The sequence below is a fragment of the Stenotrophomonas sp. SY1 genome (genome assembly GCF_021202945.1).
In the GTDB taxonomy this organism is placed as follows: domain Bacteria; phylum Pseudomonadota; class Gammaproteobacteria; order Xanthomonadales; family Xanthomonadaceae; genus Stenotrophomonas.
On record NZ_JAJOYR010000001.1, the window covers coordinates 1,941,955 to 2,169,462 of the forward strand.

207 protein-coding genes, 3 tRNA genes and 1 pseudogene (2 of these 211 cut by a window edge) are annotated in these 227,508 nt (G+C 64.9%); 121 read left to right on the forward strand and 90 right to left on the reverse strand.

The genetic code is table 11. The features are described 5' to 3' along the window. The 5 genes from LR961_RS08140 to yidD form a co-directional block, all read right to left on the reverse strand. A protein-coding gene (locus tag LR961_RS08140) for a DUF2939 domain-containing protein (protein ID WP_232148049.1) crosses the window boundary here: on the reverse strand, window positions 1-550 show its 5' portion. It extends 2 nt beyond the left edge of the window; only the first 550 of its 552 coding nucleotides appear in the window; it begins with the start codon at window positions 548-550; its stop codon straddles the left edge of the window (only 1 of its three bases is visible, at window position 1). A 17-nt stretch (window positions 551-567) separates the two neighbouring features. Beyond that, the gene (locus tag LR961_RS08145; protein WP_232148051.1) at window positions 568-1,071 is read right to left on the reverse strand and encodes a hypothetical protein; all 504 of its coding nucleotides are present in this window, start codon (window positions 1,069-1,071) and stop codon (window positions 568-570) included. A gap of 255 nt (window positions 1,072-1,326) precedes the next feature. Further along, complete coding sequence (locus tag LR961_RS08150) at window positions 1,327-2,178, reverse strand: M23 family metallopeptidase (RefSeq protein ID WP_232148053.1); 852 nt, start codon at window positions 2,176-2,178, stop codon at window positions 1,327-1,329. Further along, the gene (locus LR961_RS08155) at window positions 2,178-3,524 is read right to left on the reverse strand and encodes a dihydroorotase (RefSeq protein ID WP_232148055.1); all 1,347 of its coding nucleotides are present in this window, start codon (window positions 3,522-3,524) and stop codon (window positions 2,178-2,180) included. Before LR961_RS08155 ends, LR961_RS08150 begins: the two co-directional genes overlap by 1 nt. A 1-nt stretch (window position 3,525) precedes the next feature. Beyond that, the gene (gene yidD / locus LR961_RS08160) at window positions 3,526-3,798 is read right to left on the reverse strand and encodes a membrane protein insertion efficiency factor YidD (protein WP_232148056.1); all 273 of its coding nucleotides are present in this window, start codon (window positions 3,796-3,798) and stop codon (window positions 3,526-3,528) included. Between the two features lie 263 nt (window positions 3,799-4,061). Between yidD and dksA the strand changes: the two genes are divergently transcribed. Then, complete coding sequence (gene dksA / locus LR961_RS19320) at window positions 4,062-5,201, forward strand: RNA polymerase-binding protein DksA (RefSeq protein WP_232148065.1); 1,140 nt, start codon at window positions 4,062-4,064, stop codon at window positions 5,199-5,201. 67 nt (window positions 5,202-5,268) lie between these two features. Further along, window positions 5,269-5,724 carry a nucleoside deaminase gene (locus tag LR961_RS08170; RefSeq protein WP_269670564.1) on the forward strand — a complete coding sequence of 152 codons (456 nt, stop codon included), beginning with the start codon at window positions 5,269-5,271 and terminating at the stop codon, window positions 5,722-5,724. Between the two features lie 185 nt (window positions 5,725-5,909). On the opposite strand, the gene LR961_RS08175 is transcribed toward LR961_RS08170, so the two are convergent. From LR961_RS08175 to cysS, 3 genes are all read right to left on the reverse strand, one after another. Continuing rightward, window positions 5,910-7,154, reverse strand: coding sequence for an MFS transporter (locus tag LR961_RS08175; protein WP_232148069.1), 1,245 nt, complete (start codon window positions 7,152-7,154; stop codon window positions 5,910-5,912). Further along, the gene (locus LR961_RS08180) at window positions 7,151-7,588 is read right to left on the reverse strand and encodes a SufE family protein (RefSeq protein WP_232148071.1); all 438 of its coding nucleotides are present in this window, start codon (window positions 7,586-7,588) and stop codon (window positions 7,151-7,153) included. Before LR961_RS08180 ends, LR961_RS08175 begins: the two co-directional genes overlap by 4 nt. A gap of 195 nt (window positions 7,589-7,783) precedes the next feature. Then, a complete protein-coding gene (gene cysS / locus LR961_RS08185; protein WP_232148073.1) occupies window positions 7,784-9,151 on the reverse strand; it encodes a cysteine--tRNA ligase in 1,368 nt (455 codons plus the stop codon). A 179-nt stretch (window positions 9,152-9,330) separates the two neighbouring features. On the opposite strand from cysS, the gene LR961_RS08190 reads away from it, so the two are divergent. From LR961_RS08190 to LR961_RS08240, 11 genes are all read left to right on the forward strand, one after another. Further along, entirely contained in the window at window positions 9,331-9,903 is a 573-nt protein-coding gene (locus LR961_RS08190) for a hypothetical protein (protein WP_232148075.1), read from the forward strand. A gap of 302 nt (window positions 9,904-10,205) precedes the next feature. Continuing rightward, the gene (locus LR961_RS08195) at window positions 10,206-11,216 is read left to right on the forward strand and encodes an N-acetylornithine carbamoyltransferase (protein WP_232148077.1); all 1,011 of its coding nucleotides are present in this window, start codon (window positions 10,206-10,208) and stop codon (window positions 11,214-11,216) included. Window positions 11,217-11,357: 141 nt separating this feature from the next. Beyond that, entirely contained in the window at window positions 11,358-12,548 is a 1,191-nt protein-coding gene (locus LR961_RS08200) for an argininosuccinate synthase (RefSeq protein ID WP_232148079.1), read from the forward strand. Between the two features lie 160 nt (window positions 12,549-12,708). Then, a complete protein-coding gene (locus LR961_RS08205; RefSeq protein ID WP_232148081.1) occupies window positions 12,709-13,806 on the forward strand; it encodes an acetylornithine deacetylase in 1,098 nt (365 codons plus the stop codon). Between the two features lie 72 nt (window positions 13,807-13,878). Further along, window positions 13,879-15,207: an acetylglutamate kinase gene (locus LR961_RS08210; protein WP_232148083.1), complete on the forward strand. Its 1,329-nt coding sequence runs from the start codon at window positions 13,879-13,881 to the stop codon at window positions 15,205-15,207. Window positions 15,208-15,212: 5 nt separating this feature from the next. Continuing rightward, entirely contained in the window at window positions 15,213-15,824 is a 612-nt protein-coding gene (locus LR961_RS08215; protein ID WP_232148085.1) for a GNAT family N-acetyltransferase, read from the forward strand. Beyond that, the gene (gene argC, locus LR961_RS08220; RefSeq protein WP_232148087.1) at window positions 15,821-16,774 is read left to right on the forward strand and encodes an N-acetyl-gamma-glutamyl-phosphate reductase; all 954 of its coding nucleotides are present in this window, start codon (window positions 15,821-15,823) and stop codon (window positions 16,772-16,774) included. Before LR961_RS08215 ends, argC begins: the two co-directional genes overlap by 4 nt. A 120-nt stretch (window positions 16,775-16,894) precedes the next feature. Then, the gene (locus LR961_RS08225) at window positions 16,895-18,193 is read left to right on the forward strand and encodes an argininosuccinate lyase (RefSeq protein WP_232148089.1); all 1,299 of its coding nucleotides are present in this window, start codon (window positions 16,895-16,897) and stop codon (window positions 18,191-18,193) included. Between the two features lie 386 nt (window positions 18,194-18,579). After that, window positions 18,580-18,837: a YciI family protein gene (locus LR961_RS08230; RefSeq protein WP_232148091.1), complete on the forward strand. Its 258-nt coding sequence runs from the start codon at window positions 18,580-18,582 to the stop codon at window positions 18,835-18,837. 4 nt (window positions 18,838-18,841) lie between these two features. Next, a complete protein-coding gene (gene proB, locus LR961_RS08235) occupies window positions 18,842-19,990 on the forward strand; it encodes a glutamate 5-kinase (RefSeq protein ID WP_232148093.1) in 1,149 nt (382 codons plus the stop codon). Window positions 19,991-20,019: 29 nt separating this feature from the next. Beyond that, the gene (locus LR961_RS08240; protein WP_232148095.1) at window positions 20,020-21,267 is read left to right on the forward strand and encodes a glutamate-5-semialdehyde dehydrogenase; all 1,248 of its coding nucleotides are present in this window, start codon (window positions 20,020-20,022) and stop codon (window positions 21,265-21,267) included. 179 nt (window positions 21,268-21,446) lie between these two features. On the opposite strand, the gene pgaD is transcribed toward LR961_RS08240, so the two are convergent. The 13 genes from pgaD to LR961_RS08305 all read right to left on the reverse strand — a co-directional run bounded on the left by pgaD (window position 21,447) and on the right by LR961_RS08305 (window position 34,689). Next, window positions 21,447-22,001 carry a poly-beta-1,6-N-acetyl-D-glucosamine biosynthesis protein PgaD gene (gene pgaD / locus LR961_RS08245; RefSeq protein ID WP_232148097.1) on the reverse strand — a complete coding sequence of 185 codons (555 nt, stop codon included), beginning with the start codon at window positions 21,999-22,001 and terminating at the stop codon, window positions 21,447-21,449. Beyond that, window positions 21,998-23,245 carry a poly-beta-1,6-N-acetyl-D-glucosamine synthase gene (gene pgaC / locus LR961_RS08250; RefSeq protein WP_232149282.1) on the reverse strand — a complete coding sequence of 416 codons (1,248 nt, stop codon included), beginning with the start codon at window positions 23,243-23,245 and terminating at the stop codon, window positions 21,998-22,000. Before pgaC ends, pgaD begins: the two co-directional genes overlap by 4 nt. 7 nt (window positions 23,246-23,252) lie before the next feature. Continuing rightward, a complete protein-coding gene (gene pgaB / locus LR961_RS08255; protein WP_232149283.1) occupies window positions 23,253-25,118 on the reverse strand; it encodes a poly-beta-1,6-N-acetyl-D-glucosamine N-deacetylase PgaB in 1,866 nt (621 codons plus the stop codon). A gap of 34 nt (window positions 25,119-25,152) precedes the next feature. Continuing rightward, complete coding sequence (gene pgaA / locus LR961_RS08260; protein ID WP_232148099.1) at window positions 25,153-27,084, reverse strand: poly-beta-1,6 N-acetyl-D-glucosamine export porin PgaA; 1,932 nt, start codon at window positions 27,082-27,084, stop codon at window positions 25,153-25,155. A gap of 381 nt (window positions 27,085-27,465) precedes the next feature. After that, on the reverse strand, window positions 27,466-28,665 hold the full coding sequence (locus LR961_RS08265; RefSeq protein WP_232148101.1) for an MFS transporter: 1,200 nt from the start codon (window positions 28,663-28,665) through the stop codon (window positions 27,466-27,468). A 292-nt stretch (window positions 28,666-28,957) separates the two neighbouring features. Continuing rightward, the gene (locus tag LR961_RS08270) at window positions 28,958-29,926 is read right to left on the reverse strand and encodes a CorA family divalent cation transporter (protein ID WP_232148103.1); all 969 of its coding nucleotides are present in this window, start codon (window positions 29,924-29,926) and stop codon (window positions 28,958-28,960) included. 35 nt (window positions 29,927-29,961) lie between these two features. After that, entirely contained in the window at window positions 29,962-30,207 is a 246-nt protein-coding gene (locus LR961_RS08275; protein ID WP_232148105.1) for a hypothetical protein, read from the reverse strand. Window positions 30,208-30,226: 19 nt separating this feature from the next. Beyond that, window positions 30,227-30,904 (reverse strand): hypothetical protein, encoded by a 678-nt coding sequence (locus LR961_RS08280; RefSeq protein WP_232148107.1) that lies wholly within the window; start codon window positions 30,902-30,904, stop codon window positions 30,227-30,229. A gap of 516 nt (window positions 30,905-31,420) precedes the next feature. Continuing rightward, a tRNA-Pro gene (locus tag LR961_RS08285) sits at window positions 31,421-31,497 on the reverse strand. Between the two features lie 161 nt (window positions 31,498-31,658). Next, window positions 31,659-31,735: transfer RNA gene (locus LR961_RS08290), tRNA-Pro, on the reverse strand. 60 nt (window positions 31,736-31,795) lie between these two features. Next, on the reverse strand, window positions 31,796-31,906 hold the full coding sequence (gene cydX, locus LR961_RS08295; RefSeq protein ID WP_232148109.1) for a cytochrome bd-I oxidase subunit CydX: 111 nt from the start codon (window positions 31,904-31,906) through the stop codon (window positions 31,796-31,798). 32 nt (window positions 31,907-31,938) lie between these two features. Next, complete coding sequence (cydB, locus tag LR961_RS08300; RefSeq protein ID WP_232148111.1) at window positions 31,939-33,090, reverse strand: cytochrome d ubiquinol oxidase subunit II; 1,152 nt, start codon at window positions 33,088-33,090, stop codon at window positions 31,939-31,941. Between the two features lie 15 nt (window positions 33,091-33,105). Beyond that, complete coding sequence (locus LR961_RS08305) at window positions 33,106-34,689, reverse strand: cytochrome ubiquinol oxidase subunit I (protein ID WP_232148113.1); 1,584 nt, start codon at window positions 34,687-34,689, stop codon at window positions 33,106-33,108. 110 nt (window positions 34,690-34,799) lie between these two features. Here LR961_RS08305 and cydD point away from each other — a divergent pair, with 110 nt between their 5' ends. Both cydD and cydC read left to right on the forward strand, forming a co-directional pair. Next, window positions 34,800-36,602, forward strand: a complete 1,803-nt coding sequence (cydD, locus tag LR961_RS08310; RefSeq protein WP_232149285.1) for a thiol reductant ABC exporter subunit CydD — start codon at window positions 34,800-34,802, stop codon at window positions 36,600-36,602. Continuing rightward, window positions 36,599-38,269: a thiol reductant ABC exporter subunit CydC gene (cydC, locus tag LR961_RS08315; RefSeq protein ID WP_232148122.1), complete on the forward strand. Its 1,671-nt coding sequence runs from the start codon at window positions 36,599-36,601 to the stop codon at window positions 38,267-38,269. Before cydD ends, cydC begins: the two co-directional genes overlap by 4 nt. 417 nt (window positions 38,270-38,686) lie before the next feature. On the opposite strand, the gene LR961_RS08320 is transcribed toward cydC, so the two are convergent. The 13 genes from LR961_RS08320 to ccmA all read right to left on the reverse strand — a co-directional run bounded on the left by LR961_RS08320 (window position 38,687) and on the right by ccmA (window position 49,613). After that, on the reverse strand, window positions 38,687-39,301 hold the full coding sequence (locus LR961_RS08320) for a cold shock and DUF1294 domain-containing protein (protein WP_232148124.1): 615 nt from the start codon (window positions 39,299-39,301) through the stop codon (window positions 38,687-38,689). 248 nt (window positions 39,302-39,549) lie between these two features. Then, window positions 39,550-40,398, reverse strand: coding sequence for a DNA ligase (locus tag LR961_RS08325; protein ID WP_232148125.1), 849 nt, complete (start codon window positions 40,396-40,398; stop codon window positions 39,550-39,552). Window positions 40,399-40,550: 152 nt separating this feature from the next. Beyond that, on the reverse strand, window positions 40,551-41,666 hold the full coding sequence (locus LR961_RS08330) for a homoserine O-acetyltransferase (protein WP_232148127.1): 1,116 nt from the start codon (window positions 41,664-41,666) through the stop codon (window positions 40,551-40,553). Between the two features lie 75 nt (window positions 41,667-41,741). Then, a complete protein-coding gene (locus LR961_RS08335; RefSeq protein ID WP_232148129.1) occupies window positions 41,742-42,752 on the reverse strand; it encodes a tetratricopeptide repeat protein in 1,011 nt (336 codons plus the stop codon). Then, entirely contained in the window at window positions 42,746-43,198 is a 453-nt protein-coding gene (locus LR961_RS08340) for a cytochrome c-type biogenesis protein (protein ID WP_232148131.1), read from the reverse strand. The genes LR961_RS08335 and LR961_RS08340 overlap by 7 nt, the downstream gene beginning before the upstream one ends. Beyond that, entirely contained in the window at window positions 43,195-43,818 is a 624-nt protein-coding gene (locus LR961_RS08345) for a DsbE family thiol:disulfide interchange protein (protein ID WP_232148133.1), read from the reverse strand. Before LR961_RS08345 ends, LR961_RS08340 begins: the two co-directional genes overlap by 4 nt. Next, on the reverse strand, window positions 43,815-45,743 hold the full coding sequence (locus LR961_RS08350) for a heme lyase CcmF/NrfE family subunit (protein ID WP_232148135.1): 1,929 nt from the start codon (window positions 45,741-45,743) through the stop codon (window positions 43,815-43,817). Before LR961_RS08350 ends, LR961_RS08345 begins: the two co-directional genes overlap by 4 nt. Continuing rightward, window positions 45,744-46,220, reverse strand: a complete 477-nt coding sequence (gene ccmE / locus LR961_RS08355) for a cytochrome c maturation protein CcmE (RefSeq protein WP_232148137.1) — start codon at window positions 46,218-46,220, stop codon at window positions 45,744-45,746. Next, window positions 46,217-46,390: a heme exporter protein CcmD gene (gene ccmD / locus LR961_RS08360; protein WP_232148139.1), complete on the reverse strand. Its 174-nt coding sequence runs from the start codon at window positions 46,388-46,390 to the stop codon at window positions 46,217-46,219. The genes ccmE and ccmD overlap by 4 nt, the downstream gene beginning before the upstream one ends. Beyond that, a complete protein-coding gene (gene ccmC, locus LR961_RS08365) occupies window positions 46,387-47,139 on the reverse strand; it encodes a heme ABC transporter permease CcmC (RefSeq protein ID WP_232148141.1) in 753 nt (250 codons plus the stop codon). Before ccmC ends, ccmD begins: the two co-directional genes overlap by 4 nt. Before the next feature lie 254 nt (window positions 47,140-47,393). Beyond that, window positions 47,394-48,074 (reverse strand): TetR/AcrR family transcriptional regulator, encoded by a 681-nt coding sequence (locus LR961_RS08370; RefSeq protein WP_232148143.1) that lies wholly within the window; start codon window positions 48,072-48,074, stop codon window positions 47,394-47,396. Window positions 48,075-48,261: 187 nt separating this feature from the next. Continuing rightward, on the reverse strand, window positions 48,262-48,957 hold the full coding sequence (gene ccmB, locus LR961_RS08375; RefSeq protein WP_232148145.1) for a heme exporter protein CcmB: 696 nt from the start codon (window positions 48,955-48,957) through the stop codon (window positions 48,262-48,264). Next, a complete protein-coding gene (ccmA, locus tag LR961_RS08380) occupies window positions 48,954-49,613 on the reverse strand; it encodes a heme ABC exporter ATP-binding protein CcmA (protein ID WP_232148147.1) in 660 nt (219 codons plus the stop codon). Before ccmA ends, ccmB begins: the two co-directional genes overlap by 4 nt. Window positions 49,614-49,791: 178 nt before the next feature. Here ccmA and LR961_RS08385 point away from each other — a divergent pair, with 178 nt between their 5' ends. From LR961_RS08385 to LR961_RS08400, 4 genes are all read left to right on the forward strand, one after another. Next, window positions 49,792-50,940, forward strand: a complete 1,149-nt coding sequence (locus tag LR961_RS08385) for a pyridoxal phosphate-dependent aminotransferase (protein ID WP_232148149.1) — start codon at window positions 49,792-49,794, stop codon at window positions 50,938-50,940. A gap of 11 nt (window positions 50,941-50,951) precedes the next feature. Next, window positions 50,952-51,263, forward strand: a complete 312-nt coding sequence (locus tag LR961_RS08390) for a hypothetical protein (RefSeq protein ID WP_232148151.1) — start codon at window positions 50,952-50,954, stop codon at window positions 51,261-51,263. A gap of 5 nt (window positions 51,264-51,268) precedes the next feature. Continuing rightward, entirely contained in the window at window positions 51,269-52,084 is an 816-nt protein-coding gene (locus LR961_RS08395) for an amidohydrolase (RefSeq protein WP_232148153.1), read from the forward strand. Window positions 52,085-52,178: 94 nt separating this feature from the next. Continuing rightward, window positions 52,179-52,613 carry a hypothetical protein gene (locus tag LR961_RS08400; RefSeq protein WP_232148155.1) on the forward strand — a complete coding sequence of 145 codons (435 nt, stop codon included), beginning with the start codon at window positions 52,179-52,181 and terminating at the stop codon, window positions 52,611-52,613. 426 nt (window positions 52,614-53,039) lie between these two features. Here the strand turns inward: LR961_RS08400 and LR961_RS08405 are convergent, their stop codons facing one another. From LR961_RS08405 to LR961_RS08415, 3 genes are read right to left on the reverse strand one after another with little or no spacing between them, the layout of a single operon-like run. Further along, window positions 53,040-54,686, reverse strand: coding sequence for a pseudouridine synthase (locus tag LR961_RS08405; protein ID WP_232148157.1), 1,647 nt, complete (start codon window positions 54,684-54,686; stop codon window positions 53,040-53,042). Beyond that, a complete protein-coding gene (scpB, locus tag LR961_RS08410; protein WP_232148159.1) occupies window positions 54,679-55,530 on the reverse strand; it encodes an SMC-Scp complex subunit ScpB in 852 nt (283 codons plus the stop codon). Before scpB ends, LR961_RS08405 begins: the two co-directional genes overlap by 8 nt. Before the next feature lie 16 nt (window positions 55,531-55,546). Continuing rightward, window positions 55,547-56,449, reverse strand: coding sequence for a ScpA family protein (locus LR961_RS08415; RefSeq protein ID WP_232148161.1), 903 nt, complete (start codon window positions 56,447-56,449; stop codon window positions 55,547-55,549). A 350-nt stretch (window positions 56,450-56,799) separates the two neighbouring features. On the opposite strand from LR961_RS08415, the gene LR961_RS08420 reads away from it, so the two are divergent. The 9 genes from LR961_RS08420 (at window position 56,800) to LR961_RS08460 (ending at window position 69,558) form a co-directional block, all read left to right on the forward strand. Then, entirely contained in the window at window positions 56,800-57,099 is a 300-nt protein-coding gene (locus LR961_RS08420) for a YciI family protein (RefSeq protein WP_232148163.1), read from the forward strand. After that, complete coding sequence (locus LR961_RS08425; RefSeq protein ID WP_232148165.1) at window positions 57,096-57,374, forward strand: BolA family protein; 279 nt, start codon at window positions 57,096-57,098, stop codon at window positions 57,372-57,374. The genes LR961_RS08420 and LR961_RS08425 overlap by 4 nt, the downstream gene beginning before the upstream one ends. A 129-nt stretch (window positions 57,375-57,503) precedes the next feature. After that, a complete protein-coding gene (locus tag LR961_RS08430; RefSeq protein WP_232148174.1) occupies window positions 57,504-58,517 on the forward strand; it encodes a LacI family DNA-binding transcriptional regulator in 1,014 nt (337 codons plus the stop codon). 73 nt (window positions 58,518-58,590) lie between these two features. Further along, a complete protein-coding gene (locus LR961_RS08435) occupies window positions 58,591-61,557 on the forward strand; it encodes a TonB-dependent receptor (protein ID WP_232148176.1) in 2,967 nt (988 codons plus the stop codon). Window positions 61,558-61,667: 110 nt separating this feature from the next. Further along, window positions 61,668-63,287: a glucoamylase family protein gene (locus LR961_RS08440; protein WP_232149287.1), complete on the forward strand. Its 1,620-nt coding sequence runs from the start codon at window positions 61,668-61,670 to the stop codon at window positions 63,285-63,287. 7 nt (window positions 63,288-63,294) lie between these two features. Beyond that, a complete protein-coding gene (locus LR961_RS08445; RefSeq protein WP_232148177.1) occupies window positions 63,295-64,578 on the forward strand; it encodes a sugar ABC transporter substrate-binding protein in 1,284 nt (427 codons plus the stop codon). Then, entirely contained in the window at window positions 64,575-65,456 is an 882-nt protein-coding gene (locus LR961_RS08450; RefSeq protein ID WP_232148179.1) for a sugar ABC transporter permease, read from the forward strand. Before LR961_RS08445 ends, LR961_RS08450 begins: the two co-directional genes overlap by 4 nt. 11 nt (window positions 65,457-65,467) lie before the next feature. Continuing rightward, window positions 65,468-66,304, forward strand: coding sequence for a carbohydrate ABC transporter permease (locus LR961_RS08455; protein ID WP_232148181.1), 837 nt, complete (start codon window positions 65,468-65,470; stop codon window positions 66,302-66,304). 137 nt (window positions 66,305-66,441) lie between these two features. Continuing rightward, window positions 66,442-69,558, forward strand: a complete 3,117-nt coding sequence (locus LR961_RS08460; RefSeq protein ID WP_232149289.1) for a discoidin domain-containing protein — start codon at window positions 66,442-66,444, stop codon at window positions 69,556-69,558. 319 nt (window positions 69,559-69,877) lie between these two features. On the opposite strand, the gene eda is transcribed toward LR961_RS08460, so the two are convergent. The 5 genes from eda to zwf form a co-directional block, all read right to left on the reverse strand. Then, window positions 69,878-70,537: a bifunctional 4-hydroxy-2-oxoglutarate aldolase/2-dehydro-3-deoxy-phosphogluconate aldolase gene (eda, locus tag LR961_RS08465; RefSeq protein ID WP_232148183.1), complete on the reverse strand. Its 660-nt coding sequence runs from the start codon at window positions 70,535-70,537 to the stop codon at window positions 69,878-69,880. A gap of 38 nt (window positions 70,538-70,575) precedes the next feature. After that, entirely contained in the window at window positions 70,576-72,486 is a 1,911-nt protein-coding gene (edd, locus tag LR961_RS08470; RefSeq protein WP_232148184.1) for a phosphogluconate dehydratase, read from the reverse strand. A 135-nt stretch (window positions 72,487-72,621) separates the two neighbouring features. Then, entirely contained in the window at window positions 72,622-73,341 is a 720-nt protein-coding gene (gene pgl, locus LR961_RS08475) for a 6-phosphogluconolactonase (protein ID WP_232148186.1), read from the reverse strand. After that, window positions 73,338-74,345 carry a glucokinase gene (gene glk, locus LR961_RS08480; protein ID WP_232148188.1) on the reverse strand — a complete coding sequence of 336 codons (1,008 nt, stop codon included), beginning with the start codon at window positions 74,343-74,345 and terminating at the stop codon, window positions 73,338-73,340. The genes pgl and glk overlap by 4 nt, the downstream gene beginning before the upstream one ends. Next, window positions 74,342-75,781 (reverse strand): glucose-6-phosphate dehydrogenase, encoded by a 1,440-nt coding sequence (gene zwf, locus LR961_RS08485; RefSeq protein WP_332311022.1) that lies wholly within the window; start codon window positions 75,779-75,781, stop codon window positions 74,342-74,344. The genes glk and zwf overlap by 4 nt, the downstream gene beginning before the upstream one ends. 327 nt (window positions 75,782-76,108) lie before the next feature. Here zwf and ugpC point away from each other — a divergent pair, with 327 nt between their 5' ends. Next, window positions 76,109-77,209, forward strand: coding sequence for a sn-glycerol-3-phosphate ABC transporter ATP-binding protein UgpC (ugpC, locus tag LR961_RS08490; protein WP_232148192.1), 1,101 nt, complete (start codon window positions 76,109-76,111; stop codon window positions 77,207-77,209). A 203-nt stretch (window positions 77,210-77,412) separates the two neighbouring features. Here ugpC and LR961_RS08495 read toward each other — a convergent pair whose 3' ends face one another. After that, window positions 77,413-78,270, reverse strand: coding sequence for a folate-binding protein (locus tag LR961_RS08495; protein WP_232148194.1), 858 nt, complete (start codon window positions 78,268-78,270; stop codon window positions 77,413-77,415). A 39-nt stretch (window positions 78,271-78,309) separates the two neighbouring features. Between LR961_RS08495 and LR961_RS08500 the strand changes: the two genes are divergently transcribed. The 10 genes from LR961_RS08500 to LR961_RS08545 all read left to right on the forward strand — a co-directional run bounded on the left by LR961_RS08500 (window position 78,310) and on the right by LR961_RS08545 (window position 85,282). After that, complete coding sequence (locus LR961_RS08500; RefSeq protein WP_232148196.1) at window positions 78,310-78,480, forward strand: DUF1674 domain-containing protein; 171 nt, start codon at window positions 78,310-78,312, stop codon at window positions 78,478-78,480. A 55-nt stretch (window positions 78,481-78,535) separates the two neighbouring features. Further along, window positions 78,536-78,928 (forward strand): succinate dehydrogenase, cytochrome b556 subunit, encoded by a 393-nt coding sequence (sdhC, locus tag LR961_RS08505; protein WP_232148198.1) that lies wholly within the window; start codon window positions 78,536-78,538, stop codon window positions 78,926-78,928. Then, window positions 78,925-79,308, forward strand: a complete 384-nt coding sequence (sdhD, locus tag LR961_RS08510) for a succinate dehydrogenase, hydrophobic membrane anchor protein (RefSeq protein ID WP_232148199.1) — start codon at window positions 78,925-78,927, stop codon at window positions 79,306-79,308. Before sdhC ends, sdhD begins: the two co-directional genes overlap by 4 nt. Before the next feature lie 3 nt (window positions 79,309-79,311). Continuing rightward, window positions 79,312-81,102, forward strand: coding sequence for a succinate dehydrogenase flavoprotein subunit (sdhA, locus tag LR961_RS08515; protein ID WP_232148201.1), 1,791 nt, complete (start codon window positions 79,312-79,314; stop codon window positions 81,100-81,102). An 18-nt stretch (window positions 81,103-81,120) separates the two neighbouring features. Continuing rightward, a complete protein-coding gene (locus tag LR961_RS08520; RefSeq protein ID WP_232148203.1) occupies window positions 81,121-81,906 on the forward strand; it encodes a succinate dehydrogenase iron-sulfur subunit in 786 nt (261 codons plus the stop codon). A gap of 160 nt (window positions 81,907-82,066) precedes the next feature. Beyond that, complete coding sequence (locus tag LR961_RS08525) at window positions 82,067-82,321, forward strand: succinate dehydrogenase assembly factor 2 (RefSeq protein ID WP_232148205.1); 255 nt, start codon at window positions 82,067-82,069, stop codon at window positions 82,319-82,321. Further along, window positions 82,272-82,721, forward strand: a complete 450-nt coding sequence (locus LR961_RS08530; protein WP_232148207.1) for a hypothetical protein — start codon at window positions 82,272-82,274, stop codon at window positions 82,719-82,721. The genes LR961_RS08525 and LR961_RS08530 overlap by 50 nt, the downstream gene beginning before the upstream one ends. Window positions 82,722-82,745: 24 nt before the next feature. Beyond that, the gene (locus tag LR961_RS08535) at window positions 82,746-83,987 is read left to right on the forward strand and encodes a lipoprotein-releasing ABC transporter permease subunit (RefSeq protein WP_232148209.1); all 1,242 of its coding nucleotides are present in this window, start codon (window positions 82,746-82,748) and stop codon (window positions 83,985-83,987) included. Then, entirely contained in the window at window positions 83,980-84,690 is a 711-nt protein-coding gene (lolD, locus tag LR961_RS08540) for a lipoprotein-releasing ABC transporter ATP-binding protein LolD (protein WP_232148210.1), read from the forward strand. Before LR961_RS08535 ends, lolD begins: the two co-directional genes overlap by 8 nt. Before the next feature lie 130 nt (window positions 84,691-84,820). Further along, complete coding sequence (locus LR961_RS08545) at window positions 84,821-85,282, forward strand: DUF6491 family protein (protein WP_232148212.1); 462 nt, start codon at window positions 84,821-84,823, stop codon at window positions 85,280-85,282. Window positions 85,283-85,397: 115 nt separating this feature from the next. Here LR961_RS08545 and LR961_RS08550 read toward each other — a convergent pair whose 3' ends face one another. The 4 genes from LR961_RS08550 to htpG form a co-directional block, all read right to left on the reverse strand. Then, complete coding sequence (locus tag LR961_RS08550; protein ID WP_232148214.1) at window positions 85,398-85,670, reverse strand: oxidative damage protection protein; 273 nt, start codon at window positions 85,668-85,670, stop codon at window positions 85,398-85,400. 17 nt (window positions 85,671-85,687) lie between these two features. Next, window positions 85,688-86,743 carry an A/G-specific adenine glycosylase gene (mutY, locus tag LR961_RS08555; RefSeq protein WP_232148217.1) on the reverse strand — a complete coding sequence of 352 codons (1,056 nt, stop codon included), beginning with the start codon at window positions 86,741-86,743 and terminating at the stop codon, window positions 85,688-85,690. Between the two features lie 168 nt (window positions 86,744-86,911). Then, window positions 86,912-88,297, reverse strand: a complete 1,386-nt coding sequence (ftsY, locus tag LR961_RS08560; protein WP_232148218.1) for a signal recognition particle-docking protein FtsY — start codon at window positions 88,295-88,297, stop codon at window positions 86,912-86,914. 265 nt (window positions 88,298-88,562) lie between these two features. Further along, window positions 88,563-90,467, reverse strand: coding sequence for a molecular chaperone HtpG (gene htpG, locus LR961_RS08565; RefSeq protein WP_232148219.1), 1,905 nt, complete (start codon window positions 90,465-90,467; stop codon window positions 88,563-88,565). A 204-nt stretch (window positions 90,468-90,671) separates the two neighbouring features. Between htpG and rsmD the strand changes: the two genes are divergently transcribed. The 6 genes from rsmD (at window position 90,672) to LR961_RS08595 (ending at window position 95,815) form a co-directional block, all read left to right on the forward strand. Next, window positions 90,672-91,292 carry a 16S rRNA (guanine(966)-N(2))-methyltransferase RsmD gene (gene rsmD, locus LR961_RS08570; RefSeq protein ID WP_232149291.1) on the forward strand — a complete coding sequence of 207 codons (621 nt, stop codon included), beginning with the start codon at window positions 90,672-90,674 and terminating at the stop codon, window positions 91,290-91,292. Continuing rightward, on the forward strand, window positions 91,289-91,795 hold the full coding sequence (gene coaD / locus LR961_RS08575) for a pantetheine-phosphate adenylyltransferase (protein ID WP_232148221.1): 507 nt from the start codon (window positions 91,289-91,291) through the stop codon (window positions 91,793-91,795). The genes rsmD and coaD overlap by 4 nt, the downstream gene beginning before the upstream one ends. Window positions 91,796-91,842: 47 nt before the next feature. Then, complete coding sequence (locus tag LR961_RS08580; protein WP_232148222.1) at window positions 91,843-92,334, forward strand: hypothetical protein; 492 nt, start codon at window positions 91,843-91,845, stop codon at window positions 92,332-92,334. Window positions 92,335-92,678: 344 nt separating this feature from the next. Continuing rightward, window positions 92,679-92,963, forward strand: coding sequence for a YfhL family 4Fe-4S dicluster ferredoxin (locus tag LR961_RS08585; protein ID WP_232148224.1), 285 nt, complete (start codon window positions 92,679-92,681; stop codon window positions 92,961-92,963). Further along, window positions 92,960-94,702: a gamma-glutamyltransferase gene (ggt, locus tag LR961_RS08590; protein WP_232148235.1), complete on the forward strand. Its 1,743-nt coding sequence runs from the start codon at window positions 92,960-92,962 to the stop codon at window positions 94,700-94,702. Before LR961_RS08585 ends, ggt begins: the two co-directional genes overlap by 4 nt. A 222-nt stretch (window positions 94,703-94,924) precedes the next feature. After that, the gene (locus LR961_RS08595; RefSeq protein WP_232148242.1) at window positions 94,925-95,815 is read left to right on the forward strand and encodes an MBL fold metallo-hydrolase; all 891 of its coding nucleotides are present in this window, start codon (window positions 94,925-94,927) and stop codon (window positions 95,813-95,815) included. 55 nt (window positions 95,816-95,870) lie between these two features. Here LR961_RS08595 and LR961_RS08600 read toward each other — a convergent pair whose 3' ends face one another. The 3 genes from LR961_RS08600 to upp form a co-directional block, all read right to left on the reverse strand. Continuing rightward, window positions 95,871-96,281, reverse strand: coding sequence for a g-type lysozyme inhibitor (locus LR961_RS08600; protein ID WP_232148244.1), 411 nt, complete (start codon window positions 96,279-96,281; stop codon window positions 95,871-95,873). 70 nt (window positions 96,282-96,351) lie between these two features. Beyond that, on the reverse strand, window positions 96,352-97,083 hold the full coding sequence (locus LR961_RS08605; RefSeq protein ID WP_232148246.1) for a DUF3011 domain-containing protein: 732 nt from the start codon (window positions 97,081-97,083) through the stop codon (window positions 96,352-96,354). 335 nt (window positions 97,084-97,418) lie between these two features. Beyond that, window positions 97,419-98,051 carry a uracil phosphoribosyltransferase gene (gene upp, locus LR961_RS08610; protein WP_232148248.1) on the reverse strand — a complete coding sequence of 211 codons (633 nt, stop codon included), beginning with the start codon at window positions 98,049-98,051 and terminating at the stop codon, window positions 97,419-97,421. A 149-nt stretch (window positions 98,052-98,200) separates the two neighbouring features. Here upp and LR961_RS08615 point away from each other — a divergent pair, with 149 nt between their 5' ends. From LR961_RS08615 to LR961_RS08640, 6 genes are all read left to right on the forward strand, one after another. Further along, window positions 98,201-100,765: a TonB-dependent receptor gene (locus tag LR961_RS08615; RefSeq protein WP_232148250.1), complete on the forward strand. Its 2,565-nt coding sequence runs from the start codon at window positions 98,201-98,203 to the stop codon at window positions 100,763-100,765. Next, complete coding sequence (locus LR961_RS08620) at window positions 100,762-101,871, forward strand: phytase (RefSeq protein ID WP_232148252.1); 1,110 nt, start codon at window positions 100,762-100,764, stop codon at window positions 101,869-101,871. The genes LR961_RS08615 and LR961_RS08620 overlap by 4 nt, the downstream gene beginning before the upstream one ends. Before the next feature lie 38 nt (window positions 101,872-101,909). Beyond that, window positions 101,910-103,241: a metallophosphoesterase family protein gene (locus LR961_RS08625; RefSeq protein WP_232148254.1), complete on the forward strand. Its 1,332-nt coding sequence runs from the start codon at window positions 101,910-101,912 to the stop codon at window positions 103,239-103,241. Window positions 103,242-103,247: 6 nt separating this feature from the next. Further along, window positions 103,248-103,859, forward strand: a complete 612-nt coding sequence (locus LR961_RS08630; protein ID WP_232148256.1) for an inorganic diphosphatase — start codon at window positions 103,248-103,250, stop codon at window positions 103,857-103,859. A gap of 218 nt (window positions 103,860-104,077) precedes the next feature. Further along, window positions 104,078-104,590: a hypothetical protein gene (locus LR961_RS08635; RefSeq protein WP_232148258.1), complete on the forward strand. Its 513-nt coding sequence runs from the start codon at window positions 104,078-104,080 to the stop codon at window positions 104,588-104,590. 237 nt (window positions 104,591-104,827) lie between these two features. After that, window positions 104,828-105,328: a hypothetical protein gene (locus LR961_RS08640; RefSeq protein ID WP_232148259.1), complete on the forward strand. Its 501-nt coding sequence runs from the start codon at window positions 104,828-104,830 to the stop codon at window positions 105,326-105,328. A 153-nt stretch (window positions 105,329-105,481) separates the two neighbouring features. Here LR961_RS08640 and LR961_RS08645 read toward each other — a convergent pair. Continuing rightward, window positions 105,482-106,426: pseudogene (locus tag LR961_RS08645) on the reverse strand (LysR family transcriptional regulator); the annotation flags it as partial. A 124-nt stretch (window positions 106,427-106,550) separates the two neighbouring features. Here LR961_RS08645 and LR961_RS08650 point away from each other — a divergent pair. From LR961_RS08650 to LR961_RS08670, 5 genes are all read left to right on the forward strand, one after another. After that, window positions 106,551-106,778 carry a hypothetical protein gene (locus LR961_RS08650; protein ID WP_232148261.1) on the forward strand — a complete coding sequence of 76 codons (228 nt, stop codon included), beginning with the start codon at window positions 106,551-106,553 and terminating at the stop codon, window positions 106,776-106,778. A 160-nt stretch (window positions 106,779-106,938) separates the two neighbouring features. Next, window positions 106,939-108,147: an efflux RND transporter periplasmic adaptor subunit gene (locus tag LR961_RS08655; protein WP_232148263.1), complete on the forward strand. Its 1,209-nt coding sequence runs from the start codon at window positions 106,939-106,941 to the stop codon at window positions 108,145-108,147. A 110-nt stretch (window positions 108,148-108,257) separates the two neighbouring features. Further along, window positions 108,258-111,428, forward strand: a complete 3,171-nt coding sequence (locus LR961_RS08660; RefSeq protein WP_232148265.1) for a multidrug efflux RND transporter permease subunit — start codon at window positions 108,258-108,260, stop codon at window positions 111,426-111,428. A 102-nt stretch (window positions 111,429-111,530) separates the two neighbouring features. Beyond that, window positions 111,531-112,262 carry an SDR family oxidoreductase gene (locus LR961_RS08665; protein ID WP_232149293.1) on the forward strand — a complete coding sequence of 244 codons (732 nt, stop codon included), beginning with the start codon at window positions 111,531-111,533 and terminating at the stop codon, window positions 112,260-112,262. Further along, a complete protein-coding gene (locus LR961_RS08670) occupies window positions 112,256-113,671 on the forward strand; it encodes a TolC family protein (RefSeq protein ID WP_232148267.1) in 1,416 nt (471 codons plus the stop codon). The genes LR961_RS08665 and LR961_RS08670 overlap by 7 nt, the downstream gene beginning before the upstream one ends. 124 nt (window positions 113,672-113,795) lie before the next feature. On the opposite strand, the gene LR961_RS08675 is transcribed toward LR961_RS08670, so the two are convergent. Next, window positions 113,796-115,292: an aminotransferase class III-fold pyridoxal phosphate-dependent enzyme gene (locus tag LR961_RS08675; RefSeq protein ID WP_232148268.1), complete on the reverse strand. Its 1,497-nt coding sequence runs from the start codon at window positions 115,290-115,292 to the stop codon at window positions 113,796-113,798. A 118-nt stretch (window positions 115,293-115,410) separates the two neighbouring features. Between LR961_RS08675 and LR961_RS08680 the strand changes: the two genes are divergently transcribed. The 11 genes from LR961_RS08680 (at window position 115,411) to fabV (ending at window position 130,053) form a co-directional block, all read left to right on the forward strand. After that, complete coding sequence (locus LR961_RS08680) at window positions 115,411-115,842, forward strand: Lrp/AsnC family transcriptional regulator (RefSeq protein WP_232148271.1); 432 nt, start codon at window positions 115,411-115,413, stop codon at window positions 115,840-115,842. Between the two features lie 156 nt (window positions 115,843-115,998). Further along, the gene (gene queA / locus LR961_RS08685) at window positions 115,999-117,033 is read left to right on the forward strand and encodes a tRNA preQ1(34) S-adenosylmethionine ribosyltransferase-isomerase QueA (protein ID WP_232148273.1); all 1,035 of its coding nucleotides are present in this window, start codon (window positions 115,999-116,001) and stop codon (window positions 117,031-117,033) included. Between the two features lie 103 nt (window positions 117,034-117,136). Then, on the forward strand, window positions 117,137-118,219 hold the full coding sequence (locus tag LR961_RS08690; RefSeq protein ID WP_232148275.1) for a Fe(3+) ABC transporter substrate-binding protein: 1,083 nt from the start codon (window positions 117,137-117,139) through the stop codon (window positions 118,217-118,219). Between the two features lie 79 nt (window positions 118,220-118,298). Then, the gene (locus LR961_RS08695) at window positions 118,299-119,951 is read left to right on the forward strand and encodes an iron ABC transporter permease (RefSeq protein ID WP_232148277.1); all 1,653 of its coding nucleotides are present in this window, start codon (window positions 118,299-118,301) and stop codon (window positions 119,949-119,951) included. Beyond that, on the forward strand, window positions 119,941-120,942 hold the full coding sequence (locus LR961_RS08700; protein ID WP_232148279.1) for an ABC transporter ATP-binding protein: 1,002 nt from the start codon (window positions 119,941-119,943) through the stop codon (window positions 120,940-120,942). Before LR961_RS08695 ends, LR961_RS08700 begins: the two co-directional genes overlap by 11 nt. Before the next feature lie 75 nt (window positions 120,943-121,017). After that, a complete protein-coding gene (tgt, locus tag LR961_RS08705; protein ID WP_232148281.1) occupies window positions 121,018-122,148 on the forward strand; it encodes a tRNA guanosine(34) transglycosylase Tgt in 1,131 nt (376 codons plus the stop codon). Between the two features lie 240 nt (window positions 122,149-122,388). Beyond that, the gene (gene yajC, locus LR961_RS08710) at window positions 122,389-122,715 is read left to right on the forward strand and encodes a preprotein translocase subunit YajC (RefSeq protein WP_232148283.1); all 327 of its coding nucleotides are present in this window, start codon (window positions 122,389-122,391) and stop codon (window positions 122,713-122,715) included. Between the two features lie 60 nt (window positions 122,716-122,775). Continuing rightward, the gene (gene secD / locus LR961_RS08715) at window positions 122,776-124,623 is read left to right on the forward strand and encodes a protein translocase subunit SecD (protein WP_232148285.1); all 1,848 of its coding nucleotides are present in this window, start codon (window positions 122,776-122,778) and stop codon (window positions 124,621-124,623) included. An 18-nt stretch (window positions 124,624-124,641) separates the two neighbouring features. Then, window positions 124,642-125,610, forward strand: a complete 969-nt coding sequence (gene secF, locus LR961_RS08720) for a protein translocase subunit SecF (RefSeq protein WP_232148287.1) — start codon at window positions 124,642-124,644, stop codon at window positions 125,608-125,610. A gap of 177 nt (window positions 125,611-125,787) precedes the next feature. Next, entirely contained in the window at window positions 125,788-128,607 is a 2,820-nt protein-coding gene (locus LR961_RS08725; RefSeq protein ID WP_232148289.1) for an autotransporter domain-containing protein, read from the forward strand. A 186-nt stretch (window positions 128,608-128,793) separates the two neighbouring features. Further along, complete coding sequence (fabV, locus tag LR961_RS08730; protein WP_232148291.1) at window positions 128,794-130,053, forward strand: enoyl-ACP reductase FabV; 1,260 nt, start codon at window positions 128,794-128,796, stop codon at window positions 130,051-130,053. A 256-nt stretch (window positions 130,054-130,309) separates the two neighbouring features. Here fabV and LR961_RS08735 read toward each other — a convergent pair whose 3' ends face one another. From LR961_RS08735 to LR961_RS08745, 3 genes are all read right to left on the reverse strand, one after another. Continuing rightward, window positions 130,310-132,382, reverse strand: coding sequence for an EAL domain-containing protein (locus tag LR961_RS08735; protein WP_232148292.1), 2,073 nt, complete (start codon window positions 132,380-132,382; stop codon window positions 130,310-130,312). Window positions 132,383-132,497: 115 nt separating this feature from the next. Continuing rightward, on the reverse strand, window positions 132,498-133,682 hold the full coding sequence (locus LR961_RS08740; RefSeq protein WP_232148309.1) for an NAD(P)/FAD-dependent oxidoreductase: 1,185 nt from the start codon (window positions 133,680-133,682) through the stop codon (window positions 132,498-132,500). Between the two features lie 13 nt (window positions 133,683-133,695). Continuing rightward, window positions 133,696-134,244: a YaeQ family protein gene (locus tag LR961_RS08745; protein ID WP_232148311.1), complete on the reverse strand. Its 549-nt coding sequence runs from the start codon at window positions 134,242-134,244 to the stop codon at window positions 133,696-133,698. 63 nt (window positions 134,245-134,307) lie between these two features. Between LR961_RS08745 and LR961_RS08750 the strand changes: the two genes are divergently transcribed. Then, window positions 134,308-135,183, forward strand: a complete 876-nt coding sequence (locus tag LR961_RS08750; RefSeq protein WP_232148313.1) for a pseudouridine synthase — start codon at window positions 134,308-134,310, stop codon at window positions 135,181-135,183. Between the two features lie 66 nt (window positions 135,184-135,249). Here the strand turns inward: LR961_RS08750 and LR961_RS08755 are convergent, their stop codons facing one another. Continuing rightward, the gene (locus LR961_RS08755) at window positions 135,250-135,726 is read right to left on the reverse strand and encodes a YaiI/YqxD family protein (RefSeq protein ID WP_232148315.1); all 477 of its coding nucleotides are present in this window, start codon (window positions 135,724-135,726) and stop codon (window positions 135,250-135,252) included. On the opposite strand from LR961_RS08755, the gene LR961_RS08760 reads away from it, so the two are divergent. The 7 genes from LR961_RS08760 (at window position 135,656) to LR961_RS08790 (ending at window position 140,478) form a co-directional block, all read left to right on the forward strand. Beyond that, window positions 135,656-136,051, forward strand: a complete 396-nt coding sequence (locus LR961_RS08760) for a hypothetical protein (protein WP_232149337.1) — start codon at window positions 135,656-135,658, stop codon at window positions 136,049-136,051. The two genes, LR961_RS08755 and LR961_RS08760, sit on opposite strands and share 71 nt — an antisense overlap. After that, on the forward strand, window positions 136,044-136,253 hold the full coding sequence (locus LR961_RS08765) for a cold-shock protein (RefSeq protein WP_057631873.1): 210 nt from the start codon (window positions 136,044-136,046) through the stop codon (window positions 136,251-136,253). The genes LR961_RS08760 and LR961_RS08765 overlap by 8 nt, the downstream gene beginning before the upstream one ends. A 141-nt stretch (window positions 136,254-136,394) precedes the next feature. Beyond that, window positions 136,395-137,087 (forward strand): glutathione S-transferase, encoded by a 693-nt coding sequence (locus LR961_RS08770; protein WP_232148317.1) that lies wholly within the window; start codon window positions 136,395-136,397, stop codon window positions 137,085-137,087. 37 nt (window positions 137,088-137,124) lie between these two features. Then, complete coding sequence (locus LR961_RS08775; protein ID WP_232148319.1) at window positions 137,125-138,687, forward strand: protein adenylyltransferase SelO; 1,563 nt, start codon at window positions 137,125-137,127, stop codon at window positions 138,685-138,687. A 24-nt stretch (window positions 138,688-138,711) separates the two neighbouring features. Continuing rightward, the gene (locus LR961_RS08780; RefSeq protein ID WP_232149294.1) at window positions 138,712-139,239 is read left to right on the forward strand and encodes an adenine phosphoribosyltransferase; all 528 of its coding nucleotides are present in this window, start codon (window positions 138,712-138,714) and stop codon (window positions 139,237-139,239) included. Between the two features lie 35 nt (window positions 139,240-139,274). Further along, window positions 139,275-140,057 (forward strand): thioesterase family protein, encoded by a 783-nt coding sequence (locus LR961_RS08785; RefSeq protein WP_232148321.1) that lies wholly within the window; start codon window positions 139,275-139,277, stop codon window positions 140,055-140,057. Between the two features lie 76 nt (window positions 140,058-140,133). Continuing rightward, window positions 140,134-140,478 (forward strand): hypothetical protein, encoded by a 345-nt coding sequence (locus LR961_RS08790; protein WP_232148323.1) that lies wholly within the window; start codon window positions 140,134-140,136, stop codon window positions 140,476-140,478. A gap of 21 nt (window positions 140,479-140,499) precedes the next feature. Here LR961_RS08790 and LR961_RS08795 read toward each other — a convergent pair whose 3' ends face one another. The 5 genes from LR961_RS08795 to LR961_RS08815 all read right to left on the reverse strand — a co-directional run bounded on the left by LR961_RS08795 (window position 140,500) and on the right by LR961_RS08815 (window position 146,421). Then, the gene (locus LR961_RS08795) at window positions 140,500-141,855 is read right to left on the reverse strand and encodes an acyl-CoA thioesterase/bile acid-CoA:amino acid N-acyltransferase family protein (RefSeq protein ID WP_232148325.1); all 1,356 of its coding nucleotides are present in this window, start codon (window positions 141,853-141,855) and stop codon (window positions 140,500-140,502) included. 84 nt (window positions 141,856-141,939) lie between these two features. Continuing rightward, window positions 141,940-142,647 (reverse strand): LytTR family DNA-binding domain-containing protein, encoded by a 708-nt coding sequence (locus LR961_RS08800; RefSeq protein WP_232148327.1) that lies wholly within the window; start codon window positions 142,645-142,647, stop codon window positions 141,940-141,942. Beyond that, window positions 142,644-143,693, reverse strand: coding sequence for a histidine kinase (locus LR961_RS08805; RefSeq protein WP_232148329.1), 1,050 nt, complete (start codon window positions 143,691-143,693; stop codon window positions 142,644-142,646). Before LR961_RS08805 ends, LR961_RS08800 begins: the two co-directional genes overlap by 4 nt. A 15-nt stretch (window positions 143,694-143,708) precedes the next feature. Then, the gene (dbpA, locus tag LR961_RS08810) at window positions 143,709-145,085 is read right to left on the reverse strand and encodes an ATP-dependent RNA helicase DbpA (RefSeq protein WP_232148331.1); all 1,377 of its coding nucleotides are present in this window, start codon (window positions 145,083-145,085) and stop codon (window positions 143,709-143,711) included. Window positions 145,086-145,365: 280 nt separating this feature from the next. Continuing rightward, on the reverse strand, window positions 145,366-146,421 hold the full coding sequence (locus tag LR961_RS08815; RefSeq protein WP_232148333.1) for a YeiH family protein: 1,056 nt from the start codon (window positions 146,419-146,421) through the stop codon (window positions 145,366-145,368). Between the two features lie 97 nt (window positions 146,422-146,518). Here LR961_RS08815 and LR961_RS08820 point away from each other — a divergent pair, with 97 nt between their 5' ends. From LR961_RS08820 to LR961_RS08830, 3 genes are all read left to right on the forward strand, one after another. Beyond that, window positions 146,519-147,424 (forward strand): LysR family transcriptional regulator, encoded by a 906-nt coding sequence (locus LR961_RS08820; RefSeq protein WP_232148335.1) that lies wholly within the window; start codon window positions 146,519-146,521, stop codon window positions 147,422-147,424. An 18-nt stretch (window positions 147,425-147,442) separates the two neighbouring features. Continuing rightward, complete coding sequence (locus LR961_RS08825; protein ID WP_232148337.1) at window positions 147,443-149,335, forward strand: ATP-binding cassette domain-containing protein; 1,893 nt, start codon at window positions 147,443-147,445, stop codon at window positions 149,333-149,335. Between the two features lie 413 nt (window positions 149,336-149,748). Beyond that, window positions 149,749-150,279, forward strand: coding sequence for an SRPBCC domain-containing protein (locus LR961_RS08830; protein WP_232148339.1), 531 nt, complete (start codon window positions 149,749-149,751; stop codon window positions 150,277-150,279). A 230-nt stretch (window positions 150,280-150,509) separates the two neighbouring features. On the opposite strand, the gene LR961_RS08835 is transcribed toward LR961_RS08830, so the two are convergent. Continuing rightward, a complete protein-coding gene (locus LR961_RS08835) occupies window positions 150,510-150,953 on the reverse strand; it encodes a barstar family protein (protein ID WP_232148341.1) in 444 nt (147 codons plus the stop codon). Then, on the reverse strand, window positions 150,950-151,417 hold the full coding sequence (locus LR961_RS08840; protein ID WP_232148343.1) for a ribonuclease domain-containing protein: 468 nt from the start codon (window positions 151,415-151,417) through the stop codon (window positions 150,950-150,952). The genes LR961_RS08835 and LR961_RS08840 overlap by 4 nt, the downstream gene beginning before the upstream one ends. 263 nt (window positions 151,418-151,680) lie before the next feature. Between LR961_RS08840 and LR961_RS08845 the strand changes: the two genes are divergently transcribed. Continuing rightward, a complete protein-coding gene (locus tag LR961_RS08845; RefSeq protein ID WP_232148344.1) occupies window positions 151,681-152,292 on the forward strand; it encodes a superoxide dismutase in 612 nt (203 codons plus the stop codon). Between the two features lie 473 nt (window positions 152,293-152,765). Here the strand turns inward: LR961_RS08845 and LR961_RS08850 are convergent, their stop codons facing one another. Next, entirely contained in the window at window positions 152,766-153,578 is an 813-nt protein-coding gene (locus LR961_RS08850) for an endonuclease/exonuclease/phosphatase family protein (RefSeq protein ID WP_232148346.1), read from the reverse strand. Window positions 153,579-153,737: 159 nt separating this feature from the next. On the opposite strand from LR961_RS08850, the gene LR961_RS08855 reads away from it, so the two are divergent. The 9 genes from LR961_RS08855 to LR961_RS08895 all read left to right on the forward strand — a co-directional run bounded on the left by LR961_RS08855 (window position 153,738) and on the right by LR961_RS08895 (window position 162,437). Continuing rightward, window positions 153,738-155,312: an oligopeptide:H+ symporter gene (locus LR961_RS08855; protein ID WP_232148356.1), complete on the forward strand. Its 1,575-nt coding sequence runs from the start codon at window positions 153,738-153,740 to the stop codon at window positions 155,310-155,312. An 11-nt stretch (window positions 155,313-155,323) separates the two neighbouring features. After that, the gene (locus LR961_RS08860) at window positions 155,324-155,935 is read left to right on the forward strand and encodes a rhomboid family intramembrane serine protease (RefSeq protein ID WP_232148357.1); all 612 of its coding nucleotides are present in this window, start codon (window positions 155,324-155,326) and stop codon (window positions 155,933-155,935) included. A 112-nt stretch (window positions 155,936-156,047) separates the two neighbouring features. Further along, entirely contained in the window at window positions 156,048-156,329 is a 282-nt protein-coding gene (locus tag LR961_RS08865; RefSeq protein WP_232148359.1) for a GNAT family N-acetyltransferase, read from the forward strand. Window positions 156,330-156,383: 54 nt separating this feature from the next. Continuing rightward, a complete protein-coding gene (locus LR961_RS08870) occupies window positions 156,384-157,229 on the forward strand; it encodes a DUF3298 and DUF4163 domain-containing protein (protein ID WP_232148375.1) in 846 nt (281 codons plus the stop codon). 21 nt (window positions 157,230-157,250) lie between these two features. After that, the gene (gene cfa / locus LR961_RS08875) at window positions 157,251-158,366 is read left to right on the forward strand and encodes a cyclopropane fatty acyl phospholipid synthase (RefSeq protein ID WP_232148377.1); all 1,116 of its coding nucleotides are present in this window, start codon (window positions 157,251-157,253) and stop codon (window positions 158,364-158,366) included. Window positions 158,367-158,588: 222 nt separating this feature from the next. Beyond that, window positions 158,589-159,083, forward strand: a complete 495-nt coding sequence (locus tag LR961_RS08880) for a MarR family transcriptional regulator (RefSeq protein WP_232148379.1) — start codon at window positions 158,589-158,591, stop codon at window positions 159,081-159,083. Window positions 159,084-159,091: 8 nt separating this feature from the next. Further along, the gene (locus LR961_RS08885; protein ID WP_232148387.1) at window positions 159,092-161,239 is read left to right on the forward strand and encodes an FUSC family protein; all 2,148 of its coding nucleotides are present in this window, start codon (window positions 159,092-159,094) and stop codon (window positions 161,237-161,239) included. Further along, window positions 161,229-161,426 carry a DUF1656 domain-containing protein gene (locus LR961_RS08890; protein WP_232148389.1) on the forward strand — a complete coding sequence of 66 codons (198 nt, stop codon included), beginning with the start codon at window positions 161,229-161,231 and terminating at the stop codon, window positions 161,424-161,426. Before LR961_RS08885 ends, LR961_RS08890 begins: the two co-directional genes overlap by 11 nt. Before the next feature lie 9 nt (window positions 161,427-161,435). Continuing rightward, window positions 161,436-162,437 carry an HlyD family secretion protein gene (locus LR961_RS08895; protein ID WP_232148391.1) on the forward strand — a complete coding sequence of 334 codons (1,002 nt, stop codon included), beginning with the start codon at window positions 161,436-161,438 and terminating at the stop codon, window positions 162,435-162,437. Between the two features lie 268 nt (window positions 162,438-162,705). Here the strand turns inward: LR961_RS08895 and LR961_RS08900 are convergent, their stop codons facing one another. Then, on the reverse strand, window positions 162,706-164,877 hold the full coding sequence (locus tag LR961_RS08900) for a M3 family metallopeptidase (RefSeq protein ID WP_232148393.1): 2,172 nt from the start codon (window positions 164,875-164,877) through the stop codon (window positions 162,706-162,708). A 168-nt stretch (window positions 164,878-165,045) separates the two neighbouring features. On the opposite strand from LR961_RS08900, the gene LR961_RS08905 reads away from it, so the two are divergent. Then, window positions 165,046-165,528 (forward strand): glutathione peroxidase, encoded by a 483-nt coding sequence (locus LR961_RS08905; RefSeq protein ID WP_232148394.1) that lies wholly within the window; start codon window positions 165,046-165,048, stop codon window positions 165,526-165,528. Window positions 165,529-165,675: 147 nt separating this feature from the next. Here LR961_RS08905 and LR961_RS08910 read toward each other — a convergent pair whose 3' ends face one another. The 6 genes from LR961_RS08910 to LR961_RS08935 all read right to left on the reverse strand — a co-directional run bounded on the left by LR961_RS08910 (window position 165,676) and on the right by LR961_RS08935 (window position 171,131). Continuing rightward, complete coding sequence (locus LR961_RS08910) at window positions 165,676-166,458, reverse strand: ferredoxin--NADP reductase (RefSeq protein ID WP_232148396.1); 783 nt, start codon at window positions 166,456-166,458, stop codon at window positions 165,676-165,678. Between the two features lie 201 nt (window positions 166,459-166,659). After that, window positions 166,660-168,519 carry an ABC transporter ATP-binding protein gene (locus tag LR961_RS08915; RefSeq protein WP_232148398.1) on the reverse strand — a complete coding sequence of 620 codons (1,860 nt, stop codon included), beginning with the start codon at window positions 168,517-168,519 and terminating at the stop codon, window positions 166,660-166,662. Window positions 168,520-168,570: 51 nt separating this feature from the next. Continuing rightward, a complete protein-coding gene (locus tag LR961_RS08920; RefSeq protein WP_232148400.1) occupies window positions 168,571-168,888 on the reverse strand; it encodes a BON domain-containing protein in 318 nt (105 codons plus the stop codon). A 138-nt stretch (window positions 168,889-169,026) separates the two neighbouring features. Beyond that, window positions 169,027-169,671, reverse strand: a complete 645-nt coding sequence (locus LR961_RS08925) for a trimeric intracellular cation channel family protein (RefSeq protein ID WP_232148402.1) — start codon at window positions 169,669-169,671, stop codon at window positions 169,027-169,029. A gap of 80 nt (window positions 169,672-169,751) precedes the next feature. Next, window positions 169,752-170,198 (reverse strand): carboxymuconolactone decarboxylase family protein, encoded by a 447-nt coding sequence (locus LR961_RS08930; protein ID WP_232148404.1) that lies wholly within the window; start codon window positions 170,196-170,198, stop codon window positions 169,752-169,754. 36 nt (window positions 170,199-170,234) lie between these two features. After that, window positions 170,235-171,131, reverse strand: a complete 897-nt coding sequence (locus LR961_RS08935) for an RNA polymerase sigma-70 factor (protein ID WP_232148406.1) — start codon at window positions 171,129-171,131, stop codon at window positions 170,235-170,237. Between the two features lie 221 nt (window positions 171,132-171,352). Between LR961_RS08935 and LR961_RS08940 the strand changes: the two genes are divergently transcribed. The 3 genes from LR961_RS08940 to LR961_RS08950 all read left to right on the forward strand — a co-directional run bounded on the left by LR961_RS08940 (window position 171,353) and on the right by LR961_RS08950 (window position 174,119). After that, window positions 171,353-172,870: a fumarate hydratase gene (locus tag LR961_RS08940; RefSeq protein ID WP_232148417.1), complete on the forward strand. Its 1,518-nt coding sequence runs from the start codon at window positions 171,353-171,355 to the stop codon at window positions 172,868-172,870. A gap of 75 nt (window positions 172,871-172,945) precedes the next feature. Beyond that, window positions 172,946-173,263, forward strand: a complete 318-nt coding sequence (locus LR961_RS08945) for a hypothetical protein (protein ID WP_232148419.1) — start codon at window positions 172,946-172,948, stop codon at window positions 173,261-173,263. A gap of 220 nt (window positions 173,264-173,483) precedes the next feature. Beyond that, window positions 173,484-174,119 (forward strand): glutathione S-transferase family protein, encoded by a 636-nt coding sequence (locus LR961_RS08950; RefSeq protein WP_232148422.1) that lies wholly within the window; start codon window positions 173,484-173,486, stop codon window positions 174,117-174,119. 355 nt (window positions 174,120-174,474) lie between these two features. Here the strand turns inward: LR961_RS08950 and LR961_RS08955 are convergent, their stop codons facing one another. Continuing rightward, entirely contained in the window at window positions 174,475-175,584 is a 1,110-nt protein-coding gene (locus LR961_RS08955) for a sterol desaturase family protein (RefSeq protein ID WP_232148431.1), read from the reverse strand. A gap of 178 nt (window positions 175,585-175,762) precedes the next feature. Here LR961_RS08955 and LR961_RS08960 point away from each other — a divergent pair, with 178 nt between their 5' ends. Next, window positions 175,763-176,296, forward strand: coding sequence for a thioredoxin domain-containing protein (locus tag LR961_RS08960; protein ID WP_232148432.1), 534 nt, complete (start codon window positions 175,763-175,765; stop codon window positions 176,294-176,296). Between the two features lie 21 nt (window positions 176,297-176,317). Here the strand turns inward: LR961_RS08960 and arsC are convergent, their stop codons facing one another. The 3 genes from arsC to LR961_RS08975 form a co-directional block, all read right to left on the reverse strand. Continuing rightward, the gene (gene arsC, locus LR961_RS08965) at window positions 176,318-176,668 is read right to left on the reverse strand and encodes an arsenate reductase (glutaredoxin) (protein ID WP_232148434.1); all 351 of its coding nucleotides are present in this window, start codon (window positions 176,666-176,668) and stop codon (window positions 176,318-176,320) included. Between the two features lie 4 nt (window positions 176,669-176,672). Beyond that, window positions 176,673-177,812, reverse strand: a complete 1,140-nt coding sequence (locus LR961_RS08970) for a phospholipase A (RefSeq protein ID WP_232148435.1) — start codon at window positions 177,810-177,812, stop codon at window positions 176,673-176,675. Window positions 177,813-177,947: 135 nt separating this feature from the next. After that, a complete protein-coding gene (locus LR961_RS08975; protein ID WP_232148436.1) occupies window positions 177,948-178,433 on the reverse strand; it encodes a DUF456 domain-containing protein in 486 nt (161 codons plus the stop codon). A gap of 235 nt (window positions 178,434-178,668) precedes the next feature. Between LR961_RS08975 and LR961_RS08980 the strand changes: the two genes are divergently transcribed. Further along, window positions 178,669-178,878, forward strand: a complete 210-nt coding sequence (locus LR961_RS08980) for a cold-shock protein (protein ID WP_108765608.1) — start codon at window positions 178,669-178,671, stop codon at window positions 178,876-178,878. A gap of 72 nt (window positions 178,879-178,950) precedes the next feature. On the opposite strand, the gene LR961_RS08985 is transcribed toward LR961_RS08980, so the two are convergent. Continuing rightward, window positions 178,951-179,430, reverse strand: coding sequence for a glycine zipper 2TM domain-containing protein (locus LR961_RS08985; protein WP_232148437.1), 480 nt, complete (start codon window positions 179,428-179,430; stop codon window positions 178,951-178,953). 110 nt (window positions 179,431-179,540) lie between these two features. Beyond that, window positions 179,541-179,972 (reverse strand): hypothetical protein, encoded by a 432-nt coding sequence (locus tag LR961_RS08990; RefSeq protein WP_232148438.1) that lies wholly within the window; start codon window positions 179,970-179,972, stop codon window positions 179,541-179,543. Between the two features lie 70 nt (window positions 179,973-180,042). On the opposite strand from LR961_RS08990, the gene LR961_RS08995 reads away from it, so the two are divergent. Then, a complete protein-coding gene (locus LR961_RS08995) occupies window positions 180,043-180,837 on the forward strand; it encodes a tRNA threonylcarbamoyladenosine dehydratase (protein WP_232148439.1) in 795 nt (264 codons plus the stop codon). A 299-nt stretch (window positions 180,838-181,136) separates the two neighbouring features. Here the strand turns inward: LR961_RS08995 and LR961_RS09000 are convergent, their stop codons facing one another. Further along, entirely contained in the window at window positions 181,137-181,898 is a 762-nt protein-coding gene (locus tag LR961_RS09000) for a TatD family hydrolase (RefSeq protein WP_232148440.1), read from the reverse strand. 3 nt (window positions 181,899-181,901) lie between these two features. Next, window positions 181,902-182,123 carry a DUF6116 family protein gene (locus tag LR961_RS09005; RefSeq protein WP_232148441.1) on the reverse strand — a complete coding sequence of 74 codons (222 nt, stop codon included), beginning with the start codon at window positions 182,121-182,123 and terminating at the stop codon, window positions 181,902-181,904. Between the two features lie 156 nt (window positions 182,124-182,279). Between LR961_RS09005 and LR961_RS09010 the strand changes: the two genes are divergently transcribed. The 8 genes from LR961_RS09010 to LR961_RS09045 all read left to right on the forward strand — a co-directional run bounded on the left by LR961_RS09010 (window position 182,280) and on the right by LR961_RS09045 (window position 193,708). Continuing rightward, on the forward strand, window positions 182,280-183,104 hold the full coding sequence (locus tag LR961_RS09010; protein WP_269670566.1) for a glycine zipper 2TM domain-containing protein: 825 nt from the start codon (window positions 182,280-182,282) through the stop codon (window positions 183,102-183,104). A gap of 272 nt (window positions 183,105-183,376) precedes the next feature. After that, window positions 183,377-183,916: a GNAT family N-acetyltransferase gene (locus tag LR961_RS09015; protein WP_232148442.1), complete on the forward strand. Its 540-nt coding sequence runs from the start codon at window positions 183,377-183,379 to the stop codon at window positions 183,914-183,916. A 233-nt stretch (window positions 183,917-184,149) separates the two neighbouring features. Then, entirely contained in the window at window positions 184,150-184,809 is a 660-nt protein-coding gene (locus tag LR961_RS09020) for a glutathione S-transferase family protein (protein ID WP_332311023.1), read from the forward strand. Between the two features lie 38 nt (window positions 184,810-184,847). Further along, complete coding sequence (locus LR961_RS09025; RefSeq protein WP_232148443.1) at window positions 184,848-187,118, forward strand: thiamine pyrophosphate-dependent enzyme; 2,271 nt, start codon at window positions 184,848-184,850, stop codon at window positions 187,116-187,118. 313 nt (window positions 187,119-187,431) lie between these two features. Then, on the forward strand, window positions 187,432-187,989 hold the full coding sequence (locus tag LR961_RS09030) for an NADPH-dependent FMN reductase (RefSeq protein ID WP_232148444.1): 558 nt from the start codon (window positions 187,432-187,434) through the stop codon (window positions 187,987-187,989). A gap of 255 nt (window positions 187,990-188,244) precedes the next feature. Further along, on the forward strand, window positions 188,245-189,660 hold the full coding sequence (locus LR961_RS09035) for a replicative DNA helicase (protein WP_232148445.1): 1,416 nt from the start codon (window positions 188,245-188,247) through the stop codon (window positions 189,658-189,660). Window positions 189,661-189,674: 14 nt separating this feature from the next. Further along, complete coding sequence (locus LR961_RS09040) at window positions 189,675-191,084, forward strand: deoxyribodipyrimidine photo-lyase (RefSeq protein WP_232148446.1); 1,410 nt, start codon at window positions 189,675-189,677, stop codon at window positions 191,082-191,084. Window positions 191,085-191,404: 320 nt separating this feature from the next. Further along, complete coding sequence (locus LR961_RS09045; RefSeq protein ID WP_232148447.1) at window positions 191,405-193,708, forward strand: arylsulfatase; 2,304 nt, start codon at window positions 191,405-191,407, stop codon at window positions 193,706-193,708. A gap of 341 nt (window positions 193,709-194,049) precedes the next feature. On the opposite strand, the gene LR961_RS09050 is transcribed toward LR961_RS09045, so the two are convergent. After that, entirely contained in the window at window positions 194,050-196,440 is a 2,391-nt protein-coding gene (locus LR961_RS09050; protein ID WP_269670567.1) for an arylsulfatase, read from the reverse strand. Window positions 196,441-196,917: 477 nt separating this feature from the next. Between LR961_RS09050 and LR961_RS09055 the strand changes: the two genes are divergently transcribed. The 3 genes from LR961_RS09055 to LR961_RS09065 all read left to right on the forward strand — a co-directional run bounded on the left by LR961_RS09055 (window position 196,918) and on the right by LR961_RS09065 (window position 202,755). Beyond that, window positions 196,918-199,272 (forward strand): arylsulfatase, encoded by a 2,355-nt coding sequence (locus LR961_RS09055; protein ID WP_232148449.1) that lies wholly within the window; start codon window positions 196,918-196,920, stop codon window positions 199,270-199,272. Window positions 199,273-199,314: 42 nt separating this feature from the next. Beyond that, a complete protein-coding gene (locus tag LR961_RS09060; RefSeq protein WP_232148450.1) occupies window positions 199,315-201,630 on the forward strand; it encodes an arylsulfatase in 2,316 nt (771 codons plus the stop codon). A 426-nt stretch (window positions 201,631-202,056) separates the two neighbouring features. Next, window positions 202,057-202,755 carry an OmpA family protein gene (locus tag LR961_RS09065; RefSeq protein ID WP_232148451.1) on the forward strand — a complete coding sequence of 233 codons (699 nt, stop codon included), beginning with the start codon at window positions 202,057-202,059 and terminating at the stop codon, window positions 202,753-202,755. A gap of 232 nt (window positions 202,756-202,987) precedes the next feature. On the opposite strand, the gene hutU is transcribed toward LR961_RS09065, so the two are convergent. The 4 genes from hutU to hutI all read right to left on the reverse strand — a co-directional run bounded on the left by hutU (window position 202,988) and on the right by hutI (window position 208,710). Next, window positions 202,988-204,655 (reverse strand): urocanate hydratase, encoded by a 1,668-nt coding sequence (gene hutU / locus LR961_RS09070; protein ID WP_232148455.1) that lies wholly within the window; start codon window positions 204,653-204,655, stop codon window positions 202,988-202,990. Beyond that, a complete protein-coding gene (gene hutG / locus LR961_RS09075) occupies window positions 204,652-205,506 on the reverse strand; it encodes an N-formylglutamate deformylase (RefSeq protein WP_232148456.1) in 855 nt (284 codons plus the stop codon). Before hutG ends, hutU begins: the two co-directional genes overlap by 4 nt. Window positions 205,507-205,936: 430 nt before the next feature. Beyond that, window positions 205,937-207,481, reverse strand: a complete 1,545-nt coding sequence (gene hutH, locus LR961_RS09080) for a histidine ammonia-lyase (protein WP_232148457.1) — start codon at window positions 207,479-207,481, stop codon at window positions 205,937-205,939. A gap of 23 nt (window positions 207,482-207,504) precedes the next feature. Then, entirely contained in the window at window positions 207,505-208,710 is a 1,206-nt protein-coding gene (hutI, locus tag LR961_RS09085; RefSeq protein ID WP_232148459.1) for an imidazolonepropionase, read from the reverse strand. Between the two features lie 61 nt (window positions 208,711-208,771). Here hutI and LR961_RS09090 point away from each other — a divergent pair, with 61 nt between their 5' ends. Then, window positions 208,772-210,142: a formimidoylglutamate deiminase gene (locus tag LR961_RS09090; protein WP_232148461.1), complete on the forward strand. Its 1,371-nt coding sequence runs from the start codon at window positions 208,772-208,774 to the stop codon at window positions 210,140-210,142. A gap of 32 nt (window positions 210,143-210,174) precedes the next feature. Beyond that, window positions 210,175-210,903, forward strand: a complete 729-nt coding sequence (gene hutC, locus LR961_RS09095; RefSeq protein WP_232148463.1) for a histidine utilization repressor — start codon at window positions 210,175-210,177, stop codon at window positions 210,901-210,903. 194 nt (window positions 210,904-211,097) lie between these two features. Here hutC and LR961_RS09100 read toward each other — a convergent pair whose 3' ends face one another. The 4 genes from LR961_RS09100 to LR961_RS09115 form a co-directional block, all read right to left on the reverse strand. Continuing rightward, a complete protein-coding gene (locus LR961_RS09100) occupies window positions 211,098-212,087 on the reverse strand; it encodes a restriction endonuclease (protein WP_232148465.1) in 990 nt (329 codons plus the stop codon). A gap of 95 nt (window positions 212,088-212,182) precedes the next feature. Beyond that, window positions 212,183-212,989 (reverse strand): YggS family pyridoxal phosphate-dependent enzyme, encoded by an 807-nt coding sequence (locus LR961_RS09105; protein WP_232148466.1) that lies wholly within the window; start codon window positions 212,987-212,989, stop codon window positions 212,183-212,185. 405 nt (window positions 212,990-213,394) lie between these two features. Then, a complete protein-coding gene (locus LR961_RS09110) occupies window positions 213,395-213,859 on the reverse strand; it encodes a phasin family protein (protein WP_232148467.1) in 465 nt (154 codons plus the stop codon). An 81-nt stretch (window positions 213,860-213,940) separates the two neighbouring features. Beyond that, window positions 213,941-214,216: a polyhydroxyalkanoic acid system family protein gene (locus LR961_RS09115; protein WP_232148468.1), complete on the reverse strand. Its 276-nt coding sequence runs from the start codon at window positions 214,214-214,216 to the stop codon at window positions 213,941-213,943. A 118-nt stretch (window positions 214,217-214,334) separates the two neighbouring features. Here LR961_RS09115 and LR961_RS09120 point away from each other — a divergent pair, with 118 nt between their 5' ends. The 4 genes from LR961_RS09120 (at window position 214,335) to aroA (ending at window position 219,097) form a co-directional block, all read left to right on the forward strand. Then, window positions 214,335-215,141, forward strand: a complete 807-nt coding sequence (locus LR961_RS09120) for an FHA domain-containing protein (protein ID WP_232148469.1) — start codon at window positions 214,335-214,337, stop codon at window positions 215,139-215,141. A 171-nt stretch (window positions 215,142-215,312) separates the two neighbouring features. Beyond that, window positions 215,313-216,398, forward strand: coding sequence for a 3-phosphoserine/phosphohydroxythreonine transaminase (gene serC, locus LR961_RS09125; RefSeq protein ID WP_232148470.1), 1,086 nt, complete (start codon window positions 215,313-215,315; stop codon window positions 216,396-216,398). 54 nt (window positions 216,399-216,452) lie between these two features. Then, window positions 216,453-217,622 carry a prephenate dehydratase gene (gene pheA, locus LR961_RS09130; protein ID WP_232148471.1) on the forward strand — a complete coding sequence of 390 codons (1,170 nt, stop codon included), beginning with the start codon at window positions 216,453-216,455 and terminating at the stop codon, window positions 217,620-217,622. Between the two features lie 161 nt (window positions 217,623-217,783). Beyond that, complete coding sequence (gene aroA / locus LR961_RS09135) at window positions 217,784-219,097, forward strand: 3-phosphoshikimate 1-carboxyvinyltransferase (protein ID WP_232148472.1); 1,314 nt, start codon at window positions 217,784-217,786, stop codon at window positions 219,095-219,097. On the opposite strand, the gene LR961_RS09140 is transcribed toward aroA, so the two are convergent. Then, a complete protein-coding gene (locus LR961_RS09140) occupies window positions 219,081-219,593 on the reverse strand; it encodes an energy transducer TonB (RefSeq protein WP_232148473.1) in 513 nt (170 codons plus the stop codon). The two genes, aroA and LR961_RS09140, sit on opposite strands and share 17 nt — an antisense overlap. Before the next feature lie 97 nt (window positions 219,594-219,690). Continuing rightward, window positions 219,691-220,332 carry an energy transducer TonB gene (locus tag LR961_RS09145; protein WP_232148474.1) on the reverse strand — a complete coding sequence of 214 codons (642 nt, stop codon included), beginning with the start codon at window positions 220,330-220,332 and terminating at the stop codon, window positions 219,691-219,693. A 113-nt stretch (window positions 220,333-220,445) separates the two neighbouring features. Between LR961_RS09145 and serS the strand changes: the two genes are divergently transcribed. The 9 genes from serS to LR961_RS09190 all read left to right on the forward strand — a co-directional run. Then, window positions 220,446-221,723 carry a serine--tRNA ligase gene (gene serS / locus LR961_RS09150; RefSeq protein ID WP_232148476.1) on the forward strand — a complete coding sequence of 426 codons (1,278 nt, stop codon included), beginning with the start codon at window positions 220,446-220,448 and terminating at the stop codon, window positions 221,721-221,723. Between the two features lie 361 nt (window positions 221,724-222,084). Then, complete coding sequence (locus LR961_RS09155) at window positions 222,085-223,077, forward strand: LysR family transcriptional regulator (protein WP_232148478.1); 993 nt, start codon at window positions 222,085-222,087, stop codon at window positions 223,075-223,077. A 72-nt stretch (window positions 223,078-223,149) separates the two neighbouring features. Beyond that, window positions 223,150-223,239: transfer RNA gene (locus LR961_RS09160), tRNA-Ser, on the forward strand. A 603-nt stretch (window positions 223,240-223,842) separates the two neighbouring features. Beyond that, complete coding sequence (locus tag LR961_RS09165; protein ID WP_232148480.1) at window positions 223,843-225,072, forward strand: CsgG/HfaB family protein; 1,230 nt, start codon at window positions 223,843-223,845, stop codon at window positions 225,070-225,072. Between the two features lie 364 nt (window positions 225,073-225,436). Further along, window positions 225,437-225,637 carry a hypothetical protein gene (locus tag LR961_RS09170; RefSeq protein WP_232148482.1) on the forward strand — a complete coding sequence of 67 codons (201 nt, stop codon included), beginning with the start codon at window positions 225,437-225,439 and terminating at the stop codon, window positions 225,635-225,637. 13 nt (window positions 225,638-225,650) lie between these two features. Beyond that, entirely contained in the window at window positions 225,651-226,097 is a 447-nt protein-coding gene (locus tag LR961_RS09175; RefSeq protein WP_232148484.1) for an acetyltransferase, read from the forward strand. A gap of 22 nt (window positions 226,098-226,119) precedes the next feature. Further along, window positions 226,120-226,623 (forward strand): tRNA adenosine(34) deaminase TadA, encoded by a 504-nt coding sequence (tadA, locus tag LR961_RS09180; protein ID WP_232148486.1) that lies wholly within the window; start codon window positions 226,120-226,122, stop codon window positions 226,621-226,623. A gap of 242 nt (window positions 226,624-226,865) precedes the next feature. After that, window positions 226,866-227,441, forward strand: coding sequence for an oligoribonuclease (gene orn, locus LR961_RS09185; RefSeq protein WP_232148488.1), 576 nt, complete (start codon window positions 226,866-226,868; stop codon window positions 227,439-227,441). 4 nt (window positions 227,442-227,445) lie between these two features. After that, a protein-coding gene (locus LR961_RS09190) for an EcsC family protein (RefSeq protein ID WP_232148491.1) crosses the window boundary here: on the forward strand, window positions 227,446-227,508 show its 5' portion. It continues 792 nt past the right edge of the window; 63 of the gene's 855 nt are visible here — the first part of the coding sequence; the start codon lies at window positions 227,446-227,448; the stop codon falls past the right edge of the window.

Here is a 227,508-nt window from a genome sequence, read left to right on the forward strand (position 1 = left end):
ATGGCGCCTGTTGCAGCGGCAGCTGGATGTCGGTCAGCTGCCAGCGCAGGCCGTGCCTGCTGAGTACGAAATGCACCTGGCGGCCGTCATCCAGCTGGCTGGTGGCGGTGAAGCGGGACAGTGAATCGTACCGGCCCGATGTGTCGGCCAATGGCCTGGCCGGCGAGGGCGGTCCCCAGGTGTCGCCGTTGACGGTGTCGCCGACCGCGCGCTTGATCAGGCCGTCGCCCTGCAACATCGCGGCCACACCCACCGGTGTGACCAATGTATCCACGCTGACGTCAGTGATGTTGCTGGCGACGCCCAGGATCACTGCGCCGAGCAGGCTGGACTGCATGTCGGCGCCCGCCTTGCGGACCAGATGGTCATTGAGTTGCGCCTTGAGGTTGACCCGCAGCGTGGGGAAGTCGACATGGCGCGTCAGCGCGGCGCTGTCGCGTTGTTCGATGGCACTGCTGATGCCCTGGATTGCCAGGTAGGGCCCGGCCAGGACGTAGCCGCATATCGAAAGAACCATCAGCACGATGGCGGCGGCGATCCATTTCTTCATGACCATGCTCCTTCTCGTCAGCGGTGGCGGTGCGTCTGCGCCTCGGCCCAGCGTCGCAGCATGACCAGGGTTTCGGCCCAGGCCTGGCTGCAGAAGCCGTAATACTCGCTGTGCGGGTCCCAGCCCAAATGGTGGAATTCCAGTACGGTCATAGGCTCGCCTTCGTGCGGCAAGCCGCGCCAGTCGCCGGGGCTGGCGCGGCGTGACAGGTCGAAGCGGACTTCGGTGCCGGTCCAGGCCGAGGCGGGGCTTTGCGGTGGGTGCCGGCTGATCACTTCCCAGCGAACGCAATGGCCGGGCGTCACTTCCAGCACCTTCAACGCTACCGGGCCATGTTCCGGACCGGGGTTGTGGCTGAGGATGGTGTCGCCGTCGTGCTGTGTCTGCTGATGCGGAATCCACCAGCGGCCCAATCCCTCGGCACTGGCAAGGCCGTCAAACACGGTGGTCAGCGGTGCGTCGATCCACAGCTGGTGATGGATGGTGGCCATGGTGGTGGCCTCTGCGTCGGTGGTTGCCACAAGGTTGCCGCAAACGCCGTGCGGCCGTGTGAAGTTTTTGCGGCATTCAACGCCCGTCGTCGGCAGGTTGGCAAGGGCGACCTTGGGCGTGAAGCACTTCGCAGCGGGCAGGCCAGAAAAACGACACGTGTAGTGAGCCCGCCGCAGTCACGGGCTTCCATCGGCAGGGTGGAATGGATATGCGGCTTCGCGCCTGAGGCAAGCCACTGAAGTGCAGGCTGGGATTACAACCCAGCCTGCACCGGCGCCGCAGGGTTACTTGCCCCGCTCCAGTACCAGCAGTGGATCGATCCGGGTGTCGAACCAGTTCATGCCCCAGTGCAGGTGCGGGCCAGTGGCGCGGCCAGTGGCGCCGACGGCAGCGATGGTCTGCCCCTGCTCGATGCGGTCGCCAACCTTCACGTCGATGCGCGAGAGGTGCAGAAAGTTGGAGCTGACGCCGAAGCCATGGTCCAGCACCAGGGTGCCGCCGGTCAGGTACAGGTCCGGATTGGCAAAGGTGACAATGCCGGCCGCCGGCGCCTTCACCGGAGTGCCGGTGGGCACAGCGATGTCCATGCCCGAATGCCCGCTGCCAGGCTGGCCGTTGTAGACGCGCGCATTGCCGAAGCGGCCGCTGATGCGGCCCTGCACCGGCCAGAGGAAGGTCTGGGTGAAGTCGGTGCGGTTGTCGTCGCGTTTGCGCGACTCGGTGACCTGGGCCTGCTCACGGGCGATGCGTTCGGCAATCGCCGGTGGCGGGTTGACCGTCTTCGGCGGCACGCCGTTGACCCGCTCGGTCGGCCAGTCACGCGGGGTGACCGCGATCGATGCGGTTTCGCTGCTGCCGTCCGGGCGCCGTACCTGGACCTGCAACGGCCCCTTCTCGTCACGGCCGATGCCGAACACCACGCTGCCGTAGCCGCTCACGCGCAGGTCGCGCCCGGCGTAGCGCACGCTGCTGCCGGCCGGAACCTTGCCGACCACCATCGCGCCTTGCGAGGCGCTGGCCGGGAACACGACGCGGTTGTCGACCAGATCGCCGATGCCGTCCTGTGCAGCTGCGGAAGGAGCGGGGAGCAAGGGCGCAGCCAGCAGCAGCGCCCCCATCATCAATGCCGCACGCATCAGCGGTCGTAGGTCATGCGCTGGCCGGCCGGTGCGCCCACCAGCTTGCTGCCGTCCCATACCAACTGGCCATTGACCCAGGTGGAGGCGATGCGCGAACGGAAGGTGGTGCCTTCAAACGGTGACCAGCCGCACTTGGACAGCACGTCCTCGCGCTTGACCGTGAACGGTACGTCTTCCACCAGCACCAGGTCAGCGAAGTAGCCCTCGCGCAGGAAGCCGCGCTCCTCCACGTCGAACAGCTGCGCCGGGGCGTGGGCGAACTTCTGCACCACCTGCTCGCGGGTCAGCTTGCCTTCGTGCACGCGCTCCAGTGCGGCGACCAGCGCGTACTGCACCAGCGGCAGGCCGGACGGTGCCTGCGCGTAGGGCTTCTGCTTCTCTTCCCAGGTGTGCGGGGCATGATCGGTCGCCAGTACGTCGAGCACGTCATTGGCGAGCGCGGCGGTGATCGCCTCGCGGTCGGCCACGTCCTTGATTGCCGGGTTGCACTTGATCAGGTTGCCTTTGGTGGCGTAATCCGGGCGGGCGAAGTGCAGGAAGTGCACGCAGGTTTCAGCGGTGATCTGCTTGCGGCTGCCATCGGCGCGGATCAGCGGGCCTTTCTCGAACAGCACCAGCTCATCGGCGGTGGAAATGTGCAGCACGTGCAGGCGGGTGCCGTGCTTGCGGGCCAGCGACAAGGCCAGCAGCGTGGACTTCTTGCAGGCCTCGCGCGAGCGGATGTCCGGGTGCATCTCCGGGGTCAGCGCGTCGCCGTACTTCTCCTGGAACGCCTTCATGTTCGCGTCGATCATCGGCGTGTCTTCGCAGTGCGTGATGATCGGGGTCGGGCATTCGCGGAAGATCGCGTCCAGGGTTTCCGGGTTGTCCACCAGCATGTTGCCGGTGGAGGCGCCCATGAACACCTTCACGCCCGGTGCCTTCTTCGGGTCGAGCGCGCGGATGGCTTCAAGGTTGTCGTTGCTGGCACCGTGGTAGAAGCCGTAGTTGGCCCAGGCGCGGCCCTTGGCCAGTTCGTACTTGGCTTCGAGGATGGTCGAATCCAGCGTCGGCGGGTTGGTGTTGGGCATGTCCATGAAGCTGGTCAGCCCGCCGGCCACGGCCGCGGCCGATTCGGTGGCGATGTCACCCTTGTGGGTCAGGCCCGGCTCGCGGAAGTGGACCTGGTCATCAATCATCCCCGGCAACAACCAGCGCCCGGCGGCATCCACTACCTCCTCGCCCTCGCGCGGCGTCAGCCCGGTGCCGATCTTGGCGATGCGGCCATTCTCGATGCGCAGGTCGCCGTCGAAGGTGCGGCCTTCATTGACCATGCGGGCATTGGTGATGAGCGTGGAGGACATGTCAGTGTTTTCCTGTACAGCGGCAAGAGGGGGAATCGGATCGTTCGGGCACCGGGTCAAGGCCGCCGGGATGGAAGGGCTGGCAGCGGCCCAGGCGCAGCAGCGTAAGCCAACAGCCGCGCAACGGACCGTGTACGCGGATGGCTTCCATCCCGTATTCAGAACAGCTGGGAACAAAACGACAGCGCGGCCCGAGCAGGGGGCTGATGAAGCGCTTGTAGAAGCGCAGTACGGCAATGAGTAGGCGGCCGATCACCCTTGAATGATAAGCCACTTGGCATTGTCATTGGATTTGTCGCACGATGCAGGGATGGTGCCGGATCACCCCGCCAGGGTTTTCCCGCTACCTGCCGGGCACAGAGTCGTGCTTGGTTACGTTCCGAACTGCGCGAAACGGTCCGGTGACGCCACCGGACCCTTGCAGCACGGGGCGGGCATCCGTTCAGCGACGGTGCCCGACGCGGTTGCTGCTGCTGGTCGGGTAGGCTATAAAGGCCCGCTTTCCCGGGCCCCGGGGGAAACAAGGAAGAGCGTTTCGTGGCTGCTAAAAAACCTGCAACGAAGGCCGTCAAGGCCGCCAAGAAAACCGCCAAACCTGTAGTCAAGAAGGCGGCGTCCAAGCCGGCTGCGAAGAAGCCGGTCGCCAAGGTTGCCAAACCGGCAGCGACGAAGGCTCCTGCCAAGAAGGCGGTTGCCAAGAAGACGCCGGCAAAGCAGGCGGCTCCTGCCAAGAAGGCGGCCAAGCCGGCCGTGGTCAAGAAGGTCGCCGCAAAGAAGGTGGCTCCGGTAGCCAAGAAGGCTGCAGCCGGCAAGGCTGCCAAGCCGGTTGTCGCTCCGGTCGCCAAGAAAACCGCAGCAGTAGCCAAGGTTGCCAAGCCTGTGGTCAAGCCGGTGGTGAAGAAGGCAGCGGTCAAGCCCGCAGCCAGTGCCACCAAGACTCCTGCCACCCAATCCGTGGCCAAGTCCGTACCGAAGCCGGCCGCCAAGCCGGTGACGGCCAAGTCTGTCCCGGTCGAAGTCGCCAAGAAGGCCCCAGCTCCGGCATCCGTGCCGAAAGCCAAGCCGACGCCGGCAGCCAAGACCCCGCAAACCAAGAATCCCGTGCCTGTTTCGAAATCCCACGTAAAAACCCCCGTAAAATCCGCAGCGCCTGTTGCCGTCCGTCCGGTCGGCAAGGTAGCGGTCGCCGTCACCGCGCGTTCTGCCGCTCCGGCACCGCGCAGCAAGTACAAGGTGGTCGAATACAAGACCGACGACGCTACCGGTCGTCCGATCCTGCCGGCCGGCTACAAGCCAACGGCCGATGAGGAGTACATGAGCTCCCTGCAGCAGGAATACTTCCGCCAGCGCCTGTTGCAGTGGCGTACGGACCTGGTCGAGGAGTCGAAGCAGACCATCGAGAACCTGCGCGACGAAGTGCGTGACATCGGCGACGAAGCCGAACGCGCCACCCGCGAGACCGAGAACTCGCTGGAGCTGCGTACCCGTGACCGTTACCGCAAGCTGATCGGCAAGATCGACAGCACGCTCAAGCGTCTGGAAGCCGGCGATTACGGTTTCTGCGTCGATACCGGCGAAGAGATCGGCCTGGATCGTCTGGAGGCTCGTCTCACCGCCGAGCGCACCATTGACGCCCAGGAGCGTTGGGAACACCTGCAGAAGCAGCAGGGCGACTGATCGTCCTGCTTCGCCGAGCAACGCAAAACCCCGCCCAGGCGGGGTTTTGCCTTTTTGGAGATCGAAGATGTCAAGGCAGGAAACTTTCATGCGCCGCGCAGTGGCCCTGGCACGGGCGAACATCGCTGCCGGCGGCCGTCCGTTCGGCGCGGTGCTGGTCAAGGACGGCGAAGTGCTGGCCGAGGCTGCAAACAGCATCCACACCAGTCACGACCCGACTGACCATGCCGAAATGCGCGCCATCAGCCAGGCCAGCGCGGTACTTGCCAGCCCACGCCTGGACGGCTGCGAGATCTATGCCAGCGGCCACCCGTGTCCGATGTGTCTGGCGGCGATGTACCTGTGCGGCATCGAACAGGCGTGGCTCGCCTACTCCAATGACGAGGGGCAGCCATTCGGGCTTTCGACCGGAGCGGTGTATGCGCGCCTGGCCCAGGGGCCAGCGGCGCCTGCTTCGGGCCTGCGGCAGTTGAAACCAGCCGGTGAGCAGGGCCTGTACGCGGAGTGGGAAGCAGGGCAGTAACAGGAGCGCGGCCCTCATCCGCCCTTCGGGCACCTTCTCCCGCAGGCGGGAGAAGGAAGCGCCGGAAGCGGCTCAATGACCGGTTGCCCTGCGATGTTCCAAGCGATCTCGAATCCTCCCTTCTCCCGTGGACGGGAGAAGGTGCCCGAAGGGCGGATGAGGGCAGGGCCTTTGAGGGCAGTGCCTTACTGCAGATCCCGCAGATTCAATCGCCGCAGTTGCGGTGCCTTCCATGCGGTGACGCCGGCCACGCCGAGGACCGCGCAGCCGCCGATCACCACGGCGGGCACCAAGCCCAGCAGTCGCGCCATCGTGCCGGCATAGAACGCGCCCAGTTCGTTGGACGAACTGATGAAGATGCCGTTGATCGACGACACCCGGCCGCGCATTTCATCCGGCGTGGCCAGCTGCAGGATGGTTGAGCGCACCACCACGGACACACCATCGCAGGCGCCGTAGAACAGCAGGATCGCGGCCGACAGCCAAAAATGCTTTGACAGGCCGAAGGCGATCACACACAAGCCGAAACCGGCCACTGCGAACAGCAGCACCCGCCCGGCATTGCGTTGCAGTGGACGTCGCGCCAGCCACAGGCCGACGCAGATCGAACCCAGCGCCGGCGCCGCACGCAGGATGCCCAGGCCTTCCGGGCCGTAATGCAGGATGTCCTGGATGAAGGCCGGCAGCATGGCCACCACGCCGCCCAGCAGCACCGAGAACATGTCCAGCGCCATTGCGCCGAGCATGATCTGGTTGCCCAGTACGAAACGTGCGCCCTCGGCGATGCTGGCGAAGATCGGTGCGCGGGTCTGCGGTGGTGCCGGTTCGCTGACCCTGAGCGAGGCCAATGCCGCCAGCGCGAGCGTCGCCATGACCGCGGCCACGCCGTAGGACAGGCCTTTGCCGCCCCAGGCAACCAGCACGCCGCCCAGCGCCGGGCCGATGACCATGCCGGCCTGGAACACCACGCTGCCGAACCCGGCGCCGCGTGCGAACTGCTCGCGTGCCAGCACGCGGGCGAACAGGGCGTTGTAGATCGGCGACAGGAAGGCACGAACCATGCCGGTCAGCGCGATCGCCAGGTAGATCGGCCACACGCCCTTGAACGGCAGCCAGCCCATGGCGACGGCGGCCAGGACGACGGCCGTGGCGATCAGACCCAGGCTTGCAGCCATGCCGAGCTTGCGGCGGGGCAGGTGGTCAACCAGATAGCCGGCAAACGGCGCCACGCAGAAGAATGGCAGCACTTCGGCCAGGCCGATCAGGCCCAGCGAGAATGGATTGCGGGTGATTTCGTAGATATGCCAGCCGACCGTCACCGCGACGATCTGGTAGGACAGCATCGCCGCGATGCGGTACAGCAGCAGCTGGGCGAAGCCGGGCTGGCGCAGCAGGGCGCCGGCACTGGAGCCGTCAGCGGCCGTGTTCACTGCTGCGCTTGGGCGGTGTCGCGGATGAAGCCCAGCATTGCGGCCAGGCCGTTGCTGCGGGTCGGGGAGAGGTGCTTGGCCAGGCCGATGGCGGACACATAGTCCGGTGCGGTGGCCAGGATCTCGGCGGCAGAGCGGCCGGAGTACACGCGCAGCGCCAGGTAGATCAGGCCAGAGACGATGGCCGAATCACTGATCGCATGGAACACCAGTTTGTCGGCGTTGCCTTCGGGCACGATCCAGACCATCGACTGGCAGCCGTGCAGGCGGTGCTCTTCGCTCTTCCATTCTTCAGGGAAGGTGGGCAGCTTGCGGCCGAGGTCGATCAGGTACTGGTAGCGCTCGGACCAGTCACCGAAGAAGGAGAACTCATCGGCGATGGCTGCCTGGGCTTCGTCGGGGGTAGGTTCGAGCGGGAAAATCGTGTCGGTCATGGGGGTTCCTGTTCTTGCCCGTTCCGGTTGATGGGCGGGCCGGTGGGGCGGGGCGGTTCTGCCTTCACCCCGCCCCCTCTCCCGCGTGCGGGCGAGGGGCTTTAACGACTGCAATTGCGCAGTGCTGATTCAACTCCCACTGAACCGAACCCCTCTTCAGCAGGCGGGGTAGGGGTTCGGGAGAGGGGGAGGACCTCAGCCCCGCTTCCAGCGCACACCCTGCGGTGTGTCTTCCAGCACGATGTTCTCGGCGGCCAGCTGGTCGCGGATGGCATCGGCGCGGGCGAAATCGCGCGATTGCTTGGCGGCGATGCGTTCGTCGATCAGGGCCTGGATACGAGCGTCGTCCCCGGCTTCGGCACCGCGGCTGAACCACGCTGCCGGCGCCTGCTGCAACAGGCCAAGTGCCAGGCCGGCGCCGAGCAGCTCGCGCTTGAGGCGGGCCTTGTCGTCAGCGGTTTCGGCCTTGCGTGCCTCGCTGGCGATACGCGCCACTTCGGCCAACGCCAACGGGGTGTTGAGGTCGTCGTCCAGCGCGGCTTCCACGCTGGCGGGGATAGCCGCGGTGGCGTCGATGTCGGCCAGGTCGCGCAGGGTGCCGTACAGGCGGTCCAGGGTGCGTACCGACTGCTCGATCAGGTTGTCCGACCACTCCAGCGGCTGCCGGTAGTGGGCAGATAGCAGCGCATAGCGCAACGCTTCCGGCGGGTGTTGGCGAACCAGGTCGTGCACGCGCTGGATGTTCCCGATCGACTTGCTCATCTTGCCGCCGTCGAAGTTGAGCATGCCGTTGTGCAGCCAGAAGCGGGCGAAGGTCTTGCCGCCGTGCGCGCACTCGCTCTGCGCGATCTCGTTCTCGTGGTGCGGGAACTGCAGGTCAACGCCGCCGGCGTGGATGTCGATGGTCGGGCCAAGGTGTGCGGCGGCCATCGCCGAGCACTCGATATGCCAACCCGGACGGCCACGGCCCCAGGGCGACTCCCAGCCGGGCAGGTCATCGCTGGAGGGCTTCCACAGCACGAAGTCGCCGGCATCGCGCTTGTACGGCGCCACGTCGACGCGCGCGCCGGCAAGCATTTCGTCCGGGTCGCGGCGCGAGAGCTTGCCGTAGTCCTTGAAGCTGGACACCGAGAACAGCACGTGGCCCTCCGCCGCATAGGCATGGCCGCTGCCGATCAGGTCCTGGATCATCGCAATGATGTGCGGGATATGGGCGGTGGCTTCCGGCTCGATGTCCGGCGGCACCACGCCCAGTGCGGCCATGTCTTCACGGTAGGCAGCGGCGAAGCGGTCGGTGATGGCCGAGATTGGCACGCCCTGGTCCTTGGCGGCGGCGTTGATCTTGTCGTCCACGTCGGTGATGTTGCGGGCGTAGCGCAGCGCGCCGAAACGGCGGCGCAGCAGATCGGCCAGTACGCCGAACACAACCGGGCCACGGGCATTGCCGATGTGGACGTAGTTGTAGACGGTAGGGCCGCACACATACATGGTCGGGGCGGTGGGGTCGAGCGGAGCGAACGGCTCCAGCTGCCGCGTCAGGTTGTTGTGCAGGCGCAGGGTCATGGGCATCTGTGGGGAGGCTAACCCGGCAATTCTAGCGGTCCCGGGCGGGCGGGGCACGAACCGCCTTTTCCGGGCGGGCTGGGCAGGAGCCGGGTGGACGGGTAAGGTTCAGGCCCAAGGCGGCGTGGCTGCCTACACTATTGCCCACCATCCGCTCCCGCATCGTGCCGCTACCCTTGATGAAACCTGCCCCGCTTCTGTTGTCCATGTGCCTGCTTGCCGTCACCCCCGGGGTTGTCGTGGCGCAGGACGGTGACCAGCGCAATCGGGTGGTGATCGTGGAGAACGTTCGCTACGACTATGCGCAGGTACTGAACGTCGAGCCGGTATTCCAGACCCTGCGTGCCACCCGTACCGAAGAGCATTGCGAGCCGGTATCCACGCGCACGTTGGCACCGGTGCAGGTGACTGGGGAGGTGGTTGGAGAAGATGCGCAGAAGGGTGGCTTCCGGCGCTTCTGGGATTCGGTGAAGGGCATTTTCAGCCACCAGGGTGGTGACGAAGAGGTGGCGGCCGAAGAGGCGCCGTCACGCCGTGCTTCCGGCAATGGTGCGTTGCTGACCCCGGAGTGCAGGGTCGTTGAGGTTGGCCGTGAGTTCCGCCGGCCCATCGCTTACGACGTGGACTACGTTTACAAGGGCGTCAAGTTCCGCTCGCGGCTGCCGGAAGATCCCGGCAACCGTTTGAAGCTGCGGGTGTCGATCACCCCCGACATCGGCCAGGCCGCCAATCCGGCTTCGGCCGTACCGTGATGTTGCGCCGCGGCACTTGCGTGCCGGAAATGTGCGTGCGAGTATGCGCGACGATGAAAGCAACCAGCTTCCAGCACGAAAGCAGCACCGCCCGGATGGCCTCCGGCATGACGTCGCGTGCCCGCCGACCGGAATCCCACATATTCGCTGGGTGACCGGAGCTTCGTGCTGTCTGTTCAGAAAACCCAGCCCCGGCTGGGTTTTTTCGTTTTCGGTTTCAGAAAGTTTCAAACGCAATGAGTCGCGCCGCTGGCGCATCCAACCGCCGGTGACGGCGACATTCCGCAGCAAAGGATGGATTGATGTCTCTGAAGCACTTCTTGAACACCCAGGATTGGAGCCGTGGCGATCTCGACGCGCTGCTCACTCAGGCGACGCTGTTCAAGCAAAACAAGCTGGGCGATGACCTCAAGGGCAAGTCGATCGCCCTGGTGTTCTTCAACCCTTCCATGCGCACCCGCACCAGCTTCGAGCTGGGCGCCTTCCAGCTCGGTGGCCATGCCATCGTGCTGCAGCCGGGCAAGGATGCGTGGCCGATCGAGTTCAACCTGGGCACGGTCATGGACGGCGATACCGAGGAGCACATCGCCGAGGTGGCCAAGGTGCTGGGCCGCTACGTCGACCTGATCGGCGTGCGCGCGTTCCCGAAGTTCGTGGACTGGGCCTACGACCGCCAGGACATCGTGCTCAAGAGCTTCGCCAAGTATTCGCCGGTGCCGGTCATCAACATGGAGACCATCACCCACCCGTGCCAGGAGCTGGCGCACATCCTGGCGCTGCAGGAGCATTTCGGCACCACCGATCTGCGCGGCAAGAAGTACGTGCTGACCTGGACCTACCACCCCAAGCCGCTGAACACCGCCGTGGCCAATTCGGCACTGACCATCGCCACCCGCATGGGCATGGACGTGACCCTGCTGTGCCCGACCCCGGATTACATTCTGGACGAGCGCTACATGGGCTGGGCCGAGCAGAACGTGGCCGAGAGCGGTGGCTCGCTGCAGGTCAGCCATGACATCGCCAGTGCCTATGCCGGTGCGGACGTGGTCTATGCCAAGAGCTGGGGCGCGCTGCCGTTCTTCGGCAACTGGGAGCCGGAAAAGCCGATCCGCGACCAGTACCAGCACTTCATCGTCGACGAAGCCAAGATGGCGCTGACCAACAACGGCGTGTTCAGCCACTGCCTGCCGCTGCGTCGCAACGTCAAGGCGACCGACGGCGTGATGGATTCGCCGCAGTGCATTGCCATCAACGAAGCCGAGAATCGCCTGCACGTGCAGAAGGCGATCATGGCCGCGCTGGCCGGCAAGTAAGTGTTGAGCCCCTCTCCTTCCGGAAGAGGGGTGGGGTGAGGGTACGACCTTGCTCCAGGTGCACCTCCATTCGTTCGCCCCCTCCCCAACCCCTCCCGGAGGGAGAGGGGCTTAAAGATCAAAACCAGAGACTTCTTCCCCATGAGCAAAGACATCGTCCTCGCCTTCTCCGGCGGCCTCGACACCAGCTTCTGCGTTCCGTACCTGCAGGAGCGTGGTTACAACGTGCACACCGTGTTCGCCGATACCGGCGGCGTGGATGCCGACGAGCGTGACTTCATCGAAAAGCGTGCCGCCGAACTGGGCGTCACCAGCCACGTCACCGTCGACGGTGGCCCGGCAATCTGGGAAGGCTTCGTCAAGCCGTTCGTGTGGGCGGGCGAGGGTTACCAGGGGCAGTACCCGTTGCTGGTGTCCGACCGTTACCTGATCGTTGATGCCGCGCTCAAGCGCGCCGCCGAACTGGGCACCAACATCATCGCCCACGGCTGCACCGGCATGGGCAACGACCAGGTGCGTTTCGACCTGGCGGTGAAGGCACAGGGCGATTACGTGATCGTCGCGCCGATCCGTGAAATCCAGAAGGAGCACACCCAGACCCGTGCCTACGAGCAGAAGTACCTGGAAGAGCGCGGCTTCGGTGTGCGTGCCAAGCAGCAGGCTTACACCATCAACGAGAACCTGCTGGGCCTGACCATGTCCGGTGGCGAGATCGACAAGTGGGAAGCCCCGGGCGAGGGCGCACGCGGCTGGTGCGCACCGCGCAGCGCGTGGCCGATCGAGCCGCTGACCGTGACCTTGAAGTTCGTCGAAGGCGTGGCTGTTGAACTGGACGGCAAGGCGCTGCCGGGTGAGCAGATCCTGGCCAAGCTCAACAAGCTGTTCGCGCAGTACGGCGTCGGCCGTGGCGTCTACACCGGTGACACCGTGATCGGCCTGAAGGGCCGCATCGTGTTCGAAGCACCGGGCCTGGTCTCGTTGCTGGCTGCGCACCGCGCGCTGGAAGACACCGTGCTGACCAAGCAGCAGAACCGCTTCAAGCCGGAGGTTGCGCGCAAGTGGGTGGAGCTGGTGTACGAAGGCTTCTATCACGACCCGCTCAAGACCGACATCGAAGCCTTCCTGAAGGCATCGCAGTCCAAGGTAACCGGCGAAGTGGTGCTGGAAACCCGCGGTGGCCGCGTCGATGCGGTGGCCGTGCGTTCGCCGCACATCCTCAATGCCAAGGGCGCGACCTACGCGCAGTCGGCCGACTGGGGCGTGGAAGAAGCCGAAGGCTTCATCAAGCTGTTCGGCATGAGCTCGACGCTGTACGCGCAGGTAAACCGCTGAGTGCTGTTAGCCCCTCTCCGCTTGGAAGAGGGGTTGGGGTGAGGGTAGGGCGCAGCCGCATGCAACCGTGGTGCAGCCTTACCCTCATCCGCCCCTTCGGGGCACCTTCTCCCGGAGGGAGAAGGAAGCTTCGTCCGCCTCCGCCATGAACTGTGAAACCATGACAACCCTGCTCGAATCCACCCTGCAGCACCTCGAAGCGTTGGTGTCCTACGACACCCGCAATCCGCCGCGTGTGATCACCACCGGTGGCATCTTCGATTACCTGCGCGACCACCTGCCGGGCTTCAACGTCGAGGTGATTGACCACGGTGCCGGTGCGGTCAGCTTCTACGCGGTACGCGGCAATCCCCGGTTCCTGTTCAACGTGCACCTGGACACCGTGCCGGACTCTCCACACTGGAGTGCCGATCCGCACGTGATGCGTCGCCTCGACGACCGCGTGGTTGGCCTGGGCGTGTGTGACATCAAGGGCGCCGCCGCCGCACTGGTGGCCGCCGCCAATGCCAGCCAGGGCGATGCCGCGTTCCTGTTCTCCAGCGACGAAGAGGCCAACGACCCGCGTTGCATCGCTGCGTTCCTGGCCCGTGGTATTCCCTACGAAGCCGTGCTGGTGGCCGAGCCGACCATGAGTGAAGCGGTGCTTGCGCACCGTGGCATCAGCTCGGTGCTGATGAAGTTCCAGGGCCGCGCCGGCCACGCCTCGGGCAAGCAGGATCCGTCCGCCAGCGCGTTGCATCAGGCCATGCGCTGGGGTGGCAAGGCGCTGGACCATGTCGAATCGCTGGCCCATGCGCGCTTCGGCGGCCTGACAGGTTTGCGTTTCAACATCGGCCGCGTCGAAGGCGGGATCAAGGCCAACATGATCGCGCCCGAAGCCGAGCTGCGTTTTGGCTTCCGTCCGTTGCCGTCGATGGACATCGATGCGCTGCTGGCTACCTTCGCCGGCTTTGCCGAGCCGCAGGCCGCGCATTTCGAGGAAACCTTCCGTGGCCCGAGCCTGCCGTCCGGCGATATCGCACGTGCCGAGGAACGCCGTCTGGCCGCGCGCGACATCGCCGACGAACTGGGCCTGCCGATTGGCAATGCCGTCGATTTCTGGACCGAGGCTTCACTGTTCTCGGCCGGTGGTTACACCACCATGGTGTACGGCCCGGGCGACATCGCCCAGGCCCACACCGCCGATGAGTTCGTCACGCTGGAACAGTTGCAGCGTTATGCCGAATCGGTGCACAGCATCCTGCAACGCGGCGCCTGAGCCGCAGTGGCCCGGCGGCCTGCCGCCGGCTTCTCCCCCGCGACCGCCGTGGTCGCCTTGTAGACGCAAGCAATGTCCCCAGCCATGCAACCCCATCGTCAGACCCGCCAGACCATTGTCCGCCTGCTTTCGAGCATGGCCAGTGCGAAGGAGATCAGTCAGTACCTCAAGCGTTTCTCGCAGCTTGATGCCAAGCGCTTTGCCGTGGTCAAGGTCGGTGGCGCGGTGCTGCGCGATGACCTGGAGGCGCTGACCTCGTCGTTGTCGTTCCTGCAGGAAGTGGGCCTGACCCCGATCGTGCTGCATGGCGCCGGCCCGCAGCTGGACGCCGAGCTGTCGGCCGCCGGCATCGAGAAGCAGACCATCAACGGCCTGCGCGTGACCACGCCCGAAGCGCTGGCGATCGTGCGCAAGGTGTTCCAGCAGTCCAACCTCAAGCTGGTCGAAGCGCTGCAGCAGAACGGCGCGCGCGCGACGTCCATTACCGGAGGTGTGTTCGAGGCCGAATACCTGGACCAGGACACCTACGGCCTGGTCGGTGAGGTGAAGAAGGTCAATCTGGCGCCGATCGAAGCCAGCCTGCGTGCCGGTTCGATCCCGGTGATCACCAGCCTTGGCGAAACGCCGAGCGGGCAGATCCTCAACGTCAACGCCGACTTCGCCGCCAACGAGCTGGTGCAGGAACTGCAGCCGTACAAGATCATCTTCCTCACCGGTACCGGCGGCCTGCTGGACGAGGAGGGCAAGCTGATCTCTTCGATCAACCTGTCCACCGAGTACGACCAGCTGATGGCGCAGCCGTGGATTCATGGCGGCATGCGGGTGAAGATCGAGCAGATCAAGGACCTGCTGGACCGGCTGCCGGAAGAATCCTCGGTGTCGATCACGCGCCCGGCCGACCTGGCCAAGGAGCTGTTCACGCACAAGGGTTCGGGCACGCTGGTGCGCCGTGGTGAGAAGGTGCTCAAGGCAACGTCGTGGAGTGAGCTGGATACGACGCGTTTGAAGACGCTGATCGAATCCAGCTTCGGCCGCACGCTGGTGCCGGATTACTTCGAGAAGACCAAGCTGCTGCGTGCCTATGTCAGCGAGAATTACCGCACGGCGGTGATCCTTACCGATGAAGCCGAAGGCGTGTACCTGGACAAGTTCGCCGTGCTCGACGATGCACAGGGCGAAGGCCTGGGCCGCGCGGTGTGGAACGTGATGCTGGAAGAAACCCCGCAGCTGTTCTGGCGTTCGCGCAACGGCAACCCGGTCAACCATTTTTATTACGCCGAATCCGACGGCTGCTACAAGCAGGGCCACTGGAAGGTGTTCTGGTTTGGCGCCGACGACTTCGACAGCATCAAGGGATACGTGGAGCATTGCGGCGAGCGCAAGGCGAGCCTGCAGGGCTGAAGCCGATGAGCACCCTGCCAGCCGACAATGTTTGGACCACCGTGCCGGAACTGCGCGGCGCGCACGTCTGCCTGCAACCGCTGCAAGCGGGCCATGTGCCGGCATTGCGGCTGGCGCTGGGTGACGGTGCGCTGGCACGCTGCTGGTACACCAATGTGCCGGTGCCGGAAGACGCCGCGCATTACGTCGACGCCGCGTTGGACGTGCAGGCCCAGGGCAAGGTGCAGGCATTCGTGGTCAAGGATGCTGCCGGCGAGGTGGTCGGCAGTACCCGGTTCTATGCGCTGGAAGCGGACGTACCGCGCCTGAACATCGGCTACACCTGGTACCACCCGCGCGTGCAGCGCACCGGCCTCAACACCGAGGCCAAGCTGCTGTTGCTGCAACATGCCTTCGAGGTGATGGGCTGCATCAGCGTTGGCTTCGAGACCAGCTGGTTCAATCACGCCTCGCGCACCGCCATCGCCCGGCTGGGCGCCAAGCAGGATGGCGTGCTGCGCAACCACAAGCGCCACGCCGACGGTTCACGCCGCGATACCGTGGTGTTCTCCATCATCGATACGGAATGGCCGGCGGTGAAATCCCACCTGCAGTTCCTCCTGGATTCGCATTCATGACTGACAAGAAATTCTCCCTTGGCATCGTCGGCGCGCGTGGCTACACCGGCACCGAGCTGATCAAGCTGCTGGCTGCGCACCTGCATATCGAACTGGCCTTCGTGTCGTCGCGCGAACTGGCCGGTCAGCGCGTGGCCGATCACAACGACGCCTATCAGGGCGAGCTGCGCTACGAAAGCCTGGATGCCGACGCCGTTGCCGCCAAGGGCGTGGACGCGGTAGTGCTGGCGTTGCCGAACGGCAAGGCCGAACCGTTCGTGGCCGCGTTGGATGCAGCCAAGCCGGACACGGTGATCGTTGATCTGTCAGCCGATTACCGTTTCGACAACAGCTGGTACTACGGCCTGCCAGAGCTGACCCGTAACCGTTACGACGGGCAGAAGCGGATCAGCAACCCGGGCTGCTACGCCACCGCGATGCAGCTGGCGATCGCGCCGCTGTTGTCGCAGCTGGCCGGGCCGCCAACCTGCTTTGGCGTGTCCGGGTGGTCGGGTGCCGGCACCACGCCTTCGGACAAGAACAACCCCGAGCTGCTGCGCGACAACCTGATGCCGTATGCGCTGACCAACCACGTGCACGAGCGCGAGGTGTCCACCCAGCTCGGCGTGCCGGTGGAGTTCATGCCGCATGTGGCGCCGCATTTCCGTGGCATCACCATGACCGTGAACCTGTGGTTGCAGCAGCCGCTCAAGCGCGAGGAGATCGTCGCGCTGTATGAGCAGCGTTATGCCGGCGAGCCACTGGTTGAGGTGGTCGATGAAGCGCCGTGGGTGAGCCGCATCGCCGGCACGCATGGTGTGCAGATCGGCGGCTTCACGATGGCGCCGGGCAACAAGCGCGTGGTGGTGGTGGCGACCATCGACAACCTGCTCAAGGGTGCTGCCACGCAGGCGTTGCAGAACCTCAATCGTGCGCTCGGCCTGGACGAGTTGACCGCCATCCCGCATTGATCCGCTGTTGTAGGAGCGGCGTAAGCCGCGAGGCTGGTGGCGTGACAGACGGTCGGCTTCGCGGCTTACGCCGCTCCTACAAATAGCCAACGCAAACCTTTTCGATTCCGAGAAACCACCATGACCAACCTGCTCTGGCAGAAACCCGGCGTCGCGGTAGACGCGAAGATCCAGACCTTCCTGGCCGGCGACGACGTCATCCTCGATCGCGAGTTCTTCCTGCACGATATTCAGGCCAGCACGGCGCATGCCGAAGGCCTGCAGCACATCGGCATCCTCAGCGCCGACGAGTTGGGCGCGCTCAAGCGCGAGCTTGCGACGCTGGCCGACGACTTCCGCAGCGGTGCCTTCGTGCTGGACGAGCAGTACGAGGACTGCCATTCGGCGATCGAAGCGCGCCTGACCGAACGTCTGGGCGATGCCGGCCGCAAGATCCACACCGGCCGCAGCCGCAACGACCAGATCCTGGTCGCCACGCGCTTGTGGCTGAAGGAAAAGCTGGAGCGTGTGGCGCAGGTCAGCAGCGAAGTGGCCAAGGTCGCGTTGGACCGTGCTGCCGCCGAGCAGATGCAGCCGCTGCCGGGTTACACCCACATCCAGCGCGCCGTGGTGTCCTCGGCGGGCATGTGGTGGGCCGGCTGGGCCGAAGCCTTCATCGACAATGCCATTCGCGCACGTGACACGCGCGCGCTGATCGATACCAATCCGCTGGGCACGGCGGCCGGTTACGGCGTCAACCTGCCGCTGGATCGCGAGCACACAACCACCGCGCTGGATTTCGCGCGCATGCAGATCAGTCCGATCTACGCGCAGCTCTCGCGCGGCAAGTTCGAACTGGCCGCACTGGAAGCGTTGGGTGGTGCGACCTTGGACCTGCGTCGCATCGCCTGGGACCTGTCGTTGTTCACCACCGGCGAGTTCGCCTTCGTGGCGCTGCCGGCGCAGTACACCACCGGCAGCTCGATCATGCCGAACAAGCGCAACCCGGACGTGATCGAGCTGATGCGTGCCACCCACGCCAGCGTTGCCGCAGCGCGTACCGAGATCGAGCAGCTGCTGTCGCTGCCGTCGGGCTACCAGCGTGACCTGCAGAATTCCAAGGGCGCGATCGTGCACGGCTTTGGTCGTGGCCTTGCCGCGCTGGAACTGCTGCCGGCGTTGTTGTCGAACCTTGACTGGCGCGACGACCATATCCGTGCGGCGATCGATTCGGGCATGTACGCCACCGACGTGGCAGTGGAAGCGGCCGTGGCCGGCGTGCCGTTCCGCGATGCGTACAAGGCCGCTGCCGAAGCTGCTGACACGGCAGGACAGGGGCGTACGCCCGAAGGCAGTCTGGCGGCGCGGGTGTCGCCCGGCGCGGCGGCGGACCTGCGGCTGGACGAGCTGCGCGCGCGCTGGGCGGCGTTGCGCGTTTGATCGAGGGAGTACGGGCGCCGAAGGGCGCCCGTATTGGTTTGGATGCTTGGTTCTGGCATTGGAATTGGCAGTTGCAGCGGCAGCGGCTTTTCGCTCTTCACCTGTCGCTCCTCCCGCCTGCAGGGTAAGGGCATGCGGCTTACGAGCTACTAGCTCGTGCATGGATGAATGCCTCGCATGTTGTGCGAGGCCAGGGCGCGGAGCTAGGTGCCCGTAGGGCGGATGAGGGCGGTTCTGGCTTTCGTTTGTTTCAAAAGCTCCCCTCACCCCAACCCCTCTCCCGCAAGCGGGAGAGGGGCTTGAGCAACACCAGGCAAGTTCCAAGCGAAAGCAATTGCGACGACAGTACGTCCGGCGTGCTGTCATAGACCACAAAGGAGAGTGGAATGAAGATGTTTCTGGTGATGGCCATGCGCAGGCCCTCGTTCGACGTTGCGGTTGTTGAGCCGCACAAGGCATTTCTTGATGCGCTCAGTGCCGCAGGGCAGCTGCATCTGACCGGTGGTTTCAGTGATGGTAGTGGCGGTGCTTACATCCTGAAGAACGTCGCCGATCTGGAAACCGCCAAGGCCATCGTTGCGCGTGATCCGCTGGCCATCCACGGCAGCTCCGAACTCACCATCCACGAATGGAATACCCGCTGAGGCCATGAACGCTCCTTCGCAATCGCCCTTCACCGAACAGGCGCTGCCGCAGTGGCGGCGCGCCGTGCTGAAGGTGGGCAGCAGTCTGCTCGCCGCCGATGGCGGTGGCCTCACGCCGCGTTTCGCACTGGGCCTGGCCCAGTTCGTATCGGCCAATGTGCTGGCAGGGCGTGAGGTTGTCATCGTTTCTTCCGGCGCCGTGGCCGCAGGGCGCGCCATCGTGCCGAAGGCGGCCGAGGCCGGCGCGGCGATGGCTGCAAGACAGGCACTGGCGGCGCTCGGGCAGGCGCAGTTGATCGCGTTGTGGCAGCGCTTCTTCGAGCGACCGGTGGCACAGGTGCTGCTGACCCACGATGACCTGCGCAATCGTCGTCGCTACCTCAACGCGCGTGCCACGCTCAACGCCTTGCTGGCGCTGGGAGCGCTGCCGGTGATCAACGAGAACGACACCGTGTCGGTGGACGAACTCAAGCTCGGCGACAACGACAACCTTGCAGCCATCGTCGCAGCGCTGGTGGATGCCGATGCCTTGTTCATCGCCACCGATATCGATGGGCTGTACACCGCCGACCCGCGCAACAACCCGGATGCACGGCCGATCAATGAAGTCACCGAGCTGACGCCGGAAGTCATGGCGATGGCCGGCGGCAGTGGCAGTGTGGTCGGCACCGGCGGCATGCACACCAAGTTGCAGGCCGCGGCCAAGGCGGGCGCGGCGGGGATCGATACGTTCCTGTTCAACGGCCGCGATGGCGATGTGGTGCGGGGCCTGGCACAGGGTCGCTTGCTGGGCACGCGCCTGCATGCTGGGCAATCGCGCATTGCCGCGCGCAAATACTGGCTGCGACACGCGCCACTGGAGCCGGGTGCGATCCTGGTCGATGCCGGTGCCGCGCGTGCGCTGCGCGAGAAGGGCGCGTCGCTGCTGCCGGGTGGCGTTGTCGGTGCCGAGGGCGAATTCCGGCGCGGCGACATGGTCGAGGTGCGCCTGTTCGACGCGCAGGGGCAAGAGCGCATCGCACGGGGTGTCAGCCAGTACTCGGCGGTGGATATCCGTCGCATCAGCCAGCACCACACGCGCGAGATCGAATCGATCCTTGGTTACAACTACGGTGACAACGTGGTTCACCGCGACGACATGGTGGTGCTGTGATGTCGTCCTCCGCCGATACGGGAATGGTCATGAGTGATATCCGCACGCTGGCATTGCAATGCCGAGATGCCGCCCAGCAGCTGGGCCAGCTTTCCACGCAGGCACGTAGCGCGCTGCTGATGTCGATGGCGGACGCGTTGGATGCCGATGCGCCGGGCATTCTTGCCGCCAACGAGAAGGATCTGCAGGCCGCACGCGACAAGGGCGTGGGCACCGCGATGCTCGACCGGTTGGCATTGAATCCGTCGCGCCTGGCGGGCGTTGCCGATGCGTTGCGCGAGGTGGCGGCATTGCCGGACCCGGTGGGCGAGGTGACCCGCGATTACGTGCGGCCCAACGGCATCCGCGTGCAGAAGGTGCGGGTGCCGCTGGGCGTGATCGCGATGATCTACGAGGCGCGGCCGAACGTCACCGCCGATGCCGCCGCGTTGTGTATCAAGGCGGGCAACGGCGTGATCCTGCGCGGTGGCTCGGAGGCCATTCATTCCAACACGGCCATTGCCGCCAGTCTGAAACGCGCCCTGCGCCAGGCCGGTCTTCCCGAAGCGGCATTGACCCTGGTGGAAGACCTGCGTCGCGAAACCATGTTGGAGCTGTTGCAGCTAAACGACATCATCGATCTGGCGATTCCGCGGGGTGGCGAAGGCCTGATCCGTTTCGTGGCCGAACATGCGCGGGTGCCGGTGATCAAGCACTACAAGGGTGTGTGCCATCTGTTTGTGGATGACAGCGCGGATGTGGACCTGGCGGTGCGCCTGCTGGTCGATGGCAAGGTGTCGCGTCCGGCGGCCTGCAATTCGCTGGAAACGCTGCTGGTGCACGAGGCCATCGCGTCGCGATTCCTGCCGGTTGCCGCGGCTGCATTGCGCGAGCGCAGCGTGGAACTGCGTGGTGATGCGGCCACGCAGGCGCTGCTGCAGGACGTGTTGTCGGCAACTGAAGACGACTACGCAGCTGAGTACCTGGATCTGATCCTTGCGATCCGCGTGGTGCCGGATATCGGCGCGGCCATCGCGCATATCCAGCAGTACACCTCCGATCACACCGAAGTGATCGCCACCGGCAATCCCGCTCACGGCGAAGCTTTCGTGCATGCACTGCGCTCGGCGGTGGTGATGGTCAACGCCTCGTCACGCTTCTCCGACGGTGGCGAGCTGGGCTTGGGGGCGGAGATCGGCATCTCCACTACCCGCCTGCACTCCTATGGCCCGATGGGGCTGGAAGCGCTCACCGTCGAGCGTTTCGTGGTGCGTGGTGAGGGCCAGGTTCGGCATTGAGTTGCAGGAGTGGTGTGCAGGTCGTTCCGCTGAACTGCGCTTTTGTAGGAGCGGCGTGAGCCGCGAAGCTGATGATGCGGCGGCTGCGCACGCGGTGTGCAATTGCAGGTTCTGCGTAGGCAGGACCGTTGCCAGTTTCGCGGCTTACGCCGCTCCTACAGGGCCAGGCGCGTTGGTGTTTACAACAACGCGTCTTCGACTGAGTCGCGGTGCTCGACGATCTTCACCCGCGCACGGCTGGCTTCTTCCTTGGGCATGGCCTGCTGGCGGGTGAAGCCTACCGGACGCGCATGGTCATCCATATGCAGCACCACCGACTTGCTGCCGGCCAATCCGTCTGCCAGCGCGGCGCTGGCGCCCAGGTCGTGTGCAATCTTCTCGATACTGATCGGCGCAACCGCGCTGCGGCGTTCCTTGCCGGTGAAGCGGATGCGGTTGTACTCGGCCCACGCGATCAATGCGACGGCGCAGCACAGAAGGATCACCGGCACCGCCATCAGCAGGAACGGGTCCACCTGGTCCTGATACTCGTACAACTGCCGCCACGCCAGGCGGATGCCGAACAACCACGACAGCAAGGTCAGCAGCGGTACGCAAAGCACCATCAGGAACGCCCAGAACGCCACGTTCACCGCGCCCCACAAGGTGCGCTGCACGCGCGGTTGCTCGCGCGGCTTGCGGATCAGGCGCGAATCAAACTTGGTGCCGCTGCTGTTGTCCGGTTTGGTGTTCATCGTATTCCCCGGTCAGGGCTGACCCAGATGGCGCGCTTGCCGCGCCGCTTGAGCAATGTCTTGGGCAGGGCGACCACGGTGGTGCACAGGCTGATCAGCCAGTACGCCATCGGGTACCAGATCACCCAGAAGTAGTTGCGGCCCACGTGGGTTTCGTAACGCCGGTCGATGATCAGGCTGCTGGCGAACTGCGCCAGGCAGACCAGCGCCAGAATCACGCCATGCCATTGCGGCAGCACGGTGGCGATGTACAGCTGTGGCGGCATCGGAATGAACTTGCCCAGCGCCCACAGCACCAGGATGGCGGCCATGGTGTAGGCCCACAGCACACTGAGCAGATACTCCAGCAGCACGCCCCACATGCGGCGTTTGCGCCAGCTCAACAACGAAGTGGCATGCCGCAGCATCACTTCCACGCCGCCCTGGGCCCAGCGCAGACGCTGCTTCCACAGGCCTTTGAGGGTTTCCGGCATCAGGATGAAGCACAGCGCATTGGGCTCGTAACGGATGTCCCAATGATCCAGCTGCAACCGCCAGCTGATGTCGATGTCCTCGGTGATCATGTCATCGGCCCAGTAGCCGATGCGATGCAGCGCGGTACGACGGAAGCCGGCGATCACTCCGGAGATGGTGAAGATGCGCCCGTACACGCGCTGGGTGCGTTTGATCATGCCGATGATCGAGGAGAACTCGGCCACCTGCAGCCGGCCCAGCAGCGTGGAGCGGTTGCGGATGCGCGGGTTGCCGGTGACCGCACCCACGCGCGGCCCGGAGGTCAGGTGCCAGATCATCCAGTGCATGGCGTACTCCTCCAGCATGGCATCGCCGTCGATGCACACCAGGTACTCCGAGCGCGCCGCCAGCGCGCCCATGCGCAGGGCATTGGCCTTGCCCAGGTTGCGATCCAGGTGGATCACGCGCAGGCGCGCGTGCTGGGTAGCCAGTACGTCGAGGCGGGCGCCAGTGTCGTCGCTGCTGCCATCGTTGATCGCGATGACTTCGTAGTCCGGGTAGTTCTGGCTCAGCGCGGCGCTGAGGGTGTCTTCCAGATTGTCCGCTTCGTTGTGGCAGGGGATGAGGATGCTGGCGAACGGATACTCCGCCATCGGCGGCGGGTCGGTGCGGTCACGCGCCTTGCGCTCGCGACGGAAGAAGTAATACAGGCCGCCGACCATCCACAGGAACGCCATCACCAGCGGGTAGAAGAAGGCGAACTGCAACAGCCCGTACAGGATCGGATGCATCTGCACGTCACTTCTCCTCGTAGGGGAAGTTGCGTACCGACATGGTCGCGCGTGCATCCTCCAGCGCCGGGCGGTTGGCGATGAAGTCATCCGGGTACCAGCCCATGTGCTTGACGCCGGCAGCCTGCAGGCGTCGCACCAAGGCGCGCAGCTGCGCACCGTCGATGGGCTTGCGGGTGCGCCAGTCCACGGTCTGCAGCTCGAACAGGGTGTGCTTGAACTGCGGGTCCTGCACGCGCACCGCTTCGACCAGCTGGTCCAGCCAACGCTCCGGGTGGCGGCTGCCTTCCATCCACGGCATCGCCATCAGCGCGGTGTGCGTGTAGGCGCGGTTGAACAGGTCCAGGCGTTGGGCGAACCAGGCCGAGCTGTGCGGCTGCAGTACCGGCTGTGCGTACAGGTTGCGTACGGTGGCCAGCTTCGGCCGCCAGCGCTGGGCGGCGTCGCGCAGTTCCAGGGTGAAGTCGATCAGCGCATGGGTGCGCGCGCCGTCCTCGCCTTCGGCCGGCAGGTGCGCCAGCTCGGTATCGCGCAGGTAGGCGTCATCGTGGAACAACAGGCCTTCCATATAGGAATTGATGGCCAGGTCTTCGTAGATGTCCTTGATGATCCGGCGCACCTGCGGCTGGGTGAAATCAAGCCGGAAGATGCCGTCGTGTTCGGGGCTCCGGATCTTCAGTGCGTCGCGGATGGCCGGGTCTTTCAACTCGAAGCCAAGTACCGGCAGCCAGGCGTAGACCTTCACCCCGGCGCGGGTCTTCAGCTGCCACGCGACGCGGTTGAACAGGTCCGCACGCATCGGCAGGTGCCGGTTGGGGAAGTACAGCGCATCGGCCGAGCCGTTTCCGTCGGGGTCGGCGAATGCCTGCAGGTAAACGTGGCTGGGGCCGATGCGCTTGACCCGCTCGATCAGCGCATCGAGATTGCGCGACTGCTGCTGCGGGTCATCGTCGTAGACCATGTCCAGATCGATCTGCAATGCGCGCACGTTCTGCAGGTCGGTGTCACGGCGCAGCTCGCGGGCCAGGCTGGGGACGGTGGGGTTGTCCACCATCAGCAACCGCGCCAGTCCGCCAAGATCATCGGTGACCGGCGTGCTGCGTCCTTCCAGGTCGAAGGAAACCTCCATGCCCAGTTGCCTGGCCAGGTCATTTGTATAAGCGTTGTAGGCGGCGTAGGGCCAGACGATGGCGCGCGGTTTGCTGCCGGTGTTCTCGCTGATGCGCTGCACGCTGCGGGCCAGGTCGTCGCGGATGCGCTGCTCGTAGGCCTGCGGGGTTTCATAGCTGGCCGTGGCCGGGTCGTAGACGCGGGTGATCACCGCCGGGGTGGAGTTGCCCTGCGGATTGGACTGCACGCCGTGGTGCAGGTTGTCGGTATGGCTGGCGACCTCGACCAGGCCGCTGGCCTGCATCTCACGGATCTGCTGCCAGGTCAGGAAGTCATCGCCGTTGAACGGGCGGTAGCCGTAATCGATGCTGCGCCCCGGTGCCATGTCCACGTAGTCGGTGATCACTGCGATCAGCGCCGGGTAGTTGTAGGCGCGCAGCAGCGGGAACACTTTGGTGTAGACGCTGCGCAGGCCATCGTCGAAGGTCAGCAGCACCGGCTGCGGCGGCAACGGAGTGCCACCGCGCGAGGCCTCGATCAGCTGTGACAGCGAGACCGGGTGGTAGCCATGGGTGGACAACCAATCCAGGTGCGCGGCGAAGTTCTGCGTGCTGACCGCGTACAGGTCGGGGTCGCCACGGCGCACGACATCGTCGCGGATGTCGTGGTAGCTCAGTACCAGCAGGCCGTTGTCGGCTGCGTCCAGCTCGACGTCGGGCGCACGCGCGTGGGCGCTGCCGACACAGCAGAGCAATGCCAACATCCAGATGGCGAAACGGGTGAAGTTGTTGCGCATTTCATTGTCCCCAGTGGATCGCGGCATCCAGGCCGATATGTCGCTCACGTCGTCCGTCATAGACCGGCCGCGACCAGCGCACGCCGTATTCCAGAACCCGCCCCATGCCGATCTGCCATTCGTGGCGATAGCCCGCACTGGGCACCAGCGCGCTGCCATATCCGCGTTGCCAGTAGTTGCCCAGCGACAGTTCCAGCCGCTGCTTGAAATGGCGGTCGTAGCGCTGCCAGGTCCTGTGCTCCAGGCGCAGGCCGAGTTCGGCAAGGCCGTCGCGCTCCGGGTTGAAGTAGGGCACATCACTGCGGCTGGCTCGGCCCAGGTAGCCGCTGCCGACGCCGGTGACCTGCAACTTGGGCAGGGTCAGCAAGCGTTGCTCGATGCTGCTGCTGAGCAGGTCGCGGTTGTTGTCGTCGGCATAGTGGAAGCGGCTGGCACTGACGCTCCACTGCGTGCGTTCGCTGCGCTGGTAGGAAAGCGCGAGTGCCATGCTGTCGGCGTCGATGCCGGCCGCGCGGGCCTGCATCGAGGCTTCCTCGTCATTGCGCGCGCCGCTCAGGCTGATGTGCCACTGATCGTTGAACTGCCAGCCCGCGCCGGCGCGGATGCAGACACCGCCGATGTTGTCGTCGGCATGGTTGACCAGCAGTTCCGCATCCAGCTGGCCGAAGCGATAGCGCGCGCCCGCGCCCAGGCGCAACGGGTTCAAACGCTGATCGGTGTAATCGACGCTGCGACGGTCGGCGAACGCCACCAGCCGCCAGCGGTCGTCAAGGATCGGTGAATGCACTTCCACGCCGTAGTGGTGGTCGTCGTTGCCCAGCGGTGAAACGCCACCGCCGCTGCTGCGGCCGCCTTCGGCATAGGCATGCAGCTGCCAGCCACGATGGGCGCGCCATTGCTGCTGCATGCGCTGCACCACCGGTTGGGTGGGGTAACGGCTCAGCAGGTCTTCGTAGTAAGGGCGCGCGAGGTCATCGCGTTGCAGGTCGACATACGCTTCGAACTGGCCCACGCGCGGTTGCACTTCGCGCGGGTCCAGCGTGTAGGCCATCTGCTGGCGTTCCAACGCGCGGCGCGGCCAACCGCGCATCTGGTAAACGCGGCCGAGCGACGCATGCAGGCCACCGTTGCCGGGAGCCGCATCGGCCATCTGTTCGAGATCGTGCTGTGCGGTGGGCAGGTCGCCGCTGTAGGCGCGGATCATCGCCAGGGTCAGGTCGGCCTCGTAGCGCGCCCAGTTCGAGTACGACTGCTTGGCACCGGCTTGACGGCGGAATGGCGGCTCCGCGTCGCGCCATTGGCGCAGGCTGTCGATGGCCAGTTGTTCCTGGCTGTTCTCAAGATAGGCATAGCCGAGTTCGGAACGCAGGTCGTCGCGCTCCGGTTCGGAGTTGATTGCAGCCTGCAGGATCGGAATCGCCTGCTCGGGATGCTGGGTGGCCATCAGCGAATCGCCGACGGCGGGCAGCACGTAATCGGGCAGGGCATGTCCTTCCTGCTTCAGCGCGAGGTACTCGTCGCGTACCTGTGCATGCAATGCCATGCGGTTGAGCAGGATCAGGCGGTCGAAGCGAATCCGCAGCGGCGCGCTGGAGGCGTCCAGGCCATCCTGTTGCAGCACACGCTGCATTTCCGCCAGAGCATGCTCGGCTTCATCCAGGCGCGTGTCTTCGCTCTTGCCATAGGCAAGGCTCCAACCCACTAGTTTGGAGAGACGGTTGGCTTCCAGACGATGGCGCTGGGCTTCGTCGAACAGCAGCGGGCGCTGCTGATACAACTGCCACGCGCGGCCGGCATTGCCGATGTCGGACAGGGTGAGCACCTGCAGCCGGAACAGAAAATCGTCCTGCGGATAGCGCTGCTGCAATCGTTCGATTTCGGCCAGTGCATCCAACCATTGCCCTTGATCGCGATGCTGACTGATGCGGGTCAACGCATCATCTTTTTCCCTCTCCGCATCGGACGCCAAGCTGTTGCCACTGATGCCGAACAAAGCCCCCGCCAGGGCAGCACTCAGTGTGAGCGGCTTCCATACAGCCACGAGAATCCCTGGGTACAGTCACAAAATCAGGAAATTGTGACATGCATCACGGTCGTAAGTGTGTGAACGACCGACCCCGCTTAACTGGATTTTAATATTGTGAATAGTGCATTCACATCAATGACTTGCGGCATTTCTTGGTGGTTTGCAGGTGGTGGCGGCCACCACGGGGTCTTACGCGGCCAGAGTGCACCGGGGCAAACGGTAGCCGCTTGCATCGGGCGGAGGCGCACTGCCCGCCGTGCCTGACTGCCGGGAGGGCGGTCGGCGTGCTTACCAGTGGTCTTCCAGGTGCTGCGGACGGCAGGCAAACCAGGCTGCGGTCAGCAGCACCAGGGCGCACAGGGTCAGGAAGGCGAACGGCAGCAACCAGGCGTCGGTGGCGCCATGCAGCCAGCCGAACAGCAACGGGCCCAGGCAGGCGAAGCTGTAACCGACGCCCTGCATGAAGCCGGACAGCGCCGCCGAGCCGGCCGGGGTGCGGGTACGCAGGTTGATCAGGGTCAGCGCCAGCGGGAAGGTGGACGGCCCCAAGCCCAGCAGCGTGGCCCACAACAGCGGTGCCGACATCGGCGCCCAGAGCAGGCCGGCGAAGGCGGTCAGGTTGATGGCAAAGGCCAGCGCGACGATCGGGAAAGGATTGCGCAGGCGCACCGCCAGTGCCGGCATCAGCAGCGACGGCACCAATCCCAATGCAGAGAACACCGCCACCGTGACCCCGCCGAACGCGGGCGAGGCGCCGGCTTCGATCATCATCTTCGGCAGCCAGGTGAACATCGAATAGGTGATCAGCGAAGTCATGCCGAACATCAGCGCCAGGCCCCAGCCCAGCGACGTGCGCCACACCTTGCCCGGCGCGTGGACCGGCGCATCGTGGGTTGCCGGGACGGGCGTGCTGCGTGCGAGCATCAGCCATGGCAGCATCGCCGCCAGCGAAAGCAGGGCCCACATGCCCAGCGAAATGCGCCAGTCGTAGGCCTGTGCCATGGGCACCGCCAGCAGCGCCGGAATCATCGTGCCGGCCTGCAGCACGGTGATGTACAGCGTGCTCATGGTGCCAACGCGATCGGCGAAGTAACGCTTCACCAGCGGCGGCACCACGACGTTGCCGATGCCCATGCCGGCCAATGCGACGCCTGAACCCACCAGCAGCATTCCAACATTGCCGGCACCGGCACGGATCAGCAGGCCAAGCGTGGCCAGTGCCATGGCCAGCAATGCGGTGCGCTCAAGGCCGATGCGTCGGGCCAGGGCCGGCGTGGACAGGCCGAACAGGGCGAAGGCGGCCGTCGGCATCATGCCGAGCACACCGGTCATGGTGCTGCCGAAGTTGAACACCTTCTCCAGCATGTCCAGCAGCGGCGTCAGCGAGGTCACTGCCGTACGCAGATTGATCGCGGCCAGCACGATGGCGGCAAATGCCAGGGCGCGCCCGCGCAGCAGGGGCGAGGAATGGGAAGCGGTGTCCGTCATGAAATGCTCTTCACGGGTAATGCCCAGGTGGGGCCGGCAGTCGGCGCACGCAGCGTGGGCAGGATGCGGTCAGCGGGCGCGAACCGATGGACGGGCGCCCGGAGACTGCGGTGGGGGCGGCCATTGTACGTGCCTGTCCGTGAACGCCGGTGGCGTGGAGCTGCGGTGTGCGTCGAGTCGTCAGGTTGCGTTACTGGGTGCGACGTCCCTCAGCGAAGGACGCCGCACGCAGGGATCCGTTGTGACGCGCATGCCAAGTGCAGCCACGCAGACGCGCCGTCGGTCGGCTGTATCAGCGCAGCCAGCCTTTGCGCTTGATGTAGATCAGCGGCAGCAGCGCGGCGACCAGCGTCAGCGTGATCGACATGGTGAAACCGTGCTTCCAGCTCAGCTCCGGCATCACCGAGAAGTTCATGCCGTAGAACGTGGCGACCAGGGTGGGTGGCAGGAACACCGCGGTGATGATGGTGAACACTTTGACGATCTGGTTCTGCTTGATGTTGAGCAGGCCGACCACCGAGTTCTGCAGATAGCGCACCTTGTCATGTTCGAACGCGGCATGCTCCTTGACCCCGTTGACGTCGGCGATCAGTTCCTGGATCAGCGTCTGCAGTTCCCGTTCGCGTTGCTTGTCCACTTCGCCGTTGAGGTGGCGCACCACGCGCGCGAGGGCGAGCTGGCTTTCCAGGCAATTGGAAATCAGTTCTTCGCTGTCATTGAGGCCCAGCAGGGTTTCGGTGAGATCGCTCACGCCCAGTTCGCGGCCATCGCCGCTGCTCTGACCGGACAGCTGCGCGATGGTGGCGGCGGTCTGCTCCAGTTCCAGTGCGATCGATTCGATCACCTGGCCGGTGCCGTCATTGATGCCGGCCAGGATCATCCGCATCAGCGACTTGGCGTCGGTTGCCTGTTGCGGACGGCGTGCCAGGCGCTGCATGGCGCGGTTGAGTGGTGTGAAATCGGCGCTGTCGTGCAGCGTGACCAGCAGCCTGTCGCCGAGCACGAAGATCACCTTGTGGAACTCCGGTTCGTGCTGTTCGTTCATCGCAACCAGCTCGGCGAGCAGATAGACGTACTCCTCGTCTTCGTAAACGCTGGTGTTGTTGAGTTGTGGATCGACGTTGTAGCGGTCGCGCAGTTCGGCCAACGCAACCGGATCGGTTTGACCGATATCAATCCACAGAAAGCCTTCGGCGGGCAGGTTGGCAATGCCGGGAACGGTCTGGATGTGGTGGTTGTGGCGGAAGATGGAACGGATCATGGCAACTCCTGAAAAGCGTTGATGCGTGGCGGCGGTCAGCGCGCCGGCACTGGGGGCGTGTCGGTGGCCGGCGCGTTGCTGGCCTCGGAGCTGCCCGCGGCGCTCTTGTCACCATGTGCCGGTGAAGTGGATGAGGTCTTGGTCTCCACACCCCCGGGCTGGAGGTGATGGATTGCCAGCATTGCTGCCGACAGCAGGAAATACAGGGCGACCACGGCCAGGATGACTTCGTTCTCCAGCCGCGACTTCTTGATGGGCGGACGCTCGTGCTTGATGTTCATTGGGCAATCTCCTGGTGGGTCAGTTGGGGAGCAGGACGTTCAGGCCGACGGTGAGCCAAGGCGCCTGCTGCAGGCCGTCCTGGTGCCCGATCAGCAGGTCCAGGTGGGTGGCCTGGCCAATGGCGCGGCGCATGCCGAACTGGCCGCCGGTGCTGCCACGGTGGTCGCCGTAGAGCTCGCCCAGCAGGGTCCAACGCTCGGTGAGTACGTGTTCAAGGCCGATGCCGGCGGTGATTGCGCCGGCGTCGCCGCGGCTGTCGGACCAACCCAGGTTTGCGTGCATGACGGTGCGACGTTGTGCATCGATGGCAACGCTGGCGGGCAGGTTGAGGTTCCAGCCGTCGAAGCGGTTGCTGGCGCCATCCCAGCTCGCCCCGAATGAAGCACCAACGCCCCAGTCGTGCTGGTCGAAGTCGCGCAACAGGCGCTTCAGGCCAAGGCTGGCAACCGGGCCATGCGAGGGGCGGGTGTAGTGGCTCAAGCCCAGGCCAACTTCGGTGTTGCCCCAATTGCAGGCAGGCACGGCGCTGAACTCCTGGCCCGGCGCATGGGCACGCGCCCAGGATTCGACCTGGCAGTGGCCGTGCGGGGTCATGGTCGCGTCGTCGACCACCAGGCTGGCACCGGCCCAGGCCGATGCGGATGGGAACAGCAGCGGGGCCGCCAGTGCGGCGGCAAACACGTATTGCAGGGACATTGGCAATCTCCAGAAACGGAAACGCCAAAGACCTCCCTCTCGGGGTCTACGGTTGTTCGAAGGGTGTTTGCGAGGCGAGGCGTGTGGAATGGCTCACGCACTACGGTCCCGTCCTGAGCGGACGGAACCGATCCTTGAAAGGGTCAGGCGTTCCGTCGGCTCAAGAGCCGCATCGAGATCGACTATGACTGTCCAAGGAAGTAGGCCTCTGGGCACTGGGGTGAAGTGGCGCGCACCTTAGTTGCGACCAGACACGGTGTCAACCCCGGTCTCGCCGCGCCGGATGTCGCCTTTTGACCGGTCTGGAGGCCGTTGCCGATGTGCGCCCGCTGCCGCGCAGGGCGGTTCGCTTGACGGCCTTTGACGGTGGCTTGTCGTCGTTTCCAGCGGGCGCTCTGCTGGAAGCGGCTGCTGAACCGGGCAGGGATGCAGCTGAAGCGGGCGCACAGTCCCGGATTCAGGACACAAAAAAACCCGAAAAACAGTGCTGTTTTTCAGGCTTCAATGTGACCTTTTTGGTCGGGGAGACAGGATTCGAACCTGCGACCTCTACGTCCCGAACGTAGCGCTCTACCAGACTGAGCTACACCCCGAAGGAGCCGCCTATGATAACGGCGATTCCGCTGCCTTGCAAGTTGTTTCTCCGGTGGCCAACCCCGCGGAAGGGTGGGCGCCGGTGCGCCCATCGGGCGGCTTCTTCAATAAAAAAACCTGAAAAACGTCGCCGTTTTCCAGGCTTCTTTTACGACCTTCTTGGTCGGGGAGACAGGATTCGAACCTGCGACCTCTACGTCCCGAACGTAGCGCTCTACCAGACTGAGCTACACCCCGCGAAGGGAGCCGGAAAGATACGCTCAGTCCGGACTCCTGACAATACCTTGAAGCAGTTTTTTAGTGTTTTGCTTCGTTCCTGCGTGCCTCGCGGGCTTCAAACCACATGCCGTTGAGGATGGCCACGGTTGAAGCCAGGCCAGCACCAAGAATCCAGGCGAAATACCACATGTGATGTCTCCTTCTTAATTCGTGGATGCGGATCAGTAAGCGTTCGGGTTTTCGCCCATTTCCGACAGCGTGGTCTTGCCCTTCAGCACGCGATACACCCAGGTGGTGTAGGCGATGATGATCGGCAGGAAGATCACCGTGGACAGCAGCATGATCCAGAGCGTGAGGTGGCTCGACGAGGCATCCCACAGGATCAGGCTGGAGCTGGGCTGGCTGGAGGACGGCAGCAGGAACGGGAAGATCGCAAAGCCGACGGTGAAGATGATGCCGGCGATCGACAGGCCCGAAGCGATGAACGCCAGACCACCACGACGCTTGCGCAGCAGTACCGCACTGGCCAGCGCGCCCAGCAGACCCACCACCGGTGCCAGGATCGTGGCCGGCATGGTCTTGTAGTTGAGCATCCAGCCACCGGCTGCGGTGAGTTCGGCGGTCTTCAGCAGCGGGTTGCTGGCACCGTCGGTCACCACCTGCGAGGTGATGGCGTAGCCCGGCAGGCCCATAGCCACCCAGAGGCCGCCCAGAGCGAACAGCACGAAGCTGATGATGGCGGCGATGCTGCCGAAGCGGGCCGAACGATCAGCCACCGGGCCGTCGGTCTTGAGCACCAGCATGGCGGCACCGTGCGAGACCAGCATGGCCACGCTGAGCAGGCCGGCGAGCAGGGCGAACGGGGTCAACAGGCCGAAGAACGTGCCTGTGTACCACACGCGCTGGCTGTCATCGAAGTGGTAGGGAACGCCCAACAGCACGTTGCCCACGGCCACGCCCATGATCAGCGCCGGGACGAAGCCGCCGATGAACAGTGCCCAGTCCCAGTTGTTGCGCCAGCGCTGGCTGGGCATCTTGCCGCGGTACTTGAAGCCGACCGGGCGCAGGATCAGGGCGAACAGGATGACGAACATCGCCAGGTAGAAACCGGAGAAGCTCACCGCGTACAGCGGCGGCCAGGCGGCGAAGATCGCGCCGCCGCCGAGCACCAGCCACACCTGGTTGCCTTCCCATACCGGGCCGATGGTGTTGATCACCAGCCGGCGTTCTTCGTCGGTCCTGGCCACGAACGGCAGCAGTGCGCCGACGCCCAGGTCAAAACCATCCATCACCGCAAAGCCGATCAGCAGTACGCCGAGCAGCAGCCACCAGATCACGCGCAGTGTCGTGTAGTCCAGAAGAATGAATTCCATGAGTGTTCTCCTGCCTTATGCCTGGCCAGCGGCCGGCTTGGTGGCGTGGTTGGAAGCGGAGGCCTTCTGCAGCGAGGGCAGGATGTCGTCCGGACCCTTGCGGATGGCCTTCAGCATCAGCTTGATCTCGATGATCATCAGTACCGTGTAGAGCGCGGTGAAGCCGGCCAGGGTCATGACGATCTGGTGCAGCGCCAGGCCCGATGCTGCGTAGAACGTCGGCAGCACGCCTTCCACGGCCCAGGGCTGGCGTCCGTACTCGGCGATGAACCAGCCGCATTCGATGGCGATCCACGGTGCCGGCAGCGTCCACAGCGCGATCCTCAGGAAGGTGCGCTTGTTCTCGAAGTTGTTGCGGCACGAGTAGTAGAAGGCCACCGCGAAGAAGGCGATCAGGTAGAAGCCCAGGCCTGCCATGATGCGGAAGGTCCAGAACAGCGGGGCAACGCGCGGCACCGTGTCCATCGCCGCCTGCGAGATTTCCTGCGGGGTGGCGTTGAGGATGTCCTCGCGGTAACGCTTCAGCAGCAGGCCGTGGCCCAGATCCTGCCAATGGCGGTCGAACATCTCGCGGGCCTCAAGGTCCTCCTTGTTGGCGCGGATGCGTTCCAGCGCGCCGTAGGCCAGCTGGCCACCACGGATGCGGTGTTCGGCGCGGTCGACCAGTTCCAGGATGCCCGGAATCGGCTGGTTCAACGAACGGGTGGCGATCAGGCCCATCAGGTACGGGATCTTGATCTCGTAATCGTTCTGGTGGGTCTGCTGGTTCGGGATGCCGAAGGCGGTGAAGTCGGCCGGCGCACGCTCGGTCTCCCACATCGCTTCGATGGCCGCCAGCTTCATCTTCTGGTGTTCGTTGGCGGCGTAACCGCTCTCGTCACCCAGCACCACCACCGACAGCGAGGACAGCAGGCCGAACGCGGCAGCCACGGCGAACGAGCGGCGTGCCACGTCGTGGTGCCTGTTGCGCAGCAGGAAGAACGCGCTGATCGACATCACGAACACCGCGCCGGTCACGTAACCGGCCGACACCGTGTGCACGAACTTGGCCTGTGCCACCGGATTGAACAGCACGGCCATGAAGTCCACGACTTCCATGCGCATCGTTTCCGGGTTGAACACCGCGCCGACCGGGTTCTGCATCCAGCCGTTGGCGATCAGGATCCACAGCGCCGACAGGTTGGTGCCCAGTGCCATCAACCAGGTCACGGTCAGGTGCTGCACCTTGGACAGGCGGCCCCAGCCGAAGAAGAACAGGCCGATGAAGGTGGCTTCCAGGAAGAACGCCATCAAACCTTCGATGGCCAGCGGGGCGCCGAAGATGTCACCGACGTAGTGGCTGTAGTAGGACCAGTTCATGCCGAACTGGAATTCCATGACGATGCCGGTACCCACGCCCATGGCGAAGTTGATGCCGAACAACACGCCCCAGAACAGGGTCATGCGGCGCCAGACGTCTTTGCCGGTCATCACATAGACGCTCTCCATGATGGCGATCATGAAGGACAGGCCCAGCGTGAGCGGGACGAAAAGGAAGTGGTACATCGCGGTCAGCGCGAACTGCAACCGCGACAGTTCTACGACTGTGGAGTCGATCATGGCCAGGCTACCTCGTTGGTGTTGGGCATCATGAAAAGGCAAGAGGGGGGTTTATGGCGTGAATGCTCATCGTTCACATGGTTTCGCGCCTTGATCTGGATCAATGTGGCCTGGGCGCCGCAGCGGCGAAGGTTCCGGCCGGCGGGCAGCGTGCTGCTTGCTTACAATCAGGCAGATTTCCTTCAGCAGAGTTGCCAGTCTTGAGCGATGTTTCCCCCTCCGGCGACGTGTTGCGTCAACAGCGCCGCCAGCAGCAGCAATGGCTGGCATCCCTGGCCGCTGGCGCCCGTTCCCGGCAACGGCTGGCTGCAATTGCGGTGTGCAGCTCTGGCGCCTTGTTGATCGTGCAGGCCGGCGCCATCGCCTGGTTGATCCAGAGCATAGTCATGGAGCGTCAACCCCTCGTGCAGACCGGTCACGTTTTCGGCCTGCTGGCGCTGGTATTGCTGCTGCGCAGCCTGCTGGGCGGGTTGGCCCAGTCAGCATCGGGGCAGGTGGCCGACACGGCCAAGCTGGCGTTGCGCGAGCAGGTCTACCGGCGGCTGATGGCACGTGGCCCGTTGTGGTTGCGGCGCCAGCGCAGTGGTGAGCTGGGCGAGCTGCTGGTGGCCCATGGTGACGCCATCGAGGGTTATTACGCCGGTTTCCAGCCGGTGCGGGTGGAAGTGGTGGTGGTGCCGGTGCTGATCGCGCTGGCGGTGGCCTGGGTGGACTGGGTGGTGGCGCTGATCTTCATCTTCACCGCGCCGCTGGTGCCGTTCTTCATGATGCTGGTGGGCTGGGGCGCCGAGGCGGCCAGCCGCCAGCAGCTTGGCGAGCTGGCGCGGATGAGCGGGCATTTCGCCGATCGCATCAAGGGCCTGGGCCTGCTGCGCCTGTATGGCCGGGGCCAGGCCGAGCTGGAAGGCATCAGCCAGGCCGCCGAAGGGGTCCGGGTACGCACCATGAAGGTGCTGCGGATCGCCTTCCTGTCTTCGACCGTGCTGGAGTTCTTCGCTTCGGTCAGTGTGGCGATGGTGGCGTTGTATCTGGGCCTTAGCTACCTGGGAATGATGTCCCTGCATGCGACGGTGCCGACCCTGGGCACCGGCATGTTCTGCCTGCTGTTGGCGCCGGAGTTCTATGCGCCGCTGCGGCGCCTGGCCGCGCATTACCACGATCGGGCCAATGCGCTGGCCGCCGCGGCTGAAGTCGAGCGACTGCTCGCCGACGTGCCGGAGGATGAAGCACCAATGCCTGTGCCGGTGGATGCCGAGCCGGCACAGCGGCACGCGCCGATGGTGGCGCTGCGTTCGGCCACATTGCGCCCGCAGGGGGCCAATCACGATGTGCTTGTCGGTTTCTCGCTGGATATCGCCGATGGCCAGCGGCTGGCGCTGGTTGGTCCCAGTGGCAGCGGCAAGAGCACCTTGCTGGAAGCCTTGGCCGGCTGGTTGCCGCCGCGCGAAGGCCGGATCGTGCTGCGTGACGGGCTGCGCGTGGGTTACGCCGGGCAGCGCCCGTATCTGTTCCACGGCTCCATCGCCGACAATCTGCGCCTGGCCGACCCGGCAGTCAGCGACACACGGTTGCAGGCAGTGGCTGAAGTCGCGCAGGTGATGCGCTTTGCCCGGCATCTGCCGCAGGGGCTGGATACGGTGATTGGTGAGCGTGGTTTCGGCCTGTCCGGCGGCGAGGCGCGGCGCATCGGTCTGGCACGCCTGCTGCTGCTGGAGCCGGACCTGTTCCTGCTGGACGAACCCACGGCCTTCCTCGATCCGCAGACCGAGGCCGACCTGCTGCAGGCGCTGGCCTCGCATACACGCGGCCGTACGGTGCTGATGGCCACGCATAGCGAGGTGGCGATGCGCTGGGCCGATCAGATCATCCGCCTGCCGGGCTCGGTCAGCGAAGAACTGGAGGTGCTGCCATGAAGCGCGACGACATGCGTGGCGTATTCAAACAGCATCGTGGCTGGCTGCTGCTGTCGGTGGTGTTGCTGCTGACCACGATGCTGGCCGGGGTAGGCCTGCTGGGTCTCTCCGGTGGCTTCCTCACCGGTGCCGCTATTGCCGGCGCTTTGGGCGCGGGCGCCACGTTCAACTTCTTCTCGCCCTCGGCCGGCATCCGTGGGCTGACCATGGCACGCATCGTGTCGCGCTACTTCGAAAAGCTGGTCGGGCATGAAGCCACGCTGCGCATCGCCCGCGACCTGCGTGTGTGGTTCTTCCGGCGCGCGCTGCCGTTGGCACCGGCGCGCCTGGGCAGCAGCCGTACCGGTGAACTGCTGGCGCGGTTGATGACCGATATCGGCGAAGTCGACGGTTTGCTGGTGCGCGCGGTCGGGCCGTTGCTGGCGCTGGCCGGCATAGCGTTGGCGGCGATGTTGGCGGCGGGGTTGATCTACTGGCCGGCGGCGTTGTTGCTGCTGGTGCTGGCGCTGTTGGTAGGGGTGGGCGTGCCGCTGATGGCGGTGCGTCATGGCGGCGAGGGCGAGCAGTTGCGCGCGCAGCGACGCAGCACCCTGCGGACGTTGGCGTTCGAGGGCCTGGAAGGGGCGCCCGACCTCACCGCGCTGCATGCGCGGCAGGACTGGACGGCGCTTGTGGATGCAGCGGCGCGGCAATTGGCCGACAGCGATCAGCGTCGGCGTCGCCGCTTGATCGGCGGCAATGTGTTGCACGCGATGATTTCCGGATTGGGCCTGCTGGCCATGCTGTGGCTGGCGTTGTCCGCGTTCGAGGCCGGCAAGGTGGAAGCACCGCTGGCGGTGGCGTTGGTGTTCCTGACCGTGGCGCTGCTGGAAGTGGCTGCCGGCAGTGGCGCAGCCTGGCAGGCACTGCAATCGGCGCGGGTTGCGGGCAAGCGGCTGAACCAGATTGTGGAACAGGCACCGGCAGTGGTCGACCCGGCCGATCCGCAGCCAGTGCCGTCTGGGCCTGCAACGCTCAGCTTCGAGCAGGTGGTGTTCTCCTGGCCGGGCGAGCCCCGGCGGCTGCTGGACGGCATCGATCTGCGGCTGGCGCCGGGCCAGCGTATCGCCATCCGTGGTGACAGCGGCTGCGGCAAGACCACCTTGTCAGCATTGATGCTGCGTTTGTGGGACCCGCAGCAGGGTGCAGTGCGCTACGGAGACGTGGACCTGCGCGCGTTCGCACAGGACAACTGGCACCGCCAGATTGCATGGCTACCGCAGGGTGCGCCGGTGTTTGCCGGCAGCATTGCCGAGAACCTGCGCCTGGGCGATCCGCAGGCCAGCGAGGAGGCGATGTGGTCGGTGCTGGAACAGGTCCGATTGGGCGACTGGGCACGCCAGCAGCGCGGTCTGTCGGCGTGGGTGGGCGAGAACGGCGCCACCATGTCCGCTGGCCAGGCCCGCCGTCTGGCATTGGCGCGCGCGCTGTTGCGGGACGCGCCGCTGATGGTGCTGGATGAACCTACCGAAGGCCTGGATGTGGATACCGCCCATGCCTTGTTGATTGATCTGGCAGCGGCATTGGGTGAGCGGAGCCTGCTGATGATCACCCACGGCCATCTGCCGGAAGGAGTGGTGCAGCGCGAGTACCGACTGCACCAGGGCCGTTTGCTGGAAGTGGAGTAGGCATCGCGCGCGTTCGTCGCGGCCGCACGTAGATGGGGCAGGCTTGCATCGGCTGGCACTCTTGTAGGAGCGGCGTGAGCCGCGAAGCTGGCGATGCAGCCGCTGCCAGCTTCCGTGCAATTGCAGATGTTCGCGCTGTCGGAACGAGGATCGGCTTCGCGGCTCACACCGCTCCTACACATGAGCGATCCCGGCAGAGGTCGCCGGACCGAATCGAGTGCCGGACGTGGTCACTATGGCGTTATTCGGCCGAAGCCGCGTGCTCCGTCACCGCCTAGGAGCGGCTTCAGCCGCGAAGCTGCTGAAGCAGCCACTGCCAGCTTGTGTGCAATTGCAGATGTTCGCGCTGTCGGAACGAGGATCAGCTTCGCGGCTGAAGCCGCTCCTACGTGCAGGTGGCTGGTGCAGGACGCGTGGTCAGAACAGCTTGGGAAGCCAGTCGCCTGCCACTTTGATCAGCACGATCAATCCGATCAGGTTGAAGAATACGGTCATCCAGAAAGTGCGCTGGAAACTGGGTTTGCTGACCTTGTGGTTGAACAGGCCCTGCGCAAGCAGGGCGCCAGGCCAGCCGCCGAGCAGCGCGATCAGATGCAACGTGCTTTCCGGCGTACGCCAGCGGTTGCGCTGCGCAGCGGCCTTGTCACTGACGTAGAACACCATCGCCAACAGACTCAGGCCGATGATCGTCACCATCGTCCAGTCAGGGATGAACCCGGCGCCCCAGACGGCGACGGTGGCAAACAGGACGACCATACCCAACGCCGTGCGCGGCAATGGGCGCGTTGATCGTGATGATTTCGCGCTGGCTTGCGCCTTGCCCGGGGTAACCAGGCGCACGGCCCGCGCATTGATGCGCCCGCGTTCGTCCTTGCGAGGCTCGTAGCTGATGAGCGTCCCATTGGCGGGGCGCTGCGGTCTGTGCTCAAAGGCCTTGATATGCACGAACGCACGCTCGCCGCCGCCATTGGGCGTCACGAAACCGTAGCCCTTTTCGTCGTTCCAATCCTGCAATCGTCCCTGGTAACGCATGCGAGGCCCTGTCGAGTCCGTGGCGCATTGAAACCCAGTGACGTACTGCTGTGAAGTGGGGGAGTGGCTCAGGGCAGGACGCGTTCCGCTATCGCTAGAGCTGCTCTTGTAGGAGCGGCGTCAGCCGCGAAGCTGGCGATGCAGCCGTTCGCGGAATCCATGCAATTGCGGGCCTTCCCGTTGTCGGAGCCCGCGCCAGCTTCGCGGCTGACGGCGCTCCTGCAAAAGCGACGGGGCGCTGCATTTCTTCAGCGACTTGGGGCTTCATCGCGAACTCGCAGGAAGCGCGGGAAACGTGGCAGACCATGGACGGTGAGGCCGTTGTAGCGGTAGGTGACCTGGCTGCCGATGGGCGGTGGGTCGGCGCGTTGTGCATCCTTCAGGCCGCTGCCCAGACGGAAGCGCCTGCCGTCGGCGCGTTCCACCATCAATGCGCCGACCATGCCGACGTACTTGCCCTTGCCCGGCACGTAACCAATGATGCGTGCTTCGGCATCATCAAAAAGCTTGAGTTTGAACAGTCCTTCGCTGCGTCCTGCGCTGTAGCGGTTGTCCTGATGGTGCAGCATCAGGCCTTCCCCGCCGGCGTCAACGATGGCGCGCAGGTGCTGTTGCAGCTGCGCGTTGTCGGCAATGCGTTGTTGCGCGATGACCTCCAGATGCGGGTTGCGTGCCTGGCGCACCAAAGCTTCAAGCGCGTTGAAGCGCTGACCGAAGCCGCCGGTGTGAGCGGGCAGGTCGAAGGCCATGAAACGCAGCGGGTTCCAGTCGGCATCATTCGCCGGGCTGCTGCGGATGATGGCGCTGGTCGCTTCGAAGCGGTTGCGGCCCATCCACAGTTCGCCGTCCAGAGGCTGTCGTGGCCAGCCGCGCGTGAACCAGGCCGGTGCCGGGATCGGGTGGCCCGCGCGGCTCCACAGCCGGCTGCCGTCCCAGCGGGCGCGGACGCCATCGAGCTTCTCGCTGACCATGAACTGTGAAACATCCGGCCCATCGCGCCATTGTTCGGCCAGCATCAGCGATGGGCTGAGCGCATGCAGTGGTGCGGAGGTGAGCAGCAGGCACAGCAGCACGATGGTGAGCAGCAGGCGCGACATGGTAGGCCCTCGGTGTGTGAGGGCTGCCAGCGTGGTGTTGGTGATCGGATGCGGCTATCGGTTGCTGCCGATGCGCGGCGTAGGGCCAGGCGCAGTGTGCGTGCTGATGTTTATTGCAGGAGCGGCTCAAGCCGCTCCTGCCAGGCGCGTCGTTACGGCAGGGATTGCAGGAAGTCGCGCACCGCCGGTCCGAAGCGGTCGTAATCGACCAGAAACGCATCGTGGCCCTGCGGGGAATCCATGCCGATGAAACGCGTCTGCGCACCGCCAGCGCGCAGGCCGTCGGCGATCTGTTGCTGCTGCTCGACCGGGAACAGGATGTCGGTGTTGGCGCCAATGGCCAGGGCGCGTTCGACGCGGATTTTGGCCAGCCCTGCGAGTACATCGCCCTCGGCGTATTCGGCCAGGTCGAACCAGTCCATCGAGCGGCCAAGGTACAGATAGCAGTTCGGGTCGAAACGGCGCACGAAGCGCCGCGCATGGCCTTCCAGATAGCTTTCCACCTGGAATTCCAGGCCGAACGGGTCTTCGGCCGAATGTTCCGAGTCCAGCCGCACGCGGCCGAAGCGCCCATCCCATTCCAGTGCCGAGCGGTAGGTGATCACGCCCAGCTTGCGCGCCATGCGCATGCCCGACTCGGGGTAGTGGTCCTCGTCGTAGTGGCCGTTGTTCCAGGCCGGATCGAGCCGGATGGCCTCGCGTTGCAGCGAGCGGATGGCGATGGAGAACGGCAATGCCTGCGCGCTGCCGGAGATGTTGATGTGGGTGCGGGCGATGCCCGGGTGCTGCAACAGCACCGCCAGCGCGGTCATGCCGCCCATCGAATTGCCGATCAGGCAGGCGAGTTGGCTGATGCCCAGCGCCTTGACCACTTCGGCGGCGGCGTTGGCCACGTCTTCGATGGACAGCTCCGGAAACGTGAGCCGGTAAGGCTGGCCGCTGTTCGGGTTGATCGATGCCGGCCCGGTGGAGCCTTTGCAGCTGCCCAGCGAATTGACGCAGATGACGAACCAGCGGTCCGTGTCGATCGGCTTGCCGGGCCCGAGCATCGGCTCCCACCAGCCGGTGGTCGTGTTGTCCGGATTGCTGGCGGCATGCGCATCCGGCGACAGGCCGGTGACGATCAGGATGGCGTTGCTGGCGTCCGCTGCCAGCGTGCCCCAGGTTTCGTAGGCAACGCGGGCGCCGTCGAGCGCGCCGCCGCGTTTCATCGGGAAAGGCGAGGAGAGTGCGAGAAAGCGGGTGCCTTCAGGGATGAATTCAGTCATCGGCCAATTTTAACCGGCGGGGAAGGGCAGGCTCTGCATGTACTGATAACCACGGGTTATCTGAATATGTCTGGCTTACGGTTGTCCAAGCGTGATTTCCAGCGGCTTGTCCGCAGGCAGGCGGACACGTACCGGCGCCGACTCGACATCACCTTGCTCGCGCATTGCCTTGCCGCTAGCCGACAGCCGCGCGAACACTTCCACTTCCTGCAACGCGGACAGCTTCTGGGTTGGCATGGGGCTGTCGGTATCGTCCAGGGTGATGGTCAACGGCGACGCCTGTGCAGGGTGGCGTTCAACCGCGACCGGCATCGGTGGGCCGCCCGGAACGCGGGCAATGACGAACACGCTCTGTGTACCGCTTGCCACGCGCTCGGCCAGTGAGGGCGCCAGGGTTACCGTCACGGTGACCGCGTGCGTCGCCGCAGGTACGGTGGCGTTGGCCGGTGCAGCTGCGCCGGGCTTGCCGCGGGCAAGATCAATCTGCTCGCGCAAGGCATTGGCCGCGGCAGGCTCCAGCTTCGGCAACAGGCTTTCCCAGGTGCTGGCGGCGGCTTCGTCCTGGCCACGCTGGCGTTGCACGATGCCGATCAGCCACACCGCGCGTTCGTTGTCCGGCGCCAGTTGACGGGCGTGCTGCAGCCACTGCAGGGCGGTGTCGTCGAACAGGAATTTAGGTGCCGCACGGGCGCGCACCTGCGCCGCTTCGACCAGCAGGCCGGGTTCGTCCGGCGCAAGCTGCACGGCTTTCTCGAATGCGGCTGCGGCGCCGGACACATTGCCGGTTTCCAGCTGCGAACGGGCCAGCAGTACCCAGCCGTCCACGCGTTCGGGGTTCTGTCGCAGGGCTTCCTGCAATTGGCCGATGCCTTCTTCGATGCTCTGCGGCGGCGCGGTGCTGGCTTCTGCCTGCAGTGCGGCCGGTGTTCCAAGCAGTTGGTAAAGACCAAGCGTGGCCACCACCAGCAAGGCCACCAGCGTCGCCCCGATGCCGCGCTGGCCGGCGCGCCACAGCGGCCACAAGGCAAGCCCGCCGAGGACTGCGGCGGCGGCGCCGGATGCGGCCAGGAACATGCCGGTCACCATGGGCGTTCGTCCTGGCTGTGGTCTTCGTCGTTGGATACAGGCAACGCGCGGGCGCGCCGGCGGACATGCAGCACCAGCACCACCGCGCCGATCAGCAGCAGGATGCCGGGGCCGAACCACAACAGCGCGGTGCCGGCATCCATCTGCGGCCGGTACAGCACGAAGGCGCCGTAGCGTTCGACCAGGAACTGCTTGATCTGCGCATCGCTGCGGCCTTCATGCATCAGCTTGAGTACTTCGCGGCGCAGATCGTGGGCAATCTGTGCATTGGAATCGGCCAGCGATTGGTTCTGGCACTGCACGCAACGCAGTTCGGCGGTCAGTGCATGGAAGCGGGCCTCTTCGGCGGCGCTGCGGTACTGCAACGGGCTGGGATCGCCCATCGGCTGTGCGCCGGCATGAACCGCCAGGCACAGCCACAGCAGCACGCAGGCCAGCGGCTTCATCGTGCTGCACCCAGTGCCGGGGTGCGTTCGCCGGTCGCTTCGGCCTCTACCTTTTCCAAGGCCGGAATCAACTGCTCCTGCAGCACCTGTTCGGTAATGGCGCCGCTGTACTTCCAGCGCACGATGCCACTGCCATCGACGAGGAAGGTTTCCGGCGCGGCGGCGATGCCCCAGTCCAGCGCGGTGCGGCCTTCTTCGTCGGCCAGCACCACCATGTACGGGTTGCCCAGTTGTTCCAGCCAACGCAGTGCATCGGCGCGCTCGTCTTTCCAGTTGTAGCCGATCACCCGCACCCGCTTGGTTTCGGCAAAGCGGGTGAGTACGGGGTGTTCATCGCGGCACGCAGGGCACCAGCTGCCCCAGACGTTGAGCAGGTAGGGCGCGCCGCGCAGCTGCTGATCGGTGACCAGGATGTGCGGGTCGTGCAGCACCGGCAGCGAAAATGCAGGAGCTGGCTTGCCGATGAGTGCTGATGGCAGGCTGTCGCGGTCCGGCTGGCCGGAGCGGGTCACCCCGTACAACATCAATCCGACCAGACCGAGGAAGAACAGAGCGCCAAGGGCGATGGCTACCGGCGGCAGGCGGTGTGGTTTGCGGGGTTCGGGGGAAGGGGTGTTCATCGTGCTTTCTCCGGCAGCCGGCGGAAACGGCGGTCAACGGCGGTGATGAACCCACCCAGGGCCATCAACGCAGCGCCCAGCCAGATCCAGCGGACAAAGGGTTTGATCTGCACCCGGACTGCCCAGGCGCCATTGCCCAGGGATTCTCCCAGCGCCACGTAGACATCGCCACCCAGCGCCGGATGGATGCCGGCTTCGGTCATCGGCTGGCCGCCACTGGCGTACATGCGCTTTTCCGGGTGCAGGCGGGTGATGGGCTGGTTGTCGCGCAGCACCTGCAGGTGACCGCGATCAGCGTGATAGTTGGGGCCGTCGATGCTGTCCACGCCTTCGAACAGCAACTGGTAGCGGCCGGCGGCAACACTCTGGCCCGGCGCCAGTGCGACTTCATGCTGCACATTGAGCGCTTCCACCAGCAGCGCGCCGATCAGGAACACCGCGATGCCCAGGTGCGCGACCAGCATGCCCAGGGTTTCGGCGTTGATCCGGCCACTGGCGCGCAGCCGGGTCCACAGGTAATACAGCGTGCCGGCCGCCACCCAGACCGCGCCGGCAATGCCGATGGCGACCTTGAACCGGCCCTGCGGCGCCATCCACCAGCCGATCACGCCCAGCAGCACCGCCAGGCCAGCCCACGGTGCCAGCAGGGCCAGCGGCCGCAGGCCCTGTTCGCGCTGCCAGCGGGTCAGTGGCCCCAGCGGCAGCAGCAGCACCAGCGGCGTCATCAGCAGTACGAACAGCGTGCCGAAGTACGGCGGGCCTACGGAAACCTTGCCCAACGCCAGCGCGTCGGCCAGCAGTGGATACAAGGTGCCAAGCAACACCATTGCGCAGGCGCAGCTGAGCAGCAGGTTGTTGGCCAGCAGCAGGCTCTCGCGCGAGTTGAGCGAGAAGGCACGGTTGCCTGCGTTGCCGCCGATGCCCGGCGCGCGCAGCACGTACAGCAGCAGCGAGCTGCCAATCACCAGCGCCAGGAACACCAGGATGAACAGGCCACGGCTCGGGTCGGCGGCAAACGAATGCACGCTGGTCAACACGCCCGAGCGCACCAGGAATGCACCCAGCAACGACAGTGCGAATGCGGTGATAGCCAGCAGCAACGTCCAGCTGACGAACACGCCGCGCTTTTCGGTGGCCGCCTGCGAATGCAGCAGGGCCGCACCGACCAGCCACGGCATGAAACTGGCGTTCTCCACCGGGTCCCAGAACCACCAGCCCCCCCAGCCCAGTTCGTAGTACGCCCACCAGCTACCCAGCGCGATGCCCAGGGTCAGGAAGCTCCAGGCGATGTTGGTCCACGGCCGGGTCCAGCGCAGCCAACGTACATCGATGCGCCCGTCCAGCAGCGCGGCAATGGCGAAGGCGAACGGCACCACGAAACCGACGTAGCCGATGTACAGCAGCGGCGGGTGGATGATCAGGCCCGGGTCCTGCAGCAGCGGGTTCAGGTCATGGCCTTCAGCCGGGACCGGAAACAGTCGCGCGAATGGGTTGGAGGTGAACAGAAGGAAGGCGAGGAAGCCGACGCTGATGATGCCCATCACCGCCAGCACCCGCGCCATCACTTCGGCCGGCAGCCGGCGCGAGAACAACGCCACCGCAGCGGTCCACAACGCCAGCACCAGCGCCCACAACAACAGCGAGCCTTCGTGGGCGCCCCATACCGCCGAGTAGCGGTAGATCATCGGCAGCAGCGAGTTGGAGTTCTCGGCGACATACCGCACCGAGAAATCCTGGCGCACGAAGGCGATGGTCAGCACCACGAAGGCGCCCAGCACGGTTGCCAGCTGCAACAGCGCGGCCGGGCGTGCAACGGCGATCAGCGCAGGCGAACCGCGGTGTGCCCCCAGCAACGGCAGCACGCTTTGCAGCAATGCCGCCAGCAGCGCCAGGATCAGCAGGACCTGCCCGATTTCAGCCAGCACTCAGCGCGCTTCCGTTGAAGGAGCCGTCGGCGTTGCCGCAGGCACCTGATGTTTGGTGTGCGCCTGGCCCATCTTGTCGGCAAGTTCCTTGGGCATGTAGGTCTCGTCGTGTTTGGCCAGCACGTCCTCGGCTACGAACACACCATCGACCATGCGCCCGGTTGCGACCACCGCCTGGCCTTCGCGGAACAGGTCCGGGAGGATGCGGTCATAGCTGACCGGAAGCATGGCATCACCGTCGGTGACATCGAAGCGCGCCAGCAGCGCGCCGGGTTCGCGCTTGAACGAGCCCTTGGCGACCATTCCGCCCAGGCGGAAGCGTGCTTCCGGTGCGACCTGGCCGCCTTTCACTTCGGCCGGCGTATAGAGATAGGCGACATTGCGTTGCAGGGCGGTGGCGACCAGCGCGGTGGCGATGCCGGCCACGGCCACCACCAGCACAACCAGCAGCATGCGTCGGCGCTGGGTGGGGCTCATCGGCTCAGTTCTCCATCGTCATGCGCGGCGACGCTGCGGTTGACGCGGGCGATGCGGTTGCGTGCTTCGCGCAGCTGCTGGCGCAGTTGCAGGCGCGGCACGATGAAATCCCATGCCAGCACGATGAAGAACACCGCATAGGCCAGGGCGACGTACTTGAAATAGCTCATGCCGATTTCTCCAGACGTTCGCGCACCCAGGCCTTGCCGACTTCGCGGCGCAGGTTGTCGGCACGGGCACGGGCCAGCAGCGAGCCGAGGAACCAGAATTTGGTGGCCGCCACCATCAGCCACAGTGGCAGGATCATGCTGCTGTCCATGCTGGATTCGCCGAACAGACGGATGGTCTGGCCCTGGTGCAGTGAGTTCCACCACACTACCGAATAACGGATTACCGGCAGCAGCACCACGCCGACGATCGACAGCAAGCCGGCGGCGCGCGCGGCGGCGCGACGGTCATCGATGGCGCCGTACAGGCCCATCACGCCGAGGTAAAGGAACAGGAGGATCAGCTCGGTGGTCAGGCGCGGGTCCCAATCCCACCAGGTGCCCCACATCGGCTTGCCCCAGATGCTGCCGGTGAGGAGGGTGATCAGGGTGAAGGCGGCGCCGATCGGTGCACAGGCCATGGCCAGGATCTCGCACAGCTTGATCCGCCAGACCAGCGCGATCGCGCTGTAGAACGCCATCAGGCCGAACACGAACAGGCTCATCCATGCCGAGGGCACGTGGATGTAAAGAATGCGGAAGCTGTCGCCCTGCTGGTAATCGGCCGGCACGACGGCCAGTGCCTGCCACAGGCCAAAGCCGAACAACGGCAATGCAGCGAGGTAACACCACGGCGACCAGCGGGCGGCAAAGGTATCGAAGTAGGCGGGAGCGCCCAGCTTGTGAAACCAACCGATCAAACCTTTGAACATCCGCTCGCTCACTGAGGAAGACGATGGCCGGGCTGCTGTGACGGCCCCGCCGGCTGGGCGTCCTGCATGAAGACGCCGTTGCTGTTTTCAGACCGGCTCACGATACCCGAATTCCGACGTTGCGACCGGTGGTAGTCGCGGCGGCCACAGGCATTTTGTGCGTGCCGCCTACCGGAGGTGGGTGGCCGCCCGGCAAGCGTGCTTCTGTCTTGTGCCGCAACGCTCCATCCGCGCTGCGTTGCAGCACGCGTTGCTCAGTTGCGCGGCATCGCGCCGGACAGGAACAGGCGCACCGCCGACCGTGCGTTTTCCTTGGCCACCGGCAGATCGTCGGGGCTCATGCGGCCGTTGACCGAGCGCAGGATCACGCCGCCGATGACCAGCATGTAGAACTGATGCGCGGCGCGGGCGGGGTCTTCCACGTACAGCCGGCCGGCTTCGGTTTCACGGGTGAAGTACTGGCTGAGCAGTTCTTCCATCGGCTGCACGCCGTGGGCATGGAACCAGTCGCGAAGCTCGGGCTGGTTCATGCCTTCGGCAAAGACCACGCGGTGGCAGGCGATGCGCGCCGGGGTGAGCATTTCTTCCACCATCCGGTAGGCGGCCTGTTCCAGCGCCAGTTCAGGCGGCAGCGTGGAGTTCGCCAACTCGTCCAGGCTCTGCCCGAAGTTGTGGATGCTGCGCTCCATCAGCGCGTGGATCAGCCCTTCCTTGTCGCCGAATGCGCGATACAGCGTGGCCATCGAGCCACCGGCGCGCTTGACGATGTCCGACAGGCGGGCCGCCTGGTAGCCCTTTTCGTTGAAGACTTCGGTAGCGGCCTCGAGAAACTTCTCCACGCGCAGCTCGCCCCGACGTTGCAGTTCGACCATCGGGCGGGGCGGCAGCGAGGGTTTATCCAGATCCGGTGAGTCGGGGTTGTTCCGAATAGGCATGGAATGGGCTGGGATCGTGAAGCCAGCGGCAAGGATAACGTTGTTTGGTGGCCGCAAACCTGTCGTCGTGATGTTGTCAGGCAGGGCTTGCAAAACCCGGTCACCGGGTAGGCCGGAGTCACGCTCCGCTGGGACCTTGCCGGGAAGGTTTCTGCCGAGCATGGCTCGGCGCTGCACAAACCCGCTTTCAGGAATTGGCGATGCGGATGGCCGCCGCTGCGGTCAGCGGCGCCAGCACCGCACTGACCAACAGCCCGGCGCCCAGCATCAGCAGGCCGCTGCTCGGATCCAGGCCCTGCGCCGACGCGGCAACCGAGCCGGCGCCGAATACCAGCACCGGCACGTACAGCGGCAGCACCAGCAGCGCCAGCAGGATGCCGGCACGGCGCATGCCCACGGTCAGCGCCGCCACCACTGCGCCCAGCAGGCTCAGCAGGGGGGTGCCCAGCGCCAGCGAGGCGACCAGCACCGGCAACTGCTCGCGCGGCAGGTGCATCAGCTCGGCCAGCAGCGGGCTGATCAGCACAAGAGGCAGTGCGGTGGTCAGCCAGTGCGAGAACACCCGTACCGCGACGAGCCATGCCAGCGGGACCGGTGCAAGCAGCCATTGCTCCAGTGAGCCATCCTCGGCGTCACTGCGGAACAGCGTGTCCAACGACAACAGCCCGGCCAGCAGGATCGACAGCCACAGCACCGCCGAGGCCACGCTTTGCAGCAGTTTGGGTTCGCCGCCCAGCGCCAAGGCGAACAAGGCAACTACCAGCAGCGCGAACAGGATCGGCTGGGCCGCATCGCCGCGTCGGCGCCAGAGCAGCCGCAGGTCGCGTGCGAGCAGTGCCCTGGCGGCGGACAGCAAGGTCGGTTGCGGGCCGGGCAGGCTCATGCTGCATTCTCCTGTGCCGGTTCACCGCCCAGCACGAGTGTGCGGTTTCGGACCGGCGGTGCGGCATAGGCGCCGTGCGTGGTGACCAGGGCTGCACCGCCGCTGCGCAGGTGGGCCGAGATCATGCGGTTGACCAGGTTGATGCCGTCCAGGTCGAGGTTGGCGTAAGGCTCATCGAGCAGCCACAGAGGGGCCGGCGAGAGCCACACGCGGGCCAGCGACAGGCGCTTCTTCTGGCCGGCCGAAAGCTGCCGCACCAGTGTGTCCTCGTAGCCGGCCAGGCCGACGATGGCCAGCGCGTTGCCGGGCATCTGCCGTGCGCGGCGACCATGCAGGCCGCACATCAGGTGCAGGTTTTCCAGCGTACCCAGGTCCTGTTTGAGCGCGGTGAGATGGCTCAGGTAGGCGATGTAGCGGGAGCGATCGGTGCTGCCGGCGGGGAGCCCGTCGATATCGATGGTGCCTTCATCCGGATGCAGCAGGCCAGCCAGCACACGCAGCAACGTGGTCTTGCCGGCGCCATTGCCGCCTTGTACGAGCAGGGCTTCGCCGGCATCCACATGCAGATCCAGGGGGCCGAACACCGGGTCGTCGTTACGGGTGAAGCGCAGGCCGCGTGCGGCAAGCAGCGGCGGGGTGTTCGGTGAGTCAGTCATCGGATCGGTGGGTCCGTCCTGGAAGTGACAGCGCAGGCTGTCAGGTGCGTGGGCGGCGGCATTATAGACCCGAGCCAAGCCGGTTCATGGTCCGGCACTGCGCCGCGGCGCTGCGCAGTGCCCCCGGTCGCTGGCTTTGCGTACACTCGCTGCTTTCTTCCCCCGCGTGTACGTAACGATGCAGCCGCAGACCAAGTTGCCCAAGGTGGGCACCACCATCTTTACCGTGATGTCGCAGATGGCCGCCGAGCACGGTGCCGTCAATCTGGGCCAGGGCTTTCCCGATTTCCCGGCGCCACAGCGGCTGATCGACGAAACCGCCAAGGCCATGCGCGAGGGTTTCAACCAGTACGCGCCGATGACCGGCGTGGCACCGCTGCGCCAGGCCATCGCGCAGAAGGCGCTGGACTGCTATGGCGCCCAGGTCGACCCGGACAGCGAGATCACCGTCACTTCCGGTGGTACCGAGGCGATCTTCAATGCGATCCATGCCGTGGTCCGCGCGGGCGATGAGGTCATCGTGCTGGACCCGGCCTATGACTGCTACGAACCAGCCATCGACCTGGCCGGCGCGCGCGCGGTGCACGTGGCGCTGGACCCGCAGACCTTTACCGTTGACTGGGACAAGGTGCGCGCGGCGATCACGCCCAGGACCCGCATGCTGATGGTCAACACCCCGCACAACCCGTCCGGCGCGATGCTGTCGGCTCAGGACATGCAGGCGCTGATCGAAGTGCTGCGCGGCACGGATATCTATCTGATCTCCGACGAGGTCTACGAGCACATCATCTATGACGGCGTGCGCCACGAATCGGCGCTGCGCTACCCGGAGCTGCGCGAACGCGCCTTCGTCATTTCCAGCTTCGGCAAGACCTACCACTGCACCGGCTGGAAGATCGGCTACGCGATCGCACCGCCGGCGTTGACCGCCGAGTTCCGCAAGGTGCACCAGTACAATACCTTCACCACTTACAGCCCAGCGCAGTACGGCTTTGCCGCGATGATCCGCGACGAGCCCGAGCACCACCTGGAGCTGGGCGCGTTCTACCAGGCCAAGCGCGACCGCTTCCGCGAGCAGTTGCTGACCACGCGCCTGAAGCCGCTGCCGGTGCCGGGTGGCTACTTCCAGCTAGTCGATTACTCAGCCATCAGCGACCTGCCGGACCATGAGTTCGTGAAGTGGCTGACCATCGAGAAGGGCGTCACCGCGATCCCGCTGTCGCCGTTCTACGAAACCCCGCCAGCCGGGCAGCGCCTGGTGCGGCTGTGCTTCGCCAAGAACGACGCCACGCTGGATGCGGCAATCGCTCGTCTGCAGGCGCTCTGAGGCCGGCCGACGTGGGTGCGGGCCAGTGGCTGTTCTGCGTGCTGCTCTGCGGCTTCCTGGTCGCCGTGGCCCTGCGCGGCTGGCTGTTCTTCTCGGTCGTGCAGGAAGGGCTGCGCGAGCGTGGGGTGGCGGTGGATGACGGCTGGTTGGCCGTACGCGGCAGCTTCAGCCGCTACACCCGGACCTACCTGACGCTGCTCGATGCCCAGGAGCAGTGCCAGCCCCGCAATCGCTGGGTCGCCCGGCTGCAGTGGCTGGTGCCGTTGCTGGGTGCAGGCATGGCGCTTGGCGCGATCCTCGCTTCTTCGCTTACAGGACAATGATGATCATGCAGGACCTTCGTATCTCGCTCGTGCAGGGCGACACCCGCTGGCATGACCCGGCCGGCAACCGCGCGCACTACGCCGCGCTGCTGGCGCCGTTGGCCGGCACCACCGACCTGGTGATCCTGCCGGAAACCTTCACCAGCGGCTTCTCCAACGACGCCATCGACAAGGCCGAGGACATGGACGGCCCCACTGTTGCCTGGATTCGCGAACAGGCGCGCGCGCTGGGCGCGGTGGTGACCGGCAGCGTGCAGCTGAAGGTGGGCGAGGGCGTCTTCAACCGCCTGTTGTGGGCCACGCCGGAGGGTGAGCTGCATCACTACGACAAGCGTCATCTGTTCCGTTACGCAGGCGAGCACAAGCGTTACGCCGCAGGCGGTGCGCGTCTGAGCGTGGAATTGAAAGGGTGGCGGATCAATCCACAGATCTGCTACGACCTGCGTTTCCCGGTGTTCTGCCGCAACCGTTTCGATGTAGAGCGGCCTGGGCAGATGGACTTCGACCTGCAGATCTTCGTCGCGAACTGGCCGTCGGCGCGCGCCTACGCCTGGCAGACGCTGGCGCGCGCGCGGGCAATCGAGAACCTGTGCTACGTGGCGGTGGTCAACCGCGTCGGCGTGGATGGCAACGGGCTGCACTATTCCGGCGACAGCGCGGTGATCGATTTCCTGGGCCAGCCGCAGCTGGAAATCCGCGAACGCGAGCAGGTGGTTACCACCACCATTTCCGCCGCAGCGCTGGCCGCGCACCGTGAGCGTTTTCCGGCGATGCTTGATGCCGATGTTTTTGACCTGTCCGGGCCGGTGGTTGCCCGCTGAACGCTGGCCGGACACCGTGCGTGCAGGCGACCAGCAAGATGCGGGCCGCCTGCTAGGCTCAGCGCCGGTATCAATACGAGCAAGGGTGCGGACCATGAAGAAGCTGTTGGTGACATTGGCAATGCTGGCTGCAGGCGGCACGGCACCGGTTGCGCAGGCGGCCGGCAACATTGATTGCGAGCTGCACTACAACCTGTCCGGCTGGTCGGTGTTCTACAAGACCGCTGAGGGTACCGGCACGGTGACCTGCGACAATGGCACCCGGTTTCCGGTGAAGATCAGCGCCAAGGGCGGTGGCCTGACGGTCGGCCGCACCACCATCACCGACGGTCGTGGCAAGTTCAGCGGCGCCTATTCGGTCAACGACCTGCTGGGCAGCTACGCGGCGGTGGATGCACACGCCAGCGCATCGCGGGCCAACGACGCGCAGGTGATGACCAAGGGCGACATCTCGCTGGCTTTGGCCGGCACCGGTCAAGGCTGGAGTCTCGGCGTGGGTTTCGGCAGGTTTGTGATCGAACGTCGCTGAGGATTGCTGATCCTGCGAAAGCCCAAGAGGTTGCTTTCGCTTTCCACTCTGCAGAACAGGGACAGCAGTTGCTTGAGCCCCTCTCCCGTTTACGGGAGAGGGGTTGGGGTGAGGGGGCTTCTGGCAGGCGAACTTCCAAAGGCCGCCTTCATCGGCCCCTTCGGGGCAGCTTCTCCCCCGGCGGGAGTAGGGAAGTCGTAGTCCGCAACCTTCAGCTGTTTGAGTCGCCCCGCAGCCAGCGTTTGCTTGAGCTGCTCTCCAGCCCGCAATCGCCCGTTGCTTGAGCCCTTTCCCGCTTATGGGGGAGGGTGCGGCTGTGCTCAGGGTTATGGATCACTACCGAGCAATACGAAAAAGCCCGGTGCAGTGCACCGGGCTTTTCTCTGCTTCCACGCCTGCCAGGCCTGAGGCCTGGCGGGCAGTCAATCAAGCGCCACGCGGGCCGCGATTGCCGCCGCCGCCCGGACGGCCACCGCCACCGGGGCGACCCGCGCCACCCGGACGGTTGCCACCCGGACGCGGTCCGCCAGACGGACGACCGCCGGGGCCGCCCGGGCCACGGTTGCCGCCGCTCGGGCGGGCACCGGCCGGACGCGAGCCGTACGGGCTGAAGCCCGGATTGGCGTGGTCGGACGGGAAGCTCGGGGCATTGCCCGGATGGCCGTACGGGTGCTTGCGCTGGCCCTGGCCGGCACCTGCGCCGCCGGCACCCTGCGAACGACCCTGGCCGCCTGCGCCCTGCGGGCGACCCTGACCCGGACCACCACGGCCGGCGCCTGCTGCACCCGGGGCGCCGCCCGGACGCGGCTTGCCGTACGGGCGGGCCTGGCCTTCGCCGGCCGGACCGCGACCCGGGCCACGGTTGCCGCTCGGGCCGGCATTGCGATGACCGCTGGGGCCGGTGCTCACGCCTTCGGGCACGTACCAGGTACGGAATGCTGCCGGGTTGCCATCGGGCAGGCTGCGGTCGCCGCTGGGCTTGCGCTGCTTGAACGGCTTCTGCGACTGCTTGGCTGCCGCTTCGCCGCTGACCGTCAGGCCGCCCTTGAAGCCGCCACCCTTGCCGCCACGACCGCGGCCGCGGTCTTCGCGCACGTTGTCGAAACGACGCAGCTCGCGACCTTCATCGGCGGTGCTGTGGCCGTTGACGTAGGCGTTGCTGCGGCCACCTTCGCGCACGCGCACGGTGGTCTTGGCGGCCTTGCGCTGGCCGATCACCGGCTGCAGGGTCAGTGCCGACGGGGTGCCTTCTTCCAGCTTCAGCTGGGCGCGCAGCGCCTCGACCTGCGGGCTGGTCAGCTCCACCGACTTGCCGCGCATTAGTTCGCGCGGCAGTTCGATCTTGCCGTAGCGGGTGCGCTTGAGGCGGCTGACCTGGCAGCCCTGCGATTCCCACAGGCGGCGCACTTCGCGGTTGCGGCCCTCCTTGACGACCACGCGGAACCAGTCGTGCGAATCGGTGCCGCCAATGCGCTCGACTTCGTCGAACTTGGCGCCGCCGTCTTCCAGCAGCACACCGCGACCGAGGCGCTCGATGATGGCGTCGGATACCTTCTCCTCGCCTTCCGGAGCGCGCACGCGCACCACGTACTGGCGTTCCACTTCGAAGGACGGATGCATCATCGCGTTGGCCAGCTCACCGTCGGTGGTGGCAAGCAGCAGGCCGGTGGTGTTGATGTCCAGGCGGCCGATCGCGATCCAGCGCGCGCCCTTGAGCGGCGGCAGCGCCTCGAACACGGTCGGGCGGCCTTCGGGATCGTCACGCGTGGTGACTTCGCCTTCGGGCTTGTTGTAGATCAGCACGCGCGACGGGTCGGTCAGCGCGCTGGCCACGAAGCTGCGGCCGTCCAGGTCGATCTTGTCGCCGCTCTTGATCGACATGCCGATCTGCGCGGTCTCGCCGTTGACCTTGACCAGGCCGTCGGCGATGCGCTGCTCCAGCGCACGGCGCGAACCCAGTCCGGCCTGGGCCAGGACCTTGTGCAGGCGCTCTTCGAGCTTGGGCTGGTCGGTGCCGGCTTCGCGCTTGAGCGAGAGCTTGTTCAACGTCGGCTTGCGGGGGGTGTCACTCATCTGTTTTGCTCCGGCCGGCGTTTTCCGCGTCGGCCTCATGGTCGGAATCGGCTACGTCAACAGCCACGGTCGTCTTCGCGACGGCGTTGTTTTCGGTTTGTTCCACTTCCGCCGCGCGCTCTCCCGGCGCGGCGTCGGGTTCGCCCGTGAGGGCGGTGTCGGATGCGGCGGCCGTCGAATCGTTGGGTTCATCGGCTGCTGCGGTGTCTGTGTTGCTGGCTTCGTCCGGACCGGCTTCGTCGTTGGCGGCGGCGCCAGCGGTCAGCGGGGCGGCCGGCTGGCCATTGCCATCCAGTGGCAGTTGCGGTTCCAGTTCGCCAATGTCGCGCAGTTCGGACAATGGCGGCAGTTCGTCCAGGCGCTTGAGCCCGAAGTAATCCAGAAAGCCCTTGGTGGTCCCGAACAGGGCCGGCTTGCCTGGTACGTCGCGGTGGCCGATCACCCGGATCCATTCGCGCTCTTCCAGTGCCTGGATGATGTTGCTGCTCACCGCCACGCCACGGACCTGTTCGATCTCGCCGCGGGTGATAGGCTGGCGGTAGGCGATCAGGGCCAGGGTTTCCAGGGTGGCGCGGGTGTAGCGGGTCTTGCGTTCGGTCCACAGCCGGGAAACCCAGCCGTGGACTTCGCTGGTGATCTGGTAGCGGAAGCCGGAGGCCACCTCAACCAGTTCCACGCCGCGCCCGGTGCAGCCTTCGCGCAGCAGTTCCAGCGCGCGTTCGACGCTGCCCGGCGGCGCCGGTTCGTCTTCCGGAAACAGACCCTGCAGCTGCGCCAGGGTCAATGGCAGGTTCGAGGCCAGCAAGGCGCCTTCGACAATGCGGTTGATCAGCGGTTGATCCATGCGTCGGGTCGGTGGCTCAGGCGGGGTCGGTGGCGTCGGCGTCATCGAACTCGCTGGAGAACTGCAGCGGTGCGTTGGTGTTGCCGGCGGCGAGGGACTTCACGTAGATCGGGGCGAGCGGTGATTCCTGCACGATGTCCAGCAACTGCTCCTTGGCCAGTTCCAGCGATGCCAGAAAGGTGACCAGGACGCCGAGCTTGCCTTCTTCAGCGGTGAACAGCGACTCAAAACGGTAGAACTTGCCGTCTTCCAGCTGGCTCAGCACATCGCCCATGCGCTGCCGCACGCTCAGCGCCTCGCGCTTGATGGCGTGGCCGCTGAACAATTCAGCGCGCTTGAGCACGTCGTGCAGTGCCAGCAGCATTTCCTTCAGGTCCACTGGCGGCGGCAGCTTGACCTGGGTGCGCTCGGGCACGAAGGCGTGGGCCAGGCTGGTGTCGCGGTCCTGACGGGGCAGGCTGTCGATGTCCTCGGCGGCCTGCTTGAAACGTTCGTACTCCTGCAGGCGGCGCACCAGCTCCGCACGCGGGTCGGCTTCCTCGCCTTCCAGGGCGGGTGGGCGCGGCAGCAGCATGCGCGACTTCACCTCGGCCAGGATTGCGGCCATCACCAGGTACTCGGCCGCCAGTTCGAAGCGCAGCTCCTGCATGACGTTTATGTACTCCACGTACTGCCGGGTGATCTCGGCAACGGGGATGTCCAGGATGTCCAGGTTCTGCCGGCGGATCAGGTACAGCAGCAGGTCCAGCGGGCCTTCGAATGCGTCGAGGATGACTTCCAGCGCGTCCGGCGGGATGTACAGGTCCTGCGGGATCTGCAACACCGGCTGGCCATGTACCACCGCCAGCGGCATTTCCTGCTGCTGCGGCACGTGGGACGGTGCTGGCGGGTTCGCGTCGTGCGCGAGTTCGGAAGTCATCTGGTTGACATCGGGTATTGCGAGCCGTGGTGTCCCGGGGTCATCCGGGATGAGGGTTCTGCCCTTGATATTCGCAAGCCATGCGCGCTTGCCTGGCGCGCGTCCACACAACAACAACAAGGCGCGCCGCGAGGGGAGCGGCAACGTCATCACGAGGAGGTCGTCTACGCGGTCCGGGTGGGGAGGTGCTTCGGTCGAACGACGGGGGACGGGGCCTGCCGTCGCACCGAGCCGCTACTGGCCGGCTGCGTGCAATGGCGCAAAGAGTAATCGCCGGAACCGGGCGGTGTCCAGCCTTGTGACGCTAGACTTGTCAGTGATCCATTCAGCGGACAAGGAGAAATCGGCCCGTGTGGTACGTGATTGAAGGTTATGACGGCGAGCAGGTGCTGGCCGCGCGCATGCAGGCCAGGGCGGAACATCTGGCCCGTCTGCAGGCATTGCTTGACCAGGGCAGGCTGCTTCTGGCCGGTCCTTGTCCTGCCATTGACGCCGAAGACCCCGGCCCGGCGGGCTTCAGCGGCAGCGTGGTGATTGCCGATTTCCCGGACCTGGCCGCCGCGCGCGCCTGGGCCGACGCCGATCCGTACGTGGCTGCTGGCGTTTATGTAAGGGCGGACGTGCGGCCATTCCGCAAGGTGCTGCCGTGAACCGGGTGGAGCAGATCCGGGTTGCCCTGCAGGCGGCGTTCAGCCCGCAGCTGCTGGAGGTGGAGGACGACAGCCACCGTCATGCCGGGCACGCGGGGGCGCGTGACGGGCGTGGCCACTTCAACGTGACCGTGGTCAGTGACGCTTTTGCCGGCAAGGCGCCCTTGGCGCGCCACCGGGCGGTCTATGCCGCGCTGGGCCGGATGATGGAGACCGATATCCATGCCCTGTCGATCAAGGCGTTCACACCGCAGGAGCATGCGGACAGGGGCTGATGAGGCCTGGCCGACCGGGTTGGTGGACAGGCTCTGTCCATCAACCGGACAATCGGACATGACAAACGGTTTACAGACAGTCCTGGAAACGCTTACATTCCGCCCCATCCCGCTGTGGAGGGCGTGACGGTGAGCAAGTCGGCAATCACCATCAAGGATGTCGCCCGAGAGGCGAATGTTTCTGTCGCCACCGTCTCGCGGGCCCTCAACGGGCATCACAACGTCGCCGAACCGGTGCGCAAGCTGGTGTTGGAGGTGGCCGACCGGCTGCGTTACACCCCGCACGCGGCGGCGCGCAGCCTCAGCAGCCGCAGTACCCAGACCATCGGTGTGGTGCTGCCTGACCTGCATGGCGAGTTCTTTTCCGAGCTGATGCGCGGTATCGACGGTGTCGCCAGTGCGCATCGCTGGCATCTGCTGGTGTCCAGCTATCACGGTGACCCGCAGCAGCAGCGCGGTGTGCTGCAGGCAATGCGCGGGCGGGTGGACGGCCTGCTGCTGCTGTCGCCCTATGCCGACAACGCCGAGTTCCTGGCGGACAACCTGCCATCGGCCATTCCCACTGTATTGATCAACACGCCTCTGGTCGGGTCGCAGCATGCGGTGTTCAGCATCGACGACCATGCCGGTGCGCTGGCGATGACCCGGTACCTGCTCGACAGCGGGCATCGGCGCATTGCCTTCATCGGCGGGCCTGCCCGCAATCAGGATGCGCAGGAGCGCTTGCGGGGGTTTCGTGACGCGATGGCGGCTGTGACCGATGCCGAGCCCATCGAGCTGCCCGGCGGCTTTGACGAAAGCTCCGGTCACACGGCAGGGTTGGCATTGTTGCAGCACGGGCCGCTGCCCGATGCGGTGTTTGCCGCCAACGACATGATGGCGCTGGGTTGCCTGTACGCCTTCAACCAGGCCGGGGTACGCGTGCCCGAAGAGATCGCACTTGCCGGTTATGACGACATCCCGCTGGCACGCTTTGTTCACCCGGCATTGACGACGATGCAAGTGAGCATCGCCGAGCTTGGAGAGCGGGCAATGCAGCAACTGCTGCAACAGATCGATGACGAAGCGGCCGTGAACAACGGCCTGACCTTGGTCCCGCACCTGGTGGTGCGCGACTCGACCCAAGCCCGAAGCCGCTCCTGAAGAAGCGCGCACGGGTGCAACACCATCGCAATTGTCTGGCAGTTCAAGCTGCCGTCGTGGAGAGAGCAGAAGCATGAACAACCCCACCCGGCAGATGCCGCCAACGCGCAGGCTGCTCAGCTGTGCACTTGCCAGTTGCCTGTTGCTGGGCGCCGCACCCGTGTTTGCACAAAGCACCGGTGCCACCATCCGTGGCCAGGTGATGGCCGATTCGGCGCCGGCCGGACAGGCACAGGTGACCGCCACCAATACCGCCACCGGTCTGACCCGCAGCGTGCAGAGCACGGCCAGCGGCAACTATTCGCTGGCCGGCCTGCCGCCGGGGACTTACCGGCTGGACGTCAATGTTGGTGGCCAGACCCGCAGCCAGAACATCACCGTGCAGGTCGGGCAGACCGCGACGGTCAACCTGGGCGTGGGCGGTGTGAGCGAAACCGCGCAGGGTGGGGCGGCGACCACGCTGGACGCGGTGCAGGTGATGGCGCAGGCGCCGATTGAAACCAAGACTTCGGAAATCGCCACCTACATCACGCCGCAGCAGATCCAGGCGCTGCCGCAGGGCACGCGCAACTTCCTGGCCTTTGCCGACACCGTGCCGGGCATGATCTTCGAACAGAACCCGGCCAATGGTTCGACCAAGTTGCGCGGCGGTGTGCAGAGCGCCAACAACGTCAACGTGTACATCGATGGCGTGGGCCAGAAGAACTACGTCACCCAGGGCGGCATCACCGGGCAGGACGCCAGCCGTGGCAACCCGTTCCCGCAGCTGGCCATCGGTGAATACAAGGTCATCACCTCCAACTACAAGGCCGAGTACGACCAGATCAGCTCGGCTGCAGTGACTGCGGCGACCAAGTCCGGTACCAACGAGTTCAAGGGATCGTTCTTCTGGGATTACACCAACCAGGACTGGCGCGAGGCGCGTGAAAGCGAGAAGAACGGCGTCGGCAAGACCCGCTCCGGCGAGAAGCAGTACGGCGCAGCGTTTGGTGGCCCGATCGTCAAGGACACCGCGCATTTCTTCGTTACCTACGAGGGCAAGGAATACAACGCGCCGCAGGACCTGGAGCCGGGCGATGGCTGGTTGCCTGCCGAGCTGCCGCAGCAGTGGCGCGACCAGTTGGGTGCGGCGGCCACGCCGTTCAAGGAAGACCTGTACTTCGGCAAGCTGGATTGGTCGATCAATGAGGCCAACCTGCTCGAACTGACCTACAAGCGCCGCGAGGAAAGCGAGATCGGCAATGTCGGCGGGCAGAGTGCGCCCAGCTACGGCACCGACACCGGCGTCACCGAGGATCGCTACGACCTGCGTTGGCAGTTCTCCAGCATGAATTGGCTCAACGATGCCCACCTGACCTATGAGAAGGCGTTCTGGACCAAGGCGCCGGATATCTACGGCAACGGCATGGTGCTCACTGACGGCACCTCGGATACCGGCGACCAGATCTTCCGTATCGGTGCCGGCGAGGGCGGCCTGCAGGACAAGGGGCAGAAGGGCTGGTCGTTCCAGAACGACACCACCTTCTTCGGCTGGGAAGGGCACACCGTCAAGTTCGGTGTGAAGTACAAGCAGGTCGACCTGGATACCACCGAGCAGCAGCCGTACAACCCGCAGTTCTACTACGACATCCACGAAGGCGGAACGGTGCCGTACTTCGTGCGTTTCGGCAGTGGCGCGCTGGGCACCGGCGGCGGCGTGGTGGTTTCCAAGAACAAACAGTTCGGCCTCTACATCCAGGACGACTGGGATGTGACCGACCGCCTGACCCTGAACCTGGGCCTGCGCTGGGACTACGAAGAAACCCCGTCGTACCTGGACTACGTGACCGGCCAGGAAGTGATCGACGCACTCAACAGCCAGGACACGCAGGGCGGAGCGCCGGCCGGGCAGACCTACGCGCAGACGCTGGCGCTGGGTGGCATCGACATCAATCGTTTCATCAGCACCGGGGGCAACCGCAAGGCCGACAAGGGCGCCTTCCAGCCGCGTCTGGGCTTCTCCTACGACCTGAGCGGGGATGAGCGCCACGTGCTGTTCGGTGGAATTGGCCGTTCCTACGACCGCAACCTGTTTGATTACCTGCAGCTGGAGCGCAGCAAGGCCTCGTTCCCGACCCGCGAGTTCAAGATCAACAGCGCCGGCCATCCCTGCGACACCAGTGCCCCCAACTGCCTGGCGTGGAGCCCGCAACTGCTGGATCGCGACTACCTGATGTCGCTGGCCAACTCGCCCGATGCCGGGCGTGAAGTGTGGATGTTCGACAACGACCTGAAGACGCCGTATTCGGACCAGATCAGCCTGGGCATCCGCAACAGCTTCAGCCTGATCGGGCATGACTGGAACAGCTCGGCCACCGTGCAGTACATCCGTTACAAGGACGGCATGCTGATCATGCGCGGCAATCGTTTTGCCGATGGCGGCTATTACGACGCCGGCGGCAGCCCATGGAATGCACCGGGCCTGCCCGGGCCGCTGGGCAACCTGATCGTGGCCACCAACGGCTTCGAGTCCAAGAGCACCGCGCTGCTGCTGGGCCTGGACAAGCCGTACACCGCCGAGAGCCCGTGGAACCTCAACGTCGCCTACACCTACACCGACGCCAAGCAGAACATCCACGAGAAAGACCCGGCCTACGGTTGGTATTACCCCGGCGGCGGCTGGTACAGCGGCGCATGGGTGCCGCGTCATCGCCTGGTGGTCAGTGGCTTCACCGACCTGCCGTGGGGCATGAGCGTCTCCGGCAAGCTGACCCTGGCCAGCAAGATCGAGCGCTGGGACGTGGACGACACCAGCGGCTATCAGACGCCACGCAGCTGGGAGCCGGACGGCTCGCTGGGCTTCAAGCAGTTCGACATGTCGCTGACCAAGACCTGGGACACCGGCACCGACCTGAAGCTCAAGGTGCGCGCGGATCTGCTCAATGCCTTCAACTGGACCAACTGGGGCGGTTACGGCATCAACTGGAGCAGTGGTGTGGTCAACAGCTGGGACCAGTACCAGACCCGTACCTTCAAATTGTCCTTCGGGCTGGATTGGTAAACCAAACCCCGGCCGCCACAACCGGCGGCCGGGACCTTACGCACATGCATTGCTTGCCCTGTCACGGGAATGTGGCAGCCTGAAACTCTGTTACGGATATCGTCTTGAGCATGTCACGCGCCGCCCAGTTGCTGATCAGTGCCGCCATCGGCTTTTCGCTGGCGTTGCTGGCCGGCTGCGGTAAAGCCCCGGAGCCGCCGATGCCCAAGGTGCTGCCGCAGGTGATCCTGATCGAGGCGGACCTGCCGCCAAGGCCGATGAAGCCGGAACTGCCGCCGCTGTTTGACGACATCGAACGGCGCACGTTCCAGTTTTTCTGGGATACCACCAACGAGCAGAACGGACTGACTCCCGATCGCTATCCGTCGCGTCCATTTGCCAGCATCGCCTCGGTTGGCTTTGCGTTGACTGCCTACCCGGTCGGCATCGAGAAGGGCTGGGTGAGCCGCAAGCAGGCGGTGGAACGCACGCTGCTGACGCTGCGTTTCTTCCGCGACCTGCCGTCCGGTCCGCAACGTACCGGCAAGGGTGCTTACAAGGGCTTCTATTACCACTTCCTGGACATGCAGGAAGGGCGCCGCTACGACAGCTGGGTGGAGCTTTCCAGCGTGGATACGGCGCTGCTGTTGATGGGCGTGCTGTTTGCCCAGTCCTACTACGACAGCGACGACGCGCAGGAAAAGGAAATCCGCCAGATCGCCGACACCATCTACCGGCGCGTGGATTGGCAGTGGCTGCAACGCAACAAGCCGCTGGTGTCGATGGGCTGGTTCCCGGAGAGCGGATTCATCCAGCACGACTGGATGGGCTACAACGAAGCGATGATGCTGTACGTGCTGGCGCTGGGCTCGCCGACGCATCCGGTGGAGCCGGACGCGTGGACCGTGTGGACGCGGACCTACGACAACGACTGGGGCGTGTACGAAGGGCAGGAATACCTGGCGTTCGGGCCGCTGTTCGGCCATCAGTACAGCCACGTCTGGATCGACTTCCGTGACATCCAGGATGCCTACATGCGCGAACGCGGCATCGATTACTTCCTCAACAGCCGTCGGGCGACGCTCGCCCAGCGTGAGTACGCCATCGAGAACCCGATGCAGTGGAAGGATTACAGTGCCAACGTCTGGGGCCTGACTGCCGGTGACGGGCCGCAGAACACCACCCAGGAATACCGCGGTGAGCAGCGCCAGTTCCGGCACTACTCGGCGCGTGGCGCCGGCCTGCGCGAGAACTTCGATGACGGCACCATCGTACCGTCGGCGGCGATCTCCTCGTTGCCGTTCGCACCGGAAGTGGTGATCCCGGCCACGGTGGAAATGCACCAGCGCTACGGGGACTATCTGTACTCAAGTTACGGCTTCCTGGATTCGTTCAACCCCAGCTTCAACTACGACATCCCGCTCAAGACCGGTCGCTTGATTCCCGAGCGTGGCTGGGTGGCCAGTGACTACATCGCCATCGACCAGGGGCCGATCCTGCTGGGCATCGCCAACTACCGCAATGAGTTCGTGTGGGAGGTGATGAAAAAGAACCCCTACATCCGCAAGGGCCTGGAGCGTGCGGGTTTCAGCGGCGGCTGGTTGGCGCCGGAGGAAAGCTTCCAGCCGTTGCAGAAGGATGAGCGCGCCGCTTCGGCGCGCGCATCGGGTATCGCCGAATCGCGCGCTGCCGCTGCCGCCGGACAGAAGGCAGCTGGCGAAAAGCCGCCGGCCAGCAAGCCGCAGCAGTGAGCGGCCGATGATCCGCGCGCTGGCCACCTTGTTGTTGACCCTGCTGGTGGCCGGCTGCGCGCGTACCGAGCAGGGCACCACCTTGCGTTTCTGGGCGATGGGCCGCGAGGCCGAAGTGGTGGGTGAGCTGCTGCGTGAGTTTGAAGCGGAGAATCCCGGCATCCGCGTCGAAGTGCAGAACATTCCGTGGACGGCCGCACACGAAAAGCTGCTCACCGCCTACGCCGCCGATGGCCTGCCCGACGTCTGCCAGCTGGGCAACACCTGGATTGCCGAGTTCGCCACGTTGCGGGCACTCACGCCGTTGCAGTCATATGTGGATGCATCCGCGGTAGTGGACCAGCAGGACTATTTCCCGGGCATCTGGGATACCAACGTGGTCGACGGCCAGTTGGTTGGCGTGCCGTGGTATGTCGATACGCGCCTGCTGTTCTACCGCAAGGACTTGCTGCGCCAGGCCGGCTACGACCACCCGCCGCGCACCTGGGCCGAGTGGGAGCAGACCAACGCCGCGCTGAAGAAGCTGATGGGCGACAAGGGTTACCCGGTGCTGATGCCGCTCAACGAGTTCGAGCCGCAGTTGTCCTTTGCCCTGCAGCAGGATGATGCGCTGCTGCGTGATGACGATACGCGTGGCAATTTCCGCAGTCCGGGTTTCCGTCGCACGTTGAACTTCTACGACAACATGTTCGAGCAGGGTTGGGCGCCGAAGATGTCCGAGACGCAGATCTCCAACGTCTGGGATGAGTTCTTCCGTGGCTTCACCGCGTTCTATCTGTCCGGCCCCTGGAACATCCGCGAGTTCCGCCAACGACAACCACCGGGGCTGGATGGCGAGTGGGGCACCACGCCGCTGCCCGGTCCCGATGGCCCCGGTGCCGGCATTGCCGGCGGCACCAGCCTGGTGGTGATGCGTTCTTCGCAGAAGAAAGAGGCGGCGTGGAAGCTGATCGAGTTCCTGTCGCGCCCGGCCATCCAGCAGCGTTTTTACACAATCATTGGTGACCTGCCGCCGCGTCGCAGTGCCTGGCAGTCGCCGGAGCTGAGCAACGATCCGCTGACCGCCGCGTTTGCCGACCAGCTGGAGCGGGTCAAGCCCACGCCCAAGGTGCTGGAGTGGGAGCGTATCGCCCAGCAGATGCGCATCGTTACCGAACAGGTGGTGCGCGGCGGGTTGCCGCAGGACCGGGCGGTGGAGCAACTGGACCAACAGGTGGACGACATCCTGGCCAAGCGCCGCTGGATCGTCGAGCAACGCAGCACTGAAGGCAATGCGGGGGCGGGGCGATGAAGCAGGGTTCACTGGCCGGTTGGGTGTTCGCCGCGCCGGCGCTGATCGTCATCGGCGTGTTCTTCGGCTTGCCGGTGTTGTCGGCGTTGGCGTTGAGCCTGACCGATTTTGATCTGTACGCGCTGGCCGACCCGCACAACCTGCGCTTTGCCGGTTTGGGCAATTACATCGAGTTGTTGCAAACGCCGATGTTCTGGAAGTCACTGGGCAACACCGCCTACTTCGTGGTGCTTGGGGTGCCGCTGTCCATCGCGTTGTCGCTGGGCGCAGCGCTGTTGCTCAACGCGCCGGCTGCACGTTTCAAGGCACTGTTCCGTACCGCGCTGTTCGCGCCGGTGGTGACCACGCTGGTCGCGGTGGCGGTGATCTGGCGCTATCTGTTCCACACCCGCTACGGGCTGGTGAACTGGGGGCTGGGGCACATCGGCATCAATCCGGTGGATTGGCTGGGTGATCCGCGCTGGGCGATGCCTACCATTATTGGCTTTGCGGTATGGAAGAACTTTGGCTACAACATGGTGATCTTCCTGGCCGGCCTGCAGGCGATTCCGAAGGACCTGTACGAAGCCGCGCGCATCGACGGTGCCTCGCGCTGGCAGCAGTTCCTGCACATCACGCTGCCGATGCTGGGGCCGGTGCTGCTGGTGGTTGGCGTGATTACCGTATCCGGTTACTTCCAGCTGTTCGCCGAGCCCTATGTGATGACCCGCGGCGATCCGCTGCAGAGCACGGTGAGCGTGCTGTATTTCATGTTCGAGGAGGGCTTCAAGTGGTGGAACCTGGGGCGCGCCTCGGCGGTGGCGTTCCTGCTGTTCCTGATCATCCTGGCGGTGACCACGCTGATGCTGCGCTTCGGCAAGCGCAGGGAGTTGGTATGAGCCGGCCTGCAATGAGCCGCGAAATCGGGCAGTCGCGCTGGCATGCGCTGTGGGTCAATGGCGGGCTGGCGCTGCTGGCGGTGGTCAGCCTGGCGCCATTGGCGTGGATGGTGTCGGTGTCGTTCATGCCCAGCGGGCAGGCGTCGCAGTTCCCGCCGCCGTTGCTGCCGTCGCAGACCACGCTGGCCAACTACCAGGCGCTGTTCGCGCGTACCGGCATGGGTGGCAACTTCATCAACAGCTTGCTGGTGTCGGTGGGCATCACCCTGGGCTCGTTGCTGTTCAACACGCTGGCCGGCTATGCATTCGCCAAGCTGCGGTTTGCCGGCCGCGAGCGGATCTTCCAGATGCTGCTGGCGGCGTTGGTGATCCCGGCGCAGGTGGCGATGCTGCCGTTGTTTCTGCTGATGAAGCAGATGGGATTGGTGAACACGTTCGGTGGCGTGGTGATCCCGGCCTTGGCCAGCGTGTTCGGCATCTTCCTGGTGCGTCAGTACGCGCGCTCCATTCCTGATGAACTGCTGGAAGCGGCCCGCATCGATGGTGCCAGCGAGGCGCGGATCTTCTTCCAGATCGTGTTGCCCATGCTCAAGCCGGTGCTGGTGACGCTGGCGATCTTCACCTTCATGGGCGCCTGGAATGACTTCATGTGGCCGCTGATCGTGCTCACCGACCAGGAGCACTACACCCTGCCGGTGGCGCTGGCCAGCCTGTCGCGCGAGCACATCATGGATGTGGAAATGATGATGGCCGGCGCGGTGGTGACGGTGTTGCCGGTGCTGTTGCTGTTCCTGGTATTGCAGCGCTACTACATCCAGGGGCTGCTGCTGGGTAGCGTCAAGGGCTGAACCGACGCATTTGCCAATGAAACAACCTGCCACGCCTGTTGTTCAACTCTGCGAAAATCCGGCCCGTTTGTTGAGCATGAAACGAGATTCCGTCGATGAGTAAACGTGCTGTTGCCTGTCTTCTGTCTGCGCTGTTGATGGCCATGACGATGCCAGCCTTCGCTGCGGTACTGGCGAAGTTTGATGACATCAGCGCGTGGCAGTTGATCACGTCGCCGCAGGTCAGCGGCTCGCTGCGGCCGGTGGCCGGCAACAATGGCCGCGCACTGTGCCTGGACTATGATTTCCACGAAGTTTCCGGGTACGTCGGCATCCGTCGCGAGCTGGATATCACCTGGCCGGAGAACTACCAGGTCTCGTTCGACCTGCGTGGCGACTCGCCGGCCAACGACCTGCAGTTCAAGCTGGCCGATGCCAGCGGCGACAACGTCTGGTGGGTCAACCGCACCGGTTACACGTTCCCGAAGAACTGGACGCGGGTGACCTACCGCAAGCGCCATATCGAGAAGGCCTGGGGGCCGGACCCGGACCGGACCCTGCGCCGCAGCGCTGCGGTGGAATTCACCATCTACAACAAGGTCGGTGGGCGCGGCACGGTGTGCTTCGACCAGCTGAGCATGCAGGCCTTGCCCAAGGAGGACAGCACCGCGCTGACCACCAATGTCATCGCCGATACCGCTACCGCCCTGCAGCAGCGCATTGCCGACGGCAAGCCGGATACGTTGTGGATCAGCGGTGGCGTCAAGCAGCAGACCATCAGCCTGGACCTGGGCAAGGTGCGCGAGTTCGGTGGCGCAGTGGTGCAATGGGTGCCGGGGTTGGAGGCATCGCACTACGTGGTGCAGGCATCCAGCGACGGGCGTGATTGGCACAAGCTGCGCGAAGTCAGCACCGGCAGTGGTGGCAAGGATTGGCTGGCGCTGCCGGAAACCGAAGCGCGCTATCTGCGCTTCGATCTGGAAGACGGCCCCAACTGGCGCTACGGCATCCGCGATATCAGCCTCAAACCGTTGTCCTTCGCCAGCACGCCGAATGATTTCATTCGTTCGGTTGCTGCGGATCTGCCGCGCGGTTCGGTGCCACGCGGGTTCAGTGGCGAGCAGCCGTACTGGACGCTGCTGGGCCTGGACGGTGGTCGCGAACAGGCGTTGATGAGCGAGGACGGGGCGCTGGAGGCGGTCAAGTCCGGTTTCAGCATCGAACCGTTCGTGGTGCTGGATGGCAAGGTGCTGGGCTGGGCGGATGTCAGTACCAGTCAGAGCCTGCAGGACGGCTACCTGCCGATCACCTCGGTGGACTGGAAACACGATCGCTTCGGTCTGCGGGTCACCGGCTTCGTGCAGGGGCGGCCCGATCAGGCGCAGCTGGTAGCGCGTTACCGGTTGAGCAACCCGGACAAGGTGGCGCACGAATACAAGCTGGCACTGGCGGTACGGCCGTTCCAGGTCAACCCGCCCAGCCAGTTCCTCAACACCGTCGGTGGTGTCAGCCGCATCGAACGGCTGGCGGTTCAGGGTGGGCAGGTCAGCGTCAACGGCCAGCCGCGTGTGCTTGCCGCATCGCGGCCGGATGCAACGTTTGCGACCACCTTCGACAGCAAGCTGGAGGTCACCCATCTGGCCGACAAGCAGTTGCCGGGAACGACCGAGGTCCGTGATGCCACCGGGTTGGCGTCCGGCGCCATGCTCTACAACGTCAAGCTGGAGCCGGGCCAGAGCCGCGAGGTGGTGCTGGTGTTGCCGCAGACCGGAGACTGGCGTCTGCCGGCCGGCTTTGACGCGGACAAGGCGCAGCAGCAGGTCGCGACGATGTGGCGGCAGAAGCTCGACCAGGTCCGCCTGCAACTGCCCGAAGCCGGCAAGCCGCTGGCCGACACGTTGCGCACGGCGCTGGCGCACATGCTGATCTCGCGGGTAGGGCCGAGCCTGCAGCCGGGTACGCGCTCGTACGCGCGCAGCTGGATCCGCGACGGCGCGATGATCTCCGAAGGCCTGCTGCGCATGGGCCGCGCCGATGCGGTGCGCCAGTACGTGGATTGGTACGCGCCGTACCAGTTCGACAGCGGCATGGTGCCGTGCTGTGTGGATGCGCGCGGCAGCGATCCGGTGCCGGAGAACGACAGCCATGGCGAACTGATCTACACCATCGCCGAGTACTGGCGGCACACCGGCGATGCCGACTTCCTGCAGCGGATGTGGCCGCACGTGCAGGGCGCCTGGAACTACATGGAGAAACTGCGCCTGAGCGAGCGCAGCGAGGACAACCGTGCGCGTCATCCGGGCTTCTACGGCATGATGCCGGCCTCGATCAGCCACGAAGGCTATTCGGCCAAGCCGGTGCATTCGTACTGGGATGATTTCTGGGCGCTGCGTGGTTACAAGGACGCCGCCGACATGGCCGTCGCGCTGGGCCTCGAAGAAGAGGCCGTGACGATGGCGGCTTCGCGCGACCAGTTCCGCCAGGATCTGGATGCGTCGTTGCTGGCCAGCATGCAGGCGCACAAGATCGATTTCCTGCCCGGCTCGGTCGAGCTGGGTGATTTCGACGCCACCTCCACCACCATCGCGCTGGCGCCAGGCGGCGAGCAGGGGCGGTTGCCGCAGCCCGCGTTGAACAACACCTTCGAGCGCTATTGGCGCAATTTCGTCGAGCGCCGCGACGGCAAGCGCCAGTGGAAGGACTACACGCCTTATGAGTGGCGCAACGTGGCGGCCTTCGTAAGGCTGGGATGGCGCGCCCGTGCATGGGAAGCCACCGAATTCTTCTTCAAGGACCGCACGCCGCAGGGCTGGAACCAGTGGGCCGAGGTTGTCTCGTCAACGCCGCGCAAGCCGTTCTTTGTTGGCGACCTGCCGCATGCGTGGGTGGCGTCGGATTTCGTCCGCTCGGCGTTGGACATGTTTGCCTACGAGCGCGAAGTGGATGGCGCGCTGGTGCTTGCCGCCGGCGTACCGGCGTCCTGGCTGACCGGCAAGGGCATCGCCGTGGACGGCCTGCACACCGCGCACGGCACGGTGAAGTACGCCTTGGTACGCAGCGACAAGCAACTGCGCCTGGAGGTACCGGAAGGCCTGCAGCTGCCGGTTGGCGGGCTGGTGTTGCCGTGGCCTTATGAAGGCACGCCGGGTGCGGCGGTGGTCAATGGTGAACCGGTCGAATGGAGCGCCAACGAACTGCGCATCACCGCATTGCCGGCGAAGGTCGAGATCGAGATTCCAGCGGAACTGCGCCGCAGTGAGCGGGCGAAGCGCTGAGGCGCGGATTGTGAAGTCAGTGGCGTGGGGCCAATCGATCCCATTCCAGTCTTCGCGCTGGCGCAAGGACTCCCAGCGGGCGGCGGACCAACGGTTCGAAAGCAGCCCGCAACGAGAGGGGGCTGCTTGCGCCGTAATGCTTCCACTTGCGGCGCACCGAGCCCCTCTCCCCGTGCGGGAGAGGGGTTGGGGAGAGGGGCGGAGACGTGCGAAGAACTCCCCAGCACATCAACCCTGACAAACAAAAACTGCGCCTCGAAAGTCGAGGCGCAGCGCAGTAGACGGCGGGAGAGGGAGTCTGCCGTCGTACCTGGAAAACTCAGGCGGTGCGGGCCTGCTTGACGATGGCCGCAGCGGCGGCAGCGGACGTCTTCACCTCGTCCCAGCGGCCCTCACGGATCCACGCGTCCTGCACCATCCACGAGCCACCGATGCAGACGACGTTCTTCTGCTTCAGATAGTCGCCGGCAGTGGCTTCGGTGATGCCGCCGGTCGGGCACAGTTTCAGTTCCGGGATAGGCCCGGCCACGCCCTTGATCATCGCCAATCCGCCGACGGCAGTGGCCGGGAACAGCTTGCAGATGCGGAAGCCGCGTGCGACCAGCGCGAGCAGCTCGGTCGGCGTCGCCGCACCGGGGACCACCGGCAGCGTTGCATTGGCCAGGGCATCGGCCATGTGCACCGGCGTGCCCGGCGTCACCAGGAAATCCGCGCCGGCGTCGATGGCCTGCTGCATCTGCGAGACGGTCAGCACGGTGCCGGCGCCGACCACCACGTCCGGCAGTTCGCGCTTGAGCATGGCCAATGCTTCCATGGCCACCGGAGTGCGCAGGGTCAGCTCGATTGCCGGCAGGCCGCCTTCCAGCAGCGCGGCACTGACCGCGCGCGCCTGGTCCAGGGTATGGACGGTGACCACGGGCAGGATGCCCGCTGCGGTGAGGAGCTGTTCGGCGCGATCCTGGTGTTGGGCAATGCTCATGGTTTCCTCTTGAGTGGTCTGCTTGCGAATCCCGAATCTCAGGCGTCGTTGGTTTCGTGTGGAGCAGCGGCAGCGGCGGCGTTGTGGCCAAGCTCGTATTCGGCGTCGTACTCCCACACGCTGCCATCCGGCCGCGCCGGACCGCAGGAGATCGATACCGCACCCTGATCGGCCGGCCCAACCAGACGGCGATTCATCGCGAACAGGTTGCGGCCCATGTCGTTGCCGGCTGGCGCGGTATTGGGCGCATGGGTGCGCGACGCCCATTCGGCAGCATCAACCAACACTTCCAGCGTGCCGGCCTCGCCATCGAGACGGATGATGTCGCCCTCGCGAACGCGTGCGATCGGGCCGCCGCGTGCGGCTTCCGGGGTGACGTGGATGGCAGCCGGAATCTTGCCCGAGGCGCCGGACAGACGACCATCGGTGACCAGCGCCACGCGACGGCCCTGGTTCTGCAACAGGCCCAGCAACGGTGCCAGCGAATGCAGTTCCGGCATTCCGTTGGCGCGCGGCCCCTGGTAACGCACCACCGCGATGAAATCCTGCGGCAAGGCACCGGCCGCATGCAGCTTGTTCAGTGCCTGCGGCGCGTCAACCACCACCGCCGGCGCCTCGATGAAGCGGTACTGCGGTTTCACCGCCGACAGCTTGATCAGCGACTTGCCGATGTTGCCCTTCAGCAGGCGCAGGCCGCCCTGGGTTTCGAACGGATTGCTGGCTGGACGCACGACCTCCTCATCGGCGCTCTCAGCCACGGCAGGTACGTAGCTGACCTTGCCGTCGATCAGGCGTGGCTCCTGCGCGAAGGCGCGCATGCCGCCTTCGGCAATGGTGACCAGGTCGTCATGCATCAGCCCGGCATCCATCAGTTCGCGGAACACGAACGCCGGGCCGCCAGCGGCGGCGAAGCGGTTCACGTCGGCTTCGCCGTTCGGGTAGACGCGGGCCAACAGCGGCACGATCTGCGACAGCTCGTCCATGTCGTCCCAGGTCAGCACGATGCCGGCGGCGCGAGCGACTGCGATCCAGTGGATGGTGTGGTTGGTGGAACCGCCGGTGGCCATCAGCGCGACGACGGCATTGACGATGGCGCGCTCGTCGATCAGGTGGCCGAACGGGCGGAAGTCATCGCCCAGCGCACAGATTTCCAGCGCACGCGCGGTGGCCGCACGGGTGAGTGCATCGCGCAGCGGCAATTCCGGATTGACGAACGAAGCGCCGGGCAGCTGTACGCCCATCGCCTCAAGCAGCACCTGGTTGGAGTTGGCGGTGCCGTAGAACGTGCAGGTGCCCGGCCCGTGGTAGGAAGCCGACTCGGCTTCCAGCAGCTCCTCGCGGCTGGCTTCGCCGGCGGCGTAGCGCTCGCGCACTTCGGCCTTCTTCTTGTTGGGAATGCCCGGCGTCATCGGGCCGGCCGGCACGAACACTGCCGGCAGGTGGCCGAAGGCCAATGCGCCAATCAGCAGGCCCGGCACGATCTTGTCGCATACGCCCAGGTAGATGGTGGCGTCGAACATGTCATGGCTCAGGCCGATCGCGGTGGACTGGGCAATGATGTCGCGCGAGAACAATGACAGCTCCATGCCGCCGCGGCCCTGGGTGACGCCGTCGCACATTGCCGGCACACCGCCGGCCACCTGAGCGGTAGCCCCCAGTTCGCGGGCGGCCTGGCGCATCAGTTCCGGGTAGTGCTCGAACGGCTGGTGCGCCGAGAGCATGTCGTTGTAGGCGGTGATGATGCCGAGGTTCGGCGTCACGTCGCCGCGCAGGCGGCCCTTGTCGGTTGGGCCGCAGGCGGCGAAGGCGTGGGCCAGGTTGCCGCAGCTCAGGCGGGAGCGGAACGGGCCTTCGCGCAGGGCGGCATCAATGCCCGCCAGGTAGGCCGCGCGCGACGGAGCGCTGCGCTGGCGGATGCGTTCAGTGATGGCGTGAATTTTCGGATGCATGGCTTTTAGGCTGGGAATAGGGGCAGGGTGTGATGGTGCTACTTGGGCTGTGAGTTGCATGGCTCGATCAAGCCATTGGCGATGGGGAGCAGCGGGCGTTTGAGCAACGCCGGCTCCCCATTTCCATTCCCTGCCTTAGGGCACCCAGTGCACGCGTAGCGGGTTGCCGGGGGCGTTGATCGCCGCCAACACCGGATACCTGTGTACGTCGTTGGATGCCAATGCGGCTTCAAGGACTTCCAGTTTCTGCTTGCCGCGCAGCAACAGCAGCCGGTTGCCGGCCGTTGCCAGGCCATGCGGGGTCAGGGTGATGCGCAGCGGCCAGGTGTTGGCCACCGGGCAGCCGGTGGCATCCAGAGCGGCGTAGGGCTGGTTGCTCTGCAAAGCACGTTCCAGGTCGCGCGAACCGGGAAACAGCGATGCGGTGTGACCGTCATTGCCCATGCCCAGGACCACCAGGCAGGCTGGCTGCGAATGCTGGGCCATCAGATTGGCGGTGTGCACGCATTCGGCGATGGGCCGGCCGACCCGTACCAGCGGGTCGAAGTGCGCACCTTCTGCATGCGCGAGGAAGCTGTTGCGCACCAGCCACGCGTTGCTGTCCTTGTCCTGCGGTGAGAGCCAGCGTTCGTCGGCCAGGCCGACCTCCACGCGCGCCCATTCCAGTGGCTGTTCGGCCAGCACTTCGTAGATTGGAGCTGGTGTGGTGCCACCGGACAGCAGCATGCGCGCGCGGCCGTGCTGCTGGATTTCCTGGGCCAGGACGTTTGCCATTTCCTTGGCTACAGCGTCGGTCCAGTCCTCGTCGTTGGCATGGCGGACCAGCGTGATGCGGTCGGAAACAGCAGCGTTCATGCAATTGCTCCTTGAGCGGCGCGCTGCAGGTCCACCGCGTATGCGGCGGCACCGAGCAGGCCGGGGCAGGGATGGACGATGGCCATCGATGGAATCTGCGACATGGTCGCGGTGAAGCGGCCCTTGCTCTCAAAACGCGGGCGGAAGCCGGAATGCTGCAACTGCTGCAGCAGCCGCGGCACCAGGCCGCCGGTCAGGAACACGCCATCCCAGGCGCCCTGCACCAGCACGGCATCGCCGGCCACGGCGCCGAAGATTTCCAGGAAAACCTCCACTGCCCGGACCGCTACCAGGTCGTTGGCGGCGGCGCGGGCGGTGACGTCGGAGGGAATCACATGGCCAGGATCGATGCCGGCCATCTCGCTCAGGGCGCGATGGATGTTGACCAGGCCTGGGCCGCAGATCAGGCGTTCATTGGAAACCCGGCCGAACTGCGCGGACAGGATTTCAAGGATGCGGATCTGTTCGGGGTTGGCGGGCGCGAAACTGGCATGGCCGCCTTCGGTGGCCAACGGGTAATTGCGGCCATCACGGACCACCAACCCACCCACGCCCAAGCCGGTGCCCGGACCAAGCACACAGTAGTTGCGGGCCTGATCGGCAGGTGCCGGCTCCCAGCTGGCGCCGCCGATCTGCACCACGTCAGCGGGTGTCAGCAAGGCAATGGACATGGCCTGGGCGACGAAATCGTTGATCAGATGCAGGTGGTCAAAGCCCAGTTGCGTGGCGGTACGCGAACGCGAGATCACCCATGGATGATTGGTGATGCGTGCTTCATCGCCGTCCACGCGCCCGGCCACGGCAAACACACCGCTGCTGACGCTGGCACCCTGCTGTTGCAGGTAATGCGCGGCGGCGTCGGCCAACGAGGTGAACTCGGCCACCGGGTACTCATCAATGCTGCCCTGGTCCAGTGGTATGGCCGCGTTGATGTCGGCCAATGCAAAGCGCGCGTTGGTGCCGCCGATATCGGCAACCAGCACCGTGCCTTGCGGGCCGCTCACAGGCCGCCCCCGGCAGCCGATTCGGCCAGCGTGACCTCCGGAAGGAACGGCTGCGCCTGCTGCGGACCCCAGCTGCCCGCCGGATAGGGCTGCATCGGTAGTTCGGCGGCTTTCCAGGCATCGCTGATGCTGTCGATCCAGGACCAGGCGGCGCGCACCTCGTCATCACGCACGAACAGCGCGTGGTTGCCGTTGAACGCATCCAGGAACAGGCGCTCATAAGCGATGCGGCGGTGCAGGCCGGTGGGCACGGACAGTTCCAGCTCCAGCGGCTGCAGTTCCAGTGCGCCCCATTCCGGGCCGGCCAGCGAGCTCATCAGGCCAAGCTGGATGTTCTCCTGCGGCTGCAACTGGAAGGTCAGCCGGTTGGGCTGGGCGTGCTTGCGGTCCGGGCGCTCGAACAGCCAATGGGTCACCGGCTTGAGATTGACCTCGATGCGGGTGGTGCGCTCGGGAAGGCGTTTGCCGGTAACCAGATGGAACGGCACGCCGGCCCAGCGCCAGTTGTCGATATGGGCGGTGACGCCGACAAAGGTTTCCGCCTCGCTGCCTTCCGGCGGCTGGTAGGCCTGCGCCGGCTGGTTGTTGATGGTGCCGGCGGTGTAGCGGCCGCGCACGCTGTCCTTGGCTGCATGCTTGGCATCGAGCGGGCGCAGGGCGCGCAGCACCTTCACCTTCTCGTCGCGGATGCGGTCAGCTTCCAGCGAGGCCGGAGGTTCCATCGCCACCAGGCACAGCAGCTGCAGGATGTGGCTCTGCACCATGTCGCGCAGCGCGCCGGAACGCGAGTAGTACGAATCACGGCCGTCCACGCCGTCGCTTTCGGCGACGAGGATATGCACGGACTCAATGAAGTTGCGGTTCCACACCGCCTCCAGCAGCGTGTTGCCGAAGCGCAGCGCCATCAGGTTCTGCACCGCGGCCTTGCCCAGGTAGTGATCCAGGCGGAACACGCGGTCTTCGTCGACCAGCCTGCCGATGGATTGCAGGATTTCCTCGGCGCTGTCGCTGTCCGAGCCGATCGGCTTTTCCAGCATCAGCCGGTGCGGTGCGGTCAATGCGCCACCCAGCGCAAGGCCTTCGCAGGTGGAGATGTACAGGCCTGGCGGAATGGCCAGATAGCTCACGCACTGGCGATGGACCAGGTCCTTGACTGCCTCGGCCACCGATTCGGCGTTGCGCAGGTCCACCGAGCGGTAGTCGATGCGGCGCAGCAGGTCGCTGATGTCGTCCTGGCTGGCCTGCGGCAACGCCTGTTCCAGGCGCGGGCGCAGCAGGTCACGGAACTTTTCGGTGTCATGCGGCGACAGCGCCAAGGCGCGGACGCGGAAATCTTCCGGAAGCAGGCCGTCGCCGAGCAGACGCAACAGGGACGGGAACAGATAACGCTGGGCCAGATCGCCTGTGGCACCGAACAGGAAGAGGGTGTCATGCATGGTTCGAGTTTCGTGTGCTGATGACATCGTTGTCAATTGTCTCATTCAGGGCTGCCGACCTGGGCCTGGGGGAAGTGTTTCCTTGGGCTTGGACAGCGCAGCACCGGAGTGATGTCCTGCAGGCTGATGTCATTGCCGGAGAAACCCCAGGCCCGCGCTGCGGTAGCGCGGACAGAGGAAGTGGGAGCACGTCGATGGTGCCATATGTACATGCTTACCGTGCGCACGGTTTCCGATGTATACGATTGCAGTGCGCCGGCAGTGTCGATGATGCAGGTGCGGGTGGCTCGCTGTGGAGCCGATGGTGCTGGTGTTGAAGAGGTAAAAATGGCCAAGGTTCGGTTCGAGGACGTGCGCAAGGTTTATGACAACGGGCAGGTGGCCGTGCAGGGCGCCAGCTTTGAAGTCGCCGATGGCGAGTTGATGGTGCTGGTGGGCCCTTCGGGCTGTGGCAAGTCCACACTGTTGCGCATGGTGGCCGGGCTGGAGGAGGTCAGCGCTGGCACACTGCGTATCGGTGATCGCGTGGTCAACGATGTACCCCCGAAAGACCGGGACATCGCGATGGTGTTCCAGAATTACGCGCTGTACCCGCACATGACCGTTGCGGAGAACCTGGCTTTCGGATTGAAGTTGCGCGGCCATGACAAGGCCGAAGTGCAGCGGCGCGTGCAGGGGGCGGCCGAAGCGTTGGGGTTGGCGTCCATGCTCGACAAACTGCCGCGCGCGATGTCTGGCGGACAGCGTCAGCGTGTGGCGCTGGGGCGGGCGCTGGTGCGTGAGCCTGCGGTATTCCTGCTTGATGAGCCGCTGTCGAACCTGGACGCGAAGCTGCGCCATTCGGTACGCACCGAAATTGCCCAGCTGCATCGCAAGCTCGGCACCACGATGATCTACGTCACCCACGACCAGGTCGAAGCGATGACCCTGGGTCAGCGCATTGTCGTGCTCAACGAGGGTGTGGTGCAGCAGATCGACACGCCGATGGCCTTGTACGACCGGCCTGCCAATCTGTTCGTGGCTGGCTTTCTCGGCAGCCCGGCGATGAATGTGCTTCGCGGTGTCGTCCATCGCAGTGACGGCGGCGGACTGGTGCTGCGTCCTGCCGACGGGCTGGATGTGCCGTTGGGGGCGCTGTCGCTGACTTCGGAATGGCTTGGGCGCGAACTGATGGTGGGCGTGCGGCCGGAGCATCTGCAGCCGTCCAGTACGGATACCGCCTTCAATGCGGTGATCGAGGGGCTGGAGCCGGTCGGCAACGAAATTTTCGTCAACCTTCGCCACGGCGGCCAGCCGCTGGTGATGCGCGTGCCGCCGCAATCGCTGCCGTCGGTGGGCGAGGGGATCGGAGTGGCGGTTGTGTCGGCAGCGCTGCATTTCTTCGATGCTGCCAGTGGCACCCGCATCGATTGCACAACGGCGACTTGATTCAGACGATAGCCAAGCCCGCTGCGGCTAGCGGCGAGCCATGCTCGGCAAGAGCAATTTCCGGTCAGGTCCCGGCGGAGCGTGGCTCCGCTCTACCGCCTAACAGCACGTCGTAACCGCACCAGTAGTACCGAGCCGTGCTTGGCAAAGGGCCTGCTTGACCATGCCGCAGCGGAGCATAGCTCCGCTCTGCCGCTGAGGGCTCAGCGCGCCAAGCCGTCAAGCAAGGGCTCGATCACCGCAACTTCACCGTTGATCGACAGCGCGCCTTCGGCCAATTCCAACGGCAGCACGGCCAGTGCCAGCACACCAGCGGTACTGGCGATCGTGCCGATATTGGCTTCGTTCTGCGCAACCGTCTGGCCAGCGGCCGCCGGGTTGGTTGCACGCAGCAACGCAACCGAGCGCTTGGCCTTGCCGAGGAAATGGGTGCGCGCCACGATTTCCTGCCCCGGATAACAGCCTTTCTTCACGCTGTAGGCGGACAGCCGATCAAGTCCCAGCTGCTGTGGCGTCCATTGCTCACGCTGTGACTCCTCCAGCCGGGGCAGGCCCAGGCGCAGGTCCGATTGACGCCAGGCCAACTCGGCATCGTCACCCTGGTCGGCATGGTTGCCGCCGATGTGAAGCGCGCGTGGAAGGGCATCGCTGCCGACGTCCGCCTCGATCACCCCATCAGCCAGCATGGCCAGTACGGCGCCGTTGGCGGCAATTGGCCGCTGTAGCGCACCACTGGCCGTCAAAGCGGCCTCGTGGGTGATGGCGACCTTGCGGCGGAACACAAAGCGGCGCAGCTGTTCGGCCATCGCTTCGGCACCACCGTCGTGGCAGACCAGCAACAGCTGTTGAGAATCAATTCGCAGCAGCTGGAAAACCGCCATGACGCGGCCCTTGGCGGTCAACCAGGCGCTCCATTGCCAATGCCCATCGGCCAGCGAGGGGATGTCATTGGCGAACTGGGCCTGTGCGAAAGCGATGGCATCCGGCCCGGAAAGGCGCACTATCTGCGCCATGCGCAGCGCGTGGAAACCACTGAAAGTAGGGGCGAGGTTGTCAGACACGTGGCTGAGGACTAAAATTTGTGCGTTGCGAGACCAATAATGATAGGCCAAACAACCCCCACTCCCGAGACCGAAGCTGAAGCCCCGCTGGCCCCCGAGAAGCAACCGCTTCCCGAGGACACGGTGCAGAAGGAAATCGGTGGTCGCGGCGGACTTGATCCGGTGCGATATGGCGATTGGGAGAAAAACGGGCGCTGCATCGATTTCTGAGCAGCGTTGAGCCAACGCGGCGTCGTGCCGCCCAGCCGAGATAACGAGTCAGCGAATGGCGAACAGACCCCGCCCCCTTTCACCACACCTGCAGGTGTATCGCTGGCAGATCCAGATGGCCACCTCGATCCTGCATCGAGCCACCGGCATCATTCTGGCTGTCGGCGCCCTGATCATCGCAGGCGGTTTGCTCGCCCTGATGATGGGCCCTGAGTCCTGGAACTGCTTCACCACCCACGCCAGTGCCTGGTACGGAAAGGTGATCATGTTCGGTTGGACGTGGTGCTTCGCCTACCACCTGTGCAACGGCATCCGCCACATCGTGCAGGACTTCGCCATCGGTTACGACAAGGCCACCTTCGTGCGTAGCGGCTGGTTGTCGGTGATCGCCTCGCTGGTCATCACCGCCGCGATCTGGGCCTACGTCTGCATGGGAGCCGCCGCATGAGCAAGTACCGTACCCCGCTCAAGAATGCACGTGGCCTGGGCAGCTCCAAGTCCGGCACCGAGCATTTCATCCACCAGCGCCTGACCGCCACCGCGCTGGTCGCACTGACCATCTGGTTCCTGTGCCTGGTGCTGAGCCTGATCGGCGCGGACTACGTCACCGCCGTGGACACCGTTTCCAAGCCGTGGAACGCAATCCTGCTGGTCGGCTTCCTGGTCGCCATGTTCTGGCACGCGCAGCTCGGCCTGCAGGTCGTGCTGGAGGATTACATCCACAATTCGCTGATGGCTCTGGCCCTGCAGACCACGGTGAAGTTCGTTGCCGTGCTCGGCGCGATCATCAGCATCTTTGCGGTCGCCCGCATCGCGCTTGGGAACTGATACATGTCCGCTTACAACATCACTGAACACAAGGTCGACATGGTCGTCGTCGGCGCCGGCGGCGCTGGCCTGCGTGCGACCTTCGGCCTGGCCCAGAAGGGCCTGCAGACCGTCTGCATCACCAAGGTCTTCCCGACCCGCTCGCACACCGTTGCAGCGCAGGGCGGCATCTCCGCCGCGCTGGCCAACATGGGCGAGGACGACTGGCGCTACCACTTCTACGACACCATCAAGGGTTCGGATTGGCTGGGTGACCAGGACGCCATCGAGTACATGTGCCGTGAGGCCATCCCGGCCATCATCGAGCTGGAGCACTACGGCGTTCCGTTCTCGCGTACCGAAGAAGGCAAGATCTACCAGCGTCCGTTCGGTGGCATGACCACCAAGTACGGTGAAGGCCCGTCCGCGCAGCGGACCTGCGCCGCCGCCGACCGTACCGGTCACGCCATCCTGCACACCCTGTACCAGCAGTCGCTGGCGCACAACGCGCAGTTCATGATCGAGTACTTCGCGCTCGACCTGATCTTCGACGACGAAGGCGTCTGCCGCGGCGTGCTCGCTCTGGATATGGCCGAAGGCACCCTGCACCTGTTCCGTTCGCAGGGCGTGGTGCTGGCCACCGGCGGTTACGGTCGTGCCTACTTCAGCGCCACCTCGGCGCACACCTGTACCGGTGACGGCGGTGGCCTGGTGGCCCGTGCCGGCCTGCCGCTGCAGGACATGGAATTCGTGCAGTTCCACCCGACCGGCATCTATGGCGCCGGCTGCCTGATCACCGAAGGTGTGCGAGGCGAGGGCGGCATTCTGCGCAACAGCAGTGGCGAGCGCTTCATGGAGCGCTACGCACCGCATTACAAGGACCTGGCATCGCGTGACGTGGTGTCGCGTTCGATGACCATCGAAATCCGCGAAGGCCGCGGCGTCGGCGAGCACAAGGATCACATCCTGCTCGACCTGACCCACCTGGGCCCGGGCGTGATCGACAAGAAGCTGCCGGGTATCGCTGAAAGCGCCCGCATCTTCGCCGGCGTGGACGTGCACAAGCAGCCGATCCCGGTCATTCCGACCGTCCACTACAACATGGGCGGCATCCCGACCAACTACCACGGTGAAGTGGTGCGCAAGGTTGGCGACAACCCGGATGCTGTTGTGCCGGGCCTGTACGCCATCGGCGAAGCGGCCTGCGTGTCGGTGCACGGCGCCAACCGCCTGGGCTCCAACTCGCTGCTCGACCTGGTGGTGTTCGGCCGCGCCGTGGCCAACCGCTGCGCAGAGACGATCAAGCCGGGTGCCACGCACAAGACCCTGCCGTCGGATGCCTGCGACAAGGCACTGGGCCTGCTGGACAAGCTGCGCCACGCCAATGGCGACACGCCGACCGCCGTCATCCGCGACAACATGCAGCGCACTATGCAGGCCGATGCCGCCGTGTTCCGTACCAGCAAGACGCTGGAGGAAGGCTGCCAGAAGATGGCCGAAGTGTTCGATTCGTTCCAGGACGTCAAGGTTTCCGACCGCTCGCTGGTCTGGAACTCGGACCTGATCGAAACCTACGAACTGAACAACCTGCTGCTCAACGCCGTTGCGACCATCAATTCGGCCGAACAGCGCAAGGAAAGCCGTGGTGCGCATGCGCACGAGGACTTCCCGGACCGCGACGACGTCAACTGGCAGAAGCACACGCTGGTCACCGTCGACGACAAGGGCAAGTGCAGCTTCGACTACCGTCCGGTGCACATGTACACGCTCAGCGATGACGTGTCCGTCGTGCCGCCGAAGCCGCGCGTCTACTGATCCCGGGAACCTACGAACATGGCTGAATTTGCACTTCCGAAGAACTCCCGGATCACCAAGGGCAAGCACTTCCCCGCCAAGGGCGGTGCGAAGAACACGCGCACCTTCAAGATCTACCGCTGGAGCCCCGACGACGACCAGAATCCGCGTACCGACACCTACGAGATCGATCTCGATGCGTGCGGCCCGATGGTTCTGGACGCGCTGATCAAGATCAAGAACGAGATTGATCCGACCCTGACCTTCCGTCGCTCCTGCCGTGAAGGCATCTGCGGTTCGTGCGCGATGAACATCGACGGCACCAACACGCTGGCCTGCACCCGTGCCATTTCCGACTGCGGCAAGGCCGAGGTGCCGATCTATCCGCTGCCGCACATGGACGTGGTCAAGGATCTGGTTCCGGACCTGACCCACTTCTACGCGCAGTACGCCTCGATCAAGCCGTGGATCCGCACCCAGACCCCGGCACCGCCGGATCGCGAACGCCTGCAGTCGCCGGAAGACCGCGAGAAGCTGGATGGCCTGTACGAGTGCATCCTGTGCGCGTGCTGCTCGACCAGCTGCCCGAGCTACTGGTGGAACGGCGAGCGTTACCTGGGCCCGGCAATCCTGCTGCAGGCCTACCGCTGGATCATCGACTCGCGTGACGAGGACACCGGTGCGCGCCTGGACGATCTGGAAGATCCGTTCAAGCTGTACCGCTGCCACACGATCATGAACTGCGCCCGCACCTGCCCGAAGGGTCTGAACCCGGCGCTGGCGATTGCCGAGATCAAGAAGCTGATGATGGCGCGCCGCGCCTGATGCGGTATTCCTTCTCCCTTCGGGAGAAGGTGCCCAGAAGGGGCGAAAGAGCGTACGGGCGAAGCCTGCTGCCATCGATTTCGCGGGAGCTTCGCTCCAACCCTCACCCCAGCCCCTCTCCCGACGGGAGAGGGGCTTTGGTATCCGAGGTATCCGAGCCATGCAGACCGAAGACGAAATCCTGCTGAAGAAACTGCGCTGGCGCTGCCGGCGTGGCATGCGTGAGCTCGATCAGCTGTTCGGTCGCTACCTGGACCGTCGCTGGCTGCAAGCACCTGCCGAAGAACGCGCGGTTTTCCTGCAACTGCTGGAAACCGAGGACGATAAGTTGTGGCGCTGGTCCATGGGCTACGAGGATTGTCCCGATGCGCAACAGGCACAACTGCTGGAGTACATCCGCTCCCTTCCGGTATGAGTGGAAGCCCTCGCGCTGGCTGACCGCCGCGCTGTTGTTGCTGGGTGTACTGGCCGCCTTTGCGCTGCTCAACTGTGATCTGCCGATGCCTTATGCCTGGCCCTTGGCCGTGCTGGCGATGGCGTGGGCCACCCGCTTGGCATGGATCGAGCACTTCCGCGTGACGCGCAGCCTGCTGATCTGCCCGTCATCGGCCACGGCCAGGATCGACGGAGGGGCCGTCGAGCGGCTTGAACTGCTGGAGCGCGGACCTCTGCGGGTGTTGCGTTGGTGGGGCGAGGGGCGGCATGGCCAGCTGCTGTTCTGGCCCGATACCCTGCCGCGCCGCCGGCGACGTGAACTGCGACTGGCCGTCCACGCCCATTCCGTTTCCTGCAACGCGGCGACAGTGGCACCATAGCCGACAGTCCCCGGGCACAAACGCATGTTCAGACCCTTACCTGTCGCAATCGGCTTGCGCTACCTGCGCGCCAAACGTCGCAACGGCTTCATCTCCTTCATCTCCATGGCTTCCATCCTGGGCATCGCGCTCGGGGTGACGGTGCTGATCACCACGTTGGCAGTCATGAGCGGCTTCCAGAAGGAGATCCGTGACCGCCTGCTGCAGATGTCGGCCCATGCCACCGTCAGCGCCGACGGCGAGCCTATGACCAATTGGCAGCACGCCGTTGACGTGGCGATGAAGGATCCGCGCGTGGCCGGTGCCGCGCCGTACATCGAGATCCAGGGCATGTTGGCGGGGCCGCGTGTGCAGGGCGCGATCGTGCAGGGTGTCGATCCGGCACTGGAGCCGAAGGTGTCGGTACTCGGCGAGAAGATGACCAAGGGCTCGCTAGACAGCCTGAAGCAGGGTGAGTTCAACATCCTGCTGGGCAAGGAGCTGGCGCTCTGGCTTGGCGTGGAGGTGGGCGACAACGTGGTCGCCACGCTCGCCGAAATCCAGGGTACGCCGGTCGGCGCGATGGCGCGCACCAAGCGCTTCAAGGTCAGCGGTATCTTCGAGGCCGGCTCCAATGAAGTGGACCGGGGCGTGGCCTTCGTCAACATGCAGGACCTGGAGCGTGTGCTGCGCGTGGACGGCGTGACCGGCGTGCGCTTGAAGCTGCACGACATGGACCAGGCCTACACGGTGGCGCGCGACCTGGCGCTCAACCTCGAAGGCTATTACCGGGTCAGCGACTGGACCCAGCAGAACGCCAATCTCTACCACTCGTTGAAGATGGAAAAGACGGTGATGGGCATCCTGCTGTCGCTGATCATCGCGATGGGTGCGTTCAACCTGGTGTCCTCGCAGGTGATGCTGGTCACCGACAAGCAGGCTGATATCGCCATCCTGCGCACGCTGGGCCTGAGCCCGAACGGGGTGATGCAGGTGTTCATGGTGCAGGGCACGCTGATCGGCGTGTTCGGCACCATTGCCGGCGTCATCGGCGGCATCACCCTGACGCTCAATCTGGAGCGCATCCTGGGCCTGATCGAATCGATATTCAGCATCAAGTTGTTGCCGGAAGACGTGTACTACATCACCGGCCTGCCGACCGACATGCAGACCAGCGACATCGTCATCATCACCGTGATCGCGCTGCTGATGAGCTTTGCGGCGACCTTGTATCCGGCCTGGCGCGCTGCGCGCACCCAGCCGGCGGAGGCGCTGCGCTATGAATGAGAAACAGCAGATGGATGAGGTTATCCGCGCCGAAGGCCTGGGCAAGACCTACGCCGAAGGCAAGATGCATACGCCGGTGTTCGATGGCCTGGAGCTGAGGGTGGCGGCCGGTGAAACGGTGGCCATTGTCGGCGCCTCCGGTGCCGGCAAGAGCACCTTGTTGCACTTGCTGGGCGGGCTGGATACGCCGACCGCCGGCGAGGTCTATGTGGCCGGGAACAAGATGTCGGCGCTGTCCGACGCCGAGCGTGGACGGCTGCGCAATCGCTCGTTGGGCTTCGTCTACCAGTTCCATCACCTGCTGCCGGAGTTCACCGCGCTGGAGAACGTGATGATGCCGGTGATGCTTGGTGGTGCCGACGTCGCTGGCGCAACCCAGCGCGCGCAGGGGCTGCTGGAGGCGGTCGGGTTGGGGCATCGGCTGGATCACAAGCCGGGCGAGCTGTCCGGTGGCGAGCGCCAGCGCGCGGCGGTTGCGCGTGCGCTTGTCAACCAGCCTGCCTGCGTACTTGGCGATGAGCCCACCGGCAACCTGGATGACAAGACTGCCGCAGTCGTATTCGAGCTGATGCTGGACTTGAACCGTGCCCGCAGGACCAGCCTGGTGCTGGTCACCCATGACCGCAGTCTGGCGCGCAAGCTGGACCGGGTGCTGGAACTGCGTGAGGGCCGGCTTCACCAGCTCGCGCGCAGCGAGGTTTGATCGGCCCCCGCGCAATCGAGTGCTGCGGTATTGCTGTGGAATTCACCTTGGGCGGCGGATCATCTGCTGGCATGCCGAGGTGCCGAGACTGGCCCTGGCCAAACCCATCCAAGCCAAGAGGAGTGGTGCCATGAAGAAGATGCTTCTTGCATTGCTGGCCGCTGCCGCGTTGGGCGGTTGCGCCACTGCCGGAAAACTGAGCAGCAGCGAAAAGCTGGAGCTGTACCGCTCGCATGCGGGCGCGCCGGTGAACAGCTTCAAGTACTTTGGCTCGCTCAATGGCTGGACCGAGCTGGGCGATAGCGCGTTGGCGGTGTGGACCAAGCCAAGCGAGGCCTGGCTGCTGAGCCTGAGTGGCCCGTGCATGGATCTTTCATTCTCGCCGGCTATCACCGTGACCAACATGATGGGCCAGGTATCGGCGAAGTTTGACCGTGTGATCGTGCATGGCGGTGGGCCAGTCGGGCACATCCCGTGCCGGATCGATACGATCCAGCCGCTGGACGTGAAGGCCCTGCGTGCTTCGGAGAAGGAGTTGCGCGAGGCCAAGATCGCCGAGCGCGCGGCCGATCAGGTGGGCGAAGCGAAGTAATGGTTCGCTGTAGAGCGGAGCCACGCTCCGCTCTGGCATTCGCGGTAGTGCCGAGCGCGGCTCGGCACTGCGCATTGGGTGTCATGTGCCGAGCTTGGCTCGGCACTACCGGAGCTCAGTTTTCCGGGGCGACGTAGCCGGCCGGCTTTTCCGCGCCGCCGGAGAACAGGTACTTCACCAGCTCTTCTTCGAGGAAGGCGCGATGTTTCGGGTCGCGCGGTGACAGGCGGTTTTCATTGATCAACATGGTCTGGTGCGCCAGCCAGGCCGCCCAGCCCTGCTTGCCGATGTTGTTGAAGATGCGCTGGCCCAGTTCGCCGGGGTAGGGCACGAAGTCCAGACCTTCGGTCTCGCGTTGTTCGTATTGGCAGAAGACGGAACGGGGCATGGCGTAATCCTGTGGGTTCAGTGCGCGCGATGGCGCTCAAGCAGTTTGCGGATCGGAGCAGGCAGGCCAACGTCGGCCAGTTCGGCGCGTGAAACCCAGCGCAGGCCGTCATTGTCGCCAACCTGGGCGTGCAGGGCGACCTTGCGCGCGTTCAATGGCTGCAGATGCAGCCGGTAATGGCTGAAGGTGTGAACGATCAGTGGCAGTTCGTCAGCGTTGTCGTAGTCACCGACGATGTTGCTTGCGAACCATTGCCGCATTTCGATATCGGTATCGGCTTGTGGCAGTGTCCACAGCGATGCCCAGATGCCGGTCGGCGGACGCTTGAGCAACAGGATGCGGCCTTGCGTGTCTTCCAGCAGCAAAGCAGTGGCTTCGCGCTCGGGCAGGACCTTGCTGGGCTTGGGCGTCGGCAGTGAATCAACCAGTCCGTGCGCATGCGCGACGCAGCTGTCCTGCACCGGGCACAGGATGCATGCGGGCTTTGAGCGCGTGCAAAGCGTGGCGCCGAAGTCCATCTGCGCCTGGGTGTAGTCGGCCATGCGTCCGGCTGGCACGTGTGCGACATGGTCGATGGCCAGCGCCCACAGCTGCTTCTCGATAGCGGGTTGGCCAGGGAATCCGGCGATGCCGTGGTAGCGGGTCAGCACGCGTTTCACGTTGCCATCGAGAATGGGAAAGGGATCGTTCCATGCCTGGCTGAGGATCGCGCCGGCGGTGCTGCGGCCGATGCCGGGCAGGGCAAGCAAGGCATCGAAATCGCGCGGCAGATCGCCACCGTGCAGCTCGACGCATTGTTTGGCCGCCGCGTGCAGGTTGCGTGCGCGGGCGTAGTAGCCCAGGCCGGCCCAGTTGGCCATCACCGTGTCGTTGTCGGCACTGGCCAGTTCCGGCAGGGTCGGGAACGCCTGCATGAAGCGCAGGAAGTACGGGATGACCGTGGCCACCTGGGTCTGCTGCAGCATGATTTCCGACAGCCATACCCGATACGGCGAGCGCGGATGCTGCCAGGGCAGATCGTGGCGGCCGTGCTGGTCGAACCAGTTGAGCAGATGGCTGGGGAAGCTGGGCATGGGCTCGCAGGCGATGGCGGCTATGGAGCCCTTCTCCCTCTGGGAGAAGGTGCCCCGCAGGGGGGGGGCGGATGAGGGTAGGGCGTGAAGCCTCGGGAATCGTGTTCTGCGGAGTCTGATCGACCCTCATCCCCCCTCTCCCGCAGGCGGGAGAGGGGCTTTGGGAGCTTAGGTGCCTTGGCTGCCCAGCGCTTGCGGCAGCAGCGCGTCGACGAAGGCTTCCGGGTCGAATACGCGCAGGTCCTCCGGACGCTCGCCAATGCCGGCGAAGCGGATCGGAATGCCGAACTCGCGCGCGAGGGCGAACACCACGCCGCCCTTGGCGGTGCCGTCCAGCTTGGTGACGACCAGACCGGTGACGCCGGCTGCGGCGTGGAACTGGCGCAGCTGCGAGAGTGCGTTCTGGCCGGTGGTGCCGTCGATCACCATCAGCACTTCGTGCGGGGCGGTGGCGTCGATCTTGCCGAGCACGCGGCGGATCTTGCTCAGCTCGTTCATCAGCCCGGTCTGCGTGTGCAGGCGGCCGGCGGTGTCGGCGATCAGCACGCTGGTGCCACGTGCCTTGCCGGCCTGCAGTGCGTCGAACGCGACCGACGCGGCATCGGCATTCTGGCCCTGCGCGACCACGGCCACGCCGTTGCGTTCGCCCCAGATCTGCAATTGAGCGACGGCGGCGGCGCGGAAGGTGTCGCCGGCGGCCAGCATCAGGCTGTGGCCTTGATCCTTGAAGCGCTTGGCCAGCTTGCCGATGGTGGTGGTCTTACCGACGCCGTTGACGCCGATGGTGAGGATCACGAACGGTTTGGCATTGGTGTCGATGACCAGCGGCTTGGAGACCGGCTGCAGCAGCGCGATCAGATCGGCGCGCAACGCGGCAAGCAATGCATTGGCATCGGCGAACTCGCGGGACTTCATGCGCTTGCGCAGATCCTCGACCAGAGCGGTGGTGGCCGGCACGCCGACGTCGGCGGTGATCAGTGCGGTTTCGATTTCGTCCAGCAGGTCGTCATCGAGCTTGGGGTTGCGCGAGAACAGGCCGCCAAAGCTGCGGGCGAAGGTGCTGTTGCGCAGACGCTCGCGCCAACCAACCTTGCCGGCCGCTGCTGCCGGAGCGGCGTTGGCGGGAATGAGTGCGTCATCGCTCTGCGCGGACTGGGCCGGAATGACCTCGGCAGACACGGTTGTGGGAACAACCGGTGCAACGACTTCGGGCTGCGCTTCTGCCTGTGGGGCAGGTGCGGCTTCAACGATCTCAACGGCGGCTTGTGGCGCGGCCGGAGCTTCAACCGCCGCTTCGGCGACGACCGGAGCCGGTGTTGCTTCGTCCTGCACGGCAGCGGGAACGTCAACAGGAGCGGCTTCGACGACGATGGTCGGCTCGGCCACTGGCGCTTCGACAACCGGCGGCGCGAATGCTTCGCTGACATCAACCTGCGGTGCGGCCTCGGATGGCGCCTTCGGGAATGCGGCGGCCAGATCTTCCGCGCTCAGCGTGGACGGCTTTGCAGGCTGTTGGGCGTCGTCGGTCTTCTTGCGGCGGAAAAAGCTGAACATGGGGGAAAGTGGCCTTAAATCAGCTGCATATGCTACCACCGGCGGTTGTGCTGCCGGTGCGGATTGAAACGCTTACCCCTCCCCAACGCTCCCCTTCGCTATGCGAAAGGGAGGGGGCTGAAGCCCCTCTCCCGTTTACGGGAGAGGGGTTGGGGTGAGGGCTTGGGTGGTTGTGTTGCCGAGGTGGGGCGAAATGCTTACCCCTCCCCAACCCTCCCCTTCGCTACGCGAAAGGGAGGGGGGCTCAAGCCCTTCTCCCGGCCAATCAGGCCGATAACTCCAGCAGCAGCTTGTTGAGGCGGCGCACGTAACCGGCCGGGTCCTTCAGGCTGTCGCCAGCGGCCAGTGCGGCCTGGTCGAACAGCACATGGGCCAGGTCGTTGAAACGGTCCATGTCGGCTTCGGCGTCCAGCTTCTCGATCAACGGGTGGGCCGGGTTGAACTCGAACACCGGCTTGGAGTCGGGCACCTTTTGGCCGCTGGCTTCCAGGATCTGGCGCATCTGCAGGCCCAGGTCCTGCTCGCCGATGGCCAGGATGGCCGGGGAGTCGGTCAGACGGTGCGAAACGCGCACTTCAGCGACGTCTTCGCCCAGCGCGGACTTCAGGCGCGTGACCAGGGCTTCCTTGGTCTTGGCGACTTCTTCCTGTGCCTTCTTGTCTTCCTCGGTCTCCAGCTTGCCCAGATCCAGGTCGCCACGTGCGATGTCCACGAACGACTTGCCGTCGAACTCGTGCAGGTAGCTCATCAGCCACTCGTCGATGCGGTCGGTCATCAGCAGCACTTCGATGCCCTTCTTGCGGAACACCTCAAGATGCGGGCTGTCCTTGACCTGCTGGAAGCTCTCGCCGGTCAGGTAATAGATCTTGTCCTGGCCTTCAATCATGCGACCGATGTAGTCGGCCAGCGCCACGCTCTGCTCGCCGCTGGCGTCATGCGTGGAAGCAAAGCGCAGCAGGCCAGCGACCTTCTCGCGGTTGTTGAAGTCTTCTGCCGGGCCTTCCTTCAACACCTGGCCGAAGTTCTTCCAGAAGCCTGCGTAGGCTTCCGGCTGGTCCTTGGCCAGCTTTTCCAGCATGTCCAGCGAACGCTTGGTCAGCGCCGACTTCATCGAGTCGATCACCGGGCCGGACTGCAGGATTTCGCGCGAGACATTCAACGGCAGGTCGTTGGAATCGACCACGCCCTTGATGAAGCGCAGGTACAGCGGCAGGAACTGCTCGGCCTGGTCCATGATGAAAACGCGCTGCACATAGAGCTTCAGGCCCTTGGGTGCGTCGCGGTGGTACAGGTCGAACGGTGCGCGGCCCGGCGTGTACAGCAGCGAGGTGTACTCGAGCTTGCCTTCGACCTTGTTGTGGGTCCACGCCAGCGGGTCGGCAGGGTCATGCGCGATGTGCTTGTAGAACTCCTTGTATTCCTCATCCGTGATCTCGGACTTGGAGCGGGTCCACAGCGCATTGGCGCGGTTGACGGTCTCCCATTCCGGCGTGGCCGGCTTGTCGGCTTCTTCGCCGTGGTGTTCTTTCTGCAGCTCGATCGGCAGGCCGATGTGGTCGGAGTACTTCTTGATCAGGCTGCGCAGCTGCCAACCGTCGGTATAGCCTTCTTCGCCTTCCTTCAGGTGCAGCACGATGCGGGTGCCGCGCTCGGGCTTGTCGATGGTTTCCACCTCGAACTCGCCTTCGCCGCGCGAGGACCAGTGCACGCCTTCGCTGGCCGGCAGGCCGGCGCGGCGGCTGTAGACGTCGACCTGGTCGGCGACGATGAAGGCCGAGTAGAAGCCCACGCCGAACTGGCCGATCAGGTTGGAATCCTTCTTCTGGTCACCGGACAGGTTCTTCAGGAACTCGGCGGTGCCGGACTTGGCGATCGTGCCCAGGTGCGCAATGGCTTCATCGCGGCTCAGGCCGATGCCGTTGTCGTCGATGGTCAGGGTGCGCGCGGCCGGGTCGGCCTCGATGCGGATGCGCAGCTCGCCGTTGCCTTCCAGCAGGGCCGGGTTGGTCAGGGCTTCGAAGCGCAGCTTGTCGCTGGCGTCGGCGGCATTGGACACCAGCTCGCGCAGGAAGATTTCCTTGTTCGAGTACAGCGAGTGGATCATCAGGTGCAGCAGCTGCTTCACCTCGGTCTGGAAACCGCGGGTTTCCTTGTGGCTCTGTGCGTTCATCGGTCGGTCGTGCTCCCTGGCTGACGTGCCGCGTCGGACGCGGCGGCTGCCACAGGGGTAAGGGTGAACCGCCCGAATTCAAGGTGTGCGGTGCGCAGCGAGGTGCTGGTCTATCATCTGCGCCCTGTTTGGACTGCTTCCAGGTGCCGCACCGATGTTGTTGATTTGCCAGCTGTTGTCGATGGCTTTGCCGGTACCGGCGGCATGAACCGCGGGCGCGGCAACGGGCCCAGCGGTCCCGGTCAGGTGCGCATCATTGGCGGGCGCTGGCGCAACACGCGGCTGGAAGTGCCGCAGGTGCAGGGGCTGCGCCCGACCAGCGACCGGGTCCGCGAGACCCTGTTCAACTGGCTGATGCCCAAGTTGCCTGGCGCGCGGGTGCTGGACCTGTTCGCCGGCAGCGGCGCGCTGGGGCTGGAGGCGGTGTCACGCGGCGCGGCCTCGGCGCAGCTGGTCGAACGTGACCCGGCCCTGGCCACGGCCCTGCGCGCGGTGGTAGGCAAGCTTGGCGCGGCCGAGCAGGTGCAGGTGGCCCAGGCCGACGCCCTGCAATGGCTGGACAGCGCCGTACCCGCGCAGGCCGATCTGGTGTTCCTGGACCCGCCGTTCGCGGCCGGTCTGTGGGAACAGGTAATTGCCCGATTGCCACGCCATCTGGCCGAAGGCGCCTGGCTTTACGTCGAAGCACCGGCCGGTGCCGCGCCGATACTGCCGGCTGGTTGGAGCCTGCACCGCGAAGGCGGCACCCGCGATGTGGGCTATGCCCTGTATCGACAAGCCGCTGCTACACTTCGCGGCGACATGAACGCGACTGAACCCGCATGACCACACCCAATCGCCGCATCGCCGTTTACCCGGGCACGTTCGACCCGATCACCAACGGTCATATCGACCTGGTGAACCGAGCCGCTCCGTTGTTCGAGAAGATCGTGGTGGGTGTGGCGCAGAGTCCGGCCAAGGGGCCGACGCTGCCGTTGGAACTGCGTGTTGCGCTGGCGGAGGAGGCCTTGGGCCACCACGCCAACGTCGAGGTGGTCGGGTTCGATACTCTGCTTGCCCATTTCGTACGCGCTTGCAATGGCGGCGTGCTGTTGCGCGGCCTGCGTGCGGTGTCCGATTTTGAGTATGAATTCCAGATGGCCAGCATGAACCGCCATCTGATTCCGGAGGTCGAAACCCTGTTTCTGACCCCGTCCGAACAGCACAGCTTCATTTCTTCCTCGCTGGTGCGTGAAATCGCCCGGCTGGGAGGAGACGTTTCCGGCTTCGTGCCGGCGACCGTGCTGGAAGCACTGCGCAAGGCCCGCGAAGCCCGCGCGGGCAAGTGATCCATTCCGAACAGCTGTAAACAGAACCTACAAGAGGGAGAACAACCATGAAGAACACGATGCGCGTGATGCTTGCCGCTTCGCTGGTGCTGGGCTTCACCGCCTGCAAGAAGGAAGAAGCCGCTCCGGTGGCCGACGCCCAGCAGGCGCTGGTCGCCCCGGCCAAGGATGACGATGCGGGTTGGAAGAAGTACCTGCAGGCCGTGGCCGTGCAGAACATGGGCACCATCACCGCCAGCCCGTTCCTGTACTACCTGCCGCCGGAATCGGACCCGGAATTCGCCGCCAAGTACGAGCGTCAGGTCGAGAGCGCCACCACCGCGATCGGTCGTGGCATCCAGCCGGGCAACATGCTGGCTTTCGGTTCCTCGGCCTCGACCAAGATGGCCGACATGATCGAAGCCGCGTTCAAGGGCGTGCAGGCTGACTCGATGAAGAACGTGCGCGTGGTGTTCATCGGCGACGCCGCCGACAACGCCCGCGTGCAGACCATCATTCAGCCGACCGGCGCCGACTACATCTTCGTCGAAGCCAAGTGATGCTGGCGGTGTGGCCGCTTGCGGCCACGCCTTGCCACGGTGTCATCCCCCGCGCAGGCGGGCATCGGGCGGGGCCGCGCAGCGGCCCTGCCTTTTGATTTTCAAGACGTTGCGTCCAAGGCGTCGATGCTTGTGCAATTGCGGGCATTTCCTTGTTCGGAACCATTGGCAGCTTCGCGGCTGAAGCCGCTCGCGCAGCGGGCTGAAGCCAGCTTCGTGGCGGAAGCCTCCCCCACAACGCGCTACGGTCAGCTTCGCGGCATGCGCCGCCGCTACAATAGCCTCCGAGAATCAACCGCCCCGCGTTGGTTGAAAGGCCCGCCCTGACGGGAAGGCAGCAAGTTATGTCCCTCAAAATCAATGAGCTCTGCGTCAACTGCGACGTCTGTGAGCCGGCCTGCCCGAACCAGGCCATCTCGATGGGCGAGACGATCTATGTGATCGATCCGGCCCGTTGTACCGAGTGCGTTGGTCATTTCGATGAGCCGCAATGCGTGGTCGTGTGCCCCGTGGAGTGCATCGACCCGGACCCGGACATCCCCGAAACCCAGGATCAGCTGCTGGCCAAGCTGTTTGGCCTGCAACGCGATCACCCCGAACTTTACGAATCGGAGAAGCCGTCGGCATGAAGATTATTGCCCGTTCCCTGTTGTTGATTGCGCTGGTGCTGTCGCCGGCCGCGTGGGCCGCCGATGCGCCGCAGGCGCGCGCCGCACACCCGGATGGCGCGGCGATTGCCAGCGGCCATTCGCTGGCAACCGATGCCGGCATGGAGATCCTGGCCAAGGGCGGCAACGCCTTTGACGCCGCGGTGGCAGTGTCCTCGACGCTGGCCGTGGTCGAGCCGATCAGCTCGGGCCTGGGCGGTGGCGGCTTCTTCCTGTTGCACGATGCCAAGACCGGCAAGGACGTGATGCTGGACGCGCGCGAGACCGCGCCGGAGTCCGCCACGCCGGAGCAGTTCCTGGACAAGAAGGGCGAACTGGACCGCGACCGTTCGGTCAACGGTGCCTGGTCGGCCGGTATTCCCGGCCTGCCGGCCGCGCTGGTGCAGCTGGCACGCGAACACGGCCGCCTGCCGCTGACCGACTCGCTGGCGCCAGCCATCCGCGTTGCCACCGACGGCTTCCCGGTCTATGCGCGCATGGCGCGCGGCTATGCCTCGCGCCGCGAGGTGATGGAGCGTTTCCCCGGAACCCGCGAGGTGTACCTGCGCAACGGCCGTCCGATCGCCGAAGGTGACCTGTTCAAGCAGCCGGAGCTGGCCCGCACGTTGCAGCTGCTGGCCGAGAAGGGTTTTGACGGTTTCTATCGTGGCGAGACCGGTCGCAAGCTGCTGGCGGGTGTGAAGCAGGCCGGTGGCCGCTGGACCGCCGAGGAACTGGCCGGCTACACGGTCAAGACCCGCGAGCCGATCGTCTTCAACTACGGCGACTGGAAGATCACCACCGCCTCGCCGCCGTCCTCCGGTGGCATTGCGTTGGCTGCGATGTTGCAGATCCTGGAAGGCTGGGACCTGAGCAAGATGGACACCGCGCACCGTACCCACCTGGTGGTGGAATCGATGCGTCGCGCCTACCGCGACCGCACCTTCTTCCTGGGTGACCCGGATTTCGTCGACATCCCGCAGAAGGTGCTGACCAGCCGTGATTACGCACAGGGCCTGCGTGCCACCATCCACCCGGAGAAGGCCACGCCGAGCGACCTGCTGTCGGGCAACCCGACGCCGCTGGAGGATGACGAAACCACGCACTTCTCGATCATCGATGGCGAAGGCAACCGCGTCGGCGGCACCCAGACGGTGAACCTGCTGTACGGTTCGGGTCTGATCCCGGCCGGCACCGGCGTGCTGTTGAACAACGAGATGGACGACTTCGCGCTCAAGCCCGGCACCCCGAACGCGTTTGGCGTGATGGGCTACGAGGCCAACGCGCCGAAGAAGGGCAAGCGCATGCTCAGCTCGATGACGCCGACGTTCATGGAGAACGCCGACAAGGTTGTCGTGATCGGCACCCCGGGTGGCAGCCGCATCATCACCATGGTGCTGCTGGGCATCCTCGGTTACGACGACGGCCTGACCGCGCAGCAGGTCGCGGCGCTGCCGCGTTACCACCACCAGTGGCTTCCGGACCTGATCGAAGCCGAGGACGGCGCGTTCGACGCCGAGACCATCAAGCAGTTGCAGGCGATGGGCCACAAGATCGACCTGCCCGGTGATAGCGCCGCTGGCGGACGAGGCTCCAGCCACGTGTGGGGCAACCTGCAGACGGTTGAATGGGACCGCCGCAGCAACACGCTGTACGGCGGTACCGATCCGCGCAATCCGGTGGGCAGTGCCAGGGTCGAGAAGCCGGTGAGGGCGGATTGACCAGGTTGTAATGTCCGTCGACGAAAACCCCGCTTTCCAGCGGGGTTTTTGTTTCCGGCTGATGGAAGTGCGGTTTCTCCGGCCTGCATGCCGTCATTTCCGACGGCGCGGGAACGGCGGCATCAAGCGGAAACTCAACGCCAATCCCGAGTCCTTCTGTGTGTCAATAAACCGGCATCTCATTCTTGCGAATATTTAACGCGGCACGGGTAGAATTTTCGTATGAAACTCTGGTCTATTCGCGGTAATTCGCAAAAGCTCGATGGCGGCGCAATGTTTGGCAACGCACCCAAGGCGGTGTGGGAGAAGTGGTCGCCTTCGGATGAACTCAATCGCATCGAGCTGGCCTGCCGGGCCTTGCTCGCCAGCCCGCTGGGCGGCAAGACAGTGCTGTTCGAGACCGGCATCGGTGCGTTCTTCGAGCCGAAGCTGCGTGAGCGTTACGGCGTGCAGGAACCGCGCCACATCCTGATCGACTCCCTGCGTGAAGCCGGCTTCGAGCATGAAGATATCGATGTGGTGGTGTTGAGCCACCTGCATTTCGATCATGCCGGCGGCCTGCTGGCGCCGTGGTCGGAAGGGCGTTCACCGGAACTGCTGTTTCCCAACGCGACGTTCGTGGTCGGTGCGGCCCATTGGGAGCGGGCGCGGCATCCGCACCCGCGTGACCGTGCCAGCTTCATTCCGGAACTGCCGGGTCTGCTGGAAGCCAGTGGCCGCCTTGAAGTGGTGTCTGGCGAGTACTCGCAGGTGCTGGGTGAATCGGTGCGCTTCAGCTTCAGCGATGGCCACACGCCGGGTCTGATGCTGGCCGAGATCGTTGGCCCGGAACGGGTGGACGGCCAGTCGCGCGGCGGTCTGGTGTTCTGCGCGGACCTGATCCCGGGGCGTTCCTGGGTGCATGTGCCGATCACCATGGGCTACGACCGCAATGCCGAGCTGCTGATCGATGAGAAGCGTGCCTTCCTGGAAGACAAGCTTGCACGCAATGTGCACCTGTTCTTCACCCACGATCCGCAGTGCGCGATGGCACAGGTGGTGCGTGATGAAAAGGGTCGCTTTGGCACCACCCATGAAGTGGGCGAGCTGAAGGCGCGCACGCTGGCGGCGTGAGTGAAGTCCATTCGCGTTGCAGAGACGGCATAAGCCGTTTCTGCAACACGGGATTTCAGCGGACGCTGAAAGTGATGTGGTACGGCACCTTTTCGCCGCGCCGGGCCGAGGCACGCATCTGGTAGACCTGCACCGTGTAGGTGCCATTTGCCGGCAGTCGACCATTCCAATCCTGGCCAACAGCACCGCTGCCGAGCGCGCTTGCGGCACCGGGTACGTCGCCCGGCGCGAACACGTTGAAACTGGCGTTGCTGCTGCCGGTGATGCTTACCAGCATCGACTGGCCGGCCCTGGCGGTGAGCGTGTAGTTGACGCTGTCATAACCACTGAAGCTTCCCGACAGGGTGGCACTGCTGGTGCCCTTGCTGAAATGCACGGGCGTGGTGGTGACCTTGTCCTCGGCGCTGGCCTGGACGCTGGCGCAGGCCAGCAGGCTGGCCAGGACGATGTTGATGGTGCGTTTCATGTGATGCCCTCAGCGTTGTTCTGGACGATGGGCTGCAGAAGCCCTGCCGGACCGTTGTTGGAAATTGCGATCAGTTCTTCTGGAATACCGCGCGGCAGCCGTTTTCCACCCAGACTGCATGCTTGGACAGACCCCAGCTGCTGCCTTCGGTGCAGGGGGAATGGCTCAGCTGCCGGACCACGCGCACCGCACCGGCGGTATCCATCGGGCACTCGACGCGTTGATTGCCCTTGGATTCGCAGGTCACCTCGGGATTGCCACCGGAGTAGCCCCGGTAGCTGGTGCGGCTGTCATGATCGCGAACGCCGGACTGGTAGCCCTGCTGATAGCTGGAGTTGCTGTGGGTGTCGTAGGACTGGTTGTAGAGCCCGTCGCGGTAGCCACGCTCGAAGTCGGCCTCGTTACGGCTGTCGCCGTCATGGTTGTCGTCGTCGTGATGGTGCGACTTGTGGGCGATGGCAGCGACACCGAGGATCGCCGCCGCTGCAACCAGCGCCGCGGCGGCGTTGCTGTTGCTGCTGCCGCTGTTGTTCTGCTGCGGCTGCTGGCCGCAATCAACGGGCGAGCTGGTCACCACCGAGGCCACCTTGTTGCGCTCGGAATGCACGATGACGCACTGCTGCTTGTCGGCATTCCACCAGTACTCATAACCGCTGCCATCGTTGGATTGCTGGCGATAGCCGCGGTTGAGCAACTGGCCCTGGCTCCAGCTTGTGTCCTGGTAGTTCAGGTCCGACAGCTCAATGGCTGCGTTCTGCGCCCAGGCGCCGGAAGCGGCCACCAGGAGGGAGAGGGCGAGCATTCCACCCAAGCGTCTGCGTTTGCCTTTCATGTGAGTCCCTGAGTGCAGTGGCCCACCCGGCGCTACTGGTGGTGACCGATACGATGAGATGCAGTACTCCGCGCGCCCGCGGAAGTCTTCGACGAATGCCAGTCGGAACAGGGGCTGGTGGACCGATGTAGGACTTGTGCGGAGCCTACGCCTGTTCCATCAGTGGACAGCGCCTGTCCGCTGCGCCTTTTTGTCGCAGCGGGCAGGCCGGCTAATGAAATAGACGGAAACGTGATTGCCGCGTGAGGATGAGGCAATCGGCAACGGCCTGGCATCGATCAGCAAATGCCGGCCGATGCCGAGGCTCAGACCACGCGGGTACCGAAGATGCGGTCGCCGGCATCGCCAAGGCCTGGGAGGATGTAGGCCTTGTCGTTGAGCCGCTCGTCGATGGCGGCGGTGAAGATTTCCACGTCCGGATGGGCGGCTTCGACTGCCTGCAGACCCTCGGGAGCGGCGACCAGGAAGATGCCCTTGATGCGACGGGCACCGGCCCGCTTGAGCATGTCGATGGTGGCGATCAGGGTGCCGCCGGTGGCCAGCATCGGGTCGAGGATCAGGGCGTCGCGCTCCTCCAATCGCCCGGTCAGGCGTTCGAAATAAGGCACGGCCTCCAGGGTTTCCTCGTCGCGCTGCAGGCCGACCACGCTCACGCGTGCGGCGGGGATCAGCGACAAAACACCGCTGAGCATGCCCAGGCCGGCACGCAGGATCGGCACCACGGTGATTTTTGCACCGGCGATGCGCTGCACCTGCACCGGGCCGGCCCAGCCCTTCATGGTGTGGCTTTCGGTCTCCAGGTCGGCGGTGGCCTCGTAGGCCAACAGGGTGCCCAGTTCGTTGACCACCTCGCGGAAATCCTTGGTGCTCATGGTTGGATCGCGCAGCAGACCGATCTTGTGTTGGACCAGGGGGTGGCGGACTTCGACGATTTTCATGGGCTGGTCATTGCGGGAGAGAGCGCACATTTTAGCGCCGTCGCGGGCCGTGGCCGCACCATTGCAACAATGCCGCCCCGCGATTGTCACGCGGTAGCAACCCAACGGAAATACCGTCCGCACCCATCCTTTACACAGTCATGGGGGCAATGGTGCGCAAGAGCGTCTTGGTGGTTGCGGTAACGACGGCGGTGGCCTGCATGGCTGCGGCACCGGCTGGGGCGCAACAGAACGCGCCGGACGCTTCGACAGTGGCGATGGCTGCCGCCGGGGCGGTGGAGCTGGAGCGCATCGAGGTACGACCGCAGTTGGAAGCGCAGACCCGCGCGGTGGAGCTCAAGCGTGATGCCAGCGCAATCCAGGACGCGGTTGCCTCCGACTCCATGGGCGACTACCCGGACATGAACGTGGCCGAGTCGTTGCAGCGCCTGCCGGGCGTCAGCGTCACCCGCGACCAGGGCGAAGGCCGCTTCGTGGTGATCCGTGGCCTGGATGCGGCGTTGAACAGCGTCAGCATCGACGGCATCGCCGTGGGCACACCGGAAGATTCCTCGCGTTCGGCACCGCTGGACGTGATCCCCACCGATTCGACCGAGCGACTGCGGGTGATCAAGTCGGCCACGCCGGACATGTCCGGTGATGCCATCGGCGGCACCGTGGTGGTGGAGTCGGCCTCGGCATTCGACCGCGAAGGCCGCTCGATCAAGGGCAAGATCGAAGCCAGCCACCAGCAGCTCTCGGGTGAGACCAGCCCGAAGGGTGCATTCAACTACAGCGAAGTGTTCAACGACACCTTCGGCGTCGCGCTGGGTTTGAACTACCAGAAGCGCACGTTCGAATCGGACAACACCGAAGTTGCCTACGACAGCTTCGATGGTGGCGCAGAGGATGACCTGGTCGCGGTGGAGATGCAGCGCCGCAAGTACACCATCGAGCGCAAGCGCATGGGCGCGAACCTCAATCTGGATTGGCGTCCGAACGAGGACAACAGCTATTACCTGCGCACCCTGTACAGCCAGTTCGACGACGCCGAGACCCGCCAGCGGACCGTGTTCGGCCTCGGCGACGGCACCATCAGTGCCCTGGGCGATGGCCGCTACCAGGTCGATGAGCTGCCGTCCGATGCTATCAGCAAGCGCATGCGCTACCGCACCAAGGAGGAGAACACCTTCGCGGCCAGCCTTGGCGGTGAGAACCGCCTGGCCAATGCGGTGCTGGACTATCGTCTGGGATATACCAAGACCCGCGAGCGGGTGAACGACGAGATGGAGACGCGCTTCGAGTACGACGGCGACGACCTGTCGGGCACCATCGACCAGAACAGCGGCATCCCCGGGCTGAGCCTGAGCGATGACGGCTGGATGGACAGCGCCAACTACGAATTCGACCGGGTGGTGCTTGCACCCAAGCAGGTCGATGACAGCGAACGCAGTGCGCAGGTCAACATTCGCTTCGACAGCGACCACGCCAGCTACAAGGTCGGCGTGCTGGGCCGCTGGCGCGAGCGCTCGGTGAACGTGGACGAGGCGGAACTGCGCAACGGCCCGGACGTGGACCTCACCAGTTGGAACGGTGAAACACTGGACCACCGTGGCGGTCCGCTGGGGCAGGGCATGAGTTCGGCGGCGATGCGTCGCTGGTGGGCGACCAATGGTGGCCAGTACAGCGCCCGCCCGCAGGACGTGGCCGCCAATACCATGGCCTCGCTGGAAGAGGATTACACCGCCAATGAGGACATCCTGGCCGCCTACGCGATGGGCACCTGGGACATCGGCGCACTGCGCGTGATCGGTGGCGTGCGCGTGGAGAACACCCAGTTCGATGCCACCGGCAACCAGGTGGACGTCGCTGCCGATGGCACCACCATCACCGTCACGCCGCGTACCGCCAGCAGCAGCTACAGCAACGTGCTGCCAGGCCTGCACCTGCGCTACGACACCAACAATGACTGGGTGCTGCGCGGCTCGCTCAACAAGTCGGTGGCACGTCCCTCGTTCGGTGATGTCTCACCGCGCCTGGGCGTGAACCGCGACGACGAGGAAGTGCGTGTCGGCAACCCGCAGCTGGATCCCTACGAGTCCACCAATCTGGATTTCTCGTTCGAGCGTTACCTCGGTGACAGCGGTATCGTCTCGCTGGGCCTGTTCCACAAGGATATCGACGGTTACATCGTGCAGACCATCAGCAACGACGATGCGGAGTACCCGGACTTCGAGGTCACCCGTTCGATCAATGGTGACAAGGCCAAGGTGTTCGGTGCCGAGTTCAACTGGCAGCAGCAGCTGGCATTCCTGCCCGGTGCCTGGAGCGGCCTGCTGGTCGGTGCCAGCGGCACCTGGCTGGATACCGAGTTCGATCCGGGCATAAGTGGCCGCCAGAGCGACGACTTCACCCTGCCGCGTGCCTCGAAGAATGTGTACAGCGCGCATGTCGGCTACGAGTGGGGTGGATTCAGCACGCGCCTGGCCGGGGTGTACCGCAGCGAGTACCTGGACAGCATCGGCGACAGTCGCGCCTACGACATCTACGTGGCACCGCACACGCAGCTGGATTTCAGCCTGGACTACAAGTTCAGCAAGAACGTGAGCCTGTATCTGGAAGCGTCCAACCTGCTCGACGAGCCGCTGGAGCTGTACCAGGGCGTGCGCTCACGCACCCTGCAGAATGAAGAGTACGGCCGTACCTACGCCATCGGCCTGAAGGTGGCCCTGTGAAGGCGGCGCTGCTGGGAAGTGCCGTCGCGCTGCTGCTGACGGCGTGCCATCCGTCGCCCAAAGCGGCACAGCCGCCGAGCGTGGCTGATATCGCCGAAGGCGCCAAGCCGGCACCGGCCGTACGCATCACCGAGGCGTTTCTGACGCCGATGACCCCTGCCGATAACATCGACTCGCCGGCCAGCTGGCGTGCGCCGGATGGCGCCCTGTGGCTGATTGCCACCGCCAAGACCACGGACAAGCTGGTGGTCTACGACGGCCAGACCGGCAGGCATCTGCGCGACGTGGGCAGTACCGGCACCGCAGCAGGGCAGTTCAATCGTCCCAACGGGATTGCGGTGAGTGGCGATCTGCTGTTCGTGGTCGAGCGTGACAACCACCGCGTGCAGGTGCTGCAACTGCCGGACTTCAAGCCGTTGGGCGTGTTTGCCGGCAATGACCTGCGCAAGCCCTACGGGCTGTGGGTGAACCCGACACAGGGCGGCTACGAGGTGTACGTCACCGACTCCTACCACGATGGCGAAGATGCGGCCGGCAACGACGTTCTGCCGCCGCTGGAACGTTTGAACGAACGCGTGCGGCGTTACCACGTCACGCTCGGCGGCGACGGCGTGCAGGCAAAGCTGGTGCGCAGCATCGGTGACACCTCGCCCAAGGGTGCGTTGCGCGTGGTCGAGTCGATCTGGGGCGATCCGGCGAATGATCGCCTGCTGGTGGCCGAAGAAGACGAAGCCTACGCCAGCGAGATCAAGGTCTACACGCTGGCCGGCGACTTCACCGGGACCACGTTCGGCAACGGCGTGTTCAAGGCGCAGGCCGAAGGCGTGATGCTGCGCACCTGTGGCGACGGTGGCTGGTGGATCACCACCGAACAGGGCAAGCAGCGCAGCGTGTTCCATCTGTTCGACCGCAGGACGCTGGCGCATGTGGGCGCGTTCCATGGCGACACGGTGGCCAACACCGACGGCATCTGGAACAGCCAGCAGGCATCGGCACGTTTCCCGCAGGGCGCGTTGTACGCGGTGCATGACGATCAGGGCGTGGTGGCCTTCGATTGGCGTGACATCGCCAAGGCATTGTCGTTGCCGCAGGACTGCGCGCTGTGATTTCCAGGGGTAAGAGGCAGTGGCTGCTGTTGGCGGCCATGATGGTTGCGGCCGGAGCGGTGGGGGCCGCTCCGGTCGCGGAGCCGAACACGCAGGTGCCGGCGGGGAGCCGGCATTACGCGGCCAGCAGCTTCCCGGATCGCATCGTTGCTTCGCCTGCACAGGACGCCGGCAGCGGTTTCGCCGTGGCCTGGCGCACCGCGCCGTTGCCGTTCGTGCCGCGATTGGAACTGGCCATTGCCGGCGATTCGCCGGACATGGGCCAGGTGCAGCAGCTGACCGCACGCAGCCGCGCCCTGCAAAGCGAGAACGGCTCTTCGCAGCACCATCGCGTCGACCTCACCGGACTGTTGCCGGATACGCTCTATGCCTATCGCGTGCAGGGCCAGGACACCTGGAGCGCGTGGCATCACTTCCGTACCGCTGCATCGGCCGACCAGCCGCTGACCCTGCTTTACTTCGGGGACACCCAGAACAAGAACCTCAGCCATGTCAGCCGGGTGATCCGCCAGGGCTGGCAGACGGCACCGGACGCACGACTGGCCTTGTTCGCAGGCGATCTGGTCAGTGGTGGTGACGGCCAGGATGACAGTGAGTGGGGTGAATGGTTTGCCGCCGCCGGCGCGCTGTTGCCGGGCATGGCGGTGGCACCGGCTGCGGGCAACCACGAGTACTTCGAGGAATTCGAGGACACACCGCAGGAGCGCCGCGTGCTGGGCGGGCATTGGCCGGTGAGTTTCGCGTTGCCGGGCAACGGTGCCGCCAATGCGACCAGCACCACGTACTGGTTCGACTACCAGGCCGTGCGCGTGGTGGTGCTCGATGGCACCTCGGCCCTGGATCTGGGGACGGCGCGGACGCAGGCCAAGTGGCTGGACGGCGTGCTGGCCGCAAGTCGCCAACCCTGGAACATCGTGGTGGTGCACCAGCCGCTGTATCCGCTGCGTGCCGAGCGCGACAACACCGTGCTGGCCGAGCAGGTGCAGCCGGTGTTGCGCCGACATCATGTTGATCTGGTGCTGCAGGGCCACGATCACACCTATGGCCGGCGTGGCGATGATCGCGGCGCACTGCCGCAGTACATCTCCTCGGTGGCCGGCCCCAAGCAATACCGCCTCTCGGCGCAGGCGCGGGCGACGATGCAACCGGTGGCCGAGGACACGCAGCTGTTCCAGGTGCTGCGTATCCACCAGGGCCGCCTGCATTACGAAGCGCGCACCGCAACCGGGCGCTTGTACGACGCCTTCCAGATCAGCCGCGACGACGCGGGCAAAAAGCAGTTCAGCGAACTGCGCGAGGGCCGCATCGGCCAGCGGGATTGCCCGCGTGCGGCATCGCCCAAGGGCCGCGACGATCGTTGCTGGGAGTGATCACACATGCGCATGAACACATTGCTGATGGCGATGATGGTGGCGTTGCTGCCGTGGGCGGCTAACGCCGCCGATGGCGTGCTGCATCCGTTCCAGCTGCCACAACCGGCGGATGCTCCGGCCGAAGTGCTGCTGGCCGTGGAGATCCCGGCCGGTGGCGCCATCAAGTACGAACTTGGCAAGGACGGCGAACTGCGTGTGGATCGGTTCCTGTCCATGCCGGTGGCTTACCCGGCCAACTACGGGTCGATGCCGCGCACCCTGGCCGGCGATGGTGATCCACTCGACGCGTTGGTCCTGACCCGCTTCCCGGTGCAGGCCGGTGCCGTGATCCGCTTCCGTCCGCTGGGCGTGCTGCGCATGGTTGATCGCGGCCAGGCCGACGAGAAGGTCATCGGCGTGCCGGTGGATGCGGTCGATCCAACCTATCGCGACATGCGCAGCCTGGACGATGTACCGGCGATGGAGCGGCAGCGTATCGAAGCGTTCTTCCGCACGTACAAGCAGTTGCCCGGTGGCGGTGACATCCAGCTCAATGGCTGGGGCGATGCGGAAGAGGCGCGTCAGGTGATCAGGACGTCGCTCGACAAGTACCGGGCAACGCCGGCGGGCCACTGACAAGAGCTGGCGCGCCCACTTTCTGCGGCGCTGGCGAAGGCACTCTTCAGCCCGGGGGGCATAGGCCGAAGCGTGTCTATCGCCAACGGTTGCTACGATATGCCGTGGTCAACGCCGGCAGTTGCCTTGGAGGCAATCTGCTTTGTTCGTTGCCTTAAGCATGTAAGGGGGTACGTGTGCGTGCAGGTGTTGTATCGGTCAGGAGCATCTTCGCCCTGATGTTGCTGGGGGCAGCCACAACTGCGATGGCGCTGCCTCCGCGCGAAGAGGAACAGGTAAACGCCAGTGAAGTGATCTTCATCGCCGGCAAGCCCCATGTCGATCTGGGCGAGGGCGTGCTCGAGCCCCTGCGCACGCGTCGTGCCGACGGGCAGACGATCTACTACCGATGGGTCCGTTACGACCAGGAGTTTGGCTACGTTGCCGAGCCGCCGCCCAAGCCCAAGGCGGGCGACGAACTGCCGTACACGTGGGGTGTGGCGGCGGATGCACGGCCGTACTACTCCCCTTTCAACGCGGTCATTGAGACTCGTATAGCCGGCGATTTCGACGGCTGGGAAGGAAATTCCGCGTTCACGATGGAGAATGGACAGGTCTGGCAGCAGACCGACGGCAGGACCGCGCGAACCCGGATGCAGCATCCCCGCGTCTATCTGTTTCGGCAGAACGGGTACTACGAGATGCGGGTTGAAGGCATGCGGGATTCCATAAGGGTGCGGCGCGAGCGCTGAGGCCGAAAGTGACGCCCGGTTGGAAACCGGGCAGGGAAGCGGCCGGGTTTACGTCCCGCATTGGCGGCCCGTCTATACTCGCCCTGCCTGTCGACCACGGGGGCCAGGGGATGTTGATGGCCAGAGGGCTCGAGGCAATGGCGGCCATTGAAGAGGGCTCCCAGTGGAAGATATTGCTTGTTTCAGTAGCCCGGCAATGTGCTGCGATGCCGGCTGTCATCACGGAGGATAGTTTTCATGCATGCAGGTAAAGCTTTGATGGGGCTCGGTGTGGCGCTTGTGTTGGCGGCGTTTGCATCGGTTGCCAATGGCGCCCCTCCGCTGGAACAGGAGATCGTCAACCCGAGCGAGGTGCTGTTCGAAGGTGGGCAGGCGTATGCCGATGCCGGCGATGGCAGGCTCGAGCGGCTGCACAGCCGCAAACAGGACGGCGAGACCGTCTATTACCGTCTTGTGCGTTACGACAACGAGTTCGGCTACCTGGACAGTGCCGGTTCGGCGCCGGTCGCGCAGCGCAGCAGCAATGGCAGCAACGGTAGCCTGGGCGCTACGCCTTATCGCTACGAGGGTTCGGGCCTGGACCGTCCGGATTTCTATAACAGTCCATACAACCGCGATGCACGCCAACGCTATTGGGGGCCGGGTTACTTCGGTAGCTGCAGCCGCTATGACGGCTGCCGCGAAGTGCAGTACGTGCCTCTGGTTCCGGTTGTCCCGGTCTACCGCCCGGGTTACTGAGCTGGGCGATGTCTCGATGAAAAACGGCGGCCATTGGCCGCCGTTCTCATGTGCGCATGGGAGATCGCGGGCCTATCAGTTGCTGAACACTTCCAGCACACGGCCGTTGGGCAGTTCGAGTCCACGCTGCGGACAGATATAGGGCTCCATGTCGGCCAGACGCTTGGCGTTGGGGCACTGCAGCAGCATGTAGTTGACGTCGAAGTTGAGCTTGTCGACCAGGAAGTCGATGAATGCGCGGACCTTCGGTGACACCATCCCGCCGCCAGCGAACACGGCGTTGAAGTCGTAATCCGGGCCGGTCCAGCCCGCCAGCACGCGGCGCAGCATGCCCGATTCGATGAACGGTTTGGCCATGACATCGCTGCTCAGCATCAAGCCTTCGCCAGCTACCAGCATGGTGTTCAGTGCAGAGGGGTCGTTGGCGACCACCAGCGGATTGACCACGAATTCCTGCATCTGGCCACCGGCTTCGGCCAACGACCAGACGAAACGATGGTTCTGGCTCTGCTGTTTGCGCACCGCGAGCGTGCGGTGATATTGCAGCTCTTCCGGATGGCGCGGCTCGCCGTAGCGATGGATGTAGCTGGGGCTTGCGAACACCTGCGTGCGCAGGCTGCCGAGTTTGCGCGCGACCAGGTTGGAGTCGGGCAGGGGGCCGATGCGCAGCGCCATGTCCACTTCACCGGAGATCAGGTCGAGCATCTCGTTGCCAAGGTGCATGTCCACGCGGATTTCCGGGTACTGCTCCTGGAACTGGCCAAGCAGCGGGGCGATCCAGCTGGTGCCCACCGAATAGGGGACGGTGAAACGCAGCCAGCCGCGTGGGCCGGACTGCAGCTGGCTGACCGCGCTTTCGGCCTGCTCCAGTTCACGGGCGATGCGCTGGCAGTGCTCGTAGTAGACCGTGCCGGCCTCGGTAAGGCCAAGGCGGCGGGTGGTCCGATGCAGCAGGCGTGCACCGAGCCGGGCTTCCAGTTCCTGCACCTTGCGGCTGACCGTGGTCTTGGGGTGGCCGAGCAGACGGGCGGCGGCGGTGAAGCTGCCCTGTTCGACCACTTTCACGAAGATCAGGGTGTCGTTGAGATCGTTGGCCATGGGGGGACTCGTGCGGCAGCGGGATTGTGCCGGCGACGGGATGATTATTCCCTTCAATTCGTACTAATCAAGTACGGGTTACAGGACTACTGTGTCGCACTCCGCTTTGACCGGACTTGCAGCCATGCGCCTGCGCCACCTTCCCACGTTCCGCCAGACCCGCCGCCACACGGCGGTTTCCGGTAACGGCTATTTCCGTTTTGCCCCCAACAACCTGAATCCATTGGACTTTGATGCGCGTTTCAGGACGGCTGACGAGGCCTCCGAACGCCCGCATGGCGGCCGTCCGGTACACCGTTGGATGCAGCGCGTGCAGCGCTTTGTCCTGCAGGTGGGAGAAAAATTTCCGTGAGCGGGACACTGAACGGCCCGTCGCACCCTCGTTTGTCGCGGTTCTGGTTGATGCATGCGCAGCACTGCGCGGATTTCCCCCGGAGACGCTGTCCGCAACACGCTCGCAAGTCCGCTTCCCCCGGTTTCCCCGTTTCCACTTTCCCCCATGGATGCATGACATGAACGGTATCTCCATCTCCTCCCGCGTCGTACGACGTGTTGCCACCTTCGGCATCTCGGCGCTCACTCTGGCCGTGCTTGCCGCCTGCAGCGGCGGCCACGCCGAAGAAGCGGGCATGCCGCCGCCCCCGGAAGTCAGTGCCGCGCCGGTGCTGGTCAAGCAGGTCAGCCAGTGGGATGAATTCAGCGGACGCGTGGAGGCAGTGCAGAGCGTCGAGCTGCGACCGCGCGTGTCCGGCTACATCGACAAGGTCAACTTTGTCGAAGGCCAGGAAGTGAAGAAGGGCGACGTACTGTTCCTGATTGACGCGCGTACCTACCAGGCCGAGTACGACCGTGCCAATGCTGACCTCGCACGCGCACGCACGCAGGCAGCTCTGGCCCGCAGCGAATCCGAACGTGCACGGCGCCTGTCCGATCAGCAGGCCATTTCCACCGAGTCGTGGGAACAGAAGCGTTCGGCCGCTGACCAGGCGTCTGCACAGGTGCTGGCGGCCAAGGCGGCGCTGGATTCGGCGGCGCTGAATCTGGAGTTCACCAAGGTGCGTGCGCCGATCACCGGCCGGGCAGGGCGTGCGGTGGTGACGGCGGGCAATCTGGTTACTGCCGGCGATGCGGCCAGCGTGCTGACCACGCTGGTGTCGCTGGATACGGTGCATGTCTACTTCGATGCCGATGAGGCCACGTTCCTGCGCTATGCGCAGATGGCCCGCAAGGGCGAGCGGCCGAGCGAGCGCGACCAGGCCTTGCCGGTGCGGATCGGCCTGAGTGGCGAAGACGGCTTCCCGCATGAAGGCAAGGTCGATTTCCTTGACAACCAGGTGGCGCGCAGCACCGGCACCATCGGGGTGCGCGCCCTGCTCGACAACAGCGAGCGCCAGTTCACGCCGGGGCTGTTCGCCCGCGTGCGTCTGCTTGGGAGCGGTGAGTTCCAGGCCGTTCTGGTGGACGACAAGGCAGTGCTGACCGATCAGGACCGCAAGTATGTGTACGTGGTCGACAAGGACGGCAAGGCGCAGCGCAAGGACGTACAGCTCGGCCGCACTGCTGAAGGGCTGCGCATCGTCGAGCAGGGTCTGGCAGCGGGTGACAAGGTGATCGTCGATGGCGTGCAGAAGGTGTTCATGCCGGGCATGCCGGTGCAGGCAAAGCCGGTGGCAATGCAGGGCCCCGCGCCCGTTGCTGCCAAGACTGCGTCGCTGAACTGATCCGCTGCTTCGTTTGACGCCGGCGCGCGTGCCGGTCATTCGCCTTCGCCCGACTGGGTGAGGGCAGGGTGGCTGTACCTGCGCGCTGGCCTTTCCAAGGAATTTCCCAGATGGATTTTTCGCGTTTCTTCATCGACAGGCCGATCTTCGCGGCGGTGTTGTCGATCGTTATCTTCGCTGCCGGCCTGATCGCCATTCCGATCCTGCCGATCAGTGAATATCCGGACGTGGTGCCGCCTTCGGTGGTGGTACGCACGGTGTATCCGGGTGCCAATCCCAAGGTCATCGCCGAGACAGTGGCCACGCCGCTGGAAGAAGCCATCAACGGCGTCGAAGACATGATGTACCTCAAGTCGGTGGCCGGCTCCGACGGCGTGCTGCAGATGACCATCACCTTCCGCCCCGGTACCGATCCGGATGCGGCAGCGGTGAAGGTGCAGAACCGCGTGGCCCAGGCGCAGGCGCGTCTGCCCGAGGACGTGCGCCGGCAGGGCGTGACCACCCAGAAGCAGTCGCCGACCTTCCTGATGGTCGTGCACCTGACTTCGCCCAAGGGCAAGTACGACACCCTGTACCTGCGCAACTACGCACGCCTGCACGTCAAGGACGCGCTGTCGCGCATCCAGGGCGTGGGTGACGCGCAGATCTTCGGCGGCGGTGACTACGCGATGCGTGCCTGGCTCGATCCTGACCGGGTCGCGTCGCGTGGCTTGACTGCCAGTGACGTGGTTGCGGCCATGCGCGAGCAGAACGTGCAGGTGTCGGCCGGCCAGCTCGGTGCCGAGCCGATGCCCAACAGCCAGTTCCTGACCCTGATCAATGCGCAGGGCCGTCTGCGCAGCGAGAAGGAGTTCGGCGACATCGTGCTCAAGAGCGGTGCCGACGGTGAAGTGGTGCGACTGTCGGACGTGGCCCGTGTGGAACTGGGTGCCGGTGACTACACGCTGCGCTCGCAGCTGGATGGCAAGAACGCGGTGGGCATCGGCATCTTCCAGTCGCCGGGTGCCAACGCACTGGAAATCCGCGATGCGGTGATCGGCACGATGGACGAGATGCAGAAGTCCATGCCGGACGACGTCAAGTACGAGGCGGTGTATGACACCACCATCTTCGTGCGCGATTCGATCAAGGCCGTGGTGACCACGCTGCTGGAAGCCATCGCGCTGGTGGTGCTGGTGGTGATCCTGTTCCTGCAGACCTGGCGCGCGTCGATCATTCCGTTGATCGCGGTGCCGGTGTCGATCGTGGGTACGTTCGCAGCGCTGTACCTGCTGGGCTTCTCGATCAACACGCTGAGCCTGTTCGGATTGGTGCTGGCTATCGGCATCGTGGTCGATGACGCGATCGTGGTGGTGGAGAACGTCGAGCGCAACATCGAGGAAGGCTTGTCGCCGACGGCGGCGGCGCACCAGGCGATGAAGGAAGTATCCGGCCCGATCGTCGCGATCGCGTTGGTGTTGTGTGCGGTGTTCGTGCCGATGGCGTTCCTGTCCGGCGTGACCGGCCAGTTCTACAAGCAGTTCGCAGTGACCATCGCCATCTCGACGGTGATCTCGGCCATCAATTCGCTGACCCTGTCGCCGGCGCTGGCTGCGCGCCTGCTCAAGCCGCACGGTGCGCCGAAGGATGCCCCGACCCGCCTGATCGACCGCTTGTTCGGCTGGGTATTCCGCCCGTTCAACCGCTTCTTCAAGTCCAGCTCGGAAAAGTACGAGCGTGGCGTGTCGAAGATTCTCGGTCGTCGTGGTGCGGTGTTCCTGGTCTATGCGGTGCTGCTGGTCGGCACCGGCGTGATCTTCAAGCTGGTACCGCCGGGTTTCATTCCGACCCAGGACAAGCTGTACCTGATCGCCGGCGTGAAGTTGCCGGAAGGTTCGTCGATCGCACGTACCGATGAAATGCTGCGCAAGGTTGCCAAGATTGCCCAGGAAACCGACGGCGTGGCCCATACCATCTCGTTCCCGGGCCTGAACGCGCTGCAGTTCACCAACACGCCCAACACCGGCGTGGCGTTCATCCCGCTCAAGCCGTTCAATGAGCGCAATGGTCGGACCGCTGCCGAGATCAATGCCGAGATCAACCAGAAGATCGCCGGACTGAAGGAAGGTTTCGCGTTCGCGATGATGCCGCCGCCGATCCTGGGGCTGGGCAACGGCAACGGCTACCAGATGTTCATCGAGGATCGCGGCAATCTCGGCTATGGCGCGTTGCAGAACGCGGTGCAGTCGATGCAGGGTGCGGTGGCACAGACACCGGGCATGGCCTATCCGATCACCAGCTACCAGGCCAACGTGCCGCAGCTGGATGCGGAGGTGGACCGGGTGAAAGCCAAGGCACAAGGCGTGCAGCTGACCGAGTTGTTCGACACGCTGCAGACCTACCTTGGCTCGGCCTATGTCAACGACTTCAACCAGTTTGGCCGTACCTGGCAGGTGATCGCACAGGCCGACGGTCAGTTCCGCGACAGCGTGGAAGACATCGGCAAGCTGCGCACCCGCAATGATCGTGGCGAGATGGTGCCGATCGGTTCGATGGTGACCATCAAGGAAACCTACGGTCCGGACCCGGTGCTGCGCTTCAACGGCTACCCGGCCGCTGACCTGGCTGGCGAGGCGGACCCGCGCATGCTGTCCTCGGCCGAAGCGATGAACAAGCTCACCGAGATTGCCGGCAAGGTGCTGCCGGTGGGCATGGCGACCGAATGGACCGACCTGAGCTACCAGCAGGCCACCCAGGGCAACGCTGCTTTCATCGTGTTCCCGGTGGCGATCCTGCTGGCCTTCCTGGTGCTGGCTGCGCTGTATGAAAGCTGGTCGCTGCCGTTGGCGGTGATCCTGATCGTGCCGATGACGCTGCTGTCGGCCTTGTTCGGCGTGTGGCTGACCGGTGGTGACAACAATGTGTTCGTGCAGGTGGGCCTGGTGGTGTTGATGGGCCTGGCATGCAAGAACGCGATCCTGATCGTCGAGTTCGCCCGTGAGCTGGAGATGGGCGGCAAGGGCATCGTTGAAGCGGCACTGGAAGCCTGCCGTCTGCGTCTGCGTCCGATCGTGATGACTTCCATCGCCTTCATCGCCGGCACCATTCCGCTGGTGCTCTCGCATGGCGCTGGTGCCGAGGTTCGCTCGGTAACAGGCATCACCGTGTTCGCCGGCATGTTGGGCGTGACCCTGTTCGGCCTGTTCCTGACTCCGGTGTTCTATGTCGCGCTGCGCAAGTTCGTCACCCGCAAAGGTGGTGGCAAGCTGGTACAGCATGGCGAGCCGACGATTCACCACTGACGGGCTCTTCCGTTCCGTCATTCCCGTGAAAGCGGGGATGGCGGGCGGGGATAGGCTTCAGGTTGTCGATATCAACTCCCCCATGAGAACAATCAAATGAGCATCCAGAACGAAAAGATCGCCCTGGTCACCGGCGCCACCCGCGGTATCGGCACCGAAACCGTGCGCCAGCTTGCACAGGCCGGGGTGCATACGCTGCTGGCCGGGCGCAAGCGCGAAACTGCGGTCGAGCTGGCGCTGAAGCTGCAGGCCGAAGGTCTTCCGGTGGAAGCGCTGCAACTGGACGTGGCAGACGCAGACAGCATCGCCATCGCCGTCGAGCAGGTGACCCAGCGGCACGGCAAGCTGGACATCCTGGTCAACAATGCCGGCATCCTGGTCGAGAACCCGGCGCTGGCACCTTCGGCGCAGCCGCTGGAAGCCTGGCAGAGCACCTTCGACACCAATGTGTATGCGGTGGTGGCGGTGACCCAGGCGTTCCTGCCGCTGCTGCGCAAATCCAGCGCCGGACGCATCGTCAATGTTTCCAGTGTCCTCGCTTCGCAGACGCTGCATGCCGATCCGGCATCGGACATCTACGATTTCAAGATTCCCGCCTACAACGCCTCCAAGGCGGCCGTGAACAGCTGGACGCTGAGCCTGGCGTACGAGCTGCGCGACACGCCGATCAAGGTCAACGCGGTGCATCCGGGTTACGTGAAAACCGACATGAACGGCGGCGAAGGTGAAATCGGCATCAGTGAAGGCGCGCGTTCCAGCGTGCAGATGTCGCTGATCGATGCCGATGGCCCGAACGGCAGCTTCACGTATCTGGGCGAGGTCCTGCCATGGTGATGCGCGTGTTGACCGCGGCCGTGACCAGCGCACTGCTGGCCGGCTGCATGACGGTAGGTCCGGACTACAAGGCGCCACCGGTCGAGCCGGTCACATTGAGCGGCGTGAGTGAGCCGGTGTTCACCGCTGAATCGCCGGTGGTGGAATGGTGGGGCCAGTTCCAGGACCCGGTGCTGCAGCAATTGGTGCAGACCGCACTGGGCGACAACCTTGATCTATACATCGCCATGGCGCGTGTGCGCGAGGCCCGCGCGGTGTTCTCCGAGCAGCGTCTGGATCAGCTTCCTCACGTGACGGCCGATGGCAGCTACGACCGACGCAAGCAGCCGGACGCCAACCAGAACGGTGAGCGCATCTTCGGTGAGAGCTACCAGGCCGGTTTCGATGCGGGTTGGGAGCTGGATCTGTTCGGGCGCAAGCGTCGCGCAACCGAAGCGGCGCGTGCCGATCTGGGTGCCGAACGCGACAATCTGGCCGATGCACAGATCACCGTGGCGGCGGAGGTGGCGCGCAACTATTTCGAGCTGCGCGGTGCGCAGAAACGCATCGCCGTTGCCAGGCACACTCTGGCCAACGTGCATGAAACACAGTCGTTGACCGAGAAGCGCTGGGAGTTGGGTGCGGGCAGCGAACTGGATGTGCAGAGCAGTCTGGCCAGGTTGAAGGCCATCGAGGCGGACATCCCGTTGCTGGAAGTGGCCGAAGCACAGTCGCGGCGACGTCTGGCGGTGCTGCTGGGCAAGCGCCCGGATGCATTGGATGCACTGCTGCAGCCGCGCAAAGTGCCGGCCTTCACCAGGGCGCTGCCGCTGGGCGACACCAGCAATCTGCTGCGGCAACGTCCGGACGTACGCGCCGCCGAACGGCGACTGGCCGCTGCCACCGCGCGGGTCGGCGTGGCGACGGCGGATATGTTCCCACGCATCAGCCTCAGTGGCTTCGTCGGTTTCCTCTCCGGTGACGCCAGTGGGCTGATCAATGGTGACAACAAGACATGGTCACTGACGCCGTCGATCAGCTGGGCAGCGTTCGACTTCGGTTCGGTCCGTGCCCGACTGCGCGCGAGCAAGGCCCAGGCCGACGGCGTTGCCGCCGAGTACGAGAAGACCGTGCTGCTGGCGCTGGAAGACACCGAGAACGCATTGACGCGTTACGCCAAGGAGCAGGCAAGGCTGGCGCTGGTGGTCGAGCAGGCGCGAGCGGCGCGTCGTGCCGAAGCGCTGGCAAGGGTGCGCTATCAGGAAGGCTCGGAGGATTTCCTGGCCCTGCTGGACGCGCAGCGTAACCAGCTGACTGCCGACGATGCGTTGGCCGACGCCGAGGCAACAGTCAACGTCGCCGCGGTAGCGGTCTACAAGGCGATTGGTGGCGCAAGGCAGTCGGACACGGCGCTGGTCGGGCGTCTTTGATCGCTCCAGGCTCCTCTCCCTCAGTAGGAGAGGGGGCGGGGAAAGGGCGCCCCATCGCTGGATAGTCCAAACAGAAAAGGCGGCCAGTCGGCCGCCTTTTCATTTCAATCAAACCAACGGCAACTTACGCCGCGTTGGCCTGCTCGCGACGCGGGCCTTCAGCCAGCGCACGGCCAACCATGTTGACCAGCAGGTCCAGCTCTTCCTCGTCCATGCTGAAGTGCGGGGTGAAGCGCAGCGAGTTCTCGCCGCCGTGGATCACATTGACGCCGTGCATGCGCAGCCATTCCTCGGTCGAGCCAGCGCCGTAGCACTTGAACTGCGGGGCCAGCTCGCAGGAGAACAGCAGGCCGGTGCCTTGCACCTTGGTGATCAGGCCGCCAAGTTTTGCCTTGAGCGCTTCCAGCTTCTGCACCGCCTGCTCACCGCGCACGCGGATGTTCTGGCGTACTTCCGGCGACAAGCGGGCGAGGGTGGCGCAGGCCACGTCCAACGCACGCGGATTGGTGGTCATGGTGTTGCCGTACACGCCCTTGCGGTACAGGCCCGCGGCATGCTCGGTGACGGCCAGTACCGACAGCGGGAACTGCGCGCCGTTCAGGGCCTTGGAATAGGTTTCCATGTCCGGCGGGTCCAGCGTTTCGTAGCCGGGGTAGTCGACGAACGACAGGCTGCCATGCGCGCGCAGCGCGGCCTGGATGGAGTCGATCAGCAACAGGCTGCCGTGATCGCGGGTCAGCTCGCGCGCCACCTTGTAGAAGCTGGCCGGCACCGCACGGCCCGGGTCGCCTTCGCCCATCACCGGCTCCAGGAACACGGCCTCGATGAACCAGTTGTTGGCCTGCGCATCGGCGAAGACCTTGCGCAGCGCGGCTTCGTCATAAGGCGGAACCGTGATGACGCTGTTCTCGCCACGGTAGCTGGCCAGATGCTGGTCATAGGACTTGCGGCTGGAGTCCGAGTACAGCGCAGGGCGGTCGGTGCGGCCATGGAAACTGCCCTTGATGACCACGCGCTTGATGGTGGCGCCGGCATGGCGAGCGCCCGGATCGGTCTGCAACTTGGCGTTGATGTCGGCGATGCGCGCGGCAAGACCCACCGCTTCGGAGCCGGAGTTCAAACACATGAAGTGCGAGAACGGACAGCCGCCACGGCTGTGGCCGATCTCGGCACGCATGGCCTGGGTGAAACGGCGCTGGGCCAGGTTCGGCGTCATGATGTTGGCCATCACCTGCGGTTTCGCAGCGGCCTCCATCACATCGGCCGGGGTGTGGCCGAAGCCGAGCATGCCGTAGCCGCCGGCGTCGTACAGCACAGCGCCCTTGAGCGAGACCACCCACGGGCCGCGTGCGGCCAGCGCGATGTACGGCACCACGGCGTCGTCGGCGTAGAAGTTGATGAAACCGGCCTGCATGGCGTGGATCTGGTCCTTTTCGTCCAGGTCCAGCAGGTCGGCATCGATGTCCTTGATGCGGGCGTATTCCGTGGCGGCCGCTTCGATGGCAAGCACCAGGTCGGGATGGGCGGCGGCCAGGCGCTCGATGCTGGCATCGTCCAGACCCTGGGTAAGTCGGGTGCCGGCATGCGCGCGAAGCGGGGCGAGGGGGCCGAGTACGGTCATGCTCATCTCCAGAAGTTTCTTGTATATACCCATTATCTGGAGATTCTGGACATATGGCAGATATGATTTGTACGAAAGTTGATGTAATTTCGGCGAATCGACGAAACCGGTAAGCAAAGTGAAGATTTCACCCGCAGATGAACGCCTGCTTTCCGTGCTGCGCGAGGATGCCCGCGCGTCCACCGCGCAGATCGCCCGGCGGCTGGGCCTGTCCCGAACCACCGTGCAGAGCCGCATCGATCGCCTTGAGCAGCAGGGCGTGATCGCCGGCTACACCGTGCGCACCCACGAGGATTACGAACACGGGCAGGTGCGTGCGCACGTGCTGATCACCGTGCTGCCGAAGAAGATGCCGGCTGTGGTCAAAGCCCTGCGTGACATTCCCGAGGTGCGTTCCCTGCACTCGGTCAGCGGCAACCACGACCTGATCGCGATGGTGGTGGTTGGCGGGGTTAGCGAGATGGATGTGGTCACCGACGCCATCGGCGCGCTGGACGGCGTGGAGCGCACGACCAGCGCGATCATCCTGTCCACCAAGTTCGAGCGTTGACCGGTAGTGCCCAGCCACGCTCGGCAGGTATTGCCGGTGCGGCTCCCAGCTTGGCTAGGCTGCGTTCTGTCGGGGCGTGGGCACGGTAATCGACGCATATCAGCCCAAAACCGCATCGGAGCTACACTATCCAGCTCCCCGCACGATGCCCCGGCCTTGAAGAAGTCCGATTTCCACTACGACCTGCCCGAGGCGCTGATCGCCCAGGCTCCCTTGGCCGAGCGTTCGGCCAGCCGCCTGCTGCTGGTGCCGCCGGCACCTGCGGCGTTCGACGACCGCCATGTCCGCGATCTGCCGGAGCTGCTGCAGCCCGGCGATCTGATGATCTTCAACGACACGCGGGTGATCCCGGCGCGTCTGTTCGGGCACAAGGCCAGCGGTGGTCGTGTCGAGATCCTGATCGAGCGCCTGCTCGGTGGGCAGCAGGCCCGCGCGCAGATCGGTGCAAGCAAATCGCCCAAGCCGGGCAGTCGCATCCAGCTCGATGCAGGCGGCGAGGCCGAGGTGCTGGGCCGCGACGGCGAGTTCTACGTGCTGCGTTTCGATATTCCCGAATCGCTGGAATCCTGGCTGGTGCACGAAGGCCGCCTGCCGCTGCCCCCGTATATCCATCGCGAGCCGGGTGCGGATGATCGCGAGCGCTACCAGACCGTGTTTGCCAAGGAGGTAGGCGCGGTGGCTGCACCCACTGCCGGCCTGCATTTTGATGAGGCATTGCTGGCGCAACTGCGCGAGCGCGGTGTCCAGTTCGGCCATGTCACCCTGCATGTTGGTGCCGGTACCTTCCAGCCGGTGCGGGTGGATGATCTGAGCCAGCACGTGATGCACCGTGAGTGGCTCAATGTTGGCGCCGAACTGGTTGAGCAGGTGCGGCGCACCCGTGCCGCCGGTGGTCGCGTGATCGGTGTGGGCACCACGGTCGTGCGGGCGCTGGAGAGTGCGATGCGTGACGGTGAGTTGCATCCCTACGCAGGCGAAACCCAGATCTTCATTACGCCTGGATACCGGATCCGCAGCGTCGATGCCATGGTCACCAACTTCCATCTGCCCGAGAGCACGTTGTTGATGATGATCAGTGCCTTCGCCGGCAAGGAGCGGGTGTTCGAGGCGTATGCGCACGCCATCGCGCAGCAGTACCGCTTCTTCAGTTACGGCGACGCGATGCTGCTGTTTCCCGCCAACCGGGAGTGATGCGACACGTGGTCGCAGTGCGCGGAAGTTGCAGATGAGATAAGTTCTCATCTCCGTTGCCAGCCATTCCGGCTGGCCCCGACGACCACTTCCGGAGAAATCCATGCGTCATCCGAAGCGCGCCGCCGGCCATCTGGCTGCCCTGTGTTCCATCCTCCTGCTGGGCGCCTGCGCCAAGACCAATGACAGCACGGCTCCGGCCGTCGCCGCGCCGGCTGCCGCCGCGTCCGGTGAGGTCAACCTTTACACCACCCGCGAGCCGGGCTTGATCCAGCCGTTGCTTGATGCGTTCAGCAAGGACACCGGCATCAAGGTCAACACGGTGCTGCTCAAGGACGGCCTTACCGAACGACTGGCGGCAGAAGGCGAGCGTTCGCCGGCCGACGTGCTGATGACCGTGGACACCGGTCGCCTGCTCGACGTGGTCGAAGCCGGGCATACCCAGGCAGTGGAATCGACGGTGCTCGACGCCGCCATTCCCGCGCACCTGCGTTCGCCGCAGGGCCAGTGGTTTGCGTTGTCGTTGCGCGACCGGGTGCTGTACGCCGACAAGGACCTGAAGCTGGACGGCTTCACCTACCAGGACCTGGCCGACCCGAAATGGAAGGGCCGCGTTTGTATCCGTTCCGGCCAGCACCCGTACAACACCAGCCTGTTCGCGGCGATGATCGCCCATGACGGTGCCGAGAAGACCGAAGCCTGGCTGCGCGGCGTCAAGGCCAACCTGGCGCGCAAGGCCGCCGGCGGCGATCGCGACGTGGCGCGCGACATCCTCGCCGGGATCTGCGACATCGGCATTGCCAATGCGTATTACGTCGGCCGCATGAAGAATGCCGAAGCCGGGTCCGAACAGCGCGCTTGGGGTGATGCCATCCAGGTCGTGCGCCCGGTGTTCGCTGGCGTTGCTGACACCGGCACCCACGTCAACATTTCCGGTGCAGCCGTCGCGCGCCATGCGCCCAATCGCGACAACGCGGTCAAGCTGTTGGAATACCTGGTCAGTGACAGCTCGCAGAGCCTGTATGCGCGTGCCAACTACGAGTATCCGGTGAAGCCGGGTGTCGAACTCGATCCGGTGGTCGCCAGCTTCGGGCCGATGAAGGTTGATCCGTTGCCGCTGGCCGAGGTGGTGGCCAACCGCAAGCTCGCCAGCGAGCTGGTGGACAAGGTCGGCTTCGACAACTGAGCGTGATGATGCTTCATCGATCGGCCGGTGACCTGCGTGCAGGTGCCGGCCTTGCATGCGTGCGCGGAGTGACTGCCGCATGATCCGGCGCTGGAATCCGTGGCTGGTCGTGGCCGTGCTGGTGGCGCTGGTGATGCTGGCGCCGCTGCTGGCGCTGGCGTGGTCGGCGCTGCAGGGCAGTGCCGGCCTGTGGTCGCATTTGTGGACCAATGTGCTGCCCACCGCGTTGTTCAACACGACGCTGTTGCTGCTGGGTGTCGGTGCGTTGGTGATGGTACTGGGCACCGGCAGCGCGTGGCTGGTCACCGCGTATGCGTTTCCGGGTCGCGGCGTGCTGGGTTGGGCGTTGCTGCTGCCGTTGGCAGTGCCCACCTACATCGCTGCGTTCGCCTATCTCGACGTATTGCACCCGCTCGGGCCGGTACAGGGCTTGATCCGCGAACTGCTGGGTTACAGCAGCCCGCGCGAGTTCCGCCTTCCCGATATCCGGCATCTGGCCGGTTGCATCGTGCTGCTCGGGTTCGTGTTGTATCCGTATGTCTACTTGACCACGCGTGCGCTGTTCATGACCCAGGCGGCGGGCCTGCTGGAAGCCGCGCGCAGTCTGGGTGCCACGCCGTTGCAGGTGTTCTGGCGCGTGGCGCTGCCGTTGGCGCGTCCGGCGATTGCGGTAGGCGTGGCGCTGGCGCTGCTGGAAACCCTCAATGACATCGGCGCTTCCGAGTTCCTCGGCGTGCAGACCCTCACGGTGTCCATCTACACAACGTGGGTGAGCCGTGGCGACCTGGCCGGTGCGGCGCAGATCGCCCTGGCGATGCTGGTACTGGTGGCGCTGTTGATGGCATTGGAAAAGCACGGACGGCGCAGGCAGCGCTACGCGAGCGTGTTGCGTCCGCGACCTATGCAGCCGCGACAACTGCGCGGTGGAAAGGCCGTGTTGGCGTTCGCAGCCGGCATGCTGCCGGTGCTGTTCGGCTTCCTGGTGCCGGCCGCCTATCTGCTGTGGGAGGCATTGGCGCGATGGCAGGAGGCAGGCTTATCGCCGCAGTTGCTGACCGCGTTGTGGAACACGCTGCGGGTGGCTTTGCTTGCCACGGTCGTGGCGATGGTGCTTGGGTTGACCGTTGCCTGGGCATTGCGGCTGGCGCAGGCGAGGCGCCGCAGCGTGCTCGCTTCGGCCGGCAGTCGCATCGCCATGCTGGGCTATGCGGTTCCCGGCACCGTGCTCGCCATCGGTCTGCTGGTGCCGGCAGGAGCGCTTGATGCGTTGCTCAGCGACGTACTGGTCGCGGCCGGTGGTAGCGCGCGGATGCTGCTGATGGGATCGGTGGCGATGCTGGTGCTGGCCTATACGCTGCGTTTCCTGGCGGTATCGGTGGGGGGCGTCGAAGCCGGTCTGGCGCGCATCCCGGTATCGCTGGATCAGGCTGCCGCCAGCCTCGGCGAACGCTCCGGCGGGATGCTGCGCCGCGTGCACCTGCCGTTGCTGCGCCCGGCGCTGGCTGCGGCTGCGCTGCTGGTGTTCGTGGACACCATGAAGGAGCTCTCGGCGACCTTGGTACTACGGCCGATGAATTTTGAAACCCTGGCGACCTGGCTGTATGCCGAGGCGGCGCGGGGAACCTATGAGGAGGGCGCGATGGCGGCCTTGTTGATCGTGTTGGCCGGCCTGTTGCCGGTCATCCTGCTGGCCCGGGCCGGTGTGGCACATGGAGATTCGCATGGGCGCTGACATGCAACTACGACTGGAGGGTCTGCGGATCGGCTATCCCGGCGCGGACGGCTTCAAGCAGGTGGTCGATGGCCTGTCGCTGGAACTGGCACGCGGCCAGATCGGCTGCCTGCTCGGTGCCTCCGGTTGTGGCAAGACCACGGTGCTGCGGAGCATCGCCGGTTTCGAACCGTTGCAGCAGGGGCGGATAGTGCTGGGCGGGCGCGAGCTGGCCGGGCCGGCATCGGCGTTGCCGGCGGAAAAGCGCCGGGTCGGCATGATGTTCCAGGACTACGCGCTGTTCCCGCATCTGGACGTGGCGGCCAATGTCGGTTTCGGGCTGCGCACGATGGCGGCCGGCAAGCGCCGGGAGCGGGTGGGCTCGTTGTTGCGACAGGTTGGGCTGGAAGCGATGCACGGGCGTTTTCCGCACGAACTGTCCGGCGGTCAGCAGCAGCGCGTCGCGCTGGCCCGGGCATTGGCTCCGGCACCGGAACTGCTGCTGCTCGACGAGCCGTTTTCCAACCTGGACGTCGATACCCGGCAGCGGCTGGCAGGCGAGCTGCGCCTGCTGCTGAAAGCTTCGGGCACGACGGTGCTGATGGTCACCCACGACCAGGCCGAAGCCTTTGCGATGGCCGATCGCATCGGCGTCATGCATGAGGGGCGGCTGCTGCAATGGGATTCGGCAGTTGGGCTGTACCAGGCGCCGCTGGACCCGTTCGTGGCGGGCTTCATAGGTCGCGGCAGCGTGCTGCCGGGTGAGCTGCTGGGCGCGGGTAACGGACACGTGTTGGTGCGGCCGCAGGACTTGAGCCTGGACCCGGCGGGGCCGCTGCGTGGCGTTCTGGAATCGGTCGCCTTCCGCGGCCCGGGCAGCAGCGGCTGGCTACGATTGCCGGGCGGGCAGCGGTTGGAGCTGGATTTCCCGGTGGGGCAAGCACCGCTACAGCCCGGCGCGGAGATCGGGTTGCGCTGGCACAACCCGGCCCCGGTGCGGTTCCCGGGCTGAACCACTCGGCGGCCCGGTTCGCCGCCCGGCCTCATATCCGCGACAATGGGCGCACCTGAGGTTTCGTTGCTCCCAATGTCCCGATTGCAGTTCAAGCTCCAGACCACCGATGGTCGCGCCCGTCGCGGCCAATTGTCCTTCCCGCGTGGCACCGTGCAGACCCCGGCATTCATGCCGGTGGGTACTTATGGCTCGGTCAAGGGCATCCTGCCCGAGCAGGTGCGTGCGCTGGGGGCCGAGATCATCCTCGGCAACACCTTCCATCTGTATCTGCGTCCGGGCCTGGATGTGATCGCCGATCACGGTGGCCTGCATGGCTTCTGCCGCTGGGACGGGCCGATCCTGACCGACTCCGGCGGTTTCCAGGTGTTCTCGCTGGCGCACCGCCGCAAGATCACCGAGGAAGGTGTCACCTTCGCTTCGCCGACCGACGGCGCCCGGGTATTCCTGGGGCCGGAAGAGAGCATGAAGATCCAGAAGGTGCTGGATTCGGACGTGGTGATGATCTTCGACGAATGCACCCCGTACCCGGCCACCGAGGCGGTGGCGCAGAAGTCGATGGAGCTGAGCCTGCGCTGGGCCCAGCGCAGCCGCAACGCGCATGACGCGATGGGCAACGACGCGGCGCTGTTCGGCATTGTCCAGGGCGGCGTGCATACCGACCTGCGCAGTCGCTCGGCCGAGGGCCTGCAGAAGATCGGCTTCGACGGCTACGCCATCGGCGGCCTGGCGGTGGGCGAGCCCGAGCACGAGCGCAACGCCATGCTCGACCACATGCACCCGATACTGCCGGCCGACCGCCCGCGCTATCTGATGGGCGTGGGCCGCCCGGAGGATCTGGTCGAAGGCGTGGCCCGTGGCGTGGACATGTTCGATTGCGTCATGCCCACCCGAAATGCCCGCAACGGCCACTATTTCACCTCCTTCGGCACGGTCCGCATCCGCAACGCCAGGTACGAGCGGGACATGGACCCGATCGAGCCCGGCTGCGGCTGCCACGCCTGCACCAGCGGTTACACGCGCTCGTACCTGCGTCACCTGGACCGCTGCAACGAGATGCTGGCCCCGATGCTGGGCACGATGCACAACCTGTTCTATTACGAAAAACTGATGGCCGACATGCGCCAGGCCATCGAGGCGGGAACCTTCATGGCCTTCCGTGAGTCTTTCTACGCAGCCCGGGGCGCCAGTACCCCGGCGTTGTAACGCCCAAAGTCCCTCTCCCCTTGCGGGGGAGGGCTTGGGGGAGAAGGGAGGGGCGAAGCCCGATGGCATTCTCCCGAGCCCTCATCCGGCCTCCGGGCACCTTCTGCTGTAGGGGAAGGAAAGTGCGGAAGCCTTGCAATCGGACCCGGGCGCCCCTATGGCATACTTCACGGCTGACCCCGTTTCGCGGTGACCTCCGGCCAACGCCGGACGGGGCCGCCCAACACCAAGGACATGATGATGAATCTGATGGCTATCTTCCTCCCCGTCGCGCAGGCTGCCCCGGCTCCGGGCCTGGGTACCTTCCTGCTGCCGATCGCGCTGATCGCGGTGATGTACTTCCTGATGATCCGCCCGCAGATGAAGCGCCAGAAGGAACACAAGGCCATGCTGGAGAAGATCAGCAAGGGTGATGAAGTGCTGACTTCCGGCGGCATCGCCGGCGTGGTCACCGACATCGGCGACAACTTCGTCACCGTGGAAGTGGCCGACAACGTGCGCATCCGCGTGCAGAAGGGCTCCATCGGCAACGTCCTGCCCAAGGGCACGCTGAAGTCCGCAGCCTGAGGCTGAGTTCCCCTTCCGTCATGTCGCGACGCCGGGACCGGCGTCGCGCAGGAACCTGCAATGCTTGAATTTCCACGCTGGAAGTATTTCCTGATCCTGCTCGTTCTGGCGGTCAGCACGTTGTACGCGCTGCCCAACATCTACCAGAAGGATCCGTCCGTACAGATCACCGCCAGCCGCGGCGGTCAGGTCGATGACGCGCTCAAGCAGCGTGTCACTGCGGCATTGACCGAAGCTGGTGTCACGCCCAAGTCGGTGGAAGAGGAGGGCGAGAACAACCTGATCGTCCGCCTGTCCTCACTGGAGCAGCAGTCCAAGGCCAGCGAAGTGCTGCGCGAGACGACCGGTGAGAACTACACCGTCGCGCTGAACCTGGCTTCGACCGTGCCGGACTGGCTGGCCAACCTCGGCGGCAAGCCGATGGTGCTGGGCCTGGACCTGGTCGGCGGCGTGCACTTCGCCCTGCAGGTGGACCAGAAAGCCGCCGTGGACAAGCGCTTCGAGGCATATGCCGAAGATGTGCGCACCACGCTGCGCGACAACCGCGTGTCCTATCGTGCGGTCGAGCGCCGTGGCGAGAGCGACATCCAGGTGACGCTGGCCAATGCGACCGATGCCGACAAGGCTCGCGCCGCGCTGGCCAAGTCGCAGCCGACCTTCACCTATTCGGTGAGCGGCGAGCGCATCACTGTCAGCGTGCCGCAGACCGAGGTGGCGCAGATCGCCTCCGGCGCCATCGAGCAGAACCTGACCACGCTGCGCAACCGCGTCAACGAGCTGGGCGTGGCCGAACCGATCATCCAGCGCCAGGGCGAAGACCGCATCGTGGTCGAACTGCCGGGCGTGCAGGACACCGCCGAAGCCAAGCGCATGATCGGCGCGACCGCGACGCTGGAGTACCGCGCCGTCGTCGACGGCAACGCGCAGGATGCCCTGACTACCGGCCGCATCCCGCCGGAAGCCAAGCTGTACCAGCAGCGTGACAACCGTGGTCCGATTCTGCTGAACAAGCGCACCATCGTCACCGGTGACCAGATGGTCAAGGCCAATGCCTCCACCGACCAGAACGGTCTGCCGGCAGTGAGCGTGACGCTCAACGCGGTGGGCGGCCAGCGCATGTTCGACTTCACCAGCGCCAATGTAGGCAAGCCGATGGCGGTGGTGTACACCGAGCGGATTCCGCAGGTGACCATGGTCAACGGCAAGGAAGAGCGCAGCTTCAGGGTCAAGGAAGAAGTGATCTCCGTTGCCAACGTCAACGGCGTGTTCGGCAAGGAGTTTCAGACCACCGGCCTGGAGAAGACCGAGGCCGACGGCCTGGCCAAGCTGCTGCGCGCCGGTTCGCTGGCCGCACCGATGGACTTCGTCGAGGAATACGTGATCGGCCCGAGCCTGGGCAAGGAAAACGTGGACCGCGGCGTCAAGGCGGTGGTGTTCTCGTTCGTGTTCACCCTGGTGTTCTTCACCATCTACTACCGCATGTTCGGTGCGATCACCTCGGTGGCGCTGCTGTTCAACCTGCTGATCGTGGTGGCGGTGATGTCGCTGTTCGGCGCAACGATGACCCTGCCGGGCTTTGCCGGTCTGGCGTTGTCGGTAGGCCTGTCGGTGGACGCCAACGTGCTGATCAACGAGCGTATCCGTGAAGAGCTGCGCCTGGGCATGCCCGGCAAGGCCGCCATCGCGGCCGGTTACGAGAAGGCGTCCGGCACCATCCTCGACGCCAACCTCACCGGCCTGATCGTCGGCGTAGCGCTGTATGCGTTCGGTACCGGTCCGCTGAAGGGCTTCGCGTTGACCATGATCATCGGTATTTTCGCTTCGATGTTCACGGCGATCACCGTGTCGCGTGCGCTGGCGGTGCTGATCTACGGCCGTCGCAAGAAGCTCCAGTCCGTTGCGATCTGATTGGAAGAGAACGAATAAATGAAACTGTTTCCACTTCATATCGTCCCGAACGACACCAACATCGACTTCATGCGTCACCGCAAGCCCGTGCTTGCGCTGATGGTGGTGTTGCTGCTGGTCTCGGTGGCCATCATCGGTTTCAAGGGCTTCAACTACGCGCTGGAGTTCACTGGCGGCACCGTGGTCCGCACCCACTTCGAGAAGAGCATTGATGCCGATGTGGTGCGTGAGCGCCTGACCACGGCCGGCTTCGAGAACGCCCAGGTGCAGAGCGTGGGCGGTGGCAATGACCTGATGATCCGCCTGCCGCCGGACGGTGAGCACAACAACGCCGCCGATGCCGCCCAGCAGGTGGCCGAGAAGGTGCGCGCCGCAGTGACGGCGGCCGACAACGTCGCCACCGCGCAGCCGGGTGAGTTCGTTGGCCCGCAGGTCGGCAAGGACCTGGTGATGAACGGCATCTACGCGACGCTGTTCATGGTGATCGGCTTCCTGGTCTACATCGCTGCGCGCTTCGAGTGGAAGTTCGCGATGGTGGCCAGCATCACCGCGTTCTTCGACCTGATCCTGACGGTTGCCTACATGTCGCTGGTCGGCCGCGAGTTCGACCTGACCGTGCTGGCCGGCATGTTGTCGGTGATGGGTTTCGCCATCAACGACATCATCGTGGTGTTCGATCGCGTGCGAGAGAACTTCCGCAGCCTGCGTGTTGAGCCGCTGGAAGTGCTGAACCGCTCGATCAACCAGACGCTGTCGCGTACGGTGATCACCGCGGTGCTGTTCTTCCTGTCGGCACTTGCCCTGTACCTGTACGGCGGCGAGTCGATGGAAGGCCTGGCCGAGACCCACATGGTGGGTGCGGTGATCGTGGTGGTGTCCTCGATCATCGTGGCGGTGCCGCTGTTGAGCATTGGTCCGTTCAAGGTCAGCAAGCAGGATCTGCTGCCCAAGGCTCGTGATGAGGAAGAGCTGGCACGTCGTCCCTGACGTTCCACTTTCGCGATGCACATGGAAAAGCCGCGCTCTGCGCGGCTTTTCTTTTTTCCTTCACAACGTCCGCAGTGGGCGATCCGTATTCTGCTGCGCAGCCGCACCGGTGCGCGTTTCGGCATTACAAGCGAAGCGTAACTCGTGTTTCTGCCAATCTGGAACGAGGGTCACGGTATGCCTCTGCATCGACCGCATCGGCTGGGGTCGGCCATCTACCGACTACTTCGCATCAGTGGCGCCCTGGGTGGCGTGACATTGTTGGCACCACAAGCGGGACATGCACAGGCAGTTGATGACACGTTGGATGTGGTGGGCGTTGTGCTTGGGCCGGTTGATCAGGGAGCGGGCAATGACGCGGTGTTCGTGCGCGCTTCCGGACGGATCACAGGCGGCCTGGCCCAGGGGCCTGGCAATGATCGGGTCGAGACGTTCGGCGGGGCGATCGATGGACCGCTGACGCAAGGCGACGGAGACGATGTGCTGGTGATGGGCGGCGGGCTGCTGCGTGCGGTCGACCAGGGCAATGGTGCGGATCGCATGACGGTCAGCGCCGGTGTGACCAGTGGGCCGGTGCAGCAGGGAGCCGGTATCGACGACTTGGTCATGACCGGCGGCCAGATCGCCGCGCTGCTGCAGGGCGACAGCCTGGATACGTTTCGCATGAGTGGCGGCCGCATCGTTGGTGCGTTCGAGGACGGCGACTACGCGGAAATGACCGGCGGCCGCATTGGCCGGGTCAACATGAAGCTGGACGACAACACCTTCGACATGTCCGACGGCACCATCGACAGCAATCTGGTGACCGGGTTCGGTAGAGACACCATCCGTCTTTCCGGCGGCTACATCGGTGGCAGCATCAGCGTCAGTGGTGGTGATGATCGCATTACCGTCACTGGCGGCACCGTGCGTGGCGAGGTGCGAGTCAGCCTGGGCAATGATGTGCTCGACTGGAATGGCGGCGGGGTCATCCACGGCACCATTGATCTGGGCGAGGGCGATGACCGTGCATCACTTACCCGGTTGAACCAGTCACACCTGGGCGCCTTGCCGTTGTTCGACGGCGGCACCGGGGCGGACGTGCTGACGATGTCCGGCATTACCACCGGTGGCCTGTCGCGGTTCCAGCAATGGGAGCGGGTGGATATCGGCAATGTCACCGAACTCAATTTCGACACCGATCTGGTGCTGGGTGACAGCGGTACCGGAACCGGCGTGCTGAACGTGGATGACAGCAGCACCCTGTATGCCGGTGGCGGCTGGAACACGGGCGTGCGTGCCTTTGCCGGTGGGCAGCTGGTAGGGGTGAACAATGCCGGTCGCATCGACCTGACCAACGGCAACACTGGCGGTACGGCCGACACTTTCACCATCGCCGGTAATTACGTAGGCGACAACGCTGTGGTGTATCTGCAGACCGTGCTGGGTGACGATCGATCGGCCTCTGATCGACTGATCATCTCCGGTGGACAGGCCAGCGGCAGTACCGGCCTGAGCGTCATCAACTTCGGCGGCAGCGGTGCGGCGACCTTGGTGGACGGCATCCTGGTGGTGCAGTCGATCAACGGCGCGAGTACGACGCCCGCCGCTTTTGCGTTGTTCAATCCGCTGTCGGCCGGCGCGTTCGAGTACTTTCTGTTCAAGGGCGGCGTGAGCAGCGGCACGGAAGAGAACTGGTATCTGCGCTCGACGCTGGTCAATGGCACGACCGCAGGCAGCATGGCCACTGCCGCCGATCCGCCGGCACCACCGCCTGAGCAGCCAACACCGCCGGCGGCACCACCGGAGGAGTTGCCGCCACCGCCGCCGCCACCCCCGCCGCAACTGCCGGGCGACCCGGACGTACCGGATCCAGATCCGACGGCTCCGAGTGAACCGCCGCCACCGGCGCCACCGGAGCCGCCATCTGCGCCGGACCCGGTCGCGCCCGCCCCGGAGCCGCCCGTGCCGACCGCATCGGCGCCGTTGCCCATGGCCGGCAGTCTGCCGCCAACCGATGGTGCCCGTGCGGCGACCGATGCGGTGGTCCCGCTTTATCGCATCGAGTCACCGGCTTATGCGGTGGTCACGCCGGTGTTGCAGCAACTGTCATTGGCCAGCCTGGGCACCTTCCACGAGCGGCAGGGCGAACAGGCGCTGCTGGATCGCGATGGCAGCCTGCGCGCTGCCTGGTTGCGCGTGATCGGCCAGGACACCCGCCAGGACTGGCGCGGCACGGTGGCGCCGACCTTTGATGGCAGCATCAGCGGCGTGCAGGCCGGCATCGATCTGATCGCCTGGGAAAATGCGGCGGCCACATCCCGCAATCACGTCGGCCTGTTCGTGGGGCGCTCGCGTGCCGATGGCGACGTGCGCGGCTTCGCGCTGGGTTGGTACAACCTCAGCGTTGGCCAGACCAGGGTGGATGAGGATCATCTGGGGCTGTACTGGACGCGGATCGGCGAGCAGGGCGGTTATCTCGATCTGGTGCTGATGGGCAGTGACTACGAAGGCGATACGCATTCCAGTCGCGGCCTTGGCCTGGACTTGAATGGCCGAGGTGTGACCGCGTCACTGGAAGTGGGGCGGCCATTCCACTGGCGCGAAGGCAGTCGCTGGAAGCTGGAGCCGCAGGCGCAACTTATCTGGCAGCGCGCCGACCTGGATACTCAGCACGATGGCGTCGCAGTAGTGGCCTTCGATATCGGCGACACCGTGATCGGTCGCGTCGGATTGCGGCATTCGGCCGATTTCACCATCGCCTCGGGGCTGTGGCAGCCCTACCTGAAACTCAATCTCTGGCACGGCTCCGGTGGTCGCGATGTGGTGCGCGTGGATGCCGACGAGCTGGTGACCTGGAAGGGCTACAGCGCCGTGGAGTTGGGTGCTGGCGTGGTGGCCCGGTTCAATGACCGCTTCAGCATGCACGCCACCGCCGATTACACGGTGGATACCGGTGATGCCGGCAGCGACCGCAGGACGCTGGATGGCAACCTTGGCCTGCGCTTGAGTTGGTGAGGCCGAAGCAGGGCCGGTGAGCCCTGCGCCGACAGTGCCGCAGCTGGCTACCGGCGATCGCCGCCATGCGGTGGCGTCGGTTGTGTTCGTTGCGGGCGCGCACTACGATCCCCCGGTTCAGTGCTGGCGGGCGTGTCTGTAGCCGTGTGGTGGCGCTGTTTTCCTGCTTACCTAGTTGAGGTTTCCATGGTCATCAAACCGCGTGTGCGCGGCTTCATCTGCGTCACCACCCACCCGACCGGCTGCGATGCGGCGGTCAAGGAACAGATCGACTACATCAAGTCCCAGCCCAAGCTCGCCAACGGCCCGAAGAAGGTGCTGGTGATCGGCGCATCGACCGGCTACGGCCTGGCCGCGCGCATCAAGGCTGCCTTCGGCAGCGACGCCGCCACGCTGGGCGTGTTCTTCGAACGCGCCGGCAGCGAAAGCAAGCCGGGCACCGCGGGCTGGTACAACTCGGCGGCGTTCGAGAAGTACGCGCACCAGGCCGGGCTGTACGCACGCAGCGTTAACGGCGATGCATTCTCCGACGAGGTGAAGCAGAAAGTCATCGAGCTGATCAAGGCTGATCTGGGCCAGGTCGACCAGGTGGTTTACAGCCTGGCTGCGCCGCGTCGCAAGCATCCCAAGACCGGCGAGATCATCAGTTCCACGCTCAAGCCGATCGGCGCGCCGATCACCCTGCGCGGCCTGGATACGGACAAGGAAGTGCTGACCGAAACCACGCTGCAGCCGGCCACCGCCGAAGAAATAGCCGGCACCGTGCAGGTGATGGGTGGCGAGGACTGGCAGATGTGGATCGACGCGCTGCTCCAAGCCGGTGTGCTGGCCCCGGGCGCGACCACCACCGCGTTCACCTACGTGGGTGAGGAAATCACCCAGGCCATCTACTGGAACGGCTCCATCGGTGCGGCCAAGAAGGACCTGGACAACAAGGTCCTGGATATCCGCAGCAAGCTGCAGGGTATTGGTGGCGACGCCCGCGTGTCGGTACTCAAGGCGGTGGTGACCCAGGCCAGTTCGGCCATCCCGACCATGCCGCTGTACCTGTCGCTGCTGTTCAAGGTGATGAAGGAGCAGGGCACGCACGAAGGCTGCATCGAGCAGCTCGATACGCTGTACGACATCCTCTACAACGGCCCGCAGGGCGGCGCGAACGCGGCCGACCACATCCGCCAGCAGTTGCTGGACGGCAAGGGTCGCGAGATCGCACTGGTGGACGGCGAAGGCCGCCTGCGTGCGGACTACAAGGAAATGGCGCCGGAAGTGCAGGGCAAGGTGCTGGAGCTGTGGCCGCAGGTCACCAACGAGAACCTGTACGAGATCAGCGACCTGGCCGGCTACAAGGCCGACTTCCTGCGTCTGTTCGGTTTCGGCATCGACGGCGTGGATTACGACGCCGACGTGAATCCTGACGTGGCGATTCCGGGGATCGTGGAAGTCTGATCTCCGTTTTATTGTGGTTGTGGATATGGAAAGGCCGCGCAGTGCGCGGCCTTTCTGTTTGCGTGGGTGTTTGGGGCGCTTGTTGGAGCGGCGGCCCTCACCCCAACCCCGCTCACCTAGGCGGGTGAGGGGCCTGGTGGACTACGAGCCCCTTGCTTTGCGTGAGCCGCGAGCCGCCGCTTTGCGAGCACCTCTCCCGTTTACGGGAGAGGGTTTGGGTAAGGACAGGCTTCAAGCACGCGCTGCCCAATCCCGATCAGTTGAATTCAAAATCCATCGCCGCCGCAGGCGCGCCGACAAAATCACCTTCCACGTAGTCCACGCCAGCGCCGAACAGCAGGCTCATCGTGCCGGCATCGGCCACGAACTCGGCGATGGTCAGGATGCTCGCTTCCTGCGCCTTGGCGGTGATCTCGCGGGTCTTCTCCAACTGCTCCTTGGCCTGGACCGGGTCGGCGGTGAAGCCGCTGTCCAGTTTCAGGAAGGCCGGTTTGAAATGGGCCAGCAACTGGAACGAATCCAGCCCGGAGCCAAACTGCTCAAGGCCGACCTTGCAGCCCATCGTCGCCACGCCACTGAGGAACTGCTGCGCATTGCGCAGGTGGGTGAACACCTTGGCTTCCGGGGTCTGCAGCCACAGCTGGCTTCCGCTGACGCCTTCGGCTGCCAATCCGTTGCGGATCACGTTCAGCAGTTCCGGATCGGAGAACGACTCCGGCGTAATGCGTACCATCAGGTGTGTCGTGTGGCCGGCGCGGCGGCGTTCGCCCAGCGCGCGGATGGCATTGGCCACCACCCAGCGATTGAGTGGTGCCAGCAGATTGTGATCCTGCGCGATGGGCAGGAAGGTGTTCGGGCCGACAAGCTCGTCGTTGTTTTCCATCAACAACGAAGTGTCGTACAGCTGCATCGGCTCGCCCATCAGGTTCAGTACCGGACGGAAGCGCAGCTGGAAGCCGTCACCGCTGATGGCCTCGCCGATGCGCTGCACCCAGCGCTGGATGCGCTCTTCCTCGACCCGGTCGGCGGCGCCGGGGTCGAACACCTTGACCGTGTTGCCACCCAGTTCCACGGCGGCACGGGTGCAGTCGTTGGTACGGCTCAGTACCTGGCCGACGCTGGCGATCTTCTCGCCCACCTGAACGCCACCAATGCTGACCGTGACCGTGGCCGAGCGCTCACCGATGCTGAACACATGCGAGGCGAATGCCGCCCGCACCCGCTCGGCAAGCTGTGCCGTGTAGGTGTAGTCGCCGGGGCCGAGCAGGGCGAAGCTGTGTTCGCCGAAGCGGGCCAACTGCGCATCGCTGCCAACGGTGGCGGCCAGGTGCTGGCCCATGGCGGCGATCAACGCGTCGGCCGAATCCAGGCCGATGTCCGGCAGCAGCCGCGCGTAATGATCCGGCTCGATCAACAGGAAGCCGTACTGGCCTTCGCTGCGGCTGACCTGGGCCACCGCGTTTTCCAGCTGCACCATGAAGGTCGGGCGGTTGAGCAGGCCGGTGACCTGGTCGCGCTGGCGCAGTTCTTCCACTTCGCGTGCCAGCTCCGGGTCGAATTCCTCGCGACGGCGGAACACCACCTGCGAGCAGGATTCGCCCTCGTAAGTGGCAGCGGTGAACTCCATCGTGGCCGGGAACGTGTCGCCGTCCTGGTTGCGTGCATGCACTTCGTACTGCGGGGGTGGTGCTTCGCCCTTGCTCAGCGACTTGAGCAGGTTCTTGAAGTCCTCCACGTACTGCGGGGCCACCATGTCCAGCAGCGAGATGCCTTCCACGTCCTCGAACGATTCATACCCGAACATGTCCAGGTAGGCGTCGTTGGCGCGGATGTGCATGCCTTCGTGGATGTAGGCGATGGGCTCGCGGGAAGATGCAATGAGTGCATCGCAGCGACGCTCGGTCTCGCGCATCTGGGCTTCAATGCGGCGCAGGCCGCGGCGGGCCTGCAGGTCGGTCCATTCGTTGCGGACCACCGCCAGCAGATGGTCCGGCTGTTGGCGCAGGGCAATGGCGCGGATGCCGTTGGCCGCCGATTCCAGCAGCAGACGCGCTTCCACCTGGTCGGCCAGCAGGATCATCGGGATGTCCTTGCCGCTGGCGGCAATCTGCTGGGTCAACAGCAGCTGCGGTATCGCATGGGAGTTGGCGGTCAGCACCAGGTCGATGGGTTGGCTGGCCAGGGCCTGGATCAACTCGTCGGCGTTCTGTGGCCGCGACGGTCGTACCGCGATGCCACTGTTGCGCAGCGTGCTGACGATGACTTCGGCGTTTTCGGCGCTGTCGTCAACGATCAGCAGGCGCAATGTGATGTCTTTGGCGTTCTGCATTCAGGACTCCCGGGGGACGGGGTTTAATACACGATGGGCGGCGTTGGCGTCTATGTGCGTGCCGTTGTATGTGACGGAATTCCGACGCAGTGCCGCATGCGCATGCCGGTCGTTGTCAGGCCACCTGGCCGGCGGCATGCCCGGATGCCCACGCCCACTGGAAGTTGTAGCCACCGAGCCAGCCGGTCACGTCCAGCACCTCGCCGATGAAGTGCAGGCCGGGCACCAGCTGCGATTCCATCGTCGAGGACGACACCTTGCGCGTCTCCACGCCGCCGAGGGTGACTTCGGCGGTGCGGTAGCCTTCGGTGCCGCTGGCCACCAGCGGGAAGTCGGAGAGCAGGTTGGCGGCGGCGAGCAGGTCGCGCTCGTCCAGCTGACGGACGGGCTTGTCCTTGAGCCATTGCTCGCACAGGCGCACCGCCAGACGGCGCGGCATCACCTCCGACAGTACCGTGCGCAGCTCCGAGGCCCCACGATCACGCTTCATCTCACGCAGCCAGTGCTCGGCATCGTGGTCGGGCAGCAGGTCCAGGCGCAGGTCGTCGCCTGGCTGCCAATATGAGGAAATCTGCAGGATCGCCGGGCCGCTGATGCCGCGATGGGTCAGCAGCATGAAGTTGCGGAAGCTCTGGCCATTGCAGCGCGCTTCCACCGGCAGGGCGACGCCGCTGAGCTCGGCAAAGCGTTCCTGGTGCTTGCCACTGAGCGTGAGCGGCACCAGCCCCGCGCGGGTGGGCAGCACCTCGTGGCCGAAGCGGCGCGCCACTTCGTAACCGAAGCCGCTGGCGCCCATGCTGGGGATTGAGAGGCCACCGGTGGCAATCACCAGCGACGCGCAATGGAACAGGCCCTGTGCGGTCCGCACGCGGAAGCCATCGGCACCGCGTTCGATATCCTGCACGCCGCAGTCGGTGCGGATCTGCACACCGGCGGCCGCACATTCGTCCAGCAGCATGCGGACGATCTGCTTGGAGGAGATGTCGCAGAACAGCTGGCCCAGCTCCTTCTCGTGATAGGCGATGCCGTGGCGTTCGACCATCTCGATGAAGTCGCCGGGCGTGTAGCGCGCCAACGCCGATTTGCAGAAGTGCGGATTGGCCGAGATGAAGTTGGCCGCCGTGGTGCCGGTGTTGGTGAAGTTGCAGCGTCCACCACCGGACATCAGGATCTTCTTGCCAACCTTGTTGGCATGGTCGATCACCTGCACGATGCGGCCGCGCTGGCCGGCGGTAAGCGCGCACATCAGTCCGGCGGCGCCGGCACCGATCACCAGAACGTCGCAGCGGATCGTCGTCATTGCCACTGCCTGCTTACTGCGCCGGGCGCTTGCGCCAGGCCGGGATCACATCCAGCTGCATCTGGTCGTTGATCAACTGCACCTCGCCGTCCTGGATCAGCACGCTCCAGCGCATCGCCCGCTGCACCTGGGTGCCCCACAGCTCGACGAAGCTGGACGGCAGGTCGAGCACGGACAGGTTGTCGTGACGCAGCAGGTGCTTGCCCTGCTTCTGCCACCAGATGTCGGAGGCATTGCCGCCGTAGTTCACCACCTGAACGTGGGTGCTGCGGTTGCAGGCCTTGCGGATGCGGGATTCGTCCGGGTGGCCCAGGTCGATCCACTGTTCGATGGCGCCGGTGTAATCGTGCAGCCACAGGTCCGGCTCGTCCTCGGTGCTCAGGCCACGGCCGAATTCCAGCCGGTCCTGCGCATTGAGTGCGAAGGCCAGCAGTCGCACCATCAGGCGCTCGTCGGTTTCGGAGGGGTGCTGGGCCAGGGTCAGGTTGTGGGTCGCGTAGTAGCCGCGGTCCATGTCGCTGATCTGTAGCTCGGCCTTGCGGATGGTGGCGGTGAGGGCCATGGGGTTACCGGGTACAAAGACCGGCCATGATAATGCTTTGCCTCCTGCCGAACCGCCCTGACCGTGCCCGATACCGATCTCCCCAGCCGCCTGCAACTGCCTCCCGGCGCCTGGCCCAACCTGGTTGAAGGGCTTTGTGCGCGCTTTCCGGGTGTATCCAGGGCGCAATGGCTGGACCGTTTCGCGCGTGGCCGGGTGCAGGCAGCCGACGGAACCGCATTGACGGCGCAGCAGCCATGGCTGGCCGGGCAGGAAATCGTGTACTTCCGTGAAGTGGAAGCTGAGCCGGTGATCCCGTTCAGCGAACAGGTGCTGCACCACGATGAGCACTTGCTGGTAGCCGACAAGCCGCACTTTCTGCCGGTCACCCCGGCCGGGCGTTATGTCCGCCAGACCTTGCTGGCGCGGCTGATCGCCAGCACCGGCAATCGCGAACTGGTGCCGCTGCATCGCATCGACCGGGGTACCGCTGGGCTGGTGCTGTTTTCCTGCAATCCGCAGAGCAGGGCGGCATACCAGCGACTGTTCGCACAGCGCTTGATCCGCAAACACTACCAAGCCCTGGCGCCGGCCTTGCCTGAGCTGGTGTTTCCGCTGGAGCGGAACAGTCGCATTGAACGTGGCGAGCCGTTCCATCGCATGGCGGAACACGACGGCCTGGCCAACTGCTGCAGCCGGATCGAGGTGATCGAACGAGGCGGGGCGATCTGGCGTTATGCGCTGGAGCCGGTGACCGGGCGCAAGCACCAGCTGCGGGTGCATATGGCCGCCCTGGGCGCGCCGATCATCGGTGACGACTGCTACCCGCAATTGCTTCCACGCGCGCCCGATGATTACCGTGCGCCGCTGCAACTGCTGGCCAAGCGCCTGGCGTTCGTCGATCCGCTCGATGGCCGGCAACGCGAGTTCATCAGCGAGCGAACACTCTCGTACCCGTAGTGCCGAGCCATGCTCGGCAAGCCTTTGTCCGGTAAGTCCGCAGCGCAGCGTGGCTGCGCTCTACCGTTATCGCGGGCGCTGCGCCAGCCAACGGTCCAGTTGCGCGGCGAAGGCCTGGCGGTCGCGCTGATGCAAGGTGGCCGGGCCGCCGGTCTGCACCCCAGCGCCGCGCAGCTCTTCCATGAAATTGCGCACCGACAAGCGCTCGGCGATGGTGTTGGCGGTGTACAGCTCGCCACGTGGGTTCAGCGCCAAGGCCTGCTTTTCCAGTACGCGGGCCGCCAGCGGGATGTCTTGGGTCACCACCAGCTCGCCAGCGTTGACCCGTTCGGCGATGGCGTCGTCAGCGGCGTCGGGGCCGCCGGCAACCTGCATCGAACGGATGAAGCGCGAGGGCGGGGTGCGCAGCCATTGGTTGGCGACCAGCACGGTTTCGATGCCGGCCCGTTCGGCGGCCCGGAACAGGATCTCCTTGATCACGACGGGGCAAGCATCGGCGTCCACCCATATGCGCAATGGAGCGGGGGAAAGAGGGGTTTCCATCTGCGCAGTCTATCGGTTGCGGTGGTTCCGGGGATGGGTGGGGGTGCTGGGAAAAATAGGCAAGCCAATGAATTCAATGGATTTATTGCTGCGGCTTAATCCAATTGATTTTCTGAATACGGTATTTATCGCTTTTTGTCTTAAAGCCGCGTATCGTTGCCGGTACTGTGCTTGCAAGGGTCACCGTGAATCGTGGCCTGATGCAGTTGATCTTAACGATCCGCTCATCGATCCGCTTTACCAACGCCTGCAACTCAGTCTCGGCCCCGATATCCGGCGGCTGCGATTATTTCAACTTATGTTTCAGGAGTTAGTACATGTCTGATCGTCAGACCGGCACCGTCAAGTGGTTCAACGACGCCAAGGGCTTCGGCTTCATCACCCCGGAAAGCGGCCCGGACCTGTTCGTGCATTTCCGCGCGATCCAGGGCAACGGCTTCAAGACCCTGCAGGAAGGCCAGAAGGTTACCTTCGTCGCCGTCCAGGGTCAGAAGGGTATGCAGGCTGACCAGGTGCAGGCGGTCTAATCGACCTCCCGCAACCGTAAGGTAGCCAAAAACGCCGGAAGCGAAAGCTTCCGGCGTTTTCTTTTGCCTGCGATTCGGGCGTCATGCGTCCCTTTCGGGGAGGTGGTTAGGATGCGTCTTTGAATCTGCGGGGCATCGGCCATGATCAAAGTCCACCATCTGGACCATTCGCGTTCGCAGCGGGTGCTGTGGATGCTTGAGGAACTGGGCCTGCCGTACGAGATGGTGACCTACCAGCGCGATCGGAAAACATGGCTGGCGCCCAAGGCGCTGCGCGACGTGCACCCGCTGGGCAAGTCACCGGTGCTGGAAGACGACGGCCAGGTGCTGGCCGAGTCCGGTGCGATCCTCGAATACCTGGCCGACCGCTATGACCTTGAGCGCCAGGTTTCGCCCGAGCTGATGCCGGCCCAGGCTGCCGAGCGCCTGCACTATCGTTACTGGATGCACTACGCCGAGGGTTCGGCGATGCCGCCGTTGCTGATGGCGCTGGTGTTTGGGCGCATCCGCAGCGCGCCGATGCCGTTCTTCATCAAGCCGGTGGCGCGGATGATCGTCGACAGGACGATGCAGGGCTTCATTAGCCCGCAGTTGAAACTGCACCTGGACTGGATGGAGCGGGAACTTGGCCAGCGGCCATGGTTTGCCGGTGACCGGTTCACTGCCGCCGACATCCAGATGAGCTTCCCGGTCCAGGCGGCGGCCTCGCGTGGTGGGAGCATGGAGCGCTATCCGAACCTGCAATCCTTCCTTGCCCGCATCGCCGAACGCCCCGCATTCCAGCGGGCGGTGGCGCGTGGCGGCCCGCTGGACCTTGCCGCAGGCGCCAACTGAGCTTGCACCGATGGCTTGATGACCCCATCTGTCTGCCATGAACAACGCAAATCTGCTGTTTGACAACCGCTTCGTCACCGCGCTGCCGGGTGATGCCGAAACCGGCCCGCGTCGCCGCGAAGTGCTTGGCGCGGCCTGGTCGCAGGTTACTCCGACGCCGGTGGCTGCGCCGGTTCTGCTGGCGCATTCGCCGGAAGTGGCGGCGCTGCTTGGCTTCGATGAAGCGATGCTGCGCAGCCCGGAGTTCGCCGAGGTGTTTGGCGGCAATGCGTTGTACGAAGGCATGCGGCCGTGGGCGGCGAACTACGGCGGACACCAGTTCGGGCACTGGGCCGGGCAACTGGGCGATGGCCGTGCGATCTCGCTCGGTGAACTGATTGCCGATGGACGCCGCTGGGAGCTGCAACTCAAGGGTGCCGGTCCGACGCCTTACTCGCGCGGTGCCGATGGCCGCGCGGTGCTGCGTTCGTCGATCCGTGAGTTCCTGTGCTCGGAGGCCATGCACCATCTCGGCGTGCCGACCACGCGGGCGTTGAGCCTGGTGGCCACCGGTGAAGCGGTGGTGCGTGACATGTTCTACGACGGTCATCCGCAGGCCGAGCCGGGCGCGGTGGTGTGCCGGGTGGCGCCGTCGTTCATCCGCTTTGGCACGTTTGAACTGCCGGCATCGCGCGGCGATGTCGCGTTGCTGCGGCAGTTGGCGGAGTTCTGCATCGCGCGTGATTTCCCCGAACTGGCCGCTGCTGGCGAGCAGCGTTTCGTGCAGTGGTTTGAACTGATCTGCACGCGCACCGCGGTGATGGTGGCGCATTGGCTGCGCGTGGGTTTCGTGCATGGCGTGATGAACACCGACAACATGTCCGTGCTCGGCTTGACCATCGATTACGGCCCGTACGGCTGGGTGGAAAACTACGATCCGGAGTGGACGCCGAACACCACCGACGCGCAGGGGCGTCGCTACCGCTTCGGTACGCAGATGCAGGTGGCGTACTGGAACCTGGTGCGGCTGGCGCAGGCGCTGTCACCGCTGTTCGAGGATGCAGCGCCGCTGCAGGCCGGGCTGGACGCTTTCCGTGAGCGGTTTGCCGTGGAAGAGCGCGCGGCGCTGGTCGCCAAGCTTGGCCTGGGTGAATTCCGTGACGGTGACGAATTGCTGATGGAGCAGTTCCGCGAGCTACTGCACGAAGGCGAGATGGACATGACGCTCGCGTTCCGGGCGTTGGCGGAGGTGGACCCGGCCGCACCGGCGGTGGCACCGCTGGAGGAGGCGTTCTATTCGCCCGGGAAGCGCGAACAGGTGCTGCCCGCCCTGCAGGACTGGTTGCAGCGGTACGGCCAGCGCGTGCTGGCTGCCGGGCAGTCAGTGGCGGCGCGTCGCCGCGCCATGCAGGCGGCCAATCCGCGCTATGTGCTGCGCAACTGGCTGGCCCAGGAGGCCATCGACCGTGCCGAACAAGGCGATTTCGCCGGCATCACGGACCTGCTTGAAGTGATGCGTCATCCTTATGACGACCAGCCCGGCCGCGAGGCCTACGCGCGCAAGCGCCCGGAATGGGCGCGCGAGCGTGCCGGTTGCTCGATGCTCTCCTGCAGTTCCTGATTCCTTTTTCCGATACTCGACATGATGACTGTTTATCCCGATTGGTCGCACAAGATCCGCGACGTCAGCGACTTCCCCAAGCCCGGCATCCTGTTCAAGGACATCACGCCGTTGCTGGCCGATGCCGATGCTTTCCGAGCAGCGATCAAGGCAATGGCCGAACCCTGGCGTGCTGCCGGCGTGCAGGCGGTGCTGGGCGTGGAAGCGCGCGGCTTCATCCTCGGCGCCGCACTCGCGCTGGAGCTGGGCGCCGGCTTCGTGCCGGTTCGCAAGCCGGGCAAGCTGCCCGGTGCCACGCTGAAGCAGGAATACGCGCTGGAGTACGGCAGCGACCGCATCGAGGTCTGCGCCAGTGCGATCGCGCCGGGTACCCGGGTGGTACTGGTCGATGACGTGCTGGCTACCGGCGGCACGCTGGCCGCGGCATTGCTGCTGGCCGGACAACTGGAAGCTGACGTGCTGGGCGCTGCGGTGCTGGTTGAACTGGACGGCTTGGGTGGCCGAGCCCGTCTGCCGGCCGGCGTACCGTTGCAGGCCACCCTGGTTTACTGAAGCGGCCCTCGGGTTTTCATTCCAACGGAGTTCCCATGTCCAGCCTGAGCACGCTGTTGTCGTCCTTTGATGTTGAACGCGGGCTGGAGCTGCCCGATGACTGGCGCCAGGGGCGCACGGCCTATGGCGGCATCCTGACCGCGCTGGCCGTGGCGGCGGCGATGACAACCTATTCGGGGCAGATGCCGCCGCTGCGTTCGGTGCAGGTCACCTTCATCGGCCCGGCGGTGGGGCAGCTGGAGTTCCGGCCGCAAGTGCTGCGCGAAGGCAAGTCGGTGGTCAATGTCGGCGTGGATGTGATCGCCGAAGGCGCGCTGGCCGCGCGCCTGGCGCTGGTGTTCGGGCGTTCGCGCGATAGCGCCATCGCCCACGATTTCGGCCCGTTGCCAGCCGTTCCGGGGCCGGAGGCGTGCCGGGAATTCAACATGTCGGGGATGCCGTTCGCGCCGGCTTTCACCCGCAACTTCGTGATGCGCCCGGCCGGTGGCGCGCAGCCCATTTCCGGTGCCACGCATCCGGAACTGTTGATCTGGATGCGGCACGTGGATGCCAGCGGTGTGGACCCGGCGGTTGCGCTGGTGGCCATGGCCGATGCGTTGCCGCCGGCAGCGTTCACCAGCTTCACCGCAGCGGCGCCGATCAGCTCGATCAACTGGAGCTTCGACATGCTTGAGCCGGTGCCGGTGGGCGAGTGGTTCCTGCTGCGCTCCTTCAGCGAGCATGCGCGCGATGGGTATTCATCGCAGGACATGCAGGTGTGGAACGCGCAGGGCCAGTTGCTGCTGCGTGGCCGGCAGAGCGTGGCGGTATTCGCCTGAGCAGGCCCGTCCGGCCAGCCATTGCCTGAAAGCGCGCGGCAGGCAATGATCGGCCGGGATTTCCACGGGGCAGAACATGCGGATTCTTGGCTGGATGGCGGTGCTGGCGGCGATGTCGGGCTGGAGCGCCTGGTTTGTTATCTGCAATGTCTACGAGTTTTCATTGCCGCTTGATCCGTGGGCGCTCGCCTTCGGCTGGCTGATCACGCTGGTCGCCTGCGTGCAGTCGCTGCGGTCGGCCCATCGCCGGGCGTGGGGATGGGGCCTGTGCGGATTGGCGAGCTGCTTCGGCATGTATCTGCTGCTGGTGCATCGCGGACTGGGGCATGGCGCCGCGCTGGCGGTACTGGTGGTTGTCGCGCTCGGCGTGTTTGCATTGACGATGAAGGTGGCGCGCCGGAGCCGGGTGCAGGCTCCGTAGCCGGGCACTGCCGGCATTGGCCTATTGGGCCAGTGCCTTGCGCAGGAACGCCAACACCGCCGGTCCGCTTTCCCGATCCGCGCGTGCATAGCCTGCCGGCGTTCCGCCCACCGGGATGTAGGGGCCGGTGTCGTGACGGAAGGTGGTGGGCTGGTACATCTGCGTGATCAGGTGGCCGGCATCGGAGTAGTACAGCAGCACATCGGCCTGCGGCGCGGCGCGGCGCTGCAATCGGCGCATGGCCACGGCCGCCATTTCCCCTGAAGCGCCCAGCTGGTCATCGCCACCGGCCACCAGCAGCAGCGGGCCGTTGATGCGTTCGATGGGGAATGTGGCCTGTTCGAGGGCTGCGGCATGTTCGCCGGGCTGGTTCCAGTTGATCCCTTCCAGGTAGGGCAGGAACGGCAGGTCACGGCCGCCGAGGCTCAACGCCGGCAGGTCCGCGGCCCTGAAGTCCGCTGGCGGTACGTCCCGGCGGATGCCGCGGAAGGGCGCCGGGCTGCCTACCCAGGACACCACCGCTTCCAGGCGTGGATCATGCGAGGCCGCCGCCATCGCGACGATGCCTCCCCATGAGCCGCCCATCACCCCGATGCGGCCGGCGAAGCGCTGGGTGCGCAGCCAATCCGCTGCGCGGCTGACCGGGTCGATCGGCACGCGGATCAGGTCGCTCGGCAGGCCGGGCATGCGGTAGTAGGCCACCGCCACCGCGACGAAGCCGTTGGAGGCCAGCCAGGCCGCGTAGTAGTTGGCGGTTTCGATGCCGCCTTCGGCACCGCCGAGCGTGATCACCACCGGATGCTGGCGCCCATCATCCAGCGCACCGGCGGGGAAGTAGAGGTTTGCCACCACGCCGTCGAGCTGAAGCGTGCGGGCGTTGACGTGAGTGCTGTTGATGCGCCGGATCAGGGTCTGCTCGCCGACCATCTTGCCTTCAACGAAGGCCTGCAACTGGAAGTGGACGGGCTTGAACAACAGGCCATCGTCGCTGCGGGACATCGGCAGCGGCGTTGGCTGGCCGCGGCCATCCTTGGGCTGCATTGACCAGAACAGGCCCATTGCATCGACGCCTGCGTAGCTGCCGGCCTCGGCGCCGCTGTTGGCGGTATCCACGCGGCCTTCGACATCGGCACGGAACGTGGCCTGCGACAGCCATTCAACGTCACGGCTGTCGCGCATGGAAAGGCGCAGCTGCACCGGCTGGGTGGGAAGTAGCCCATCAACGCGGATCTGAACGGGCTGGTCGCCGGGGCCGTCGGCCGGGGTTGCGACAAGGCGTGCGGCAGCGGAAGAAAGGCTGACGCCCATGAGTACGGCGGCGAGCAGGTAACGGCGCATGGCGGGATTCGATATCGACGGAGCGGCGATGGTGTCCATCGGCGCTGCGGGTTGATAGTGCCGCGCGCGGCGGTTGGCACCGGCCGTGCGGGCAATGGCACAAGCCGTGCGTGCGACTCCGGTCTAGCTGCGCGCGCGCATGGCCGCGTCGAACGCGTCGCGGTACAGGCGGCTCAGCGGCAGGCGGTTATCGTCGGTCAGCAGCAGGGTCGCATCACCGTTGCGGCGTGGTTCGAGTGTGCGTACCCGGGCCAGGTTGACGATCACCGCCCGCTGCACCTGGATAAAGCCGGCCGGCGCCAGCTGTTCGGCCAGCCGGCCCATGCTTTCGCGCAGCAGATGTACCTGGCGGCCGACGTGGATGCAGGCGTAATGGCCGGCATTGTCGATGTAATCGATATCGGCCACGGCCACGTAGTCGGTGCGGGCGCCGTTGCGGATGCACAGCGATTGCAGGGCCGGACTGCCGGCATGGGCGAGCTGTCGCCGTGCACGTTCCAGCGCCAGCGCCAGGCGCGTGCCGTCCAGCGGTTTGAGCAGGTAGTCGACCGCACCCAGCCCATACGACTCCACCGCATGTTGCGCATGGGCGGTGGTGAAGATGACCAGCGGTGCAGGTGCGGGCAATTGGCTGGCCAGTTGCAGGCCATCGTTGCCGGGCATCTGGATGTCGAGCAGCAGCAGGTCCACGGGTTCGTGCTGGAGCAGTTGTCGCGCCTGTTCGACATCACCGGCTTCACCGCGGATGTCGATGTCGGCGTGCGCGGCCAGCAGGTGGCGCAGCTTGTCGCGGGCGAGGGGCACGTCATCGACCAGCAGTACGCGGATCATGCGGAGTGCACCATCGTCTGCATCGGCAGTCGGATACGGACGTGGCAATGGCCGGCGTCGCGCGTGACCTCGACCGACGCGCGCGCGCCATGCAGGGCGTGCAGGCGCTGGCGGCTGGCCTCCAGTCCGATCCCAAGGCCCGGCGATGCTTCGCCGCAGGGGTTGCCGAGCAGGATCTCCAGCATGCCGGCGTGGACGCTCATCGACAGGGTGATGGCGCCCTCCGGCGCACCTGGCGCTGTGGCGAAACGGATCGCGTTCTCGACGAACGGTTGCAGCAGCAGCGTGGGAACTGTGGCCTGCCAGGCCTCGTTGTCGGCATCCAGCTCCAGCGGCAATGGCTGTTCCTGCAATAGTTGCTGCAGCTCGATGAAAGCGACGGTGTTGGCCACTTCCTCCCGCAGCGCGATGGCCGGTGCGCTGTTGAGCAGGTTGCGCAGCAGTTCGCCGAGCTGGGCCAGAGCGGCGTCGGCACGGGCCGCATCGCGGTAGCCCAGGCTGCCGATGGCGTTGAGTGCGTTGAACAGGAAGTGATGGTTCAGCCGTGCCGCCAGCGCCTGCTCACGCGCCTGCGCCAGCAGTTCACCCCGGCGGTGATAGCGCTGGATGTAAGCCAGCGTCTGGCCGATGCCGATTACGGCGAAGTAGGTGGTCAGGGCGAACAGGCTGGTCGCGAGCACCGCGCGCGGCCAGCCATCGGGCAACGGCAGCGGCTGGGGCAGGTGTGACAACACGAAACCCAGCAACCAGCCGCACAGCGACAACGCTGGAATCAACGGCAGCCCGATCAACAGCAGCGTGCCGATGACACGCGGGTCATTGCCCATCCCCAGCGGCCAGCGCCGACACAGTTGCCAGAGCGCCGGCGTCACCAGCGCCCAAGGCAGTTGGATGCCAAGCAGGAACACGAAGTTCCTTGCCAGTGACAGCCACAACGGGTTGTCACTGGCCGGGCTGGTGAGCTGTACGGCCGGCAAGGTCACCACCGCCAGCAACAGCCAGCCGGCGGCGATGAAACGCAGGGGCACGCGCTTGCGTTGTTGCATCAGTGGCCTGCGATATCAGACCTTGCGGACGCGGAAACGCTTGCCCTTGATTTTGCCGGCTTCCAGTCGCGCCACCGCCTTTGCCACTTGTTCGCGGCTGATTGCCACGTAGGAGCGGGTCGGGAAGATGTCGATCTTGCCGATGGCCTTCGCCGACAGGCCGGCTTCTCCGGTCAGTGCGCCGAGGATGTCGCCGGCACGCAGCTTGTCGGTCTTGCCGCCATCGATGCGCAGGGTGGTCATCGCCGCCTGCGGCAGCTCGGCCGGGCGCGAGGTGGCCAGTGGCGTCTTCTGCCAGTTGAGCGGGTTGCCCTGCGCCGCTTCCAGTGCATCGGCGCGGTTGCGCTCGCGGCCGGCGACCAGGCTCAAGGCCAGCCCGTTGCGACCGGCACGACCGGTACGGCCGACGCGGTGCTGGAAGGTGTCGATGTCGGTCGGCAGCTCGTAGTTGACCACTGCGGCGAGGTCTTCCACGTCCAGGCCGCGCGCGGCCACGTCGCTGGCGACCAGCACGTTGCAGCTGCGGTTGGAGAACTGCAGCAGCACTTCATCGCGGTCGCGCTGTTCCATCTCACCGTGCAGGGCCAGCGCCGAGAAACCGAACTGGCGCAGCGAGTTGGCAACTTCGTCCACGTCCTTGCGGGTGTTGCAGAACACCACCGCCGATTCGGGCGTGTACTTGAGCAGCAAGCCGCCGAGTGCCTTCTGCCGATGGGCCGGTTCCGCTTCGAAGAACAGCTGCTGGATGGCCGGCGCTTCGGACTGGCCGGTGATGGTGACCTCGACCGGCTCGTTGAGCAGGGCACGGGCCAGCTCGCGGATTTCCTCCGGGAAGGTGGCCGAGAACAGCAGGCTCTGGCGTTCTTTGTGGGTGCGGCCGGCGATTTCGCGGATGGGCTCCTCGAAGCCCATATCCAGCATGCGGTCGGCTTCATCGAGCACGAAACCACGCACCTGGCCCAGGTTGAGGGCACGCTTGCGCGCCAGTTCCTGCACGCGGCCGGGCGTGCCGACCACGATGTGCGGGTCCTGCGCTTCCAGAGAGGCCAGCTGCGGGCCCAGCGGCATGCCACCGGTGAGGATCAGCAGCTTGAGGTTGGGGATGCCGGTGGCCAGCTTGCGCAGCTGCTTGCCTACCTGGTCGGCCAGTTCGCGGGTGGGGCAAAGCACCAGCGCCTGGGTGCGGCCGTTGGTCGGATCCAGGCGGTTGAGCAGGCCCAGACCGAAGGCGGCGGTCTTGCCGCTGCCGGTGGGGGCCTGTGCGATCACGTCGCGGCCTTCCAGGATTGGCGGCAGGCTCTGCGCCTGCACCGGCGTCATCGTGGTGTAGCCCAGCGCGTCGATGCCGGGAGCGAGTGCCGGGGACAGCGGCAGGGTAGAGAAATCATTCATGCGGCATTTTCGCAGAAAAGTCCGCAAGCCGTTGGTGTCAAAGCCCCTTTCCCGCTTGCGTGAGAGGGGTTGGGGCGAGAGGCGGCTCCTGGCACGTGGAGCCGGAAGCCTGAAAACGAGAAGCCAGAAGCGCCCCCATCCGCCCTCGGGGCACCTTCCCCCGCAGGCGGGGGAAGGGAGTGTCAAAGCTCCGTAGGCCGGTGAGAGGGCATTGCCGGGTAGGCGGGTACACGATGCAAGGAGCAGGAAGCAGGAAGCAGGAAGCAGGAAGCAGGAAGCATCACAGCACGGCGCGTACCGCCAGATTGATCAGCATCCCGCCGCCCAGCAGCCAGAGGAACAACAGCATCGCCAACAGCATCGGCTTGCTGCCGGCCTGGCGCAGCGCAGAAACATGGGTTGTCAGGCCCAGCGCGGCCATCGCCATCGCCAACAGCGCGGTATCCAGTTCGACCAGGGCGTTGACCACGCCGGCCGGCAGCAGTTGCAGCGAGTTGAATGCGACCATGGCGATGAAGCCAAAGGCAAACCACGGGACGGTGATCTTCGAGCGCTGCCCGTCGGCATGGCGTTGACCGCGCGCCAGCAGTGCCGACAGCCCCACCAGGAACGGCGCCAGCATCATCACCCGCACCATCTTGGTGATCACCGCAGCGTCGGCCGCGGGCTCGCTGATTGCGCGGCCAGCGGCGACCACCTGGGCAACCTCATGCACGGTGGAGCCGGTGAACACGCCGAAGGCGGTTTCATCCAGCGGCATCCAGCCGGCGCTGACGCCCCATTGGTACAGCAGCGGGTACAGGAACATCGCCAGTGTGCCGAACACCACCACCGTCGCCACGGCCACGGCAACCTGCTCGGCGCGACCCTTGACCACGGGTTCGGCCGCCATCACCGCAGCCGCGCCACAGATTGAACTACCGGCGCCGATCAGCAGGGACGAATTGCGATCCAGCCCCAGCACGCGCGTGCCCAGCCACCAGGCCAGGGCGAAGGTGGAGCACAGCACCAGCGCATCGATCACCACGCCCGTCGCGCCGACCTGGCCGATGTCCTGCAATGTCAGGCGCAGGCCATAGAGGACGATGCCGGCGCGCAGCAGGGTGGCCTTGGAAAACCCAACGCCGGCCGCCGCGCGCGGCGCCAGCGAAGGGTAGGCGGTGTTGCCGATGGCGATGCCGAGCACGATGGCCAGCGTCAGCGCGCTGATGCCGTGGGCCTGCATCCAGGGCAGGGTGCCCAGCCAGATCGACAGGCCGGCGATGAGCGCGGTCAGCAGCAGGCCGGGGAGGCGGTTGGATGTGGGCTGGATCGGCCCTTGTGTGACGGTGTTCATAACGATGGGTTATCAGAAGGTGGCCCATCCTGCTTCGACTGCCATCAGCTGTAAAACAGATACTATTCGTATATTCAACCTGTTTTATGGATAGGTCATGCATCTTTCCCTGCGCCAGCTGCAGATCTTCTGCGCCATCGCCGAGGCCGGTACCACCACCGCGGCCGGCGAAACCATCGGTTTGTCGCAATCGGCGGTGAGCGCAGCGCTGAACGAACTGGAAAGCCTGCTGGGCCTGGTGCTGTTCGACCGGGTCGGGCGCCGCCTGGTACTCAACGCGCACGGCCGCGCGCTGCTGCCGGAGGCCCGGGCGCTGCTGGCCGGCATGGCGGACATCGAGCGGCGCTTCAGTACCGGGCGTGAAGCCACGGCCCCGGTGCGCTGGCGGGTGGGGGCCAGCACCACCATCGGCAACTACCTGATGCCGGGGCGCATCGCCGACCTGCTGGAGCGCAACGGCCACGCCCATGTGGATCTGGTCATCGGCAACACCCGCGAGGTGACCGCCGCCGTGCAGCACCTGGAAGTGGACATCGGCCTGATCGAAGGGCCGAATCACGAGCCGGGGCTGGAGGTGGCGCAATGGCTCGATGACGAGCTGGTCATCGTTTACGGCCCGCGCCACCCGCAGGCGACCGCGTTGCGGGCCGGCGCCGACCTGGCGCAGCTGCGACAGGCCTGCTGGCTGCTGCGCGAGCCCGGCTCAGGTACCCGCGAAGCGGCTGAACAGGCCTTGTTGCCGCATCTGCACGGGTTTGCCGAGGTGCTGCAGTTGGGCGGGACCGAGGCGATCAAGCAAGGGGCCGTGGCCGGCCTGGGCCTGGCCTGCCTGTCCCGGCATGCGGTGGCCGACCTGGTCGCGCTGGGCAAGCTGCAGGTGCTGGACACCCCGCTGCCGCGGCTGCACAGGCAGCTCTGGGTGGTGCGCCATCCCGGTAAACGGGTGCCAGCCAGCCTGCGCCAGCTGCTCGGCTTGCCGGCGGACGTCTTCGTCGACGGTTGACTCCCGTACAATGGGCGGATGCCTTTGATTACTTTGCAGAACGTCGACTACAGCGTCGGCGGCCCGTTGTTGCTGGAAAAAGCCGAACTGTCGATCGAAACCGGCGAACGCATCGCCCTGATCGGCCGCAACGGCGCCGGCAAATCCACTTTGATGAAGCTGATGGCCGGCGAGCTCAAGCCCGACGACGGCGAGGTGCGCGTCCAGCAGGGCGTGCGCGTCACCCGGTTGGAGCAGGAGGTGCCACATGGCGCTGCCGGCAGCGTGTTCGACGTGGTGGCCGATGGCCTGGGCGAACTGGGCCACTGGCTGGCTGAGTTCCACCGCCTGAGCCATGCAGAGGTGTTCGATGGCGAGGCTATGGGCAACGTGCAGGCCAAGATCGACGCCGCCGATGGCTGGGGCCTGGATCAGCGCGTGGCCGAAACCCTGACCAAGCTGGAGCTGGATGGCGATGCCGAATTCGGGCGTTTGTCTGGTGGTATGAAGCGCCGCGTGCTGTTGGCACGCGCGCTGGTTGCTGGCCCAGACGTGCTGCTGCTGGACGAACCGACCAACCACCTGGACATCGAAGCCATCGATTGGCTGGAAGGCTTCCTGAAGGGCTGGAATGGCTGCGTGGTGTTCGTTACCCATGACCGTCGCTTCCTGCGCGCGCTGGCCACCCGCATCGTCGAGATCGACCGCGGCCAGGTCACCAGCTGGCCGGGCGACTGGGAAAACTACGAGCGCCGCCGTGAGGAACGCCTCAACGCGCAGGCGCAGGAGAACGCCCGCTTCGACAAGCTGCTGGCCCAGGAAGAAGTGTGGATCCGGCAGGGCATCAAGGCCCGTCGTACCCGCGACGAAGGCCGTGTGCGCCGCTTGAAAGCCATGCGCAACGAGCGCGTGCAGCGCCGCGAGCTGGGTGGCAACGTCAAGCTGGAAGCCGCGGGTGCGGAGAACTCCGGCAAGAAGGTCATCGACATCAAGGACGTGAACTTCTCGTTCGGTCAACGCACGATGATCAAGGACTTCTCGACCGTGATCCTGCGCGGTGACCGCATCGGCCTGATCGGCCCCAACGGCAGCGGCAAGACCACCTTGCTCAAACTGCTGCTGGGCGAGCTGCAGCCGGACAGCGGCGAAGTGCGCCAGGGCACCAATCTGCAGATCGCCTATTTCGACCAGTACCGCGCCACCCTGCGCGAGGACTGGAGCGCGATCGAGAACGTGGCCGAAGGCGCGGACTTCATCGACCTCAACGGCAAGCGCAAGCATGTGCATGCCTACCTGCAGGACTTCCTGTTCACCCCGGAACGTGCGCGCGCACCGATCACCCGCCTGTCCGGCGGCGAGCGCAACCGCCTGCTGCTGGCCAAGCTGTTCGCGCAGCCGTCCAATCTGCTGGTGATGGACGAACCGACCAACGACCTGGACGTGGAAACCCTGGAGCTGCTGGAAGAGCTGCTGGGCGACTACACCGGCACGCTGCTGCTGGTCAGCCATGACCGTGACTTCCTCGACAACGTGGTGACCTCCACGCTGGTGCTGGAAGGCGAGGGCAAGGTGGGTGATTACATCGGTGGCTACAGCGACTCGCTGCGCCAGCGCCCGGCACCGGCGATGAGCGGCATGGCCGTGGCCAAGGCTTCGGCGACCGCCGCACCTGCGGCCAAGCCGGCCGCCCCGGTTGCAGAGCCGGCAGCGGCCAAGCGCAAGCTCAGCTTCAAGGACGCACGCGAACTGGAACAGCTGCCGGCAAAGATCGAGAAGCTGGAACTGGACGTGGAAGGCCTGACCAGCGCGATGAATGATCCGTCGTTCTACACCCGTTCCAGCGCTGAAGTGACCGCGCACACCCAGCAGCTGACCAAGGTGCAGGCCGAGCTGGATGCGGCCTACGCGCGCTGGCAGGAACTGGACAGCTGAGACCGAACGGCCGGGGTTGCACCCCGGCCCAGGGCGCTGCTCCCGTAGGGGCGGCGCCGGCCGCGCGAAGCCAGCAATTTTCGACGACGCCGCTCCTGTAGGAGCGGCGTCAGCCGCGAGGCCAGGAATCCATGAAGAACGCTGGATTCCCGCAACTGCAATGAACCCTGTGAACGCTCGTTCTCGACTGGTGCGGTGACGTCGCAACCCATGCAGGAGAGGCGTCAGCCGCGAAGCCGGAATTGTCTGACCGCGCCAGATTTCAATGCTCGCAATGAGCACGCCGCCGTTTGCCGCCCGCGCAAATCGCGCGTCCTGACACGCCGCCGGCTTCACGACCAACCTCGTTCCTGCGGCGCTACCACAGGCGCATCGCAACTGGCATGCTGCGGCTTTACGGCCCGGGAGGCCTTATGCGTCGCATCCGTGCAGGTGTCGCCGTGTTGGCGGCCATCCTGGCCTTGCCGCTCCATGCCGAGGTCAAAGACGCCGCGCCCGGCGGTTTCACCGTTGAGAACAGTGCCGTCGTCCAGGCATCGCCGGAGCGGGTATGGGCGGTGATGATCGATGAGGTCGACCAATGGTGGCCCAAGGATCACAGCTGGTGGGGCAGGGCCTCGCGGCTCAGCATCGACCCGCGTGCCGGTGGCTGTTTCTGCGAAACAGCGGGTGGGCAGCAGGCCCAACACCTGCAGGTGGTGTTCGTTGACCCCGCACGCACCCTGCGCATGACCGGTGGGTTGGGGCCGCTGCAGGGCATGGGCCTGCATGGCGTCGCCGAATGGACGCTCAAGGCTGAAGGCAGGAACACACGGGTGACGTGGCGTTATCGCGCCGGCGGCTACACGCCCGATGACCTGTCCGGCTTCTCCGCAATCGTGGACAAGGTCCAGGCCCAGCAGCTGGACGGGTTGGTGCAGCGGGTGAAGGCTGGCAATCCGTAGCTTGTCAGCAGGAACGCCCGGCGGCTGCAGGAGCGGCGTAAGCCGCGAGTCCGGGATTCTGGAGGGCAGGGAGTGCGGGCGATTGCAGCCGTTGGGGCCGAGCGTTCGTGACTGTGGGATGTCGCGCGCTGTGGTCAGCTTCGCGGCTTACGCGCTCCTGCGCGGGCGGGCAGGGGCTGGGACTTCATCCCAGCCAGGGTGCAGCACGATGGCGAATCCCGAATCCGAGCTCAGTTAAGCGTCGCGCCGTCCACGATGCCGCCTTCGGGCAGCTCCAGAAACGCCCAGAACGGAACGGCGTCTTCGGCCCAACTGGCCGAGGCTTCGGAAAGAACGTCGAGCAACGTGTTGAAGTCCTCGATGCTTGACTGGCGCAGGCAGTCGGCGTCGTTGAACAGCAGGGCATAGCCGTTGGCCGGCAGCCAGGACAGGTCGCGCAGTGCGTCGGAAAGCGCATCCCAGTTGCGGCCCCAGCCCGGCGGGAAATCCAGTTGGGTGCCGATGCGCATCAGTAGCGTGCGCTTGTCGGCACAGTCTTCCAGATCAATCCGGCAAACCCGCAGCCCGGCATCGCGTGCTACCGCGGCCAAGCCGCCCAGATCGCCGTGGGCGACGCCGTAGACGCCTGCCTGGCTCGCGTCTTCCAGGCCCATGTCGAAACCGCTGTCAGTCATTGCTGTTCTCCCGATGCGGGAACTTCAAAACTGCGGAAGCTCTCGTAGTGGTCGTCGGTGTAGTACCAGGCATCGGGCGGATCGCCGCCGGTCACGATGCGCTTGGCGCCACGATGATCCAGTCCGGGTGTATCCACGGTGTATTCGCGGTAATAGCCGCGTGGACGCTGTGGCAGCAGTCGCTCGCGGTTGCCGAACACGCTGCCGTCCTTGCGGTGCGGGTAGGGACCGCCGCGTTGGATCAATGCAATGGTTTCGCGCGCTTCGGCAGGCAGGAAGGCCGGCAATGGGTCCCTGGGCTTGCTGGCCTGTCCAGCAGGGGGTGCGGGAGTAGCGGGCAGGCTCGAGTCCTGGGTCAGCGACGGTGCGAACTGCGGTGGCGGCGGTTGCTGCACCACGCGCATTCCCCACAACCCTCCGATGAGGAGGATGACAGCGATGACCAGGAGTAAGGGCTTGCGCATGGGAGATGGTGCAGGTTGCGGAACAGGGGGTGATTATCAGGCCAGCGCGGTGTCTTTTTTGAACGGCAAGCTCGCCAGCATCCGTTTCACGTTCGGGTAACAAAGCGGGCGTGTGTTGCGATGGTGTGGCTGCTGACCCAGTAGCGGGACAAAGTTTCCTTTACATCGCCCTTGGTAAGTTGCTCGTTCGTCCCTACCATTCATAGCGCACTGCCCGACTTTTCGGTCGGGCACGAAAACCCGGTATCTAAAGGAGATCCCTCATGGCCTATACCCTGCCCACGCTGCCTTACGCATACGACGCCCTGGAACCGCATATCGACGCGGCCACGATGGAAATCCATCACTCCAAGCACCACCAGACCTACATCAACAACGTCAACGCTGCGCTGGAAGGCACCGAATACGCCGACCTGCCGGTGGAAGAGCTGGTCAAGAAGACCAAGTCGCTGCCGGAAAACCTGCAGGGCCCGGTGCGCAACAACGGTGGTGGCCATGCAAACCACTCGCTGTTCTGGACGGTGATGTCGCCCAACGGCGGCGGCCAGCCGGTCGGTGACGTGGCCAAGGCGATCGACGCGCAGCTGGGCGGCTTCGAGAAGTTCAAGGAAGCCTTCACCAAGGCGGCACTGACCCGTTTCGGCAGCGGCTGGGCGTGGTTGAGCGTGACCCCGGACAAGAAGGTGGTCGTGGAGTCCTCGGCCAACCAGGACAGCCCGCTGATGGACGGCAACACCCCGATCCTGGCGCTGGATGTGTGGGAACACGCCTACTACCTGAAGTACCAGAACCGTCGTCCGGAATACATCGGCGCGTTCTTCAACGTGGTCGACTGGAACGAAGTCGAGCGTCGTTACCAGGCCGCCATCGCCTGATCCAGGCGCCATGCCTGCCGTGTCTTCGAGACGGTAGGGCAGGCGGAAATACAGAGGCTGGGCAGAGATGCCCAGCCTTTGTTGTTTCTGGCAGATGTTGGGCGTCTTGAAAAAAAGGACGTTGTAGGAGCGGCCTCGGCCGCGAAGCCGGCAATGCCAGATCTACGGCGCGAACTGCCATCGCGAGGGTGCCGACGACATGGCGCGTCAGCGGATACGTGCCTCGCGGCCGAGGCCGCTCCTACAAGGCCGGCCAGTCTCCGGGGCAGGGGCGGCAATTCGAGCACCAGCGGTGCATCCGCATGCGATTTCATGGCAATCGCAGGTAGTGGATGCCGTAGGAGCGGCTTGAGCCGCGAAATTGGCAAGGCCAGGCCGTCGGCGTGAACTGCCATTGCAGGATTGCCAACGACATGATGCGTCAGCGGATACGTGCTTCGCGGCCGAGGCCGCTCCAGTAATTCCGGGCGCTTTCAGGGAGCGGCGGCGGGCTGCTCGCTGACCACCCGGGTTACCCGCAAGGTGGCCAGCATGCCCAGCACCAATGGTGCATCCGCTTCCGATCCGGTCGTGAGCTCGATGGGCCGGCGCGAGATGTCGGCGAAACTGCGGACCTGATAAAGCACGTCCATGCCATGTTCGTTGTCCGCCTTGCCCGCGCGGGCGTCGCGCCGGTACGCCGAAGGATTGCGCCGCATCGGTTGGAACCCCGGCAACTGACGCACCAGCTCGTCGGTGGTGGCGGCGAAATCGCCGACGATCAGCGTGGGCAGGCCATCGCTGGTGGCGTCCATCCACGAGCGCAGATCGGCCGCCTGATGGCCACGGGCGACGGTGCTGTTCTCGCCCGGCCGCATCCGTGCCACATAGAGGTTCAACTGGGCCTGGTTCAGCTGCAGGCGTTGCATGCCGGCGGCAGCCGGGGTCTGGTCACCATGCAGCAGGGTGATGGCATCCTCCAGTGCGGTCAGCCGGCTCAGCACCGCGCTGCCATGGCGTTCGGGCTGGCTGGGGCGGTCGGAGCTGATGAAGTCGCAGCTGTATTTGAGTCGTCCGCCGAGCCAGCACGCCGGGTTGGCGGTGTCGCCGGACTGGTGCACGTCCTGCACCACGATCACGTCGGCTTGCAGGCCCTGCATGAGCTCGACGATGCGTTCGCGATTGTCGGTCCAGGCCTCGGCGGCCGTGGGCAGACGCAGGCTGGCGATCTTGATGACCGGTGTGGCCGGCTCCGCTAATACCGAAAATGAAAGCACCAGCAAGCCAAAGCAGCCCAAACGCAACATCAGAAAAACCCGCAGGGACGAGTCCTTATCCTAGCGCCGGCCCCGTCTAGAGGTCGTGCAGACCGCCACACCGGGTACAGCGCCGGGCCTGGCCAGGCAGGCGTGATGGCAGCGTGATCGGTTACGCTTGCGACCTTTGTACCAACGGATCGCCTTCAGATGACGACCAGTCACGTAGCAGCAAGCCCCGCCCCAAAGGGCACAATGCCCCGCCAGATTCCCTACATCATCGGCAATGAGGGCTGCGAACGGTTCAGCTTCTACGGGATGCGCAACATCCTGGTGCAGTTCCTGATCACCTCCACGCTGCTGCAGCACATCCTGGATTCGGGTGAGCGCGCGCTGGCGGCCAAGGACCTGATGCACACCTTCATGATCGGTGTGTACTTCTTCCCGCTGCTGGGCGGCTGGGTCGCCGACCGCTTCTTCGGCAAGTACAACACCATCCTGTCCTTCAGCCTGGTGTACTGCCTGGGCCATGCGTTCCTGGCCATGTTCGAGGAAAGCCGCATGGGCTTCTTCGCCGGCCTGGGCCTGATCGCCTTCGGTGCCGGTGGCATCAAGCCGCTGGTGGCCTCGTTCGTCGGTGACCAGTTCGACCAGAGCAACAAGCACCTGGCCAAGAAGGTATTCGACGCCTTCTACTGGATCATCAATTTCGGCTCGCTGTTCGCCTCGCTGACCATGCCGCTGTTCCTGAAGAACTTCGGCCCGGCCGTGGCCTTCGGCATTCCGGGCCTGCTGATGTTCATCGCCACCTTCGTGTTCTGGCTGGGCCGCAAGAAGTACGTGCTGATCAAGCCGGACACGGCCGAGAACCCGCATTCCTTCAGCAAGGTCATCCGCACCGCGCTGTTCGCCCAGAAGGCTGGCAAGGGCCGCCCGGGCATGTTGCTGGCCGGCCTGGGTCTGGTTGCTGCGGTGGTGTCGCTGGCGATGACCCCGGTGCTGGGCTTCGTGATCGCGGCCTGTATCGCGTTGGTGCTGATCATTGCCGGCGTGGGCGGCGGTGCGTGGCTGCAGCTGGACCGCGCCCGTGGCGTTCACCCCGATGAAGCGGTCAACGGCGTGCGCAACGTGCTGCGCGTGCTGGTGATCTTCGCCCTGGTCACCCCGTTCCATTCGCTGTTCGACCAGAAGGCTTCGACCTGGGTGCTGCAGGGCGAGGAGATGACCAAGCCGGCGTGGTTCGTGGCCTCGCAGATGCAGGCGTTGAATCCGGCGCTGGTGATGATCCTGATCCCGTTCAACAACCTGGTGTTGTATCCGATGCTGGCCAAGCTCGGTTGGGAGCCCACCGCGCTGCGCCGCATGACCGCAGGCATCGCCTTCAGCGGCCTGGCCTGGATCGTGATCGGTGGCATCCAGGTGGTGATGGACGGCGGCGAGCCGATGTCCATCGTCTGGCAGATCCTGCCATACGCGCTGCTGACCTTCGGCGAGGTGCTGGTCTCGGCCACCGGCCTGGAGTTCGCCTACAGCCAGGCCCCGCAGTCGATGAAGGGCGTGGTGATGAGCTTCTGGAACCTGACCACCACGGTCGGCAACCTGTGGGTGCTGCTGGCCAACTTCGCGGTGCGCAATGATGCGGTGACCACCAACATCGCCACCACCGGCCTGAGCGTGACCGCGTTCCAGATGTTCTTCTTCGCCGGTTTCGCGTTGTTGGCGGCCTTGGCTTTCGGCCTGTACGCGCGGCGCTATAAAGTGGTCGACAACTACCGGGCGGCTTGAGGATACAAGGCGTGATCACCCTGATTCTGATTGCCATCACCGCACTGGTGTCCTGGCAGGGCTTCAACAACCGCAAGCTCGCTGACCGGCTGATCCTGTGGCCGCCGGCGGTCGACCGTCACAAGCAGTACGACCGGCTGGTGACCTACGGTTTCCTGCATGCGGATTTTTCGCACCTGCTGTTCAACATGGTCACGCTGTTCTTCTTCGGGCGCCCCATCGAAGCATTGATGGGGCGGCTGACCGGGCATTGGTGGGTGTTCCCGCTGTTCTATCTGCTGGCGCTGGTGGTCTCGATCCTGCCCAGCTACCTGAAGAACCAGAAGAACCCCAACTACATGAGCCTGGGTGCGTCCGGTGCGGTGTCGGCGGTGTTGTTCGCCTACATCCTGGTGGCGCCGTGGTCGTTGATCTTCGTGTTCTTCATCCCGGCCCCGGCCATCCTGTACGCCCTGTTCTATGTGGGCTACAGCATCTGGATGGACAAGAAGGGCGGCGACAACGTCAACCATAGCGCGCACCTGGCCGGTGCCGCGTTCGGCGTGATGTTCATGCTGTTCATGTCGCCGGACCTGCTGCAGCACTTCCTGACCAATCTGATGAACCCCAGCTTCGGCCGCTGATCGGGTTGGCGCAGGCTGGGATCGCATCCCTGCCTGCGTTCCTGGCGCTGCTTTGCCGGGACAGCGTCCCGGCCTACGATGGTGGTCCCTGGCCCTCACACGGAGTACGTCCATGACCGCACCGGCTTCCATCCAGCACAACCCTGCCGAACACTGTTTCGAGACCACCGTGGACGGGCACCGCGCGGTGCTGGATTACGAGCTGGAGAACGGGGTCATGGTCATCACCCACACCGGTGTGCCGCAGGCCATCGGTGGGCGCGGCATTGCCGCCGAGCTGACCCGCGCGGCGCTGGAACATGCACGCAGCAATGGGCTCAAGGTCGTACCGGCCTGTGCGTACGCGGCGGCTTTCATGCAACGTCATGGCGAATACACAGCCCTGCTGGGATAATCCGCGCGCTTGGCCAGGCCCGCCCGGGCGGCTGGATTATCGAGGACAGAGCGCATGAAAAGATTTGCACAGGGATCGTTTGCCACAGCGGTGTTGCTGTTGGCATTGGCAGGCTGCCGGCAGGATGGGCAGCAGCAGGAAGCTTCAGGCGCACCACCGGCACCGGCCGCCCCGCAGGCCGACGCAGGCGCGGCTGCGCCGACGACCGATACGGTCGACCTGGCCGACGTCATCGAACAGACCCCCAGTTACATGGTCGGCATCAGCTACCCGCCGGCAGCAGCCAAGTACCCCGGTCTGGCCCGCGAGCTGAGCAGCTACGCAGAGCACGCCAAGGCTGAGCTGCTCAAGTCCGTGAGCGGGTTGGGCAACGACAAGCCAACCGCTCCGTATGAGCTGTCGCTGTCCTTCGACATGCTGACCGAAACCCCGAAGGTGGTGACCGTGGCGGTGGACGGCAGCAGCTACACCGGGGGCGCGCACGGGCAGCCGCTGGTGGGTCGTTTTGTCTGGTTGCCGGAGCAGCAGAAGCTGCTCAAGGCTGAAGACCTGATCGGTACCGCGCCGGGTTGGCAGGCGGTCAGCGACTATGTCGAGGACAAGCTGCTGGAACAGGCCATGGTCCGCACCCAGGGTGAGGACATCGCGCCGGAGGAGCAGCAGGCTCAGGTGCGCAACCTGTCCAGGATGATCGACGAAGGTACCTCGCCGGACGCCGGCAATTTCAGCCAGTTCCAGCCGGTGCTAGACGAGGCCGGACGGATCAGCGCGCTGCGTTTCGTGTTCCCGCCGTACCAGGTGGGGCCGTACTCGGATGGCACCCAGACCGTCGATGTGCCGGCGGCCGTGCTGCTGCCGCACGTGGCAGCCAGCTATCGGGAGCTGTTCGCTCACCCGTAAAGAACGCCGTGGAGGGCAGCGATGGATGCTGGACTGCAACGCCGTGTGGAAGCGCTGTTGAACGAAGCTGATGTCGTGGCCGGTGGGCAACGCCCGCAGGACATCGATGTGCTGGACCCGCGCTTCTACGCGCGGGTACTGGCCGAAGGCTCGCTGGGTCTGGGCGAGAGCTACATGGAAGGCTGGTGGCAGGCCCATTCGCTGGATGGTTTCCTGACCCACCTGCTCGATGCGCGCCTGGACGAGCGGGTGCATGGCAGCGGGGACGTCTGGGACGCGCTCAAGGCCAAACTGTTCAACCTGCAGGCCGGGCAGGGCAGTTATGAAGTGGGCAAGCGCCATTACGACCTCGGCAACGACCTGTACCAGGCCATGCTTGGCAAGCGGCTGGTCTACAGCTGTGGCTACTGGGCCCAGGCCCGCAGCCTGGACGAGGCGCAGGAAGCCAAGCTCGATCTGATCTGCCGCAAGCTCGGCCTGCAACCGGGCATGCGCGTGCTGGATATCGGCTGCGGCTGGGGCGAGGCGCTCAAGTACGCCGCCGAGCGCTACGGCGTGCAGGGTGTTGGCGTGACGATCTCCAGCGAGCAGGCCGAGTTTGCACGTGCCTTGTGCGCCGGGCTGCCGGTGGAGATCCGTCTGCAGGACTACCGCGAGCTGGACGAGGATTTCGACGCAATCCTGTCGGTGGGGATGTTCGAGCACGTCGGGGTCAAGAACTACCGCACCTACTTCGAAGTCGCCCGGCGCTGCCTGGGCGAGGACGGCCTGTTCCTGCTGCACAGCATTGGCACCAACGTCAGCCGCGATCGCACCGACCCGTGGATCGCCAAGTACATCTTTCCCAATTCCATGTTGCCCTCGGCCGCGCAGATCAGCACCGCGATGGAAGGGCTGTTCGTGCTGGAGGACTGGCACAACTTCGGCACCGATTACGACCGCACCCTGCAGGCCTGGCGCAGCAACGTGGAGGCTGCCTGGGGCCGGCTTGATCCGCGTTACGACGAGCGTTTCCGGCGCATGTGGCGCTTCTACCTGGCTGCCTCCATGGCCACGTTCCGGACCCGTCATTCGCAGCTGTGGCAGTTGGTGCTGTCACCGCGTGGCGTGCGCAGCGGCTACGTAGCGCCGCGCTGAAGAACGGCGGGACCCGCCGGCCGGGATCGAAGCCCGGCAGACCTGATGGTCGATGGGTCTGCTGCTGGGCTTCATGCCGGCCTGCGGGCTGGCGACGACACCAGGACCACGTGGTTCAAAGATGAACGCCGGTTAAGGTTGTTGGGCCGGCGCTTCGATTTACGTTTACTTGTTGATATTACAGTTGTGTAATACGTCGATCCTCCCCATCGGTTTATCGCGATGAGCAGCTTCGACCCGACTGAAATCCGTATCGACGCCACCTGCCAACGCTGGCCTGGGTTTCCGCGTGAGCCGGCAGTGCTGGTGCGGCTGATCAAGGGTCTGTACAAGACCGTGCACGATCACGCCAACGCGGTGCTGCGTGACTACGATCTCAGCCACGCCGAGTACAACGCGCTGATGATGTTGTACGGAACGCCGGACCGGCCGTTGAGCCCGTCCGAGCTGGCAGACGCGGCCACCGAGAAGTCGGCCAACATCACCCGCCTGAGCGACCAGCTGCACGGCAAGGGTTTGATCGAACGCATTCCGCACGCCGAGGACCGCCGCAAGCTGGAGCTGCGTCTCACCGCTGATGGCGTCGCCTTGGTCGAACGCCTGTTGCCGGACATGTCGCGGCTGCTGCGCCAGCAGGTGCAGGGTCTGAGCGAACCCGAGCAGCATCGGTTGGAGCAGCTGCTCAAGAAGATGCTCGACAGCGTGGACGCGGTCTGAGGCAGACGATGTCCGCTGTTCCTTCACAAGTCTCTGCTGCTGCCGGCGATGGCCGTTGGTACCACGGCCTGCGCGGCTTTCTCAAAGGCGAGGCCGACACCTGGCTGTTCGTGCTGCGCACGGCGCTGTCGCTGTTCCTGACCGGCTGGCTGGCCATGCGCATGCAGTTGCCGCAACCGGGCACGGCGATGCTGACCACGGTGATCGTCATGCACCGGCAGAGCGGCATGGTGCTGGCCAAGGGCTTCTACCGGGTGCTGGGCACGCTGGTGGGTGCGCTGGCCGCGCTGTTGATTGTGGCCTTGTTTCCGCAGCAGAGCGCGCCGTTCCTGCTGGTGATGGCGTTGTGGATCGGCGCGTGTGCGGCTGGCGCCACGCTGTATCGCAACTTCAAATCCTATGCGTTCGTACTGGCAGGCTACACCGCGGCGATCATCGCCTTGCCGGTGATCGCCACCCATCCGGGCCATGTGTTCGATTCGGCCGTGGCGCGCATTTCCGAAGTGATGCTGGGACTGGCGGTCAGCGCGGTGATCAGCGACACGGTGTTGCCGGTGCGCCTGCGCGACACGCTGCGCAGCGCGGTGCGCGCACAGTACGCCAACTTCCTGGAATTCGTGCGCGAGGCATTGCAGGGCCAGTTGCCGCGCGAACGCATGGAGCAGGTACATCTGCGCGCAGTGCGTGATGCGGTTGCGTTGGAAGACCTGCGTAGCTCGGTGATCTTCGAGGACCCGGAGGCACGGGCGCGCAGCGTGCATCTGTTGCAGTTCAACCAGCGCTTCATGGCGGTGTCCACCAGCTTCCAGTCGCTGCATCACCTGATCAACCGGCTGCTGCGGCAGGGCACCCCGGCCGCCCAGGCGTTGCTGGCGCTGTATCAGCCCTTGGGCGTCGCCCTGCAGATAAACCCGCAGGACATGCCACCGGAACAGCTGGCCAATGACATCCGCCAGGTGCAGAAGAATCTTGCGGTACATGCAGCCCGCCTGCGCGAAGAGCTTGGCGACCCCGCGCAGATCGAAGACTTCGACGTCGGCATGGATCTGCTGCGCCGTTTCACCCACGAGCTTGAGGACTACATCCGTGCCCGTGGCCATCTGCTGCATCGGGTGGTGCCGGCCGTGGCTGACCTGCGTGTGCGCTTCGTGCGCGGCAACGACCATGCCGGCGCGCTGCTTACGCTGATCCGCACCACGGCGACGATGTTGCTGCTGGGAACGTTCTGGGTGGCAACGGGCTGGCCGATGGGCGCCAACGCGATGCTGCTGGCCACGATTTTTTCCGGCCTGTTCGCCACCACACCCAACGCGGCGCAGCTGACCAGCAAGCTGTTGGGCGGCTATCTGGTGGGGCTGCTGGCCGGTTATGTCTGCGAGTTCTGGGTGCTGACGCGGATGGACGGCTACGCCTTCCTGGTGGCTGGAATATTGCCGTTCCTGATCGCCGGCCTGTACCTGGCCAGCCGGCCGAAGTCCGGCGCTTTCGGTCTGGGCTACACGATGGCGCTGGTCAGCATCCTGGCCATCGGCAACCCGATGCCATTCAACCCGCAGCTGTTCTTCAACGATGCGCTGGCACAGGCGGCCGGCTTGGCTGCGGCGGGCGTGAGTTTCCTGCTGCTGCCGCCAGCCGTGGGCAGCGGTTGGCTGCGGCGCCGGCAGATGGCCGCGCTGCGCGGACAGGTGCGGCTGGCCGCGCAAGGGCCGTTGCCTGGCCTGCGGCACCGGTTTGAAAGCACGAACAGCGACCTGGTCCATCAGATCGTGGCGCATACCGTGCCGGGCAGTGACGCCTCGCGCAGCCTGCTGGCCTGGGCGCTGGCGGTCAACGAAACCGGCCGCGCCCTGATCCATCTGCGCCACGACCTGGCCAAGGAGCCGTTGCCCGTGTCACTGCAACATCTGGTGCAGTCTGCGGTGGTGGCGCTGGCCAGCTTCTTTGCCGCGCCTTCGCGCGCGGCGTGGCGCCAGACCGATGAACAACTGCAGCGGGCCATCGATGCAGCGCGCGCGCAAGCGACTGCGCCCGGTGTGAAGAAAGTACTGCGCCATCTGCGGCTGGTAAGGCTGGCAATGGTGGATGACCACTCGGTAATGGCCGCCTACATCACCCCGGTCGAGCCGAACCAGGAGCCTGCTTCCCATGCCCATTGAGTTTGCTTTTGGCGGCAGCCTGTTTCCGGGTTTGCTGGTGCTGTTCTGCGTGGTCTGCGTGCTGTTGTGGGTGCTGGACGCGGTGGCCGGCCGACGCGGCTGGTACCGGCATGTGTGGCATCCGTCGTTGTTTCGCGTGGCGTTGTTCGTTTGTCTTTTCGGCGGCTTCGGCCTGCTGCTGTTCTGAGATATCTCCATGTCCCCCAAGACTCAAACCCTGCTTCGTATCTCCATTACTTCCGTGGTTGTCGTGATCGCGGCGCTGGTGGCTGTGGCCATGTGGCGGCACTACATGTACTCGCCATGGACACGCGAAGGACGCCTGCGTGCCGAAGTGGTGCGGGTTGCGCCGGATGTATCCGGGCCGGTCACCTCGGTAGCGGTGCGCGACAACCAGCTGATCCGGCGCGGTGACGTGCTGTACACCATCGACCAGGCCCGTTATCGCAACGCATTGGCGCAGGCACAGGCCAATCTTTCCGCCGCGCAGGCCGCCGCACGCGCAGCGGGAGCAAGCATCCAGGCCGCCGCTGCCGGTGCCGAGCAGCAAAGTGCAAACGCCAGCCGTTACCAGCAGCAGTACGAACGGCGCCAGCGCATCGGCGGCAGCCTGATCTCCGAAGAAGCACGCAGCGACGCGCTCAGTGCAGTGCAGGCTGCGCGTGCGGGCGTGGCGCAGGCGCGTGCCAGCCGGCAGCAGGCCAGTGCGTCACAGCAGCAGGCCTTGGCCGCGGTGGAGCAGGCACAGGCCGCGCTGGATACGGCGGCATTGAATCTGGAGCGCACCCAGGTGCGCGCGCCGGTGGACGGTTATGTCACCAACCTGGAAGTACGCGCCGGCGACTACGCCAGCGCCGGCGCGGCGCGGTTGGCGGTGATCGATACCGCTTCGTTCTGGGTGTACGGCTACTTCGAGGAAACCAAGCTGGCGCAGTTGCGGGTGGGCGAGGGCGCGCAGATCCAGTTGATGAGCGGGCAGCCCCTGCACGGCCACATCGAGAGCATCGCGCATGGCATCACCGACGCCGACAGCCCTACCGGCAGCGACCTGCTGGCCAACGTCAACCCGACCTACAACTGGGTGCGCTTGGCGCAGCGCATTCCGGTGCGGATCAAGCTTGATCCGGGCACTGTCGGCAATGGCGTGGTGCTGGCCAATGGCATGACCGCGACGGTGATTGTTGAGGCTGGGACCTGAGGGTTCGAAGGCTGCCCTCGTCGCTCAAAAGCTACCCCTCCCCAACCCTCCCCTTGGCTGCGCCAAAGGGAGGGGGCAAGAGCGGGTTTCGCTGCGACCTGGCAGGGCATGCAATACCGCCCCCTCCCTTTGGCGCAGCCAAGGGGAGGGTTGGGGAGGGGTAGCCCTTCGACGTAAGCAAGGACAGCCAGCCCAGGTCTCACCCCTGGCAACAAAAAACGCCCGGCTTTTGGCCGGGCGTTTCTCATTCCACTTTGAACGCGGACGCTTACTTCGCCGCGTCACCGGTGGTCAAACCACGCTTCTCCAGCAGCGGCTCGATCTGCGGCTCGTGGCCGGCGAAGTTGCGGAACAGCTCCATCGCATCGACGCTGCCGCCCTTGGACAGCAGGGTCTTGCGGAAATGGTCGCCGTTGGCGCGCGACAGGCCGCCGTGCTCGCGGAACCACTTCTGGGTGTTGGCGTCCAGCACCTCGGACCAGATGTAGGCGTAGTAGCCGGCCGAGTAGCCGCCCATGATGTGGCTGAAGTACGGGGTCTTGTAACGCGGCGGTACCGGCGCGTAGTAGATGCCGTCCTTGACCAGCGCGGCATGCTCGAACGCCATCACGTCCTTCGGTGCCGGGATCTGGCCGACGCCGATCTGGTGCCAGCTCTGGTCCAGCATCGCTGCGCCCAGATACTCGGTGGTGGCAAAGCCCTGGTTGAACTTGGACGCGGCAACCACCTTGTCCAGCAGCGCCTGCGGCATCGCCGAGCCGTTCTGGTAGTGCTTGGCGTAGTTGGCCAGGATGGTCGGCTCGTCGGCCCACATCTCGTTGACCTGCGACGGGAACTCGACGAAGTCACGCGGCACCGCGGTGCCCGAGAAGTACGGGTACTTCACGTCCGAGAACATGCCGTGCAGCGCGTGGCCGAACTCGTGGAAGGTGGTGGTCACTTCGTCCCAGGTCAGCAGGGTCGGCTTGCCGGCCGGCGGCTTGGGGATGTTGAGGTGGTTGGCCACCACCGGCTTGTCACCGGTCAGCTCCGACTGCGACACGTAGGAGTTCATCCACGCGCCACCGCGCTTGGACTCACGTGCGTACGGGTCGAACAGGAAGATCGCCAGCTGGGTGCCGTCGGCGTCGAACACGTCATAGACGGTGACATCGGCGTGGTACACCGGCAGGTCGGTGCGCTGCTTGAAGGTCAGGCCGAATTCCTTGCCTGCGGCGAAGAACACGCCGTCTTCCAGCACGGTCTTCAGCTCGAAGTACGGCTTGAGCTGCGATTCGTCGAAGTTGTACTTGGCCTGGCGCACCTTCTCGCTGTAGAAGGCCCAGTCCCACGGCTGCAGCTCGAAGGTTGCCTTGCCGGCGGCCTTCTGCTCGGCGTCGATCATCGCCTGCAGGTCGGCGGCTTCGCGGCGGGCATTGGTGACGGCGGCCGGGGCCAGCTGGCCGAGCATGGCGTTGACCGCTTCCGGGGTCTTGGCGGTCTGGTTGCCCAGCGAGTAGCTGGCGAAGTTGGCAAAGCCCATCAGCGCGGCCTTCTCGGCACGTAGGGTCATGATGCGCGAGACCAGGGCGGTGTTGTCGTACTCGCCACCCTTGCTGCCGCGCGAGATCGAGGCTTCGTAGATCTTCTGGCGCAGCTCGCGGTTGGTCAGGTTGGTCAGCGGCGGCTGGCCGGTGGTGTTGAGCAGGGCGATGACGTACTTGCCCTCCAGCTTGCGGGCCTTGGCGGCTTCCGAAGCGGCGGCGATCTGCTCGGCCGACAGGCCATCGAGCTGCTTGACGTCATCGACCACGATGAACGAAGCGTTGACCTCGGCCTGCACGTTCTGGCTGAACTTGGTGCCCAGGTTGGCCAGCTCGGCATTCATGTCCTTGAGCTTGGCCTTGTCGGCGTCGGACAGCTTGGCGCCGGCGCGGACGAAATTGTCGTGGTACTTCTCGACCAGACGCAGGCCTTCAGCGTCCAGGCCCAGCTTGGCGCGGTTGTTGTAGAGCGTTTCGATGCGCGCGAACAGCTTGCCGTTGAGGTTGATGGCATCGCTGTGGGCGGCGAATTTGGCCGAGTAGTCGGCTTGCAGCTTCTTGCGCGTGTCGTTGGTATCGGCGCCGATCAGCGCGAAGAACACGGTGGTGGCGCGGTCGAGGGTGGCGCCGCTGTTTTCCAGCGCGATCAGGGTGTTCTCGAAGGTCGGCGCGGCACGGTTGTTGGCAATCGCCTCCACTTCCTTCAACTGCTCGGCCATGCCCGCGTCGAAAGCCGGCGCGAAGTCAGCGTCCTTGATCTTGTCGAACTGCGGGTAGTGCAGCGGCAGCGTGCTCTCGGCGAAGAACGGGTTGGCCTGCTCAGCGGTCTGGCTGGCGGCGGCGTTGGCGGTCACGCTGTAAGCCGGGAGGGCGAGGCCCAGGGTAGCGGCAAGGGCAAGGGCGAGGCGGGTGTTCAAGTCGGAAGCTCCGAAAAATACTGAGGGCGAAGGGTAACCTGAGGGGCTCGCTTGCCGGGTGTGTCGAATGGCATGGTTGCAAGGGCAAGCACATGCTGGCTGACCGTGCGTTGGCGGCAGTTGTCGCCGTGATGGCGTAGTCTTGCAGGCCCGTTCGGAGATGTGCCCATGGCCAGTGCATTCGAATTCCAAGCCACCGCCCTGGACGGCCAGCCGCTGGACCTGGCGGGCTTCGATGGCAAGGTGCTGCTGATCGTCAACACCGCCTCCAAGTGCGGATTCACCCCGCAATACGAAGGCCTGGAGCGGCTGTGGCGCGAGTACGGCACGCGCGGGCTGGTGGTGCTGGGCTTTCCCTGCGACCAGTTCGGCCATCAGGAGCCGGGCGAGGCGCAGGATATCCGGGCCTTCTGCGATCTCAATTACGGGGTCAGTTTTCCGATCTCGGCCAAGGTCAAGGTCAACGGCCCGGATGCGCATCCGCTGTGGCATTGGCTGCAACGGCAGAAACGCGGCGCATTGGGCATCGGTGCGATCAAATGGAACTTCAGCAAGTTCCTGGTCAGCCGCGACGGGCAGGTGATCGCGCGCTATGCACCAACGGCCAAGCCGGAGTCGCTGGAAGACGACATCCGCGCGGCGTTGGGTTGATGCGCAAACGGAACCGTATAGGAGCGGCGTAAGCCGCGAAGCAGTTAATACATGGAACACCGGGCCAGTCTGCAATTGCAGTTGACCCGATACCCAGTCCTTGATCAGCTTCGCGGCTTACGCCGCTCCTACAAGGGTTGCAGCGGCTTACTTCTCGACGAAGGCCCGCTCGAACACGTAATGGCCGGGCGTGCCGATGCGCGAGGACACCTCGAAACCGCGGGCGTCGAGCACGCTGCGCAGGTCGGCCAGCATCTGCGGGCTGCCGCAGATCATGAAGCGGTCATTGGCCGGGTCCAGCGGCGGCAGGCCAAGGCTCTGCTGCATCAGGCCGGTTTCCATCAGCGTGGTCAGGCGGCCCTGGTTCGGGAACGGCTCGCGGGTGACGGCCGGGTAGTACAGCAGCTTGTCACGGACGATGTCGCCGAGGATCTCGTCTTCCGGCAGTTCCTTCTCGAAGTACTCGCGGTAGGCCAGGTCCTTCTCGAAGCGCACGCCATGGCAGACGATGACCTTCTCGAAGCGCTCGTAGGTCTCCGGGTCCTTGACGATGCTCAGCCACGGCGCCAGGCCGGTGCCGGTGCCCAGCAGATAAAGGTGCTTGCCGGGGTGCAGGTCGCTGATCAGCAGCGTGCCGGTGGGCTTCTTGCCGACCAGCACCTTGTCGCCGGGCTTGAGGTGTTGCAGGCGCGAAGTCAGCGGGCCGTCCTGCACCTTGATGCTGAAGAAGTGCAGCTGCTCTTCCCAGTTGGCGCTGGCGATGGAATAGGCACGCATCAGCGGGCGGGCACCGTCGTTTTCCAGGCCGATCATCACGAATTGGCCGTTGTCGAAGCGGAAGCCGCTGTCGCGGGTGGTCGAGAAGCTGAAGTAGGCGTCCGTCCAATGACGGACTTCAAGCACCGTTTCGGCGCCAAAAGCGGAAGACATGCCGTGATTCGTTGTAGGAATGACTGCGGCATTCTAGCCGATTTCAATTAAATGGGAATGAATCTCATTTGCTGGCAAGGGTCGGGTTTGGAATGCGGGCTGCGTGGAAGTGGCAGCGGGCAGGCAGGCGCTCAATTCCAGCGATCCGGGGGCGGTTGGCCGGGATAGCGCGCCGCTCCATCCCGGATCACGAACAACCGATCACCGATATCCGGCCGCCTGCAGCTCGAACAACTCCGCGTAGCGGCCGCCTTCGGTCATCAGCTGCTCATGGGTGCCGCTGGCCTCGATGCGGCCATCGGCCAGCACCAGGATGCGGTCGGCCATGCGCACCGATGAGAAACGATGCGAGATCAGCACCGCGGTGCGGTTGTCCGACAGTTCCTTGAAACGCTGGAACACCTCGAACTCGGCGCGTGCATCCAGGGCTGCGGTGGGCTCGTCGAGGATCATCACCTGCGCATCGCGCATGTAGGCACGGGCGATGGCGATCTTCTGCCATTGGCCGCCGGACAGGTCCACGCCGGTCTTGAAGCGGCGGCCGATCAGCTGGTCATAGCCGGCCGGCAGGCCGTCGATGACTTCGTCGGCCAGGGCACGACGTGCAGCGTCGCGGATACGGTCTTCGTCATCCATTGCCTCCACCAGGCCGACACCGATGTTCTCGCCGGCGGTCAGGTGATAGCGGACGAAGTCCTGGAAGATCACGCCCAGGTTGGCGCGCAGGTCGTCCAGGTCGTAGTCGCGCAGGTCGCGGCCATCGAGCAGGATGCGGCCTTCGTCCGGGTCGTACAGACGTGCCAGCAGCTTGACCAGGGTGGTCTTGCCGGCACCGTTCTCACCGACGAGGGCGAGCACCTCGCCGGCGCGCAGGTGGAAATCGAGATTGCGCACTGCCCAGCGCTCGGCATCGGGGTAGCGGAAGCCGACGTTCTCGAACACGAAGCCCTCGCGGATCGGGCGCGGGATGGCGACGGCATCGGTGCGCGAGTGGATTTCCGGCTTGATCGCGAAGAACGTGAATAGATCGTCCAGGTACAGCGCCTGGCTGGCCACCTGCGAAAAACCGGTCAGCAGGCCTTCGAGCAGCTGACGCAGGCGCAGGAAGCTGCCGGACAGGAAGGTCAGGTCGCCGATGCTGAAATCACCACGGATCGTGCGCCAGGCGATGTAGGCGTAGGCGGTGTAATAGCCCAGCGTACCCAGCGCCGCGAGCACGGTGCCCCACAACGCGCGCTTGCGCGCCAGCGCGCGGTTGGCCAGGAAGAAGCGCTCGGCCAGCAGCTTGTAGCGTTCAATCAGGAAACGATGGAGGTTGAAGATCTTCACCTCCTTGGCGGTTTCCACACTGGCGCCAACCTGGCGCAGGTAGTCGAGCTGGCGGCGCTCGGGCGTCCAACTGAAGTTGAGCGAGTAACCCAGCGTGTTGAAGTGCGATTCGCCGATGAAGGCAGGCACCAGCGCGACGGCCAGCAACGCGATCAGCCAGGGCGCGTAGATCACCAGGCCGGCGGCGAAGCTGATGACGGTGATGACATCCTGTGCCTGCCCGAACAACTGGCTCATCAGGCTCATCCGGCCCATCGTCTGGCGACGCGCACGGTCGAGCTTGTCCTGCAGTTCCGGGTCCTCGAAATCCTCAAGGTCCAGTTCGGCGGCGTGTTCCATCAGGCGCACGCTGGTGGCGTTGGTGAACAGTTCCGAGAGCAGTGCGTCGGCGTAATTGACCAGCCGCCCGAGCAGGTCCGAACCGATCGCGATGCCCAGCTCCAGCAGCAGCAGTTCCAGCAGCGTGCTGAGGTGGCCGCTGGCCAGCGCTTCGCCCAGTGGCGGCATCGGGCCGGCACCGGCCAGGCGCACGGCTTCATCGATGATCAGCTTGCCCACGTACAACATCGCCACCGGCAGCAAGGCGCGGATCAGGCGCAGGCCGAGGCTGGCGATGGTCAGGATGCGGCTGGTCTGCCACACCTGCCGCAGGAACGGCGGCAGGTTGCGCATGGCATTCATGCGTTCGCGCAGGCTGGGTTTTGCTTGGGTGTTGGATGCAGCGTGGGGCATGGGGGCTTCAACGGTGGTGCGCCGGCACAGGGTACCTGCAAGTTGCCGGGGTCAGCCGTCCTTGCCCAGGTCGATGTCGCCCATGTGCGCGTCATCGCGACCGTCGGGGTTGTCGCGTATCGCTTCGCCGGGGGCGCCGAAGGAGCGATTGCCGCTGTCCACATTGAGCAGGCTGCGCACGCCGCGGACACCTTCGATGTCGGCCACCAGTTCCTCGACCTGCAGTTTGACCTCCGCGCTGGGAACATCGCCGGACAGGGTTACCCGGCCCTCCTTGACCTGCACCAACACCTGCGAGGCCTGCCCATGGCGGCCGAGGGTATGAACGATTTCATCGCCGATCAGAGTGTCCGAACGTGCTGCGGCCATTGCGTTCTCCTGGTCAATGGAGACCAACCTTCGCGCAGGTGATGTGAGCGTGGCGTCACCCGGGGTGCGAAGCGGAGCGGGCGTGTGCAGTGACGTCGATGCCCGTGCCGGAGTCGCCCGCTGGCCGGGTGGCTTGGCTCAGCGGCGCGGACCTTCCGGAGGTGGCGGATCGGACGACTGCAGCGCCACGGGCAGGTGCCAGCCGAAGTGCATGGCCATCATCCGCAGCCCGAAGCACAGCGATGCACCGGCCAGCGCGCAGGGTACCGGTGGCAACCCCAGCCAATAGCCAAGTGCGACCACTGCCGCACCGGCCAAAGCGGCCACCGCGTAAAGCTCGGCCTGCAGCACCAGCGGCACCTGCGCCAGCAGCACGTCACGGGCGATGCCGCCACCGATGCCGGTCAGCATGCCCAATGCCGCCGCCATCGGCGGATCGATGCCGAAGGACAGCGCCTTCTGCGTGCCGGCCACCGCAAACAGCGCCAGGCCCATCGCATCGAACATGCGCACCGGGTACTGCATGCGCTCGATCAGCGGCGCCCAGAAGAAGGTGACGATGCCTGCGGCCAGGGTGATGGCCGGGTAACGCCAGTCGCTGATCGCCGCTACCGGGGTGGCGCCGATCAGCAGGTCACGGGTGATGCCGCCGGCCAAAGCCGCCGCGAACGACAGCACCAGCACGCCGAAGATATCCAGCCGGCGACGCACGCCCATCGTCGCCCCGGACAGGGCGAAAACGAAGGTGCCGATCAGGTCGAGGATCAGGACGAGCGTGTTCATGCAGCCTATTGTGCGGTCTGCCCGGGGCTGCGGCCATCGGTCCGGTCCGGCGTGGAAGCGGCCGGACCGGACTGGTCTGCTTACGGCAGCGGCGGCAGCAGACCGGCGCCCAATCGGTTCCAGGCATTGATCACCGCCACGCCCATGCTCAGGTCGCTGATGCCCTTTTCGTCGAAGTGGGGTGCCAGTGCGTCGAATGCGGCGTCCGACGGTGCGCCGTCGGGCAGCCGGGTCAGCGCTTCGGCCCAGCCCAGCGCGGCGCGTTCGCGGGCATCGAAGAAGCGGCTTTCATGCCAGGCCGGCAGCGTATCGAGCTTGCGCGGCTCGATGCCGGCTTTGCGCAGCGCGGTGCCGTGCATGTCCATGCAATAGCCGCAGCCGTTGATCTGCGATACACGCAGGAACACCAGCTCCATCAGGTCGTGCTCGATGGAACTGTCATGCACTGCCTTGCTGGTGGCCAGCAGGCCCTTGAAGGCATCGGCGGCAAGGCGGGGATAGGGGACGCGGGGCGAAGCTGCGGACATTTCAGGTCTCCGGATGGCCACGATGGCCACCTTTCATCACAAGGACGCGCCAGCGTCGTTCGCTGTGACGCTCGCCGGCAATTTGTTCGGGTTGAGCACGCTGTAGATCGTGGTGATGCGGCCATCGACGATTTCGACGGTGGTCACCGAGTGCAGATGGCCGTTGTCGAAGCGCAGGATCGCCGGTTCGCCGTTGACGTTACCCAGCTGCGCCGGTTGCGCCGCACCCCGGCGGGCGATGGCCCAGAACAGCCGGCCAATGCGCTCGGCGCCCAGCAACGGACGGATCGCTGCCGTCACCACGCCGCCGCCATCGGAGATCAGGCGGGCATTGGTGTGCAGCAATGCCTGGATGGCTTCGCTGTCACCCCGCTGCGAGGCCTCCATGAAGCGGGCCAGCAGTTGCCGGTGCTGGCCGCTGTCGGCGTTGAAGCGTGGCCGCCCGGCCTGCAGCCGCTGTTTGGCGCGATGCACCAGCTGCCGGCAGCTGGCCTCGCTGTGGCCCAGCAACGGTGCGATCTCCCGGTAATCGTGGTCGAACACTTCCTTGAGCAGGAAGGCAGCGCGTTCTTCCGGCCCCAGTTGTTCGAGCAGGGTCAGGAAGGCGAGGGAAACATCTTCGGCCAGGGAGTGAATCTGGTCCGGCGCCGGTTCGCCGGGTAGCTCCAGTGCGACGTGCAGCGGTTCCGGCAGCCATGGGCCGACGTAGTCCAGCCGCTGGCGGGTGGCCTTGCGCAGCCGGTCCAGGCCGAGCCGGGTGGTCGCGGTGACCAGCCAGGCCTCCGGGTCATTGATGGCGGCGGTATCGGCGTCGGCCCAGCGCAGCCAGGCATCCTGGACCACGTCTTCGGCGTCGGCGCGGCTACCCAGCAGGCGATACGCCAGCGCCAGCAGGCGCGGGCGGTGGGTCTGGAAGGTGGTTTCGGCGTTCATGTGGCAAGGACGCGGCAGGGCGGGCCGGTGTGACAGTGTGTCCCAAAGGGTGGGTATCTGGCGCAGAAGCGGCCTTGGCCGCCAAGGCACGGGCGCTGGCAGGCCACGTGCCTGGCGGCCTGCGTCGCTGCTACCAAGGTAGGGGCAGGGAGCACGCTCCGGCGGCAAGGCGTAAAATGGCCGGCTGAAACCCCCGCCAGCCTTCAGCAAGCGAGCAAGCCGTGACATCGATCAAGCAGGAAGATTTCATCCAGTCCGTCGCCGACGCATTGCAGTACATCTCGTACTACCACCCGGTGGACTACATCAAGAACCTCGCTGCCGCCTATGAGCGCGAGGAATCGCCGGCCGCCAAGGAGGCGATCGCGCAGATCCTGATCAATTCGCGCATGTGCGCCGAAGGTCACCGCCCGATCTGCCAGGACACCGGCATCGTCACCGTGTTCCTGGAAATCGGCATGAACGTGCGCTGGGACGACGCCACCATGGGCGTGGAGGACATGGCCAATGAAGGCATCCGCCGCGCCTACGCCTACCCGGACAACAAGCTGCGCGCCTCGGTGCTGGCCGACCCGGCCGGCAAGCGCACCAACACCAAGGACAACACCCCGGGCGTGGTCAACATCAAGGTCGTGCCGGGTGATACGGTCGACGTGATCGTGGCCGCCAAGGGCGGTGGTTCGGAAGCCAAGAGCAAGTTCGCCATGCTCAACCCGTCCGATTCGATCGTGGATTGGGTGCTCAAGACCGTGCCGACCATGGGTGCAGGCTGGTGCCCGCCGGGCATGCTTGGCATCGGTATCGGTGGTACCGCCGAGAAGGCGATGCTGCTGGCCAAGGAATCGCTGATGGAGCCGATCGACATCACCGATCTGCAGGCCCGCGGCGCTTCCAACCGTGCCGAAGAGCTGCGTCTTGAGCTGTACGAAAAGGTCAACGCGCTGGGCATTGGTGCGCAGGGCCTGGGCGGCCTGACCACGGTGCTGGACATCAAGGTCAAGGACTTCCCGACCCACGCCGCCAACCTGCCGGTGGCGATGATCCCGAACTGCGCCGCCACCCGCCACGCGCACTTCACCCTGGATGGCAGCGGCCCGGTGATGCTGGACCCGCCGTCGCTGGAAGACTGGCCCGAGCTGACCTACGACTCGTCCAAGGGCACCCGCGTCGATCTGGACAACATCACCCCGGAAGAAGTGGCCGCATGGAAGCCGGGCCAGACCCTGCTGCTCAACGGCAAGCTGCTGACCGGCCGCGACGCCGCGCACAAGCGCATGGTCGAGATGCTCAACAAGGGCGAGCAGCTGCCGGTCGATCTGAAGGGCCGCTTCATCTACTACGTTGGCCCGGTCGATCCGGTGCGCGACGAAGTGGTGGGCCCGGCTGGCCCGACCACCGCCACGCGCATGGACAAGTTCACCCGCCAGATCCTGGAGCAGACCGGCCTGCTGGGCATGGTCGGCAAGGCCGAGCGCGGCCCGGCTGCCATTGAGGCCATCCGCGACAACAAGTCGGCCTATCTGATGGCGGTCGGCGGTTCGGCCTACCTGGTGTCCAAGGCGATCAAGGCTTCCAAGGTGGTTGGTTTCGCCGACCTGGGCATGGAAGCGATCTACGAGTTCACCGTGCAGGACATGCCGGTGACCGTGGCCGTGGATTCCACCGGTGAATCCGTGCACAAGACCGGCCCGCGTGAATGGCAGGCGCGCATCGGCAAGATTCCGGTGGTGGTGGAGTAAGCCGCACCGGATTGACTGGTGATGCAGCGACGGCCCGGGCTATGCTCGGGCCGTCGTCGTTTGCGGGGTGGACCGATGCGGAATATCCAGTGGTTGATGGCTTTGGCAGTGGCGATGTCGATTGCCGGCTGCGGCAATGGAAGTTGGCGCGATGCGCCAAGGAATGATCCGGCGGCCTGCGTGAACTACTGCCAGAGCCGTTACCAGGAATGCAATGCCAACCCGCGCAGCTATGGCGATTGTGGCGAGGCGAACAGGAACAACCAGTGCGACAAGATCACCAATTCCGAGCTGCGCGGCGCTTGTCAGACGTCACAGGCGTTCTGTCAGAACCGTTCGGCTGCCTCGGTGTGTGGTGAGCGCCTCAGTACATGCATGGCCAGCTGCAACTGAGCCGGATCCGCATCGCCCGGTAGTGCCGAGCCATGCTCGGCAAGCTGGACTAGCCAGGCGTTATGAAATGGCAGGAGTTTAGGCGGGCTTGAGGACCGTCAGCTTCGCGGCTGAAGCCGTTGCTATGCGAAGCAGTTGGTAGCGCCGAGCCATGCCCGGCAGGTGGGGTTGGTCGGGGAACGGGCGCTAGAATGCCGTTCCGTCCGCTTGAGAGCCGCTCATGTCTGTCGTGCTGTATGGATCACAAAGTACCGCCTCGCTGGTCGTGCATTGGCTGCTGATCGAGCTGGGCATCGATTACGAATTGCATCAGCTGGACTTCGAACGGCGCGAGCAGAAATCAGCCCAGTACCTGGCGATCAACCCGGCCGGGCGCGTGCCGACGCTGTTGCTCCACGGCCAGGTGTTGACCGAATCGGCCGCCATCGCGATGCATCTGGCGGACCTGCATCCGCAGGCAGGTTTCGCACCGGCGCCGGGTAGCCATGAGCGCGGCGATTACTACCGTTGGGTCTGCTTCTGCGTGTACACCTTGATGCCGGCTTACCGCGCATGGTTCTACCCGGACGAGCCGGCCGGCGAGGCGAGCAGCGCCGAGGTCAAGGAGCGCGCCCGTGTGCAGCTGGAAGCGGCCTGGCAGCAGATGGCGGACCATCTCGCTGACGGTGACCCGTATGTGCTCGGCGACAACGTGTCGGTGGTGGATTTCCTGCTGACCATGCTGATGCGCTGGAGCCGCAACATGCCACGTCCGAGCGATCGCTGGCCGGCACTGGCGGCACATGCCGCGCTGATGAAGGCGCGTCCGGCTTTTGCCGAAGTCTATCGACGCGAAGGCATCACCGACTGGACTTGAGCCGCTGCACTTTCAAGGCTTCTCTCCTTTAGCGGGAGGGCTTCGGGAGAGCGGATGCGTCGAGCAAGCAGAAGCAAGGCGCCCTCATCCGCCCTGCGGGCACCTTCTCCCGCAAACGGGAGAAGGGAGTAATCCAGATCGTCACAACCTGAAAGCCTCTCTTTCCTGGCCGGAGTGGAGGCCTCAAACGCGCAAGAGCAAAGCTGCACTCATCCGCCCTGCGGGCTGCTTCTCGCGCGAACGGGAGAAGGGGGCAATCCCGTTTGTCGCAACCTGAAAGCCCCTCTCCCCTTGCGGGAGAGGGGTTGGGGAGAGGGGGCTGGCCAGTTTCGCGATGACCCGCCCAGCCCATCCCTCAATCCACGTAATCCTCGAACTTGCGCCCACCCTGGAACGGCATCAGGTGCTGTTTGACGATTCCGTTCGGCACCGTTTCCAGCTTCATCACGCCGTATTCCTGAGGCCACTGTGCCTGGTCACGCGGCAGCTTGAACGTGCCCATCAGCATGTCCACCAGCGGCAGGTGAATGGCGTAGTTCACGTCGATGTATTCCTGCTGCCGCGCGTGATGCCAGTGGTGGTAGCGCGGCAGCACCAGCAGGTATTCCAGCCAGCCGAAGCGGATGCCGAGGTTGGCGTGGGCCAGCACCGCCTGCAGGCCGACCAGGATCACGTAGGCGTTCACCGCTGGCGTGGAGAAGCCCAGGATCAGCAACGGCAGCAGCACCGCGCTGCGGGTCATCACGATCTCGACGATGTGGATGCGCGAGCCGGCCAGCCAGTCCATGTGGCGGCTGGAATGGTGCACGGCGTGGAAGCGCCAGAGCCAGGGAATGTTGTGGTAGGCGCGGTGCAGCAGCGCCTGTGCCATGTCGGCCACGAACACCGCGATCAGAAACTGCGCCCACACCGGCAGCGACTGGATCGCCGCTTTCAATGACGGGAATGCCGCCAGCCCGGCAATGGTCGAGGTGGAGGCGGTGACCAGGATCAGGATGAACTGCACCAGCACGTGGCTCATGAAGAAATAGGCCACGTCGGTGCGCCAGCCCGGCCGCAGCGGCGACAGCGCGCGTTTGCCCAGGTAGCGCTCCAGCGGCACGAACACCAGCGCCGAGAAGAACAGCGACAGCACGAACCAGTCCAGCCCGAGCGAGTAGGGCGTCTTGCCGATGGTGTCGAACTGCACGTTGGTACCGCCCAGCAGCACCGCCAGGGTCGCGCTGCCGACCCCCAGTGTGGCGATGCGCTTGTTGCGGTCACGCAGGATGGCCACGGTGCCCATGATGAAGGCCGCTGACAGCGCGACCAGCAGCAGATGGCGGGCGAAGTGTTCGTTGTAGACCGCGCGGAACTCGCGGCTGGTCAGCAGCTCCGGGAAGTGGAAGCAGGCCACCGCCATCAGGCTCAGCAGCCCCAGCAGGGCGGAGCTGTAGGCGAAGAACGAGCGTCGTTGGCGGGCCATGCGGACTTCCTGTCGAGAGCGGGCGAACGCATGGTCGGTCAAAGCGGGCGCCATCGGCAACCACCGCATGCGGCTGTCAGGGTTCATCTGGCTGGCACATGGCCGGGAGTACAGTCGCAGGGTGCAGGCCGCTGCCGCCGACGCAGTTGTCGGGCCGGTTGCTGCCAGGAGTGGGCCGATGAGTGTATTGAGTGTCCCCGTGGGGAATCAGGACCATATCCAGGGCCGCCTGGATGCGCCGGTGGTGTTGGTGGAGTACGCCGACTACCAGTGCCCGTACTGCGAAGAGGCGTTCTCGCTGATCAAGCGCCTGCAACAGCGCTTTGGTGACACGCTGTGCGTGGTGTTTCGCAACTTCCCGCTGCCGCGCTCGCACCCGCAGGCGCTGCCGGCGGCGATCACCGCCGAGTACGCGGCCACGCACGGCCAGTTCTGGCCGGCGCACGATGCGCTGTTCCGCAGCCAGCAGCAGCTGGGTGAAGTGGTCTATCGCGAACTGATGCGCGAACTTGGCCTGCCCGAAGAAGGGCTGGCCAAGGCCATGGATGACCCGGTCTATCTGCAACGCATCCAGCGCGATGCCGAAGGCGGCTTCCGCAGCGGCGTCACCGGCACGCCCACGATCTTCGTCAACGAGCGGATCTTCACGCCGAATGAGAGCCTGGAAGAACTGTACGACGTGATCCTGGCAGCCAGCGGCCAGGGCCGGTGAGCCGGCCCGGCCGGGCGTGGTTCAGTCGATCAGGGTGCGCACGGTTTCCGGCGGACGGCACAGGGCGGTGCCCTTGGCGGTGCGCACGATCGGGCGGTTGATCAACGCCGGGTGTTGGCTCATCGCCGCGATCAGTGCCGGCTCGTCATCAAGCCTGGATGCCAGGCCGAGCTCGGCATAGGCTGGCTCCTTGCTGCGCAGCAGCTCGCGTGCGGGCATGCCCATTTCGTCCAGAAGACTACGTAGTTGCGCTGCCGAGGGCGGCGTCTCCAGGTAGTTGATGACTTCCACGTCCACGCCGGCTTCCTGCAGCAGCGCCAGCGCGCCGCGGGAGTTGGAGCAGCGGTTGTTGTGCCAGATGGTTGCTTTCATTGGGTCAGAACCACTCCAGCAGCGAGACGCCCACGCCAACGTAGGTGGCGCGGTGGTTGTAGTCGATCATGCTTTCGCCGTAACCATCGAATACCTGCACGTGGCCACGCAGCAGGTTGTTGATCGGGAAGGCGTAGTCCAGCTGCAACGAACCGTGCGAACGGTCGCCGCTGCGCAGCGAATGGCGGCCGGTCAACGAGACTTCGTGGCCGTTGCGGTTGTAGACCACGGTGGCATCGCCACGGCCGATGTAGTCCTCGATGTCCGGGTTGTTGTCATCGCTGTCGCTTTCCGGAATGCGGTACCACGGGCGCAGCATGATGGCCCAGTTGTCGCGGTCCAGGCCGACGTTGAAGACGACGCGGTTCCAGCTGCGTGACAGCGGGTCGCTGCGACCGTTGGACTGATGGTTGAGGCTGACGCCGGTCATGCGGCCGTTCCAGCCAAACAGCGAATAGCCGTTGCGGAAGGTCAGCATCACTTCGGGTTCGTAATTGGTTTCGCGGAACGGTCGCGAGATCTCGCTGTTGTAGGCCTGCCAGCGCGAACTCTGGGTGTAGCCGACCCAGATGTCGCCGTTGTCGCCGAACAGGTTCTCGGCGATCTTGGTCTTGAAGCTGAGCTGGAACTTCAGCTCGGTGCTGTCCAGGTTCTCGGCCTGGGTGGCGGTGTTGTTGGGGTTGGGCGAATGCGGCATTTCATTGGGGTTGCTGCTCCAGAACGCAGGCAGCAGATAAACCGGCTTGTAGGCGCGCAGCTGGAACCGGCCCAGCTTCGAATCCTTGGCCAGCTCCCAGCGGCTGTCCAGCAGCGAGCCGCGGCCGGCATTGGCCGCCAGCGAGGCGAGCTCGTCGTGGGCGAACAATTCGTTGCGGCGCGGGTCTTCGCCATCCAGTTCCTTGGCGCTGGCCTTGGCCTCCTTGCGCGCCTGCAACGCAGCGCTGGCAGCGGCATCGGCAGCGCGGGTATCGGCCGGGCTGCGGCCCAGCACCTTGTCGTAACAGGCCAGGCGGGCGGCATCGGAGTCCAGCGCGAAGCAGGCCTGCGGTGTGGCCGGCTCGGTGATCGACTCCTGGGCCAGGAGCGGGGTGCTGACCCCGCCAAGGGCGATCAGCAGGGAACTGGCAAGAACATGGATTCGCATGAAGTGCTTCCGGTCGCTGTGGGGTGGCCGGGCCAATGGTTGCCGGGAATGTTCGGCGCGGTTGGCATCAGTGGCGCAGTGGTGGGATTGTCGGCCATTACCCCGTCTAGGGGGAGTCATGGGCGAATGCGGAGTTCAGACAAACCAGGCCACCGCGAATACCGCGATCATCGTCATCGCCAGGCCCAGCTTGAACGCCACGCCCAGCACGATGCCCAGCCAGGTGCCGAAGCCGACCTTGGTGGCCTGGCCCAGGTTGCGCCCATGCAGGTATTCGCCCAGCAAGGCGCCTGCAAACGGGCCGACGAACAGGCCGATCGGCATGAAGAACAGGCCTGCCACCGTGCCGATGACCGAGCCGAGCAGGGCCAGCCGGCTGGCGCCCACCTTCTGCGCGCCGACCACCGTGGCGATGACGTCCACCACGATCGAGATGACGGTCAGTACCCCCAGCACCACCAGTGGCAGCCAGCCGATCCGCTCGAAGCCCTCGCCCCAGGCGGCGACCAGCAGGCCGACGAACACCAGCGGGACGCCGGGCAGGGCCGGCAGGATGATGCCGGCCAGGCCGACCACCACCAGTACCGCCGCTACCAGATAGAAGATGAATGAATAGTCCATGTTGGCTCTGAAGGGGGTCGAATAGGGGTTGACTTTACTGTCTGTAGCAGCATTGCATTTTGGTTATGGCCGGGTTAAGTTGCAGCCGCTGAGCTTGGCAAGGTCACCGTGAATCGTGGCCTGATCGGTAGATCGAATGATTTGCTGCATCGTTGCACCTCGCTTCCTCCTTGCAATCAGCCGCCTTGCGGGGCGTATCCATCAAACGAGAGAGAGCACCAGGGAGTCAGTCGAGATGTCCGATCGCGAAACCGGTACCGTCAAGTGGTTCAATGATGCCAAGGGCTTTGGCTTCATCAGTCGTGAAAACGGTGAAGACGTGTTTGTTCACTTCCGCGCCATCCAGACCCAGGGCTTCAAAAGCCTGAAGGAAGGCCAGAAGGTCACCTTCACCGTCGTGCAGGGCCAGAAGGGCCTGCAGGCAGACGCCGTGCAGCCGGTCTAACAGCCCGCCGCCGGTACAAAAGAAAGGCCCGCGTTCGCGCGGGCCTTTCCCGTTGCGGCTTGTCGCGTCAACTCAGCGCAGTACAACGCGGCCGTTGACCACGCGCACCAGCGTGTTTTCGCGGATGGCGCCCAGGTCCTTCTGGTTGACCATGATCACCCGGCCGTCATCCATGCGCACCTGGATGTCGTAAGAGTTGCCGGTCACGTTCTGCTGGATCTTGTTGCCGGCAAACGCGCCACCGACCGCGCCTGCCACGGCAGCGATGTTCTGGTTGCCCTTGCTGCCGCCGGTGTGGTCGGAGATTTCATGCCCGGCTACGGCGCCAACCAGGCCGCCAAGGATGGCGCCCGTGGCAGAGGGAGCGGTGCGGCCCGAAGCCACCGTGTTGATGCGGGTGACCACGCCGCAATCGGTACAACGATTCTGGTTGTAGCCGTTGTCGTAGTTGCCACCCTGGTTGTAGCCGCCGCTGTAACCCGGCGAGGTGGTGGCGCAACCTGCCAGGGCCAGGGTGGCGATGGCGCTTGCAGCGATCAGTTGGATCTTCATGGTCTTTCTCCTTGCCGGATTGGGAAACGGGTATGGGCGCATACCCGGCGGTGAAGATCGTGTCGTCTCATGCGTGAATGGAGGGCCAACCACGCGCGGGAGCGATGTGCTTACCTGAAATCCTGATGGCAGGCCTTGCAGTCGCTGCCGATCTTCTGCGAGACGGCGGCCAGGCTGGCGCAGTCGGCCGGCGGCTTGGCCAGGGCATCGTTCAAGGTGGCGCGCAGGCGGCTGGCACTGAGCTGGAAGCGCTGGTCGTCACGCAGGCTGGGGAATGCCTGCTCTAGATCATTGGCCAGCGAACGCAGGGTCTGCAGGCGCGGGGAGGTGTCGTTGATGCTGCACCGGTTCTGCTTCTGGCTGTCGCTCAGCAGTTGGGTCTGCTTGGACATCACCGTCATCAGGCTGCTCGGGAAGTGGTCCTGGCGGGCCTGGATGGCGCGCATGATCATCACAGTGGCCACCGCGCCGATCAGCAGGCCGGCGATGAGTACGAACAGGTAACGGGCGGACTTGGACGGTGCGCGGACAGGATCAGACATTTGCGTTGGCTCCAGGGCTACGTGGCAAAGGGATGCGCGGGCATTATGCAGCCCCGGGTAAAATGGCCGGATGAAAGAACAACTGCGTGAGCGTTTTGCCGGGATCGACCGGCTGTACGGGGCGGGCACCGTCGAGCATCTGGCCGGTTGCAGGGTGGCCGTGGTCGGAATGGGTGGCGTGGGTTCCTGGGTGGCCGAGGCGCTGGCGCGCACGGCCGTGGGCCACCTGAGCCTGATCGATGCCGACGACATCTGCGTGTCCAACACCAACCGGCAGCTGCCGGCGCTGGCGGGCCAGTACGGCCGCAACAAGGCGCAGGCGATGGCCGAGCGTTGCCGCGCGATCAACCCGGACATCGACGTGGATGCGGTGGAATCGTTCCTGACCACCTCCAACATGGAGCAGCTGCTGGATCGTGGCTTCGACCTGGTGATCGATGCCTGCGACAGCTTCCGGGTGAAGGTGGAATGCATTGCCTGGTGCCGTCGTCGCAAGCTGCCGATCATCACCGTGGGCGCGGCCGGTGGGCGTACCGATCCCACCCTGGTAAGGGTGCGTGATGTCTCGCGTACCGAGCACGACGCGATGATGGCGCTGATCCGGAAGAAACTGCGCAGCGATTTCAATTTTCCCAAGAACGCACAGCGCTACTTCGGTGTGCCGGCGATCTACTCGCTGGAGAACGTCAAGTACCCGCAGGCCGACGGCAGCGTATGCGGCCTGCGTCCGAACCTGGGGCCAGACGAGGCGATGAAGCTGGACTGTGGCGCCGGCCTGGGCGCGGCCACCCACATCACCGGTGCGTTCGCATTCGTGGCGGTGGGCAAGGCTTTGGAGATGCTGCTGAAACGCCGGGATTCGTGATTGCGGCGAGATGATTGGGGGTGGCGCGCAGCGTGATCCCCGCGCGTCATTTGGATCACCAGACTGCATGCCGGCATGCGCATTGAAAGCCCCTTCCGGCGTGCGGGATTCGTGATTGCGGCGGGGTGATTTGCAGTGGCGCGCAGCGTGATCCCCGCGCGGCATTCGAACCACCAGACCGCATCCCGGCATGCGCGTTGAAAGCCCCTCTCCCGCCTGCGGGAGAGGGGTTGGGGTGAGGGCGATCTGGAATTTGAGATTCGCTGGTCGGGGCAGCGCACTGCGGGCCGCCTGCGCGACTACAACGCAAACAAACGCCGAGCGTTGGCCGTGGTCTGTGCGGCGACTTCCTCGATGGGTTGGCCGCGCAGTTCGGCAACGGTCTGCGCGATGTCGAGCAGGCGCGCGGGCTCATTGCGCTGGCCACGGATGCCGGCATCGGGCTGGTCCGGCGCGTCAGTTTCCAGCAACAGGAACTCCAGCGGCATCTGCGTCACCAGCGTGCGCAGGCGATTGGCGCGCGGGTAGGTGAGGGGGCCGCCCAGGCCGATCAGGAACCCCTGGTCCCACAATTGCCGGGCCTGCTCGGGGCTGCCTGAAAAACTATGGACCACGCCGCGCAGCCGGCCGGTCCGGCGGATGCGTTGGATGACCTCGTCCACCGCGCGGCGTGCGTGTACCACCAGCGGCAACTGGAATTCGCGTGCCAGCTCCAGCTGGCCCTGGAAGTAATGCCGCTGGCTGTCCGCATCGAGTCCTTCAACGAAGAAGTCCAGCCCACATTCGCCGATTGCCACCGGCGCCTCGCGTTCCACCCACTCGCGCAGCTGGGCAAGATGCTCGGGCCGATGCTCGGACAGGAACATCGGATGCAACCCGTAGGCGGGATGCAGGCCGGATGCAGCCGCGCAGGTCTGTTTGAGTTTCGGCCAGCTGGCTGCGGTGACCGCGGGGACGATCTGCATGCCGACCCCGGCCGCCTGTGCGCGGCTGAGCACTGCATCACGGTCGAGATCGAACTCGTCCGCATCCAGATGGCAGTGACTGTCGATCAGTTGCACGGGTCAGCGCTTGCGCGGCAGCACCGGCGGCTCGTTGGCCGGCTGCTTGCGTCGCTTCCAGTTGGCCAGCAGCAGCGTACCCAGGCCGAACAGGATTTCATCCATGAACGGTATCGGGTCCGGCAGCAGCATGCTGACCGCGAACAGGCCGGCGGTGATCTTGAACAGGGTGGGGTAACGCAGTTTGCGTGCCCACTCCATGAAAGGCGTCAGCATCAGGCTCATGGCAGATCCGGTGGAATGTGAATCAACAGCGGCGATATTGCGGCGGCGCGCATGTTTTCGATAGTCCATGGTCAGAAATACTGGCCTTCGTTCAGCTTCGTCGTGCTGCAATCACGCCACGACATCTACACGCGGTATCGCCGCCGGGAGCCACTCATGAAAAGCACCACTACGACCATTCTGGTTGCCGCAGGCGCGCTGCTGGTTGGCGGTATTGCCACCGCCGCCTTCATGCAGGGCCGCGACAAGCCCGCCACCCAGGCCGACGGACTTGCCCCGGTTGCCGGCCTCGACGGGCAGCCGCTGGTGGATGACGCCGCGGCTGGCAGCCAGCTGCAGGCCGGCAAGCTGGAGTACGCCGATGTGCTCAAGGTTGCCCCGATCACCCAGAAGGAGCGCGTCTACGCCACCGTGACCGGCAGCGAGGCGATCCGCGAAAGTTCCACCAGCAGCACCCCGCACGAAGTCTGCAACGACGTTGTTGTGCAGGAGCGCCTGCCCGAGCGTGATGGCAATGTCGGCGGCACTGTTGCCGGCGCCGTGATCGGCGGCCTGCTGGGCAACCAGGTGGGCGGCGGCAATGGCAGGAAGGCGGCCACCGCGGCGGGTGCCGTGGCCGGTGGCATGATCGGCAACCAGGTCGACAAGCGCCACGTTGGTGGTCGTGTGGTCGAGAGCACCGAGCGCCAGTGCCACACCGAGCAGCGCACGTCCGAGTCCAGCCGGGTCACGGGCTACAACGTCAGCTACCGCAAGGCCGATGGCAGCACAGGCAGCATGCGCATGGACAGCAAGCCGGGTGAGCGCGTGTCGCTGGGCAACGAAGATCAGACCATCGGTTACGACGTGACCTACCGTTACGACGGCCAGGAAAAGACCGTGCGCATGGACAACAAGCCGGTCAGCGACCGCCTGCCGGTGCTCGATGGCCAGGTGGTCACCCAGACTGCTGCGGTGGATGGCAGCAGCAACCGCCAGTAATCGGCGTGTTGTGATGAATCACAGGGAAGGCCGGCGAAAGCCGGCCTTCTTTCGTTGCAGGGCCGGGGTTTGAGGAAGGCGCATGAAGCGTTGCCCCTCCCCAGCTCTCCCTGTGGCTGCGCCAACGCGGGGCGATGAGAAGCGGCCTTCGCTGCGACATGACGCGGCGTGCACGATTGCTCCCTCCCTTGCGCAGCAGGGGAAGGGCTGGGGAGGGGGCGCGTCCGGCGTCCCAAGTGATAGCGTGACTGTCTGTTCAACAGGAGCAACCCATGAGCATCTTCGACCTGCGCTTGGAGACCGAGCGTCTGCTGCTGCGGCCGCCGACGATTGATGATTTCGAAGCGTTCGCTGCGTTCTGCGCCGATCCGGTGACGATGGCGCACCTGGGTGGTGTGCAGGCCAAGCCGGTGGCGTGGCGGAGCCTGGCCGGTCTTGTCGGCAGCTGGCAACTGCTGGGCTATTCGATGTTCTCGGTGATCGAGAAAAGCAGTGGCCGCTGGATCGGGCGCGTAGGGCCATGGCAGCCCTACGGATGGCCGGGCACCGAGGTGGGCTGGAGCATCGCATCCGAGTTCTGGGGCCGTGGCTACGCGCCGGAGGCGGCGCGGGCCACCATCGATTGGGCGTTCGATGCGCTGGATTGGGAAGAGGTCATCCACACCATCGCGCCGGACAACACCAATTCACAGGTCGTGGCACGCAAGCTCGGATCGCGGGTGATGCGTGTCACGCACCTGCCGCCGCCGCATGAAGTGCTGGTGGATGTCTGGGGCCAGTCGCGTCAGGAGTGGATGGCGCAGCGGGCGTAGTACCGGGAAACAACCGGCTGCGGCATTTTCGAGGAAACGGTAGCGCCGAGCCATGCTCGGCAACGGCATCGCGGCCAGTCCGCGCCGAGCATGGCTCGGCGCTACACGCGGGGGTTTCAGCGATGCGCGGGCGGTAAAGCTGCTTTGCTGCGGTTGCAGCTTTACCCGATGGCATGACTTCCGGTCAGATGCTGTTTCGCCCGCCATCGCGGCGGGGAGGGAGAAGCAGGGCTGTGAGCAATCCGGGTGCTGCGTTGACGGTGTATGGCATGTCCAGTTCGGGCAATTGCCACAAGGTGCGACTGTTGCTGGAACAACTCGGCGCACGCTACGAATGGCAGGAAGTGGACAGCGCGGGCGGCCAGACGCACACGCCGGAATTCCTGGCGATGAATCCCAACGGCAAGGTGCCGCTGGTACGGCGCAACGACGGCCGCGTACTGGTGGAATCCAACGCCATCCTGTTCTGGCTGGCCGAAGGCACGCCATTCCTTCCGACCGACGGGTGGCAACGGGCGCAAGCCTTGTCGTGGATGTTCTTCGAGCAGTACAGCCACGAACCCTACGTTGCAGTGGCGCGCTTCATCAGTGGCTGGACCGAGCTGGATTCGCCACGCCGCGCCGATCTGCCGAAGCTGCGTGAGCGCGGCCACCAGGCATTGGCGGTGATGGAGCAGCACCTGGCCGAGCACCACTGGTTCACCGGTCCGCATTACGGCATCGCCGATATCGCCCTGTTCGCCTACACCGCTGTTGCCGAAGACGGCGGCATCGCCTTGAGCGCCTATCCGGCCATCGGCCGTTGGCTGCAGGCAGTGCGTGCGCAACCCGGTTTCACTGCGATGCCGGGCGCTTCGCCACAGGCGCAGGCCCGCATCGACGCATCGCGCTGATCCAAACCCATCCATCCGCACCCGTGGAGCCCGTCTGCATGTTTGCCCGTGTACCCAATCCCATTCCGGCCCGCATGAAGGGCCTGAACCGCGCCGAGATCTGCGACACCAACTTCATCGAGTACGTCAGTGCGCTGGGACGGGGGCCGGCAGCCGCGCCGCAGGACAGCGCTCCCGTACTGCCCGGCAGCGCGCTGGATGCGCAGGGCTTCATTGCGTTGTTCAAGTCGCAGCTGATCAGCCGTCACCTGGACCTGATGGCGCGCGTGCTGCGCGTGCAGAACAAGGTTTTCTACACGATCGGCTCGTCCGGCCATGAAGGCAACGCGATGGTTGCGCGTGCCACCCGTCATACCGATCCGGCGTTCCTGCATTACCGCTCCGGCGGTTTCATGGCCGAGCGCTTTGGCAAGCTGCCGGGCATGGACCCGGTGATGGACTCGGCGTTGTCCTTTGCTGCCAGCAAGGACGACCCGGCCAGCGGTGGGCGTCACAAGGTGTGGGGCAGCAAGCCGCTGTGGGTGCTGCCGCAGACTTCGACCATCGCCTCGCACCTGCCCAAGGCATTGGGCACGGCGATGGCGATCGAAGCGGGCAAGCGGCTGGGCCACGCGCTGCCGATTCCTGATGACAGCATCACCATCTGTTCCTTTGGCGATGCCTCGGCCAACCACGCCACCGCGCAGACCGCATTCAACGCGGCGGCCTGGAGCAGCTTCCAGAAGCTGCCGGCGCCGGTGTTGTTCGTCTGCGAGGACAACGGCATCGGCATCTCGGTGAAGACACCGGAAGGCTGGATCGGCGAGAGCTTCCGCAACCGTCCGGGGCTGGATTACTTCCAGGCCGACGGCCTGGACCTTGCCAACGGCTATGCCGACGTGCAACGCGCGGTCGAACATTGCCGGCGCACGCGCCGGCCGACGTTCCTGCACCTGCGTACCACGCGCCTGATGGGCCACGCCGGCACCGATTTCGAGATCGAATGGCGGGCGCTGGAAGAGCTGTGCGCGGTGGAGGCCGGTGATCCGCTGCTCCGTTCGGCGCAGATCGCGGTCGAATCCGGCCTGATGGACAAGGACGAGGTGCTGGCGCTGTACGAACAGACCCGCAAGCGCTGCTTCGAAGCGGCCGAGGCGGCGGACCAGCGCCCGCGATTGAACGCATTGCAGGACGTGATCGCGCCGCTGGCGCCGTACACGCCGGGCAAGGTGCGCGCTGAAGCGACGCGTACGGACTTCAGTGAACGCCGCCTGCAGGTGTTCGGCAGTGACGCCGCATTGCCGGAGAACCAGCCGCCCCGGCATCTTGCCATCCAGATCAACCAGGCGTTGCACGACCTGTTCTGCAAGTACCCGGAGACGCTGCTGTTCGGCGAGGACGTGGCACAGAAGGGCGGTGTCTACACGGTGACCAAGGGTTTGCAGAAGGCATTTGGCCCGCGCCGGGTGTTCAACACGCTGCTGGACGAAACCATGATCCTGGGCATGGCCCAGGGTTTCGCCAACATGGGCATGCTGCCGTTGCCGGAAATCCAGTACCTGGCCTATCTGCACAACGCCATCGACCAGGTGCGCGGGGAGGCTTGTTCGCTGCAGTTCTTCTCCAACGACCAGTACCGCAATCCGATGCTGATCCGCATCGCCGGGCTTGGCTACCAGAAGGGCTTCGGCGGCCATTTTCACAACGACAACTCGATCACCGCCATCCGCGACATCCCGGGACTCGTGGTGGGTTGCCCGTCGCGTGGCGACGATGCCGCCGCGATGCTGCGCACGCTGGCAGCACTGGCCAAGGTCGACGGGCGCGTGTGCATCTTCCTGGAGCCGATTGCGCTGTACATGACCAAGGACCTGCATGAGGCAGGCGATGGCCAATGGCTGTTCCCGTATCCGGCGCCGGAGCAGGTGCTGACACTGGGCGAAGGGCGCGTGTATGGCGAAGGCAATGATGACCTGGTGATCTTCAGCTACGGCAACGGCGTACCGATGAGCCTGCGCGCGGCAAGGGCCATCGAGCAGGCGCATGGCTGGAAGGTGCGGGTGCTTGACCTGCGTTGGCTGGTGCCGCTCAACGAAAGCTGGATTGCTGAACAGGCCAGAGATGCCAAGCGCATCATCGTGGTGGATGAAGGCCGGCACAGCGCCGGCGTGGGCGAGGGCGTGATTACCGCGTTGGTGGAGGCGGGCATGGGCCATGTGCCGCTGCGTCGCGTGACCGGCGCCGATACATTCACGCCGTTGGCCGGAGCTGCATTGCTGGTGCTGCCGGGGGACAACGACATCGTGGCAGCGGCGGCCGAGTTGGGTTGATTGGGGGCATGGGCTTCGGGCTTTGCCATTCCCCGTTTCTCCTCTCCCAACCCCGCGGCGCGCCCCAGCCCTTGCGTTGGCGCAAGGGCGCTCAACGGGCTGCGAACCGATGGTTCGCAAGCAGCCCGCTTCGCCCCACGAGGGGAGGGGGGCTCGGATCCGTACAAGTTGAAGCAGTGCCTGCAGTTGCAGCTTTCAAAGCCCCTCTCCCCTTGCGGGAGAGGGGTGGGGAGAGGGGGAGCAGCAAAAACACCTTCACCCCGCCCAAAGCCCTCACTGGCTAGCCTGAGCTCACCACTCCAGTGAGGTCGCCATGAGCCAATACAAGATCGCGGTTTTCGTCGGCAGTCTGCGCAAGGATTCGATCAACCGCCGGCTGGCGCAGGCGCTGGAAAAGCTGGCCGGTGACCGGGCCAAGTTCGAGTACCTCAAGATCGATGACATCCCGCTGTACAACCAGGATCACGACAATCAGTTTCCGCCGCAGGGCACCCGTCTGAAGACCCAGGTGCGTGCCGCCGATGCGGTGCTGTTCGTCACCCCCGAGTACAACCGTTCCATCCCCGGCGTGCTGAAGAACGCCATTGATACCGCTTCGCGTCCCTATGGTGACAGCGCTTTCGACGGTAAGCCGGCGGCGGTGATCGGTGCATCGATCGGCGCCCCGGGAGCGGCCATGGCCCAGCAGCACCTGCGCAACGTGCTGGTGTTCGTGAACCTGGCGGTGATGGCCCAGCCTGAGGCCTTCCTGCACTACAAGGAAGGTCTGATCGAGGCCGATGGCAGCATCAGCAACGACAGTACCCGTGCATTCCTGCAAGGGTTCGTGGACCGGTTCCTGGCCTGGATCGAGACCAATCACGCGCCCTGAGCCCTGACCATCCGGTAACCGCCCGCGCCTGAATCCGGAATGGGCGCGTTGGCGGCGCGGCACTCTGCGATAATCAGCGCCCGGCGCCGCAACGGTGCCGGGCGCGTCTTTCTGTACGACCACCCACGCACCGCTGCCTGGCCGCCGCGCCGGGGCTGGAATTGTGGACAGGTTATCCACAGAGTTGTCCGTACCCCGGTGGCTGACGCCCACCTACCATGGCCGCACGGCCTTACTGCAGGAAATACGCTTTTCATGTCCGCCCGTACTGGTTTCCGTTCCGACCGCAATGACCGCTCCGAGCGCACTGAACAGCGCATCGATGCCCTGCGCGTACCCCCGCATTCGGTGGAAGCCGAACAGGCGGTGCTCGGTGGCCTGATGCTGGCGCCGGAGGCTTATGACCGGGTCAACGAGGCGTTGACCGAGAAGGATTTCTACCGCCGCGATCACCAGCTGATCTACCGCGCCATCCGCGAGCTGTCCGAGCGCGATCGCCCGTTCGATGCGGTGACGCTGGGCGAGTGGTTCGAGTCGCAGGGCAAGATGGACCAGGTGGGCGATGGCGCCTATCTGATCGAACTGGCCAGCACCACGCCGTCGGCCGCCAACATCAGCGCCTACGCCGAAATCGTGCGCGACAAGGCGGTGCTGCGGCAGCTGATCCAGGTCGGCACCGACATCGTCAATGACGGCTTCCAGCCCGAAGGCCGCGACAGCTCTGAGCTGTTGCAGACCGCTGAAAAGTCGGTGTTCGCCATTGCCGAGCAGGGCGCACGCGGGCGTACCGACTTCGTGGCCATGCCCGGCGCGCTGAAGGATGCCTTCGAAGAACTGCGCAACCGCTTCGAGAACGGCGGCAACATCACCGGCCTGCCGACCGGCTACAACGATTTTGACGCGATGACCGCCGGCCTGCAGCCGACCGACCTGATCATCCTTGCCGCGCGTCCGGCCATGGGCAAGACCACCTTCGCGCTGAACATCGCCGAATACGCGGCGATCAAGTCCAAGAAGGGCGTTGCGGTGTTCTCGATGGAAATGTCCGCCTCGCAGCTGGCGATGCGTCTGATTTCCTCCAACGGCCGCATCAACGCCCAGCGCCTGCGTACCGGCCAGCTGGAAGACGAGGACTGGAGCCGCGTCACCGGCGCCATCCGCATGCTGAAGGAAACCAAGATCTTCATCGATGACACGCCGGGCGTGTCGCCGGAGATCCTGCGCTCCAAGTGCCGCCGGCTCAAGCGCGAGCACGACCTGGGCCTGATCGTGATCGACTACCTGCAGCTGATGAGCGTGCCGGGCAACAGCGAAAACCGCGCGACCGAAATTTCGGAAATCTCGCGTTCGCTCAAGGGCCTGGCCAAGGAGTTGAACGTGCCGGTGATCGCGCTGTCGCAGCTCAACCGCTCGCTGGAAACGCGTACCGACAAGCGCCCGGTGATGGCCGACCTTCGCGAATCCGGCGCTATCGAGCAGGACGCGGACATGATCGTGTTCATCTACCGCGACGACTACTACAACAAGGAAAACTCGCCGGACAAGGGCTTGGCCGAGATCATCATCGGCAAGCACCGTGGTGGCCCGACCGGTTCGTGCAAGCTGAAGTTCTTCGGTGAGTACACCCGTTTCGACAACCTCAGCCACGACTCGGTGGGTTCGTTCGAGTAAGCAGGGAAGCGCGCATGTCCGTCGCCATCGTCTGGTTCCGGCGTGACCTGCGCCTGCGTGACAACCCGGCGCTGCAAGCCGCCATCGAGGCTGGCCACACGCCGCTGCCGGTGTACATCCATGCACCGGAAGAAGAGGGTGCTTGGGTGCCCGGCGCGGCTTCCAATGCCTGGCTGCATCATTCGCTGCAAGGGCTGGATGCCGAGCTGCGATCGATTGGATCGTCGCTGGTGCTGCGCCGTGGCGGCAGCGCCGAACAGCTGCAGGCGTTGATCGCCGAAAGCGGTGCCGAAGCGGTGTACTGGAACCGCAAGTACGAGCCGGCCACGCAGCCGCGCGATGCCGCCATCAAGCGCGGCTTGCGCGAGCAGGGCGTGCATGCCGAGAGCCACAACGGCTATCTGTTGTTCGAGCCCTGGGAACTGGCCACGCTGCAGGGCGGGCCGTACAAGGTGTTCACACCGTTCTGGCGCAATGCGCTGGGCCGTTGGCGCCTGGCAGCGTTGTCCGAAGCACCGGTGCAGCTGTCGGCGCATCGCATTACCGGCGTTGCGCTTGAGGCGCTGGGCCTGCAGCCACGGCTGGGTTGGGATACGGGGTTCTGGGATCGCTGGCAACCGGGCGAAGCCGGCGCGCTGGAAGCGCTGGAAGCATTCACCGATGGCGCGCTCAACGGCTACCGCGAGCAGCGTGACCTGCCGGATCGCACCGGCACGTCGTTGCTGTCACCGCACCTGCATTTTGGCGAGATCGCCCCGTGGCGCATTGCGCATGCATTGGAAGCCCTGCGCAGCGCCGGGCGTGATGCGGATATCGACGGCTACCTGCGACAGCTGGGCTGGCGCGAGTTCTCCTGGCACCTGCTGCATCACTTCCCACAAACCTCCGACAGCAATCTCAATCCCCGCTTCGAGCATTTTGCCTGGGCGCCCTCTCAGCCTGCCTTGTTGGAAGCCTGGCAGCAGGGGCGTACCGGCATACCGATCATCGATGCCGGCATGCGCGAGCTCTGGGCCACCGGCTACATGCACAACCGCGTGCGGATGCTGGTGGGCAGCTTCCTGTGCAAGCACCTGCGCATGCATTGGCGGGAGGGCGCCCGGTGGTTCTGGGACACGCTGGTGGATGCCGATCTGGCCAACAACAGCATGGGCTGGCAGTGGATCGCTGGCACCGGCGCCGATGCGGCGCCTTACTTCCGTGTGTTCAACCCGGTCACCCAGGCGCAGAAGTTCGATCCCCAGGCGCGTTACATCAGCCGCTGGGTGCCGGAGCTGGCAGCGTTGCCGGTCAAAGCGCGGTTTGCACCGTGGCAGTTTCCGGGCTTGCGGGCCGAGCATGCACCGTCCTATCCCGGCGCGCCGCTGGTGGACCTTGCTGAAGGCCGCGAGGCCGCATTGGCGGCCTATCACCAGTGCCGGTGAGGCCGCTGTGCATGTCTTGCGAACCGCCTGAGTAGAGGCTCCAAGTGCGGTTGCCGTGGTGATGGTCGAGTCAGCCGGGGAAAGCACATTTCGCACCCCGGCCATGCCAGACGCACAACAGTGAATATCCGTGCTCCGAGTTGGTGCAGCGATGCGTTCTCCGGAAGCCTTTGGAGGGGTCAGTAGATCTACTGGTAGCTGTCCAGTGCCTTTGCCGAGGCGCACAAGGGACATCGGTTTCATGCTGACGGGGCCCATCTGTACCGCCCTGGTGAGGAGGAATCACAGTGAGTCCGCAGCCTGATCGCACGCAGCTTCCGATGCCTGATCCGCCGTTCGGCGGAAAGATAGGGCCGACCTACAAGGAATCCACTGGCGAGTGGCCCGCCTTGCCGAAGGCACCGGAGGGCGCTCCCAACGTCGTGATCATCCTGTTGGATGATGTCGGTTTCGGGCAGGTCTCGACCTTTGGCGGCCCAGTGCCAACCCCATGCCTGGACAAGCTCGCCTCGCAGGGATTGCGTTACAACCGCTTCCACACCACGGCCATCTGCGGTCCTTCGCGCGCGGCACTGATCACCGGGCGCAATCACCACAACTGTGGCTCGGGTTTCCTGGCCGAATGGGCGACGGGTTTCCCGTCCTACAACTGCATGCTTCCGCAAAGCACGGCAACCGTGGGCCGCATCCTCAAGGACAACGGCTACAACACCGCGTGGTTCGGCAAGAACCACAACACCCCGGACTGGGAGTCCAGCATCGTTGGTCCATTCGATCGTTGGCCAACCGGTCTGGGCTTTGACTACTTCTATGGCTTCATCGGAGGCGAGACCCACCAGTACTACCCGGTGTTGTTCGAGAACACCAAACCGGTGGAACCGGAAACCTCGCCCGAGGACGGCTACCACTTCATGACCGACATGACGGACCGCGCCATCGACTGGATGCGTTACAGCAAGTCGATCAACCCGGACAAGCCGGTGCTTCTGTACTTTGCCCTTGGCGCCGCGCATGCACCGCACCACGCACCCAAGGCGTGGCGTGACAAGTTCACCGGACAGTTCGACCAGGGCTGGGATCAGGTGCGCGAAGAAACCTATCAGCGCCAGCTGAAGGCCGGCATCATTCCCGAGGAAGCCAAGAACACCGCGCGTCCGGACTGGGTAAAACCGTGGGATTCGCTCAGCGCTGACGAACAACGGCTGTACGCGCGGTTCATGGAGAACTTTGCCGGCTATCTGGCCTTCACCGATCACGAATGCGGCCGCCTGCTTGAGGCCATCGCGCAGTTGCCCGATGCCGACAACACGCTGCTGTTCTACATCGTCGGTGACAACGGAGCCAGTTCCGAAGGCGGTGAAACCGGTACGGTCAATGAGGTGATGAACCTCAACGGCGTGCCGTCCAATCTGCAGGACAATCTGAAGGTCATCGATGAAATCGGCGGGCCTGACACCGAGCCGCACTATCCGTTGGGTTGGGCCTGGGCGGGCAACGCGCCTTTCCAGTGGGTCAAGCAGGTGGCCAGCCATCTGGGTGGCACACGCAACCCGATGGTTGTGTCCTGGCCGGCGAAGATCAAGGAAGCCGGTGGCATTCGCAGTCAATTCACGCACCTGATCGACATCGTGCCGACTGTGCTGGAGGTGGCCGGTATTCCCGCGCCCAGCACCGTCAATGGCATCGAGCAGAAACCCATGGATGGCGTGTCCATCGCCTCCACGTTCACGGCCATGGATGCCAAGCCGGTGCGTCAACGCCAGTACTTCGAGGTGTTCAGCAACCGGGCCATCTACGATCAGGGCTGGATCGCGTGTGCCCAGCATACGTTCCCCTGGCGACAGGACTACGCGCCCGGCAACTGGGACAAGGACAACTGGGAGCTGTACCACCTGGATGAGGACTTCAGCGAGAACCAGAACCTGGCTGCACAGCATCCGGACAGGGTCGAGGCCTTGAAGCGGCTGTTTGACGAGGAATGCAGGCGCTACAACGTGCTGCCGCTGGATGATCGGGGAGCGGGGCGACTGGCCGAACCCAAGCCTGCTCCAGGGGGCGCGGATCCTTCCCGACGCAGGTTCACCTACTACCCCGGTGCGGTGCGCCTTGCCGAAACCGCCGCGCCAAACACGAAGAATCGCTCGCACCGCATTGACATCACCATCGAGAAACGCGGTGACGGAGTGCTGTTGGCAGAGGGCGGGCAGTCAGCGGGTTTCGTGCTGTACGTGAAAGATGGCAAGGCCAACTATCACTACAACTACTTCGAACTGCAGCGCACGAGCCTGACCTCCAGCAAGACGTTGCCGGAAGGGAAATCCACGGTTTCCTTCGAGTTCCGTTACGACGGTGGCGGCGCTGGCAAGGGTGGCGAAGCAGTGTTGTTCGTGGATGGGGAGGAAGTCGATCATCAGCGCATTGAGCGCACTGTCGCGGGTCGATTCGGCATCGATACGTTCGGTGTCGGTTGCGACACGGGTTCGCCGGTCTGCAAGGACTACAAGCCGCCGTTTGCGTTTCAGGGCGTCATTGGACAGGTCGATATCCTGCTCGGCGACCCAGGCTTGAGTGAAGAGGAAGAACGCGTGATGCAGGCCAGGTTCCATGCCGGGATCAACTACTAGCGCGGAAGAACCAGCCTGGTACATCCGCAGCGGGCGTCGGATTCAATGGGTGGGTGCAACACGCTTGGATCTGCCTGCAGGCAGCCGACGTGTTGCTGCCCACGCACTGGGCAGGCGCCCATCGTCACTACGCGCCGGTGGTGATTCGGCGCGACCATGCTTGTGCTGCGGGAAGAGCCGATCCTGTGCGGGCCGGCCACGTTGATGCGCGCGATTCGTCGGCGACAGCTGGGCCGCCGCGGATTGCCATCCAGCGGCTATCCGCGGTGGGTTCGCCTTCGTGTGTTCTGCCGGCGACCGACGGCGGCGAATACCCTTGCCGAGTTCACCACGCGTGCCACCTACGCCTTTGCCGATCTCCGTCGTGCCGCTGTCTTTTTGCTGGGGGCCACGGGTTTGCCTGCTGGCGCGCCGGCCGTCTTGCCCAGCCGGATCTGGACCTGCGTGATGCTGCCGGTGTACGCGAACGGAAGATCGTAGGTGAAATCGATCGGCGACCCGATATCCATGCCGATGTCCAGGCCTTCGCCGAGCGAGAACTGGGCGGGCACGGTGCGTTGGAGTCGGCCCTTGGCCAAGGCCTTGCCGTTGGCGCTGAGCGTGATCGTTCCGCCCTTGCCTATGCCTCCGCCGTCATACTTGAAGTCGACGACCAGCTTCGTTTTGCCTGGTGGAAGCGCCTTGGTCGCGGCAACGGTGGTTCGTTCCTGCGACAGGAAGTTGTAGACAAACGTGGGCTTTCCATCGCGTAGATACAGGCGGTAACCGCCTTCCAGACCGCCATGGGTGACGATCATTCCCTCTGCGATGCCGGCCGGCACTTCGATGTCGGCAATGATGGTCCATGACTTGTTGAGCATCGGCGGCGAGGCTGCGTCCGGCACGGCGATCGTGCCGGGGTAGAAGGTGATCTCCTCGCGGCCCCGCACCAGGCTCGGTCTGCCCATGGCTTCGGAGTTGAAGCGTTCGGTGCCACGCCAGTCCAACGGCAGTACGTGGTACTTGGCCGCTTCAACCCACCAGGTGTCCTGCAGTTGGCGCAGCTTCTCCGGGTGCTTGCGGGCCAGGTCATTGGCCTGGGAGAAGTCCTCTTCGATGTTGTACAGCTCCCACGGTGCGGTGTCCGGATTCCACGTTGCCCGATTGGGGTCCCAGGGGACGAACGAAGGTGAGGAGGCCATCCAGCCGTCATGGTAGAGGCCGCGGTTGCATCCCAGTTCAAAGTACTGGGTCTTGCGCGTCTCGGGAGCCTTGGCATCCCATAGCGCGGCGGCAAAGCTCGTGCCCTCGATGGGCTTCTGCTCCACGCCGTTGAGTACGCGCGGCGCGGTGATCCCGCACAACTCGTACAGGGTTGGAACCAGATCGATCGTATGCAGGAACTGGCTGCGCAACCCGCCCTTGTCCTTGATCCTGTCCGGCCAGGAAATGATCATCGGATTGCGTGTGCCGCCAAAGTGGGAGGCGACCTGTTTGGTCCACTGGAACGGCGTGTTCATGGCGTGCGCCCACGCCGAAGGAAAGTGGTTGAAATGCTTCGGGCCGCCGAGTTCGTCGATGACCTTGATGTTGTCCTGCCATTTCTCCTGAATGCCGTTGAAGAACAGGTTCTCGCACAGCGATCCTTCAAGGCCACCCTCGGCGCTGGCACCGTTGTCGCCGGCCAGGTAAATGAAGATCGTGTTCTCGCCGCCGGGAAGCGCGCGGCATGCATCGACAACGCGGCCAAGCTCGTGGTCGCAATGGGCGGCGTAGCCTGCAAAGATCTCCATCATCCGGGCATACAGACGCTTCTGGTCGGCGTTGAGGGAGCTCCAGGCGGGCAAGCCCTTGGAGCGGGTGGTGAGCTTGGCGTCCTTCGGCACGACGCCTAGTTTCTTCTGGCGTTGCAGCGTCAGCTCCCGGTACTTGTCCCAGCCGGCATCGAACTGGCCCTTGAACTTGTCGGCCCACTCGCTTCCGATGTGATGCGGGGCATGGGTGGCGCCGGTGGCCACATAGAGCATGTACGGGCGGGTGGCCGCCAGGCTCTTCACCTGACGCACCCAGGCGATGGCCTTGTCGGCGATATCGGTGGTGAGGTGATAGTCGGGATCGGGCGATTTCGGAACGAGGTTTCGGTTCTCGTACAGGATTGGATCCCAGTGGTTCATGTCTCCGGCGTTGAAACCATAGAAGTAGTCAAAGCCCAGCCCATTGGCCCAGCGGTCGAACGGCCCCGCCTGGCTCGTGTCCCACGGCGGGGTGTTGTGGTTCTTGCCGATCCAGGCGGTCATATAGCCGTTCTGGCGCAGCACTTCGCCGATGGTCCCGCAGCTCTTGGGCAGCACGCAGGTGTAACCGTCATAACCGGTGGCGATCTCGGTGATGCCGGCAAAGGAGGTCGAATGATGATTTCGGCCCGTGATCAACGCAGCGCGGGTCGGACTGCACAGCGCGGTGGTATGGAATCGATTGAAGCGCAGGCCTTCTGCGGCAAGTCTGTCCATCGTCGGTGATGGAATGCCACCGCCGAAGGTTCCGTACTGACCGAAGCCACAGTCGTCGATCAACAGCAGAACGATATTGGGTGCACCTTCGGGTGCGGCAATCGGCTGCGGAAACTGGGGTGGATCGGACTCCAGGTACGTTCGGCCGACCTCGCCGGAAAATGCGAAGTCCGGGCGCGGAAGTATGTTCGGCGTACCGGCGCAGGGCGCGCCCGAGTTTGTCTGTGGTTTCCTGCGTGCCATGTCCTTACCTCGTCTTGAGCCAGATCAGCAGCGAGGGCCGCGATGGACGCGCTCCCATTCGCCATGCAACAGCGGGAGATGCAGTGCCGGGAAACCCGATGCCGGACAGGTGTTCGGCGAGTCCGTCAACGTTCGAACTGCCGTCAAATATCTCCACGCCACTTTGATGTGTCTACGGAAAAACGACCGATGCGACCTAAGTAGAAATACCGTTCATCCGTTTGCCATGAACGCAGCGTGGCAGCAGTCGATCAGTTTCCGGCTGTCATTGCCGTTGTGCGCAACGTGCGGACCGGGAGCAGGGTTTGGACGACTGTCGAACGGAAGGCTGCGTGCTGCCACGCGGCATGTGCCGACCCATCTGCGGGCAACGGAGATGATGGCCTTGATGTGGAATCGAGGCAGTAGAAATACGGAGGATTGTGTGCGCGGCAGAACGCATACTTCTGCGCAGAGTCAGCAACCGCTGGAGCTGCAATGACGCTCAAGGAATATCGGCCGGGAACGCGCTTCCCAGGCATCGTCGGTCGCACACCGGACGTCTCCTCACCGGCCTGGCCGGAGATGGTGCGCACGCGCGAGGGCGCTCCGAATGTTCTTTTCATCGTGCTCGACGACACGGGCTACGGTCATCTTGGCTGCTACGGAAGCCCGATCAGGACGCCGAACATCGATGCACTTGCCGGTGACGGGCTCCTGTACAACAACATGCACACGACTGCGCTGTGTTCGCCGTCGCGCTCGTGCATGCTCACGGGGCGCAACCATCATTCCAACCACATGGGTTGCCTGTCCAACGGTTCAACGGGGTTTCCGGGCACTGATGGCTACATGCCGTTCGAGAACGGCATGCTGTCGGAAATACTCAAGCAGGCCGGCTACAACACGTACTGCGTCGGCAAGTGGCATCTTTCACCCGAGGAAACCAACACCGCCGCCGGTCCGTACGAACGTTGGCCACTTGGTCGTGGGTTCGAGCGCTATTACGGCTTTCTTGGCGGGGATACCCATCAGTACTATCCAGAGCTCGTGTACGACAACCACCAGGTCGAAGCACCGGCGAGCCCGGAGCAGGGCTATCACCTGACGCCGGATCTGCTTGAGAAGGCGAAATCCTTCATAGCCGACGCCAAGCAGATCGCACCGCAGAAGCCGTTCTTCTGCTATTTCGCCCTTGGCGCGATGCACTCGCCACATCACGTGCCCAAACAATGGGCTGACCGTTACAAAGGGGCTTTCGACGAGGGCTGGCAGGCCTATCGCAGGGAAGTGTTCGAGCGACAGAAAGCGTTGGGCATCATACCTGCTGAAACCGAACTTCCCGCCGACGATCCGGACGTGCAGCAGTGGAACTCACTTCCGGACGACGAGCGACGCCTGTACGCGCGGATGATGGAGGTATTTGCAGGGTTTCTGGAGCATACCGATCATCACATCGGCGAACTCGTCGCCTTCCTGAAAGAGATAGGCGAGTACGACAACACGTTGATCATGGTCGTCTCCGACAATGGCTCCAGCGCGGAGGGAGGGCCCACCGGATCGGTGAACGAATGCCGGTTCTTCAACAACGTCGCCGATACCGTGGAGGATGGTCTCAAACATATCGACGAGATCGGCGGACCCACGACGTTCAATCATTTCCCTTGGGGGTGGACCCATGCCGGCAACACGCCGTTCCGGCGCTGGAAACGCGAGACCTACCGCGGCGGCAGTTCCGATCCCTTCATCATCACCTGGCCGGACGGCATCAAGGCCAAAGGCGAGATTCGCCGGCAGTATTGCCATCTCATCGACATGGTCCCAACGGCGCTGGATGCGCTAGGCATCGAAGCGCCCGCGTCGTTGCGCGGCGTCACCCAATCGCAGATGGAGGGTGTGAGCCTGTTGCCGACCTTCAACGATGGCAATGCGGCCGAAGTTCACCTGACGCAGTACTTCGAGATGCTCGGTCACCGCTCGATCTATCACCAGGGTTGGCGCGCCGTCTGCCCGTGGCCGGGGACATCGTTCAAGGAATCCGGCCGCACGTTCGGTGCCGAGATCACCCACGAAATGCTGGATGAACTCGACGCGCATGGATGGGAGCTGTATCACCTGGAGCGCGATTTCTCCGAGGCGCGGAATGTTGCGGGCGAGAATCCCGAACGCCTCGTCTCAACGATCGGTACGTGGTACGTCGAGGCCGGGAAGTACAACGTCCTGCCCATCGACAGTCGCGGCACCCAGCGTATCGCGCTTGAACGTCCCAAGGTGGCGGAGAACCTGCAGCGCTACGTCCTGTATCCGCATACGCAGGGAATTGTTGCAGCGGCAGCGCCCAAAACACTCAATCGCCCCCACAGTTTTGTTGCTGAAGTGGATATCCCGGACGGTGGCGCCGATGGCGTGTTGCTCAGCTTCGGCGGCAATGACGGCGGTTTCACTTTTTTTGTCCAGGACAACCGCCTGTGTTATCTGCACAACTACCTGGCATTGGACTACTTCTACGTTAAAGCTGACGATCCGCTACCCGCTGGCCGGCATCTGCTGGGCATGCAGTTCGAGCCAACCGGAAAGCCTGACATCGCCAATGGAAAGGGAGTGCCCGCGCGCGTCACCCTGCTGCTGGACGGCACGGCAATTGGTAGTGGCAGCCTGCCGCATACCGTGCCGATTCGGCTGGGGCAGGGTGGCGCCATGCTGGTCGGTCAGGACAGCGGCGCGCCAGTGAACCCGGAGTACGCGCCGCCGTTCCGTTATACCGGCAGGCTGGAAAGGGTCATCGTTGACGTGAGCGGTGAAGCGACCATTGACCAGCAGGCCGAGATGAAGGCTTACCTGCGCAAGCAATAGCACCAACGGGACGATCCGCGCCAATTGCCTACAGGAGTGCTTATGCCGTACGGGACATCTTCCATTGGCGCGATACTGCCGTTTCCCGCCGAGCCCAGTGCCAGCACCGCCGGTTACACGCTGGCCGAATCCACGCATCTTCGCCGCACGCAGCCGCGCCGGCTGCCGGACAATGCTCCGAATGTACTGATCGTGCTGCTTGACGATGTTGGCTTTGGCTTGTCCGACACGGTGGGCGGCGAAGTGCATACGCCCAGTTTCAGTCGCGTGGTGGAGGCCGGGCTGGGCTACAACTGCTTCCATACCACGTCGATCTGCTCGCCCACGCGTGCGGCTCTACTCACGGGGCGCAATCATCATCGTGTCCACTCCGGCACCATCGCCGAGCGGGCGGTGGATTGGGATGGCTACACAGGGGTGATCGGCAAGGACACCGCGACGCTGGCCGAGGTTCTTCGGCACTACGGCTACAAGACCGCGGCGTTCGGCAAGTGGCACAACTCTCCGGCCAATCAGACCACCGCAATGGGGCCTTTCGACCGCTGGCCAACAGGGCACGGCTTTGACCACTTCTACGGCTTCATCGCGGGTGAGACTTCGCAATGGGAGCCACGGTTGTATGAGAACACCAATCCGATAGAACCGCCGCAGGACGAGCAGTACCACCTGTCCTCGGACCTGGCAGACAAGGCGATAGGTTGGTTGCGCCGTCATGAGGCCTTTGCCCCCGATGCGCCGTTTCTACTGTACTGGGCGCCGGGTGCTGCCCATGGGCCGCATCACATTTTCAAGGAGTGGGCAGATCGCTATCAGGGTCGGTTCGACGATGGCTGGGATGCGTATCGCGAACGGGTGTTCAAGCGTCAGAAGGAGAGGGGTTGGATCCCGCCTGATGCGGCGTTGACGCCGCGCGCCGACTCCATGCAGGGGTGGGACGAGATACCCGAGGCGCAGCGACCATTCCAGCGTCGCCTGATGGAGGTTTTTGCCGGCTTTCTGGAGCATGTGGATGCGCAGGTTGGCCGCTTGCTCGATGAGCTGGAGAGGTTGGGAAAGGCCGACAACACACTGGTGCTGTATGTCTTTGGGGACAATGGCTCCAGCGCTGAAGGGCAGCAGGGAAGCATCAGCGAATTGCTTGCGCAGAACGGCATAGCCAACACCATTGACGAGCAGCTGTCGGCACTCGACCTGCTCGGCGGCATCCCGGTGCTCGGCTCGCCCAAAACCGACAACATGTATCACGCCGGTTGGGCTTGGGCGGGCAATACGCCTTTCCATCACACCAAGCTGGTAGCCAGTCATTTCGGTGGAACCCGCAATGCGATGGCCGTGTCCTGGCCAGCACGGATCAAGCCGGACAAACAATTGCGTTCGCAGTTCCACCATGTCAACGACATCGTGCCGACCATCTACGAGGCCATCGGCATCACGGCGCCGGAAAGTGTCGATGGTTTTGTGCAGAAGCCGATGGATGGCGTCAGCTTCCTGTACACCTTCGACGATGCGCAGGTATCGACCCGCAAGAGCGTGCAGTACTTCGAGAACAATGCGAGCCGTGGCATCTATGCCGAAGGCTGGTACGCCTGTGCTTTCGGGCCATTCGTGCCCTGGGATACGCCCAGCACCGGGGAGCGACTGCGTCATTGGGACATGGCGACGGAACCCTGGGAACTTTACGATCTCACCCGTGACTTCAGTCAGGCCAATGATCTGGCCAGGGAGAATCCTGCGAAGCTCGAGGAGCTGAAGGCCCTGTTCAAGGAGGTCTCACGGGACAATCTGGTCTGGCCGGTCGGCGCCGGATTGTGGTTGAGGCTTCACCCCGAAGACCGGATCGCCTCGCCCTATACGAAGTGGCGTTTCGATGAGTCGGTGAACCGCATGCCCGAGTTCACCGCGCCCGGCCTGGGTAGTCAGGACAGTTCTGTCGAGATTGACCTGACTGCTGACGACCTCGCTTCCGGGGTGCTCTACGCCCTGGGGGGATTCTCCGGTGGCGTGAGTCTGTTTCTGGACGAGGGGATACTTGTCTACGAGTACAACATGTTGATCCTGGATCGCTTCCAGGCTCGAAGCAGTGTGCCGCTGAAGGCCGGAAGGCATGTAGTGAAGGTACAGACCCGGTTTGAATCAACCCGACCGATGGCGCCAGCGAGCGTCACCCTGCAGGTCGATGGCTGCACGGTTGCAGAGACCGTCGTCGCACGAACCGTTCCATTGGCCTTCACTGCCAGTGAGACGTTCGATGTGGGAGTGGACCTTGGGTCGCCGGTATCGCCGGACTATTACGATCGTCGCCCTTTCCGTTTCAGCGGGAAGATCCACAGCCTGACCGTCGAAGTATCCAGTGGGTGAGCAACCCGCAGCGAACTGAAGCCTTGGTCTGGGCATGGCTCTGGAGCAGGGGGGGGCAGTTGGTTCGGGCACGGCAATGATCCCGAAGTTTCATGGAGATCCTTTCGGTGACGCCCAAGGGAGCATTTCAGTTCCGCGGCGCCAGCGGCGAACTCGGGAAACCTGTTGCTTGGCACGATGCCGCGCGCCGGACATGAGCCTGGGTGTAGTTGTCGCCATGATCCAGTCCCAGACAGGGGCCGCCGGGACAGACTCCTGCCATGCAGGCCGGAAGTCCGGGGGCGACCGTCAAGAGCTATGTGGATGTCCTGTACATGAAGATGAATGGAAGCCCCGATGGGCGCATTGCCATCATGTCGGCATCGCATCGTGCTGTTTATCCTTGCCCGGCACCCACACGGCCGAGCGGCCCCGAAGGAGATTCAGATGACCACCCGTACTGCAGTTCGCAACATTTCCCTTGGCCTGGTGGCAGCTGCCGTTCTTTCGGCCTGCGCCACCGGTGGTTCGTATGTGCAGAGCGATCAGTATGGCAATCCGAGCCAGCAGCAGAACAAGACCGGCAAGAGCGCGCTGATTGGTACCGCCATCGGTGTGGCCGCCGGCCTGCTCAGCGGCGGTGACGCCACCGAGCGCCGCCAGCGTGCGATGGTTGGCGCCGGTATCGGTGCACTGGGTGGCGCGGCCATCGGCAACTACCAGGACCGTCAGGAACGCGCACTGCGCGAGCGTACCGCCAATACCGGCATCGACGTGCAGCGCGAGGGTGACAACATCACCCTGAACCTGCCTGACGGCATCACCTTCGATTTCAACAAGACCACCCTCAAGCCGCAGTTCTACAGCGCGCTCAATGGCGTGGCCAGCACGCTGAGCGAGTACAACCAGACCATGATTGAAGTGGTTGGCCACACCGACAGCATCGGCAGCGACGCGGTCAACAACCGCATTTCCAAGGAGCGCGCCGACGCCGTGGCGGCCTACCTGAGCGCGCAGGGCGTGCAGCGCGAGCGCATTGAAACGTTGGGCGCCGGCAAGTCGTATCCGATTGCCGACAACAGCACCGATGCGGGCCGCGCGCAGAACCGTCGCGTGGAAATCCGCGTGATTCCGCTGCGCAGCTGATTGCCAGTTTGATCTTGCTGCACGACAAGGGCCGCGAAAGCGGCCCTTGTCTGTTATGGACGCGGTAGAAGTGCCTTGTGCGAGGAAGGCGACGGCGCTGTAGGAGCGGCGTCAGCCGCGAAACTCATGGCGTTGGAAGCGTCCTGCTGGCGGCAATCCTGGGATTGCGTTTCGCGCTGTTGCTTCAACACCACCAGCTTCGCGGCTTATGCCGCTCCTACAGCGGCCGTGATCAGCCGAGGATGCCCGGCAGGTCCAGGCCCTTCTCCTTCGCGCAATCGATGGCGATGTCGTAGCCGGCGTCGGCATGGCGCATGACGCCGGTGCCGGGGTCGTTCCACAGCACGCGGGCGATGCGCTGGTCAGCGGCCTCGCTGCCGTCGCAGACGATGACCACGCCCGAATGCTGCGAATAGCCCATGCCCACGCCGCCGCCATGGTGCAGGCTCACCCATGTCGCGCCACCGGCGACATTGAGCATGGCGTTGAGCAGCGGCCAATCCGAAACGGCATCCGAACCGTCCTTCATCGATTCGGTCTCGCGATTGGGCGAGGCCACGCTGCCGCTGTCCAGGTGATCGCGGCCGATCACCACCGGGGCCTTCAGCTCGCCGTTGCGAACCATTTCGTTGAAGGCCAGGCCCAGCTTGTGGCGCAGGCCCAGACCGACCCAGCAGATGCGCGCCGGCAGGCCCTGGAAGGCGATGCGCTCGCGCGCCATGTCCAGCCAGCGGTGCAGGTTGGGATCGTCAGCAATGATCTCCTTCACCTTGGCGTCGGTCTTGTAGATGTCTTCCGGGTCGCCGCTCAGTGCCACCCAGCGGAACGGGCCGATGCCACGGCAGAACAGCGGGCGCACGTAAGCCGGCACGAAGCCCGGGAAGTCGAACGCATTCTTCAAACCTTCATCGAAGGCCATCTGACGGATGTTGTTGCCGTAATCCACGGTCGGGATGCCAGCCGCATGGAAGGCCAGCATCGCTTCCACATGCACGCGCATGGCGGCCTTGGCCGCATCGCGTACCTTTTCCGGGTTGGCCTGCTGTTCGGCCAGCCATTGCTCCACGGTCCAGCCGATCGGCAGGTAGCCGTGCACCGGGTCATGGGCGCTGGTCTGGTCGGTGACGCAGTCCGGACGCACGCCACGGCGCACCAGTTCCGGCAGGATTTCAGCCGCATTGCCAAGCAGGGCGATCGACTTGGCTTCACCGCTGGCGGTGTACTTGGCGATGCGCGCCAGCGCGTCGTCGATGTCGTTGGCCTGTTCGTCCACGTAGCGGGTGCGCAGGCGGAAATCGATGCTGCTCTGGCGGCATTCGATGGTCAGGCTGCTGGCGCCGGCCAGCGAGGCAGCCAGCGGCTGCGCGCCACCCATGCCGCCGAGGCCGGCGGTGAGGATCCACTTGCCGGTCAGGCTGCCGCCGTAATGCTGGCGGCCCATCTCCACGAAGGTTTCGTAGGTGCCCTGCACGATGCCCTGGCTGCCGATGTAGATCCAGCTGCCGGCGGTCATCTGCCCGTACATCATCAAGCCCTTCTTATCGAGCTCGTTGAAGTGCTCCCAGTTGGCCCAGTGCGGCACCAGATTGGAGTTGGCGATCAGCACGCGCGGTGCGTCGGGATGGGTGGGGAACACGCCGACCGGCTTGCCCGACTGCACCAGCAGGGTCTGGTTGTCGTCCAGGCGCTTGAGGGTTTCCAGAATCTTGTCGTAGCTCTCCCAGTCACGCGCGGCGCGGCCGATGCCGCCGTAGACCACCAGCGAGGTCGGGTCTTCAGCCACTTCGGCATCGAGGTTGTTCTGCAACATGCGGAACGGTGCCTCGGTCTGCCAGGACTTGCAGTTGAGCGTGTTGCCGCGCGGTGCGCGCGGGCTGCGGGTGGGATCGTGACGGGTCATGCATTTCTCCGGGAAGCAAAATCGAGGCAGGCGCGAAGTACCTGTTGCAAGGTGTTGCGCACCGGTGTGGCGTGATCGGGGTTGTAAGGCGTGGGCCAGCTGTGTTCGTCCACATCGCTGGGGGCGGGCTCGTGCATGTAGCCACGGCAGCCCAGTTCCATCTGCAGGGTGTGCACGCCACCGGCGGTGTCGCTGTAATGGCGGGTGATCCAACCGCCCTTGAAGCGGCCATTGCGGACGTGGCCCAGCCCACTCATCGCGCAGAGGTTTTCCACCACGTCGGTGAGGGCGTTGTCGCAGGAGGTATCCGGTGCCCCGCTGGGGCCAGCGCTGCCAATGTTGAACTGCGGCAGTTCGCCCTCGAACAGATGCGGGATCAGCGAGCGGATCGAGTGCGCGTCGTAGACAACGACCGTATCGTGCTGTTCGCGCAAGCGGGCGATTTCCTCACTCAGCGCGGCGTGATACGGATCGAACCAGGTCTGCCGACGGCGCTGGATTTCTGCATCGTCCGGCGCATGGCCGTCGCGGTACAGCGGCTGGTTGTCGAAGGTGGTGGTCGGGCACAGGCCGGTGGTGTTCTGGCCGGGGTACAAAGATGCGCCGGACGGATCGCGATTGACGTCGATCACCGAACGGGAAACGGCGGTGCGCACGGTGGTCGCGCCGAGCTCCTGGGCTGCGAACGCATACAGCTCATGCACCCACCAGTCGGTATCGCGACGGGCCAGCCACGGCGAGACGAAGTGACCGACGAGTTCGTCGGGCAACTCGGTGCCGGTGTGCGGGAAGCTGACGATCAACGGGGCATCGCCGCGGTGAATCTGCAGCCAGTCAGGCGAGTGGGTCATGGTGGACTCCAAAGGGCAGGGCAGAACGGTGAAGCGTGTGGGAGTGCGTTATCTCTTCTCCCGCGTGCGGGAGAAGGGGCCCGAATGGCCGATGAGGGGAGCTTTTTGCAGTGAAGCTGAAAAGCGCCCTCATCCGGCGCTGCGCGCCACCTTCTCCCGCTTGCGGGAGAAGGGAAGGGTTTGCCGCGAGCGCTGGCCGCACGGCTATGTCAGACACCGCGCGGAAAGCCGATGCCGTCTCTTCTCCCGCAGGCGGGGTGAAGACATGCGGTCTACGAGCCATTGGCTCGTGCATGGCTGAACGCCCAGCGCGTTGCGCTGGGCCGGGGCGCGGAGCGAGATGCCCGGCGCGCAGATGAGGGCGGCTCTTCGCGGCGAAGCGAAAGCGCAAAGAACCACCCATGTGCAGCCAATGCCACATGCCGTCAGGTCAGTTGCCAGCCACATCCACGCCCGGCAACTGCACGCCCAGGCCCGCCAGCAGCGCGCCGCTGCGCACCAGTTCGGTGGCCAGGACCATGTCCGGATGGAAGTAGCGGTCGTCCTCCAGCGTCGGCACCTGCGCGCGTAGCGTGGCGCGGACGCCCTCCAGTGCGCTGCTCGAACGCAGCGGCGCGTGGAAGTCGCAACCCTGGCCGGCGGCCAGCAGCTCGATGCCGATGACGTTGGCCGCGTTCTCGGCCATCGCGATCAGGCGACGCGCACCATGCGCAGCCATCGATACGTGGTCTTCCTGGTTGGCCGAGGTCGGGATCGAATCCACGCTGGCCGGATAGGCGCGCTGCTTGTTCTCGGACACCAGTGCGGCCGCCGTCACCTGCGGAATCATGAAGCCCGAGTTCAAGCCGGGCTTGGGCGTCAGGAATGCGGGCAGGCCGGACAACGCCGGGTCCACCAGCATCGCGGTGCGGCGCTCGCTGATCGAACCGATCTCGCAGATGGCCATCGCCAGCATGTCGGCGGCGAAGGCCACCGGCTCGGCGTGGAAATTGCCGCCGCTCAACGCCTCACCGGTATCGGTGAACACCAACGGGTTGTCGGAGACACCATTGGCTTCAATTTCGAGTGTGGTGGCCGCTTGACGCATCACATCCAGCGCCGCGCCCATCACCTGCGGCTGGCAACGCAGGCAGTACGGGTCCTGCACGCGCACGTCGTTGTCGCGATGCGATTCGCGGATGGCCGAGCCCTTCATCAGCTCGCCCAACACCGCGGCGGTGGCGATCTGCCCGCGCTGGCCGCGGATGCTGTGGATGCGCGGGTCGAACGGCGTGTCCGAGCCCTTGGCTGCTTCCACCGACAACGCGCCGGTCACCAGCGCGCTCTGGAACACGACCTCGATCTCGAACAGCCCGGCAAGCGCATAGGCGGTGGAGTACTGGGTGCCGTTGAGCAGGGCCAGGCCTTCCTTCGCACCGAGCACCAGCGGCTCCAGTCCGGTCTGCTTCAACGCTTGTTCGGCCGGCATGCGCACGCCGCCGACGAAGGCTTCGCCGACGCCGATCATCACGCTGGCCAGGTGCGACAGCGGGGCCAGGTCGCCAGAGGCGCCGACCGAACCCTGGCACGGCACCACCGGCACCACGTCCTTCTGCAACATCGCCTCCAGCAGCGCCAGCGTCTGCGGGCGGATGCCCGAAGCACCCTGCGCAAGGCTGGTGAGCTTGAGCGCCATCATCAGCCGCACCACGCTGGCCGGCATCGGCTCGCCCACGCCAGCAGCGTGCGACAGCACGATATTGCGCTGCAGGGTTTCCAGATCCTCACGCTCGATGCGTACGCTGGCCAACTTGCCGAAGCCGGTGTTGATGCCATAAACCGGCTCGCCCTTGGCGACGATGTCGGCAACAACCTGTGCGCTGCGCTGCACGGCGGCCTGCGCCGATGCGTCCAGCAGCACGTTGGCGCCGCGGTAGATCTGCCGCCATTGCGACAACCGAACATGGCCGGGGAGAAGGGTGAGGGTGTTGCTCATGTGTGCTCCAGTGGTGCGTTGTTTCAGGCTGGCTGCCCGCGCCAGACGCGGGCATGCAGGGGATTGAAGCCGATGCGGTAGACCAGATCGGCCGGTGCTTCGATGTCCCAGATGGCGAGGTCACATTCCATACCGGCGGCGAGCATGCCGACCCGATTGCTGCGCCCCAGTGCGCGCGCGGCTTCGCGGGTGAAGCCGGCGATGCATTCGGCCACAGTCAAGCGGAACAGCGTGGCGCCCATGTTCATGGCCAGCAACGGACTGGTCAGTGGCGAGGTGCCGGGATTGCTGTCGGTGGCCAGCGCCATCGGCACCCCGGCATCGCGCAGCGGCTGGATCGGCGGCAGCTCGGTTTCGCGGGTGAAATAGAACGCGCCCGGCAACAACACCGCCACGGTACCGGCGGCGCGCATGGCGGCAATGCCGGCTTCATCCAGATGTTCGATATGGTCGGCCGACAGTGCGCCGTGGTGCGCGGCCAGTTCGGCGCCATGCTGGTTGGAGAGCTGCTCGGCGTGGATCTTGATTGCCAGCCCATTCTGTTTGGCAGCTTCGAATACCTGCTGTGCCTGTGCCGGTGAGAAGGCGATGTTCTCGCAGAAAATGTCCACCGCCTCGGCCAGCCCTTCGGCGGCGATGGCGGGAATCATCACCGCGCAAACTTCGTTGATGTAGGCCTGCGCCTCATGCCCCGGCGGCACCGCGTGCGCGCCGAGGAAGGTTGGCACCACTTCGACCTTGCGCAACGTGCCAAGCTCGCGCGCAACGCGCAGTTGTTTGCGCTCGTCGGCCAGGGTCAGGCCGTAGCCGGATTTGATCTCGATGGTGGTGACGCCTTCGGCCAGCATCGCATCGAGACGGGGCAGGCTGGCGTCCAGCAGCGCGGCCTCATCGGCGGCGCGGGTGGCGCGCACGGTGGAAACGATGCCGCCGCCTGCGCGGGCGATGTCGGCATAGCTCACGCCTTGCAGGCGTTGCTCGAATTCACCAGCGCGGTTGCCGGCGTAGACCAGGTGGGTGTGGCAGTCGATCAGCCCGGGGCTGATCCAGCGGCCCTGGCAGTCGATGCGTTGCGCTGCATCGAACGTTGGCGCGGAGCTGGCGGGGCCGACATGGACGATCCGGCCGTCGAGGGCGGCAACCACGCCGTCGCGGACGATACCCAGGCCGCCGCTGGCATCATCCAGGGTCATCAGGTGGGCGTTGTGCCAGAGTGTGTCGCAGCGCATGTGGACGCTTTCCCGTGAATTTGTATATACAATAACGACGGAAAACGGAGAGTGTCCAGTGATGCATGACAACACCCGCAAATCGGTTCGTTTCCACGCTGCCCGGGCGCTGCTGCCGGACGGCTGGGCGCAGGATGTGCGCATCGACAGCGTGGACGGCCGCATCAGTGCGGTGACCGTGGATGCGGCACGTGAAGCCGGCGATCAGCCCTTGGGCACGGTCGTGGCCGGGCTGGGCAACCTGCACAGCCACGCGTTCCAGCGGGCGATGGCCGGGCTGACCGAAGTGGGCGGGCGTTCGGGCGACAGCTTCTGGAGCTGGCGCGAGCTGATGTACCGCTTCTTGGACCGTCTGGACCCGGACGATTTCCAGGCCATCGCCGCGCAGGCCTACATGGAGATGCTGGAAAGCGGCTTCACCCGCGTTGGTGAATTCCACTATCTGCATCACGCGCCCGACGGCAGCCGTTACGCCGATCCTGCCGAGATGGCGGGCCGCGTTGCCGCTGCCGCCGCTGAAACCGGGCTGGGCCTGACCTTGTTGCCGGTGTTCTATGCGCACAGCGATTTTGGCGGTGCCGCTCCCACGCCAGGGCAACGGCGTTTCCTGCACGACATCGATGGCTTTGCTGCATTGCTGGGCAGCTGCCGCAAGGCGCTGGCCGCTACGCCGGATGCAGTGCTGGGCCTAGCGCCACACAGCCTGCGCGCCTGCACCCCCGAGGAACTGGCCGCGTTGACGGCAATGGCACCGGGCCCGATCCACATCCATATCGCCGAGCAGACCCGCGAAGTCGACGCCTGCCTGGCCTGGAGCGGCCAGCGCCCGGTGGAATGGCTGTATGCGAATGTGCCGGTTGATCAGCGCTGGTGCCTGGTCCATGCCACGCACGTCAGCCCGGACGAAGTACGGCTGATGGCTGATAGCGGCGCGGTCGTGGGCCTGTGCCCGATCACCGAGGCCAATCTTGGCGACGGGCTGTTCCCGATGCGCGCATTCGTGGAAGCTGGTGGTCGCTTCGGCGTGGGTTCCGATTCGAACGTATTGATCGACGCGGCCGAAGAACTGCGCCTGCTGGAATACGGTCAGCGCCTGTCCATGCGCGGTCGCAACGTGCTGTCGCCGGGCGCGCTTTCCACCGGCCGCTGGCTCTATCAGCAGGCGGGCGAGGGTGCCGCACAGGTGCTGGGCGAACGCTCGGGCCTTGCCGTCGGCGCACCGGCCGATCTGCTGGAACTGGATCTGGATCATCCTTCGTTGCATGGCCGCGAAGGCGATGCCTTGCTTGACAGCTGGCTGTTCGCCGCACGTAATGGCGCACTCCGCAGCGTCTGGCGCAATGGTCGCGAACTGGTTCGCGATGGCCGCCACGTGAACCGCGCGGCAATCGCAGCACGCTACCGCGCTGCCCTTGGCCGGATACTGGCCTGAAGCCACCGCGCTGCCCCTCCCAGGAATTCCGAGTGAAGAGCAAGAAGGCTCCCACCCTCAACCAACGCATCCGCAGCAACATCGAAAGCCGCATCCTCAGTGGCGAATGGGAGCCGGGTTACCGCATCCCGTTCGAGCACGAACTGATGGCGCAGTACGACTGTTCGCGCATGACGGTCAACAAGGTGCTCACCGCGCTGGCCGAGAGCGGCATGATCGAGCGCCGCCGTCGCGCCGGCTCGTTCGTCGCCCGGCAACCACCGCACCTGGAGCAGGTGGCGTTGGAAATTCCCGACATCAACGTCGCGGTGACCGAGCGTGGTCACGTGTATGGCTTCCAGCTGCTGGAACATGCGCACCGCAAGGCCAAACCCGGCGTGGTGGAGGAAGTGGATCTGGTCGGCGACGGCAAATTGCTGGCGATGCGTTGCCTGCACCTAGCCGACGGCAAACCGCTGGCGATTGAGCGCCGACTGATCAACCCCGAATCGGTACCGGAAACATTGAAGGTGGATTTTTCCATCCACGCACCCGGCAGCTGGCTGTTGCAGAACGTGTCCTGGACACGCGGCGAGCACCGCATCAGCGCCGTGGCGGTCAATGCCGAAGAAGCGGCGTTGCTGAAAGTCCCGGTCGGCACCGCCTGCCTGGTGATCGACCGCCAGACCTGGCGCGGCGAACAGCCCATCACCTGGGTTCGGCAGAAGTTCCTTGGCGACGCCTACGATCTGATCGCCCGCTTCGCCCCGGGCTCGCGCTGAAGCGCAGCGCATTGCAGGAGCGGCCATGACCGCGAAGCCTGCGCCGCCGAAATCACCGCGCGGATCGTGATTGCAGGATCAGCAACGACGTGACGCATCTGCTGCCATGTACTTGGCGGCAGATGTTGCTTTTCGCAGGAAGATGCCGAGTGGCGTGTTGCAGCAGCGGCTTGTGCCGCGAAGCCGGCAAGGCCTCAGAACGTGCGGCACTGCCGCCAGCGCACGGGCTCTTCCACGCCGGGGCGGGGATTGATCTGCACACGCACCGTCCGCAACGACGGGTAGCGCTCCAGTTCCTGGCAGATCAGGGGCCAGATCGCAGTGTCGTCGCCGCTGCGTTCGACCAGCAGTGTGGAGCGGGTCAGCCAGATTCCGCTGACCACTCCGGGCGTGCGGGCCAAGGCCTTGGAGACCGCGTTCTGGTAACGCAACAGCGTTTCCGGGTCCGGGTCGGCGATCAGATTGCCGGTTTCGGCCGTTGTGCTGGCAGTGGGAGATGCTTTGGGAGTCGCTGCGACCGCGGTGTGCGGTTGTGGCGCAGTGGGTGGCAAGGGCGTTGCGACTTCCGTGGCGGCAGCGCTGTCCTCGCTGCGCAGGGTCAGGTAGCCCATGCCGGCCAGCAGGCCGATCGTCAACGCGGCCAGGCCGGCGATACCGGTGTGGCGGACGGCCTCACGGCGCGCGATGCCAACCACGGTTTCGCGCATCTCTTCTGAAACGTGCGGCTTGAGCAACTGCCAGAGCCGGCGTTCGTCGATGACTTCGATGGAATGCTTGCTGGCCTCGGTCAGTCCGTCACGGTCGACCAGGCCTTCGGTGATCAGTACGCCGCTGCTGGCGCCGGTCAGGCGCATGGCAGTGCCCAGCTCACTCAGCGCGTTGGCATCGAAGCGGTAGGCCCGGCCGTGCTTGCAGGACACCAGGCAGCGCTGGCCGTCCTTGTGCAGCAGGAAGTCACTGCTGGTGCCGCGCTCGGGATCTTCCAGCTCGACCGGCGTGAGCAGGCCACGCTGATCGGCCATGGCTTGACGCACGATCTGGGAAAACTCGCGCCAGCGCATGCCCGCCAGTGCTGCCAGGCCGTGGCGGATTTCAGTGTCCCTGCGTTGAATGATCCACAGATAGGCCGTAGCCAGGCTCCATAGCAGAAGAGCAAGTACCAGCGACAGGATCCAGGAAAACATCGATCAACCTGAGACAGTGCAGACGAAAAGTGAGTTTATCCGTGTTTTGCCATCACCGAACCATCGCTCTTACGTTCCGGTGTGTGCGGGCAGTCTCAATCCTGCGTTGGCAGACCGGGCCAGTAATGACTATCCGGTAGCGCACGGGCGCCAAAGATGGCCTGGCCCACGCGCACGACGGTGGCGCCTTCCTCGATGGCGATTTCAAAATCACCGGACATGCCCATCGACAGCTCGTCCAGGCCGATGCCGTCGGGTGCATCCTGGCGCAGGCGTTGCTGCAACTCGCGCAGGCGCACGAAGCAGGCACGGACCCGCTCGGTCTCGGCCGAGAACAACGCCAGCGTCATCAGCCCGCGCACGCGCAGCGCGCTGAACTGCGGCATCGCCTTGATGAAGGCCGGCACGTCGGCCGGGGACAGGCCGTACTTGCTGTCCTCCTCGGAGGTGTTGACCTGCACGAACACATCCAGCGGGCGTCCTTCCAGCTGCAGCCTGCGGTCCAGCGTTTCGGCAAGGCGCAGGCTGTCCAGCGCCTGGAACTCGCTGGCGAAGCGTGCGACCAGCTTGGCCTTGTTGGTCTGCAGGTGGCCGATCACCGACCAGCGAAGATCGCCGAGGTCAGCCATGGCCTCCCACTTGTGGTGCGCTTCCTGCACTTTGTTCTCACCCAGCATGCGGCAACCGGCCTGGTAGGCCAGGCGGATGCGTGCCTCGTCGATGGTCTTGCTGACCGGCAACAGGCGCACGCTGGCGGTATCGCGCCCGGCCTTGCGGCAGGCGGCGGCGATGCGCTCGTTGACCACGGCCAGGTTGTGGGCGAAATCCCCCACGCTCTCGGCGCGCGGGTAGCGGCCGTGCTGATCGTGGCGGGTGGGGGTGTCCTGCGGGGGGAGGCTCATCATGGTTCCTTTGAAGCGCTGTCGCGGGCGGTTGGCGCCGGAACACATTGTCCAATGCCTGGACGCGATGCGCACGTTGCAGCCAACACGCGGCCAAGCGCGGGAGGGGCAACGTCCAAGCCCACACCTGCCCGAGCCGCTCGCGCAGCCGGCTCTTCCCCATTCGTGGCAGGGAAGTTCCGGCGAGGGGCTGTCGCGTCAGTTGTTGCCGGGCTTCCAAACGCCCGCACGGTATCGGCTCGTCACAACGAGCGAGAAGTTCGCAAAGGGGGCTGAATCCAGAGCCGGCACTGAACGCCGGACATGAAAAACCCGCCATCCGGAGCCGTGAGGGGAGGGAGACAAACGGCGCGGTACTGCTGGCGGGTAGGGGGATTCTTGCGCAGCTTTTGCTGCTTTGCAACATCAATGTTCTTCAGGTGACGAATTGCCGTGCGAGGCGCGGCTTTCAGCGCGGGTCAAACGCCGGTTGAGTGCATCAAGGCGGCTGTTCAGGGCTTCGATATCGGCGCGGCTGGGGATGTCCATGCGCCGCAGCACCCGATGCACGCGGTCCTCGAAACTCTTCTCGACCCGGTCCCAGGTGCCGGCAGCACGGTCGCGTGCCTGGCCCAGGGTGCTCTCGACTGTGTCGCGCAGGCTCGCGCCCTCCGTGGATTCCTCACGGGAACGTTCTTCGGCGTGCTCGCCTTCCTTTACCAGTGATTCGAACAGGCGGCTGCCTTCGTTCTGTGCACGCGCCAGCGCGCCCAGCCCGGCGAGCCAGACCTGCTGTGCAGAGTGGCTCATCCTGCGACCGATGCGCTCGGCCTGATCCTGCAGGCGAGGGCCGCTGTTGTCGCTTTCGGGGGGGCGTTCGTGGGTCTTCATTGCGGTGCTCCTGATCAGCTAAACCAAAGCTCAGGAACACCGTAGCCGGGCGCGTGCCAGCGCCGCGTGATGGATGCCGGTTCAGCCCAGTTTTTCAGTCAGCACACGTTGAATTTCGGATTCCACCATTCCCTTCATTGCCGACAGCAGGAAGCCAAGTTCGGCCTTCACCCGCACTGCACCGGGCAGCAGTTCGATGGCACCTTCCACGCCGGAGCGGGTGAAGTGCAGCATCTGGCCTTCCCAGCGGGTGCTCACGTCGAAACGCTCGCGCAGCTTCTCGGCAACTTCGGTGATGGCATCGCGCGCCTTGTCGTCGGGCAGGGCGTGGGCGTGGCGGATGTCGATGCTGGACATGATGTGTTCCTGTACTACGTGCGTTGCCGATGGGTGCGGCATTGTGCGGGCCGGCGCGGCGCAGTCCAAGCCCTGCGTACACCTTCTGCCGCGAAGGCTGACCTGCTAGTCTGCCGGCGTGCGCAATCTGCAAGTCCACTTCAGCAATCGTCAACAGCCCGACCAGTCCCTGACGGCCGGCGTTCAACGCATCGTGCGCCACGCTTCGGGCCAGGTACGGCTGGGCGATGGCAGTGTCGGGCCCTTGTTGCTGGCCCAATTCTGCATGGACCAGCGCGGGGTGTGGCTGCAGGTGGCCAACGGCGTGCGCGGCATCCACGTCAACGGCCGCCCGGTGCGGCGCATGGCGCTGCTGCGGGCCGGCGATTCGGTCTATGCCGATGGCGCGGAGATGTTGCTGCGCGGTGACTGCGAGCACGTGGCGCAACCGCCGCAGCCGCCAGCCGAGGCCGGCGACGACCAGCGGGTGCTGCTGCGCGGCGTGGGTGGGCGTCATCACGGGCGCTGCTACACGCTGGACAAGGCCCGCAGCATCGGCAGCGATGCCGCCAACGACATCGTCATCGACGACCCGACCTTCGCCGGCCGCCATGCCAGTTTCGAGCGGCATGGGGAGAAGGTGCTGCTGCGCGACCAGGGCTCGACCGAGGGCACCGTGGTCAATGGCGTGGCCACCCGCCACTGCTGGTTGCAGGCCGGCGACCAGGTGGTGTTTGAAGGCAATCACCGCTTCGTACTCGAAATGCCGTTGGGGCAGGGCGTGGCAGCGCAGGCCGTGGTTGCCGACGAGCCTGGAATGGCCGACGAGCCGGCCGGGGCACCGGCCGCCACGCAGGTGCCGCCGCGCCGTTGGCCGTGGTTGCTGCTCAGTGCCTTGCTGCTGGGCGGGGCGATCAGCGTCCTGCTGCTGTTCGGCGCCCGCTGAGCCCTCCGTAGAGCGCAGCCCTGCTGCGCTGGGGGCATTCCCGGTCAAGCCAAGTGGGCGCGGCCCAGCCCTACGTCGGGCAAGGTCGAATGGGTGCAGATGCAACTTTTCTTGCGTGTCCCAAGGCTGCTGCGCTGCGGCATACTAGGGGTTCTGCCCAGAAGGTGTGTCATGACGCGCGCATTCAATTTCAGTGCCGGCCCCGCAGCATTGCCGGAAGAGGTCCTGCGTCAGGCGCAGGCGGAAATGTTGGAATGGAATGGCGTGGGCGCGTCCATTGTCGAAATCAGTCACCGAAGCGCTGATTTCATGGCCGTCGCTGCCCAGGCCGAGGCCGACCTGCGCACCCTTGTTGGCATTCCCGACGACTACGCGGTGCTGTTCCTCGGCGGTGGTGCGACCACCCAGCAGGCGCTGGTCCCGCTGAACTTTGCCAGCCCGGGCCAGCGCGTTGACTACGTGGTGACCGGCCACTGGGGCAAGACCGCAGTCAGGCAGGCCAAGCCCTATGTCGATGTGAACATTGCCGCCGATGGCGGGGCTGGTGGTTTCCGTGACATTCCGCCGGTATCGCAATGGCGTTTGTCCAGGGACGCGGCCTATGTGCACGTGACCGCCAACGAAACCATCCACGGCATCGAGTTCCGTGACATGCCGGACGTCGGCAACGTGCCGCTGGTTGCCGATTTCAGTTCGTCGATTGCCTCCGAACCGATTGATGTTTCCCGTTACGGCGTGATCTACGCCGGTGCGCAGAAGAACCTGGGCCCGGTCGGGATTGCCGTGGTCATCATTCGTCGCGATCTGCTGGAGCGTGCCGGCCAGCCGCGTGCGGACATCTTTGATTACCGATCGCATGCTGCCCGCGATTCGATGCTCAACACGCCGCCGACCTGGAACTGGTACATGGCCGGGCTGATGTTCAAGTGGATGCTGGCCCAGGGCGGCGTGGAAGCGTTTGCCAAGTTGAGCCAGGCCAAGTCGGCGCTGGTGTACGACGCCATCGACGGCTCAGGCGGTTTCTATCGCAATGACGTGGCCGCTGCGGTGCGCTCGCGCATGAACATTCCGTTCTTCCTGGCCAGCGAAGAGCTCGACGCGCGCTTCGTCAGCGAGGCCAAGAAGGCTGGGCTGTTGGCACTGAAAGGCCACAAGGCGGTCGGCGGTATTCGCGCCTCGCTGTACAACGCAGTGCCGCTGGAAGCGGCGCAGGCGCTGGTCGCGTTCATGGCCGACTTCCAGAAGCGCAACGGCTGATCCAATTTTTTTCGCCGTGCGCCTGGCGCCGGCCTGCAACAGGTAGAAGAACCGATGGCATCCAAGCCACCCAAGACCGCCAGCAAGGCAAAGCCCGCACCGGTAAAGAAGGTTGTCGGCAAACAAGCCGCCGTGACGGTGGCCAAGCCGGTATTGGCCGATGTGCGCGCCAAGATCGACCATATTGACCGCAGCATCCAGGCCCTGATCGCCGAGCGTGCACAGTTTGCCCACCAGGTCGGCAAGGCCAAGGGCAAGCTTGCCGCCGCCGTGGACTACTACCGCCCCGAGCGCGAAGCGCAGGTGCTGCGCATGGTGGTGGACCGCAACGAAGGCCCGCTCAGCGACGAAGTGCTGGTGCATGTGTTCCGCGAGATCATGTCGGCCTGCCTGGCCCAGCAGGAGCCGCTGAAGATCGGCTATCTCGGCCCGGAAGGCACCTTCAGCCAGCAGGCCGTGCTCAAGCATTTCGGCCGGTCGGCGCTGGGCCTGCCGATGGCCAGCATCGAGGAAGTGTTCCAGGAAGTGGAAGCTGGCAACGCCGATTTCGGCGTGGTGCCGGTGGAGAATTCCGGGCAGGGCACCATCCAGATCACGCTGGATATGTTCCTCACGTCCAACCTCAAGATCTGCGGTGAAGTCGAGCTGCGCGTGCAGCAGTACCTGATGTCGCGCAGTGGCCGCATCGACGACATCGAGCGCATCTACGCGCACCCGCAGTCGTTCATGCAGACCTCGGCGTGGTTGCGCGCCAACCTGCCCAAGGCCGAGAAGATTCCGGTATCCAGCAACGCCGAAGGCGCGCGTCGTGCGCGCAATGCCGACGATGCCGCGGCCATTGGTGGCGAGAGTGCGGGCCACGTCTATGGCCTGAAGAAGGTCGTGACCAAGCCGATCCAGAACGATGCCGACAACACCACCCGCTTCCTGGTGGTGGGCCGCAACATCTTCCCCAGCTCCGGCCACGACCGCACCTCGGTGCTGGTGTTCATCCATGACAAGCCTGGTGCGCTGTTCGACGTGCTCAGCCCGTTCGCGCGCCACGGCATCAGCATGAACCGCATCGAGTCGCGTCCGTCGCACCAGGCCAAGTGGGAATACGGTTTCTTCATCGACCTGGCCGGTCACATCGAGGACGAGGCGATGCAGGCCGCACTGGCCGAACTCAAGGCCCACTCGGCTGAGATCAAGGTGCTGGGTTCCTATCCGGTCGCCGTGCCCTGAGCTTGAAGCCCCTCTGCCGACGGGACAGGGGTTGGCGTGAGGGTAGGTGCTCACGTGTCGTGTCTTCCATCCACCCTCATCCGCCCTTCGGGCACCTTCTCCCGCCGGGAGAAGGGAATGTCATCTGCGCCCACGCGTACTGAATACCTGAGAGAACTTGCATGACCGCCCAGCCGTACTGGATCGCACACAAAGGTTCCGCCCTGCAGGGCACGCTCGACATCCCCGGTGACAAGTCCGTCTCGCATCGCGCGGTGATGTTCGCGGCTCTGGCCGATGGCGTATCGCGCATTGATGGCTTTCTGGAAGGCGAGGACACCCGCGCCACTGCAGCCATCTTTGGCAAGATGGGCGTGCGCTTCGAGACCCCGTCGCCGTCGCAGCGCATCGTGCACGGCGTTGGCGTGGATGGGCTCAAGGCGCCGCAGGGCGAACTGGATTGCGGCAACGCCGGCACCGGCATGCGCCTGCTCGCCGGCCTGCTGGCGGCGCAACCGTTCGACACCACGCTGGTGGGCGATGAATCGCTGACCAAGCGGCCGATGCGCCGCGTCACCGGTCCGCTGGCGCAGATGGGCGCGCGGATCGACACGCAGGAAGACGGCACCCCGCCGCTGCATATCCACGGCGGCCAGCCGCTGCACGGCATTGATTACGAATTGCCGGTGGCCAGCGCCCAGGTGAAGTCGGCGGTGCTGCTTGCCGGTCTGTATGCGCAGGGCGAAACCCGCGTGGTCGAGCCGCATCCGACCCGCGATTACACCGAGCGCATGTTGCGCGCCTTCGGTGTCGAGATCGATTTCGAGCCGGGCAAGGCGCGTCTGCGTGGTGGTCAGCGTCTGCGCGCCACCGACATCGCGGTGCCGGCCGATTTTTCCTCGTCGGCATTCTTCATCGTTGCCGCCAGCATCATTCCCGGTTCGCAGGTGCGGTTGCGCTCCGTGGGCCTGAACCCGCGTCGCACCGGCCTGCTGATCGCGCTGCGCTTGATGGGCGCGGACATCAGCGAGGAAAACCACGCCGAACACGGCGGCGAAGCCGTGGCCGATCTGGTCGTGCGCTACGCGCCGCTCAAGGGCGCGGAAATCCCGGTGGAAGTGGTGCCGGACATGATCGACGAGTTCCCGGCGCTGTTCGTTGCCGCCGCTGCGGCGCAGGGCCAGACCGTGGTGCGCGGCGCGGCCGAGCTGCGGGTGAAGGAGTCGGATCGTCTGGCGGCGATGGCCACCGGTCTGCGCACGCTGGGCCTGCGCGTGGACGAAACCGAGGACGGTGCCACCATCTTCGGCGGCCCGCTGGGCAGCGGCACCATCGAAAGCCACGGAGACCACCGCATCTCGATGGCCTTCGCCATCGCCGGTCAGCTGAGTACCGGTGAAGTACGCATCAACGACGTTGCCAATGTGGCCACGTCATTCCCGGGTTTCGACAGCCTGGCCAATGGCGCCGGCTTCGGGCTCAGCGTCCGGTCCTGAATTCCACGGGCACCTGGACCACGCTGGGGGCGGCCTGGCCATCACGCATGGCCGGGTGGAAACGCCACTGACTCAGTGCGCTGATCGCCGCGTCGTCCAGGCGCGGGTCCTGTGCACCTTCATGGGCGACGATACTCACGGCGAGCACCTGGCCGTTGCTGTCAATCTGCAGGCGCGCGATCAGGTCGCCTTCAATGCCGGCTTCCAGCACCGCGTCGGGGTAATCGGGCAGCGGATTGCCGGCCAACGGCTCGGCATCCATGTCGGTGATCGGCGCGGTCGCTGCAGGCTTGCCCTGCGCTGTTACTGCCGCTGTCGTGGACACCGGTGCTGCAGCGGCTGGCGCGGTCGCCTCCGGTTTGGAAGCCTGGCGGGCAAGCAGCAACACCACGGCAAGGACGGATGCGCCCAGCAGCGCCCACAGCCATGCTGCCACCGTGCCGGAACTGGCGGCGGTGATGCTGGCGCTGGACTGATCGTGGGGGATGCTGGACATCGGAAAGCGACCTTGCACGTTTGCAATGTCGCAAGTCTGGGCAGCGCGGGGTGACCTGCACCTAAATCCGGCCGGTCACCTGGAGCGAGGGTTCAGCTTACTGAGCCGGCTTGAAATCGAACGGGATTTCCAAGCTGCCCTGCATCGGCTGGCCGTTGCTCTGCGCCGGCTGGAAGCGCCAGCCGCGAACCGCGTCCAGTGCGGCGCGGTCCAGGTCGCGGGAGCCGCTGCGCTGGATGAGGCGGGCGTCCAGAGGGGACCCGTCGATGCCGACATCGACCTGCACCACTACCGTGCCGCTTTCACCACGACGCAGGGCCGCAGGCGGGTAGGCAGGGGCAGGGCTCTGCCCCGGTAGCGGCACTGGGCGATCGGTGGGTGTTGCTGGCGTGGTGGCCGGTGCGGCCGGAGCAGGTTGTGCTTCGGCGATGGGCTGCGGCGGTGGTGGCGTGGTTTCCACCAGTTCCGGCTTCTCTTCGACCGGCTCAGGGCGCGCGTCAGGCATGTCGCTGGCGCCTGCACTGGCCGGCAGCGGTGCCGGCAGTGGCGCGATATCGGCGACCTTGGTTTGCGGCTGGGCAGGATCGGCACGCTCGATCGCATTGTGACGACGGGCGTTCAGCCACACCGCCAGGAACAGCAGCAGGCCGATACAGAACGCGATGCCGGCGATCTTCCAGGTGCCTGGCGGCAGTTGGAAGGACGTGTTGTGGTCGGAGCGGGTACGTGAAGCGGGCATGGGGCTGACCAGATTGAGCCAGCTGATTCTTGCATACGCGACCAACGCGCGGCAGAAAGTTCCGGTTCGGGCGATAATCCCCCCTTCATATCCACCCCGACAGTGCCCGCCCCATGCTTGATCCAGCCCTTCTTCGCCAGCAGCCCGCCGAACTTGCCCAACGCCTGCGTGAAACGCGCGGCTACGAGCTTGACGTGGCCGCCTTCGAATCACTTGAGGCCGATCGCAAGCGCATCCAGGTGCGCACCCAGGAACTGCAGAGCCTGCGCAACAGCCGCTCCAAGGCGATTGGTTTTGCCAAGGCAAAGGGCGAGGACGTGTCGGCGATCATGGCCGAGGTGGCTGTATTCGCCGATGAGCTGAAAGCCTCGGAGATCCAGCTGGACGTGCTGCGCGAGAAGATCGACGTGCTGTCGATGGGCATCCCCAACCTGCCGTCGGCCGATGTGCCGATGGGCAAGGATGAGAGTGAGAACGTCGAGCAGCTGCGTTGGGGTACCCCGCGTGAGTTCGATTTCGCGGTGCTCGATCACGTTGAGCTGGGCGCGCGTAACGGCGGCTTGGATGCCGAGACCGCTGCCAAGCTGTCCGGCGCGCGCTTCACCGTGCTGCGTGGCCAGATTGCGCGCCTGCACCGTGCGCTGGGCCAGTTCATGCTCAACCTGCACAGCAACGAGCATGGCTACGAAGAAACCAACGTGCCGGTACTGGTCAATGCCGATTCGCTGCGTGGCACCGGCCAGCTGCCCAAGTTCGAGGAAGACCTGTTCAAGACCGCGCTGGGTGAATCCACGCGCTATCTGATTCCGACCTCGGAAGTACCGCTGACCAACATCGTGCGCGATGAAATCATCGACGCCGAGCGCCTGCCGCTGCGCATGACGGCCCACTCGATGTGCTTCCGTTCGGAAGCGGGCAGCGGCGGTCGCGACGTGCGCGGCATGATCCGCCAGCACCAGTTCGAGAAAGTGGAACTGGTCAGCGTCTGCGCGGCCGAGGACAGCGAGGCCGAGCACCAGCGCATGACCGGATGCGCCGAGGCCGTGCTGCAGAAGCTGGGCCTGCCGTACCGCAAGGTGCTGCTGTGCACCGGTGACATGGGCTTTGCGGCGATCAAGACCTACGACCTGGAAGTCTGGCTGCCGTCGCAGCAGACCTACCGCGAAATCTCCTCGTGCTCGAACTGTGGCGATTTCCAGGCCCGTCGCATGCAGGCGCGCTGGCGCAACCCGGGCGGCAAGCCGGAGCTGCTGCACACGCTCAATGGCTCGGGCGTGGCGGTGGGCCGGGCAATGATCGCGGTGATGGAGAACTATCAGAACGCCGATGGCTCGATCACCATCCCCGAAGTGCTGCGCCCATACATGGGCGGCGCCGAACGCATCGACTGAGGCGTTCGGCGGCAATCACCGAAGCAGACAAGCCCGCAGCAATGCGGGCTTTTTTTGTTTGGGCGGGGACGGGGCGGGGCGTTCGGGTGGTCGTGGCCCGCGCATTGGCTGTTTGCCGTTGTCGTTCTCCTCTCCTTGCGGGAGAAGATGCCGAAGGCAGGAGAGGGGAAGCATGGCGTTTGCCTCATGCCACGCCAGCCATTTTGGGCCAATCAGCGAGTTCGAGCGGCGACCATGAGAGCCGTGCCCCGGAGACATGAACAACCCCCGCATTCATATCAGGACCATTTGCAGCCTAATTTGCATATTCAGGACAAAGATGGTTGAATTCACCGATTCGTTCCAGTTCTGGGATTAATCCATGCAGGATCTCAACGACCTCTACTACTTCGCAATGGTCGTCGACCATGGCGGATTCGCCGCTGCCGAGCGTGCGCTGGGCATTCCCAAGTCGCGCCTGAGTCGCCGTATCAGCCAGCTGGAAGCGGACCTGGGGGTTCGGCTGCTGCAGCGTTCCACCCGGCGTTTCGCAGTGACGGACGTTGGTACGAGCGTGCATCGCCATGCTCAGACCATGCTTGCCGAAGCCCAGGCGGCGCGCGAAGTGGTCGACCGCCTCAGTGCAGAGCCGCGCGGACTGGTGCGCGCCAGCGTTCCGGTCTCGCTGGCGCAGGAGCAGCTGCCCAAGTTGCTGCCGAAGTTCCTGGCCCAGTACCCGAAAGTGCGCCTGCAACTGGCGATCAGCAATCGTCGCGTGGACATCATCAACGAGGGCTACGACGTGGCCCTGCGCGTGCGCTCGCGATTGGACGACGATGGCAGCCTGGTGATGCGCAGCTTCGGCCAGGTGCAGGAACTGCTGGTGGCCAGCCCGTCCTATCTGGACCGCGCCGGTCGCCCGGCTTCACCGGAAGACCTGTCCAACCATGTCACCCTGAGCATCAGTGAAGACGAAGCGCGACAGCGCTGGGAGCTGCATGGTCCCGGTGGCGAAGTGCGCCGCGTGGATCTGCAACCGCGCGTGGCCGGCTTTGATTTCCCGCTGCTGCAATCGATGGTCAAGGATGGGTTCGGCATCACCATGCTGCCGGAGACCGTCTGCGCCGATGCGGTGCGCAATGGCGAGCTGGAGGTGGTGTTGCCCGAATGGTCGCTGCCGCAGGGCATCTGCCATGCGGTGTTCGCCTCCCGTCGCGGCCTGCTGCCGGCGGTGCGGGTGTTCATCGACTTCCTGGCCGAGCACCTGCCGCCGCAGCTGGAGGCCTCGCGCCTGGACTGTGGCGGTGCCTGCGAGCGCGCCAAGGAGAAGATCCGTGCTTCGGCAGCCGGTGCATTGGCCATCGAAGCAGGTTGAACAAAAAACACTTCCGGCATGCGAGAATGCCGGCCCCGGAGAGGTGCCGCACTTCCCGGTTGCAGCATCCAAGGACAGATGGCCGAGCGGTTTAAGGCACCGGTCTTGAAAACCGGCGAAGGGTCAAACCTTCCGTGGGTTCGAATCCCACTCTGTCCGCCATATAAAAAAGCCGCTGCTCACAGCGGCTTTTTTTTGCCTGCGATTTGATGAGTGGCAGGCTCACGCCGCTACCGGTATTGGCAGGGGCAGTCGGTGATGATTGAACTGTTTGATTGCAGTGATTCGAAAGCGTGCGCTGGCCTGTGCCTTCGGTAAATCCTGGCTGAAACTCTCGGTGATTCGCAAATAAAGTCATTTATTTGCAGAAGCTCATTCTTGTGCTCGCATTCCCTGAGATATTTGCGCGGCTTGCCGATATTCTCAGTACGAGGCCAATAAGGTTTCCCGCGCAGGTGCGGTGGCGAGTTTCCTTTTCGCTACGAACTTGGCGCAGATGAGCGTTCGTGCCGAAAATGTGGGGGCGTCGTAAGTTCGCGCGGCTTGATTGCAAGGCCAGAGGGGAATCAAGGCAGTAATCTTCCGCGTGCCATTGAACTCGACATACAAAATTCTTCTTTCGCATTGTTTCATGTGGACGTAAGAGATCCTTGTCGGGTTATTCCCTACTTCACATTATCTTCCGCGCCACGTACTGTCGCCCGTCGCTTTGCTGGCGTGGTTCTTCTCGCGCTGGCGCCATCTTAATCAGAAGATCTACAACGATTGCTCCAGGAAGGAGCCATTGGGGGGAGTATGTCTTGTTATCCAGCTCGGCCGAGCAGTATTGCGGCCGGCGTCCTCGCGCTTGTCATCGGTACGGCGAGTTTTTCCAGTCACGCAATGCTGACCAGTCTGATACCGGGCATGGGCAACAAAAAGTGTCCGTCTGCCGCTGGTACGTTGCGTATTGTCGAGCCGGATGACGGCCTCGGTGCGTGGGCGAGCTACGGTTTGCCCGCGCCGACACGAATGCTGCGCGTGATGGTCAATGACTCCAAGTGTTTCACCGTGCTTGATCGCGGCGTGGGCTTTGCCGCGGCTCAGGCCGAGCGTGAGCTTGCGCGGGCCGGCCATCTGCAGGGTGACCAGAACATCGGCGCTGGGCAGATGCGTGGCGCCGATTTCGTGCTGATTCCCGACATCATTTCGCAGAACCCCAATGCCGGTGGCAGCCACGTCGGTGGTTCGGCCTCTTCCGGGCAGAAGCGTGGCTTGCTGGGCGGAATGCTCAACGTTGCCACGCTTGGAATTGCAGGGAAGATGTCCAGCAACAAGCAGACCGCGCAGGTGGTGCTGACCCTGGTGGATGTGCGCACTTCCGAGCAGGTGGTCAGCGTGACGGGTGATGCAAAGATCACCGATCGCGCCTGGTCGGCGATGGTTGAGGCGTCGAACGTACAGGGCGGTGCTGGCGTGCGCGTTGGTACCTGGGAGAACACCGAGATCGGCAAGGTGATCATGGAGGCCTACGACGAGGCCTTCGAAGAAATGGTGGGTGAAATCCAGAAACGGGGCAGTGTCATGTTCGCCCGTCGGGCGCCGCAGGCAGTGATGCCGACGCAGGTTGCGGTGGCTCCTGCGTCACAGGAGCAGGTCAACAACACGATGTTGGCCAGCCTTCCGGCGCCGGCGATGCCTCCTTCTGCTCTCGAAACCCTTCCTCCTGCGTACCCGACGGACGAGCAGGTTGGCGTGTCCGCTGAGGAGTCAGAGGCCGGGCCGGGGAGCACTGAGAGCCTTGTGAGCAGGCTGGCAAAGGGCGGCACGCTGGCGCTGCGGCGCACGGCACGCCTGCTGGCAGGCGCCAGCAGCCAGGCTGAGATGGTTGCCGAACTGGCCATGGGCATGCTGGTGTTCCCGACCGGAAACACGCAAGGCAGCATGCTTGAGGTCGAGGACGAGATGGGCAACAAGGGATGGGTACCGTCGGTGGCGGTGTCGGCGACGGAATAAGGTTGCTCAAGTGGCCTTGATGATCCGGCGGCGCGGTTCGGTGCCCGCCGGGCGCCACCGCTACAAGGAGTTGCTCTCTTGCCTTGGGGTAGCCGCATCGTTTCGGGTGTGGCGCCCCTTTTGTGTTCATGCGTTCGTCGTTACGGCCGATTTGCCACCGATTGCACTGCGGGGCAGCAGATGCTGCATCGCCTGATTGGAGTCCCAGACTTCCGGGCGCGTCGGCCCGAAGTTCAGTGCTGCCGTGATGGGCCGTCGTTGCGACATCGCCAGCACTCGCTGCCCGTAGCGGTGGCCATGCCGAAATATCGCAGGGCAGTTGCTGAGACCTTGTTCGTGGCGCCGCCGCGATGCCTCGCTTCGATTGCTCCACATCTTCGAACCTGATCCCGCCCGCGACAAACACCGGATGCGTCACTCTCTGGCGTTGGCCGGGTTCGATGAGGTTCCGGCGGCTGGGTTGCTGGCCGAAGGCTGGAGGCTCAAAATCGCCGGGCACGTCGTCCGCACGAACGCCTACATCGTGGCGATGCGCGAGACTGGCAAACATCTGCGCACATTTTGATCACCAAGCTGCCATGTTCAAGCTACGCCCTTCGCATCCACATGACGGTGCCCGGATCATTGAGATCTGGCGGCGTGCCGTGGATGCCACCCACGATTTCCTGTCACTGGCTGATCGTCAGGCGATCGAAGCGGAAGTCGTGGGCTTCCTGCCAGCTGCTCCTTTGCTGCTGGCGGTGGACGCAATGGATACGCCGGTGGCGTTCATGCTGGTGATGGATGGCCACATGGAAGCGTTGTTCGTTGATCCGGCTTGCCGGGGCAATGGGGTGGGCCGGCAGTTGGTCACCCATGCGCTGGCCGAACACCGGCAACTGACCACGGATGTCAACGCGCAGAACGCCCAGGCAGTGGGTTTCTACCAGCGTCTTGGGTTTGTCGAAACCGGGCGTTCCGCGCTGGATGGACAGGGCAGGCCGTATCCGCTGATCCACCTGCGTTACGCTGGTGCCATCGGCTGAGTTGCCCTTGAATTCCCTGCCTATGTCCGCGCTTGACCCTGCCTCAACTGACGAAACCTGGATGCGCCACGCCCTGGCGCTGGCCGACCGTGCCCAACGCGAGTTCGATGAGATTCCGGTGGGCGCGGTGCTGGTGGGTGCCGATGGCGAGCTGTTGGGCGAGGGCTGGAACCTCAACATCGCCAGCCATGATCCCAGCGCGCACGCCGAGATCGTGGCCATGCGCGAGGCGGGCAAGCGCCTGGGCAATCATCGCCTGATCGGCAGCACCCTGTACGTCACCCTGGAGCCGTGCGCGATGTGTGCGATGGCGCTGGTGCATGCGCGTATCGCCCGGCTGGTGTTTGCCGCGACCGATCCAAAGACCGGCGCCTGCGGCAGTGTGTTCGACCTGGTGGGTGACGCACGCCACAATCACCGCGTGGAAGTGCTGGGCGGCGTACTGGCCCAGGAGGCCAGTCTGCGCCTGACCAACTATTTCCGCGCCAAGCGTGGCCGTCCGTTGCTGACGCTGGAAGACATGTGAGGCGCCGTGCGCCGGGAGTCCGTCCCGGCCCTGCGTCGTGCGCAATCCAATCGTAGGGGCGCCGTCAGCCACGAAGCTGGCGTTGCAGCATCCCGATGTTCCCCTCATTGCTGGCGTTGCCGCAGCTCGCTCCTTGCCAGCTTGGCAGCCGACGCCGCTCCTGCACTGGGCTGCGGCGTATCATGTGCGCCGGGGTATTCCGGCCGCTGCTTGATGCATCGGCCCACAGCAAGAGGCATGACATGGCGGCAAACAGTGCAGGCAATGACCGGTTGATCTGGATCGACCTGGAGATGACCGGGCTCGACACGGACAACGATTCGATCATCGAGATCGCCACGGTAGTCACTGACGCACAGCTCAATGTGCTGGCCGAAGGCCCGGAGTTCGCCATCTCCCATCCGCTGGCCACGCTGGAAGCGATGGATGAGTGGAACCGCAATCAGCATCAGCGTTCAGGCCTGTGGCAGCGCGTGCTGGACAGCACCACCACGCTCGGCCAGGCCGAGGCGCAGACCATTGTGTTCCTGCAGGAATGGATCAAGGCCGGGGCTTCGCCGATGTGCGGCAACTCGATCTGCCAGGACCGTCGCTTCCTGTACCGGCAGATGCCGCGCCTGGAGAAATATTTCCACTACCGCAATCTGGATGTATCCACGGTCAAGGAACTGGCCAAGCGCTGGGCACCGACCGTTGCCGCATCGCTGGTCAAGAATTCAAACCACACCGCATTGAGCGACGTGCACGATTCCATCGCCGAACTGCGCCACTACCGGCAGTACATGGGCCAACTGGCCGGGCTTCCCGAGGCTGGGTGATGGCATGAGCGAGCTGGCGCTGCGATTGTCGGACCACCCGCAGGATCTGGCCGACCTGCAGCGCGCG

Bases quoted from the DNA above. Each gene is read 5' to 3' on its own strand.
- LR961_RS08150 (WP_232148053.1), bottom strand. From the start codon at position 2,178: ATGCGTGCGGCATTGATGATGGGGGCGCTGCTGCTGGCTGCGCCCTTG.
- LR961_RS08155 (WP_232148055.1), bottom strand. From the start codon at position 3,524: ATGTCCTCCACGCTCATCACCAATGCCCGCATGGTCAATGAAGGCCGC.
- LR961_RS08170 (WP_269670564.1), top strand. From the start codon at position 5,269: ATGTCAAGGCAGGAAACTTTCATGCGCCGCGCAGTGGCCCTGGCACGG.
- LR961_RS08180 (WP_232148071.1), bottom strand. From the start codon at position 7,588: ATGACCGACACGATTTTCCCGCTCGAACCTACCCCCGACGAAGCCCAG.
- cysS (WP_232148073.1), bottom strand. From the start codon at position 9,151: ATGACCCTGCGCCTGCACAACAACCTGACGCGGCAGCTGGAGCCGTTC.
- LR961_RS08190 (WP_232148075.1), top strand. From the start codon at position 9,331: ATGAAACCTGCCCCGCTTCTGTTGTCCATGTGCCTGCTTGCCGTCACC.
- LR961_RS08195 (WP_232148077.1), top strand. From the start codon at position 10,206: ATGTCTCTGAAGCACTTCTTGAACACCCAGGATTGGAGCCGTGGCGAT.
- LR961_RS08200 (WP_232148079.1), top strand. From the start codon at position 11,358: ATGAGCAAAGACATCGTCCTCGCCTTCTCCGGCGGCCTCGACACCAGC.
- LR961_RS08205 (WP_232148081.1), top strand. From the start codon at position 12,709: ATGACAACCCTGCTCGAATCCACCCTGCAGCACCTCGAAGCGTTGGTG.
- LR961_RS08210 (WP_232148083.1), top strand. From the start codon at position 13,879: ATGTCCCCAGCCATGCAACCCCATCGTCAGACCCGCCAGACCATTGTC.
- LR961_RS08215 (WP_232148085.1), top strand. From the start codon at position 15,213: ATGAGCACCCTGCCAGCCGACAATGTTTGGACCACCGTGCCGGAACTG.
- argC (WP_232148087.1), top strand. From the start codon at position 15,821: ATGACTGACAAGAAATTCTCCCTTGGCATCGTCGGCGCGCGTGGCTAC.
- LR961_RS08225 (WP_232148089.1), top strand. From the start codon at position 16,895: ATGACCAACCTGCTCTGGCAGAAACCCGGCGTCGCGGTAGACGCGAAG.
- LR961_RS08230 (WP_232148091.1), top strand. From the start codon at position 18,580: ATGAAGATGTTTCTGGTGATGGCCATGCGCAGGCCCTCGTTCGACGTT.
- proB (WP_232148093.1), top strand. From the start codon at position 18,842: ATGAACGCTCCTTCGCAATCGCCCTTCACCGAACAGGCGCTGCCGCAG.
- LR961_RS08240 (WP_232148095.1), top strand. From the start codon at position 20,020: ATGAGTGATATCCGCACGCTGGCATTGCAATGCCGAGATGCCGCCCAG.
- pgaD (WP_232148097.1), bottom strand. From the start codon at position 22,001: ATGAACACCAAACCGGACAACAGCAGCGGCACCAAGTTTGATTCGCGC.
- pgaC (WP_232149282.1), bottom strand. From the start codon at position 23,245: ATGCATCCGATCCTGTACGGGCTGTTGCAGTTCGCCTTCTTCTACCCG.
- pgaB (WP_232149283.1), bottom strand. From the start codon at position 25,118: ATGTTGGCATTGCTCTGCTGTGTCGGCAGCGCCCACGCGCGTGCGCCC.
- LR961_RS08265 (WP_232148101.1), bottom strand. From the start codon at position 28,665: ATGACGGACACCGCTTCCCATTCCTCGCCCCTGCTGCGCGGGCGCGCC.
- LR961_RS08270 (WP_232148103.1), bottom strand. From the start codon at position 29,926: ATGATCCGTTCCATCTTCCGCCACAACCACCACATCCAGACCGTTCCC.
- LR961_RS08275 (WP_232148105.1), bottom strand. From the start codon at position 30,207: ATGAACATCAAGCACGAGCGTCCGCCCATCAAGAAGTCGCGGCTGGAG.
- LR961_RS08280 (WP_232148107.1), bottom strand. From the start codon at position 30,904: ATGTCCCTGCAATACGTGTTTGCCGCCGCACTGGCGGCCCCGCTGCTG.
- cydX (WP_232148109.1), bottom strand. From the start codon at position 31,906: ATGTGGTATTTCGCCTGGATTCTTGGTGCTGGCCTGGCTTCAACCGTG.
- cydB (WP_232148111.1), bottom strand. From the start codon at position 33,090: ATGGAATTCATTCTTCTGGACTACACGACACTGCGCGTGATCTGGTGG.
- LR961_RS08305 (WP_232148113.1), bottom strand. From the start codon at position 34,689: ATGATCGACTCCACAGTCGTAGAACTGTCGCGGTTGCAGTTCGCGCTG.
- cydC (WP_232148122.1), top strand. From the start codon at position 36,599: ATGAAGCGCGACGACATGCGTGGCGTATTCAAACAGCATCGTGGCTGG.
- LR961_RS08320 (WP_232148124.1), bottom strand. From the start codon at position 39,301: ATGCGTTACCAGGGACGATTGCAGGATTGGAACGACGAAAAGGGCTAC.
- LR961_RS08325 (WP_232148125.1), bottom strand. From the start codon at position 40,398: ATGTCGCGCCTGCTGCTCACCATCGTGCTGCTGTGCCTGCTGCTCACC.
- LR961_RS08330 (WP_232148127.1), bottom strand. From the start codon at position 41,666: ATGACTGAATTCATCCCTGAAGGCACCCGCTTTCTCGCACTCTCCTCG.
- LR961_RS08335 (WP_232148129.1), bottom strand. From the start codon at position 42,752: ATGGTGACCGGCATGTTCCTGGCCGCATCCGGCGCCGCCGCCGCAGTC.
- LR961_RS08340 (WP_232148131.1), bottom strand. From the start codon at position 43,198: ATGAAGCCGCTGGCCTGCGTGCTGCTGTGGCTGTGCCTGGCGGTTCAT.
- LR961_RS08345 (WP_232148133.1), bottom strand. From the start codon at position 43,818: ATGAACACCCCTTCCCCCGAACCCCGCAAACCACACCGCCTGCCGCCG.
- ccmE (WP_232148137.1), bottom strand. From the start codon at position 46,220: ATGAGCCCCACCCAGCGCCGACGCATGCTGCTGGTTGTGCTGGTGGTG.
- ccmD (WP_232148139.1), bottom strand. From the start codon at position 46,390: ATGAGCTATTTCAAGTACGTCGCCCTGGCCTATGCGGTGTTCTTCATC.
- ccmC (WP_232148141.1), bottom strand. From the start codon at position 47,139: ATGTTCAAAGGTTTGATCGGTTGGTTTCACAAGCTGGGCGCTCCCGCC.
- LR961_RS08370 (WP_232148143.1), bottom strand. From the start codon at position 48,074: ATGCCTATTCGGAACAACCCCGACTCACCGGATCTGGATAAACCCTCG.
- ccmB (WP_232148145.1), bottom strand. From the start codon at position 48,957: ATGAGCCTGCCCGGCCCGCAACCGACCTTGCTGTCCGCCGCCAGGGCA.
- ccmA (WP_232148147.1), bottom strand. From the start codon at position 49,613: ATGACTGACTCACCGAACACCCCGCCGCTGCTTGCCGCACGCGGCCTG.
- LR961_RS08385 (WP_232148149.1), top strand. From the start codon at position 49,792: ATGCAGCCGCAGACCAAGTTGCCCAAGGTGGGCACCACCATCTTTACC.
- LR961_RS08395 (WP_232148153.1), top strand. From the start codon at position 51,269: ATGCAGGACCTTCGTATCTCGCTCGTGCAGGGCGACACCCGCTGGCAT.
- LR961_RS08400 (WP_232148155.1), top strand. From the start codon at position 52,179: ATGAAGAAGCTGTTGGTGACATTGGCAATGCTGGCTGCAGGCGGCACG.
- LR961_RS08405 (WP_232148157.1), bottom strand. From the start codon at position 54,686: ATGAGTGACACCCCCCGCAAGCCGACGTTGAACAAGCTCTCGCTCAAG.
- scpB (WP_232148159.1), bottom strand. From the start codon at position 55,530: ATGGATCAACCGCTGATCAACCGCATTGTCGAAGGCGCCTTGCTGGCC.
- LR961_RS08415 (WP_232148161.1), bottom strand. From the start codon at position 56,449: ATGACTTCCGAACTCGCGCACGACGCGAACCCGCCAGCACCGTCCCAC.
- LR961_RS08435 (WP_232148176.1), top strand. From the start codon at position 58,591: ATGAACAACCCCACCCGGCAGATGCCGCCAACGCGCAGGCTGCTCAGC.
- LR961_RS08440 (WP_232149287.1), top strand. From the start codon at position 61,668: ATGTCACGCGCCGCCCAGTTGCTGATCAGTGCCGCCATCGGCTTTTCG.
- LR961_RS08445 (WP_232148177.1), top strand. From the start codon at position 63,295: ATGATCCGCGCGCTGGCCACCTTGTTGTTGACCCTGCTGGTGGCCGGC.
- LR961_RS08450 (WP_232148179.1), top strand. From the start codon at position 64,575: ATGAAGCAGGGTTCACTGGCCGGTTGGGTGTTCGCCGCGCCGGCGCTG.
- LR961_RS08455 (WP_232148181.1), top strand. From the start codon at position 65,468: ATGAGCCGCGAAATCGGGCAGTCGCGCTGGCATGCGCTGTGGGTCAAT.
- LR961_RS08460 (WP_232149289.1), top strand. From the start codon at position 66,442: ATGGCCATGACGATGCCAGCCTTCGCTGCGGTACTGGCGAAGTTTGAT.
- eda (WP_232148183.1), bottom strand. From the start codon at position 70,537: ATGAGCATTGCCCAACACCAGGATCGCGCCGAACAGCTCCTCACCGCA.
- edd (WP_232148184.1), bottom strand. From the start codon at position 72,486: ATGCATCCGAAAATTCACGCCATCACTGAACGCATCCGCCAGCGCAGC.
- pgl (WP_232148186.1), bottom strand. From the start codon at position 73,341: ATGAACGCTGCTGTTTCCGACCGCATCACGCTGGTCCGCCATGCCAAC.
- zwf (WP_332311022.1), bottom strand. From the start codon at position 75,781: ATGCATGACACCCTCTTCCTGTTCGGTGCCACAGGCGATCTGGCCCAG.
- ugpC (WP_232148192.1), top strand. From the start codon at position 76,109: ATGGCCAAGGTTCGGTTCGAGGACGTGCGCAAGGTTTATGACAACGGG.
- LR961_RS08500 (WP_232148196.1), top strand. From the start codon at position 78,310: ATGATAGGCCAAACAACCCCCACTCCCGAGACCGAAGCTGAAGCCCCG.
- sdhC (WP_232148198.1), top strand. From the start codon at position 78,536: ATGGCGAACAGACCCCGCCCCCTTTCACCACACCTGCAGGTGTATCGC.
- sdhD (WP_232148199.1), top strand. From the start codon at position 78,925: ATGAGCAAGTACCGTACCCCGCTCAAGAATGCACGTGGCCTGGGCAGC.
- sdhA (WP_232148201.1), top strand. From the start codon at position 79,312: ATGTCCGCTTACAACATCACTGAACACAAGGTCGACATGGTCGTCGTC.
- LR961_RS08520 (WP_232148203.1), top strand. From the start codon at position 81,121: ATGGCTGAATTTGCACTTCCGAAGAACTCCCGGATCACCAAGGGCAAG.
- LR961_RS08525 (WP_232148205.1), top strand. From the start codon at position 82,067: ATGCAGACCGAAGACGAAATCCTGCTGAAGAAACTGCGCTGGCGCTGC.
- LR961_RS08530 (WP_232148207.1), top strand. From the start codon at position 82,272: ATGCGCAACAGGCACAACTGCTGGAGTACATCCGCTCCCTTCCGGTAT.
- LR961_RS08535 (WP_232148209.1), top strand. From the start codon at position 82,746: ATGTTCAGACCCTTACCTGTCGCAATCGGCTTGCGCTACCTGCGCGCC.
- lolD (WP_232148210.1), top strand. From the start codon at position 83,980: ATGAATGAGAAACAGCAGATGGATGAGGTTATCCGCGCCGAAGGCCTG.
- LR961_RS08545 (WP_232148212.1), top strand. From the start codon at position 84,821: ATGAAGAAGATGCTTCTTGCATTGCTGGCCGCTGCCGCGTTGGGCGGT.
- LR961_RS08550 (WP_232148214.1), bottom strand. From the start codon at position 85,670: ATGCCCCGTTCCGTCTTCTGCCAATACGAACAACGCGAGACCGAAGGT.
- mutY (WP_232148217.1), bottom strand. From the start codon at position 86,743: ATGCCCAGCTTCCCCAGCCATCTGCTCAACTGGTTCGACCAGCACGGC.
- ftsY (WP_232148218.1), bottom strand. From the start codon at position 88,297: ATGTTCAGCTTTTTCCGCCGCAAGAAGACCGACGACGCCCAACAGCCT.
- htpG (WP_232148219.1), bottom strand. From the start codon at position 90,467: ATGAACGCACAGAGCCACAAGGAAACCCGCGGTTTCCAGACCGAGGTG.
- rsmD (WP_232149291.1), top strand. From the start codon at position 90,672: ATGAACCGCGGGCGCGGCAACGGGCCCAGCGGTCCCGGTCAGGTGCGC.
- coaD (WP_232148221.1), top strand. From the start codon at position 91,289: ATGACCACACCCAATCGCCGCATCGCCGTTTACCCGGGCACGTTCGAC.
- LR961_RS08580 (WP_232148222.1), top strand. From the start codon at position 91,843: ATGAAGAACACGATGCGCGTGATGCTTGCCGCTTCGCTGGTGCTGGGC.
- LR961_RS08585 (WP_232148224.1), top strand. From the start codon at position 92,679: ATGTCCCTCAAAATCAATGAGCTCTGCGTCAACTGCGACGTCTGTGAG.
- ggt (WP_232148235.1), top strand. From the start codon at position 92,960: ATGAAGATTATTGCCCGTTCCCTGTTGTTGATTGCGCTGGTGCTGTCG.
- LR961_RS08595 (WP_232148242.1), top strand. From the start codon at position 94,925: ATGAAACTCTGGTCTATTCGCGGTAATTCGCAAAAGCTCGATGGCGGC.
- LR961_RS08600 (WP_232148244.1), bottom strand. From the start codon at position 96,281: ATGAAACGCACCATCAACATCGTCCTGGCCAGCCTGCTGGCCTGCGCC.
- LR961_RS08605 (WP_232148246.1), bottom strand. From the start codon at position 97,083: ATGCTCGCCCTCTCCCTCCTGGTGGCCGCTTCCGGCGCCTGGGCGCAG.
- upp (WP_232148248.1), bottom strand. From the start codon at position 98,051: ATGAAAATCGTCGAAGTCCGCCACCCCCTGGTCCAACACAAGATCGGT.
- LR961_RS08615 (WP_232148250.1), top strand. From the start codon at position 98,201: ATGGTGCGCAAGAGCGTCTTGGTGGTTGCGGTAACGACGGCGGTGGCC.
- LR961_RS08625 (WP_232148254.1), top strand. From the start codon at position 101,910: ATGATGGTTGCGGCCGGAGCGGTGGGGGCCGCTCCGGTCGCGGAGCCG.
- LR961_RS08630 (WP_232148256.1), top strand. From the start codon at position 103,248: ATGCGCATGAACACATTGCTGATGGCGATGATGGTGGCGTTGCTGCCG.
- LR961_RS08635 (WP_232148258.1), top strand. From the start codon at position 104,078: ATGTTGCTGGGGGCAGCCACAACTGCGATGGCGCTGCCTCCGCGCGAA.
- LR961_RS08640 (WP_232148259.1), top strand. From the start codon at position 104,828: ATGCATGCAGGTAAAGCTTTGATGGGGCTCGGTGTGGCGCTTGTGTTG.
- LR961_RS08650 (WP_232148261.1), top strand. From the start codon at position 106,551: ATGCGCCTGCGCCACCTTCCCACGTTCCGCCAGACCCGCCGCCACACG.
- LR961_RS08655 (WP_232148263.1), top strand. From the start codon at position 106,939: ATGAACGGTATCTCCATCTCCTCCCGCGTCGTACGACGTGTTGCCACC.
- LR961_RS08660 (WP_232148265.1), top strand. From the start codon at position 108,258: ATGGATTTTTCGCGTTTCTTCATCGACAGGCCGATCTTCGCGGCGGTG.
- LR961_RS08670 (WP_232148267.1), top strand. From the start codon at position 112,256: ATGGTGATGCGCGTGTTGACCGCGGCCGTGACCAGCGCACTGCTGGCC.
- LR961_RS08675 (WP_232148268.1), bottom strand. From the start codon at position 115,292: ATGACCGTACTCGGCCCCCTCGCCCCGCTTCGCGCGCATGCCGGCACC.
- LR961_RS08690 (WP_232148275.1), top strand. From the start codon at position 117,137: ATGCGTCATCCGAAGCGCGCCGCCGGCCATCTGGCTGCCCTGTGTTCC.
- LR961_RS08695 (WP_232148277.1), top strand. From the start codon at position 118,299: ATGATCCGGCGCTGGAATCCGTGGCTGGTCGTGGCCGTGCTGGTGGCG.
- LR961_RS08700 (WP_232148279.1), top strand. From the start codon at position 119,941: ATGGGCGCTGACATGCAACTACGACTGGAGGGTCTGCGGATCGGCTAT.
- tgt (WP_232148281.1), top strand. From the start codon at position 121,018: ATGTCCCGATTGCAGTTCAAGCTCCAGACCACCGATGGTCGCGCCCGT.
- yajC (WP_232148283.1), top strand. From the start codon at position 122,389: ATGAATCTGATGGCTATCTTCCTCCCCGTCGCGCAGGCTGCCCCGGCT.
- secD (WP_232148285.1), top strand. From the start codon at position 122,776: ATGCTTGAATTTCCACGCTGGAAGTATTTCCTGATCCTGCTCGTTCTG.
- secF (WP_232148287.1), top strand. From the start codon at position 124,642: ATGAAACTGTTTCCACTTCATATCGTCCCGAACGACACCAACATCGAC.
- LR961_RS08725 (WP_232148289.1), top strand. From the start codon at position 125,788: ATGCCTCTGCATCGACCGCATCGGCTGGGGTCGGCCATCTACCGACTA.
- fabV (WP_232148291.1), top strand. From the start codon at position 128,794: ATGGTCATCAAACCGCGTGTGCGCGGCTTCATCTGCGTCACCACCCAC.
- LR961_RS08735 (WP_232148292.1), bottom strand. From the start codon at position 132,382: ATGCAGAACGCCAAAGACATCACATTGCGCCTGCTGATCGTTGACGAC.
- LR961_RS08740 (WP_232148309.1), bottom strand. From the start codon at position 133,682: ATGACGACGATCCGCTGCGACGTTCTGGTGATCGGTGCCGGCGCCGCC.
- LR961_RS08745 (WP_232148311.1), bottom strand. From the start codon at position 134,244: ATGGCCCTCACCGCCACCATCCGCAAGGCCGAGCTACAGATCAGCGAC.
- LR961_RS08755 (WP_232148315.1), bottom strand. From the start codon at position 135,726: ATGGAAACCCCTCTTTCCCCCGCTCCATTGCGCATATGGGTGGACGCC.
- LR961_RS08765 (WP_057631873.1), top strand. From the start codon at position 136,044: ATGTCTGATCGTCAGACCGGCACCGTCAAGTGGTTCAACGACGCCAAG.
- LR961_RS08770 (WP_232148317.1), top strand. From the start codon at position 136,395: ATGATCAAAGTCCACCATCTGGACCATTCGCGTTCGCAGCGGGTGCTG.
- LR961_RS08775 (WP_232148319.1), top strand. From the start codon at position 137,125: ATGAACAACGCAAATCTGCTGTTTGACAACCGCTTCGTCACCGCGCTG.
- LR961_RS08780 (WP_232149294.1), top strand. From the start codon at position 138,712: ATGACTGTTTATCCCGATTGGTCGCACAAGATCCGCGACGTCAGCGAC.
- LR961_RS08785 (WP_232148321.1), top strand. From the start codon at position 139,275: ATGTCCAGCCTGAGCACGCTGTTGTCGTCCTTTGATGTTGAACGCGGG.
- LR961_RS08790 (WP_232148323.1), top strand. From the start codon at position 140,134: ATGCGGATTCTTGGCTGGATGGCGGTGCTGGCGGCGATGTCGGGCTGG.
- LR961_RS08795 (WP_232148325.1), bottom strand. From the start codon at position 141,855: ATGGACACCATCGCCGCTCCGTCGATATCGAATCCCGCCATGCGCCGT.
- LR961_RS08800 (WP_232148327.1), bottom strand. From the start codon at position 142,647: ATGATCCGCGTACTGCTGGTCGATGACGTGCCCCTCGCCCGCGACAAG.
- LR961_RS08805 (WP_232148329.1), bottom strand. From the start codon at position 143,693: ATGCAACAACGCAAGCGCGTGCCCCTGCGTTTCATCGCCGCCGGCTGG.
- dbpA (WP_232148331.1), bottom strand. From the start codon at position 145,085: ATGAATGATTTCTCTACCCTGCCGCTGTCCCCGGCACTCGCTCCCGGC.
- LR961_RS08815 (WP_232148333.1), bottom strand. From the start codon at position 146,421: ATGAACACCGTCACACAAGGGCCGATCCAGCCCACATCCAACCGCCTC.
- LR961_RS08820 (WP_232148335.1), top strand. From the start codon at position 146,519: ATGCATCTTTCCCTGCGCCAGCTGCAGATCTTCTGCGCCATCGCCGAG.
- LR961_RS08825 (WP_232148337.1), top strand. From the start codon at position 147,443: ATGCCTTTGATTACTTTGCAGAACGTCGACTACAGCGTCGGCGGCCCG.
- LR961_RS08830 (WP_232148339.1), top strand. From the start codon at position 149,749: ATGCGTCGCATCCGTGCAGGTGTCGCCGTGTTGGCGGCCATCCTGGCC.
- LR961_RS08835 (WP_232148341.1), bottom strand. From the start codon at position 150,953: ATGACTGACAGCGGTTTCGACATGGGCCTGGAAGACGCGAGCCAGGCA.
- LR961_RS08840 (WP_232148343.1), bottom strand. From the start codon at position 151,417: ATGCGCAAGCCCTTACTCCTGGTCATCGCTGTCATCCTCCTCATCGGA.
- LR961_RS08845 (WP_232148344.1), top strand. From the start codon at position 151,681: ATGGCCTATACCCTGCCCACGCTGCCTTACGCATACGACGCCCTGGAA.
- LR961_RS08850 (WP_232148346.1), bottom strand. From the start codon at position 153,578: ATGTTGCGTTTGGGCTGCTTTGGCTTGCTGGTGCTTTCATTTTCGGTA.
- LR961_RS08855 (WP_232148356.1), top strand. From the start codon at position 153,738: ATGACGACCAGTCACGTAGCAGCAAGCCCCGCCCCAAAGGGCACAATG.
- LR961_RS08865 (WP_232148359.1), top strand. From the start codon at position 156,048: ATGACCGCACCGGCTTCCATCCAGCACAACCCTGCCGAACACTGTTTC.
- LR961_RS08870 (WP_232148375.1), top strand. From the start codon at position 156,384: ATGAAAAGATTTGCACAGGGATCGTTTGCCACAGCGGTGTTGCTGTTG.
- cfa (WP_232148377.1), top strand. From the start codon at position 157,251: ATGGATGCTGGACTGCAACGCCGTGTGGAAGCGCTGTTGAACGAAGCT.
- LR961_RS08880 (WP_232148379.1), top strand. From the start codon at position 158,589: ATGAGCAGCTTCGACCCGACTGAAATCCGTATCGACGCCACCTGCCAA.
- LR961_RS08885 (WP_232148387.1), top strand. From the start codon at position 159,092: ATGTCCGCTGTTCCTTCACAAGTCTCTGCTGCTGCCGGCGATGGCCGT.
- LR961_RS08890 (WP_232148389.1), top strand. From the start codon at position 161,229: ATGCCCATTGAGTTTGCTTTTGGCGGCAGCCTGTTTCCGGGTTTGCTG.
- LR961_RS08895 (WP_232148391.1), top strand. From the start codon at position 161,436: ATGTCCCCCAAGACTCAAACCCTGCTTCGTATCTCCATTACTTCCGTG.
- LR961_RS08905 (WP_232148394.1), top strand. From the start codon at position 165,046: ATGGCCAGTGCATTCGAATTCCAAGCCACCGCCCTGGACGGCCAGCCG.
- LR961_RS08910 (WP_232148396.1), bottom strand. From the start codon at position 166,458: ATGTCTTCCGCTTTTGGCGCCGAAACGGTGCTTGAAGTCCGTCATTGG.
- LR961_RS08915 (WP_232148398.1), bottom strand. From the start codon at position 168,519: ATGCCCCACGCTGCATCCAACACCCAAGCAAAACCCAGCCTGCGCGAA.
- LR961_RS08920 (WP_232148400.1), bottom strand. From the start codon at position 168,888: ATGGCCGCAGCACGTTCGGACACTCTGATCGGCGATGAAATCGTTCAT.
- LR961_RS08925 (WP_232148402.1), bottom strand. From the start codon at position 169,671: ATGAACACGCTCGTCCTGATCCTCGACCTGATCGGCACCTTCGTTTTC.
- LR961_RS08930 (WP_232148404.1), bottom strand. From the start codon at position 170,198: ATGTCCGCAGCTTCGCCCCGCGTCCCCTATCCCCGCCTTGCCGCCGAT.
- LR961_RS08935 (WP_232148406.1), bottom strand. From the start codon at position 171,131: ATGAACGCCGAAACCACCTTCCAGACCCACCGCCCGCGCCTGCTGGCG.
- LR961_RS08945 (WP_232148419.1), top strand. From the start codon at position 172,946: ATGCGGAATATCCAGTGGTTGATGGCTTTGGCAGTGGCGATGTCGATT.
- LR961_RS08950 (WP_232148422.1), top strand. From the start codon at position 173,484: ATGTCTGTCGTGCTGTATGGATCACAAAGTACCGCCTCGCTGGTCGTG.
- LR961_RS08955 (WP_232148431.1), bottom strand. From the start codon at position 175,584: ATGGCCCGCCAACGACGCTCGTTCTTCGCCTACAGCTCCGCCCTGCTG.
- LR961_RS08960 (WP_232148432.1), top strand. From the start codon at position 175,763: ATGAGTGTATTGAGTGTCCCCGTGGGGAATCAGGACCATATCCAGGGC.
- arsC (WP_232148434.1), bottom strand. From the start codon at position 176,668: ATGAAAGCAACCATCTGGCACAACAACCGCTGCTCCAACTCCCGCGGC.
- LR961_RS08970 (WP_232148435.1), bottom strand. From the start codon at position 177,812: ATGCGAATCCATGTTCTTGCCAGTTCCCTGCTGATCGCCCTTGGCGGG.
- LR961_RS08975 (WP_232148436.1), bottom strand. From the start codon at position 178,433: ATGGACTATTCATTCATCTTCTATCTGGTAGCGGCGGTACTGGTGGTG.
- LR961_RS08980 (WP_108765608.1), top strand. From the start codon at position 178,669: ATGTCCGATCGCGAAACCGGTACCGTCAAGTGGTTCAATGATGCCAAG.
- LR961_RS08985 (WP_232148437.1), bottom strand. From the start codon at position 179,430: ATGAAGATCCAACTGATCGCTGCAAGCGCCATCGCCACCCTGGCCCTG.
- LR961_RS08990 (WP_232148438.1), bottom strand. From the start codon at position 179,972: ATGTCTGATCCTGTCCGCGCACCGTCCAAGTCCGCCCGTTACCTGTTC.
- LR961_RS08995 (WP_232148439.1), top strand. From the start codon at position 180,043: ATGAAAGAACAACTGCGTGAGCGTTTTGCCGGGATCGACCGGCTGTAC.
- LR961_RS09005 (WP_232148441.1), bottom strand. From the start codon at position 182,123: ATGAGCCTGATGCTGACGCCTTTCATGGAGTGGGCACGCAAACTGCGT.
- LR961_RS09010 (WP_269670566.1), top strand. From the start codon at position 182,280: ATGAAAAGCACCACTACGACCATTCTGGTTGCCGCAGGCGCGCTGCTG.
- LR961_RS09015 (WP_232148442.1), top strand. From the start codon at position 183,377: ATGAGCATCTTCGACCTGCGCTTGGAGACCGAGCGTCTGCTGCTGCGG.
- LR961_RS09025 (WP_232148443.1), top strand. From the start codon at position 184,848: ATGTTTGCCCGTGTACCCAATCCCATTCCGGCCCGCATGAAGGGCCTG.
- LR961_RS09030 (WP_232148444.1), top strand. From the start codon at position 187,432: ATGAGCCAATACAAGATCGCGGTTTTCGTCGGCAGTCTGCGCAAGGAT.
- LR961_RS09035 (WP_232148445.1), top strand. From the start codon at position 188,245: ATGTCCGCCCGTACTGGTTTCCGTTCCGACCGCAATGACCGCTCCGAG.
- LR961_RS09040 (WP_232148446.1), top strand. From the start codon at position 189,675: ATGTCCGTCGCCATCGTCTGGTTCCGGCGTGACCTGCGCCTGCGTGAC.
- LR961_RS09045 (WP_232148447.1), top strand. From the start codon at position 191,405: ATGCCTGATCCGCCGTTCGGCGGAAAGATAGGGCCGACCTACAAGGAA.
- LR961_RS09050 (WP_269670567.1), bottom strand. From the start codon at position 196,440: ATGGCACGCAGGAAACCACAGACAAACTCGGGCGCGCCCTGCGCCGGT.
- LR961_RS09055 (WP_232148449.1), top strand. From the start codon at position 196,918: ATGACGCTCAAGGAATATCGGCCGGGAACGCGCTTCCCAGGCATCGTC.
- LR961_RS09060 (WP_232148450.1), top strand. From the start codon at position 199,315: ATGCCGTACGGGACATCTTCCATTGGCGCGATACTGCCGTTTCCCGCC.
- LR961_RS09065 (WP_232148451.1), top strand. From the start codon at position 202,057: ATGACCACCCGTACTGCAGTTCGCAACATTTCCCTTGGCCTGGTGGCA.
- hutU (WP_232148455.1), bottom strand. From the start codon at position 204,655: ATGACCCGTCACGATCCCACCCGCAGCCCGCGCGCACCGCGCGGCAAC.
- hutG (WP_232148456.1), bottom strand. From the start codon at position 205,506: ATGACCCACTCGCCTGACTGGCTGCAGATTCACCGCGGCGATGCCCCG.
- hutH (WP_232148457.1), bottom strand. From the start codon at position 207,481: ATGAGCAACACCCTCACCCTTCTCCCCGGCCATGTTCGGTTGTCGCAA.
- hutI (WP_232148459.1), bottom strand. From the start codon at position 208,710: ATGCGCTGCGACACACTCTGGCACAACGCCCACCTGATGACCCTGGAT.
- LR961_RS09090 (WP_232148461.1), top strand. From the start codon at position 208,772: ATGCATGACAACACCCGCAAATCGGTTCGTTTCCACGCTGCCCGGGCG.
- LR961_RS09100 (WP_232148465.1), bottom strand. From the start codon at position 212,087: ATGTTTTCCTGGATCCTGTCGCTGGTACTTGCTCTTCTGCTATGGAGC.
- LR961_RS09105 (WP_232148466.1), bottom strand. From the start codon at position 212,989: ATGAGCCTCCCCCCGCAGGACACCCCCACCCGCCACGATCAGCACGGC.
- LR961_RS09110 (WP_232148467.1), bottom strand. From the start codon at position 213,859: ATGAAGACCCACGAACGCCCCCCCGAAAGCGACAACAGCGGCCCTCGC.
- LR961_RS09115 (WP_232148468.1), bottom strand. From the start codon at position 214,216: ATGTCCAGCATCGACATCCGCCACGCCCACGCCCTGCCCGACGACAAG.
- serC (WP_232148470.1), top strand. From the start codon at position 215,313: ATGACGCGCGCATTCAATTTCAGTGCCGGCCCCGCAGCATTGCCGGAA.
- pheA (WP_232148471.1), top strand. From the start codon at position 216,453: ATGGCATCCAAGCCACCCAAGACCGCCAGCAAGGCAAAGCCCGCACCG.
- aroA (WP_232148472.1), top strand. From the start codon at position 217,784: ATGACCGCCCAGCCGTACTGGATCGCACACAAAGGTTCCGCCCTGCAG.
- LR961_RS09140 (WP_232148473.1), bottom strand. From the start codon at position 219,593: ATGTCCAGCATCCCCCACGATCAGTCCAGCGCCAGCATCACCGCCGCC.
- LR961_RS09145 (WP_232148474.1), bottom strand. From the start codon at position 220,332: ATGCCCGCTTCACGTACCCGCTCCGACCACAACACGTCCTTCCAACTG.
- serS (WP_232148476.1), top strand. From the start codon at position 220,446: ATGCTTGATCCAGCCCTTCTTCGCCAGCAGCCCGCCGAACTTGCCCAA.
- LR961_RS09155 (WP_232148478.1), top strand. From the start codon at position 222,085: ATGCAGGATCTCAACGACCTCTACTACTTCGCAATGGTCGTCGACCAT.
- LR961_RS09175 (WP_232148484.1), top strand. From the start codon at position 225,651: ATGTTCAAGCTACGCCCTTCGCATCCACATGACGGTGCCCGGATCATT.
- tadA (WP_232148486.1), top strand. From the start codon at position 226,120: ATGTCCGCGCTTGACCCTGCCTCAACTGACGAAACCTGGATGCGCCAC.
- orn (WP_232148488.1), top strand. From the start codon at position 226,866: ATGGCGGCAAACAGTGCAGGCAATGACCGGTTGATCTGGATCGACCTG.